Origin of the sequence: Aeromonas sp. 102P (assembly GCF_051920345.1) — a bacterium.
Lineage (GTDB): Bacteria > Pseudomonadota > Gammaproteobacteria > Enterobacterales > Aeromonadaceae > Aeromonas > Aeromonas veronii.
The window spans coordinates 4,414,051-4,638,326 of sequence record NZ_JBQBCZ010000001.1 but is presented as its reverse complement, the minus strand read 5'-3'; the positions used below and the strand labels follow the sequence as shown (position 1 = coordinate 4,638,326).

215 protein-coding genes, 17 tRNA genes, 1 pseudogene and 1 riboswitch (2 of these 234 only partly in view) are annotated in these 224,276 nt (G+C 59.8%); of the genes and pseudogenes, 125 read left to right on the top strand and 108 right to left on the bottom strand.

All coding sequences use genetic code 11. The features are described from left to right. The 3 genes from clcA to erpA form a co-directional block, all read left to right on the top strand. Positions 1-1,258: the 3' portion of a H(+)/Cl(-) exchange transporter ClcA gene (clcA, locus tag ACTG1K_RS21815; RefSeq protein WP_440006750.1), read on the top strand. 131 nt of this gene lie to the left of the window's left edge; the window shows 1,258 of its 1,389 coding nt (coding positions 132-1,389); its start codon lies beyond the left edge, outside the window; it ends in the stop codon at positions 1,256-1,258. Positions 1,259-1,351: 93 nt separating this feature from the next. Continuing rightward, positions 1,352-2,047, top strand: coding sequence for a DUF6776 family protein (locus tag ACTG1K_RS21810; protein ID WP_407957030.1), 696 nt, complete (start codon positions 1,352-1,354; stop codon positions 2,045-2,047). An 87-nt stretch (positions 2,048-2,134) separates the two neighbouring features. After that, positions 2,135-2,485, top strand: coding sequence for an iron-sulfur cluster insertion protein ErpA (gene erpA / locus ACTG1K_RS21805; RefSeq protein WP_005340225.1), 351 nt, complete (start codon positions 2,135-2,137; stop codon positions 2,483-2,485). A 138-nt stretch (positions 2,486-2,623) separates the two neighbouring features. On the opposite strand, the gene nhaC is transcribed toward erpA, so the two are convergent. Continuing rightward, positions 2,624-4,033 (bottom strand): Na+/H+ antiporter NhaC, encoded by a 1,410-nt coding sequence (gene nhaC / locus ACTG1K_RS21800; protein ID WP_429094555.1) that lies wholly within the window; start codon positions 4,031-4,033, stop codon positions 2,624-2,626. 301 nt (positions 4,034-4,334) lie between these two features. Here nhaC and ACTG1K_RS21795 point away from each other — a divergent pair, with 301 nt between their 5' ends. Then, positions 4,335-4,544 (top strand): hypothetical protein, encoded by a 210-nt coding sequence (locus ACTG1K_RS21795; protein ID WP_005357820.1) that lies wholly within the window; start codon positions 4,335-4,337, stop codon positions 4,542-4,544. On the opposite strand, the gene ACTG1K_RS21790 is transcribed toward ACTG1K_RS21795, so the two are convergent. The 9 genes and pseudogenes from ACTG1K_RS21790 to rsmC all read right to left on the bottom strand — a co-directional run bounded on the left by ACTG1K_RS21790 (position 4,539) and on the right by rsmC (position 9,538). Beyond that, the gene (locus tag ACTG1K_RS21790) at positions 4,539-4,811 is read right to left on the bottom strand and encodes a late competence development ComFB family protein (RefSeq protein WP_005343036.1); all 273 of its coding nucleotides are present in this window, start codon (positions 4,809-4,811) and stop codon (positions 4,539-4,541) included. The two genes, ACTG1K_RS21795 and ACTG1K_RS21790, sit on opposite strands and share 6 nt — an antisense overlap. A 109-nt stretch (positions 4,812-4,920) precedes the next feature. After that, positions 4,921-5,006: transfer RNA gene (locus ACTG1K_RS21785), tRNA-Leu, on the bottom strand. Positions 5,007-5,077: 71 nt separating this feature from the next. Next, positions 5,078-5,163, bottom strand: a tRNA-Leu gene (locus ACTG1K_RS21780). 46 nt (positions 5,164-5,209) lie between these two features. Then, positions 5,210-5,295: transfer RNA gene (locus tag ACTG1K_RS21775), tRNA-Leu, on the bottom strand. A 44-nt stretch (positions 5,296-5,339) separates the two neighbouring features. Beyond that, positions 5,340-5,425 (bottom strand) — tRNA-Leu (locus tag ACTG1K_RS21770). A gap of 53 nt (positions 5,426-5,478) precedes the next feature. Next, a tRNA-Leu gene (locus ACTG1K_RS21765) sits at positions 5,479-5,564 on the bottom strand. Positions 5,565-5,692: 128 nt separating this feature from the next. Continuing rightward, positions 5,693-7,153, bottom strand: a complete 1,461-nt coding sequence (glgA, locus tag ACTG1K_RS21760) for a glycogen synthase GlgA (RefSeq protein WP_005357826.1) — start codon at positions 7,151-7,153, stop codon at positions 5,693-5,695. Continuing rightward, positions 7,143-8,358 (bottom strand): annotated as a pseudogene (glgC, locus tag ACTG1K_RS21755) (glucose-1-phosphate adenylyltransferase). The gene glgA and the pseudogene glgC overlap by 11 nt, the downstream one beginning before the upstream one ends. A 151-nt stretch (positions 8,359-8,509) precedes the next feature. Beyond that, positions 8,510-9,538, bottom strand: coding sequence for a 16S rRNA (guanine(1207)-N(2))-methyltransferase RsmC (rsmC, locus tag ACTG1K_RS21750; RefSeq protein ID WP_227095742.1), 1,029 nt, complete (start codon positions 9,536-9,538; stop codon positions 8,510-8,512). A gap of 280 nt (positions 9,539-9,818) precedes the next feature. On the opposite strand from rsmC, the gene dapA reads away from it, so the two are divergent. Then, complete coding sequence (dapA, locus tag ACTG1K_RS21745; protein WP_005357833.1) at positions 9,819-10,691, top strand: 4-hydroxy-tetrahydrodipicolinate synthase; 873 nt, start codon at positions 9,819-9,821, stop codon at positions 10,689-10,691. 67 nt (positions 10,692-10,758) lie between these two features. Here dapA and ACTG1K_RS21740 read toward each other — a convergent pair whose 3' ends face one another. Beyond that, complete coding sequence (locus tag ACTG1K_RS21740; protein WP_425856241.1) at positions 10,759-11,727, bottom strand: inorganic triphosphatase; 969 nt, start codon at positions 11,725-11,727, stop codon at positions 10,759-10,761. A 169-nt stretch (positions 11,728-11,896) separates the two neighbouring features. Here ACTG1K_RS21740 and ACTG1K_RS21735 point away from each other — a divergent pair, with 169 nt between their 5' ends. Together ACTG1K_RS21735 and ACTG1K_RS21730 are read left to right on the top strand one after the other, a co-directional pair. Beyond that, complete coding sequence (locus ACTG1K_RS21735) at positions 11,897-12,577, top strand: TIGR00153 family protein (RefSeq protein WP_005340244.1); 681 nt, start codon at positions 11,897-11,899, stop codon at positions 12,575-12,577. A gap of 25 nt (positions 12,578-12,602) precedes the next feature. Beyond that, positions 12,603-13,868: an inorganic phosphate transporter gene (locus ACTG1K_RS21730; RefSeq protein ID WP_005343043.1), complete on the top strand. Its 1,266-nt coding sequence runs from the start codon at positions 12,603-12,605 to the stop codon at positions 13,866-13,868. 91 nt (positions 13,869-13,959) lie between these two features. Here the strand turns inward: ACTG1K_RS21730 and ACTG1K_RS21725 are convergent, their stop codons facing one another. Both ACTG1K_RS21725 and metB read right to left on the bottom strand, forming a co-directional pair. After that, the gene (locus tag ACTG1K_RS21725; protein WP_440006746.1) at positions 13,960-16,416 is read right to left on the bottom strand and encodes a bifunctional aspartate kinase/homoserine dehydrogenase II; all 2,457 of its coding nucleotides are present in this window, start codon (positions 16,414-16,416) and stop codon (positions 13,960-13,962) included. Then, positions 16,416-17,588: a cystathionine gamma-synthase gene (gene metB / locus ACTG1K_RS21720; RefSeq protein WP_440006744.1), complete on the bottom strand. Its 1,173-nt coding sequence runs from the start codon at positions 17,586-17,588 to the stop codon at positions 16,416-16,418. Before metB ends, ACTG1K_RS21725 begins: the two co-directional genes overlap by 1 nt. A gap of 220 nt (positions 17,589-17,808) precedes the next feature. Between metB and metJ the strand changes: the two genes are divergently transcribed. The 3 genes from metJ (at position 17,809) to ACTG1K_RS21705 (ending at position 19,319) form a co-directional block, all read left to right on the top strand. Further along, positions 17,809-18,132, top strand: coding sequence for a met regulon transcriptional regulator MetJ (gene metJ, locus ACTG1K_RS21715; RefSeq protein WP_005343046.1), 324 nt, complete (start codon positions 17,809-17,811; stop codon positions 18,130-18,132). A 41-nt stretch (positions 18,133-18,173) separates the two neighbouring features. Further along, a complete protein-coding gene (locus tag ACTG1K_RS21710; RefSeq protein WP_440006742.1) occupies positions 18,174-18,908 on the top strand; it encodes a helix-turn-helix domain-containing protein in 735 nt (244 codons plus the stop codon). A gap of 72 nt (positions 18,909-18,980) precedes the next feature. Continuing rightward, entirely contained in the window at positions 18,981-19,319 is a 339-nt protein-coding gene (locus tag ACTG1K_RS21705; RefSeq protein ID WP_202002864.1) for a tRNA-binding protein, read from the top strand. 70 nt (positions 19,320-19,389) lie between these two features. Here the strand turns inward: ACTG1K_RS21705 and ACTG1K_RS21700 are convergent, their stop codons facing one another. After that, entirely contained in the window at positions 19,390-20,661 is a 1,272-nt protein-coding gene (locus ACTG1K_RS21700; RefSeq protein WP_440006740.1) for an aromatic amino acid transport family protein, read from the bottom strand. 243 nt (positions 20,662-20,904) lie between these two features. Here ACTG1K_RS21700 and ACTG1K_RS21695 point away from each other — a divergent pair, with 243 nt between their 5' ends. Next, positions 20,905-21,102, top strand: a complete 198-nt coding sequence (locus ACTG1K_RS21695; protein ID WP_236294710.1) for a hypothetical protein — start codon at positions 20,905-20,907, stop codon at positions 21,100-21,102. Here the strand turns inward: ACTG1K_RS21695 and cysQ are convergent. Together cysQ and nudE are read right to left on the bottom strand one after the other, a co-directional pair. After that, a complete protein-coding gene (gene cysQ, locus ACTG1K_RS21690; RefSeq protein WP_376891231.1) occupies positions 21,099-21,911 on the bottom strand; it encodes a 3'(2'),5'-bisphosphate nucleotidase CysQ in 813 nt (270 codons plus the stop codon). The two genes, ACTG1K_RS21695 and cysQ, sit on opposite strands and share 4 nt — an antisense overlap. Before the next feature lie 37 nt (positions 21,912-21,948). Further along, complete coding sequence (nudE, locus tag ACTG1K_RS21685) at positions 21,949-22,557, bottom strand: ADP compounds hydrolase NudE (RefSeq protein WP_005340262.1); 609 nt, start codon at positions 22,555-22,557, stop codon at positions 21,949-21,951. 144 nt (positions 22,558-22,701) lie between these two features. Here nudE and yrfG point away from each other — a divergent pair, with 144 nt between their 5' ends. After that, positions 22,702-23,382: a GMP/IMP nucleotidase gene (gene yrfG, locus ACTG1K_RS21680; protein WP_440006738.1), complete on the top strand. Its 681-nt coding sequence runs from the start codon at positions 22,702-22,704 to the stop codon at positions 23,380-23,382. Positions 23,383-23,449: 67 nt separating this feature from the next. Here the strand turns inward: yrfG and ACTG1K_RS21675 are convergent, their stop codons facing one another. The 4 genes from ACTG1K_RS21675 to ACTG1K_RS21660 form a co-directional block, all read right to left on the bottom strand. Beyond that, positions 23,450-23,662 (bottom strand): hypothetical protein, encoded by a 213-nt coding sequence (locus ACTG1K_RS21675; protein ID WP_041209029.1) that lies wholly within the window; start codon positions 23,660-23,662, stop codon positions 23,450-23,452. Between the two features lie 114 nt (positions 23,663-23,776). Continuing rightward, positions 23,777-24,115 carry a DUF1294 domain-containing protein gene (locus tag ACTG1K_RS21670; RefSeq protein WP_150997906.1) on the bottom strand — a complete coding sequence of 113 codons (339 nt, stop codon included), beginning with the start codon at positions 24,113-24,115 and terminating at the stop codon, positions 23,777-23,779. Next, positions 24,112-24,702 (bottom strand): sugar O-acetyltransferase, encoded by a 591-nt coding sequence (locus ACTG1K_RS21665; RefSeq protein ID WP_440006735.1) that lies wholly within the window; start codon positions 24,700-24,702, stop codon positions 24,112-24,114. The genes ACTG1K_RS21670 and ACTG1K_RS21665 overlap by 4 nt, the downstream gene beginning before the upstream one ends. 86 nt (positions 24,703-24,788) lie before the next feature. Beyond that, on the bottom strand, positions 24,789-26,051 hold the full coding sequence (locus ACTG1K_RS21660; RefSeq protein ID WP_440006733.1) for an MgtC/SapB family protein: 1,263 nt from the start codon (positions 26,049-26,051) through the stop codon (positions 24,789-24,791). A 217-nt stretch (positions 26,052-26,268) separates the two neighbouring features. On the opposite strand from ACTG1K_RS21660, the gene ACTG1K_RS21655 reads away from it, so the two are divergent. The 12 genes from ACTG1K_RS21655 to ACTG1K_RS21600 all read left to right on the top strand — a co-directional run bounded on the left by ACTG1K_RS21655 (position 26,269) and on the right by ACTG1K_RS21600 (position 36,581). Further along, positions 26,269-27,270, top strand: coding sequence for a sulfate ABC transporter substrate-binding protein (locus ACTG1K_RS21655; protein ID WP_440006731.1), 1,002 nt, complete (start codon positions 26,269-26,271; stop codon positions 27,268-27,270). A gap of 62 nt (positions 27,271-27,332) precedes the next feature. Next, positions 27,333-27,914 carry an RBBP9/YdeN family alpha/beta hydrolase gene (locus ACTG1K_RS21650; protein ID WP_368210095.1) on the top strand — a complete coding sequence of 194 codons (582 nt, stop codon included), beginning with the start codon at positions 27,333-27,335 and terminating at the stop codon, positions 27,912-27,914. Between the two features lie 252 nt (positions 27,915-28,166). Next, a complete protein-coding gene (gene cysT, locus ACTG1K_RS21645) occupies positions 28,167-29,006 on the top strand; it encodes a sulfate ABC transporter permease subunit CysT (RefSeq protein ID WP_041209035.1) in 840 nt (279 codons plus the stop codon). Further along, a complete protein-coding gene (gene cysW / locus ACTG1K_RS21640; RefSeq protein ID WP_158112682.1) occupies positions 29,003-29,893 on the top strand; it encodes a sulfate ABC transporter permease subunit CysW in 891 nt (296 codons plus the stop codon). Before cysT ends, cysW begins: the two co-directional genes overlap by 4 nt. Before the next feature lie 22 nt (positions 29,894-29,915). Continuing rightward, positions 29,916-30,983 carry a sulfate/molybdate ABC transporter ATP-binding protein gene (locus ACTG1K_RS21635; RefSeq protein ID WP_216995079.1) on the top strand — a complete coding sequence of 356 codons (1,068 nt, stop codon included), beginning with the start codon at positions 29,916-29,918 and terminating at the stop codon, positions 30,981-30,983. A gap of 123 nt (positions 30,984-31,106) precedes the next feature. Further along, positions 31,107-32,054, top strand: a complete 948-nt coding sequence (gene cbl, locus ACTG1K_RS21630; RefSeq protein WP_058058578.1) for an HTH-type transcriptional regulator Cbl — start codon at positions 31,107-31,109, stop codon at positions 32,052-32,054. A 195-nt stretch (positions 32,055-32,249) separates the two neighbouring features. Continuing rightward, on the top strand, positions 32,250-33,461 hold the full coding sequence (locus ACTG1K_RS21625; protein WP_440006727.1) for a threonine synthase: 1,212 nt from the start codon (positions 32,250-32,252) through the stop codon (positions 33,459-33,461). Further along, positions 33,458-34,123 (top strand): amino acid ABC transporter permease, encoded by a 666-nt coding sequence (locus tag ACTG1K_RS21620; protein ID WP_033136465.1) that lies wholly within the window; start codon positions 33,458-33,460, stop codon positions 34,121-34,123. The genes ACTG1K_RS21625 and ACTG1K_RS21620 overlap by 4 nt, the downstream gene beginning before the upstream one ends. Continuing rightward, the gene (locus ACTG1K_RS21615) at positions 34,104-34,235 is read left to right on the top strand and encodes a hypothetical protein (RefSeq protein WP_440006725.1); all 132 of its coding nucleotides are present in this window, start codon (positions 34,104-34,106) and stop codon (positions 34,233-34,235) included. Before ACTG1K_RS21620 ends, ACTG1K_RS21615 begins: the two co-directional genes overlap by 20 nt. Positions 34,236-34,327: 92 nt before the next feature. After that, positions 34,328-34,990 (top strand): amino acid ABC transporter permease, encoded by a 663-nt coding sequence (locus ACTG1K_RS21610; RefSeq protein ID WP_440006723.1) that lies wholly within the window; start codon positions 34,328-34,330, stop codon positions 34,988-34,990. Then, entirely contained in the window at positions 34,987-35,748 is a 762-nt protein-coding gene (locus ACTG1K_RS21605) for an amino acid ABC transporter ATP-binding protein (protein WP_040067361.1), read from the top strand. Before ACTG1K_RS21610 ends, ACTG1K_RS21605 begins: the two co-directional genes overlap by 4 nt. Next, positions 35,745-36,581, top strand: coding sequence for a transporter substrate-binding domain-containing protein (locus ACTG1K_RS21600; protein WP_440006721.1), 837 nt, complete (start codon positions 35,745-35,747; stop codon positions 36,579-36,581). The genes ACTG1K_RS21605 and ACTG1K_RS21600 overlap by 4 nt, the downstream gene beginning before the upstream one ends. A gap of 151 nt (positions 36,582-36,732) precedes the next feature. Here ACTG1K_RS21600 and gbpA read toward each other — a convergent pair whose 3' ends face one another. Both gbpA and ACTG1K_RS21590 read right to left on the bottom strand, forming a co-directional pair. Further along, positions 36,733-38,154 (bottom strand): N-acetylglucosamine-binding protein GbpA, encoded by a 1,422-nt coding sequence (gene gbpA / locus ACTG1K_RS21595; protein WP_440006719.1) that lies wholly within the window; start codon positions 38,152-38,154, stop codon positions 36,733-36,735. Between the two features lie 65 nt (positions 38,155-38,219). After that, a riboswitch (cyclic di-GMP riboswitch) is annotated at positions 38,220-38,305 on the bottom strand. Positions 38,306-38,569: 264 nt separating this feature from the next. Then, positions 38,570-40,252: a methyl-accepting chemotaxis protein gene (locus tag ACTG1K_RS21590; RefSeq protein ID WP_040067366.1), complete on the bottom strand. Its 1,683-nt coding sequence runs from the start codon at positions 40,250-40,252 to the stop codon at positions 38,570-38,572. Positions 40,253-40,528: 276 nt separating this feature from the next. Between ACTG1K_RS21590 and ACTG1K_RS21585 the strand changes: the two genes are divergently transcribed. The 5 genes from ACTG1K_RS21585 to ACTG1K_RS21565 all read left to right on the top strand — a co-directional run bounded on the left by ACTG1K_RS21585 (position 40,529) and on the right by ACTG1K_RS21565 (position 48,830). After that, the gene (locus ACTG1K_RS21585) at positions 40,529-42,373 is read left to right on the top strand and encodes a M3 family metallopeptidase (RefSeq protein ID WP_440006717.1); all 1,845 of its coding nucleotides are present in this window, start codon (positions 40,529-40,531) and stop codon (positions 42,371-42,373) included. A gap of 569 nt (positions 42,374-42,942) precedes the next feature. After that, entirely contained in the window at positions 42,943-45,327 is a 2,385-nt protein-coding gene (gene pgaA, locus ACTG1K_RS21580) for a poly-beta-1,6 N-acetyl-D-glucosamine export porin PgaA (protein WP_440006715.1), read from the top strand. After that, positions 45,327-47,285: a poly-beta-1,6-N-acetyl-D-glucosamine N-deacetylase PgaB gene (gene pgaB, locus ACTG1K_RS21575; protein WP_421276708.1), complete on the top strand. Its 1,959-nt coding sequence runs from the start codon at positions 45,327-45,329 to the stop codon at positions 47,283-47,285. The genes pgaA and pgaB overlap by 1 nt, the downstream gene beginning before the upstream one ends. Further along, positions 47,282-48,529 (top strand): poly-beta-1,6-N-acetyl-D-glucosamine synthase, encoded by a 1,248-nt coding sequence (gene pgaC, locus ACTG1K_RS21570; RefSeq protein ID WP_440006712.1) that lies wholly within the window; start codon positions 47,282-47,284, stop codon positions 48,527-48,529. Before pgaB ends, pgaC begins: the two co-directional genes overlap by 4 nt. After that, entirely contained in the window at positions 48,516-48,830 is a 315-nt protein-coding gene (locus ACTG1K_RS21565; RefSeq protein ID WP_421276704.1) for a hypothetical protein, read from the top strand. The genes pgaC and ACTG1K_RS21565 overlap by 14 nt, the downstream gene beginning before the upstream one ends. A gap of 145 nt (positions 48,831-48,975) precedes the next feature. On the opposite strand, the gene ACTG1K_RS21560 is transcribed toward ACTG1K_RS21565, so the two are convergent. Beyond that, positions 48,976-49,209, bottom strand: a complete 234-nt coding sequence (locus ACTG1K_RS21560; protein ID WP_202002921.1) for a hypothetical protein — start codon at positions 49,207-49,209, stop codon at positions 48,976-48,978. Between the two features lie 308 nt (positions 49,210-49,517). Between ACTG1K_RS21560 and ACTG1K_RS21555 the strand changes: the two genes are divergently transcribed. Further along, positions 49,518-50,810 carry a ferredoxin reductase family protein gene (locus ACTG1K_RS21555; RefSeq protein WP_440006710.1) on the top strand — a complete coding sequence of 431 codons (1,293 nt, stop codon included), beginning with the start codon at positions 49,518-49,520 and terminating at the stop codon, positions 50,808-50,810. A 15-nt stretch (positions 50,811-50,825) separates the two neighbouring features. On the opposite strand, the gene ACTG1K_RS21550 is transcribed toward ACTG1K_RS21555, so the two are convergent. Next, a complete protein-coding gene (locus ACTG1K_RS21550; RefSeq protein ID WP_440006708.1) occupies positions 50,826-53,993 on the bottom strand; it encodes a S41 family peptidase in 3,168 nt (1,055 codons plus the stop codon). A gap of 279 nt (positions 53,994-54,272) precedes the next feature. On the opposite strand from ACTG1K_RS21550, the gene ACTG1K_RS21545 reads away from it, so the two are divergent. From ACTG1K_RS21545 to ACTG1K_RS21520, 6 genes are all read left to right on the top strand, one after another. Further along, the gene (locus ACTG1K_RS21545) at positions 54,273-54,752 is read left to right on the top strand and encodes a L,D-transpeptidase family protein (RefSeq protein WP_042084254.1); all 480 of its coding nucleotides are present in this window, start codon (positions 54,273-54,275) and stop codon (positions 54,750-54,752) included. A gap of 120 nt (positions 54,753-54,872) precedes the next feature. Continuing rightward, positions 54,873-55,580, top strand: a complete 708-nt coding sequence (locus ACTG1K_RS21540) for an AzlC family ABC transporter permease (protein WP_005348822.1) — start codon at positions 54,873-54,875, stop codon at positions 55,578-55,580. 1 nt (position 55,581) lies between these two features. Then, positions 55,582-55,917, top strand: coding sequence for an AzlD domain-containing protein (locus ACTG1K_RS21535; protein WP_005340292.1), 336 nt, complete (start codon positions 55,582-55,584; stop codon positions 55,915-55,917). Positions 55,918-56,039: 122 nt separating this feature from the next. After that, positions 56,040-57,566 carry a YjjI family glycine radical enzyme gene (locus ACTG1K_RS21530; protein WP_440006706.1) on the top strand — a complete coding sequence of 509 codons (1,527 nt, stop codon included), beginning with the start codon at positions 56,040-56,042 and terminating at the stop codon, positions 57,564-57,566. A gap of 11 nt (positions 57,567-57,577) precedes the next feature. Then, complete coding sequence (locus tag ACTG1K_RS21525; protein WP_162895406.1) at positions 57,578-58,465, top strand: YjjW family glycine radical enzyme activase; 888 nt, start codon at positions 57,578-57,580, stop codon at positions 58,463-58,465. A gap of 138 nt (positions 58,466-58,603) precedes the next feature. Further along, positions 58,604-58,927 carry a DUF1820 family protein gene (locus ACTG1K_RS21520; RefSeq protein WP_107683826.1) on the top strand — a complete coding sequence of 108 codons (324 nt, stop codon included), beginning with the start codon at positions 58,604-58,606 and terminating at the stop codon, positions 58,925-58,927. A 63-nt stretch (positions 58,928-58,990) separates the two neighbouring features. Here the strand turns inward: ACTG1K_RS21520 and ACTG1K_RS21515 are convergent, their stop codons facing one another. Together ACTG1K_RS21515 and tnpA are read right to left on the bottom strand one after the other, a co-directional pair. Beyond that, complete coding sequence (locus ACTG1K_RS21515; protein WP_440006703.1) at positions 58,991-59,923, bottom strand: LysR family transcriptional regulator; 933 nt, start codon at positions 59,921-59,923, stop codon at positions 58,991-58,993. A gap of 228 nt (positions 59,924-60,151) precedes the next feature. Next, positions 60,152-60,577, bottom strand: coding sequence for an IS200/IS605 family transposase (tnpA, locus tag ACTG1K_RS21510; protein ID WP_440005151.1), 426 nt, complete (start codon positions 60,575-60,577; stop codon positions 60,152-60,154). Positions 60,578-60,628: 51 nt separating this feature from the next. Here tnpA and ACTG1K_RS21505 point away from each other — a divergent pair, with 51 nt between their 5' ends. Further along, entirely contained in the window at positions 60,629-61,801 is a 1,173-nt protein-coding gene (locus ACTG1K_RS21505) for an RNA-guided endonuclease TnpB family protein (protein WP_440005582.1), read from the top strand. A 36-nt stretch (positions 61,802-61,837) separates the two neighbouring features. Here ACTG1K_RS21505 and ACTG1K_RS21500 read toward each other — a convergent pair whose 3' ends face one another. Both ACTG1K_RS21500 and ACTG1K_RS21495 read right to left on the bottom strand, forming a co-directional pair. Beyond that, the gene (locus ACTG1K_RS21500; protein WP_440006701.1) at positions 61,838-63,034 is read right to left on the bottom strand and encodes an amino acid aminotransferase; all 1,197 of its coding nucleotides are present in this window, start codon (positions 63,032-63,034) and stop codon (positions 61,838-61,840) included. Between the two features lie 127 nt (positions 63,035-63,161). After that, the gene (locus ACTG1K_RS21495) at positions 63,162-63,437 is read right to left on the bottom strand and encodes a metal/formaldehyde-sensitive transcriptional repressor (protein ID WP_113740073.1); all 276 of its coding nucleotides are present in this window, start codon (positions 63,435-63,437) and stop codon (positions 63,162-63,164) included. Positions 63,438-63,508: 71 nt separating this feature from the next. On the opposite strand from ACTG1K_RS21495, the gene dmeF reads away from it, so the two are divergent. The 4 genes from dmeF (at position 63,509) to pspG (ending at position 65,814) form a co-directional block, all read left to right on the top strand. Beyond that, complete coding sequence (dmeF, locus tag ACTG1K_RS21490; RefSeq protein ID WP_440006699.1) at positions 63,509-64,465, top strand: CDF family Co(II)/Ni(II) efflux transporter DmeF; 957 nt, start codon at positions 63,509-63,511, stop codon at positions 64,463-64,465. 210 nt (positions 64,466-64,675) lie between these two features. Continuing rightward, positions 64,676-65,338: a phage shock protein PspA gene (gene pspA, locus ACTG1K_RS21485; protein WP_425856200.1), complete on the top strand. Its 663-nt coding sequence runs from the start codon at positions 64,676-64,678 to the stop codon at positions 65,336-65,338. A 2-nt stretch (positions 65,339-65,340) separates the two neighbouring features. Then, positions 65,341-65,547 carry a PspC domain-containing protein gene (locus ACTG1K_RS21480; RefSeq protein ID WP_005335873.1) on the top strand — a complete coding sequence of 69 codons (207 nt, stop codon included), beginning with the start codon at positions 65,341-65,343 and terminating at the stop codon, positions 65,545-65,547. Between the two features lie 48 nt (positions 65,548-65,595). Beyond that, positions 65,596-65,814, top strand: coding sequence for an envelope stress response protein PspG (gene pspG / locus ACTG1K_RS21475; RefSeq protein ID WP_005335871.1), 219 nt, complete (start codon positions 65,596-65,598; stop codon positions 65,812-65,814). A gap of 90 nt (positions 65,815-65,904) precedes the next feature. Here pspG and ACTG1K_RS21470 read toward each other — a convergent pair whose 3' ends face one another. Next, the gene (locus ACTG1K_RS21470) at positions 65,905-66,249 is read right to left on the bottom strand and encodes a GIY-YIG nuclease family protein (RefSeq protein ID WP_021231707.1); all 345 of its coding nucleotides are present in this window, start codon (positions 66,247-66,249) and stop codon (positions 65,905-65,907) included. 44 nt (positions 66,250-66,293) lie between these two features. On the opposite strand from ACTG1K_RS21470, the gene ACTG1K_RS21465 reads away from it, so the two are divergent. Continuing rightward, positions 66,294-67,028, top strand: a complete 735-nt coding sequence (locus ACTG1K_RS21465) for a substrate-binding periplasmic protein (RefSeq protein WP_108570731.1) — start codon at positions 66,294-66,296, stop codon at positions 67,026-67,028. Here the strand turns inward: ACTG1K_RS21465 and rarD are convergent. Continuing rightward, positions 67,010-67,900, bottom strand: coding sequence for an EamA family transporter RarD (gene rarD / locus ACTG1K_RS21460; RefSeq protein ID WP_425856197.1), 891 nt, complete (start codon positions 67,898-67,900; stop codon positions 67,010-67,012). The genes ACTG1K_RS21465 and rarD overlap by 19 nt on opposite strands. 99 nt (positions 67,901-67,999) lie before the next feature. On the opposite strand from rarD, the gene ACTG1K_RS21455 reads away from it, so the two are divergent. Then, positions 68,000-68,587: a uracil-DNA glycosylase family protein gene (locus tag ACTG1K_RS21455; protein WP_150996914.1), complete on the top strand. Its 588-nt coding sequence runs from the start codon at positions 68,000-68,002 to the stop codon at positions 68,585-68,587. Positions 68,588-68,590: 3 nt separating this feature from the next. Here the strand turns inward: ACTG1K_RS21455 and ACTG1K_RS21450 are convergent, their stop codons facing one another. Next, positions 68,591-69,448 (bottom strand): DMT family transporter, encoded by an 858-nt coding sequence (locus tag ACTG1K_RS21450; RefSeq protein ID WP_440006695.1) that lies wholly within the window; start codon positions 69,446-69,448, stop codon positions 68,591-68,593. A gap of 91 nt (positions 69,449-69,539) precedes the next feature. Between ACTG1K_RS21450 and ACTG1K_RS21445 the strand changes: the two genes are divergently transcribed. Then, the gene (locus ACTG1K_RS21445; protein WP_005354865.1) at positions 69,540-70,430 is read left to right on the top strand and encodes a LysR substrate-binding domain-containing protein; all 891 of its coding nucleotides are present in this window, start codon (positions 69,540-69,542) and stop codon (positions 70,428-70,430) included. A gap of 9 nt (positions 70,431-70,439) precedes the next feature. Here the strand turns inward: ACTG1K_RS21445 and znuB are convergent, their stop codons facing one another. Further along, positions 70,440-71,219, bottom strand: coding sequence for a zinc ABC transporter permease subunit ZnuB (gene znuB, locus ACTG1K_RS21440; RefSeq protein WP_204482477.1), 780 nt, complete (start codon positions 71,217-71,219; stop codon positions 70,440-70,442). A gap of 21 nt (positions 71,220-71,240) precedes the next feature. Continuing rightward, positions 71,241-72,017 (bottom strand): zinc ABC transporter ATP-binding protein ZnuC, encoded by a 777-nt coding sequence (gene znuC / locus ACTG1K_RS21435; protein ID WP_005363049.1) that lies wholly within the window; start codon positions 72,015-72,017, stop codon positions 71,241-71,243. Positions 72,018-72,110: 93 nt separating this feature from the next. Between znuC and znuA the strand changes: the two genes are divergently transcribed. Continuing rightward, positions 72,111-73,043: a zinc ABC transporter substrate-binding protein ZnuA gene (znuA, locus tag ACTG1K_RS21430; protein ID WP_440006693.1), complete on the top strand. Its 933-nt coding sequence runs from the start codon at positions 72,111-72,113 to the stop codon at positions 73,041-73,043. A gap of 67 nt (positions 73,044-73,110) precedes the next feature. Next, positions 73,111-73,785: a transglutaminase-like cysteine peptidase gene (locus ACTG1K_RS21425; protein ID WP_042052461.1), complete on the top strand. Its 675-nt coding sequence runs from the start codon at positions 73,111-73,113 to the stop codon at positions 73,783-73,785. Here the strand turns inward: ACTG1K_RS21425 and ACTG1K_RS21420 are convergent. Next, complete coding sequence (locus tag ACTG1K_RS21420) at positions 73,780-74,721, bottom strand: TAXI family TRAP transporter solute-binding subunit (RefSeq protein WP_323927760.1); 942 nt, start codon at positions 74,719-74,721, stop codon at positions 73,780-73,782. The genes ACTG1K_RS21425 and ACTG1K_RS21420 overlap by 6 nt on opposite strands. Next, positions 74,718-76,016: a LapD/MoxY N-terminal periplasmic domain-containing protein gene (locus tag ACTG1K_RS21415; protein WP_440006691.1), complete on the bottom strand. Its 1,299-nt coding sequence runs from the start codon at positions 76,014-76,016 to the stop codon at positions 74,718-74,720. The genes ACTG1K_RS21420 and ACTG1K_RS21415 overlap by 4 nt, the downstream gene beginning before the upstream one ends. Positions 76,017-76,276: 260 nt before the next feature. Here ACTG1K_RS21415 and mepM point away from each other — a divergent pair, with 260 nt between their 5' ends. Continuing rightward, entirely contained in the window at positions 76,277-77,614 is a 1,338-nt protein-coding gene (gene mepM / locus ACTG1K_RS21410; RefSeq protein WP_042081590.1) for a murein DD-endopeptidase MepM, read from the top strand. 71 nt (positions 77,615-77,685) lie between these two features. Here mepM and ACTG1K_RS21405 read toward each other — a convergent pair whose 3' ends face one another. Beyond that, a complete protein-coding gene (locus ACTG1K_RS21405; protein ID WP_005363043.1) occupies positions 77,686-78,630 on the bottom strand; it encodes a D-2-hydroxyacid dehydrogenase in 945 nt (314 codons plus the stop codon). 162 nt (positions 78,631-78,792) lie between these two features. Here ACTG1K_RS21405 and ACTG1K_RS21400 point away from each other — a divergent pair, with 162 nt between their 5' ends. Next, on the top strand, positions 78,793-79,374 hold the full coding sequence (locus ACTG1K_RS21400; protein ID WP_005335839.1) for a YjaG family protein: 582 nt from the start codon (positions 78,793-78,795) through the stop codon (positions 79,372-79,374). 71 nt (positions 79,375-79,445) lie between these two features. Here ACTG1K_RS21400 and ACTG1K_RS21395 read toward each other — a convergent pair whose 3' ends face one another. Continuing rightward, positions 79,446-79,925 carry a MarR family winged helix-turn-helix transcriptional regulator gene (locus ACTG1K_RS21395; RefSeq protein ID WP_013723454.1) on the bottom strand — a complete coding sequence of 160 codons (480 nt, stop codon included), beginning with the start codon at positions 79,923-79,925 and terminating at the stop codon, positions 79,446-79,448. A 163-nt stretch (positions 79,926-80,088) separates the two neighbouring features. Here ACTG1K_RS21395 and ACTG1K_RS21390 point away from each other — a divergent pair, with 163 nt between their 5' ends. Both ACTG1K_RS21390 and ACTG1K_RS21385 read left to right on the top strand, forming a co-directional pair. After that, positions 80,089-80,616 (top strand): hypothetical protein, encoded by a 528-nt coding sequence (locus tag ACTG1K_RS21390; RefSeq protein ID WP_005335836.1) that lies wholly within the window; start codon positions 80,089-80,091, stop codon positions 80,614-80,616. A 9-nt stretch (positions 80,617-80,625) separates the two neighbouring features. Continuing rightward, complete coding sequence (locus ACTG1K_RS21385; protein ID WP_440006689.1) at positions 80,626-82,224, top strand: BCCT family transporter; 1,599 nt, start codon at positions 80,626-80,628, stop codon at positions 82,222-82,224. 118 nt (positions 82,225-82,342) lie between these two features. Here the strand turns inward: ACTG1K_RS21385 and ACTG1K_RS21380 are convergent, their stop codons facing one another. After that, complete coding sequence (locus tag ACTG1K_RS21380) at positions 82,343-83,581, bottom strand: multifunctional CCA addition/repair protein (protein ID WP_440006687.1); 1,239 nt, start codon at positions 83,579-83,581, stop codon at positions 82,343-82,345. Between the two features lie 237 nt (positions 83,582-83,818). On the opposite strand from ACTG1K_RS21380, the gene mutY reads away from it, so the two are divergent. From mutY to mltC, 3 genes are all read left to right on the top strand, one after another. After that, the gene (gene mutY / locus ACTG1K_RS21375; protein ID WP_144714978.1) at positions 83,819-84,871 is read left to right on the top strand and encodes an A/G-specific adenine glycosylase; all 1,053 of its coding nucleotides are present in this window, start codon (positions 83,819-83,821) and stop codon (positions 84,869-84,871) included. Between the two features lie 8 nt (positions 84,872-84,879). Next, positions 84,880-85,152: an oxidative damage protection protein gene (locus tag ACTG1K_RS21370; RefSeq protein ID WP_005335828.1), complete on the top strand. Its 273-nt coding sequence runs from the start codon at positions 84,880-84,882 to the stop codon at positions 85,150-85,152. Positions 85,153-85,268: 116 nt separating this feature from the next. Then, on the top strand, positions 85,269-86,372 hold the full coding sequence (gene mltC, locus ACTG1K_RS21365; protein WP_005354839.1) for a membrane-bound lytic murein transglycosylase MltC: 1,104 nt from the start codon (positions 85,269-85,271) through the stop codon (positions 86,370-86,372). An 85-nt stretch (positions 86,373-86,457) separates the two neighbouring features. Here the strand turns inward: mltC and ACTG1K_RS21360 are convergent, their stop codons facing one another. After that, entirely contained in the window at positions 86,458-86,844 is a 387-nt protein-coding gene (locus tag ACTG1K_RS21360) for a YgiW/YdeI family stress tolerance OB fold protein (protein ID WP_005335826.1), read from the bottom strand. Between the two features lie 254 nt (positions 86,845-87,098). Here ACTG1K_RS21360 and ACTG1K_RS21355 point away from each other — a divergent pair, with 254 nt between their 5' ends. Both ACTG1K_RS21355 and ompA read left to right on the top strand, forming a co-directional pair. Further along, positions 87,099-88,136, top strand: coding sequence for an SGNH/GDSL hydrolase family protein (locus ACTG1K_RS21355; RefSeq protein ID WP_042081581.1), 1,038 nt, complete (start codon positions 87,099-87,101; stop codon positions 88,134-88,136). A gap of 266 nt (positions 88,137-88,402) precedes the next feature. After that, complete coding sequence (ompA, locus tag ACTG1K_RS21350) at positions 88,403-89,440, top strand: porin OmpA (RefSeq protein WP_005363030.1); 1,038 nt, start codon at positions 88,403-88,405, stop codon at positions 89,438-89,440. A gap of 130 nt (positions 89,441-89,570) precedes the next feature. Here ompA and ACTG1K_RS21345 read toward each other — a convergent pair whose 3' ends face one another. Then, positions 89,571-90,593, bottom strand: coding sequence for a GGDEF domain-containing protein (locus ACTG1K_RS21345; RefSeq protein ID WP_019445736.1), 1,023 nt, complete (start codon positions 90,591-90,593; stop codon positions 89,571-89,573). A 134-nt stretch (positions 90,594-90,727) separates the two neighbouring features. On the opposite strand from ACTG1K_RS21345, the gene rnr reads away from it, so the two are divergent. The 4 genes from rnr to ACTG1K_RS21325 are packed head-to-tail and all read left to right on the top strand — an operon-like array spanning position 90,728 to position 94,954. Beyond that, positions 90,728-93,121, top strand: coding sequence for a ribonuclease R (gene rnr, locus ACTG1K_RS21340; RefSeq protein WP_005354835.1), 2,394 nt, complete (start codon positions 90,728-90,730; stop codon positions 93,119-93,121). Beyond that, positions 93,118-93,867 carry a 23S rRNA (guanosine(2251)-2'-O)-methyltransferase RlmB gene (rlmB, locus tag ACTG1K_RS21335; RefSeq protein WP_201953495.1) on the top strand — a complete coding sequence of 250 codons (750 nt, stop codon included), beginning with the start codon at positions 93,118-93,120 and terminating at the stop codon, positions 93,865-93,867. The genes rnr and rlmB overlap by 4 nt, the downstream gene beginning before the upstream one ends. Positions 93,868-93,869: 2 nt before the next feature. Continuing rightward, positions 93,870-94,442, top strand: a complete 573-nt coding sequence (locus tag ACTG1K_RS21330; protein WP_108612042.1) for a Crp/Fnr family transcriptional regulator — start codon at positions 93,870-93,872, stop codon at positions 94,440-94,442. Between the two features lie 56 nt (positions 94,443-94,498). Continuing rightward, entirely contained in the window at positions 94,499-94,954 is a 456-nt protein-coding gene (locus ACTG1K_RS21325; protein ID WP_440006684.1) for a GNAT family N-acetyltransferase, read from the top strand. A gap of 283 nt (positions 94,955-95,237) precedes the next feature. Here the strand turns inward: ACTG1K_RS21325 and srmB are convergent, their stop codons facing one another. Then, a complete protein-coding gene (srmB, locus tag ACTG1K_RS21320) occupies positions 95,238-96,464 on the bottom strand; it encodes an ATP-dependent RNA helicase SrmB (RefSeq protein ID WP_421215736.1) in 1,227 nt (408 codons plus the stop codon). 119 nt (positions 96,465-96,583) lie between these two features. On the opposite strand from srmB, the gene ACTG1K_RS21315 reads away from it, so the two are divergent. The 3 genes from ACTG1K_RS21315 (at position 96,584) to brnQ (ACTG1K_RS21305) (ending at position 100,521) form a co-directional block, all read left to right on the top strand. Continuing rightward, positions 96,584-97,294 (top strand): tRNA1(Val) (adenine(37)-N6)-methyltransferase, encoded by a 711-nt coding sequence (locus ACTG1K_RS21315; RefSeq protein WP_440006682.1) that lies wholly within the window; start codon positions 96,584-96,586, stop codon positions 97,292-97,294. A gap of 191 nt (positions 97,295-97,485) precedes the next feature. Beyond that, positions 97,486-98,790, top strand: a complete 1,305-nt coding sequence (brnQ, locus tag ACTG1K_RS21310) for a branched-chain amino acid transport system II carrier protein (protein ID WP_005335813.1) — start codon at positions 97,486-97,488, stop codon at positions 98,788-98,790. A gap of 453 nt (positions 98,791-99,243) precedes the next feature. Next, positions 99,244-100,521: a branched-chain amino acid transport system II carrier protein gene (gene brnQ / locus ACTG1K_RS21305; RefSeq protein ID WP_440006841.1), complete on the top strand. Its 1,278-nt coding sequence runs from the start codon at positions 99,244-99,246 to the stop codon at positions 100,519-100,521. A 73-nt stretch (positions 100,522-100,594) separates the two neighbouring features. Here brnQ (ACTG1K_RS21305) and ACTG1K_RS21300 read toward each other — a convergent pair whose 3' ends face one another. The 3 genes from ACTG1K_RS21300 to zur are packed head-to-tail and all read right to left on the bottom strand — an operon-like array spanning position 100,595 to position 101,739. Beyond that, the gene (locus ACTG1K_RS21300; protein WP_440006681.1) at positions 100,595-100,825 is read right to left on the bottom strand and encodes a hypothetical protein; all 231 of its coding nucleotides are present in this window, start codon (positions 100,823-100,825) and stop codon (positions 100,595-100,597) included. Positions 100,826-100,829: 4 nt separating this feature from the next. Beyond that, positions 100,830-101,291: a chemotaxis protein CheX gene (locus tag ACTG1K_RS21295; RefSeq protein WP_005335807.1), complete on the bottom strand. Its 462-nt coding sequence runs from the start codon at positions 101,289-101,291 to the stop codon at positions 100,830-100,832. After that, positions 101,281-101,739 (bottom strand): zinc uptake transcriptional repressor Zur, encoded by a 459-nt coding sequence (zur, locus tag ACTG1K_RS21290; protein ID WP_139747120.1) that lies wholly within the window; start codon positions 101,737-101,739, stop codon positions 101,281-101,283. Before zur ends, ACTG1K_RS21295 begins: the two co-directional genes overlap by 11 nt. A 137-nt stretch (positions 101,740-101,876) precedes the next feature. On the opposite strand from zur, the gene dusA reads away from it, so the two are divergent. Further along, the gene (dusA, locus tag ACTG1K_RS21285; RefSeq protein ID WP_005343181.1) at positions 101,877-102,863 is read left to right on the top strand and encodes a tRNA dihydrouridine(20/20a) synthase DusA; all 987 of its coding nucleotides are present in this window, start codon (positions 101,877-101,879) and stop codon (positions 102,861-102,863) included. A 69-nt stretch (positions 102,864-102,932) separates the two neighbouring features. Here dusA and ACTG1K_RS21280 read toward each other — a convergent pair whose 3' ends face one another. From ACTG1K_RS21280 to ACTG1K_RS21270, 3 genes are all read right to left on the bottom strand, one after another. Next, complete coding sequence (locus ACTG1K_RS21280; protein ID WP_440006680.1) at positions 102,933-104,492, bottom strand: methyl-accepting chemotaxis protein; 1,560 nt, start codon at positions 104,490-104,492, stop codon at positions 102,933-102,935. A gap of 138 nt (positions 104,493-104,630) precedes the next feature. Continuing rightward, positions 104,631-104,930 (bottom strand): hypothetical protein, encoded by a 300-nt coding sequence (locus ACTG1K_RS21275; RefSeq protein ID WP_005335795.1) that lies wholly within the window; start codon positions 104,928-104,930, stop codon positions 104,631-104,633. A 118-nt stretch (positions 104,931-105,048) separates the two neighbouring features. Continuing rightward, positions 105,049-106,653 (bottom strand): peptide ABC transporter substrate-binding protein, encoded by a 1,605-nt coding sequence (locus tag ACTG1K_RS21270; protein ID WP_440006679.1) that lies wholly within the window; start codon positions 106,651-106,653, stop codon positions 105,049-105,051. Positions 106,654-106,837: 184 nt separating this feature from the next. On the opposite strand from ACTG1K_RS21270, the gene ACTG1K_RS21265 reads away from it, so the two are divergent. Beyond that, on the top strand, positions 106,838-107,545 hold the full coding sequence (locus tag ACTG1K_RS21265; RefSeq protein ID WP_021231739.1) for a ParB-like protein: 708 nt from the start codon (positions 106,838-106,840) through the stop codon (positions 107,543-107,545). A gap of 100 nt (positions 107,546-107,645) precedes the next feature. Here ACTG1K_RS21265 and ACTG1K_RS21260 read toward each other — a convergent pair whose 3' ends face one another. Beyond that, positions 107,646-108,305 (bottom strand): CatB-related O-acetyltransferase, encoded by a 660-nt coding sequence (locus tag ACTG1K_RS21260; RefSeq protein ID WP_440006677.1) that lies wholly within the window; start codon positions 108,303-108,305, stop codon positions 107,646-107,648. A 285-nt stretch (positions 108,306-108,590) separates the two neighbouring features. On the opposite strand from ACTG1K_RS21260, the gene ACTG1K_RS21255 reads away from it, so the two are divergent. Next, on the top strand, positions 108,591-109,019 hold the full coding sequence (locus tag ACTG1K_RS21255) for a DUF2753 family protein (RefSeq protein WP_005335785.1): 429 nt from the start codon (positions 108,591-108,593) through the stop codon (positions 109,017-109,019). Positions 109,020-109,036: 17 nt separating this feature from the next. Here the strand turns inward: ACTG1K_RS21255 and ACTG1K_RS21250 are convergent, their stop codons facing one another. After that, positions 109,037-109,786, bottom strand: a complete 750-nt coding sequence (locus ACTG1K_RS21250; RefSeq protein WP_440006675.1) for an enoyl-CoA hydratase-related protein — start codon at positions 109,784-109,786, stop codon at positions 109,037-109,039. 90 nt (positions 109,787-109,876) lie between these two features. On the opposite strand from ACTG1K_RS21250, the gene ACTG1K_RS21245 reads away from it, so the two are divergent. The 3 genes from ACTG1K_RS21245 (at position 109,877) to ACTG1K_RS21235 (ending at position 111,859) form a co-directional block, all read left to right on the top strand. Further along, on the top strand, positions 109,877-110,326 hold the full coding sequence (locus tag ACTG1K_RS21245) for a copper chaperone PCu(A)C (RefSeq protein ID WP_259585017.1): 450 nt from the start codon (positions 109,877-109,879) through the stop codon (positions 110,324-110,326). A 94-nt stretch (positions 110,327-110,420) separates the two neighbouring features. Further along, positions 110,421-111,050: a TIGR04219 family outer membrane beta-barrel protein gene (locus ACTG1K_RS21240; protein WP_259585019.1), complete on the top strand. Its 630-nt coding sequence runs from the start codon at positions 110,421-110,423 to the stop codon at positions 111,048-111,050. A gap of 128 nt (positions 111,051-111,178) precedes the next feature. Next, positions 111,179-111,859 carry an SDR family oxidoreductase gene (locus ACTG1K_RS21235; RefSeq protein WP_440006672.1) on the top strand — a complete coding sequence of 227 codons (681 nt, stop codon included), beginning with the start codon at positions 111,179-111,181 and terminating at the stop codon, positions 111,857-111,859. Positions 111,860-111,951: 92 nt separating this feature from the next. Here ACTG1K_RS21235 and ACTG1K_RS21230 read toward each other — a convergent pair whose 3' ends face one another. Beyond that, a complete protein-coding gene (locus ACTG1K_RS21230; protein ID WP_440006671.1) occupies positions 111,952-113,676 on the bottom strand; it encodes a proline--tRNA ligase in 1,725 nt (574 codons plus the stop codon). 273 nt (positions 113,677-113,949) lie between these two features. Between ACTG1K_RS21230 and rlmD the strand changes: the two genes are divergently transcribed. Then, positions 113,950-115,302: a 23S rRNA (uracil(1939)-C(5))-methyltransferase RlmD gene (gene rlmD, locus ACTG1K_RS21225; RefSeq protein ID WP_440006669.1), complete on the top strand. Its 1,353-nt coding sequence runs from the start codon at positions 113,950-113,952 to the stop codon at positions 115,300-115,302. A gap of 80 nt (positions 115,303-115,382) precedes the next feature. Here the strand turns inward: rlmD and ACTG1K_RS21220 are convergent, their stop codons facing one another. Genes ACTG1K_RS21220 through ACTG1K_RS21210 form a run of 3 tightly spaced genes read right to left on the bottom strand, consistent with a single transcriptional unit; the run spans position 115,383 to position 118,859 of the window. Continuing rightward, positions 115,383-115,949: a PqiC family protein gene (locus tag ACTG1K_RS21220; protein ID WP_440006667.1), complete on the bottom strand. Its 567-nt coding sequence runs from the start codon at positions 115,947-115,949 to the stop codon at positions 115,383-115,385. Next, positions 115,946-117,595 carry an intermembrane transport protein PqiB gene (pqiB, locus tag ACTG1K_RS21215; RefSeq protein WP_005335774.1) on the bottom strand — a complete coding sequence of 550 codons (1,650 nt, stop codon included), beginning with the start codon at positions 117,593-117,595 and terminating at the stop codon, positions 115,946-115,948. Before pqiB ends, ACTG1K_RS21220 begins: the two co-directional genes overlap by 4 nt. Next, positions 117,588-118,859, bottom strand: a complete 1,272-nt coding sequence (locus ACTG1K_RS21210; protein ID WP_245148129.1) for a paraquat-inducible protein A — start codon at positions 118,857-118,859, stop codon at positions 117,588-117,590. The genes pqiB and ACTG1K_RS21210 overlap by 8 nt, the downstream gene beginning before the upstream one ends. Positions 118,860-119,035: 176 nt before the next feature. On the opposite strand from ACTG1K_RS21210, the gene hfq reads away from it, so the two are divergent. Continuing rightward, the gene (hfq, locus tag ACTG1K_RS21205; RefSeq protein ID WP_005335772.1) at positions 119,036-119,395 is read left to right on the top strand and encodes an RNA chaperone Hfq; all 360 of its coding nucleotides are present in this window, start codon (positions 119,036-119,038) and stop codon (positions 119,393-119,395) included. A gap of 132 nt (positions 119,396-119,527) precedes the next feature. Here hfq and ACTG1K_RS21200 read toward each other — a convergent pair whose 3' ends face one another. The 6 genes from ACTG1K_RS21200 to ACTG1K_RS21175 form a co-directional block, all read right to left on the bottom strand. Continuing rightward, on the bottom strand, positions 119,528-120,118 hold the full coding sequence (locus ACTG1K_RS21200) for an HAD family hydrolase (RefSeq protein ID WP_440006665.1): 591 nt from the start codon (positions 120,116-120,118) through the stop codon (positions 119,528-119,530). 65 nt (positions 120,119-120,183) lie between these two features. Next, positions 120,184-121,287, bottom strand: coding sequence for an EAL and HDOD domain-containing protein (locus tag ACTG1K_RS21195; protein ID WP_440006663.1), 1,104 nt, complete (start codon positions 121,285-121,287; stop codon positions 120,184-120,186). Between the two features lie 4 nt (positions 121,288-121,291). Beyond that, entirely contained in the window at positions 121,292-122,932 is a 1,641-nt protein-coding gene (locus ACTG1K_RS21190) for a sensor domain-containing diguanylate cyclase (RefSeq protein WP_440006661.1), read from the bottom strand. Positions 122,933-123,185: 253 nt separating this feature from the next. Next, entirely contained in the window at positions 123,186-125,222 is a 2,037-nt protein-coding gene (locus ACTG1K_RS21185; protein WP_139461968.1) for an exoribonuclease II, read from the bottom strand. Positions 125,223-125,321: 99 nt separating this feature from the next. Then, positions 125,322-126,221, bottom strand: coding sequence for a LysR family transcriptional regulator ArgP (locus ACTG1K_RS21180; RefSeq protein ID WP_440006659.1), 900 nt, complete (start codon positions 126,219-126,221; stop codon positions 125,322-125,324). 201 nt (positions 126,222-126,422) lie between these two features. Then, complete coding sequence (locus ACTG1K_RS21175) at positions 126,423-127,073, bottom strand: acyl-homoserine-lactone synthase (protein WP_182963238.1); 651 nt, start codon at positions 127,071-127,073, stop codon at positions 126,423-126,425. Positions 127,074-127,135: 62 nt separating this feature from the next. On the opposite strand from ACTG1K_RS21175, the gene ACTG1K_RS21170 reads away from it, so the two are divergent. Both ACTG1K_RS21170 and lysE read left to right on the top strand, forming a co-directional pair. Next, positions 127,136-127,918: a LuxR family transcriptional regulator gene (locus tag ACTG1K_RS21170; protein WP_005335753.1), complete on the top strand. Its 783-nt coding sequence runs from the start codon at positions 127,136-127,138 to the stop codon at positions 127,916-127,918. Between the two features lie 207 nt (positions 127,919-128,125). Further along, entirely contained in the window at positions 128,126-128,734 is a 609-nt protein-coding gene (gene lysE / locus ACTG1K_RS21165) for an L-lysine exporter (RefSeq protein WP_440006839.1), read from the top strand. Between the two features lie 81 nt (positions 128,735-128,815). Here lysE and ACTG1K_RS21160 read toward each other — a convergent pair whose 3' ends face one another. Then, on the bottom strand, positions 128,816-130,825 hold the full coding sequence (locus tag ACTG1K_RS21160; RefSeq protein ID WP_425856140.1) for a methyl-accepting chemotaxis protein: 2,010 nt from the start codon (positions 130,823-130,825) through the stop codon (positions 128,816-128,818). Positions 130,826-131,084: 259 nt separating this feature from the next. Here ACTG1K_RS21160 and ruvA point away from each other — a divergent pair, with 259 nt between their 5' ends. The 25 genes from ruvA to ACTG1K_RS21035 all read left to right on the top strand — a co-directional run bounded on the left by ruvA (position 131,085) and on the right by ACTG1K_RS21035 (position 143,836). After that, positions 131,085-131,699, top strand: coding sequence for a Holliday junction branch migration protein RuvA (ruvA, locus tag ACTG1K_RS21155; protein ID WP_005335746.1), 615 nt, complete (start codon positions 131,085-131,087; stop codon positions 131,697-131,699). 8 nt (positions 131,700-131,707) lie between these two features. Then, on the top strand, positions 131,708-132,718 hold the full coding sequence (gene ruvB, locus ACTG1K_RS21150) for a Holliday junction branch migration DNA helicase RuvB (protein ID WP_005335744.1): 1,011 nt from the start codon (positions 131,708-131,710) through the stop codon (positions 132,716-132,718). A gap of 934 nt (positions 132,719-133,652) precedes the next feature. Beyond that, positions 133,653-135,209, top strand: a complete 1,557-nt coding sequence (locus ACTG1K_RS21145; RefSeq protein WP_005335743.1) for a cytochrome ubiquinol oxidase subunit I — start codon at positions 133,653-133,655, stop codon at positions 135,207-135,209. An 11-nt stretch (positions 135,210-135,220) separates the two neighbouring features. After that, positions 135,221-136,357, top strand: coding sequence for a cytochrome d ubiquinol oxidase subunit II (gene cydB, locus ACTG1K_RS21140; RefSeq protein WP_005335741.1), 1,137 nt, complete (start codon positions 135,221-135,223; stop codon positions 136,355-136,357). 14 nt (positions 136,358-136,371) lie between these two features. Next, positions 136,372-136,488, top strand: coding sequence for a cytochrome bd-I oxidase subunit CydX (cydX, locus tag ACTG1K_RS21135; protein ID WP_005304933.1), 117 nt, complete (start codon positions 136,372-136,374; stop codon positions 136,486-136,488). Next, positions 136,475-136,786, top strand: a complete 312-nt coding sequence (locus tag ACTG1K_RS21130; RefSeq protein WP_041202810.1) for a cyd operon YbgE family protein — start codon at positions 136,475-136,477, stop codon at positions 136,784-136,786. Before cydX ends, ACTG1K_RS21130 begins: the two co-directional genes overlap by 14 nt. A 105-nt stretch (positions 136,787-136,891) precedes the next feature. Continuing rightward, positions 136,892-137,299, top strand: coding sequence for a tol-pal system-associated acyl-CoA thioesterase (gene ybgC, locus ACTG1K_RS21125; protein WP_005335737.1), 408 nt, complete (start codon positions 136,892-136,894; stop codon positions 137,297-137,299). Continuing rightward, on the top strand, positions 137,289-137,978 hold the full coding sequence (gene tolQ / locus ACTG1K_RS21120; RefSeq protein WP_005335735.1) for a protein TolQ: 690 nt from the start codon (positions 137,289-137,291) through the stop codon (positions 137,976-137,978). Before ybgC ends, tolQ begins: the two co-directional genes overlap by 11 nt. After that, a complete protein-coding gene (gene tolR, locus ACTG1K_RS21115) occupies positions 137,978-138,424 on the top strand; it encodes a protein TolR (protein WP_005335733.1) in 447 nt (148 codons plus the stop codon). The genes tolQ and tolR overlap by 1 nt, the downstream gene beginning before the upstream one ends. A gap of 5 nt (positions 138,425-138,429) precedes the next feature. Further along, positions 138,430-139,563: a cell envelope integrity protein TolA gene (gene tolA, locus ACTG1K_RS21110; protein ID WP_440006656.1), complete on the top strand. Its 1,134-nt coding sequence runs from the start codon at positions 138,430-138,432 to the stop codon at positions 139,561-139,563. A gap of 95 nt (positions 139,564-139,658) precedes the next feature. After that, on the top strand, positions 139,659-140,984 hold the full coding sequence (gene tolB / locus ACTG1K_RS21105; RefSeq protein WP_005335728.1) for a Tol-Pal system beta propeller repeat protein TolB: 1,326 nt from the start codon (positions 139,659-139,661) through the stop codon (positions 140,982-140,984). 49 nt (positions 140,985-141,033) lie between these two features. Then, positions 141,034-141,558, top strand: coding sequence for a peptidoglycan-associated lipoprotein Pal (gene pal, locus ACTG1K_RS21100; RefSeq protein ID WP_005313284.1), 525 nt, complete (start codon positions 141,034-141,036; stop codon positions 141,556-141,558). 158 nt (positions 141,559-141,716) lie between these two features. After that, a complete protein-coding gene (ybgF, locus tag ACTG1K_RS21095; protein WP_064341673.1) occupies positions 141,717-142,517 on the top strand; it encodes a tol-pal system protein YbgF in 801 nt (266 codons plus the stop codon). Positions 142,518-142,691: 174 nt separating this feature from the next. Beyond that, positions 142,692-142,767 (top strand) — tRNA-Lys (locus ACTG1K_RS21090). A gap of 31 nt (positions 142,768-142,798) precedes the next feature. Beyond that, a tRNA-Val gene (locus ACTG1K_RS21085) sits at positions 142,799-142,874 on the top strand. 24 nt (positions 142,875-142,898) lie between these two features. Beyond that, positions 142,899-142,974 (top strand) — tRNA-Lys (locus tag ACTG1K_RS21080). 16 nt (positions 142,975-142,990) lie between these two features. Continuing rightward, positions 142,991-143,066, top strand: a tRNA-Val gene (locus ACTG1K_RS21075). Positions 143,067-143,090: 24 nt separating this feature from the next. Further along, positions 143,091-143,166 (top strand) — tRNA-Lys (locus ACTG1K_RS21070). Between the two features lie 16 nt (positions 143,167-143,182). Continuing rightward, a tRNA-Val gene (locus tag ACTG1K_RS21065) sits at positions 143,183-143,258 on the top strand. Positions 143,259-143,283: 25 nt separating this feature from the next. Beyond that, positions 143,284-143,359: transfer RNA gene (locus tag ACTG1K_RS21060), tRNA-Lys, on the top strand. 16 nt (positions 143,360-143,375) lie between these two features. Continuing rightward, positions 143,376-143,451 (top strand) — tRNA-Val (locus tag ACTG1K_RS21055). A gap of 24 nt (positions 143,452-143,475) precedes the next feature. Next, positions 143,476-143,551 (top strand) — tRNA-Lys (locus tag ACTG1K_RS21050). A gap of 17 nt (positions 143,552-143,568) precedes the next feature. After that, positions 143,569-143,644: transfer RNA gene (locus ACTG1K_RS21045), tRNA-Val, on the top strand. Between the two features lie 24 nt (positions 143,645-143,668). Further along, positions 143,669-143,744 (top strand) — tRNA-Lys (locus ACTG1K_RS21040). 16 nt (positions 143,745-143,760) lie between these two features. Continuing rightward, positions 143,761-143,836: transfer RNA gene (locus ACTG1K_RS21035), tRNA-Val, on the top strand. Between the two features lie 304 nt (positions 143,837-144,140). On the opposite strand, the gene ACTG1K_RS21030 is transcribed toward ACTG1K_RS21035, so the two are convergent. Further along, positions 144,141-145,454, bottom strand: coding sequence for a sodium-dependent transporter (locus ACTG1K_RS21030; RefSeq protein ID WP_440006654.1), 1,314 nt, complete (start codon positions 145,452-145,454; stop codon positions 144,141-144,143). A 432-nt stretch (positions 145,455-145,886) separates the two neighbouring features. Between ACTG1K_RS21030 and ACTG1K_RS21025 the strand changes: the two genes are divergently transcribed. Continuing rightward, the gene (locus tag ACTG1K_RS21025) at positions 145,887-146,606 is read left to right on the top strand and encodes a substrate-binding periplasmic protein (RefSeq protein WP_440006652.1); all 720 of its coding nucleotides are present in this window, start codon (positions 145,887-145,889) and stop codon (positions 146,604-146,606) included. Between the two features lie 3 nt (positions 146,607-146,609). Here the strand turns inward: ACTG1K_RS21025 and ACTG1K_RS21020 are convergent, their stop codons facing one another. Together ACTG1K_RS21020 and ACTG1K_RS21015 are read right to left on the bottom strand one after the other, a co-directional pair. After that, positions 146,610-147,923 (bottom strand): sodium-dependent transporter, encoded by a 1,314-nt coding sequence (locus tag ACTG1K_RS21020; protein ID WP_005335722.1) that lies wholly within the window; start codon positions 147,921-147,923, stop codon positions 146,610-146,612. A 211-nt stretch (positions 147,924-148,134) separates the two neighbouring features. Further along, complete coding sequence (locus ACTG1K_RS21015) at positions 148,135-148,974, bottom strand: isopenicillin N synthase family dioxygenase (RefSeq protein ID WP_076492465.1); 840 nt, start codon at positions 148,972-148,974, stop codon at positions 148,135-148,137. A gap of 206 nt (positions 148,975-149,180) precedes the next feature. Between ACTG1K_RS21015 and ACTG1K_RS21010 the strand changes: the two genes are divergently transcribed. Then, positions 149,181-149,744 (top strand): DUF2799 domain-containing protein, encoded by a 564-nt coding sequence (locus ACTG1K_RS21010; RefSeq protein ID WP_005362971.1) that lies wholly within the window; start codon positions 149,181-149,183, stop codon positions 149,742-149,744. Positions 149,745-149,795: 51 nt separating this feature from the next. On the opposite strand, the gene ACTG1K_RS21005 is transcribed toward ACTG1K_RS21010, so the two are convergent. Next, the gene (locus tag ACTG1K_RS21005) at positions 149,796-150,614 is read right to left on the bottom strand and encodes a Cof-type HAD-IIB family hydrolase (RefSeq protein WP_440006650.1); all 819 of its coding nucleotides are present in this window, start codon (positions 150,612-150,614) and stop codon (positions 149,796-149,798) included. Between the two features lie 110 nt (positions 150,615-150,724). Beyond that, positions 150,725-151,954 (bottom strand): MFS transporter, encoded by a 1,230-nt coding sequence (locus ACTG1K_RS21000; RefSeq protein WP_335842331.1) that lies wholly within the window; start codon positions 151,952-151,954, stop codon positions 150,725-150,727. 106 nt (positions 151,955-152,060) lie between these two features. On the opposite strand from ACTG1K_RS21000, the gene ACTG1K_RS20995 reads away from it, so the two are divergent. Both ACTG1K_RS20995 and ACTG1K_RS20990 read left to right on the top strand, forming a co-directional pair. Further along, positions 152,061-152,684: a helix-turn-helix transcriptional regulator gene (locus ACTG1K_RS20995; protein WP_440006648.1), complete on the top strand. Its 624-nt coding sequence runs from the start codon at positions 152,061-152,063 to the stop codon at positions 152,682-152,684. A gap of 311 nt (positions 152,685-152,995) precedes the next feature. Then, the gene (locus tag ACTG1K_RS20990) at positions 152,996-153,472 is read left to right on the top strand and encodes an Lrp/AsnC family transcriptional regulator (RefSeq protein ID WP_005304871.1); all 477 of its coding nucleotides are present in this window, start codon (positions 152,996-152,998) and stop codon (positions 153,470-153,472) included. 131 nt (positions 153,473-153,603) lie between these two features. Here the strand turns inward: ACTG1K_RS20990 and ACTG1K_RS20985 are convergent, their stop codons facing one another. Beyond that, positions 153,604-153,921 (bottom strand): hypothetical protein, encoded by a 318-nt coding sequence (locus tag ACTG1K_RS20985; RefSeq protein WP_005343224.1) that lies wholly within the window; start codon positions 153,919-153,921, stop codon positions 153,604-153,606. Positions 153,922-154,066: 145 nt separating this feature from the next. Then, a complete protein-coding gene (locus tag ACTG1K_RS20980) occupies positions 154,067-154,294 on the bottom strand; it encodes a hypothetical protein (RefSeq protein ID WP_005335715.1) in 228 nt (75 codons plus the stop codon). A gap of 206 nt (positions 154,295-154,500) precedes the next feature. On the opposite strand from ACTG1K_RS20980, the gene ACTG1K_RS20975 reads away from it, so the two are divergent. After that, positions 154,501-154,956, top strand: coding sequence for a nucleotide triphosphate diphosphatase NUDT15 (locus ACTG1K_RS20975; protein WP_158112744.1), 456 nt, complete (start codon positions 154,501-154,503; stop codon positions 154,954-154,956). Positions 154,957-155,029: 73 nt separating this feature from the next. Then, the gene (gene chrA, locus ACTG1K_RS20970) at positions 155,030-156,181 is read left to right on the top strand and encodes a chromate efflux transporter (RefSeq protein WP_440006645.1); all 1,152 of its coding nucleotides are present in this window, start codon (positions 155,030-155,032) and stop codon (positions 156,179-156,181) included. A gap of 72 nt (positions 156,182-156,253) precedes the next feature. Here chrA and msrB read toward each other — a convergent pair whose 3' ends face one another. The 4 genes from msrB to malQ form a co-directional block, all read right to left on the bottom strand. Continuing rightward, entirely contained in the window at positions 156,254-156,640 is a 387-nt protein-coding gene (gene msrB / locus ACTG1K_RS20965; RefSeq protein WP_440006643.1) for a peptide-methionine (R)-S-oxide reductase MsrB, read from the bottom strand. A gap of 68 nt (positions 156,641-156,708) precedes the next feature. Further along, a complete protein-coding gene (glgX, locus tag ACTG1K_RS20960; RefSeq protein ID WP_440006642.1) occupies positions 156,709-158,865 on the bottom strand; it encodes a glycogen debranching protein GlgX in 2,157 nt (718 codons plus the stop codon). Next, positions 158,865-161,042 (bottom strand): 1,4-alpha-glucan branching protein GlgB, encoded by a 2,178-nt coding sequence (gene glgB, locus ACTG1K_RS20955; protein ID WP_440006640.1) that lies wholly within the window; start codon positions 161,040-161,042, stop codon positions 158,865-158,867. Before glgB ends, glgX begins: the two co-directional genes overlap by 1 nt. 82 nt (positions 161,043-161,124) lie before the next feature. Then, complete coding sequence (gene malQ / locus ACTG1K_RS20950; protein ID WP_162506292.1) at positions 161,125-163,314, bottom strand: 4-alpha-glucanotransferase; 2,190 nt, start codon at positions 163,312-163,314, stop codon at positions 161,125-161,127. Positions 163,315-163,661: 347 nt separating this feature from the next. Here malQ and gap point away from each other — a divergent pair, with 347 nt between their 5' ends. Both gap and ACTG1K_RS20940 read left to right on the top strand, forming a co-directional pair. Further along, positions 163,662-164,657, top strand: a complete 996-nt coding sequence (gap, locus tag ACTG1K_RS20945) for a type I glyceraldehyde-3-phosphate dehydrogenase (RefSeq protein WP_005335708.1) — start codon at positions 163,662-163,664, stop codon at positions 164,655-164,657. Between the two features lie 86 nt (positions 164,658-164,743). Next, positions 164,744-165,610, top strand: a complete 867-nt coding sequence (locus ACTG1K_RS20940) for a D-hexose-6-phosphate mutarotase (RefSeq protein WP_151287407.1) — start codon at positions 164,744-164,746, stop codon at positions 165,608-165,610. Positions 165,611-165,680: 70 nt separating this feature from the next. Here ACTG1K_RS20940 and nadA read toward each other — a convergent pair whose 3' ends face one another. Further along, positions 165,681-166,754 (bottom strand): quinolinate synthase NadA, encoded by a 1,074-nt coding sequence (nadA, locus tag ACTG1K_RS20935; RefSeq protein WP_204382596.1) that lies wholly within the window; start codon positions 166,752-166,754, stop codon positions 165,681-165,683. Between the two features lie 140 nt (positions 166,755-166,894). Here nadA and ACTG1K_RS20930 point away from each other — a divergent pair, with 140 nt between their 5' ends. Continuing rightward, the gene (locus ACTG1K_RS20930; protein WP_440006637.1) at positions 166,895-169,000 is read left to right on the top strand and encodes a methyl-accepting chemotaxis protein; all 2,106 of its coding nucleotides are present in this window, start codon (positions 166,895-166,897) and stop codon (positions 168,998-169,000) included. A 69-nt stretch (positions 169,001-169,069) separates the two neighbouring features. On the opposite strand, the gene ACTG1K_RS20925 is transcribed toward ACTG1K_RS20930, so the two are convergent. Then, a complete protein-coding gene (locus ACTG1K_RS20925) occupies positions 169,070-169,525 on the bottom strand; it encodes an NfeD family protein (RefSeq protein ID WP_005354718.1) in 456 nt (151 codons plus the stop codon). Then, a complete protein-coding gene (locus tag ACTG1K_RS20920; RefSeq protein WP_005335703.1) occupies positions 169,522-170,445 on the bottom strand; it encodes an SPFH domain-containing protein in 924 nt (307 codons plus the stop codon). Before ACTG1K_RS20920 ends, ACTG1K_RS20925 begins: the two co-directional genes overlap by 4 nt. A 197-nt stretch (positions 170,446-170,642) precedes the next feature. Between ACTG1K_RS20920 and cysG the strand changes: the two genes are divergently transcribed. The 5 genes from cysG to cysC all read left to right on the top strand — a co-directional run bounded on the left by cysG (position 170,643) and on the right by cysC (position 177,151). After that, a complete protein-coding gene (gene cysG / locus ACTG1K_RS20915) occupies positions 170,643-172,079 on the top strand; it encodes a siroheme synthase CysG (RefSeq protein ID WP_440006635.1) in 1,437 nt (478 codons plus the stop codon). A gap of 95 nt (positions 172,080-172,174) precedes the next feature. Beyond that, positions 172,175-173,143, top strand: a complete 969-nt coding sequence (cysD, locus tag ACTG1K_RS20910; protein ID WP_101348056.1) for a sulfate adenylyltransferase subunit CysD — start codon at positions 172,175-172,177, stop codon at positions 173,141-173,143. 12 nt (positions 173,144-173,155) lie between these two features. Further along, positions 173,156-174,583 (top strand): sulfate adenylyltransferase subunit CysN, encoded by a 1,428-nt coding sequence (cysN, locus tag ACTG1K_RS20905; protein ID WP_005362935.1) that lies wholly within the window; start codon positions 173,156-173,158, stop codon positions 174,581-174,583. Between the two features lie 4 nt (positions 174,584-174,587). Further along, the gene (locus tag ACTG1K_RS20900; protein ID WP_440006632.1) at positions 174,588-176,312 is read left to right on the top strand and encodes an SLC13 family permease; all 1,725 of its coding nucleotides are present in this window, start codon (positions 174,588-174,590) and stop codon (positions 176,310-176,312) included. A gap of 248 nt (positions 176,313-176,560) precedes the next feature. Next, positions 176,561-177,151: an adenylyl-sulfate kinase gene (cysC, locus tag ACTG1K_RS20895; RefSeq protein ID WP_040068268.1), complete on the top strand. Its 591-nt coding sequence runs from the start codon at positions 176,561-176,563 to the stop codon at positions 177,149-177,151. 529 nt (positions 177,152-177,680) lie between these two features. Here cysC and ACTG1K_RS20890 read toward each other — a convergent pair. The 11 genes from ACTG1K_RS20890 to ACTG1K_RS20840 form a co-directional block, all read right to left on the bottom strand. Beyond that, positions 177,681-178,340: a hypothetical protein gene (locus ACTG1K_RS20890; protein WP_440006629.1), complete on the bottom strand. Its 660-nt coding sequence runs from the start codon at positions 178,338-178,340 to the stop codon at positions 177,681-177,683. Positions 178,341-178,503: 163 nt separating this feature from the next. Further along, positions 178,504-179,187 (bottom strand): hypothetical protein, encoded by a 684-nt coding sequence (locus ACTG1K_RS20885; RefSeq protein WP_323897221.1) that lies wholly within the window; start codon positions 179,185-179,187, stop codon positions 178,504-178,506. 693 nt (positions 179,188-179,880) lie between these two features. After that, positions 179,881-181,518 carry a methyl-accepting chemotaxis protein gene (locus ACTG1K_RS20880; RefSeq protein WP_440006627.1) on the bottom strand — a complete coding sequence of 546 codons (1,638 nt, stop codon included), beginning with the start codon at positions 181,516-181,518 and terminating at the stop codon, positions 179,881-179,883. A gap of 276 nt (positions 181,519-181,794) precedes the next feature. Beyond that, positions 181,795-182,655 (bottom strand): TIGR03899 family protein, encoded by an 861-nt coding sequence (locus ACTG1K_RS20875; protein ID WP_047439578.1) that lies wholly within the window; start codon positions 182,653-182,655, stop codon positions 181,795-181,797. Positions 182,656-182,759: 104 nt separating this feature from the next. Beyond that, entirely contained in the window at positions 182,760-183,233 is a 474-nt protein-coding gene (locus ACTG1K_RS20870; protein ID WP_440006625.1) for a DUF3299 domain-containing protein, read from the bottom strand. A 31-nt stretch (positions 183,234-183,264) separates the two neighbouring features. Then, positions 183,265-184,512, bottom strand: a complete 1,248-nt coding sequence (locus ACTG1K_RS20865; RefSeq protein WP_021229567.1) for an ABC transporter permease — start codon at positions 184,510-184,512, stop codon at positions 183,265-183,267. After that, positions 184,506-185,195, bottom strand: coding sequence for an ABC transporter ATP-binding protein (locus ACTG1K_RS20860; RefSeq protein WP_005362918.1), 690 nt, complete (start codon positions 185,193-185,195; stop codon positions 184,506-184,508). The genes ACTG1K_RS20865 and ACTG1K_RS20860 overlap by 7 nt, the downstream gene beginning before the upstream one ends. A gap of 4 nt (positions 185,196-185,199) precedes the next feature. Next, complete coding sequence (locus ACTG1K_RS20855) at positions 185,200-185,796, bottom strand: DUF2796 domain-containing protein (protein ID WP_005354691.1); 597 nt, start codon at positions 185,794-185,796, stop codon at positions 185,200-185,202. 31 nt (positions 185,797-185,827) lie between these two features. Further along, complete coding sequence (locus ACTG1K_RS20850; protein ID WP_440006623.1) at positions 185,828-186,127, bottom strand: hypothetical protein; 300 nt, start codon at positions 186,125-186,127, stop codon at positions 185,828-185,830. 44 nt (positions 186,128-186,171) lie between these two features. Next, complete coding sequence (locus ACTG1K_RS20845; RefSeq protein WP_197927730.1) at positions 186,172-186,714, bottom strand: YtfJ family protein; 543 nt, start codon at positions 186,712-186,714, stop codon at positions 186,172-186,174. Positions 186,715-186,934: 220 nt separating this feature from the next. After that, positions 186,935-187,825, bottom strand: coding sequence for a hypothetical protein (locus ACTG1K_RS20840; protein WP_047439570.1), 891 nt, complete (start codon positions 187,823-187,825; stop codon positions 186,935-186,937). 139 nt (positions 187,826-187,964) lie between these two features. Between ACTG1K_RS20840 and ACTG1K_RS20835 the strand changes: the two genes are divergently transcribed. After that, positions 187,965-188,312, top strand: coding sequence for a hypothetical protein (locus tag ACTG1K_RS20835; protein ID WP_440006621.1), 348 nt, complete (start codon positions 187,965-187,967; stop codon positions 188,310-188,312). Between the two features lie 28 nt (positions 188,313-188,340). Here ACTG1K_RS20835 and ppa read toward each other — a convergent pair whose 3' ends face one another. The 3 genes from ppa to ACTG1K_RS20820 all read right to left on the bottom strand — a co-directional run bounded on the left by ppa (position 188,341) and on the right by ACTG1K_RS20820 (position 191,660). Then, positions 188,341-188,871, bottom strand: coding sequence for an inorganic diphosphatase (gene ppa / locus ACTG1K_RS20830; protein WP_236347263.1), 531 nt, complete (start codon positions 188,869-188,871; stop codon positions 188,341-188,343). Between the two features lie 217 nt (positions 188,872-189,088). Continuing rightward, entirely contained in the window at positions 189,089-190,669 is a 1,581-nt protein-coding gene (locus ACTG1K_RS20825; RefSeq protein ID WP_440006619.1) for a DUF3369 domain-containing protein, read from the bottom strand. Between the two features lie 109 nt (positions 190,670-190,778). Then, the gene (locus ACTG1K_RS20820) at positions 190,779-191,660 is read right to left on the bottom strand and encodes a LysR family transcriptional regulator (protein ID WP_021229560.1); all 882 of its coding nucleotides are present in this window, start codon (positions 191,658-191,660) and stop codon (positions 190,779-190,781) included. 158 nt (positions 191,661-191,818) lie between these two features. Here ACTG1K_RS20820 and ACTG1K_RS20815 point away from each other — a divergent pair, with 158 nt between their 5' ends. Then, positions 191,819-192,205: a DMT family transporter gene (locus tag ACTG1K_RS20815; RefSeq protein ID WP_005335660.1), complete on the top strand. Its 387-nt coding sequence runs from the start codon at positions 191,819-191,821 to the stop codon at positions 192,203-192,205. Beyond that, entirely contained in the window at positions 192,202-192,522 is a 321-nt protein-coding gene (locus ACTG1K_RS20810) for an SMR family transporter (RefSeq protein ID WP_005335659.1), read from the top strand. Before ACTG1K_RS20815 ends, ACTG1K_RS20810 begins: the two co-directional genes overlap by 4 nt. Positions 192,523-192,595: 73 nt before the next feature. Here the strand turns inward: ACTG1K_RS20810 and gloA2 are convergent, their stop codons facing one another. The 3 genes from gloA2 to hrpB form a co-directional block, all read right to left on the bottom strand. Next, on the bottom strand, positions 192,596-193,003 hold the full coding sequence (gloA2, locus tag ACTG1K_RS20805; RefSeq protein ID WP_236351074.1) for an SMU1112c/YaeR family gloxylase I-like metalloprotein: 408 nt from the start codon (positions 193,001-193,003) through the stop codon (positions 192,596-192,598). Positions 193,004-193,061: 58 nt separating this feature from the next. Beyond that, entirely contained in the window at positions 193,062-195,380 is a 2,319-nt protein-coding gene (gene mrcB / locus ACTG1K_RS20800) for a penicillin-binding protein 1B (protein WP_100652841.1), read from the bottom strand. Between the two features lie 73 nt (positions 195,381-195,453). Further along, positions 195,454-197,901 carry an ATP-dependent helicase HrpB gene (gene hrpB / locus ACTG1K_RS20795; protein WP_440006616.1) on the bottom strand — a complete coding sequence of 816 codons (2,448 nt, stop codon included), beginning with the start codon at positions 197,899-197,901 and terminating at the stop codon, positions 195,454-195,456. Between the two features lie 178 nt (positions 197,902-198,079). Between hrpB and thpR the strand changes: the two genes are divergently transcribed. The 9 genes from thpR (at position 198,080) to ACTG1K_RS20750 (ending at position 206,558) form a co-directional block, all read left to right on the top strand. Continuing rightward, entirely contained in the window at positions 198,080-198,622 is a 543-nt protein-coding gene (thpR, locus tag ACTG1K_RS20790; RefSeq protein WP_440006614.1) for an RNA 2',3'-cyclic phosphodiesterase, read from the top strand. Beyond that, on the top strand, positions 198,619-199,362 hold the full coding sequence (gene sfsA / locus ACTG1K_RS20785) for a DNA/RNA nuclease SfsA (protein ID WP_440006612.1): 744 nt from the start codon (positions 198,619-198,621) through the stop codon (positions 199,360-199,362). Before thpR ends, sfsA begins: the two co-directional genes overlap by 4 nt. 119 nt (positions 199,363-199,481) lie before the next feature. After that, the gene (dksA, locus tag ACTG1K_RS20780; protein WP_005335644.1) at positions 199,482-199,931 is read left to right on the top strand and encodes an RNA polymerase-binding protein DksA; all 450 of its coding nucleotides are present in this window, start codon (positions 199,482-199,484) and stop codon (positions 199,929-199,931) included. A 111-nt stretch (positions 199,932-200,042) separates the two neighbouring features. Further along, positions 200,043-200,951 (top strand): tRNA glutamyl-Q(34) synthetase GluQRS, encoded by a 909-nt coding sequence (gene gluQRS / locus ACTG1K_RS20775; RefSeq protein WP_139443331.1) that lies wholly within the window; start codon positions 200,043-200,045, stop codon positions 200,949-200,951. Positions 200,952-201,206: 255 nt separating this feature from the next. Further along, positions 201,207-202,673 carry a polynucleotide adenylyltransferase PcnB gene (gene pcnB / locus ACTG1K_RS20770; RefSeq protein WP_139440709.1) on the top strand — a complete coding sequence of 489 codons (1,467 nt, stop codon included), beginning with the start codon at positions 201,207-201,209 and terminating at the stop codon, positions 202,671-202,673. 11 nt (positions 202,674-202,684) lie between these two features. Further along, on the top strand, positions 202,685-203,194 hold the full coding sequence (gene folK / locus ACTG1K_RS20765) for a 2-amino-4-hydroxy-6-hydroxymethyldihydropteridine diphosphokinase (protein WP_005354659.1): 510 nt from the start codon (positions 202,685-202,687) through the stop codon (positions 203,192-203,194). Beyond that, the gene (gene panB / locus ACTG1K_RS20760) at positions 203,191-203,985 is read left to right on the top strand and encodes a 3-methyl-2-oxobutanoate hydroxymethyltransferase (protein WP_440006611.1); all 795 of its coding nucleotides are present in this window, start codon (positions 203,191-203,193) and stop codon (positions 203,983-203,985) included. The genes folK and panB overlap by 4 nt, the downstream gene beginning before the upstream one ends. A 201-nt stretch (positions 203,986-204,186) precedes the next feature. Next, on the top strand, positions 204,187-205,041 hold the full coding sequence (gene panC / locus ACTG1K_RS20755) for a pantoate--beta-alanine ligase (RefSeq protein ID WP_335876050.1): 855 nt from the start codon (positions 204,187-204,189) through the stop codon (positions 205,039-205,041). A gap of 152 nt (positions 205,042-205,193) precedes the next feature. After that, on the top strand, positions 205,194-206,558 hold the full coding sequence (locus tag ACTG1K_RS20750) for a cation:dicarboxylate symporter family transporter (protein ID WP_440006608.1): 1,365 nt from the start codon (positions 205,194-205,196) through the stop codon (positions 206,556-206,558). 83 nt (positions 206,559-206,641) lie between these two features. On the opposite strand, the gene ACTG1K_RS20745 is transcribed toward ACTG1K_RS20750, so the two are convergent. The 8 genes from ACTG1K_RS20745 to hpt form a co-directional block, all read right to left on the bottom strand. Next, positions 206,642-207,169, bottom strand: a complete 528-nt coding sequence (locus ACTG1K_RS20745; RefSeq protein WP_101315599.1) for a rhodanese-like domain-containing protein — start codon at positions 207,167-207,169, stop codon at positions 206,642-206,644. A gap of 4 nt (positions 207,170-207,173) precedes the next feature. Then, complete coding sequence (locus tag ACTG1K_RS20740) at positions 207,174-207,611, bottom strand: MauE/DoxX family redox-associated membrane protein (protein ID WP_440006606.1); 438 nt, start codon at positions 207,609-207,611, stop codon at positions 207,174-207,176. Further along, entirely contained in the window at positions 207,608-207,916 is a 309-nt protein-coding gene (locus ACTG1K_RS20735) for a DUF3343 domain-containing protein (protein ID WP_100652858.1), read from the bottom strand. The genes ACTG1K_RS20740 and ACTG1K_RS20735 overlap by 4 nt, the downstream gene beginning before the upstream one ends. Beyond that, on the bottom strand, positions 207,913-208,695 hold the full coding sequence (locus ACTG1K_RS20730; RefSeq protein WP_100652860.1) for an acyl-CoA dehydratase activase: 783 nt from the start codon (positions 208,693-208,695) through the stop codon (positions 207,913-207,915). The genes ACTG1K_RS20735 and ACTG1K_RS20730 overlap by 4 nt, the downstream gene beginning before the upstream one ends. Before the next feature lie 9 nt (positions 208,696-208,704). Next, the gene (locus tag ACTG1K_RS20725; protein ID WP_368175479.1) at positions 208,705-209,856 is read right to left on the bottom strand and encodes a double-cubane-cluster-containing anaerobic reductase; all 1,152 of its coding nucleotides are present in this window, start codon (positions 209,854-209,856) and stop codon (positions 208,705-208,707) included. 226 nt (positions 209,857-210,082) lie between these two features. Then, the gene (locus tag ACTG1K_RS20720) at positions 210,083-210,856 is read right to left on the bottom strand and encodes an ABC transporter permease (protein ID WP_019445351.1); all 774 of its coding nucleotides are present in this window, start codon (positions 210,854-210,856) and stop codon (positions 210,083-210,085) included. After that, entirely contained in the window at positions 210,853-211,770 is a 918-nt protein-coding gene (locus tag ACTG1K_RS20715) for an ABC transporter ATP-binding protein (RefSeq protein WP_100652864.1), read from the bottom strand. Before ACTG1K_RS20715 ends, ACTG1K_RS20720 begins: the two co-directional genes overlap by 4 nt. Before the next feature lie 111 nt (positions 211,771-211,881). Continuing rightward, positions 211,882-212,412 (bottom strand): hypoxanthine phosphoribosyltransferase, encoded by a 531-nt coding sequence (gene hpt / locus ACTG1K_RS20710; protein ID WP_005335618.1) that lies wholly within the window; start codon positions 212,410-212,412, stop codon positions 211,882-211,884. A gap of 201 nt (positions 212,413-212,613) precedes the next feature. Between hpt and ACTG1K_RS20705 the strand changes: the two genes are divergently transcribed. Beyond that, entirely contained in the window at positions 212,614-213,228 is a 615-nt protein-coding gene (locus ACTG1K_RS20705) for a TetR/AcrR family transcriptional regulator (protein ID WP_224969475.1), read from the top strand. Positions 213,229-213,299: 71 nt separating this feature from the next. Here ACTG1K_RS20705 and ACTG1K_RS20700 read toward each other — a convergent pair whose 3' ends face one another. Both ACTG1K_RS20700 and mpl read right to left on the bottom strand, forming a co-directional pair. Beyond that, entirely contained in the window at positions 213,300-213,911 is a 612-nt protein-coding gene (locus ACTG1K_RS20700) for a flavin prenyltransferase UbiX (protein ID WP_101529620.1), read from the bottom strand. After that, complete coding sequence (gene mpl / locus ACTG1K_RS20695) at positions 213,908-215,278, bottom strand: UDP-N-acetylmuramate:L-alanyl-gamma-D-glutamyl-meso-diaminopimelate ligase (RefSeq protein WP_440006604.1); 1,371 nt, start codon at positions 215,276-215,278, stop codon at positions 213,908-213,910. Before mpl ends, ACTG1K_RS20700 begins: the two co-directional genes overlap by 4 nt. Before the next feature lie 258 nt (positions 215,279-215,536). On the opposite strand from mpl, the gene ACTG1K_RS20690 reads away from it, so the two are divergent. Further along, positions 215,537-216,238 (top strand): phosphatase PAP2 family protein, encoded by a 702-nt coding sequence (locus tag ACTG1K_RS20690; RefSeq protein ID WP_440006602.1) that lies wholly within the window; start codon positions 215,537-215,539, stop codon positions 216,236-216,238. Between the two features lie 69 nt (positions 216,239-216,307). Here ACTG1K_RS20690 and galE read toward each other — a convergent pair whose 3' ends face one another. From galE to barA, 7 genes are all read right to left on the bottom strand, one after another. Continuing rightward, on the bottom strand, positions 216,308-217,321 hold the full coding sequence (gene galE, locus ACTG1K_RS20685; RefSeq protein ID WP_040097369.1) for a UDP-glucose 4-epimerase GalE: 1,014 nt from the start codon (positions 217,319-217,321) through the stop codon (positions 216,308-216,310). A gap of 93 nt (positions 217,322-217,414) precedes the next feature. Continuing rightward, positions 217,415-218,404, bottom strand: a complete 990-nt coding sequence (locus tag ACTG1K_RS20680) for a hybrid-cluster NAD(P)-dependent oxidoreductase (protein WP_201954269.1) — start codon at positions 218,402-218,404, stop codon at positions 217,415-217,417. 121 nt (positions 218,405-218,525) lie between these two features. Beyond that, a complete protein-coding gene (hcp, locus tag ACTG1K_RS20675) occupies positions 218,526-220,175 on the bottom strand; it encodes a hydroxylamine reductase (protein ID WP_440006600.1) in 1,650 nt (549 codons plus the stop codon). A 289-nt stretch (positions 220,176-220,464) separates the two neighbouring features. Next, positions 220,465-220,932 (bottom strand): Dps family protein, encoded by a 468-nt coding sequence (locus ACTG1K_RS20670; protein WP_005362843.1) that lies wholly within the window; start codon positions 220,930-220,932, stop codon positions 220,465-220,467. 155 nt (positions 220,933-221,087) lie between these two features. Continuing rightward, a complete protein-coding gene (locus ACTG1K_RS20665; protein ID WP_440006598.1) occupies positions 221,088-221,975 on the bottom strand; it encodes an N-acetylmuramoyl-L-alanine amidase in 888 nt (295 codons plus the stop codon). Between the two features lie 34 nt (positions 221,976-222,009). After that, the gene (locus tag ACTG1K_RS20660) at positions 222,010-222,489 is read right to left on the bottom strand and encodes a DUF1456 family protein (protein ID WP_440006596.1); all 480 of its coding nucleotides are present in this window, start codon (positions 222,487-222,489) and stop codon (positions 222,010-222,012) included. 89 nt (positions 222,490-222,578) lie between these two features. After that, on the bottom strand, positions 222,579-224,276 hold the 3' portion of the coding sequence (gene barA, locus ACTG1K_RS20655) for a two-component sensor histidine kinase BarA (RefSeq protein ID WP_440006594.1). It continues 1,020 nt past the right edge of the window; 1,698 of the gene's 2,718 nt are visible here — the last part of the coding sequence; its start codon lies beyond the right edge, outside the window; its stop codon occupies positions 222,579-222,581.

Below are 224,276 nucleotides of genomic sequence, written 5' to 3'. Positions count from 1 at the left end.
GGTGTGCGGTCTGTTCGAATCTGGTGTCCACTGGCTGGCAGAACAACGCATCGCCTTGCTGGCCGACCGCCCCTGGTGGCAGCTCGGTCTGCTCGGCTTTGGCTTCAGCGCCTTGTTGGGATTTGTCGGCTACTTCCTCACTCATACCTTTGCCCCGGAAGCGGGTGGTTCCGGCATTCCCGAGATCGAGGGGGCGATGGACGATCTGCGCCCGGTGCGGTGGTGGCGAGTGTTGCCGGTCAAATTCTTCGGCGGCATCTGTACCCTGAGCTCCGGCATGGTGCTGGGGCGGGAGGGACCTTCGGTACAGATCGGCGGCAACCTCGGCAAGATGGTGGCGGATATCTTCCGGTTGCCCAAGGAGCATGGCCATGCCCTGTTGGCCGCCGGTGCGGCGGGAGGTCTGGCAGCGGCCTTCAATGCGCCGTTGGCGGGCATCCTGTTCGTGATGGAGGAGATGCGGCCGCAGTTTCGCTACTCCTTCCTGGCCATCAAGGCGGTGGGCATCTCCGCCATCATGGCGACCCTGATGCTGCAAAACATGAAGGGGCAAGGGGCGGTGATCACGCTACCGCACTACGATGCGCCAGCCCTCGAGGCGCTCTGGCTGTTCCTCTTTATGGGGGCCACCTTCGGCGTATTGGGCTTTGTCTTCAACAAGCTGGTGCTGGCCTGTCAGGATGGCTATCTGGCGCTGCACCAGAACAAGCGCCACCGTTTTGTGGCCATCGGTATGCTGGTTGCCGGTACTTTCGGCGTGCTGTCGCTGTTTGCCCCCTCGGTAACGGGCGGCGGCACTGAGCTCATTCCTCATCTGATGGGGGGCGAGTATGCGATGGCGACCCTGTTCCTTATCTTCTCCATCCGTCTGGTGGCAACCCTGATCTGCTTCTGCTCCGGCGCGCCCGGCGGGGTGTTTGCGCCGACCCTGGCCCTTGGCACCCTGTTTGGCGTGGTGTTTGGTCATTTGTTCCACGCGGCTTTTCCGGAGCTTGGTATCGAGCCCGGTGCCTTTGCCATTGCCGGCATGGGAGCGTTGTTTGCCGCGACGGTGCGAGCGCCCATCACGGGTATCGTGCTGGTCACCGAGATGACCGACAACTACCAGCTGATCCTGCCGATGATGATCACCACCATGGGAGCCACTCTTGTGGCGCAAGCGCTGGGCGGTCGTCCTATCTATTCCCAGATCCTTGAGCGAACTTTACGGCTTGCCGCGCGTCAAAAGCGGGGTGATGGCAGTGTGGCCACCAGTTAATTTTCACCATCACCGCCTGTGACTTCGGTTAGGGCGGTATAGTGAAAGGAGGTCGCAGTTGCAGCTGTGAGGCAAATAACGGGAAAGAGGGCTATGTCCAACCTATTGAAGTTATTGGTGGTGTTCGCAGTAGGTGGTCTGGCCGGTTATTTTGCCGGCAACCATCAGGATCTGGCGCAAAGCAGCTTGCTGGGGGTTCAGCAGGAGACGCTGGATCGCCAGAGCAATGCCATCAGCCAGCTCAAGACTGATCTCGGTCTCAAGGATACCCAGCTCGCCACCCAGCGAGCAGCCTTCGAGCAGCTGCAGACCACCCTGAAGAGTCAGGAGGCGCAGGTGCAGGAGCTCAAGCGCCAGCTGGCCTTTTTCGAGCGGATCATGCGCCCGACTGGCGAGCAGGTTGGGGTGGTGATCGACAACCTGACTCTGCAGGAGACCAGCATTCCCGGTCGCTACCACTATCGTCTCGCCCTGACCCAGCCCGCCAAGAAGCGGGAGCTGTTTCGTGGGCAGGTGCAGATCCGGGTCGAGGGGAGTCTGGCTGACAAGCCGAAGACGCTGACCGGTCGCGATCTCGGGATGAAGGTGAGCGAGTGGCGTTATGCCCTGCGTTATTTCCAGCTGCTGGAAGGGAACTGGCAGTTGCCGGAAGGCTTTGTGCCGGATCGAATCCGTGTCACCATCAACAAGGATGGCAGGCAACCGGCGCAAGAGCTTCTGGTTGAGTGGGGCGAGGTGATCAAGCCGCTGGTCGCCGCACCGCCTGCTCCGGTGCCCGCTGCAGGTTAAACGTGGTGAATACTTGAACTGAATGGTCGGGTATTGGATAATTTCGCGGTTTCCATGTTTGTGGATCTAATGGTTGTGAGGTCAGTAATGAGTGCAGTAGCAGAAGCCCCGCTGCCCATCCAGATGACGGATGCGGCGGCCAACAAGGTGAAGAACCTGATCACCGAAGAAGAGAATCCGGAGCTCAAGCTGCGGGTCTATATCACGGGTGGGGGCTGCTCTGGTTTCCAGTATGGCTTTACCTTTGATGAGAAGATCAACGACGGCGATACCGTGGTCGAGAAGAATGGCGTCACCATGGTGATCGATCCCATGAGCCTGCAATATCTGGTAGGCGGCAGTGTGGATTACACCGAGGGTCTGGAAGGTTCACGCTTTACCGTGACCAACCCCAATGCCACCACGACCTGTGGCTGTGGCTCCAGCTTCTCCATCTGATCGGCGTATCGGTCTGATGAAACGGCTCTCGGCAACGAGGGCTGTTTTTGTTTGTGGTGCTCAGTGCGCTCCATCAAACAGCATTTCTCTGAAACAACAAAGGCGCCTCGATGGCGCCTTTGTTGTTTGCAGGATGGCTTAGCGGGAGCTTGCTGCCGCTACCAGTGGAACCCTGTTCACCGCCTTGCCCATGTAGGCGAGGGCGATGGTCACAATGATGCAGGTGAAGCTCAGCCACATATAGGGCAGGTAGTCGAGGGTTGCCACCCCCAGCACCCCGGCCATGAAGATGCCGTTATCGCTCCAGGGCACCATGCCGCAGGTGAGGGTGCCGCCAAACTCGGCGTTGCGAGAGAGGTTCTTGCGCGCCAGTCCCAGTCGGTCGTAGTTTTTGGCCATGATCTTGGGGGTCAGGATCAGCGACACATACATGGCCGAGCCAAACACGTTGGCCAGAAACGCGGTGCCGATGGTGTGGCTGGTCAGGCTGCCGACGCTATTGATGCGCTTCTCGAAGGCGCTGGCGATCACTTCCAGAATACCGACCTTCTCCAGCAGGCCGCCAAACCCGAGACCGAAGATGATGACCGCGACCGAGCCCAGCATGGACTCCATGCCGCCGCGCCCGAGAATGTTGTCGATAAAATCGATGCCGGAGGTGATGGCAAACGGACTATAAGCCGAGTGCATTGCCTTGACCGGATCCATGCCCTGGAAGGCGATGGCCCAGATCAGGCCAAGCAGGGCGCCGAAGCTGATCACCGGGAAGGCGGGCTTGCGATTGGCCAACAGGCCCAGTACCAGTACCACCGGCACTATGGCCAGTGGGGTAATGTTGAACTGGTTGTCGAGCGCCTCCATCACCAGATTGACCTGCTCCAGACTGACATTGCCTGAGTATTGCATGCCCACCACGGTGAATAGCACGGCGGTGATGACATAAGAGAGCAGGCTGATAGGCAGCATCCCCTTGATATGCTCCACCACGTCGACGTTGGACATGGTCGAAGCCAGCACTACTGAGTCGGAGAGCGGAGAGAGCTTGTCACCGAAGTAGACGCCGGAGAGCACGGCACCGGCTACCAGCGGCGCAGGCACGCCGAGACTGTGGCCGATCCCCATCATAGCGATACCGGCGGTGGCGGCAGAGCCCCAGGAGGTGCCGGTGGCCAGCGAGGTCAGGGAGCAGATGATCAGGGTTGCCAGCAGGAAGATGGACGGGTGGATCACCTTGAGGCCGAAGTAGATGATGCTGGGGACTATGCCACCAGCAATCCAGGTGCCGACCAGAGCACCGACGGAGACCAGGATCAGGATGGCCCCCATTCCCTTGGCAACGCCGTCAACGGCTGCCTGTTCCAGGGATTTGTAATCGTGGCCGAGTTTGATGCCAAGCCCCATGATGACGAACCAGGCGATGAACAACGCCAGCTGGATCGGCAGATCGAGCACGCTGGTGAACGAGAATGCCAGGGCCAGGAAAATGGCCAGACAGGCAAACACCTGTGCCATGCCCGGTAGTCGGATGTGGTTTTGTTGGTTTTGCATAGATACTTCCTAAACTCTTGCTCGCCAAGGTCACTCCCTCTCGTCCTGTGGATACATCGATCCCGAGGAGGCAACCCAAAAAGAGGCCGCAATCTACCACAAACCCGGCGGGTTAAAGCCCCATCAAATTGGCAAAAATGCACATTTGATTGAAAAAATCACAAATTAGTTGATCTCATAACCCGTTTTTGAGCGGCCTGTTGACACAAAGGGTCACATACGAAGCTTGCCTGTGACGCCACTTGCATCCCCAGTAGATGAATATGATAATTATTATCAATTGTTGGTTGGGGAGAAAACAATGCGCTGGATATTGCGGGGGATGATGTTGCTGGTGGCGGTGGCCGTACTCGCATGGGGTCAGGATAAAGAGTACGGCACCTGGAGTGCCGGTTTTCTGCTGGCTGCCTGGGTGATGCTGGAGCCCGGATTGCGCCCCGCCTTGATCTTGCTGCCAGTGGCCGGGTTGACCGGTATCGTCACCCTGCTCTGGCAGCAGCCATGGTTATGAGCTTTTGACGGGAGCCTGCTTGATCTTCTGCTGTGCCACCTTGAGCGATTCGACCACCAGTTTCTCCATTTCGGTACGCTTGGCGTCGGTCAGGAAGTAGATCATGTCGACATTGTGGCGAATATAGTGGGCCGGAAGCTGGTTGAGGGTAAGGCAGCAGAGGTCGGCCATCTGATCGCTGTTGAGCTTTTGCTGCAGCCCCTGTTTCTCAATCTCCTTGAGCACCAGATGTTCGTAAAAGTTGTGAATGTCGGTATCCAGTATCATATGCGTTCCTTGGCATGACGATGAGCGGGGAGTCGTCAAAAGCATAGCCATAACAAGGAGTAAAAACAAAAGGCCCATCACTTTCGTGATGGGCCTTTTGCGTAATGAATGGTGCGAAGAGAGGGACTCGAACCCTCACATCCGTGGGACACTAACACCTGAAGCTAGCGCGTCTACCAATTCCGCCACCTTCGCACACTGATTTTTTCCAGCTGGTTTTTAAATGCGGTTGGAGCGCATCGCTCTGTTTTTACATGTCAGAATCATGGTGCGAAGAGAGGGACTCGAACCCTCACACCCGGGGGGCACTAACACCTGAAGCTAGCGCGTCTACCAATTCCGCCACCTTCGCACATTCGGGTTTCCAGTCTGGATTTACATGCTGTCTGGATAAAGCATGGTGCGAAGAGAGGGACTCGAACCCTCACATCCGTGGGACACTAACACCTGAAGCTAGCGCGTCTACCAATTCCGCCACCTTCGCACATTGTGTTACCAGTTTTGATTTACATGCTGTCTGGAGAAGCATGGTGCGAAGAGAGGGACTCGAACCCTCACACCCGTGGGGCACTAACACCTGAAGCTAGCGCGTCTACCAATTCCGCCACCTTCGCACATTCGGGTTTTCTAGTTGGATTTACATGCTGCTGAATCAGCATGGCAGTATTGGTGCGAAGAGAGGGACTCGAACCCTCACATCCGTGGGACACTAACACCTGAAGCTAGCGCGTCTACCAATTCCGCCACCTTCGCATCACTGCGGAGGGGGATTCTATAGAGTTTTGGGGGAGCGTCAACAGCCAAAGGGGACTTTTTTCGCTGTTGGCGCCCAAAGTGGCGCCAAGGGTACAAAACTTCAGCAATCAGCTGACGTTTGGCGTTCAGTAACGGCCCAATGCGCTCTGATACATCCGTTCATACTGGGTGACTGAGTCAGGCCAGTTGAAGCGGGTGCTCATGGCATTGCGCTGTACCTTGGTAAAACGCTCTTTGTCCTGCAGGAAATAGAGCAGGCTGCGGCGCATGGTATCGAGCAGGATGGCGGCTGTCGGGTCGTTGAAGCAGAAGCCGGTGGCATGCTCGGGATCGGCATCCCAATCCACCACGGTATCTTTCAGACCACCCACGGCCCGCACCAGTGGCAGGGTGCCATAGGCGAGGCTATACATCTGGTTGAGGCCGCAAGGCTCGAACAGAGAGGGCATCAGGAAGAAGTCGGCACCGGCTTCGACCAGATGAGCCAGCCGATCGTCATAAGTGTTGATGAAGGCGAGCTTGCCCGGATAATCCCGGGCCATGGTTTGCAGTTGCGTGGCGAGCGCAGGATCGCCAGAGCCGACGATCACCACTTGTACCTGATGGTGGAGGAATTTCTCCAGCGCAGGGAGCAGCAGGGGAACGCCCTTCTGCTCGGTCAGGCGGCAAACCATACCGTAGATGGGCAAGTCTGCCACGGCCAGCCCCGCCTCCTGTTGCAGGCTTTCTTTGCAGATCTGTTTGCCAGCCATGTTGTCGATGCTGTAGGTCGCAGGCAGGAATTCGTCGAACTCCGGATCCCAGTCCTTGTAGTCGCAGCCGTTGAGGATGCCGCAGAGATCCGCCGCCCGCTGCTGGAAGATATGCGCCATTCCGTGGGCGCCGAGGTGAGTCAGCAGCTCCTGGGCATAGTTGGGGCTGACCGCATTGATCTTGTCGGCGTAGAGCACCCCGCATTTGAGCAGATTGACGTGGCCGTAGTCGTAGTTGATGCGGCGTTCGTAGTCGGCGATCTCGGGCATGGCCCAGAACTGCTCGCGGCCAAACACCCCCTGAAACGCCGCGTTGTGAATGCTGATCACGCTGCGGGTCTGCTGGAAGAAGGGGTTGTGGGCGTGACGGGTTTTCAGCAGCAGTGGCAGCAGGCCGGTGTGCCAGTCATTGCAGTGGGCGATATCCGGGGCAAAGCCGAGCTGCTCGCAGGCATGGAGGGCAGCGGCCGAGAAGAAGGCAAAGCGCTCGCCATTATCCGGATAGGCCTGATTGTTCTCGGCGTAGAGCTGGGGACGATCGAAATATTGCGGGCAGTCGAGCAGATAGACGCAGACGCCATCCAGCTCCATCTGGTAGATGCGATAACCGATATCCGGCAGCCCGGGGTGGGTTGGCAACCAGCGTGACGCCACCAGTCTGGCCTCATCCCGTCGCTTTATCGTCTTGTAGAAGGGCAGCATGATCCTGACATCATGTCCCTTCTGGGCCAGGTACATCGGCAGGGCTCTGGCGACATCGGCCAGGCCCCCGGTCTTGACCAGCCCCTCAACTTCCGAGGCAACAAACAGGATTTTCAGTGGGTTAATAGCCAACTCTTGCTCCCTTAGGTACCACCACGATACCGCCTTCGGATACGGTAAATCGCTCTCTATCGTGGTCCAGATTTTCACCGATAACGGTGCCTGGCGCAATTTCAACGTTTTTATCAATGATGGCACGCCGGATGGAGCAGCCTTCACCAATCTTCATCCCCCAGCAGAACGGATTCACTGATATGGCTGCACGCGCCGATATTGCAGCGGAAACCAAGGATGGAGCGCTGGATCTGGCTGCCCTGAATGAAGCAACCGGCGGAGATCAGCGAGTTGGCGATCTTCACCTTGCACTCGTCGCTGTCGATGAAGGTGGCCGGTGGCAGCGCCGGATAGTGGGTGTGCAGGGGCCACTTGCGGTTATAGAGGGAGAAGGGAGGATTGTCGGCCACCAGGTCCATGTGCGCTTGCCAATAAGAATCGAGGGTGCCCACATCCCGCCAGTAGACGTGCGGTTTCTCGCCGGGGATGACGTTGGTGCTGTAGTCATAGACATAGACGGGGGCGCGCGGGTAGAGGCTCGGGATCACATCCTTGCCAAAGTCGTGGCTGGAGTTCTCCTCGGCGGCATCCCGCTTCAACTCGCGGCAGAGTGCATCGGTCTCGAAGATGTAGTTGCCCATGGAGACCAGCGCCTGGGTCGGATCGCCGGGAATGTGCTTGGGCTGCTTCGGCTTTTCCTGAAAGCCGATCATCCGCCCTTCGGTATCGACCTCGATCACCCCGAAGGCGCTCGCCTCTTCGATGGGCATGCGCAGGGCTGCGACCGTCATGGCGGCGTTCTTCTGCTTGTGGAAGGTGACCATCTGGCTCACATCCATCTTGTAGATGTGGTCGGAGCCGAAGATGCAGACATGATCCGGTTCGGCCCGCTCGATAAAGCCGAGGTTCTGGTAAATGGCATCGGCGGTGCCGTCATACCAGCGTTTGCCCATTCGCATCTGTGCCGGGATAGGGTCGATAAAGCGGTCGGTGATGCCGACGATATTCCAGCCCTTCTTCATGTGCAGGTAGAGGGACTGAGATTTGAATTGGGTCAGTACATAGATGCGCAGAAAGTCGGCGTTGACGAAGTTGTTGAGGACAAAGTCGATTAGCCGGTAGCTGCCACCAAAGGGGACGGAAGGCTTGCTGCGGGTAGTGGTCAGAGGCTGCAGGCGAGTACCTTCGCCACCAGCCAGGATCATGGTCAAAATGCCTGCCATCGTATTTCTCTCCCTGAATTAACAACATGAAAAGGTTTTCAATGTTCGGTATAAAAACACCCCTAAAGGGGTGGTTTTTATCGTGTGCTTAATACCTTATCAGATGCCGGATGGCGCTCTCTAGCTGTTTTATTGTACTGCTTACACTTATTTACATTTTGCTCAGATAGACCTTGAATTTGGCATCACTGCTGATCACTTCAGTCCGTTTGAAGTGTGTCTCCAGTATAGGCTGGTAGCGCAAGAAGGCGTTGGCAACAATGGTCAGCGAACCATTTGGCAGCAAAAATTCCGGCGCCTTGGTCAGGAACTGCTCGGTTGCCGCATAGAAGGTTTTGAGACCCGCATGGAATGGTGGGTTGGAGACGATGTGCTGGAAACGGGTGGAGATATCCGAATAGACATCGGAAGCGGTGACCTTGCCCTGCAGACCGTTGATCGCCAGGGTGCGGCGGCTCGATTCGAGCGCCAGCGCGCTGATATCCACCATGTTGACCTGCAGATCCGGATTGCGCTTGGCCAGCACAGACCCAATCACCCCGGCGCCACAACCGAAATCGAGCAATTCGCCCGTCATCGGTGGCACGGCGGCCAGCAGCATCTGGGTGCCGAGATCCAGCTCGGCGGCGCTGAAGACACCGGGAAGCGCCAGCACGGTCAGTTCGGTATCACCCGCCTTGCACTGATAGCGGCCAAACCAGCTATCCAGATCGAACGGGGCGACCGGTTTGCAGAGCTCACCGTGATAGAGCGAGCTGCGGCGGGCCGAATCGCGCTTGATCGGCTTTTCGCCATAGGGGGCCAGTAGCTTGTCGGCGCCATTGATGCCGCCGCGGTTTTCACCGGCGAGGAAGAGATCGGCACCCGCTTCCAGCAAGGGGGTCATCATGGCCAGCAGATATTGTGCCTCGGCCTTGGCCTTGGGCATCAGCAGCAACAGGGCATCGAAGCGGGGGGCACCACCTAGCTGGTGGTCGAACAGGATAGCCTCGCCGAGGGCGGCCTGCTGGCTGCGGTAGTAGCAGTAATCGGTGGTAAAGACGGTCAGGGTCCGGGCCAGGCTCGCCAGCTGGCGGGGGTAGTCATCCTCCAGTGCGCCGCAGACAAGTAGCCGCTTGCCGACAAAGAGGGCTTGGTTTCGTTCCAGCATCTGGCTGACGGCACTGATTGGGCTGCTCATCGGGTCTCTCCACGCAATTTTGGGCGGCCATTATACATAGCCCCTTTCGCCTTGACATTTATGCCGTGTTCCCGAAATATGCCCAGACACCATTTTTTGACCAGAGATGACGAAATGCGGTTCAACGGGTTGAAACGAAAGCACAAAAAAAGCCTGAAATTCGGGCCTGCCGACGTTCGCGCGTAACCTCTCATCCCTGAGAAGCTTCAAACCCCGGTTGCGCACATCGTACCGGGGTTTTTTATTGCCATATGCGCGTCATTTAGGAGAAGGAGATCCCATGTTTCAAGGTTCAATCGTTGCGTTGATCACCCCGTTTCGACAGGGAAAGCTGGATGAAGAGGCGCTGCTGCGTCTGGTTGAGTGGCATATCGAGCAGGGTACTCACGGCATTGTGCCGGTGGGGACCACGGGGGAGAGCCCGACCCTGACCCACGACGAGCACTGCCGGGTGGTGGAGCTGGTGGTCAAACAGGTCGCTGGCCGTATTCCGGTGATTGCCGGAGCGGGCTCCAACAATCCGGTCGAGGCCATCGAGTACACCCTCCATGCAGAGCGGGTGGGCGCAGATGCCACCTTGCATGTGGCCGGTTACTACAACCGCCCCAATCAGGAGGGGCTCTACCACCACTTCAAGGCGGTACACGATGCCACCGCCAAGCCGATCATCGTCTACAACATTCCGCCGCGCGCCATCGTTGACGTGCAACCGGCGACCCTGGCCCGTCTGGCCGAGCTGCCGCGTATTGCCGGGGTGAAAGACGCGACTGGCGATCTGGCGCGCCCCTGGACCGAGCGCCAGCTGATCAAAAAGCCCTTCGCCTGGCTATCCGGTGAAGATGCCACTGCTGTGGCCTACAACATCGGCGGTGGTCAGGGCTGTATCTCGGTGACCGCCAACGTGGCCCCCAAGCTGGTGGCCGAGGTGCAGAACCTCACGCTGGCTGGCAAGTGGCAAGAAGCGCGTGAGCTGCAAGACCAGCTCATTCCGCTCCATCAGGCGATGTTTGCCGAGCCGAGCCCGGCCGGTGCCAAATATGCCGCTTCCCTGCTCGGTTTCTGCAGCGAGGAGTGTCGCCTGCCGGTGATGCCGCTGTCGGAGGCGACTCGCGAGCGCATTCGCAGCGCCATGCAGCAGCTCAACCTGCTGTAATGCAAAACGGGTGAGCCAAGGCTCACCCGTTTTGTTTCTGGCCTTTGTATTTACGACATCGCCCTACTCAGGTTGCGTGATGCAGCCATGCGGCGATGGCCAGCTGCAACTCGACATACGCCGGATAGAGGAAGAGATCGGCCAGCTCGGCAGGCCACTCGTTTTGCTCGCCCGACTGGGCTTGCAGATGGGCTTGCAGGTTGCTCAATGCTGGCAGCCAAGGTGCGGGTTGTGGCAGCGTGGCCGCACCGCGGGCGACCAGATCGATCCCCTGGCACAGGGCCGCGAGTGCCTGCTGTTGAATGCCTTTATCCTGAAGATGCTCCAGCCAGAGCTGCTCGTGATGCTGCCAGTGGCGCAGTCCCTCGCTTACCCCCGTTATGCCATCCATACCTTCATGTTCGACCAGCGCCTGCAGGGCCAGCGGTTTGCCAAGACCAGCCAGTCGATAGCCACGCTGGGCCTTGGATTGGGCGCCGAGGCGCAGCCCGCCGCTCCTGGCAAGGCGCCGGGCCAGTGCAAATAGCGCCGCGGTCGCGCCGGATTTGAGCTCCAGTTCCAGCTCGTTGATGGTGGTGCTGCCCTGACTGCCGACTATCTCTCCCTGATCCCAGGCCAGCTCAATCTCGGCTCCCTCGAAGGCGATCAGCCAATGGCGGCGCAGGAAGTCGGTACGAAATTGGGCGACCAGCTGCTGCTGAATGTGGTCGCGCTCGGTCAGGGTCGGCCAAATCTCATCGGGAAAGGCCGAGAGGGTCGGAAGATCGCCGCTCACGGGAGCGTTGTACTCGGGTCTGGCGTGCAGGCCGCCCACCACCTGGCCGCGGCATTTGATGGTCTGCTCGGCGAAGGCGTCGCAGCGGCGAATGCGCAGCCCCATATCCAGCTGGCGCAGAGCCAGGGTCGGCGTATCGAAATAGACGTTGCCGAGCTGCTGTTGTGACGATTCTTTAATCTCAAGAGAATTCAGCAGGTTGGATAACTTGGCTTGAATGTCGCGGGCGACAAAAAACTTTATCTCGATCTCAGTTTGCATAGTCATTCCGGGCTGGCAGGCAACTTTGGGGGGCAGGATTCGGGTCGCGGGGATATAATGCCCGCGAGACGACTAGATTAATTCGCGGTTTAATTGAGGGCGCAGTTCGGTTACCATGCGCGCCTCATAAAATCGTATCGAGTGTTTTTTCACCGACACAGGTTTGGCCATGCCAGTAAATACTATTTTGGGGCTTTTTGCCAAGTCCCCCATCAAGCCGCTGCAGAAGCATATCGTCAAGGTTCACCAGTGCTCCCAGCAGTTGGTTCCCTTCTTTGACGCCGTTGCCGAAGACCGTTGGGAAGATGCCGAGAAGATCCGGCAGCAGATCGCCCAACTGGAAAAAGAGGCAGATACCCTCAAGCGTGAAATCCGTCTGAAACTGCCTCGCGGCCTGTTCCTGCCGGTTGCACGTACCGACCTGCTGGAGCTGTTGACCCAGCAAGACAAGATTGCCAACCGTGCCAAGGATATCTCCGGCCGCATGCTTGGCCGTCGCATGGAGTTCCCCGCCGAAATGCGGACGGATTTCATGGCTTACCTCAAACGTTGTATTGATGCGACCGCTCAGGCCGAGAAAGCGATCGGGGAGCTCGACGAGCTGCTCGAGACCGGCTTCAAAGGACGGGAAGTGGAAATGGTTGCCGAGATGATCCATCAGCTGGATCTGATCGAGGACGATACAGACACCATGCAGATCGGACTGCGCCAACAGCTGCAAGCGGTTGAGCACAATTACAATCCGATCGACGTGATGTTCCTTTACAAGATCCTCGAATGGGTAGGTGACCTGGCAGATCAGGCCGAGCGCGTAGGCGCCCGTCTGGAACTGATGCTGGCTCGTTCGTAATCGACTGACTGGGTAAACACTACTAATGGACATTATCGCGAATTACGGCACCACTCTGGTGCTCGTGGCGGCCTTGTTCGGCTTTTTGATGGCTTGGGGCATTGGCGCGAATGACGTGGCCAACGCCATGGGGACATCGGTCGGCACCAAATCCCTGACCATCCGTCAGGCGATCATCATTGCCATGATCTTCGAATTTGCCGGTGCCTATCTGGCCGGTGGCGAAGTGACGGCCACCATCCGTAACGGCATCATCGACAGCAATGCGTTTGTCGATAGCCCGGACCTGCTGGTGCTCGGCATGATCGCCTCCCTGCTGGCGGCTGGCGCCTGGTTGATCCTCGCCTCCTACTTCGGCTGGCCCGTCTCGACTACTCACTCCATCATCGGCGCCATCGTCGGTTTCGCTGTGGTGAGCATTGGCCCGGAAGCGGTGCAGTGGAGCAAGTTCGGCGGCATCGTCGGCTCCTGGGTCATCACCCCGGCCATCTCAGGTGTCATCGCCTACTTCATGTTCATCAGCGTGCAGAAGCTTATCTTCAACACCGATGATCCCCTGAACAACGCCAAGCGCTATGTGCCGTTCTACATGTTCCTGACTGCGCTGGTTATCTGTCTGGTGACCATCAAGAAGGGGCTGACCCACGTCGGTCTGCACCTGAGCGATGGCGAGGGCATTCTGCTTTCCATCGCCATCTCCATCGCAGTGGCGTTTGCCGGCTGGATCTACATTCGCGGCCAGAAGTACAACCCGCAGGATGACAGCAAGATGCACTTCGCCAACGTGGAGAAGGTGTTTGGCATCCTGATGGTGATCACCGCCTGTGCCATGGCTTTTGCCCACGGCTCCAACGATGTGGCCAACGCCATCGGCCCGCTCTCTGCGGTGGCCTCTATCGTGGCTTCCGGTGGTGAGATTTCCAGTCAGGCAGCCATTGCCTGGTGGATCCTGCCCCTTGGCGGTATCGGTATCGTGATCGGTCTGGCGACCATGGGCGAGAAGGTGATGGCGACGGTCGGTACCGGCATCACTCACCTGACCCCGAGCCGTGGTTTTGCTGCCCAACTGGCGACTGCCGCGACCGTAGTGATTGCCTCCGGTACCGGTCTGCCCATCTCCACCACCCAGACTCTCGTCGGTGCTGTGATGGGTGTCGGTCTGGCGCGCGGCATTGCGGCGCTGAACCTGGGGGTACTGCGCAACATCGTGGTCTCCTGGATCATCACCCTGCCTGCCGGTGCCATTCTGGCTATCGCGATCTTCTACGTGCTGCAGGCCTGCTTCTCCTAATCGAAGCTGCATTCAGCAAAAAGCCCGAGTCATCGACTCGGGCTTTTTTATTGTGCGCGGGAGAGAGGTGCTGCTCCCTTTGCAATCTGCCTTAGAGGCTGGCGCAGATCTGCCACAGATCGTACTGGATAGCGGCGGCGGTCACTTCCCGACCCGCCCCCGGTCCCTGAATCACCAGCGGGTTGGTGCGGTAGCTGTCGCTCTCGATGGCGAAGATGTTGTCGCATGGCAAGAGGTTGGCAAACGGGTGATGGGGCTCCAGCGCCTCCAGTCCGACCCGCGCCTTGCCGTCATGCTCGAAGCGGGCCACGTAGCGCAGCACCTTGCCGAGGCGCTTGGCTCCCTCGAAGGCGGTCTGGATCGGGCCATCCAGCTCTTTCAGTCTATCCATGAACTGATCGGCGGTCACCTTGCGCAGTGTGACGGGCACCAGATTCTCCAGCTCGATATCGGCGGAGTCGAGCTCGAAGCCTGCCTCCCGCGCCAGAATAAGCAGCTTGCGCCGCACATCCTGACCGGAGAGATCTTCGCGGGGATCCGGTTCGGTCAGACCGTGCTGCCACGCCTCGTCCACCAGCTCGGAGAAGGGGCGGGTGCCGTCATACTGCTGGAACAGCCAGGAGAGGGTGCCGGAGAAGATGCCGGAGACCCCCTGAATGCGGTCGCCGCTCTGGCGCAGCATCTGGATGCTGGACTGGATTGGCAGCCCGGCTCCCACGGTTGCGTTGTAGCGCCACTGCACCTGATGGTCACGGCAGGTTTGCTTGATGCGCTGGTAGAACTCGCTGTCGGCAGCACCGGCAAACTTGTTGGCGGCGATGATATGAATGCCGAGCTGGGCAAAATCCGGATAGTAGCGGCTCACCGTTTCGCTGGCGGTCATGTCCAGCGCAACCAGCGCATCGAAGCCGTGCTGTTCAAGCTGGGAGAGCAACTCCGGCCAGATCAGCGGCTTGGGATTGAAGTTGTCCTGTACCTTGAGGGGGTTGAGCCCCTCTTCATCGAGCAGGCCCCCTTCCGAGCTGAACACCCCGTAGAGGGTGAGCGCCAGATTGAGCTCATGTTCGAGCCGTGCCTTTTCGCGGGCATAGAGGCTCAGCCAGTGGCCGCCGATATTGCCCTTGCCGAACACCACCAGTCCGACCCGGGTCGGGCGGCTGAAGAGGGCGCTGTGCAGGGCGATGAGCAGCGGCTCCAGCACTACCTGACGCAGCACGGCCACCAGACTCAGGCCATCTCGGGCCACCTGGACGAACTCCAGCGGTTGATCTGCCAGCAGCTGATAGAAGCGGTGACACTGCTCTGCGTTGTCGGTGACCCCTGCCCCTACCAGCGCCACCAGACTGTACCCCTCCTTCTGAATGAGGCCGGTGAAGCTCCCTTGCAGCTGGAAGTCGCGCAGCAGCTCGAAGGCGCCTTGTGCCACCTCGAGGGTGTAGGCGAGGCGCAGGATCCGGCGATCCGGCTGGCGCTGCAGGGTGAGCGGGTTGAGGCGGTGACGGGCCAGATGGGCCTCGATGGTGGCCACCGTCTGCTCATAGTTGGTTTGCGGCAGTACCTTCAACTCGATGAGGGCGATCTGATCCACCGAGGAGACGATGCGGGCGCCGCCGGAGCGGGGGGCGCGGCGCAGGATATGGGTGCAGCCCTCGTCCGGGTTGTAGCTGCAGCGCAAAGTGAGGCGCTGGCGGCTGTCGGCCACAGGTTGCAGGGTGCGCGAGTGCAATACCGAAGAGCCAAGACGGGCCAGCTCGTTGGCTTCCGCGAGGCTCAGGCGCTCCAGCAGGCGTGCTTCTTTCACCCGACGCGGGTCGGCGCTGTAGACCCCGGCCACGTCGCTCCAGATGGTGGTGGATTCGCCGTCCGCCAGCAGCGCCAACAGGCTGGCGCTGTAGTCGGATCCATTGCGACCGAGCAGCAGGGAGCGCCCCTCCATGTCGGCAGCGATAAAGCCGGTTACCACGATGCGACCGGCATGCTCCGCCAGTCGCGCCTTGAGCAGTTCGCTGGAGAGCGCAGTATCTACCTTGACCAGAGCGCCATCCTCGGCGCGCAGGAAACTACGGGCATCGAGCCAGATAGCCTTGTCGCCGCGGCTGGTGAGCAGGGCCGCCAGTAGGCGCGCCGACCACACTTCGCCAAAAGCGAGCAGGCCGTTGCGGGCGAAGCGATCAAACTGCCCTTCAAGCGTTTTGGCTATCAGTTGCATGTCGTCGGCCAGCTGCTTGCTCAGATCGAGCTGCAGTTCACCCTCCAGCAAGCCGTCGATCAGGCTCTGCTGATAGGCCTGCAGGGCAGAGATGGCTTCACCAGCGGCTTCATCACCCTCTTCGGCCAGCTCCACCAGCTGGATCAGGCGGTTGGTGGTCTTGCCGGCGGCGGAGACCACGATCAATTCATCCCCACCTACCTGTTGTTCAACGATGCTGGCGACCCGGCGATAACAGACCGGATCCGCCAGACTGCTGCCACCGAATTTGTGGACGTGACGTCGCTTCAAGCCTGTTTCTGTTGCCACCGCGATCTCTCCTTGTTGCTGCTGTTCCATTACTTCGCTACCTGTTCTGCCTGCTGCGCCTGTGCAAAAGCCTGTGCCAGATCGGCCACCAGATCTTCACCGTGTTCAATACCGACCGACAACCGCAGCAGCTGGGCGCTGATGCCAGCTGCCTGCTGCGCCGCCGGGGTCATGGCCCTGTGAGTCATGCTGGCCGGATGGGCCACCAGACTCTCCACCCCGCCGAGGGACTCGGCTACCGAGAAGAGGGTGAGGGCCGCGAGGAAGGCGCGAATGCCCGCCTCGCTGCAATCGAGTTCAAAACTTAGCATGGCGCCAAAGCCGGACTGTTGACGGCGCGCAATATCGTGGCCCGGATGGCTCGGCAGGCTGGGGTGATAGATGCGTTTCACCAGCGGCTGCTGTTGCAGGAAGGCGAGGATGCGATCGGTGTTCTCCTGATGGGTGCGCAATCTGGGGGCCAGAGTGCGCAGGCCGCGCAGGGTGAGGTAGGAGTCGAACGCCCCGGAGGTGAGCCCCAGACAGTTGGCCCACCACACCAGCGACTCGGCCAGTGCGGCCTCCTTGGCAATCGCCACCCCGCCCACCACGTCTGAGTGACCGTTGATGTACTTGGTGGTGGAGTGCACCACCACATCGGCACCAAGTGCCAGCGGCTGTTGCAGCAGGGGGGAGAGGAAGGTGTTGTCTACCACCACCTGCGCACCAGCCTCGTGGGCGGCGCTGGCAATGGCGCTGATATCCACCACCCGCAGCAGCGGGTTGGAGGGGGTCTCCACCCATACCAGCGCTGGCTTTTGCGCCAGTGCTGCGGCCAGTGCGGCCTCATCCCCCTGATCGACAAACTGCACCCGGTAGTAGCCCTTGGCCGCCAGATACTCGAACAGGCGCCAGGTGCCGCCGTAGCAGTCGTGAGGGGCGATCAGCAGATCCCCCGCCTTGAGCAGGGCTGTGGTGACCAGATGGATAGCGCCCATGCCGGTGCCGGTGACAACAGCACCGGCGCCCCCTTCCAGTGCCGCCAGCGCGTCAGCCAGATTGGTGCGGGTCGGGTTGCCGGAGCGGGCATAATCGTATTGACGGGGTTCGCCAAAGTCGGCAAAGGTGTAGTTGCTGGAGAGGTAGATAGGCGGCACCACTGCACCGTGTTGCTGGTCTGTCTCAATCCCGGTGCGAACCGCCAGGGTGGCCTTGTGGGTCATGTTTCTCTCCTTGATCTCTCTGGACGGTGGCCGCTCTTCCTGCCACGCTGCTTTTGCCACACGCAATCGTGCCAATGCTGGCATTATGATGAACCACACTACGCCAGCTTAAAAAGGCCGTCAACACTTCCAGACGTCTAAATGGCTTTGCTGTTGGATTGCCATTAATTTCCTTAAGGGTTAAAATCCGCGCTCACGGCTAAATGAGAACAGGTGAGTCATGGGAACAGAGTGGAACGGCGACTACGTCAGCCCCTACGCGGAACACGGTAAGAAGAGCGAACAGGTCAAGAAGATTACCGTCTCGATCCCGCTCAAGGTGTTGAAAGTGTTGACCGATGAGCGCACCCGCCGTCAGGTGAACAACCTGCGTCATGCGACCAACAGCGAGCTGCTCTGTGAGGCCTTCCTGCACGCTTTCACCGGCCAGCCGCTCCCTTGCGACGAAGATTTGCGCAAGGATCATCCGGACAGCGTCCCTGCCGAAGCGCGCGCCATCATGGAAGCGCTGGGCAAAGAGATCGAAGATTTCGACAAGGAATAACCCCCAATGACGCGGCCCTGGCCGCGTCATTGCTATCTGCCATGTCCCGTTTCAGCCTGCGCCACTATCACCACCACGTTTGTAGCCATAGTCACGACTTTGCCCAGTTGGTGATCCCCCTCGACGGCCCCCTCGAGATCGAGGTGCAGGGCCGGGGGCGCCGGCTTGCCCCCGGTTCTGCCTGCATCATCGCTCCCGGCGAGCGACACGACTACGCCGCCGATCCGGCGCTTTCGTTTCTGGTGCAAGAGAGCGACTGGCTGCCCGGCGATCTGGCAGCCCGCCCCTTTATCGAGCTGGATGAACCCCAGCGTCACTACCTCGCTTTTCTGCACCGCATGGTGGCCGAAGGGCGGCAGGTGGCGGGCATGGAGCAGGTGTGGCTCTCCCTGCTGGTGGAAGGGCAGGGGATGCAGAGCGCAGCCATTCCACGCCTTGCCGCCCGCATCCTCAAGGTGCAACGCCATATCGATGCCAACCTCGCCGCCCCGCTGACCAATCAGCAACTCGCCGCCATCGCCTGCCTTGGCCAGAGCCAGTTCAAGCTCGCCTTTCGCCAGCAGCTGGGGGTGAGCGTCTCCCACTACATTCGCAGTCGGCGCATGGCGCTGGCGCGTACCCTGCTTGCCGGTACACAACTACCCGTTGGCGAGATTGCCAGCCGCTGCGGTTACCAGAATCAGGGGGCCTTCGGCGAGCGCTTCCTGGCCGAGAACGGGCTTACTCCGTCCCTCTGGCGCCAGCAAAACGGCCACCTGCCGCAACGAAACGGCTGATCGCCGAAGACGGGATGCTCTCTTTGGGCCATGCTGCGGGTCATGCAAGGTGCACGATAAACAGGAGCAGAAATGGAGACGATTAGCTGGCAGGATTTCGAGATGGTGGAGCTGAGGGTGGGCACCCTGGTGCTGGTCGAGCCGTTCCCAGAAGCGCGCAAACCGGCCTACAAGGTGTGGGCGGATTTTGGCCCCGAACTGGGGATACGCAAGAGCAGTGCCCAGATCACCGCGCTCTACCAGCCAGAGCAGCTGGTGGGCCGCCAGATCATCGCCGTAGTCAACTTCCCGACCAAACAGATAGGGCCGTTTCAGTCTGAATTTCTGCTGACCGGTTTCTATCGGCCGGATGGCGCCGTAGTGATGGCCATTCCCGAGCGGGCGGTGGAGAACGGCGCCAGGCTGGGCTGAGTTCACACCCGAACAGAGACAAGAGAGGCGACCCAAGGTCGCCTCTCTTTTTGTTTTCTGCTGCGAGTCGTTACTTCAACAGGCTGAAGATCAGCGCCGATACCGCCAGCGAGCCGGTCAGCAGGATAAAGCCGTTGGTCCAGCCGTGACGGAAGCGTGCCAGCGCCTCCACCTTATAGATGGCAATCAACGGCATGATGAACAGGATCATGGCGATGACCGGGCCGGAGAGGGTCTCCATCAGTCCCAGAATGCCCGGGTTGATGACGGCGGCACCCCAGATGGCGAAGAACATCAGGGCGATACCCAGTTTGTCCGCCTTGGCCAGCGGCAGACCGGTGGGCTTGGCGATCAGGCTTTTGAGGCTTTCGCGGGCACCGAGGAAGTGGCCGAGGAAGGAGGAGCTGATAGCGATAAAGGCGATGAGCGGCCCCAGAGTCACGATCACCGGGTTGTCGGTGATGTTGGCGAGATAGGAGAGCACAGAGACGTTCTGGGCCTTGGCTTCAGCCAGCTGGGCTGGCGAGAGGCTCAGCACGCAGGAGAAGACGAAGAAGAGCACGAAGCCCACCAGCATTACTGTGGTGTTGCGCAGGATCAGGCCGCTCTTGGCTTCCGCCTGCTCGCCATATTCACGGCGCTGCACATTGGCAAAGCCGGAGATGGCGGCGGCGTGGCTGAAGGCGAATACGGTGACCGGCAGCGCCAGCCAGACGGTATTGAGGAAGCTGACCCCCTCAAACGCGGTCACTTCCGGCCATTGCCACTGGGGAATGAGGTAGCAGGAGAGGGCCGCCAGAATGGCCGCCAGCGGATAGACCATAAAGGCGAAGGCGCGCAGCATCGCTTTCTCACCCGCCAGCATCACGGCGATCATGGCAAACACCAGCACGCCGGAGAGCATCACCCGATCCGGGGTCGCCATGCCGAGCTGGTTGACCATAAAGCTCTCCACCGTGTTGGTCAGCCCGACCCCGTAGATGAGCAGGATCGGGAAGATGGAGAGGAAGTAGAGTGCCGAGATGAGGCGACCGGCCATCTTGCCGAAGTGCTCCTCCGCCACTTCAGTGAAGTCGGCGTGGGGACGTGAAGAGGAGAGCACGAAGCGCGCCAGCCCGCGGTGGGCCAGGAAGGTCATGGGGCCAGCCAGTACCGCGACGATGACGAGAGGCCAGATCCCGCCCAGACCCAGATTGATGGGCAGGAACAGGATACCGGCGCCAACGGCGGTGCCAAACAGACTGATGACCCAGTGGGTGTCGTGACGGCGCCAGCGGGTGGTGCTGGCCGTGGTGGAGCAGGAACCGGATAGCTCCTTGGTAGCCTCTACAGATAAACTCATTACTAATTCACTTTTTGTTAGTGTTTTAATCTGAGTTCATTGTGGTTTATCGGGATTTAATTCTCAAAAAGCGAGACTGAAACATATCACTGCCATTGCGGGGTTTAGCCAGCGAGATTGGGAATGGAATCTGGTTCACAGAATGGAACAAAACTGATATTGGTGATTTTTGTGAAATATAAAACCAAAATTTGATCTACTATCATTTTTTTATTTTGGCTAATCAGGTGTTTTCAGGATTACGTGAAAAATCGCACCATTTCTCGCCGACCGATTGTGATGTTTCACTATCATTTTGCCGCTTTGCCAGCGTATCACGCTGTTCAAGAGCGCCTTGACCAGCGGATCACACCGGCCATCACCCGGGGCAACTTCCCTGAAAAAGCAGGCGGCCATCGGGCCGCCTGCTTGTCTGGTGTGATGACATCGCTATCCGCCTAGTGGGCCAGAATGCTACCCCAGGCGAGATCCGGATCCCCCATCACGATAAAGTCCGGGTTCTCCAGCGACTCGGTTTCGTTGTAACTGAGCGGCTGCAACGCCAGGCTGAGGATGCGGCCACCGGCTGCCTCGACGATGCACTGGGCGGCGGCGGTATCCCACTCGCCGGTGGGGCCGAGCCGCACGTAGCAATCGGCCGCACCTTCCGCCACCAGACAGGATTTGAGGGAGCTGGAGCCGAGCGGGATCAGCTCGTAGTTGATGGCCGGGTTGAGGCGGCGGGTGAGGTTCTCCAGCTTCTGGCGGCGGCTGATGGCCACCACAAGCGAGTCAGGCTGGTCATGCTCGTGGTGCATGGCGCTGATGGGAAACACCTCGCCATTCACCTCCTTGAAGGCGCCGTAGCCGCGCACCGCCCAGTAGAGCACGTTGGACTCGGGGGCGTAGATGACCCCGAGCACCGGCACATTGTCCCGCACCAGGGCGATCAGGGTGGCAAAGTCGCCGCTGCCCGCGATAAATTCGCCGGTGCCGTCGAGGGGATCCACCAGCCAATACTGCCGCCAGTTGGATCGCTGACTGAAGGGAATGTCGGCTGCCTCTTCGGTCAGCACTGGCACATGGGGAGTAAGCGCCGACAGCGCCTGCTTGAGGTAGGCATCGGCAGCAAGATCGGCACTGGTGACCGGAGTGGCATCCTCCTTCAGCTGACGCTCGAACTGACCGCCATGATAGATGTCGTGAAGGATCCTTCCGGCTTCGCGGGCAATCTCCTTGACCCCCGGCACCCAGGCCAACAACTCCTGCATCTCGTTATCCTCTGTCTGTTAACTGCCCGTCTGCGGGCTACTCTGCCTGCTCCGCCAGCCACTTTTGGGCCAAGAGCAGGGCACTGATGCTGCGCGACTCGGTGAAGTCGGGTCGTGCCAGCAATTCGTCTATCCGGTTTAGCGGCCAGGGGATCACTTCCAGCGGTTCGGGCTCGTCGCCGATCCGCTGCTCGGGGAAGAGATCCCGGGCCAGCAGGATATCCATCCGGCTGGAGAAGTAACCGGGCGCCAGCGACACCTGCTTGAGCAAGGTCAGGCTGTTGGCGCCAAAGCCCGCCTCTTCCATCAATTCCCGGTTACCCGCCTCGAAGGCATCTTCGCCCGGGTCGATCAGCCCTTTGGGAAAGCCCAGCTCGTAGGAGTGGGTGCCGGCGGCATACTCGCGCACCAGCAGCAGGGTGTGGGCATCGAACAGCGGCACCACCATGACGGCGCCCCGGTTGCCGCCGCGCATCCGCTCGTAGACCCGCTCTTCGCCATTGGAGAATTTGAGGTGTAGCGATTCCACCTTGAACAGTCGGCTCTCGGCCACGATATCGGCCTTGAGGATCTCCGGCTTGCTCTTGGGGTGATCCAGTTGGTCGGCTGAGATGTGCTCGGGTTTGCTCTTGTGGGGGTCGCTCATCGGACGCTGGCTGCTCGTTAAAAAATCGTGCTTCAAGAGTAAACGACTCTCACACCGAACACCACGGGCCAGGGATGGCAAAGGGGGAGGAAAAATCCGTTATACTGCCGCCCCGTTTTCCGAGATCCGCGATCAAGAGGCCCGATGCCACACTCCTGCTCCACCACCTTGCCTTGGCACCAGATAGACACCGTCTTGCTCGATATGGATGGCACCCTGATCGATCTGCATTTTGACAACCACCTCTGGCAGCAGTTGGTGCCGGAGCGTTACGCCGAGCGGCTCGGGCTGCCACTGGATGAAGCCAAAGCGCAGATCGACGTCCACTATCACGCCGTCAACGGCACCCTCAACTGGTATTGCGTAGATTACTGGAGCGAGACCCTGGGGCTCGACATTCGTGCCCTCAAGCAGGAGCTGCTGGCGAAGATCCAGTGGCGTCCCCATGCCATCCCTTTTCTGGCCGAGTTGCGTGCCGCGGGCAAGCAGCTGGTGCTTTTCACCAACGCCCACCCCGCCAGCCTGTCGGTGAAGGATGCGCAGCTCGGTCTTGCCGAGCATCTGGATCTGATGGTGAGCACCCACGAACTGGGTTGGTCGAAGGAGAGCCAGCACTGCTGGCAGGCGCTGGCACAGCGGCTGGCGTTCGATCCTGCCCGCACCCTGTTTGTGGATGATAGCGAGCGGATCCTGCAGGCTGCCGCCGACTACGGTATCGGCTATCAGCTGGCGATCCAGAATCCGGATAGCTGCAAGCCGGAGCAGAGCATCACCGCTTTCCCGGCGATCCGCGACTATGCGGAGTTGCTGCCGCTGGCAATCTGAAGCAGTTCAAACAAGAGAGGGCTGCATCATGCAGCCCTCTCAGTATCTGAAACCTGGCGGTGAAAGATCACAGCTCCCGGAACGGGCGCCGTTTCTCTTCCTCGATGACGATCGCCTCCAGATTGGCGATCCGCTCCTGTAGCTCTCTGATGATCATATCTTGCCTGCCGAGGCGGTCGGTGATGCGGGCATCCCCCATCTGGTAGCGAGCCCGCTTGCCGAGATATCCGAACAATACGCTGATAAATACGATCAGGACTATGCCTGTCCACATGGTCATGTCACGACTCCTTGTCGTCTATAAACGGCGAAAACGCTGATGAGGTTTGCTCTGTTTTCTCACAGCCATCGGGCGGCCGCAATGGGGCCCGTTTCGCCTTTGTGATGCAGCTGGCTATTGCTGCCAGAGTGGCCGCCCGACCCAGAGCGCCCACAGGGTCAGGTGCAGCAGCACGATAAACCAGAAGACTAGCCGGTAGCTGCGCTTCTGGGTCTTGTGGCGCAGCCACTGGCGGGCAACCAGCGCCCCTGGCCAGCCGCCGCACAGCTCCAGCAGATGGAGCCTCGATTCGGGAATGCGCCACTCGCCGCGCACCGCCTGCCGCTTGTCCCATGCGTAGGCGGCCATCGTCAGCAGACTCATGGTCAGCAGTGCGGCCAGCGGCCACCACTGCTGTTCGCCGAGGCCGAGCCAGAGGGCGGCGCCCAGTGGCAGCAGCGCCAGCGCCATCACTGGGCCAGCTCCCAGCAGCGCTCCTCGTCCTGCTTGAGGGTGCGGATCACCTTGGCCGGATTGCCCACTGCCACCGAGTCGGCCGGGATGTCTCGGGTGACCACGGCGCCCGCGCCAATGATGGAGCGCGGCCCTATGGTGACGCCGGGGCAGATTATGGCGCCGCCGCCGATCCAGCAGTCATCGCCGATCCGCACCGGCTTGTTGTAGGCGGTCCAGTTGCGTCGTTCCAGATAGTTCATGGTGTGGGTGGCGGTGTAGATCTGCACGTTGGGGGCCAGCAGCACATGGCTGCCGATGTGCACTTCGCCCACGTCGAGAATGGTGACATTGAAGTTGAAGAAGGTCTTCTCGCCTATATGGATGTTGCGGCCGAATTCGCAGGTAAACGGCGTGCTGATCCAGCAGGAGTCGGGGCAGTGGCCGAACAGCTCGCGGCAGATCTGCTGGCGCAGAGGGACATCGCCCGCCGATGAGCCATTGAGCCGGGCCAGCAGCGCCTGACCGCGGATTCGGTCGTTGGCTATCTCCTCGCTCTGGCTATCCAGTGCCCCGCCTGCCAGTACCTTGTCCCAGTCGCTCGCCATTGCTACCTCCCCATGCTGCAAGAACAGGCAGTATACGTGACTGTCAGGGGCGCCGTCAGTCTGTCACTTGTTGCAGGTGATCCCCGTCAACCTGCGGGCCAGACGAGGGGCAGGATCAGCAGGGCCGAGACGAAGTAGGGGAGCAATACCCGCAGCCCGAGACTGCGACCGCCGATACCGAGGGCCAGCAGCCCCTTCACCAGCGAGTTGACCAGCCCGGCTAGCAGGATGCCGCGGGCCGCCACCTCCAGCGCCAGCTCCTTGTGGGAGAGCTGGGAGAGCGACAGCGTGATGGCGTCCACATCGGTGATCCCCGACACCAGCGACAGCAGATAGACCCCGGAGTTGCCCACCTTGTCTTGCAGCAGAGTTGCCATAAAGCCGATCAACGCCAGCAGCAGGCCGAACTTGATGGCGGTGGCCAGATCGAGCGGGTTACTGGTTTCCGGCTGTACCGGGCCGTCAGTCAGCTCCTCGCGCTGACGCCAGAACCAGAAGGCAAAGCCGTAGACTGTGGTGGCCAGCAGCAACAGGGGGGCGATGAGGCGCATCGCCAGTTCGCTGTGAATGAGCAGCACCAGTACCAGCAGCCGCAGCCACATGGTGGCCCCTGCCAGCAGGATGCCGGTGGACAGCAGTCGCTCCAGCCCTCCTTGTTCCTTGTTGAGGCGGGCAAACTGCAGGGTGAGGGCGGTGGAGGAGGCCAATCCCGCCAGTATGCTGGTGAGCACCAGCCCGGCGCGGGTGCCGAGCAGCCGCACCGCGAAGTGGCCACAAAACGAGATGCCGGCGATAACCACCACCATCAGCCAGATCTTGAAGGGATTGAAGGCATCGAGGGGCCCCATCTCCTCGTTGGGCAGCACCGGCAGCAGCACCAGCGAGATGAGCAGAAAGCGCAGGGTGGCGTGAAACTCGGTCTCGCTGAGAAACAGCATCCCCTGCTGGATCTGTCCCTTCAAACCCATCAACAGGGCGGCCAGCACGGCGCAGGCCACCGCTTCGCTCGGGCTCAGCAGCACCGACATCAGTCCCAGCAAATAGGTGAGCAGCATGGCTACCGAGCTGGTGAGGCCGAACTCCCCTTGCCAGCGCTGGGCCAGCCAGACCGAGAGGCCGCAGCCGATCACCACCGCCAGCAGGCCGAGCAGCGGCAGCCAGGGGCCCAGGGTCGGCAGCAGCAAGCCGCACACCCCGCCGAGCAGGCCGATAAGGCCGTAGGTCCGCATCCCGGCGATGCGCTGGTTATCCCCCAGCTGGCGTACCTGCCAGCCCCGCTCCAGCCCGATGATAAGGCCGATGGCCAGTGAGACCAGGGCTCCGTTGACCGGTTCTGCATTGATCCACATAACGACTTCCTTTTCGTCATCTGCCTGCCTTGTTCCCATGATGGCACAGCGAGCAAGGGGCCAGAGGGGCATGGCTCACAGAGTCTGCGTCCGGATCCCGGTGCGGGTGGCTGAGTTGATATGATCAAAAGAGATAAGCAAAGAGTTATTTCTTTCTTCTGGGCATAACAACTCCACGGCATGCTGTTCTCAACCCAACAAGATATGGAGAATCACCATGAAACTGCGAATGACCGCCCTGACCCTGCTCTCTCTGCTGGCATTTGGTCAGGCCAATGCCGCCGAGATCCGCCTGCTCAACGTCTCTTACGATCCGACCCGCGAGCTGTTTCAGGAGTACAACGCCGCCTTTGCCAAGGAGTGGAAGGCCAAAACCGGCGACGACGTGGTGGTGAGTCAGTCTCACGGTGGCTCCGGCAAGCAGGCCCGCGCTGTGGTGGATGGATTGGAGGCCGACGTGGTATCGCTGGCGCTCGCCTACGATGTCAACGCCATCGCCAAGGCGGGGCTGACCGCTGCCGACTGGCAGAGTCGCCTCGGCAACAACGCCTCGCCCTATACCTCCACCATTGTCTTCCTGGTGCGCAAGAGCAATCCCAAGCAGATCAAGGATTGGGATGACCTGGTGCGCAAGGATGTCGCCATCGTGACTCCCAACCCCAAGACCTCCGGCGGGGCCCGCTGGAACTATCTGGCCGCCTGGGGTTATGCCCTGAAGAAGAGCGGCAGTGAAGAGGGGGCCAAGCAGTTTGTCGGCGATCTCTTCAAGAACGTGAAGGTGCTGGACTCAGGCGCCCGCGGTGCCACCACCAGCTTTACCGAGCGCGGTCTCGGTGACGTGCTGCTGGCGTGGGAGAACGAAGCCCTGCTGGTGCTTGGTCAGGCGGGTGCCAGCGACAAGTTCGAGCTGGTGGTGCCTTCGGTCTCCATTCTGGCGGAGCCGCCGGTCGCGGTGGTGGACAAGGTGGCCAGGAAGCACGGTACCGAAGCGGTGGCCAAGGCCTATCTCGATTATCTCTACTCTGACGAGGGGCAGCATATCGTCGCCAAACATCACTATCGCCCCAGTAATCCGGCGATCCTGAAGGAGACCACGGCCCAGTTCCCGCAGCTTGCCTTCTTTACCGTCAAGGATCTGGAAGGGGATTGGGAGAAAGCCCAGAAGAAACACTTCGCCCAGGGCGGTCTGTTTGACCAGATCTACCAACCCGGTGGCTGAGGCAGGTAGCTCCGTATAACCCCTTTGAACTGGCCCCTGTGCCAGCCGATAGGAGCACCAAGATGAACAAAATCCTCCTGGTTCCCGGTCTGCACAACAGTGGGCCGGATCACTGGCAGAGCCGCTGGCACGATCATTTTCCCCAATGGCAGCGGATGACCGGGCTGCCGTGGGACAAGCCGGACCTCAGGGTCTGGAGTGCCAAGCTGGCGAGCAAGTTGAAACGTCGCCGCAGCCGGGTCCATCTGGTGGCCCACTCTTTCGGCGCCCTGACCGCCATCGCGGCGGCCCGCTTGCAGCCGGAGAAGGTGGCCTCGATCTTTCTGGTGGCGCCCGCCGATCCCGCCCGTTTTGGCATTGCGGATGAGGCCTTGGCCGGGCCGCTGCAGGTGTCGGCCCAGCTGGTGGCCAGCCGCAATGATCCCTGGATGAGCTTTGAACGGGCCGAATACTGGAGCCGTCAGTGGCAGGTGCCGCTGTTCGATGCCGGTGAGGCGGGCCATATCAATGCCCAGTCCGGCCATGGCGACTGGCATCAGGGGTTGGAGCTACTTGGCTCACTCTATCGCCGGGCCGAGCTGGTGGTTGCTCCGCAAGCGGCTTCGGCTATCAGAACTGTTGTTGTCTCTGCCATCGGCCCTTAACCAATGGCGGGATATGTTATCGGGTGAGCTGTTGCGAACCCTGCTCTTTGAATGTTGCGCTCCGTATTGCTCCATTTCTTAGGTCTTTTATTTATATAAAAGACCTTTTTTTATTTGGATCGCTCTAAAAGCCTTGTCCCACCGTTGTTAGACAAAAAAGTAATTAGCAAAGTCGCAAATGGTGTTTGTTGCTTAAAAGGAGAGTAAGCAGAATCGCTACATCTGATGTTTTTCATAACAAATGGAATCGTTATGCGATTTGGTTCTTACTCAGTCCTGCCGGGATTTGGCCCGACCCTCGGCTTTACTCTGCTCTATCTGGGCCTGCTGGTGCTGTTGCCGCTCTCGGCGCTGGTGCTGTTTGCCGCGAACAACCTCACGGCAGCCGAGTTCTGGCAGGTGATTGGTTCACCCCGGGTGCTCGCCTCCTTTCGCCTGAGCTTCGGGGCTGCCTTTGTCGCGGCGCTGCTCAACAGCCTGTTTGGCCTGATCCTGGCCTGGATCCTGGTGCGCTACACCTTCCCCGGTCGTCGACTGGTGGATGCGTTGATCGACCTGCCATTTGCCATGCCGACCGCCGTTTCCGGCATCGCCCTGTGTGCCATTTTCGCCCCCAACGGCTGGATCGGCCATCTGCTGGCGCCGCTCGGCATCCAGCTCGCCTACAACCCCATCGGCGTCGTTATCGCCCTCACCTTTATCGGGCTGCCTTTTGTGGTGCGCACCCTGCAGCCGGTGCTGCGAGAGGCTGAGAGCGAGCAGGAGGAGGCCGCCGCCAGCCTCGGCGCCGATCGCTGGCAGACCTTTATCCACGTGCTCTGGCCGACCCTGATCCCGGCCCTGCTCACCGGCTTTGCGTTGGCGTTTGCCCGTGCAGTAGGGGAGTACGGCTCCGTCATCTTTATCGCCGGCAACCTGCCGATGGTCTCGGAAATCGCACCGCTGATGATCATGAGCCATCTGGAGGAGTACGACTATGCCGGCGCCTCTGCCATTGCCGTGGTGATGCTGCTGATCTCATTTATTTTGTTACTGCTAATCAACAAGTTGCAGGCCTGGAGCTGGTCTCGCATCGGAGGGAGCCGGATATGAGTTCATCTGTTATCGCCATTGAGGCGGCCCCGGTGGAGGCGACTCCTGCTCGCAAGGCACCGGTCGTGATCCGTGAACCCCAGTGGGTCAAGTGGCTGCTGATCACGGTCGGGTTGGGCTGGTTTGCCGCTCTGCTGTTGCTGCCGCTGGCCACCGTCTTTATTCAGGCGCTGAGCCCGGGGCTCGCCTTCTTCTGGCACGCCATCAGCGAGCCGGATGCCCTGAGTGCCCTCGGCCTCACCGCGCTGGTGACCCTCTGCGCCGTACCCCTCAATCTGCTGTTCGGGATTGCTGCTGCCTGGGCCATCGCCCGTTTCCGCTTCCCCGGTCGCCAGCTGCTCATCACCATCATCGATCTGCCCTTCTCGGTGTCGCCGGTGATCGCCGGTCTGATGCTGGTGTTGATGTTCGGCAGCCGCGGCTGGTTTGGTGACTGGTTGAGCGAACATGACATCAAGATCATCTTCGCCACCCCGGGGATCATCCTGGCCACCACCTTCATTACCGTGCCCTTCGTAGTGCGCGAGCTGCTGCCCCAGATGGAGGCGCGCGGCCCGGAAGAGGAGGAGGCGGCCATCATGCTGGGGGCGAGCGGTCTGCAGATGTTCTGGCGCGTCACCCTGCCCGGCATTCGTTGGAGCCTGATGTACGGCCTGCTGCTCTGTACCGCCCGCGCGGTCGGGGAGTTTGGCGCGGTGTCGGTGGTTTCCGGCCATATTCGCGGCCAGACCAATACCCTGCCGCTGCATATCGAGATCCTCTACAACGAGTACCAGACCGGCGCCGCCTTTGCAGTGGCAAGCCTCTTGGCTCTGTTCGGGATCTTCACCCTGCTGGGGGAAACCCTGTTGGCCCGGCTGCGTGCCCAGCCCACCAAATCTCACTGATCACCGTTTTAAAGAGGCAGCCATGAGCATTCAGGTTCAACAACTCAACAAGCATTTCAATCAGTACGCGGCGCTGGCAGACATCAACCTCGACTTTCACGACGGTGAGCTGGTGGCGCTGCTTGGCCCCTCCGGCTGCGGCAAGACCACTCTGCTGCGGATCATCGCCGGGCTGGAGCAGGCCGACAGTGGCAGCGTCATCATCCGTGGTGAGGACGCCTCGGATCTCCATGTGCGAGAGCGCAACGTCGGCTTCGTGTTCCAGCACTACGCCCTGTTTCGCCACATGACGGTGTTCGAGAACGTAGCGTTTGGCCTGCGGGTCAAACCGCGCAGTGAGCGCCCGGCCGAGGCGGCCATTCGTGCCCGGGTCAAAGAGCTGCTGGATCTGGTGCAGCTCAGCCACGTGGCCGAGCGCTATCCGACCCAGCTCTCCGGCGGTCAGCGCCAGCGGGTTGCGCTGGCCCGCGCGCTGGCGGTACAGCCCAAGGTACTGCTCTTGGACGAGCCCTTCGGCGCCCTCGATGCCCAAGTGCGCAAGGAGCTGCGCCGCTGGCTGCGTGAGCTGCACGACGAGCTGCATGTCACCAGCCTGTTCGTGACTCACGATCAGGAAGAAGCCTTGGAGGTAGCGGATCGGGTGGTGCTGATGAACGCCGGACGGGTCGAGCAGATCGGCACCCCGGCCGAGGTCTACGACCAGCCTGCCAGCTCCTTCGTCCACAGCTTTCTTGGCAGCGTGAACCAGTTCCGCGGTCGGGTAGCGGAGCAGGGATTCGGTGTCGGCGAGCAGCTGCTCGGCGGGCCGTCGGCTTCTCATCTGGCAAACGGCAGTGCCGCCATCGCCTATGTCCGTCCCCATGAGCTAGAGATCTTGCCAGCCGATGCGCCGGGCGGGATCCGCGCCACCATTACCCGTCTGCTGCCTATGGGGCCACGCATTCGGGTGGAGCTGCGTGGCGATGGCGAAACCAAAGGGGCCCACTATGAGGCGGAGCTGAGCAAGGAGGCGGCCAAGCAGTTTGCTCCGGGACAGGGGGTGCGGCTGGTGGCCAGACAGGCGCAGTTCTATCCCGATTACCAGATTTGATGTTGTGTTGCGGGTGGCATGGCTACCCGGGTTCAGGCGCTCTGCCGGGGCATGATCCGGCCAAATAACAAAAATGAGGGGGTGACCAGCTTGTGTCACCCACTCTTCGCAGGAGGCGACAAGGTGAATTTTCAGCAGTTACGAATTATCCGGGAGGCAGCGCGGCGGGATTACAACCTGACCGAGGTGGCCAACGCCCTTTTTACCTCGCAATCCGGGGTGAGTCGCCATATCCGCGAGCTGGAAGAGGAGCTCGGTATCGAGCTCTTTATCCGCTACGGCAAGCGGCTGCTCGGTATGACCGAGCCTGGCAAGGAGCTGCTGGTGATTGCCGAGCGCATTCTCAATGACGCCAACAACATCCGCAAACTGGCCAGTACCTTTGCCAACCGCGACTCGGGCCGTTTGCTGGTGGCGACCACCCATACCCAGGCCCGCTATGCACTGCCGCGGGTGGTGAAGGCGTTTCGCGAGCAGTTTCCGCTGGTACAGCTGGAGCTGCGTCAGGGCAGCCCGGAGGAGATTGTGCGGCTGGTGCAGACCGGCGAGGTGGATATCGGCATCAGCAGCGAGCAGCTCGACAAGAGCGAAGGGGTGGTGGCATTTCCCTACTACCGCTGGCACCACAATATCGTGGTGCCCGAGCAACATCCGCTGGCAGGTGAGCGGGATCTGACGCTGGCGGCGCTGGCCAACTGGCCTATCGTCACCTATCAAGCCGGGTTGACCGGGCGGGTACGGGTGGATGAAGCCTTTGCTGCGGCTGGTATCGAGCCGCAGATCCTGTTGACGGCGCAGGACTCCGATGTCATCAAGACCTATGTCGAGCTGGAGATGGGGGTCGGCATACTGGCCGACATGGCGTTCGATGCCCAGCGGGATCTGGGGCTGGTGCAGCTCGATGGCAGCCATCTGTTTGCCCCCCACACCGCCTGGATTGGCCTCAAGCAGGGGCAGTTCCAGCACAACTTTGCCTGGCAGTTTATCCAGCTTTGCAACCCCGAGCTGGCGCTGGCGGATATTCAGGCCCGCGCCATGGGCAGCGAGCCTGCCATCGACTTCCAGATTTGAATCGGAAGGGAAGAGCAGAAGGGGAGCCAATGGCTCCCCTTCTTTATTGCTGGCAGAGGAGATTGCCAGCGAAAACAGACGGCTTCATATGAATTTTTTCACTTAGGTTTGCCAGTTAATTTTGTTTGTTATCCGGTACTTGGATTGCAGGATGGAATAAGTGACTGAACAAAGTCGATCCATTCAGGATAAAGCATGCCGTATAGCTACCTATCACATCTGCGTTGCAGCAAGAGTGGCGAGATCCATGATGCCGACCAACCTTGGCAACTGAGCCGGGCAGGTGCACCACTGCTGGCCAGCTACGATCTCGATGCGCTGAAGCGAGCCTGGCACCCGGCGGCATTGTCGGGTCGCCCGGCCAGCCTGTGGCGTTATCACGAGTTGCTGCCGGTGCGGGATCCCTCCCATGTTGTGACGTTGGGGGAGGGGCTTACCCCGCTGCTACGGCTGCCCACGCTGGGCAAGCAGATCGGTATTCCGGATCTCTGGATGAAGGACGAGAGTGTCATCCCCACCGGCTCCTTCAAGGCCCGTGGCGCAGCGGTGGGCATCTCCCGCGCGCGTGAACTCGGCGTCACTCACTTCGCCATGCCGACCAACGGCAACGCAGGGGCTGCATGGGCGCTCTACGGTGCCCGCGCCGGACTGCGCAGTACCATCGTCATGCCGCAGGCAGCTCCCGCCATCACCCGACTGGAGACCTCCCTCGCCGGTTCCCGTCTCTATCTGGTGGATGGCCTGATCAGCGATGCCGGTCGCCAGGTGGCGCAGGCGGTGGCGGAGCACGCCCTGTTTGATGCCTCAACCCTGAAGGAGCCCTACCGGATTGAGGGCAAGAAGACCATGGGGCTGGAGATTGTCGAACAGCTGGGCTGGACCCTGCCGGATGTGATCATCTATCCCACCGGTGGCGGGGTCGGCCTTATCGGTATCTACAAGGGGCTGCGCGAGCTGCAGGAGCTGGGGTGGGTCAAGGGTGAGCTGCCCCGGCTGGTGGCCGTGCAGGCGAGCGGTTGCGCACCCATCGTACAGGCGTGGCAACAGAGAGCCGCCGAGTCGAGCTTCTGGCCCGACTCCAGGACGCTGGCATTCGGCATCAATGTGCCCAAGGCGCTGGGGGATTTTCTGGTGCTGGACGCCCTCTATCGCACCGAGGGTTGCGCCATCGCGGTGGATGACAAGGCGATCCAGAGCGAGATCCGCCTGCTTGCTTCTCGCGAAGGGAGCTTTGTCTGCCCGGAAGGGGCCGCCGCGTTTGCTGCCGCTCGTCAACTGCGCGAGGCGGGCTGGATCCGGGAGCAGGAGCAGGTTGTCGTGCTCAATACCGGTGCAGGCATCAAGTATCCGGATGCGATCACTGTGCTGCCCCAGCGTCTGCAGCGTGACGGGAGGATCCCGGCATGAATCTGGATCTGCCCTTCATCCTCACGACGCTGCCCGCCTTCGGCAAGGCGGTCTGGGTCACCTTGCAGCTGGGAACCATAGTGATCCTCACTTCGCTGGCGGTCGCCCTGCTCAACGTCGCCCTGTTGAGCCTGCACAAGCGGCCGCTCAGCGCGCTGATCCGCGGGTATGTCGAGCTGGCCCGCAACACGCCGCTGCTGATCCAGCTCTTCTTCCTCTATTTCGGGCTGCCTGCGCTCGGTTTGTCGCTCTCCGGGTTTACCACCGCGGTGATCGCCATGACCTTCCTCGGCGGTGGTTATCTGACCGAGGCGCTGCGTGCAGGCATTGAGGCGGTGCCCGCCAGTCAGCTTGAGGCTGGCCGGGCTATTGGGCTTTCTCGCTGGCAACTGCTGCGCCACGTACAACTGCCCCAGGCCTGGCTTGCCACTCTGCCCGCGCTGTTTGCCAACTTCATCTTTCTGCTCAAGGAGACGACCGTGGCTTCGGCAGTGGCGGTACCCGAGTTGCTCTACACCACCAAGAATTACATCGCCCTCTACTACAAGACCTACGAGATGCTGGCGGTACTGACATTGATGTGCGTGCTGATCTTTCTGCCGCTCTCCCTCGCTCTGCGCGTCGTTGAAAGGAGGCTGCAACATGGTCAGTTCGGTCACTGAATCGCTGATGCAGGCGAGGATCCCGATGTGGGCACTTATCTTCCTGCTGCCACCGTCTCTCGTCACCGAGGCGCAGGAAAGGAGGGATCAATATGGTCAGTTCGGTCACTGAGTCGCTAATGCAGGCGAGGATCCCGATGTGGGCACTTATCTTCTTGCTGCCGCAGTCACTCGCCACCGAGGCGCAGGAAAGGAGGGCTCAATATGGCCAGTTCGATCTCTGAGCAGTTAACGCAGGCGCTGCCACTGCTGGCGGTGGGCGCAGGCCAGACCCTCGCCATCTCGCTGCTGGCCATCCTGTTTGCCACCCTCGGCGGTGTCGCTTACGGCGTGCTGGCACAACAGGGCGGTCGGTTGGTTCGAGGGCTGCTGCGTTGCTATCTCGAGCTGTTTCGGGTGGTGCCGGTGCTGGTGTGGCTCTATCTCTTTTTCTTCGGGTTGCCGATCTTTTTCGGCCTCGATATTCCGGCCTTCTGGTGCGCTGTGCTGGTGCTCGCCCTCTGGGGCGCCAGCGAGGTGGGAGAGGTGGTGCGCGGTGGCCTCAAGTCCCTCGCCCGCGGTCAGCAGGAGGCCGGCTTGGCGCTCGGGCTCTCGACCTGGCAGCTCTATCGCCATGTGTTGCTGCCGCAGGCGTTGCAGCGGCTGACGCCGCCGACCATCAACATCTACACCCGCATCATCAAGACCAGCTCGCTGGCGGTGCTGATCGGGGTGGTGGAGGTGATCAAGGTGGGCCAGCAGATCATCGAGCGCACCTATGGTTCGCTGCTTATTTACGGTCTGCTGTTTCTGTTCTTTTTTCTGGTCTGCTATCCGCTCTCGCTCGCCTCGCGCCGGCTGGAGCAACAATGGGGTAATGCGGTATGACACCTCTGCTTGAACTCGGTTCTGTCAGTAAACAGTTCGGCCCGAATCTGGTGCTGGATCGGATCAGCCTCAGCGTGCGCGCCGGGGAGGTGATCGTCATCCTGGGGCCAAGCGGCTGCGGCAAGAGCACCTTGCTGCGCACTCTCAACGGGCTCGAGCCCATTCAGGGGGGCGAGATCCGCTTCGATGGTGTGTTGCTGGATGGTGCCACCGACTGGCAGCGGGTGCGCCAGCGGATCGGCATGGTGTTCCAGAGCTATCACCTCTTCCCCAACCTGACGGTGCTGGAAAACGTGCTGCTTGGCCCCCTGCAGGTGCAAAAGCGGGAGCGGGCAGAGGCGCTGCTGCAAGCCGAGCAGCTGCTGACCCGCATCGGCCTGTGGGAGCGGCGCCATGACTATCCGCGCCAGCTCTCCGGCGGCCAGCAGCAGCGCATCGCCATCGTGCGGGCGCTGTGCATGAACCCGCAGGTGATGCTGTTTGACGAGGTAACCGCCGCCCTCGACCCCGAGATGGTGCAGGAGGTGCTGGAGGTGATCCGCGATCTCGCCGGCAGCGGCATGACCCTGCTTATCGTCACCCACGAGCTGGCCTTCGCCCGGGCGGTGGCGGATCGCATCGTCTTTATGGATGGCGGCCACATTCTGGAGCAGGCCGCACCCCACCAATTTTTCGACAATCCCAGGAGCCAGCGTGCGCGCCAGTTCCTCGCCAAGTTTTCTTATACAAATGTCATCAAACGAAAGGAGTCAGCATGAAAAAAATCACCTCGGTTCTGCTTAGTGCCTTATTGGGACTGGGTATCGCCAGCGGCGCTGCCCATGCGGCGGACAGTTCCCTCGACAAGATCAAGGCGCGGGACAAACTCATCGTCGGCGTCTTCACCGACAAGCCGCCGTTTGGCTACGTGGACGAGAAGGGCAACTACGTCGGCTTTGACACCGATCTCGGTCGCCGCTTCGCCAAGGATCTGCTGGGGGACGAGAACAAGATCGAGTTCGTGGCGGTGGAGCCAGCCAGTCGCATCCCCTTCCTGCAGAGCGACAAGGTGGATCTGATCCTCGCCAATATGACGGTGACCCCGGAGCGGCGCGAGGTGGTGGATTTCACCAACCCGAACCTGCGAGTGGCGGTACAGGTGCTGGTACCGGAAGGGAGCCCGGCCAAGAAGCTCGACGATCTGGCCAGCAAGACCCTGATCGTGACCACCGGCACCACGGCCGACATCTGGCTGACCCGCAACCATCCGGAGTGGAAGGTGCTCAAGTTCGAGAAGAACACCGAATCCTTGCAGGCGCTGGCGCAGGGCCGTGGCGACGCCTATGCCCAGGACAACCTGGTGCTGTTCAGCTGGGCCAAGGAGAACCCGGGCTATCGGGTATTGCCCGAAAAACTGGGCTCGGAAGATCCCATCGCCCCGGCGGTGAAGAAGGGCAATATCGAGCTGCGTGACTGGGTCAACGACCGTCTCGCCAAGCTGGGTGAGGAGAAGTACCTGCTGAAACTCTATGACCAGTATGTGCGTGACAAGCTGAGCCCTGATACCGATCCGAATGATGTGATCGTCGAAGGAGGAAAATGGCAGGGTTAATGGACAAACCCTGTATTGAAGAGTGTGTTGAGTGTGTGAAGTAAGTGAAGAGTGAGGTCTTGGTTCCGTTGGTATGCAAACCGCAAGGTTTGATTTTTCCGGGCGTCCCCTGCTAGAGAGGACGCCCTTTTTTTATGTGGCCAAGCGTGGGTTAGTGCACTTCATCCCACGCCATCTGCCAGTGGGAGCCGATGCCCGGCTCGTACTGGGTGGCGGTGGTGGTCCACTGCTGGCAGTAGCCGCTGTAGGGGAAGGGCTTGCACTGATAGACCTTGCCATTTTTCGGCTGCTGCACCTTGGTGCCGGCGGCATAGGATTTGAGCGAGTTCGGGAAGACGAAGTCGTATTCGCCGCTGCTCTGCTCCTTGAACATCAGGTCCATGGTCTGCTGGATAGTCTCGCCACCCGCTTTCGGGGTGGCCTTGATCACCAGCTGGTGGTGACCAGCCTTGAGACCTTCCAGCGCCATGGTGAAGGTGTGGCTGCTGTCCTTGATGTCGGCACTGTTTTCCCCCTTGGCGACGCCGCCGTGGTCATAGAGGGTGTTGGTGACGGCCAGATCGCCCTGTGCGGTGACGGTGAAATCGAGGGTTGCCTTGCCGTTGTCCAGCACATAGTCGCTGGCCAGACCGCTGACGCTGATGCTGTCCACTACCGGCGGCTGCAGCTGTTGCAGATCAATCTCGACTCGATCCAGTTTGCTGTCTCGATGCAGATAGACGGGGTTCATACCGTAGACCGGATTGAACTGGCCATCGGCTCCTTGCTGACCGGCGCGGATCAGGCTTTGCTCGGCGTTGATCTTGCTGGCGAGGGCATGGGCCCAGTTGTTCTTCTGGCCCAGCTCGGCATTGGTGATGGTCAGCACGGTCTGCAGCTCGGGGCGCTCGCCGTTGGCATCGAATACCCGGGTCATCGCCTTGTCACCCACCGCGAGGTCGATGGAGGGGTAGATGGTGCCTGCCTGGCTCCACTCCAGCGGCGGCTGGCTACCATCTTTGAACTTGGCATCGATGATGTTGTAGAAGCTGTTGCTGGTGTCGCCCACTTCCCACACGCCGAGGATCACCTGATAACCGGTGCGCTCCGGCAGGACACAGTTGTGGGTCACCTGCTTGGGCGGCTGCACCATGTTGCCGTCGATGACGCAGAAGGGGGTCAGGTCGAACGAGGCGCGGGTGAGCGGCTGGTTGGGGTTCCAGTCCTGCTTGGTGAGGTAGTAGCGCCAGTTGCGGGTGACGTGGTTGGCGGTGAAGGTCCAGCTGATGGCGAAGGGGCCGGGCTGTACTTCACGCTTGGTCCAGCGGTCGCTGGTCTGGATGTTCAGCTCGCTCCAGCGCGGGCTGCCCGCCGAGGCGATTTGACCATCCTGCGGGCCGGTTTGCGGGAAGCCGGAGGGACCCTCCACGCTCTGGGGTTCCCACTGCACACCGCCACACTGGCTGTTGCCGCCGGTGTTGCACAGGTAGTTGCGACTCTCTGGCTTGCTGATATAGCCGTGAGCCAGGGCGCTGCCGCTGGCCAGCAGGGCCAGAATTGCAGCGATGTGATTGAGTTGGATTTTTGCTGCCATACATTCCTCTGTTCGATAGATGTGGGCAGTCAGTTGGCCGGGGTGTTCCCCGATGCACACTTGCGTGTGGCAACCCCGCTATCCTGGACAAAACGTCTGTAGACCGGAGGCTTTGCGTCCCGACCTTTCGGTCAGTTTGCCAAATGACTAGATGGTTAGTGATGGGCCAAATGTTCGGCCATCACCATTGTGCACCGCATTGATTAATTATTTGGAGTTAAATGTTTAAATACATCGTTCAGCGACGCACAAATCATTCTAACTGACTGTTTTTAAATTGTTCTCTAATTTGTGAATGGCGTCGAATGCCGTTGAATATGCCGATAAGGTGCATGCTGATTGCGTGTTGGCGGCGTAAAAAAACCTGCCAGCTTGGCTGGCAGGTCGGGTGACAAGGCGACACGGGTTGACGCCATCAATGACGGGCGCGCTGCTCTCCGGAGGGGGGAGACACAGGAGCCATCATTGGCGCAGTGGAGGACTCCTTGCCCAGTTTGAACACCGCAAGCCGCTCATCCAGGCTGCGGGAGAGACCGGCCAGCAGTTCGCTCTCCTGCGCCAGTTGCGAGGCGGACTGGGACATCTCCAGCGCCGAGTCGTTGATGCCGCTGACGTTGCGGTTCATATCCTCGGCCACCATGCTCTGCTGCTCGGCGGCCGTCGCGATCTGGGTCGCCATGTCGCTTACATGCTGGATGTGGTTGACGATCAGGGTGAGATCCTGCCCCGCCTGCTGGGACTGGTTGACGCTGCTCTCCGCCAGTTTGCGGCTGGTGTCCATGGCATTGGCTGCGGTGACGGCCCGTTGCTGCAGCTGGGCAATGGTACTCTGGATCTCTTCGGTGGATTGGCGAGTGCGGCTGGCCAGCTGGCGCACCTCGTCGGCCACCACGGCAAAGCCGCGGCCCTGCTCGCCAGCGCGGGCTGCTTCGATGGCGGCGTTGAGGGCCAGCAGGTTGGTCTGCTCCGAAATGGCGCTGATGACGGCGGTCACTTCGCTGATCTGCATCACTCCCTCTTTAAGCTGGTTGACCTGCTGGGTGGCCTGCTCCACCTCGGTGGCCAGCGCCTTGATGCCGTGCACGCTGGCATGAACATCACGGTTGCCGAGGCCCGCTTCACCGGTCGCTTCCTGGGTATCCCGCGCGGTATTTTCGGCGTGCCCGGCCACATCGGAGATGGTGGCGCTCATCTCGTTCATGGCGGTAGCGAGCTGGGCCAGCTGATCTCGTTGGCTGGTCACCGCCTGATTGGTCTGCTCGGCAGAGGCGGCGATGCGCAGGGCTGCATCCGCCACGTTGCGGGCCCCCTGGCTGGCCTCCAGCAGGGCGTGACGGATGGCATCGAGACTCTGGTTGGTGCAGCGGGCGACCACTCCCAGCTCATCCTTGCCCTGTACCGGGATGCTCACCACCAGATCCCCCTTGGCGACCCGCTGCATGGCGTGGTTGATCTGGCTGAGGGGGGAGACGATGGAGTGGGTAATACGCCAGCCCAGCAGCCCCATCAGCAGGATCACGATGGCGGTGGCGGTACCCATCTTCATGTACTGGGCCCAGATGGTCTGCTGAATATCTTGCAGCAGCATGCCGGAACCGAGGATCCAGCCCCAGGGCTGATAGCCGGAGACCATGGATAGCTTGTCGGCGGTTTCGCCCGATGGGCCTGTCCAGACATATTGCAGGGTGCCCTGTTTGCCCCCTTTGGCGATATCCACCATCTGATACCAGAACTGACCAGCGGTGGCGGCCCCCCCTTCACCCATCTTCTGGCCGACCAGTTCGGGGCGAATGGGGTGAACCACCATGGTGCGGTTTTCGTCGATGACGAATAAATAGTTGTTGCCATCAAAGCGGGTGTTGGTCAGCAGCTTGCGCGCCTCCTGCTGGGCCTGCTCTGCTGGCAGGGTGCTGGCCAGAAACTGGATCTGGCTCATGGCCTGTTCCAGAACCGCATTGAGCCGCGCCTCTCGCTCGCTCATCAGATTGCGCTGGAGCGCGTTGGCCGAGATAAGTAGCAGCGAGACAAAACCGACAAACGCCAGTGCGAGCAGCAAAATCAATTTGCGGCTCACGGTAATATCACCGAGCTTGAACATGACTAAACCCTCATTTCCCTGTTGATTTTATGTGGCTCTGTACCGCGGCAGCCAGTTCGTAAGAGTTAACAACTCATTTACTTTCAGTCTCTTGCCGACCTTTCTCAAATGAGCGTTTTAACATCAGTATAGTCAGCAGACAGCAACCCCCACTTTTTGGTAGCGTGTTGATGCGCATCCCTGCGCAATTTTTGCCAAAGAGTGTGAATCATTTGGCATTTCACTAAAAAAAGGAGTGGGCCCCGCTGCGGGTGACCCCATAACAAGAGGGAATTTATGAGTTCCATTGCCAGGAATTACTTCAACCAGCTCAACGCCGACTACCTGCAGGTGCACAGGCGCAAGGAGGATCTCTTCTGGTCCACCTATATGGGCACCAGCGACGATCAGGCCGGTTTCACCGCGGCCGAGCAGGCCTACAAGGCCTTTTGTGCCAATCCGGCCCGTCTGCCCGAATTGCGGGAGATGTTGGCGCAGGCCGACGAGGATGATCTCAAGCGCGGTCTGCAAGGCTGGATCGCCTTCTTCGAGTGCAATGTGATTGAAGATCCCGCCGCATCCGCCCTGATGGATGAGTTGGTGGCTGCCGAGGCGGCGCTGTTCGCCCGCCGCAAGGGGCTGAAGCTGACCCTGCTGGATGAGCAGGGCCAGCAGGTCGCAGGCAGCCTGCCCGCCGCGAGTACCTCCCTTGCCGCCAGCCCGAACGAGGCGGTGCGCCAGAGCGCGCTCGCCATGTTCCACACCCTGGAGCAGTGGGTGGTCGGCAACGGTTTTCTCGAGGTGGTAGCGCTGCGCAACCGCTTTGCCCGCGCCATGGGCTATCGCGACTACTTCGACTACAAGGTGCGCAAGAACGAGCAGATGAGCCCGGAGCAGCTGTTCGCCATCCTCGACGACTTTATTGCCCGCACCGACGCCCGGTTGCAGCAGAGCCTGGCCGAGCTGAAGGCCGCCAAGGGCGAGGCGGCCCTGCTGCCTCACAACCTGCGTTACAGCGTGAGCGGCGACGTGACCCGCCAGCTCGACCCCTATGTGCCCTTCTCGCGGGCGCTGCGGGACTGGGTCGAGAGCTTCCGCCGACTCGGCATCCAGTATCGCGGTGCGACCCTCACCCTGGACTTGCTGACCCGGGAGGGGAAATACGAGAACGGCTTCTGCCACGGCCCGGTACCGAGCTTCTTCCAACAGGGAGAGTGGATACCAGCGGTGGTCAACTTTACCAGCCTGGCCGATCCGGCGCAGGTGGGCAGCGGCTGGAGTGGCCTCAATACCCTGTTCCACGAGGGTGGCCACGCGGCGCATTTTGCCAATGTCACCGGCAACGCCCCCTGCTTCTCCCAGGAGTTCCCGCCAACTTCCATGGCTTATGCCGAGACCCAGTCGATGTTCTGCGACAGCCTGCTGGACGATGCCGACTGGCTCAAACGTTACGCTAGAAATGCGGCAGGAGAGGCTGTTCCCGACGCCCTCATCAAGGAGATGATCGAAGCGCGTCAGCCGTTTCGCGCTTTTAACGAACGCCAGATCGCGCTGGTGGCCTACTTCGAGCGGGATCTCTACGCCATGGATGAGGCTGAACGTACTCCCGAGGCTGTGCTGGCACTGGCCCGCAAGTGGGAGCGCAAGATCCTCGGGGTCGAGAGCCCGCGCCCGTTGCTGGCTATTCCGCACCTTCTTAATCAGGAGTCGGCCTGCGCCTATCACGGCTACCTGCTGGCGCTGATGGCGGTGGAGCAGACTCGCGCCTTTTTCCTCAAGCGTGATGGCTACCTTACCGACAACCCGCGCATCGGGCCGGATCTGGCTGCCCACTACTGGGGGCCGGGCAACGGCATGACTCACGATGAGACATTGCGCAGCCTGACCGGTGAAGGCTTCAGTGCCGTGCCGCTGGCCGAGGCGTGCAACCTGAGCGCCGCCGAAGCGTGGCAACAGGCGCAAGCCTGCATGGCCGCCACGCAGCAGCGCCCCGCGGCGGGTGAGGGAAGCCCGCTCGACGCCCATATCCGGGTGGTACACGGCGCCGAGCTTATCGCCGACAACAGCGAGTCTGAGGCGCGCATGCTGGCCGATTTCGAGGCGTGGATCCTGAGCCATAGCGCACGAGCCTCTGTTGCGTAAGCTGGAATGCTCCCGGTTCTTGAGCCGGGGGCACTCTTGGCGTGGTTCTGATGTATGTTCGCGGCTATGGCTGGTACAGCTGCAGAAATGTTGACGACACAGACTGTCGCATAATGCTTCTGATATGCGGATTTTAGATTAAATATGTATTCATATGAATAGGTCTGTGCAGAGCAGGCAATAAGCTCATGGAACCTTATCGCCTCGGGTTTTTGTTTATTTTGTTAATAGTGTTTTCTGTAGTTATCTTTGTGCATAAAGATTGTTCTATTCACCCGCTTGAGAACCATTCCCATCTGCCTGTGTTGACTAAATTGTCCACAGTTGCAGAATCGCCCTCCTTGCCACCCCCGATGTGAATCGGGTTCGGAAAGCCTCAGATCTCCGCCCGGAGATGGCTGGGCCGCACATAGGAAAGGTGCTGGCCCACTGCCCGCCTTTCACCCTCGAAATCAGCACACAAGTCAGGAAGCCCTCTTGCTCGTCAGGCAGGAGCGGACGGGTGTGTATATCCGCATGGCCGTGCAGGGAAGATACGACCAGCGTTTGTTATGGGTGGTATGTTGCGAATGAATCGCATCTTTTTGATGTTGGCGCTGCTGCCCCTGCTGGTGTGCGCCAGTGAGGTGGACAGAGTGCGTGAAGCCTGGGTGATCAAGGCCCGGGCGGGAGAGCTGGATGCGGCAGCGCACGGGCTGGATGCTCTCTATCGACAAAGTGGTGATGGCAAGGTGCTCGATGACCTGATTGCCGTGCAGCTGTGGCGGGGTGATCGCAAGGGGGCGCTGGCCGCCTGTGAGCCGTGCGAACTCAGCCCCATCAGCAACAGTACGCTGGAAGGGGTGGCCCGTGCCGCCCGCGACGAGAAGCGCTACTCCGAGGCGATCAGCTATTACCGCATCCTGCAGGGACGCGATCCTGCCAACCGCAATGGCTGGCTCGGGCTGTTTCTCACCGCCAGTGATCAGGGCAACCGCGAGCTGGCCCGCCACGCTGCGGGTGAATATGAGGCCAACTTTGGCCGCGATCAGGCGATCCTTGAAGCCCGCATCTATGCCGCCCGTCAGGGTGAGGATCCCATGGGCGAGCTGCTGGCCCGCCAGCAGTGGCTGGAGCTGGAGCCGGATAATCACGAACAGGTGCTGGCACTCTATCGGGTAGCTGTGAGCCTGGGGGCGGGGCCTGCCGCTGCAGATCTGATGGGCCGTTACCCCAAGCTGTTCAAACCGGTCGACCGGCTCTGGCTCGACTACTACCAGGCGGTCAATCTGCTGCGGATCTCGGCCCAGAGCGAAGATCCGGCGCTGGCCCGCCGCTCCCTGACTCGCACGCTGGCGCTGCAAGAGCGGATCCTGGCCCGCGCCCCCCACGATCATGTGCTCTATATCAGTGCCCGTCGCGATGTAGTGGTGACCCTGGTAGCCCTCGGCGAGTTTGCCCGGGCCGAACGGGAGTCCGCTACGCTGCAGGCCGAGGGGCCATTGCCTGACTATGTGCTGGAGGCGCGCGCCGATGCACTGGCCGGGCTGGGGCGGGTGGATGAGGCCTCCGTGATTTACCAGCAACTGGCGACCCCTGCACGGGCCAAAGACAAACGCCTGCTGGAGAAGCGCTTCTATGCCTATTCGGATGGAGAGCGCTATGGCGCGGCGCAGGGGCTGCTGGCCGGTTGGCAGGAGCCGCCGACTCGCTGGGATTTCACCGGCAACATGCGGATGGCCAACGACGACTACGAGAAGGTGTTGCAGCTTAAAACGTTGCTGCAGGCCTGGCGTGGTGAGGCGGGCGCGGCAGAGCGGCAGCTGGAAGGATGGCTGAAAACCGCGCCTGCCAATCCCTGGCTCTGGCTGCAACTGGGGGATATCCGCCGCTGGCGGGGTCATCCCGACGGGGCCGAGCAGGCGTATCGGCAGGCCGTGCGCTGGCTGCCAGCAGGACGCACTGTGCTGGCCGAGCCGGGTCGCCTCAACGCCCGGCTCGACAAGGGTGACTGGCAGGGCACGCCGCAGGCCGTGCGCACCCTTGGCAACCTGACCCGGGATCGTCAGGAGCTGCAGCAGCGGCTGACTCTGGAGCAGGCCCCGCAATTTGTCACCGACCTGACCCATGGCCGCAACGAAGGGGGCTCGGTGCAGGCCAGCCGTGACTGGAGCTACGACAGCCGCCTCTACAGCGCTCGCACTGATGGCGGCGATCGGCTGTTTGTCCGCCGTCAGGGCAGCTTTGGCGAGTTCGACCAGCAGCCCGAGCGCGCCGCCTATACCGGGCTGGGGGCCGAGATCTTTTTCTACCCGCTGCAGCTGACGCTGGAGGGAGGGGCGGGCAGTGAGCTCAACCACAAAGGCTATCTATGGAGTCGCCTCGACTGGCGGCTGGATGATCACTGGACGCTGGGCTCGGCCATCAACCTCAACAGTGCCGACACCCCGCTGCGGGCATTGGCGCGCGGCAACTACGCCGATCAATACCAGCTCGATCTGGGCTGGCGTCAGGATGAGACCCGCGAGGGGGCACTGCGGCTGGAGCGGATGGATATCAGCGATGGTAACCGGCGGCTGACGGCCTCCGGCTGGCTGCGTCAGGATCTCTGGCGCCGGGATCGCTGGTGGTTTGATACCACCTTGCGCGGCGCCACCTCACGCAACGAGGCGGTGGAGGTCGACTACTTCAACCCCCTGCAGGATCGCAATCTGGAGCTGGAGCTGGCGGGGCGCTATCGACTGCCGCTGGACGGGCGTCGCTCTTTGCTGCAGAGCCTGACCATGAGTGGCAATCACTACTGGCAGCAGGGCTATGGCAGCGATCAGGGGGGGCAGCTCAGCTATCGCCATGACTGGATCCTCTCTCCCGCCCTCAGCCTGGGCTATGGCCTGGGCCGCCGTCAGGCCATCTATGACGGCAACCCCGAGTTCGGAAATTTCATCTTCGCCAATCTGCAATGGAGTTTCATGTGATGAAACGCTGGCTTGCTCCTTTCGTTTTGCTGCTTGCACTGCTGCCTTCGCTGACGCAGGCGGCCCGGCAACCCGATGACTACGTGGTGCTCTGCTACCATGATATCGTCGATCTGAAATTGACCCCCAACCTCAAGCTCTATCCCCAGACCATCCGGCGCGACACCCTGATCCGCCACTTCAACTGGATCAAACAGCAGGGCTATCACCCGGTCAGCTTCCAGCAGATCCTGGATGCCAAAGCGGGCAAGGCACCGCTGCCGGAGAAGGCGATCCTGCTCAGCTTCGATGACGGCTACGAGAGCTTCTACCGGCTGGTCTATCCGCTGCTCAAGCTCTACAACTATCCGGCAGTCTTTGCGCTGGTGGGCAGCTGGCTGGATGTGGCCGATGACAAGATGGTCCCCTACGGCAATGACAAGCTGCCGCGCAGCTACTTCGTCGGCTGGCCGCAGATCCGCGAGATGCAGGACTCCGGACTGGTGGAGCTGGCCTCCCACACTTTCACCTCCCACTACGGGCTGCTCGCCAACCCGCAGGGCAACGTGCAACCGGCGGTTACCACCGCAGGCTGGAGCCAGAATGGCTACGAGAGCATGGCCGACTATCGGGCCCGGATAAAAGCCGACTTCGACGCATCGGCCAGTCAGCTCAGGGAGCAGACCGGTCGTGCACCACGGATCCTGGTCTGGCCCTACGGCGCCTTCAACCAGACTGCGCTGGATCTCGCCCGTGCGGCGGGGATGCCCTACACCTTCACCCTGGCGGAAGGGCTCAACAAGCTGAGTGACTCGGGCAGCACGGTGCGCCGCTATCTGCTGGAGGAGGACACCAGCCTCGAAACCCTGGACGAGATCATGGGGGGCAACACCTGGGAGCGGCAGGTGGAGCGGTTGGTGCACGTGGATCTGGACTATGTCTACGACAAGGATCCGCAGCAGATGAACAAGAACATCGACATGCTGCTGGACCGGATCAAGGGTTACGGCATCACCACCGTCTATCTGCAGGCCTATGCCGATGACAACGGCGACGGGGTAGCGGAGGCGCTCTATTTCCCCAACCGCCATATGCCGGTCAAGGCGGATCTCTTCAACCGGGTCGCCTGGCAGCTCAAGACCCGGGCCGGGGTCAAGGTGTTCGCCTGGATGCCGGTGATGGCCTACGACATGGGGCCGAACCACGCCTATGTCACCGACAGCCGTACCGGCGCTCCGGCCAAGGGGCAGTATCTGCGCCTTTCGCCCTGGGATCCTGCCAGCCGTCAGCTGCTGCTGGATATCTATGAGGATCTCGGTTTTTACACCAAGTTCGATGGCCTGCTGTTCCATGACGATGCCTTCCTCAGCGACTACGAGGGGCCGATGCCGCTGGCTCGCACCCCGGATGCGCTGCAGGCGCAAGGGGAGCAGAAGACCGATCTGCTGATCGATTTTACCATGGCGCTGCGCGATGCCGCCGCTCGTTACCGGCAAGGGGGAGCCGACGGTCTCAAGACTGCCCGCAACATCTATGCGGCGCTGGTGACCGAGCCGCAATCCCAGCAGTGGTTTGCCCAGAGCATGGCGGCGTTTGCCAAGGCCTATGACTACACCGCCGTGATGGCCATGCCGTACATGGAGCAGGCCGAGAATCCTGACGAATGGCTGGCCAGGCTGGCGGAAGATTCGCTGGCACAGGTACCGGCCAATCGGCTGGTGTTCGAGCTGCAGAGTCGCAACTGGCGTACCGACCAGCCCATCCCCGATGCCGAGCTGGCGCGCTGGATGGAGATCATCCAGCGCAAGGGGGTGACCAACTTTGGCTACTACCCGGACGATTTTCACAACAACCAGCCGGATCCGGCGGTGCTCAAACCGGTCTTCTCGGTGCAGACCCAGCCTCAACCGGCCCAGCTGCCGGTGACACCGGTTGCTGTCAGCGGCGCTGCGGCCACCCACGGGGAGGCGATGCGGTGAAGGCGCTTCTGGAAGGGATCGCCATCTTTACCCTGGCCTATCCCAGTCTGATGGCCATGGTGTGGGTCTGTGGCGGTCTCTATTACTACTTCCAGTGGGAGCGGCGGGATATCGCGCTGGCCAAGCGGGGGCTGGAGCTCCCCTATTACCCCAGGGTGACCTTGATGGTGCCTTGCTACAACGAGGGGGCCAATGTCGAGGAGACCATCGGCCACCTGCTGCGCCAGCGCTATCCAGATTTCGAGGTGCTGGCCATCAACGACGGCAGCAAGGACGACACAGGGGCACGGCTGGATCGGCTGGCGCAGCAGGATCCGCGCCTGACCGTGCTCCACCAGCACAATCAGGGCAAGGCGATGGCGCTCAACAACGGGTTGACCGTGGCCAGCGGGGAGATCCTGGTCGGCATCGACGGGGATGCGGTGCTCGACTATGACGCGGTGCGCTGGATGGTGAAGCACTTCATCGAGAGCCCGAGAGTCGGGGCGGTCACCGGCAATCCGCGGGTACGCACCCGCTCCACCATCATCGGCAAGATCCAGACCGGCGAGTTCAGCTCCATCATCGGCCTCATCAAGCGGGCCCAGCGGATCTACGGTACTGTCTTTACCGTCTCCGGGGTGGTGGTGGCCTTTCGCAAGCAGGCGGTCGAGGCGGTCGGTGGCTGGAGCAATGACATGGTGACCGAGGATATCGACATCAGCTGGAAGCTGCAGCTGGCCGGCTGGCTCATCCACTATCAACCCCAGGCGCTCTGCTGGGTGCTGATGCCGGAGACGGTACGCGGTCTCTACAAGCAACGGTTGCGCTGGGCACAGGGGGGCGCCGAGGTCTTTCTGCGCTACGGCTTGCGGGCGATGCGCTGGCGCAACCGACGCTTCTGGCTGCTGCTGGAGTATCTCTCCAGCGTGGCATGGTGCTACAGCATGTTGCTGCTGGCACTGATCTGGCTGATTGAGCCTGATGTGAGCGGACTGGCGGTGGGTCATCTGTTCCAGTGGACCGGGGTGATGATGACCGCGATTTGTCTGGTGCAGTTCGGGGTCAGCATCTTTATCGACAACCACTACGACAAGAGCATGGCCCGCAGCTTTATCTGGTGCGTCTGGTATCCGCTCATCTACTGGCTGCTCAATCTGGTGACCGTGGTGGTGGCGGTGCCCAAGGCGATCCTGCGTCGCCGTGGCCAGCTGGCGGTGTGGGAGAGTCCTGACAGGGGAGAGTCGTTCCGTGACAAAGCATAAGCTGGCGAACGAGATGATCATCAGCAACGGCGCCCGGCGCAGCTGGAAGTATCGGCTGCGGGATCTGCTGATCCTGCTGGTGACCTGGGGGGGCTGGTTGTTTCTGGCCCTGCAACCCAGGTTCAACTATCTGGAGACGGAGGAGGATGAGGGTTTTATCGGTTCGCTGGATGCCATCGAGGTGGGGCAACTGTTTCTGGCCCTGTTGTTCGGCATCTTCCTGTTGATCCACTCCTGGGCGAAATACAACAAGCTGCTGCACCGGCTGGTGGGCAAGCGAGCGGCCTCGAAAGCGCCGTGAGCATGAGGGGCCAGTCGGCCCCTCACTTTTTATCACCGATCAAGCACTGCGAAACGGGCGGGGTATCCTGAGCGTTTTTCCGGGCCGGTTTGTCATCGTGATGTCGCCGCCCCCTCAAAAAACCAGTCGTTTTGCTCCTAATTTTTCATTCATCAATGACTTTCTTTCCACAATTTTCACAGATGACGTGGCGCTCAAAGCGATCCATGTTGGCCAGAAAGGGGCCGGCGGCCCAGCCGGTAATGAAGTCCTTGATAAACGCTTTGCACTTTTGCTCCGGTGTCAGCTGCTGGCCAAAGGTTTTGTCGACCAGCACCACGACATGGTTGGTCTCGCGCTGACAACTCGGGCAGTAGCGTTGTTCGGTGGATGAAAGCAAGGGGGATCTCCTTGTCCGGAAGAGTGGGCAGCAGGTTTTCCGCCGCAGATATATAATGTCCTCATTTGATTCCTTTTTCTGGCGGGTCATCAATCACAGCGGAGGCGAATTGTGCGCCATCTCCTGTGAAAAGGGGCGAGCCAACAAGGGTGATCATGAGGGGCCAGTCGGCCCCTCTTTTGTTTCCGTTTGTCACACATTGCCACACAAGCTTCCCCCACTGGCAAAGTTTTGTGACCAGACAGGTGTGCAATGGTGCCATCAGCAGGGAGATCAGGCCCTGCCGCGATGGAACCAGGGAGCATGTTATGACGAACAAATGGATGTGGTGGCTGTTGCCGCTGCCGGCGGTCGGGGTCTGGTGGCTGGGTTATGCGGGGGATGCCAACGGGGTGTGGCCCTGGCGCCATGAGATGTTGTTACTGACCGGCCTGCTGGGGATGGCCTATATGGCCATTTCGCTGCTGCTGGCCTTGCGTCTGCCGCAGTTGGAGGTGTGGTGTGGCGGTCTGGACCGGATGTTGCGATTGCACCGTCAGACGGCCATTGGCGGTGCATTGGCGCTCACTGCGCATTGGCTGGTGGTGGAGGTGCCCAAGTGGGCAGTCTCGGCGGGTTGGCTGAGTCGTCCCGCCCGGCGTGGGGCCAGTGCAGCTGGAGCTGGTGCAGGTAATGGCATCTCGCTCCATGCCCTTGGCAATACCCTGGGTGAGTGGAGTTTCTATCTACTGATCGCGTTGGTGGTAGTGAGCTTGCTGGCGCTGGTGAGTTATGGCCGTTTTCGGCTGATCCACCGGCTGGCGCCGCTCATCTATCTTGCGGGGTGGGGGCACGGGCTCTGCCTGCTGCCTCAGGTGGGAGCCATGACGCCTATTGGGGTATCGATCTGGTTGATCGGCGGGATCGGTGCTATCGGGGCCCTCTACTCCCTGTTGGGACAAGTGGGGGCGCGGGATCGCCATCCAGGCCTGGTCGTTGCGGTGCGCACGCTGGCGGATCACACCTGCGAGCTGACCATGCAGCTGGAGCGGCCGCTCGCCCATTACCGCCCGGGCCAGTTTGCCTTCTTCGAGTTTGACGCCAAGGAGGGGCCGCACCCCTTTACCCAGGTGCGGGTGTCGGCGGATCGGCGCCAGCTGGTGATCGCGGTGCGGGCGCTCGGGGATCATACCCGTCAGCTGGTGGCAGAGGCGCGCGCCGGGGATGGGGTGGTGGTGACCGGGCCCTATGGCGCCTTTGTCGCCCCGCAAGGGGGAGGTAGAGCCCTCTGGCTGGGGGCCGGGATCGGTATCACACCGTTCGTCGCCTGGCTGGAGGGGTTGGCTGCCCGTGGGGAGCGCAGCGAGGGGATCTCCCTGATCCAGTGTGCGCCGGATCTGGCAGGCGCCGTCTACCACCGACGGTTGGCCGAGCTCTGCCATCGCACCGGCGTGCGCTATCAGCTGCATCTGGACAAGACAGCCGGGCGGCTGGATCTGGCCCGCATCGCGCAGGATGCGCCCGAGCAAGTGTGGTTTTGCGGGCCGGAGGGGATGGCAGATGCCCTGACCCGGCTGTTGCCGGACGGGCATCTGCATCGCGAGCTGTTTCGCTTTCGTTGAGCTCGACGGTCGCCGTTATTTGGCGCTGGCTGGCAACTGCTTGAGGGCGGCTTGTACTGCCGCCTCCAGTTGCGGGTCGCGCCCGACCACCATGTCGGCGGGGGTGAGTGGCACCTGTAGATCCGGGATCAGCTCCTGATTCTCGTAGAAGGTGCCGTCCGGTTTGCGCAGCCCCAGGGTCGGAATGCCGTAGGAGAGGCCCGGGATCAGCCGGGAGTCGTGGCTGTAGACCATGGTGCCGGTGCCGGGCACCGGATCGCCGACGATGGGGCCGACCTTGAGGGTGCGGTAGTACTCGGGGAAGGCGGAGCCTTCCGAGTAGCTGCCAGCGTTGACCAGCACCACCGAGGGCTTGGTCCACTGGCGAGTGGCGGCGTCGGTTTCACCCTTGCCCTGACGGGGCCAACTGCTGGCCATTCCCTTGGCGCTGCCGCTGCCGGTCAGAAACTCCACCAGGGTATTGGCGAGATAGCCGCCGCTGTTGAAGCGGACATCGACGATCAGCGCCTCGCGATTGCGCTGCCTGCCGAGGGCATCCGCCACCACTGCATCGTAGACCTCGCTATTCATTGCCGGCAGATAGACGTAGCCGACCCGTCCTCCACTCAGGCTGGCCACCAGATCCCGCCGTTTCTCAATCCAGCGATCCTGTTGCAGCTGGTACTCCTGCTGCTTGTCGATGGCGGTGAGCACCACCTCGTCAGTTTGCTTGTTGCCCGCCTGCTGGAAGGTGAGGGCAAGCCGGGCGTCAGCCTGATGGTTGAGGGCCTGATCCAGCTCGGCCAGATTGGCAATCGGGACGCCGTTGATGGTGAGCAGGCGGGCGCCCGGGGCGATATCGCTCTCCTGATCCAGCGGGCCGCCAGAGAGCATGGCGGTGAGCATCACCCCCTGCTCGCCATCCTGCCAGTAGCCGCCCAGGCTGGCGGTCTCGTCCGCCATGCGCGGGAAAGGCGCGGGGCCGCTGCCCCAGGTGTGGGAGACATTGAGCTCGCCAGCCAGCTCTGCCAACAGGTTGCCAAAGTCCCGCGGGTTGCCGATGCCTGGCAGCAGGCGGCGGTAAGCGGCGACATAGCTCTCCCAATCTACCCCGTTCATGTCGTCCAGATAGAACTCGTCCCGGGTTAGGCGGGCGATCTGATCGAAGGCGGCGGTCATGCGTGCCTGCCAGCGGCTGGTGGGCTGCAAGGCGAAGGGGGCACTGGTGGTCTCGCCGGAGTCGAGGTGGATCCGGGTGATCTCACCATCCCGCACCAGGGTAGCCAGGGTGCCCTGCTGGTTGAGGCTTGCCAGTGCGGGGCCGGCCTGTTCGCCAAACAGTTCGCTGGTTTTGCCCTTGCGCAGATCCTGGCTGTAGCCCTTGATCTCGCTCTCGCTGTTGACCCCCATCTCCTCCACCAGATAGATCACTTGGTCGCCGATGATGCGGCTGGCGAGCAGGGTGCCGGTGGGTTGCAGCAGCAGCGCTTCGCGATGGTTGAGACGATCGCTCTCAAAGCCGTATCCCCCTTTCGGCGGCTCCAGTTCGGCAATCGCATCGGCTCTGGCGGCGCGGCTGCTGTAAATGCCGAGCAGGTTGGTGACGAGGGGCTCGCCATCGGGCCCCAGTGCGCCAAACCGGGTCGATTGCCAGTAGAGAATGGCGCCATCCTGACTCCAGCCCGGTTGTCCATCCTGGTAGCCGTTGAGGCTGACATTGATCGGTTTGGCCTTGGGATTGGCCGTGTCGATCACCGCGATCTCCTGCTCTGCCGCATCGGGGCGGAAGGTGAGCGCCAGATGGCGGGAGTCGGGGGCAAAGGCGAGATGTACCTCGTGGCGCGACGGGTTGAAGCTGGCAGGAACCAGCTCCCGCTGCTTGTTGCTCGCCAGATCCAGCAGGTGGATGGCCTGGCCATCCACCACGAAGGCGAGCTGTTTGCCGTCGGGGGATAGCACCGGACGGCTGATCCCCTTGCCGGGAATGGCCAGCAGCAGGCTCTCGGTCAGAGTGCCGGGATCGCTGAACAGCAGATCCGGATCTCCCTTGCGCAGTCGATAGAGGGCGGCGTGCCCCTGCTGCTCCGACAGATAGATGAGGGCGCGCCCCTGCTCAGCGAAGAGGGGGCTGGATTGCTCGCTCGGATCGCGGGTCAGCTGGCGCACCCGCTCACGCTCGGGGTCAACGGCAAACAGGTTGCCCTCGCTCACCAGGATCAGCTCGTCCGCCTCTTCGCTGACCAGCGCTTCGTCTGCCAGGGTCAAGGTCTCGCTCGCCTCATCCGGCGCGCTTGCCACTTGCGGGGTGAGGGTCAATTTGCGCGGCTCGCTGCTACCGGCATCGAGGCGATAGAGTTCACCCAGCCATGACCAGACCAGATCACCATTGCGAGAGGCACTGAGCCCCCTCACCGGATGGCCCTGATAGTGGGTCAGCTGTTGCTCCTTGCCGCTGGCGAGATCCCGGCGCCAGACGTTGAAATCGCCGCTGCGCTCGCTCAGGTAAAAGAGGGTATCTCCCTTGTCGCTCCAGACCGGATCGGTAGCCGCCACCCGATCTTCGGTCAGCTGCTTGTGCTGCTTGCCATCAAACAACCAGAGACGGGGCACCGCGAACGAGTGCTGATGCTTGCGAAAGGGTTGATCCGCCGCGGGCATCTGATAGGCGATCCGCTCTCCGTGGGGGCGGGCGAGAGTTGCAGGCAGCGGCAGATCGGCCTGCAAGGTGCCGCCGGTGATCGGGGTCCAGTAGAGCTCGCCCCATTGGTAGCCTTCCGTGACAAAATGGTCGGCATCGGGCGCCCCCAGGCGCTGGCTGCTCAGCAGCAGCCGTTTGCCATCGGCGCTGAAGGCTTGCGGCAGATCGGTGCGCGAATCGCGGGTGAGGCGCACCATCTCGCCGCCGTTGGCGGGTACCACGAACACATCTTCGTTGCCGTAGAGATTGGCGGCAAAGGCGAGCTGTTTGCCATCCGGCGACCAGATTGGCCGCTGGCTCAGGTAGTCGCTGCCGGTGAGCGCTGTAGCGGGGCCACCCTCGGCACTGGCGACAAAAATGCGCCCCTGCCAGGTGAAGGCAAGCTGCTTGCCATCGGGGGAGAGGGCGGGCTCGCGCAGCCAGAGTGCATCGGCGGCGACACTGGCGGGCAGCCAAAGCAGAAGTGGCGAGAACAGCAGGGTGGCGAGGCGGCACGAAGAGCGCATGGCATGATCCTGTCGGGGAGTGGAGTGTTATCTTCGCCGATCATTGCCCCGGGTGCCAGCGCGATAATTTTTTGTATCTTGTTGTTTTAAATGTTAATTACCAATGCAAAATGACAGCGTTCAAGGAAGATGGCCTGGCTGCTGCAAGATATGTTTTGCCGGGCATATTGAGTATTGATGGCGATCCAATATCATGGCGCTCGCTCGCCGCTCGGCGGGCATCGTTCAGATGATCTGGTAACAAGAAAAGCCCGCACCAGAGGCTTGTCGAGGGATGGAATGAGAGCCGTATTACTGTGTTTGTTGGGGCTTTGGCCCGCATTGAGTTTTGCCTTTACCGAAAAAGCCGATTTGGTGGTGGTCAAGAAGTCTACCTATAGCCTGACCCTGATGAAGGATGGCAAAGAACTGAAGCGCTACTGGATTGCTCTGGGCCCGGCGCCCAAGGGGCACAAGCAGCAGGAAGGGGATCAGCGTACGCCGGAAGGGCGCTACACCCTCGACTACAAGAAGACCAATTCCGGCTACTACAAAGCCATCCATATCAACTATCCGAACCTGGATGACATCAAGCGCGCCAATGAGCTGGGTGTTCGTCCGGGTGGCATGATCATGATCCACGGTCAGCGCAACAGCATTGGCAACCGCAGGGTTCAGCCTTCCAACTGGACCAATGGCTGCATCGCCATGCTCAACCACGAGCTGGATGAGGTGTGGGACGCTATTGATCCGGGTACGCCCATCGTCATCGAGCCCTGATCCCCTTGTGCACGCCCGCGACTCCGCGGGCGTTTTATTTCCCGCCAGTGATGACGTGACAGCGCTTGCTGTCCCGTGCTAGTTTTTTCGGCTCGCTTTGGCTGTGACAAGGAAGATCACATGATGTCAGTAACGAGCGTGCCCGAGCGAACGGGGATGCTCTGGTGGCGTGCCACACTGGATATGCTCCCGCTCTCCATTTCTGTGATCCCCTGGGGGATCCTGTGTGGCGCTTTGGCGTTGCAGGCAGGGCTGAGTCCGCTTCAGGCTCAGCTGATGTCGTTGCTGGTCTACGCCGGAGCCGCCCAGCTCTCGGCCACGACCCTGTTCGGGGCGGGCACGCCCCTGCTGCCCATCATGGGCTCCACCATGGTGATCACTTCCCAGCATCTGCTATACGGCTTCACCTTCCGCCGTGACGTATTGCCGCTCTCCCTGCGCTGGCGGGCCAGCCTTGCTTTTTTCCTGACTGATGAGATGTTCGCTGTGGCGCTGAAAGACCGGGAGCGCAGCGGCCACTTTGATCCGGCCTACGCGCTCATCGCGGGATTCGTCTTCTATCTGTTCTGGAATCTGGCGACCCTGCTCGGCATCGCGGCCGGCCAGTACATCGATGGACTGGACAGCATGGGGCTGGATTTTGCCATCGCGGCTACCTTCATCGCCATGACCATTCCCGCCATGAAAAACTTGCCCATGGTGGCGGCCACTCTGGTGAGCGGCGGCACAGCGTTGCTTACCAAGCCGCTGCTGGCGGAGATCCACATCATCGTCTCGGCTCTGGCTGGCATGGTTGTGGGCTATGTGCTGCACCGGATGAGGAGGTAGCGTGAGCTGGCTGATGATTGGCCTGCTGGCCCTGATCACCTTTTTCAACCGCTTCGCTTTCTTTTCTCGGTTGACCCGATATCAGCCGGGTGCTGAGATGGGGGCGTTTCTCGGCTTCTCGGCCCAGTCGGTGCTGACTGCCATCTGGTTGCCCATCGTCTTTAGCTACGAGCCGGGGATAGGTCTTGACTGGGATCCTGACTACCTGACCGCCACCCTGTGGGTGATGCTCTTGACCCTGTTGCGGCTGCCGACTCTGGTTGTGGTGGTGGGCGGAATGGGGGGCTTCTTTCTGCTGCGCTGGCTGGGAGGTATAGCCGAGCTCTTACCTTGGTGAAGCGCGAGCTGTGATCTTGTGTAATGGATGTCATTATTCGACATCCGTCATGTCATGAATGTCACTTCAAAAAAAGCCTGCAAATGGTGAGGATATGGGCTCTGTCCGTGAAGGAGTGTCCCATGTCTTTGATCGAAACCTGTCAGCGTATCGTGCGCGATCCCCATCTCTCCGCCGCCCAGAAGAGCCACGCACTGGCGCTGGCCGCCGAGAATGCGTTGCCCTACCCCGACCTGCCTGCCGCAGTCGCCGAGGCGATGGAGCAGGGATTTATCTGCGACATGTTCGAAGGGCATGCCCCCTACAAGCCGCGTTATGTGCTGCCGGACTATGAAAAATTTCTGACTCAGGGCTCTGCCTGGCTGGAGCTGGCGGCGCCGCAGGATTTCGACGAGGCGCTCAACGCCCTGCGCATCCTCTATCACCATGTCCCCTCAGTCACCGGCATGCCGGTCTGGCTGGGGCGGCTCGACCATCTGCTGTTGCCGTTTGTCGGTGAACTGGATGACGAGACCCTCTATCGCAAGCTGAAGGGGTTCTGGGTCTATCTGGATCGGGTGCTGCCGGACGCCTTCATGCACGTCAACATCGGGCCGGATGACAACCGCATCTGCCGCCTGATCCTGCGCATCGACAACGAGCTCAAGCAGGTGGCGCCGAACCTCACCTTCTTCCACGATCCGGAGCAGACCCCCGACAGCCTGCTGCTGCAGGCGGTGAAGAACATCGCCGAGTGCAGCAAGCCGCACATCGCCAACTACCCGATCCACCGCGATACCTTCGACACTCGTGGTTTTGGTATCGTCAGCTGCTACAACGCCCTGCCGCAGGCCGGTGGCGCCAATACCCTGGTGCGCATCTCCCTCAAGCGGGTCGCCGAGCAGTGTCAGGGGATCGACGACTTCCTCGGCTGCCTGCTGCCCCACTACTGCCGCTTGGCCTCTCAGCTGATCGAAGCGCGGGCCGCGTTCCTCCACGATGAGTCCGGTTTCTTCGACAGCTTCCTGGTGAAAGAGGGGCTGCTGGATGAGGATCGCTTTGTCCCCATGTTCGGCATCTACGGCATGGCGGAAGCGGTCAATATCCTGATGGATAAAGAGAATCTTCCGGATCGCTACGGCCATGACGAGGAGGCGAACCAGCTTGGCTATCGCATCTCGGCCCAGCTCTCGGAATATGTCACTGCGACGCCGCAAACCCATGCCTGGGGTGGCCGCGCTTTGTTGCATTCGCAAGGTGGCCTCAGCATCGATGTGGCTGTTACCCCCGGGGTGCGCATTCCCTACGGGCATGAGCCGGATCCGGCAAGCCATGTGCTGGCGCTGGCGCCACACCACACTTATTACCATTCGGGGATCAGCGAGATCCTGACGCTGGATCCCACCATCCGCCAGAACCCGCAGGCACTGCTGCAGCTCTGCAAAGGGGCGCTCGCTATCGGTATGCGCGAGTTCACCGCCAACGTGGCCGACAGCGATCTGGTACGGGTGACCGGTTACATGATCCGCAAGAGCGACGTGGCCCGCTTTGCAGAAGAAGGGTCGCGCTTGCAGACCACCTGTCTCGGTGCCGAGGCGAGTGAAGTGACCGCCATTCGTCAGCGGGCACCGCGGGTGGTCGCCCACGAATCGACCATCGGCGAGTATTGAGCTCGAACCTGATGGCTGACGCCTTGCCAACACGCAGCGCCCTGGTGAGCAGGGTGCTGCCGTTCTCCTGTGTCGACGGGCCGGGCAACCGGCTGGTGCTGTTTCTGCAAGGGTGCAACTTCAGCTGCCCCGGTTGTCACAATCCCCACACTATCGGGCTGTGCGACGATTGCGGTGACTGCCTTGCGGTCTGCCCGAGCGGCGCCCTATCCATGAGCGAAGGCAAGGTTCATTGGCAGGCAATGCTCTGTACCGACTGCGACGCCTGTCTGGATGTCTGCCCGCGCAGTGCCAATCCCAAGACTGCCACCATGACGGTGGCCTACGTGTTGGCCCTGCTGCGCCGCTACGGCCCACTGCTGAGCGGGATTACCGTCTCCGGCGGCGAGGCGACCACCCAGCTTCCCTTCGTGGTTGCGCTCTTTACCGCCATCAAGGCTGCGCCGGATCTGGCCCATCTCACTTGCCTGCTCGACAGCAACGGCTCGCTGGCCGAAACCGGCTGGCAGCGGCTATTGCCGGTGCTCGACGGCGCCATGCTCGATCTCAAGGGGTGGCGTGACTCGGTGCATCACTCCCTGACCGGCTATGGTCGCGAGCGGGTGCTGGCATCGCTGCAACTGCTGGCACGCCACGGCAAGCTGACCGAACTGCGGCTGCTCCATGTGCCGGGCAGGAGCGATTTTCTGGATGCGAATGGTGAGCTTGGCGCAGATCTTGCCGCCTTTTTGCAGCAGCTTGGGCCTGTGCCCATTCGCCTCAACGGCTTTCGCCATCACGGGGTGCGGGGGGAGGCGGCGCAATGGCCAGAGGCTCATCAAACCGAGCTGGAACAGCTGGCCAGCCGTTTGCGTGCAGCGGGATTGGGGCCGGTCTCACTGCCTGCCTTGATGGGCTGAGTGGCTGCGTCATCCGGTGACCGTCATCGCGTGAGGTGCGGCATGGAAAGGCCGCAACTGTGATTTCTGTCTATTGGAGGGGGAGAGAACGGCGGCTAGAATAATGGCCATCTTCTTACCCCTCAATGACAGATAATCATGAGTGAAAGCAAGGCGTTATATCGGGTTCAGTTTATTTGCCACAGCGAGCGCTACGAAGTGTATGTGCGCGAAGTCAATCAGGGCCTGCTGTTCGGTTTTATCGAGATTGCCGACTTTGTCTGGGATAACCATACGGCGCTTATCGTCGATCCCAGTCACGAGAAGCTCAAGAGCGAATTTGCCGATGTGCGCCAGACCCTTATTCCCATGCATCAGGTGCTGCGCATCGATCAGGTGAAAAAGCAGGGGGCTGCCCGCATCACGGATCTGGGCAGCAACGTCGCCTCCTTCCCCAGCCCCATCTATACCAAACGTCCCTAGTCCCTGCTTGCCGTTGATGTTTCACCGCGGTGAAACATCAATCTCTTCTCCTTGTCGTCCGGCTCAGGGCTCAATCAATTCGCGACCCAGTTGCAGGATCCGCTGGCGGAACCAGTAACGGGCCGAGCCATCACCGGCCGGGCCATACCAGACCAGACTGTGACTCACCTTGCCGTAATCGAACGGTGCCGGACGCATCACCAGATCCGGCTGACTGGCCATGCAGGCCGCCCAGCCACCAATGGCGGTGAGGATCAGATCGGTCTGGGGCAGCAGGGCCGCCGCGCTGGCAAAATCGGGCAGGGTGGCGCCAATCTGGCGACGCACCTGCTGTTGGGCCAGGCTCTGCTCGAAGAAGGGGTTGGCCAGCTCCTGATCCCGGATGGCGATATGGCGCCAGCTCAGGTAGGCATCGAGATCCCAGGGTTTGGCCAGCGCGGGGTGGTCTTTGCGCAGCAGGCAGACCAGTTTTTCTTCCCGCAGGGTCTCCCACACCAGCCCGGGCTGGCGCGGCAACGGCTGGCTCTGGTCATGGGGCAGGATCACGAAGTCGAGCTTGCCCGCTGCCAGCGCCTCCAGTCCCTGCTCATCCTTGTTCCAGATCTCCGGCACCATGCCCGGCACCTCTTTCATCAGCTGACCCAGAATGGGGCCCACCGGCCAGGTCATCACGCTCTCGCGCAATCCCAGCCGCAAGCTGCCCTGCCACTGCTGCGGGTTGAAGGCATTCTGGCGAGTGAGGCCGTTCAGTTCCCCCAGCAGCCGGTGCAGGGTGGGCGCCAGTCGCTCGGCCATGGGGGTGAGCAGTAGCTGGTTGCCCTGGCGGTAGAGCAGTTGATCCCCCAGCAGATCCCGCAGCTGGTTGAGGGTCTTGCTGACGGTGGAAGGCGTGGTGCAGAGCCGCTCGGCGGTGCGGGTGACGCTCTGGTTGTCGAGCAACAGGTGCAGGGTGACCAGATGGCGACCTCCCAGCCGAGAGAGAGCGATCAGATCCATAGTGGCTCCTGAAGTGGATAAAGATAAGCGGATGAAAAGACAGGCTCTGAATCAGTACGATACAGCGTGACCTGCTGGCATTCTCTCACAGCAGGGGGAGGGTGAGCAGACCCCTCAAGAGGTGACTGCGAACGCAACAGACAAAAAAAGCCCCGCCAAAGCGGGGCTGATGCAGATTAGCAAATGCCCCGTAAACCCTCGCCCAATCGGGCGGGGATATAAGGGGAGCTAATCTGGTGTTTTCTGCGATGCCACATACGCCTTCAGCGTTTCGATAGTGGCCCCTCCTGCGCTACAGGCAAAGTAAGAGCGTGACCACAGCATCCCACTATTGCTCTGTTTCCGTAGATGCGTATTCAAAATCCGCACATGGCGGCTGCTGATTGACTTCAAATTGTTGACCAGCACGCTGATGGACAGCTTGGGCGGATAAGCAACGAGAAGATGAACGTGATCGGCTTCTCCATCCATCTCCAAAATCTCCACCTCCAACTTCTCGGCTGCGGACAAAAACGCGTGGCGCATCTGTTCGATCATGGTGCCGTCGAGCAGTTTGCGGCGGTACTTTGTGGTGAAGATTAAATGCACAACCAGCTTGCTGACGGAATGACGTTTGCGCAGATAGCCAGTGAAATCAATGTTGTGCTCACTCATTTGAAATGTCTCGAATTAAAGCATATAGTGCCTGAACTTTATCAGTGAGCAGTGACCGTGAAAAGAGCTACTAAAGTACGCCTTTACCCAACAAACGAACAGGCTGCATTTTTAAATGCCCAGTTCGGAGCTGTGCGGTTTGCGTACAACAAGGCTCTTCGTATTCAACGGCACATGTTCAAGCGCCGTGGTGTATCCCTGAAGCCCAAGCGTGACTTGAAACCGCTACTAGCGGTGGCAAAAAAATCGCGCAAATATGCCTGGCTCAAAGAGTACGATTCCCTCGCCTTGCAACAGGCAGTGATCAATCTGGACAAAGCATTTGCCAACTTTTTCAACCCTAAGCTCAAGGCTCGGATGCCGACTTTCAAGAGCAAACGGGGCAGGCAATCGAGCTACCACCCCAACGGGAAGGTACTGGCCGATGCTATCCAGCTACCGAAGATGACGCCGATCAAAGCAGTGCTCCACAGGGACATCAAAGGAACAATCTCTAGCATCACGATCAGCCGTGGCCCGACAGGGAAATACTACGCGTCAATTCTCAGTGATGATGGCTGCGAAGCGCCCGCCAAGCCGACACTCATCACAGATGTGACAGGCTGCGACATGGGGCTGTCTCACTATCTCATCGCGTCCAACGGCAAGAAGATCGACAACCCGCGTCACCTTATCAATGCCAGCCGCAATCTGCGGCGCAAGCAAAAATCGTTATCTCGCAAAAAAAGAGGCAGCGCCAACCGAGCGAAGGCACGGATACAGCTGGCCGCCCTGCACGAACGTGTAGCCAACGCCCGCGCCGATTTTCAGCACAAACTCTCCCGAACGATGGTTGACGAAAACCAAGCGGTCATCGTAGAGACATTGAAATCAGCGAACATGATGAAGAATCACAACCTAGCCAGAGCCATAGGAGATGCGGGCTGGCATGGATTTATCATGAAGCTGGAGTACAAAGCAGAGGCGCAGGGGAGACACGTGGTCAAGCTAGACCAATGGTTTGCCAGCTCGAAACTGTGCAGCTGCTGCGGGCACAAGATGCCTGAAATGCCATTGCATCAGCGCAGTTGGGCTTGCCCAGCATGTAATGCGGAGCATGACCGGGATATCAACGCGGCCATGAACATCCGACAGCAAGGCATATTGGAATTAAAAGCGGCGGGACACGTCGTTTCTACCCATGGAGGCCAGCGTAAATCTGCCAATTCGGCAGTAGCGGCCTAAGAAGTGGGAAGCCTCGCCGCTTGCGGCGGGGAGCAGTCACCCCTTGAGCACTGCCGCCATGGCGTCGGCCACATAGTCGACGTTGCGGCTGTTGAGGCCCGCCACGCACATGCGGCCGGAGCGCACCAGATAGACGGCGAACTCTTCGCGCAGTCTGTCAACCTGCTCCGGGGTGAAGCCGGTGTAGCTGAACATGCCGCGCTGGTTGATGAAGTAGCTGAAATCACGGCCCGGCACCTTGGTGCTCAGCACCTCGAACAGCTTCTGGCGCATCGCCTTGATGCGGGTGCGCATCTCGGTCACCTCGCCGACCCACAGGGCGTGCAGCTCCGGCTGGCTCATCACAGCCGCGGTGATCTGGCCACCGTGGGTGGGCGGGCTGGAGTAGTTGCGGCGCACGGTGGCCTTCATCTGGCCCAGCACCCGGCTGGCCTCTTCGACATCCTGGCAGATGACCGACAGGCCACCACAGCGCTCGCCGTAGAAGGAGAGGTTCTTGGAAAACGAGTTGCTGACGAAGAAGCTGACACCGGCGGCTACCATGGCGCGGATGGCGTAGGCGTCCTCTTCCAGTCCGTCACCGAAGCCCTGATAGGCGATATCCATAAAGGGGATCAGGTTCTTATCGACCACCAGCGCGATCACCCGATCCCACTGGGCGCGGGAGAGATCCACTCCGGTCGGGTTGTGGCAGCAGGGGTGCAGCAGCACGATGCTCTTCGCCGGCAGAGTGCTCAGGCAGTCGATCATGGCGTCAAACTGCACGCCGCCGGTGGCCGCATCGTAGTAGGGGTAGTCGTGCACCTTGATGCCGGCGCCCTCGAACATCGCCTTGTGGTTGTCCCAGGTGGGATTGCTGACCCACACCTCGGAGGTCGGGAAGTAGCGCTTGAGCAGATCGGCGCCGATCTTCAGCGCGCCGGAGCCACCGATGGTCTGGATAGTGGCGATACGTCCCGCCTTGACCGCTTCATGGTCGGCACCAAACAGCAGATGTTGCACTGCGGTGCGGTAGTTGGCGGCGCCTTCCATAGGCTGGTAGGGGCGCGGCGCCGGGGCGGCGGCGCGCTGGGCTTCGGCCTGCTGCACCGACGGCAGCAGCGGAATGCGCCCCTGCTCGTCGTAATAGAGGCCAATCCCCAGGTTCACCTTCTGCTCGCGGGTGTCTTTGTGGAAGGTCTCGACTAGCGTCAGGATGGGGTCGCCAGCATAGGCATCGACGTGTTCAAACATGGGGGATCCTTGAAATTGACTGTCCAGTAAAACCGGCGGTCAGCCGGGCTGGACATCATGGCGCAAAGCTGGCGGTGGCTCAAGCCTGACGCTGGTCTAGCCTGAAGGGATGGTGCCGCCATCCTGCTTACTTCAAATAGGATCGCAGGACGCTGACCACCTGATCCAGATCCTCCAGCCGCTCTGCCGGGGTGACATCGGCGGCGCCGAGATGCTCGCGCATATGTCCCTCCAGCACCTCCAGCATCAGGCCGTTGACGGCACCGCGGATGGCGGCGATCTGCTGCAAAATTGCGGTGCAGTCGCTCTCCTGCTCCAGCGCGCTCTCCAGCGCACCGGCCTGTCCCTTGATGCGGCGCACCCGTGCCAGCAGCTTCTTTTTGTCGTGAATGGTGTGGGACATGACGGATCCTCTCGATCAATAAAACTATACTGGGGTATAGTATATTGCATCATCGCTCTCAGGAGAAATCCATGTCATCCCTCGCTCAATCCCACTGCCATCAACCCGTCATCCACGAGGGCAGTCCGCTGGCCGAACAGAAGACCCGCTGGGCCGTGCTGCTCACAGTCATCATGATGGTGGCGGAGATTGGCGGCGGCTGGTTCTACAACTCCATGGCGCTGCTGGCCGATGGCTGGCACATGAGCTCCCACGCGTTGGCGCTCGGTCTCTCTGTGCTAGCCTACCGCGCCGCCCGCCACTTCGCCCGCGACCACAGATTCAGCTTCGGCACCTGGAAGATCGAGGTGCTGGGTGGCTTCACCAGCGCTCTCTTGCTGGTGGGAGTGGCTGGGTTGATGCTGTTCGAGTCTGTGTTCCGGCTGCTCGATCCCAGCCCGATCCACTATCAACAGGCGATCGCTATCGCGCTGGTGGGGTTGCTGGTAAACCTCGCCTGTGCCTGGCTGCTCAAGGATGATCACGGCCACCATCACCATGGGCATGACCACCGTCATGAGCATCACGACCACGATCATCATCATGACCATGATGATCACCACGGCCATCAGGATCTCAACCTGCGCGCCGCCTATATCCACGTGCTGGCGGATGCGGCCACTTCCGTGCTGGCGATTCTGGCGCTGACTGGGGGTATGTTGTGGGGGGCCGACTGGCTGGATCCGCTGATGGGCATAGTGGGTGCAGGGCTGGTTGCTGTATGGGCTTGGGGCCTGTTGCGCGACTCCGGTCGGGTGCTGCTGGATGCCGAGATGGATACCCCGCTGGTGGCGGAGATCCGCGAGGTCATCGCCGAGCTGCCGGGCACTGATATCCGCGATCTTCACGTCTGGCGGGTAGGGCAGCAGCAGTATGCCTGCGTGCTCTCTTTGCTGATGGTCAATCCGCTACCGGCGCAGCAGATCCGCGAGCGGCTGGCGATCCATGAAGAGCTGGTGCATGTGACCATCGAGATCGCCAGCGAATAAGTAATGATCGGGCTCATGTTGAGCACAAACATTAGTGAGAGATTTATGTTGGTAAAAATCACCACCTGGTTGGCTATTTTGACCAACAAACCCTTCTTGAATTTCCTCGGTAAATTCCCATCTATATGTAAAACAACAATAATTATTCTTGGCACGGCTCTTGTAATGCAATGGGAAGAGATAGCCATCCCATCAACAAGGAGCCAGACCATGAGCGTATTCAGCCGCCTGACCGACGTGATAAATGCCAACCTGCACAGCCTGCTCGACAAGAGTGAAGAGCCGGAGAAGATGCTGCGCCTGATGATCGAAGAGATGGAGCAGGTGCAGGTCGAAATGCGTACCCAGGCCGCCCGCGTGATTGCCGAACAGAAGCAGCTGGAGCGTCACCAGCAGGCGTTGCAGGCGCAGATACTGGAGTGGTCGGCCAAGGCCGAGCTCGCCATCCAGAAGGGACGTGAGGATCTGGCCCGTGCCGCGCTGACCGAGAAGCTGGCGGAGGTCAAAAAATGTGAACAGCTGGAGCAGGACAAGGCCCGGGTGGCCGAGGTGCTGGCCCAGCTCACCGCCGATAGCGAACGGCTGGCGGCCAAGCTGACCGAGGCCCGCGAGAAGCAGAAACTGCTGACCTTGCGCGAGCAGACCGCCCACAGCCGCATTCGTGCCCGCGCCCAGGTGGACAACCAGCGCATGAATGAGCTGATGGCGCGCTTTGACGGTTTTCAGGGCCGGGTCGATCAGCTGGAAGCTCAGCTGGAGGCGGCCACCCTGGGGCAGAATCCCTCGCTGGAGGCACAGTTCCGCGAGCTGGAGCTCAATGACGAGATCGAGCGCGAGCTGGCTCGCCTCAAAGGCCAGAAGGCGGAGGCGTAATCATGAGCCCCTGGCCCAAGGATCTGGTGCATCGCAAGCTGACCGGGGTCTGCGCCGGTATTGCCAGGCGGTTGGGGGTCTCCAGAGTCACGGTGCGGGTGGTGGCACTGCTCGCCCTGATCCTGATGCCGCCGCTGGCACTGGCAGCCTATCTGCTGGCGGTGCTGGTGATGCCGCCCCGTTATGAATTGAAGCGCTGGCTGGATTGACCGAAGGGTTGATCAGCCGGCAGAGAAGGTACTGATAAGGAGCAAGTTATGCTGGAATTTTTCATATTGCTGGTGGTGCTGCTGGTCATGGCACTGACCGGTTTTACCCTGGTAGCCATGTTGCTGGTGAGCGGCCTGTTCGTGCTGCTTGGGGCACTGGGCGGCATGCTTGCTCTGATCATCAAGCTGGCCCCCTGGTTGTTGCTGGTGCTGGCAGTTTGCTGGCTGATCAGTAACCGCAGCAAGCGTTCCAATACCTACCTCTAACCCGCCTGAGGTTGTGCAAGACGTTGTGTGATGCTCCCTGATTTCCCCTTTCCGGCCACTCATCGAGTGGCCTTTTTTTGCCTGTCGTCCTCAAGGCTGGGTGGCTGCGGGTAACCACTGGGGGCTCCAGCTCTGCCAGAGTGCCGGGCTGTGGATCAGCTGCTCCTTGAAGGATTTTGGCTGCTGCTTGAGGCGGTATTCGATGCGCAGGGCCGCCCCCTTCTCGCCGACTTCCTGTTGCCACGCCAGCGTCAGTGGCCCCTTGCCGCGCAGGGCGCGAGCGCCCTTGCCACTTTGGTGCTGGTGCAGACGGCGCAGCGGATCCGTGCTGATCCCGGTATAGAGCAGGCCGGTGGCGGTACGCACCATATAGACAGACCAGCGGGAAGGGGCGGAAGGTTGCGGCGCTGGAGTGGTGGTCGCGGGTTCTCTCATTCAAATTCTCTGTGCCAAACTCAGAGGCAGCTCAAGGAGGTGCGATGAGAGTCTGGTTTTGGTTGTGGTTACTGTTGTCGGTCCCGGCTCTGGGGGAGACGATCCGTCTCTACGATTACCATCAGCATCCCCCCTTCAACACCGGAGTGGATGCAGGGCTGAGCCGCGAGTTGGTCAAGTATCTCAATGAAAAGCTGGGGGGTGAACCCAGAATCGAGCTCTGGCTGGTCAATCGCGCCCGACTGGCGCTGGAGATGGCGGATCCCGACTTTGACGGTCTGGTGGTCTGGGTCAATCCCGCCTGGGTGGGGGATCCCCATCGCGAGCGCTATCTCTGGACCTTTCCGGTGATGCGCGACACCAACGAGCTGGTCTCGAACATCGATAACCCGGTCACCTATCGCGGGCCAGACTCCCTCAAGGGGTTGGTGTTTGGCGGGGTGGAGGGCTACCGCTATCAGGGGATCGATGATGCCGCTGCACGGGGCGAGCTGGTGCGTCAGGATGCCAAGAAGGTGAAGACCAATCTTGAGCTGCTGGTGCGCGGTCGCATCGATGTGACGCTGGTGAGTGGTTCATCGCTGGGCTTTTTCATCGACGCACAGCACTATCAGGGCAAGCTGTTTATCTCGCCCTTCCCCCAATCCAGCTATACCCGCCATATCCTGCTGCCCAAATCTCGCCCAGAGCTGCATGCCACCCTCAACGACATCGCCGAGCAGATGGACAGGGATCCCCGCTGGCACAAAGTGCTGGAGTCCTATCGCGGTACGCCCTGAGGGCGGCGCTTGAGCCGGTGCAGCGGTAACAGGCTCACCAGCAGACCTGCCCAGACGAAGGCGAAACCGACCGCCTTGATGGGGTCCGGCGCCTCACCAAACCAGTAGATGGCGAGCAGGAAGGCGAGGCTGGGCTCGATATATTGCAGCAGCCCCACAGTGCTCATCCGGGTTCTCGCCACCGCGTAGCAGAACAGCCCCACCGGCAGCAGGGTGGCGGGCGCACTGCCCATCAGCAGCAGCTTGTCGGCCAAATCCCCGTTCACTAATGCCCCTTCCCCGTACCACGCCAGCGTGCCGATGATGATCAGCGCGACGGGCAGTTGCACCATGGCTTCCAGATAGAGGCTGGTGCCGGTGTCGTAGTGGATCTTCTTCTTGATAAGGCCATAGCAGGCGAAGTTGGCCCCCATGATGAGGGAGAACCAGGGGAGCTGGCCGTAGCAGAAGAGCATGTAGGCGAGCCCCGCCAGTGCTAGGGCGACTGCCAGATGCTTTTGCGGGGTGAGCCGCTCTTTCAGGAACAACACGGCGAATACGATATTGAACAGCGGGGTCATAAAGAAGGCGAGGCTGGTAGTCAGCACTTGCCCGGTAGTAAGGCACCAGGTAAACATGCACCAGCTGATCGACATGACGGGGCCCGCCAGCAGAATGAGGCCGAGCTGGCGCGGCTCGCTGCGCAGTTGTGCCCAGGGCACCTGGTGGCCAAGCAGCAGAAACAGGGCACCCAGCAGCACCACAGACCAGAGCACCCGGTGGGAGATCAGCTCCCACATGTTGACTTCGGGCATGAATTGATAATAGAGCGGCAGCATCCCCCACAGGATGAAGGAGAGGGTCGCGGTGCCGGTACCTAGCCAGTTTTTCATTATTTTCCGTTTATTAAATTAAACACCCATGGCGATAGTAGGGGGCGCGCCTTGTTTCCACAAGAGGGAAAACAGGGAAATGCTGGTACTATCAACGTCATGCAGCGAATCGATAAGTTGTTTGAGCAAATCAGGGCCTGCCGTCTGTGCGAGGCTCATCTGCCGCTGGGGCCTCGTCCGGTGATCCGCGGGGCCGAGAGTGCCCGCCTGCTGATCATCGGTCAGGCGCCCGGCACCCGGGTGCATGCCAGCGGGATCCCGTGGGATGACCCTTCCGGTGACAGGCTGCGCCATTGGCTCGGTGTCGATAAGGCCACCTTTTACGACCAATCCCGCATCGCCATCATGCCGATGGGGCTCTGCTATCCCGGCAGGGGAAAATCCGGCGATCTGCCGCCGCGCCCCGAATGTGCGCCCACCTGGCACGACAAGGTATTGATGCTGTTGCCCAATATCGAACTGACCCTGCTGATCGGCCAGTATGCACAAGCCCATTACCTGCGGGGGGCGGCCAAGGGATCGCTCACCGACACGGTGCGCAGCTGGGCCGACTATGGCCCCGGCTGGTTGCCGTTGCCGCATCCCTCCCCGCGCAATACTCTCTGGCTCAGGAAGAATCCCTGGTTCGAAGATGAGATCGTCCCCCATCTGCAGCAAAGGGTCGCCCCGCTTCTGGGGAGACCCTGAGTATTAGACCGCTGGCTCGGCCAGCGGTTTTGGTTTGCTGCGGGCCATGGCGATGAGCGGCAGGACGATGCAGATACAGCCCAGCAGCAGCGGCAGGCCCGGTTGCTCGTCAAACAGCCACACCCCAATGGCGACGGCCATCAGCAGACCGGTGTACTCCGCCGAGGCGATCTTGCTCGCCTCCGCCTTGCGATAGGCCACCACGCACAATCCCGCATAGACGATGATCAGCGCCGAGGAGCCGAAGGCGGGCCACCACATCTGCCACTGCCAGTTGCCCCCTTCCCACCAGGCCAGCGCCAGAATGAAGGGCATGCTCAGCACGTTGGTGAAAAAAAGGGTCTGGGCGATGGGCTGCTTGAGCGGGATCCGCTTGATCAGCAGATTGTTGAGCGCCATCGACAGAGCCACCCCGAGCGCCGCCAGTGCGGCCCAGTTCACTTCGGTCGGGCGCAGCACGATCAGCACTCCGATAAACCCGATAACCGCAGTCAGCACCTTTTGGCGCGAGATCGCTTCCCCCGCCATCCACACCGCCAGCGGCACCATCATCAGGGGGGCGGCATAGAATAGGGCATTGGCGGTAGCGAGCGGCAAGCGGGTGAGGGCCACCACCATCAGGCAGACGCCGACCGCCCAGATATGAGCCCGCAGCAGGTGCCACTTGATGGCCACCGGTGGATTGCGGCGCCATGACCAGAGCAGCCAGGGCATCAGCAGAATGGCGGCCGAGAGCTGGCGGAAAAAGACAAACTGGAAGATGGGCTGATCCGGTTCCAGCACCTTGACCAGCGCATCGGAAAAGACCGCCACCATATTGCCCAGCACCAGATAAAGGATGCCGATCCCTACTGCATTCATACCACCTCCCACTTCAGATGAGCGGAGGGTAGCGTGCCGGTTGATATCCAGTAAAATGATAAAAAATGACCACTCATGAGATATTTAGATAATGAAGCTTCCTCCTCTGCGTGCGGTGCAATATTTCGAGGTAGTGGCCCGGCTGCTCAGCTTCTCCCGTGCCGCCCTTGAACTGAACGTCAGCCAGAGTGCGGTCAGCCACCAGATCCGCCTGCTGGAGGATTTTCTGGGTGAGCGCTTGCTGCTGCGTCAGGGTCGGCTGCTCTCGCTGACGCCGCAGGGGGAGAGCTACTTCGAAGGGATTGCCGCCGGGCTCAGCCAGATTGCCCAAAGCAGCGAACAGCTGCGTGGTGGTGGCGAGATGCGAGTCCGGCTCGCGGTCTACAGCTCGTTTGCGGTGAAGTGGCTGATCCCGCGGTTGGCTGGATTGCGCCAGCTCTACCCCGAGCTGGATTTGAGTCTGGAGATGGTGGCGGAAGACCCCGAACTCTCCGATCGGGTGGCCGACTGCTTTATCACCGTCTCACCCCACGGGCGTGGCTATTGTCACGATCTTATCTATCAGGAGCGGCTCTTTCCGGTCTGCAGTCGCCGTCTGTTGCAGCAGGTCAGCGGGGAGTGGCCTGATGCCATCTGGCAGCTGCCGCTGCTCTCGGTGCAGTCCATCTACAAGGCGAGGGGGGAGGATTGGCAGCGCTGGGCCAAGGCGGGTGGGCTGGTGATTCCGGACGAGGCGAGGATGCACCACTTCAGCCATGTGTTGCTGGCGATGGAGGCAGCGGCCTGGGATCAGGGAGTGGCGTTCGTGAATGACTACATGCTGCGGCCCGATGATCCCCAGCTGGTGGCCTTGCCGGTACACCAGCTGGAGACGGGAGATGCCTTCTACTTTACCTGCAAGCGTTCGCGGGCCCATGAGCCCGCCATCAGTCGGTTGCGCCAGTGGCTGATGATGGAGACACGCCAGAGCATGCCGCTCTAGCCTGCGTCGTTACGTTCTCTTGAACTGGCTCAGCACAAACAGGCTGGTGGCGCAGACGACGACCGAGGGGCCTGCCGGAGTGTCCTGATACCAGGAGAGGGTCAATCCACCCAACACAGCGAGGCAGCCGATCAGCGCGGCAAAGCCAGCCATCTGCTCCGGCGTCTGGCTAAAGCGGCGGGCGGTGGCGGCGGGAATGATCAGCAGGGAGGTGATGATCAGCGCCCCGACAAACTTCATCGCCACGGCGATCACCAGCCCAATCAGCAGCATAAGCACGCAGCGCAGCACATCGACCCGGATCCCTTCTACTCGTGCCAGCTCTTCCGAGATGGTCATGGAGAGCAGGGGATCCCACAGTCGCCACAGGGTGAGCAGTACCAGCGCGCCACCGCCGTAGATCCAGAGCAGATCCATCGGTTGTACCGAGAGCAGGTCGCCGAACAGGTAGGCCATCAGATCCACCCGCACGTTATCCATAAAACTCAAGGTAACCAGACCGAGGGACAGGGCGCTGTGGGCCAGAATGCCGAGCAGGGTATCGGTCGCCACCTGCTGGTTGCGACTCATGATCACCAGCAGCATAGCCATGGCGAGGCAGCAGACCACTACCGCCAGAGTGAGATCGACCTGCAGCAGGATGCCCAGCGCGATGCCGAACAGGCAGGCGTGGGAGAGGGTGTCGCCAAAGTAGGCCATCTTGCGCCATACCACGAAGCTGCCGAGGGGGCCGGCCAGCAAGGCGATGCCGAGACCGGCCGCGAGGGCGTATAACAGAAAGCTGTCCACTTGAATGTCCTGTTGCTTGCGCTATTTGCTGTGAGCGTTGTTGCGAGAGGGCAGGCGGATGACGGGAGCCTGCGGTTCATGATGATGGTGTTCGCCGTCGCAGTGGTGATGGTGGGTATAGACCGCCAGCACCTCCTGCTCCGGTCGCCCGAACAGGCGGGCAAATTCGGGGTGGCGCGCCACGCTTTCCGGCTCGCCATGACAGCAGACGTGGCGATTGAGGCAGATCACCTCGTGGGTGCTGGCCATCACTAGATGCAGGTCGTGGGAGACCATCAGCACGGCGCAATTGAATTCGGCGGCGAGCTGGCCGATCAGGGCATAGAGCTCGATCTGGCCGGTGATATCGACCCCTTGTACCGGCTCGTCCAGCACCAGCAGCTCGGGCTTGACCAGCAGGGCGCGAGCCAGCAGCACGCGCTGCATCTCGCCGCCGGAGAGTTTTTGCATCCGGTTTTCCAGCAATCCCTCTGCGCCCACCCGGGTCAGCGCCTCCTCGATGGAGAGGCGGCTATTTTTGCCCAGTTGCAGGAAGCGGCGCACCGTCAGCGGCAGGGTGGGATCCAGATAGAGGCGCTGTGGCACATAGCCGACTCTCAGATCGCGGCTGCGGGTGATCTTGCCCGAGTCCGGGGTGAGCAGACCCAGCACCAGCTTGCTCAGGGTGCTCTTGCCCGCCCCGTTGGGGCCGACGAGCGTGGTGATTTTGCCTTTATTGAGGGTAAAGGAGACCTTGTCGAGCACAGAGCGTCCATCAAACGAGAGAGAGACCTCTTTCAGCTCTACCAGTTGGCTCATGACAACTCCGGGGTTTACAGCCAGTGAGAGTTATAATATAACAAAAAGCGGCTGTTATATTATCACATACTCACCCCCTGACGAGATTCACCAATGAGAATTATTGCGCTTTTCACTGCCCTGCTGGCGGTGAGTTTGCCTGTTCGTGCCATTGAGGTACTGACCACCATCAAGCCGCTAGGCTTCATCGCAGCAGCGATCACTGACGGGGTGAGCGAGCCCAAGGTATTGTTGCCGACCGGCGCCTCTCCCCACGATTTCTCCCTGCGCCCCTCCGATATTCGCAGCATCAACGGTGCTGGTCTGGTGGTGTGGGTTGGCCCCGAGCTGGAAGGGTTTATGGCCAAGCCGCTGGCCAATCATTCCCATGCTCTGGCCTTGACTCAGGTTGAGGGGATGCCGCTGTTCAACTACGCGACTCAGGATAGTCACGATTCCCATGACCATGATGATCACGATCATGCTGCCCACGAGCACGGTGACCATGATGAAGGGCATGAGAGACATCATCACGAAGGGGTCGATCCCCATATCTGGCTTGGCCCGACACAGGCCAAAGTGATTGCCAAGGCGATCGCAAGTGAATTGGGCAAGCTGGATCCGGCCAATCAGGCCCGCTATGACGCCAACCTCGCGGCATTTGATACCAAGGTGGATGCCAAAGACAAGGTGATTGCTGGCCAGATGAAGGCGGTGAATGAGAAGGGGTACTTTGTATTCCACGAGGCGTATGGCTACTGGGAGCGCCACTACGGCATGAGTTCAAAGGGTCACTTTACCGTGAGCCCTGAGCGTCGCCCGGGCGCCAAGACCCTGGTGGATATTCGCAAGGCACTGGAAGAGAAGCAGGCGAGCTGCATTTATGCCGAGCCGCAATTCTCACCGGCTGTGATCGAATCGGTGGCACGCAATACTGGCGCCAAGGTGCTGTTGCTTGATGAGGTGGGTGAACAGGTACCGCTCGGCCCGGATGGTTATCCCCAATTCATGCAGCAACTGGCAGACGCATTCGCACAGTGTCGCTGATCGCCTGCTGAGCCTCTCATCCGGAGGGACTATACTGACCTCCAGCATCTGACATGGAGTGTCCGGTATGAAATGGTTGTTGATCCCGGCCTGTACTCTGGCGCTATGTTGCGCCAGCGTGCAGGCTTCGCGTCTTTCCGAATATATTGCCAGTCCGGATCTGCGGGCCAAGCTGCAGGAAGTGTATGGTGGCCGGGCCATCCAGCGGGCCGAGGCATTCTCTCGCCTGCTCACCCCCAGAGCGGGTACAACCGACCAGCAGAAGATAGAGCTGGTGAACAACTACTTCAACAATCTCACCTACAGTGAAGACCCCAAGCTTTGGGGAGATGAGGATTACTGGGCCAATCCGCTGGAGTTCATCGGTGCCCGGGGTGGGGATTGCGAGGATTACAGCATCTCCAAGTACTACACCCTGATGGAGCTGGGGGTGGATGAGAAGAAACTGCGGCTGGCCTACGTCAAGGCGGTGCGTTACAACCAGTTCCACATGGTGACTCTCTATTTTCCGACGCCCAAGGCTGATCCACTGGTGCTCGACAACATCAACAGCCGGATCCTGCCGGGCAGCAAGCGAACCGATCTCATCCCCGTCTACAGCTTCGATGCCAAAAGTATCTGGATCATGAAGTCACGGCGGGAAGGGACGCTGGCGGGGAGTGCCGATCGGCTGGCGCAGTGGACATCGATGAAGACCCGTTTCTCCAGCGAACAACTGCGCTCTCCCCGTCGTCAGCTATAGCTTGCCTGCCGCTTTCAGCTCCTCGAAATATTTAGCCGCGCCCGGATGCTGCTCAATACTCAGTACTGGGCCGGTTTTATTGCGTGCCCGGTGAAACATATTGGCGTAGCCATAAGTCTGCTCATTGAACTTGGTCTGCTGGGTCAGCATGGCCTTGGTCAGACGATAGACAGACTCTTCCGGCATGGTGGCATTGGTGACCAGGGTGGCGGCAATGGCAAAGGTGGGGGTCGCCTTCAGATTGCCGGGGTAGATGCGGGCGGGCACCTGACTACGTTGGTAATATTTGACCCCCTTGAGTAGCTGATCACGGGTGGCCCCATCGATGGGGAGGAAGCTGACTGCGCAACGTTTGGCGGTGTCGAGCACAATCCGGTTAGGGTGTCCCATCACCAGTGCAAATGCGTCGATCTGCTTGCTGCAGAGTGCATCCGGCAGGTTGGCCATGCTCTTCAGATCGAGATCCTGCTCTTTCGCTCCCAAGATGTTGAACAGGGTCAGCGCCGTCTGGCGTGTTCCCGAGTTCTTCAACCCCATGTCGATGGGGGCGAGCTTGAGCTGTTCCAGTGAAGTGATATCGCCATCGGCACGGATCACTATGGTGAAGGGCTCGGCATGGGTGGCAAACAGGGCGCGCAGCTCAGGTTGCGGCTGCGTGGCAAAAGGGCCCAAGCCCTGGCTTGCCTGATACAGCCAGTCTGACTGCACCATGGCGTAGGAGGTCTCGCCACTCTTCAGCCGCGTCAGGTTTTCTATTGAACCCGATGAGCTCTGCAGTGTGCACGCAAGTTGCTCGTCGACCTCATGAGCCAGACGGCAAAACTCTTTGGTTATCTGGTGATAAATCCCCTGCTCACCCCCGGTGGTGATAGTGACGGTTTCAGCCATCAGGCCGGGTTGCCACAGCAGGGGCAACAGCATGGCGAGCTTCTTCATGATTGCGCCTCCTTGGCATAACCATCGATACCCCAGGTCCGCAGTTTGTCGATGTCGCGACACTCTCCCGATTCTGCCAGCAGGGTATAACCGGCGGCATGCATGGTTTGGGAGAGCAGATTCCAGTAGAGCGGCGCATCGGTCAGCTGACAGCTGATAAAGATGGGATTGAGCGGGTCAAGTTGATTGAAGGTATCCGCATTGAGGGGAATGGCGCTGAAGGCGAGCTCACACCCCTGTTCCTGCAACGCGGCCAAGGTAGACTGGCCGTGGGCGGGGAATGTGGCTACATCCCAGAGCCAATCCAGTGTTTTTCCTCGACCCTGGCTTAGCAGAGGGGCGATCTCGGACCATTGCGGGTGATTGAGCAGGGAGAGGGGCAGCAAGACCCCTTCTATATGAGAGTGCTGCCACTGTTGCAGGGCGCTCTGGATGGTTGCGAGATCGCTGTCGGCACCGAGGGGCTGACTGGGCAAGAAACGCTGATAGAGCGCGATCTCCCCTTGTGTGGAGACAAATTTTTGCAGTTGCCCGCCTTCCGGCAGTGGGCTCACTCCTTGCAGCGGCTGTGGGGTCGTCAGTGGCAGCTGTTTTCCCAGCTGGGTGATTTTGAGTCGTTGTTGCAGCAGATCCCGTTTGCGTTCGGAAACCAATTGGTTGATGGAAAGTGCCACTTCTTTGAGGTCTTGCAACCAGGGAGTGGGCAGGGTGCTGTTGAACTGGTGTTTGCGGATACGGATCAGCTGCAGGTTGATCTGCTCCAGGGGCTGCAGCAGGCGTTTGCACACCAGGGAGATGATCAGGGTAAATACGACGAGGCCCGCCAGCAGAGCCAGACCGGTGCGACTGATGGCATTCCACAGATGCTGATAGGCGTAGCCGCTATGCCCCTCAAGGGTCAGAGTGCCCAGCATGCGCCAGCCATCGGTCAACTCTTGCTCAATTTTGACGGGGGGCATGCCGATAACCGAGGGAAGCCAGCCGGGGACATTTTGCTGGGTAGAGTGGAAGACCTTCTGAAACAGCAATTGGCCATCGGGATCGATCAGGGTGACCGAGCTGACGAAGCCGCCATCGAACATGGCATTAACGATGGTCTCGGCCAGCACATTGTCGTCATTAAGCAGGGTTCCTTGCAGCACCAGCCCGAGAGCGGTGATGGCGGTTTCCAGGTTGGCTGACATCTGGTCGAGGATGGATTGGCGGACTGTCGTGACTTCCAGTGCAAACAGCAGCGCTGCACCGATCAGGAACAGGACGACAATTATTCTGATTAACAGTTTTGCTAACGACATATCCACTCCATGGAAAAGTTATCGCAACATTCCAGGTTTCTATTCAGTATCGAATCCAACCCGGTTCTTAAAAATAGGAAAAAATGGTTAAAAAAGACGATCATTTCTGCCCATCCGGGCGGGTTATGCATAAAATGTGAGGTTCATGCAGATTGTGATGAACTATTTGTAACTATTTGTGTCCAACAAACAGTTTTATACGGTTTTGTCACAACTGACATCGCAACTCACACTCTTTAGATCTAAATACAGGATAGCGGATGAAACGTCTCCGTCCCTTGGTAGTACAGGCTGCCAATTGGGAACCACCGGTTCCCCGCAAACACTTTTACGCCATGCTGATGCTGACGGCCATGACCCTGTCAGCAGTGGCATTATTGCCAGCTCCGGGTGACATCCTCGAGCGGCCGCTGCGTCTTGAGTTGCCCATTGATACCGCAGGTACGGCAACCAACGAAAACAACACCGACTTTAACGAAATCCCCGATCACGAACTGGTTGATCAGAGTGCGCCGGATGACGACATCCCGGTTGACACCACCCCCCAGTGGCAGGATTACCGGGTCCGCAACGGCGAAAACCTGACCGCCATTTTTAACAATCTCGGTCTCTCCACCACCACCCTCTACAAGGTGCTGGACGCGGACAACAAGAATTATCTGGCGCGCCTCAAGCCGGGCCAGAATATCGAGCTGCTGATCGATCAGGACAACATCCTGCAGCAGCTCAAAATCCGCCTGAACATCAAGCAGACGCTGGTGATGGCGCGCAGCGACGATGCCTATACCGCCTCCATGATCAATGAGAAGGTCGAGTGGCAACCGCAGCGTTACAACGGCGTGATCAACGGCAGCTTCTATGTCAGTGCCCGCAATGCGGGGATTCCGGCCAACCATATCCAGAAAATTGCCAACCTGTTCCAGTGGCGAATGAATTTCGCCAAGGATCTGCAGAAGGGCGACAAGTTCAAAGTGCTGGTACGCCAGGAGACGGTGGAAGGCAAGAGCACTGGTAACAGCCAGCTGCTGGGTGTGGAAGTGACCAGCCAGGGCAAGACGGTGTCGGCCTGGCTCTCCGATGACGGCAACTACTACGACGGTCAGGGCAACAGTCTGGAGCGCGGATTCCGCCGCTACCCGACCCACAGCCGCTATCGGATCAGCTCCAATTTCAACCCGGCGCGCAAACATCCGGTAACCGGTATGGTGCGTCCTCACGAGGGCACCGACTTCGCGGTGCCGGTGGGCACGCCAGTGCTGGCGACCGGCGATGGTGTCGTCCAGAAGGCAACCAGCCACCCGCTGGCGGGTACCTATATCGTCATCAAGCATGGCCGTACTCTCTCTACTCGTTATCTGCACCTGAGCAAGCTGCTGGTCAAAACTGGTCAGCGAGTGAAGATGGGCGACAAGATCGGCCTCTCCGGCAACACAGGTCGCTCGACCGGTGCTCACCTGCACTACGAGCTGCGGATCAACAACCGCCCGGTCAATGCCATGACCGCCAAGCTGCCGATGGCTGAACCGCTCAGCGGCAAGGAGCGTCGTCAGTTCCTTGCCAAGGTGAAGAGCTACCGCAAGGAGCTGGCTGCGGGTTGATTCCTGTCGTCACAGCCTGAAATGAAAGGCCCCGCCAGATTGGTGGGGCCTTTTTACCTGCGCCGTGAGGGTTAGTAACCCTTGTCGAAGTCGATCTTGCCATCCAGTGGCTGGCCATCGATAAAGCGGATGTAGTTGCGCACAAAGATCTGGGCCACATCATCCGGGAAGCTGTAGGCGCTGTTGTGGGGGGTGACGATGAGGTTGGGTTGGCCCCACAGTGGACTGTCGGCAGGCAGCGGCTCCTGCTCGAACACATCCAGCACCGCCATCGCCAGCTTGCCGGTACGCAGTGCAGTGAGCAGATCGCCAGAGTGAACGGCGCTGCCGCGGCCAACGTTGAACAGGATGGCGCCCGGTTTGCAGTGTTCGAAGCGGGCTGCATTGAACAGATGACGGGTATCGCGGGTGGCTGGCAGCACGCTGACGATGACATCGGCCTGCGCCAGCATCTTGTTGAGCGCCGGTAGCTGATAAACCTGATCAAACCCGGCCCGCTCCCGACCGCTGCGGCTGATGCCCAGCACCTTCATGCCAAAATGTTTGCCGGTGTGGGCGATATGCTGGCCAATGCTGCCGGTCCCCAGGATCAGCATGGTGCGCCCCTTGAGGCCCTGATAGGGGTGGCTTTGCCACAGTCGCTGTTTCTGCTGTTCCCGATAAAGGGGAATTTGGCGCATCAGGCTGAGCAGATGACCAAAGACATACTCGCTCATCAGCGGGCCGAAGATGCCGCGGACATTGGTGAGCTGATAATCACGGCGACTGTCAGGGTCGAGCAGCACATCGACTCCCGCATAGGTGGACTGGAACCAGCTCAGCTTGTTGGCTTTGGGCAGCAGCGGTTTGGCGCGGGCCGGTTCGGCCATCAGAATATGGGCTTCGCCGATCAGTTTTTCGGCATCGCTCTGGTTATCGGCTCGCAGAATGCGCAGATGGGGGAGGTTGGCGGCCTTGAGCAGCCGTTCGTAGTGAGCATTATCCTGGCTGAGCAAAAGAAGGGTACGTTGGCTCATACTCTTGTTCCTTATCAGAATTTGCGGCGCAACAAGATGCCGCTCTCGTCCCATCTTACCTGACTTCATATCGCAACATAGCCGACCAGGGCGCTTTTTCGTTTTCGCCACGCCCCTCGTGGGCTACAATCTGCCCCACATTTTGCAAAGGATCCGACTCCAGTGTTTGGTGACAAGTTTTATAAGCGACTGGCCGAGCTACAGCCTTGGCAACAGACCGTCTACACCCTGGCGCTGGCAGAGCGCATGTACCCCAACTATGCCCTGTTCTGTCAGGCCTCCGGCTTTGGCAATGCTGGCGCTTTCCGGCATGCGCTGGATCAGATGTGGGTCTACCTCACCGTCAAGGGATCCCGGGTCAATCTGGGGGCCATTCTCGAAGAGTTCGAGTCTCACATTCCGGATCCCCGCAAGTTTGAATCCTACGGTGCCTATCCGGCGCTTGATGCCTGTGTTGCGCTGGGCTGCGCCTATAACTCGGTGATCTGCCGGGTTGGCGAAGAGGCCAACGATGCCAGTCATGCCTCAGTCGGTACTGTGGCCGGTTTTATCGAGCTGCTGGAAGAGCGGGATCTGACCGAAGAGGAGCTCTACGAGCACGAGTACATGGAAGCCGAGCTGGAGTTCCAGGTTGAACTGCTCAAGCGGGTTGCCCATGAGCGCGACAGCGATCGTATTCTGGCCATCAGAGTATTCGCCTCTCAGGATGGCGTCTCCAATATCGGGATCAGCCTGGAAGAGTAATCCTCTACGGCCCCTGATAGAACAAAGCTCCCGTTCGGGAGCTTTTTTTATGCCTGAAATTGTTCAGCAGCTTATGCCTGCTCTTCGGTGAGGGGTCTGACGCTCAGCACTGGGGCGGCGTCGATTTCGTCTGCATTCATCATAGAGGAGATGCGTTGCAGGGAAGAGAGCAGCAGCGTCTGCTCCCACGCTTCCAGCGCTTGAAAACGCTGGATGAAGCGCTCTTGCAGCGGGGTCGGGGCCTGAGCCAGCAGGGCGCGGCCTGCGTCAGTCAGTGTCGCGTGAACCTTGCGCTTGTCGGTATTGCTGCGAACGCGCTGCACCAGCTGACGGCTCTCCAATCGGTCCATGATGGTGGTGGCGGTGGCCTGGCTCATGTTGGTGTGATCGGCCAGCTGACGCATGGAGATCTGTCCCAGCTCGTCGATCCCTTTGAGCAGCAAGAGTTGCGGGGAGGTGAGCCCGGCTTCTTTGATCAAGCGCCTGGAGTGCATGTCGATGGCACGAATAATCTGGCGCAGGGCGACCAGCACTTCATCATGTTTTTCCATGGGGTGTGCGTCATTGGAGGGCTATGGAGAGGGGCAAAATTTTCCGCCTAATTCGTCACAAGGTCAATATGGTTTTTGCTGTAATAATTTCTGCTCTAACTAATTTTGTGTTAGGTTGACGGGCATTTCACGGAATTCACCCTGACATTTGAGGAGCGAAATGATGAATGACGAGCTGGATATCAAGTCTCTGGTGGCCGAGTTACGTGTGGTCAGAGTGCGCTATGAACTGCCGGATACCTCGGCTTTCGTGCGCTATCAGCCTGCCTATGATGAAGACCCCAACAACCTCAAGGTACACCACTATGATGGTGAGTTACCCCTCTCTTGCAGTGAGACAGGTACTTTCAACCTAAAGGAGTTGGTGAACGAATTGCGCTACGCTTATGTGCTGGTGCACCTCTTTCCTGACGAAAGTGCCATGAACTTCTATCTGACCGGCCTCGATACCGGCCTGGCACAGCTGGAGTTCATCGGTGGCTCTTACGACTTCAACCGCCTCTGGATCACCAGCGGTATCTCCAATCTGGGCGTCCCCATGGCCATCTTCCTTGGCAAGCGTCACGCGGTGAATGGCCAGCCTTCGGTTTCGCTGGTGGATCACCGCGAACAGGCGGCCGGCAAACTGGTCTATCGCGCCATCGGCGGGGCCGGTGATCATGTGGGCGAAGACTTTTTCAACAACGACTAAGGAGGCTGGATGCGAGCAAGCAAAGGGCTATTGAAAGGCCTCAACCCCACCATGGCCATGACGGCCCTCACCGTGATCACCCTGTTTTTGCTGTTTGGCGTATTTGTTCCCGATACCGCGGCCGCCTGGTTTGTCGGTGCCAAGGATCAGATTATTGCCGGGTTCAAGTGGTACTACATTCTGGTGGTCGCCCTGTTCCTGTTCTTCGCTGTCTACTTGATGTTCAGCCGTTTTGGCAGCATCCGGCTGGGTGACGACGACCAGGTACCGGAGTTCGGCTACTTCGCCTGGTTCTCCATGCTCTTTAGCGCGGGCATGGGGATCGGTCTGGTGTTCTGGAGCATCGCCGAGCCGATGAACCATCTGCAGGGCAATCCGTTCATTACCGAAGGGATGACCCCGGAAGCGGCCCAGATCGCCATGCGCCTCACCTTTTTCCATTGGGGTCTGCACCCCTGGGCCATCTATGTGATCGTTGGCCTATCGCTGGCCTTTTTCAGCTACCGGCGCAAGTTGCCGCTGGCTATTCGCTCCGTGCTTTACCCCATCCTCGGCGAGCGGATTTACGGTTTCTGGGGCCATGCGGCCGATGTGCTGGCGGTGTTCGGCACCGTGTTCGGGGTGGCGACCTCCCTTGGACTGGGGGTCTCCCAGATGAATACCGGCCTCAACCAGATGTTCGGTATGGACGTATCGCAGTCCAACCAGCTCTGGCTGATTGGCGGCATCAGCCTGATCGCCACCCTCTCGGCGGTTTCCGGGGTCGGGCGCGGAGTGAAGCTCCTCTCCGAGCTCAATATCTGGCTGAGTGTTTTCGTGCTCGCGCTCTTTCTGGTGCTGGGGCCGACTACCTATATCCTCAACGCCTATGTACAGAACATCGGTGATTACCTGCAGAACATCGTCAAACTGAGCTTCTGGACCAACACCGAGGCCAACGGCACTTCGGCCTGGCAGTCGAGCTGGACGGCGTTTTACTGGGGTTGGTGGATTGCATGGGCGCCGTTTGTCGGCATGTTTATCGCCCGCATCTCCAAGGGGCGTACCATTCGCGAGTTTGTGCTCGGTGTGCTGCTGGTACCCTCGCTGCTCGGCATGTTCTGGCTCACGGTGTTTGGCGGTACGGCGATGAATCTGGAGCTGTTTGGCGGTGGTGGCGTGGTCGCTGCGGTCAATCAGGATGTGACGCTGGCGCTCTACCAGACGGTCGAGCTGCTGCACTGGGATACATTCGGCTGGATCGCCAAGGCCGTGTTGACCCTGCTCATCTGCACCTACTTCATCACCTCCAGTGACTCGGGCACGCTCGTGATTACGACCCTGCTCTCCATCGGTGATCAGGAGCCGCCGGTACTGCACCGCGCCGTATGGGGTCTGGGGCAGGGGCTGGTTGCCGCTATCCTGCTGGTCTCCGGCGGCCTGGCAGCCTTGCAGGCGGCCAGCATCATAGCCGCGCTGCCCTTCTCGGTGATCATGTTGGCGATGTGCTATTCGCTGATGCTGGGGCTCAAGCAGGAGAGCCAGCGCCAGTTTGAGTATCGTCAGAACCTCAAGCGCCACGATGGCTCATCCCATATGAGCCTGATGGAGCGAATTGGTCCCGCATAACCGCATCAGCAGGGGTTAGCACCCCCTCACATATCAATCTGGATGGAAAACGGCCGCCCTGGCGATGCTCTCCTTGCGGAGCTCATCATCAGGGCGGCCGTCTGTTATGGGGCCGAGGTTACTCTTCGATAAAGGTCCACTCATCCTTGATGCGGCTGATGGCATCGGTCCGCTTTTTGGCCAGCTGCTCCTTGATCTCTTCCCCTTTGAAACCGGCTGCCACTATCTCTTTCACCGGCACCGCTTGGGCGGCAGCCAGCGCTTCGGCCACATAGTCCGGCTCGGCGTAGACCCGCTCCTCGAAACCGGTACGGCCGTGGAAGTCGGCGCGGCAGGCATCCAGCAACTGAGCAAAGCGCTCGGGGCGGCGCCAGGCATCCGCCTTGTCGAACACCTTGAGCAGGGTTGCGGGCTTGAGCTCAAAGGCGATATGGATGTGGGTGTGCAGATCGCTCACCAGCAGCGCCAGATCCCGGCACTCGTTGGGAACCCGGAACCGCTCGCACAGGGCGCGAATAAGCGGCAGCCCTTTCTGGCCATGACCGTGATGGCTTGGCCAGAACTCCTTGGGGGTTACTCCCTTGCCAAGGTCGTGGCAGAGGGCGGCAAAGCGGACGGTCAATTCCGGGGAGATCCGGCACGCCTGCTCCAGCACCATCAGGGTGTGGATGCCGGTGTCGATCTCCGGGTGCCACTTGGCCGGGGCGGGAACGCCGAACAGAGCGTCGATTTCGGGGAAGAGTGCCTTGAGGGCGCCGCACTGGCGCAGCACCTCGATAAAGATCTGCGGGGTCGGCCCCAGCAGCACTTTTTCCAGCTCCTTCCAGACCCGCTCCGGCGTGAGGTGGGCCAGCTCGCCAGCGGCCGTCATCTCGCTCATCAGGGCGAGAGTTTCCGGCGCTATGGTAAAGCCCTGAGCGTGGAAGCGGGCGGCGAAGCGGGCGACCCGCAGGATGCGCAGCGGATCTTCGGCAAAGGCGGGGGAAACGTGGCGCAGCAGCCGTTTTTCCAAATCCTCGATGCCACCGTAGGGATCGTGGAGCTGGCCCTGATCATCTTCGGCGATGGCGTTGATGGTGAGATCCCGGCGCAGCAGATCCTGTTCCAGCGTCACATCGGGGGCTGCGTGGCAGATAAAGCCGGTGTAGCCCTGACCCTGTTTGCGCTCGGTACGGGCGAGGGCATACTCCTGCTGGGTTTTGGGGTGAAGAAACACGGGAAAGTCGCGACCGACCTGGGTAAAGCCCAGCGCCAGCATCTGCTCCACGGTGGCGCCGACCACCAGATGATCCCTGTCGCCCAGCGGCAATCCCAGCAGGCGATCCCGCACTGCGCCCCCAACCAGATAAGTCTGCAAACCGTCTCTCCCGTCATCAATCGTGGGGCCGAGTATATCGTCTTTGTTACCGCTTTGCTGCCTGAGCACCACCTGCCCGCAGCGCCAGTCAGCGCGGCTTTGACTTGGGCGTGACGAGGCCTTACGCTGCCGCACCAGACAGCTGGCGCTGTGTTGTGGGATGACTTTATGCCCGCGCAGGCCAGATGAGCCGAAGGAACCGCAGAGTTCCCCTTATATCAACGACATGAGAACAACGTGAATCAATCAACCTTCGCAAGCCGGGTTCTGGAGTGGTACGAGCTTCATGGCCGCAAAACCCTGCCCTGGCAGCAGGAGAAGACCCCTTACCGGGTCTGGGTCTCGGAGATCATGCTGCAGCAGACCCAGGTCGCCACAGTCATCCCCTATTACCAGCGTTTTATGGCGCGCTTCCCCGATGTGGTGGCGCTGGCCGATGCCCCTGTCGACGAGGTGCTGCACCACTGGACCGGGCTTGGCTACTACGCCCGGGCCCGCAACCTGCACAAGGCGGCCCAGCAGATCCGCGATCACCACCATGGTCTCTTTCCCGAGAGTTTTGACGAGGTGATGGCGCTGCCGGGGATTGGCCGTTCAACCGCCGGGGCCGTGTTGTCGCTCTCCCTCGGTCAGCCCCACGCCATCCTTGATGGCAACGTGAAGCGGGTGCTCACCCGCTGGCTGGCCTTGCCGGGCTGGCCCGGCCTGAAACCGGTGGAGAACGAGCTGTGGGAGATCGCCATCCGGCTGACCCCCAAGCTGGGTGTGGCGCACTACAACCAGGCGATGATGGATATCGGGGCGACGATCTGCACCCGCAGCAAGCCTGCCTGTGATCGCTGTCCGGTGCGGGCCGATTGCCAGGGGCTGTCGCAAGGCAAGCCTACCGCTTATCCCAACAGCAAGCCCAAGAAGAGCATTCCGGCCCGCGATGGCGTCATGTTGTTGATCCGCCATGGCGATGAGTTGCTGCTGGAGAAGCGGCCGCCACAGGGGATCTGGGGCGGGCTCTACTGCTTCCCGCAGGTTGCTTCGCTGGCGGAGGTGGATGGTCTGCTGGCGTCCCTCGGCCTGAGCCATCACGGTTATCGGGAACTGGCCGGTTTTCGCCATACCTTCAGCCACTTCCATCTCGATATTCAGCCGCTGCTGATTGACATTGATGAGGCGCAGCCGCTGCGGCTCATGGAAGCAGATAACCGACTCTGGTATAACTTACGCCATCCTGCCGAGGTGGGGCTGGCGGCCGCCACGGCCCGTCTGCTCGGCTATCCAGAGTTACAACCATAGAGGTCAACATGAGCCGTACTGTATTTTGCCAACGCCTGAAAAAAGAGGGCCCGGGTCTGGATTTCCAACTCTATCCCGGTGAGCTCGGCAAGCGGATTTTTGACAACATCAGCAAGGAAGCCTGGGCCGAGTGGCAGAAGAAGCAGGTGATGCTGATCAACGAGAAAAAGCTCAACATGATGAATCTTGAGCATCGCCAACTGCTGGAAAAAGAGATGGTCAGCTACCTGTTTGATGCAGGTGAAGTGCAGATCGAAGGTTACACCCCGCCTGCCCAGTAAGCTCTCCGGCTGTTTACGTGTGAACAGGTGCGGGAATGGCGCCACACTGGCGTGACCGCTCCTGAAGTCGCAGCAAATGAATGATGGGCAGCTCTGCTGCCCGGTTTGAGGATCCTATGGGCCGAATTTTTTGGCTGCTGTGCACCCTGCTGTTTCTCTCTGCCTGCTCATCTTCCCCCAAGCCCAGCGGGAGTGAGGATGACGATCTGGTCAACGGCAAGGACATCCGCGGTTTTGAACACATGATCAGCGCGCTCTCCCATAACGTGAACGAGATATGGGGGCGGGAGGCGCTGTTTGCGGGCAAGTTTGACTACGTAAAATACACGGATCAGTACAAGAGCCGGGCCCACATCGACTTCTCCAGCGGCCACATCATGGTGGAGACGGTCTCGGGCATCGATCCCCGCGCTCACCTGCGTCGCGCCATCATCGAGACCCTGCTGACGCCGGACGATCCGGCCGAAGTGGATCTTTACTCCGACCGGGAAATTCTGACCGGCGGCGAGCCCTTCCTCTACGGTCAGGTGCTGGACAATCAGCGCCAGCCAATCCGCGCCTCCTGGCGCGCCGAGCGTTATGCCGATTACCTGCTCAACACGGCGATGAAGAAGCGCACTTTGGGGATTCGCACCATCTTCTTCGTCGATATTCCCATGGTGGCCAACCATGAAGATCGACGGGGCTACAAGTATGCGGGGATCATCCGGGAGGCGTCGCGCAAATACGGCGTGCCGGAGAGCCTGATCTATGCGGTGATCAAGACCGAGAGCAGCTTCAACCCCTATGCGGTGAGCCATGCCAACGCTTATGGCCTGATGCAGGTGATCCCGGCTACCGCCGGTCGTGACGTCTATGTTCGGGTCAAGGGCAAGAACGGCCAGCCGACCCGGGAGGAGCTGTTCAACCCGGCCTACAACATCGATGTTGGTACCGCCTATCTGCACCTGTTGCAGACCGTCTATCTGGCGGATATTCAGGATCCGCGCTCCCGTCGCTATGCGGTGATCTCCGCCTATAACGGTGGTGCGGGCGGGGTACTCAATACCTTCTCCAGCGATCGCAAGGCGGCGCCGGGCCGGATCAACCGGCTCTCCCCAGAGGCGGTCTATCAGGTGTTGACCGAGCAACATCCCAAAGAGGAGGCGCGCCGTTACCTCTACAAGGTCAATCAGGCCGAGAAGGGGTTCAAGAGAGCCTTTGCAAGTCGGGCCGGTTAAGCGGTGACGCTGGGTTAACCATGCAAAAGGGCGCTTGATATCAAGCGCCCTTTTAACGTCTGGCCAGTTCGTCGTTGAAGTGGCCTTATTTGGCAATAAAGCCGCCCTTGGTCTGCGGGGCAGCGCCCACTTTCTCCAGGGTTTTGACTTCCACTTCGGTCTTGTTCCAGCTGTGGTCCACTTCACCACGGATACGGATCTGATCATCCGGGCCCACTTCGGTGCCACGCCACACATCCTGATCCACTTCGACCTCCACTTCACCGCTGGCATCGCGGAACAGATAGTTCTCGCCGCCCAGGTGCTTGACCAGTTTCCCTTCCAGGGTGGCCCAGCTGTCATCGGCCAGATCTTTCAGCTGAGCAACGGAAACCTTGTTCTGCTCCTGCGGGCCGGTATAGGCCGCCATGGCAAAAGAGGAGACAGACATCAGGGTCAACAGTCCGATTACGCTTGCGCTTGCCTTGTTCATTTCATACTCCTGTCGTTGGTATGGGGGCATTGTGCCGGGGGAGATGTGAAACAAGCGTGAAAGAAATAGGCCGGTGTGATTGTCTGTTTTGTGAGCGCAAGCGATTTCATCGGTGGCGGAACATGTGTGATTTCATCTGGAACTGTAATCTGTCGCCTTCACCAGAAATCAGTGGCAGCAGACTCTTCCCATGCCTGTCGCCACTCGAGGAGAAGTCCGCAGGTCTCACCTGCTTAATCGAAGAGCATAACAATATGAAAAAATGGCTTGTTTGTTTATTGGGGTTAATGGCATTGACCGCGCAAGCGGCAGAGGGACGCCAACCTTTTTCCCGGGTCGTGATGTTTGGTGACAGCCTCTCCGACACCGGCAAGATGTACAAGAAGATGCGGGGGTATCTCCCCTCCAGCCCACCCTACTTCAACGGGCGTTTCAGCAACGGCCCGGTGTGGCTGGAGCAGTTGGGTGACGAGCGTTTTCCCGGTCTGGTCGTGGCCAACGAGGCGGAAGGCGGTGCGACCGCGGTGGCCTATAACCATCTGGGGGCTCTGAACGGCTGGCTCGGTTTCTGGTCCTGGGATCCCAAATATCAGGTGATCAACAACCTCGATTACGAGATCGATCAGTTCCTGAAAAAGGACAAGTTCCGCCCCGATGATCTGGTGGTGATCTGGGTCGGTGCCAACGACTATCTGGCCTATGGCTGGAACACCGAGCGGGATGCGGATCGGGTGATCGATACCATCCGGCTGGCATCCAACCGGTTGGTGCTCAACGGCGCGCAGCAGATCCTGCTGTTCAACATTCCTGATCTGGGGCAGACCCCGTCAGCCCGCAGCATGAAGGTGGTGGAGAAGGTACGCCATGTGGCCAGCTACCACAACCAGAAGTTGCAGAACCTCACTCGCGAGCTGGCTCCCCTTGGCATCGTGAAGCTGTTCGAAGTGGACAAGCAGTTTGACGAGATGATGCGCGATCCTCAGCAGTTCGGGCTGAGTGACACAGAACACGCCTGCTACGGTGGTGGCTATACATGGAAGCCGTTCTCCGGCAGCGCCGCGGAGGTGGCTGCGACCCCGGCTTTGAGTGTCTCCGAAAGAGTGGCTATTGCTGGTAACCCGATCCTGGCGCAGGCGGTGGTGAGCGGGCAGGCAAAAGGGCGAGCAGCGACTCTCAACTGCGATGAGCATATGTTCTGGGATCAGGTCCATCCGACCAGGACGGTGCACAAGGTACTGAGCCAGCGTGTTGCTGACTTTATCGATCAGCACTACGAGTTTGTTCGTCACTGATATCGCTTCGGGCCAGCATGTTGCTGGCCTTTTTTCCCCTTTCAGCCCTCATCTGTGCGTCTTTTTGCGTCACATCCAGTTCAAATAACAAACGTTTGTTGCTGTTTTTGTAACGTGGTTGCGTTAGAGTGTTTTTTGTTAATTGATATCAGTGACTTGAAAATAGGCTAACGTTGATATGCTGCGATCGCTTTTGGGTGGTTGCACCTATAAGACGAGGTGATATCAATCAACCTCCTCCTACATAAAGTTGCAGAGGCTCAAACATGAAAAAATCATTGATTACCTTGCTGGTTACCGGCTTGCTGGCGGCCAATGCCCAGGCTGCCGGTCAGGACAACACCTGGTATGGCGGTGCCAAACTGGGTTGGTCCAACTTCTACGGCATTGATGAAAGCAATGCCCTGACCCTTGGCAATGAGACCAACGATGCCTTGGGTGCAGGCGTGTTTGGCGGTTATCAGATCAACCAGAATCTGGGACTGGAGCTGGGTTACGATTATCTGGGCAATTACAAATACGATGCCACTACGGCGGCAGGCGCTTTCAGTGATGAAGTGAAAGCACAGCTGGCTCAACTGACCCTGAAACTGGGCTTCCCGGTTACCGATAATCTGGATCTGTATGGTCGTGTCGGTGGCGGTTATGGCTGGGCTGACACCAAGAGCGATGTCTACAAAGATGACAGCCGCTTTGTCATGGTCGGAGCACTGGGTGCCGAGTATGCATTCAACCTCGACTGGGCAGCTCGCCTGGAGTATCAGTACACCACCCCGTATGGCAGTCGTGATGATACCGGTTTGAGAATGGATAACGGCCTGCTCTCGCTGGCAGCGGTTTATCGCTTTGGTCAGGTTGCCCCTGTGGCGCCCGCCCCGGCCCCGGAACCGGCTCCTGCACCTGTGATGGTTGAGAAGCAGTTTACCCTGAGCTCCGATGTGCTGTTTGACTTCAACAAGGCGACTCTCAAGCCAGAGGCCAGTCAGGCACTGGATAGCCTCTATAGCCAGATTGAAGAAGCACGGCCCAAAGATGGCGTGGCAACCGTAATTGGTCACACCGACCGTATCGGTTCCGATGCCTACAACCAGAAGCTCTCTGAGCAGCGTGCCCAGACTGTTGCCAACTATCTGGTTGGTAAAGGGATTCCGGCCGCCAAGATCAATGTGGAAGGGCGTGGTAAATCCTCACCGGTTACCGGCGACAGCTGCGTCAGCAAGTCCAAGCGTGAGCTGATCGTCTGCCTGGCTCCGGATCGCCGTGTTGATGTGAAAGTCGAAGGTGTTAGCGAGGTGCAGGAGTAATCCTTCACACTGAGCAGAGTTCCACTGGGGCTGGAATGAACAGCCCCTGTCGGAGCAAGAGAGACCAAAAAGCCAGTCAGTTGATCTGACTGGCTTTTTACATTGGCATTGCGGTCGGGCAGGGGACAAATCAGGAAGGGAGCGGCATCACCCGGTTGCGTCCTAGCTCCTTGGCCTTGTAGAGCAGCTTGTCGGTACGTTCGACCAGACAGTCTGCGCTCTCCTGACCGTTGAACTCGCCCACGCCAAACGAGGCTGTGATGTGGTCGATGCGGCGGCCCGATTTGCGATCCAGAATCGACATCCGCTCGATGGCGCGGCGCATGCTCTCCGCCATCTGTCTGGCCAGCGCCAGCGAGCGATGGGGGACCAGCATGGCGAACTCCTCCCCACCCAGCCGATAGGCGGTGACCCCCTCCTTGCAGGCATCGCGCAGCCGTTTGCTGAAGGCGCGTAGCACCTGATCGCCGAGCAGGTGCCCATATTCGTCGTTGAAGTTCTTGAAGCGATCGATATCGGCGAGGATCAGCGAGAAGGGGTGCTGGCTGCGGATCAACCCCTCCAGCTCCAGATCGAAGGCGCGGCGGTTGAGCAGGTTGGTGAGGGCATCTTCGTTGGCCAGTTTGCGTGTCTCGTTGAGCGCCGCCCGCAGCTCCTTGATCTCTTTCTCCGCATTGCTGAGCTGGTTGCGAAAGTGCATGGTGGACATGCGCACGTCCCGTGATTCGCGCACCAGCTCCCGCAGGATCCCCATGGTGTCTTCCAGGCTGAAGCCCTCGTCATCAATGCGGCTGAGCTTGTCAAAACTCTTGTCGAGCATCTCCTGAAACATGCCGGTATCGGAGATGGCGTCCTGCATGGAGTGGCCGAGCTCATTGGCCATGGCGGCGAGGCTCAGTTTCATCGCCTCCATCTGCTTCTCGTCCTGAGCGGCCAGATACTGGTGATAGAGCCGCTCGCAGGTGGTGAGCGAGCAGGTTCCCTGCATTTTGACTGCCTGATCAATCGCCTGGTTGAGCTCGGGCATGCTGGCCGAGACATAGTTGTACCACAGGTGGTAATTGTCCGGCGTCGTGGGGATCTGGTACTTGATCATCAAAGGGACCGCCTGTTTGAGATAGGCAGCGGATTGGGCAAATGTGTCCTTACTCATGAGTTCTGTGTCTCATCATGCCAGCGAACTGAAGATAGTATGACAGAGAGATTGGCCAAAAGGCAGCCGATGGATGCCATTCGCCCCCCCCTCCGATATAATGGCACCGTTACCACCTACCCTAAGGCCTGCTTATGTCTCAAAAAGATCCTTTCCTCGAACGCGAGGCCGAAAAATACGATAACCCCATCGCCAGTCGCGAGTTGATCCTGGAACTCATCAAGGGCCATGAAAAGCCCATGTCCCGTGAAGAGTTGGCCAAGGTCCTCAAGCTGAAAGATGAAGAGCCGTTGGAAGCCTTGCGTCGTCGTCTGCGCGCCATGGAGCGTGATGGACAACTGGTATTCACTCGCAACCAATGTTATGCCCTGCCGGATCGCCTGAATCTGGTCAAAGGTTATGTAATCGGCCACAAGGATGGCTTCGGTTTTCTGCGTCCGGAAGGTGGTGGTCCGGATCTGTATCTGAACAACCGAGAGATGCAGCGCCTGATGCATGGCGATTACGTGCTGGTGCAGCCGACCGAGATCGACCGCAAGGGTCGTCAGGAAGCGCGTCTGGTGCGCCTGCTCAAGTCCCGTGAGGCAGACATTGTCGGCCGTTACTTCGTCGAGAATGGCGTTGGTTTCGTGGTGCCGGATGACAGCCGTATTGGCCAGGACATCATCATCCCGGAAGGGGAAAACAAAGGGGCTCGCCAGAGCCAGGTCGTGGTTGTGCGCATCAATCAGCGCGCCACCTCCCGCATCAATGCCGTCGGCACCGTACTGGAAGTGCTGGGCGAGAATATGGCGCCGGGCATGGAGATCGAAATTGCCCTGCGTACCCACGGTATCCCGCACACCTGGCCGGAAGAGGTGACCAAAGAGGTTGCCGGTCTCGGCGAACAGGTGCCGGAGAAGGCCAAAGAGGGTCGCATCGACCTGCGTGCCCTGCCGCTGGTGACCATCGACGGGGAAGATGCCCGTGACTTCGATGACGCCGTCTTCTGTGAAGCCAAGCGTGGTGGCGGCTGGCGCCTGTGGGTTGCCATTGCTGACGTCTCCGCCTATGTGAAGCCTGGCACGGCGCTGGATGCCGAAGCCTATCAGCGCGGCAACTCCGTCTACTTCCCCGAGTTCGTGGTGCCCATGCTGCCGGAGGTGCTCTCCAATGGCCTCTGCTCGCTCAACCCGCAAGTTGACCGTCTCTGCATGGTGTGCGAGATGACCATCTCCGCCGCTGGCCGCATGTCCGGCTACAAGTTCTACGAAGCGGTAATGAACTCTCACGCCCGTCTGACCTACACCAAGGTTGCCGCGATCCTCGATGGCGATCCCAAGTTGCGCCAGCAGTATGATCCGCTGGTGGGCCACATCGAAGAGCTGAACAACCTCTACAAGGCGCTCAAGCATGCCCGTCACCAGCGTGGCGCGGTGGAGTTCGAGAGCGAGGAGACCCGCTTCATCTTCAACGCCCAGCGCAAGATCGACCGCATCGTGCCGCTGGTGCGCAACGATGCCCACAAGATCATCGAAGAGTGCATGATCCAGGCGAACGTGGCTGCTGCCCGTTACATCGAGAAGAACGAAGCCTTTGCCCTGTTCCGGGTACACGATCGTCCTGGCGAAGAGCGTCTGACCGGTTTCCGCGATTTCCTGGCCGAACTGGGTCTGGAGCTCAAAGGCGGTCTCGAGCCCGAGCCGAAAGACTTTGCCGAGCTGGCTGCCAAGTTTGAAGGGCGCCCGGATGCGGAGCTGCTCTCCACCATGCTGCTGCGCTCCATGCGTCAGGCCATCTATCAGGCCGACAACATCGGTCACTTCGGTCTGGCCCTGAAGTCCTACGCGCACTTCACCTCGCCGATCCGTCGCTACCCAGACCTGATCCTGCACCGGGCGATCAAGTACCAGACTGCCAAGGAGCAGCAGGGCAACCTGCGCCACAAGTGGACCCCGAGCGGTGGTTATCACTACCAACTGGAAGAAGTGGACCCGATGGGCGAGCACTGCTCCATGACCGAGCGCCGTGCCGACGATGCGACCCGCGACGTGGCCGACTGGCTCAAGTGCGAGTACATGCTGGATCACGTGGGTGACGAGTTTGACGGCGTTATCGCCAGCGTTACCGGCTTTGGCTTCTTCGTGCGTCTGGCGGAGATCCACATCGATGGTCTGGTGCACGTCAGCACCCTCACCAACGACTACTACCAATTTGATCCCCTGCACATGCAGCTGATTGGCGAGAACTTCCGCCGTCGCTACCGTCTGGGCGACAAGGTGCGCGTCAAGGTGATGGGCGTGAACCTGGACGATCGCAAGATCGACTTCGTGATGGTGGAAGAGCCGCTCAAGGCCACCGGCAAGAACGCGAAAGAGATGGCGCGCAAGCAGGCCGAGATCAAGAAAGAGAAGGCCAAGAGCGCCCAGCGCCACGAAAAACGTAAAGAGGGCAAGGATCACGGCAAATCCGACAAGGGTGGCCGCGCCAAACCCAGCAACAGACGACCGAGCAAAAAGGCTCGCGATAAGGCCAAGAGCACTAAATGAGCACTGAACTGATCTACGGCATTCACGCTGTATCTGCGCTGCTGGAGCGCACACCCGAGCGTTTCATCGAGGTATGGGCGCTGAAGGGGCGGGATGACGACCGGCTGCAACCCCTGCTGAACGAGCTGGAATCCCTCGGTCTCAAGGTGCAGAGCGTGAACCGCAAGACTCTCGACGATAAAGCGGAAGGCAACAATCACCAGGGCATCATGGCTCGGGTGAAAGAGGCGCCGAAGCTCGCCGAGCACGATCTGGCCAGCCTGCTGGACGAGCTGGCGGCACAACAGAGCCAGCCCTTCCTGCTGGTGCTGGATGGCGTGACCGATCCGCACAACCTCGGCGCCTGCCTGCGCAGCGCCGATGCTGCCGGGGCTCATGCGGTGATCGTGCCGCGGGACAAGGCCACGGGTCTCACCCCGATCGTGCGCAAGGTCGCCTGTGGCGCGGCCGAAGTGGTGCCGCTCATTCAGGTCACCAACCTGGCCCGCACCCTGCGCGAATTACAGGAGCGCGGAGTCTGGATTGTCGGTACCGCTGGCGAGGCCGATCACGACCTCTATCAGGCCAAACTGACCGGCCCGATGGCGCTGGTGATGGGAGCTGAAGGTAAAGGCATGCGCCGTCTGACCCGCGAACATTGCGACGAGCTGGTGAGCATCCCGATGGCGGGGGCGGTATCCAGCCTCAACGTCTCGGTGGCGACCGGCGTCTGCCTGTTTGAAGCCGTGCGTCAGCGTCGCGGTTAATCATGCTGACTGACAGACCCCCCTTCGATTGGGCGCAGGTCGCAGATAAAGAGGAGGCCGCGCGCCTCCTCTCTTTTGCCCGCCCGCTGACCCTCAGCCCGAAAAGCTGCCTCTGGCATGCTGGCGACAGCCCGGATCTGTTGGTCAGGGTGGAGCAGGGGCTGCTGCGGGCCAAGCTGGTGCTGGAGGATGGCCGCGAGTACATCAAGGAGTTCTACTGGGAGGGGGACGAGTTTCTCGACTTCCACCACCTGCTTAGTGGCGAGCCAGCCCGCTACAGCGTGGAGGCGCTGGAGCCCTGCCGTCTGCAGCTGTTCAGTCTGGCCGACTTGCGCCAGTTGCCCGGCTGGCCGCGCTGGTACCAGCACCTGCTGGAGGTGCAGTTGCGCATCAAGGAGGAGAAGGAGCAGTTGCTGCTCACCGGCAGCCCGCAGGCGCGCTACCAGCACTTTCTCGACAGCTTTCCCGCACTCGATGCCAGAGTGCCCGACCACCAGATCGCCGCCTATCTCGGCATAACTCCGATCAGCCTGAGCCGCATTCGCAAACGGCTGAAAGAACTTAACAAAGGTTAATGCAGGGCGCTGGCGCCACGATTATGCTGGCAGGCCGAACTGATAAGGAGTTGCCGATGAACTGGATCCTGAAACCCTGGTCTGAACTGACCACTGACGAGTTGTATGAGTTGCTGGCGCTGCGGGCCGAGGTGTTCGTGGTGGAGCAGACCTGCCCCTTTCAGGATCTGGACGGGCTCGATCGCCGCGAGGGGGTCTGGCACCTGCTCGGCTATCAGGGCGATCTGCTGGCCGCCTATGCGCGGATCATGGCGCCCGGCATCGGCGACGAGAGCGGCGCCGCCATCGGTCGGGTGGTGACCTCGCCCAAGGCGCGTGGCGGTGGTCTTGGTCATAAGCTGATCAGCGAAGCGGTCAAGGCGTGCGAGGCGCGCTGGCCGACCCACAGCATCTGGCTGGGGGCGCAGGCCCATCTGCAGGGCTTCTACGGCCAGCACGGTTTTGTGGCTGTGGGGGAGGGGTATGTCGAGGACGATATCCCTCATATCGGCATGCGCAAGACGGTGGCCTGACAGGCCGGCAGCATTCGCGTGATTCGTTGCCCGGATCGGGCGATGGCTCCGCAGGGCGCCTGACGGGCAGATTCATGCCCTGATGATCGGATGAGGTTCACTATAAGTTTTGGTTAGGTCATCCCCCTAAAACCCATAAATTAAATTTATAGTGAGCCGTTCTGGCTGCAAATAGCCCTGCAACGGCGGTGGCGGCCCTAAGTAACACGGCTCCGATTTGCCTGATGCACAGAATGCAGAAGGGCCATCCCGCGGGATGGCCCTTCTCTTTATCGCTAGGCGATCACTTCTTCTTTTTCTTCTTGGTCGCTTTCTTCTTGCCATCGGCCGGCTTTTTCTTCTTCACCGGCACCCGCGCCTCTTTATGTTTGGGGCGCAGCTCGTCGATCACCCGGCGCTTGAGGCGCTCTTCGGTGTAGCGTTCGATCTTGGCGACCATCGCCATGTCGTGCGCTTCCACTAGGCTGATGGCACAGCCGCGGTTGCCGGCGCGGCCGGTACGGCCGATCCGGTGGACGTAGACATCGGCGCCGTAGGGCATGTCGTAGTTGATGACATGGCTGACGTTCGGCAGGTCGATGCCGCGGGCGGCGACGTCGGTGGCGATGAGGAAGGGCACTTCACCTTCGTGGAACTTGCGGATCGACTCGATACGCTTGCTCTGCTCCATCTCGCCACGGATCCAGGCGCAGGAGATGCCTGCCGCCTGCAGCTGGCCGGAGAGCTCCGCCAGACGCTCGCGGGTCTTGACGAAGATGATCGCCTTCTGGGTTTCCGGGTTTTTCAGGATGTGGGTCAGCAGCGCCAGTTTGTGGGCTGCGTCATCGGCCAGATGGATCCACTGGGTGATGGGGCGACGCTCGCTGCGCGGCGGCTCGGCGTGCAGCTCCACCGGATCTTTCAGAATTTCGCTGGCGAACTTCTCAAGGCCGGCCCCTTCCAGAGTGGCGGAGAAGAGCATGGTGTGCTTGCGGTAGCGCGCTTCGGCCACGATGCGGTTCACATCCTTGATAAAGCCCATGTCCAGCATGCGGTCCGCTTCATCCAGCACCAGCACTTCGATGTCGTGGCTCTCGAACTCCTCTTTCTCGATGTACTCGAGCAGACGGCCCGGGGTGGCCACCACGATGTCGGTGGTTTTGGTCAGGGCAGGCAGCTGCTCTTCATGGCTGACGCCGCCGATGATGGTCTCGATGCTGAGGTTGGTGTGAGCCGCCAGCGCCTTGGCGTGGGCGGTCACCTGCAGAGCCAGCTCGCGGGTCGGGGTCAGGATCAGCATGCGGCAGGGGCCCGGCTTGCGGCGCGGGAAGTCCAGCAGGTGCTGGAGTGCCGGCAGCAGGAAGGAGGCAGTCTTGCCGGTACCGGTCGGTGCGGATGCCAGAATATCGCGGCCGTCCAGGGCTGGCTCCAGCACCATCTGCTGGATGGTGGTGGGGCGGGTGAATCCCATCTCGGCCAAGGCCCGGTTGAGGGCTGGGTGCAGGTCGAAATCATCAAAGGACTGGCTCATGGCAATACTCGGTCATTAAGGAAACGGCAGATTATAGGCGATTATCTCGTCGGCTCCTATTGGTGAGTGTGTTTTAGCCGCTATAATCGCCCACCATTTTTGCAGATGACGGGGGCCAGATGGGACGTAGTCGCGGATTTACCTTCAAACAGTTCCATATCAATCACGATCGCTGCGCCATGAAGGTGGGTACCGATGGCATTTTGCTCGGTGCCTGGGCGCCGGTCGAACAGGCGCGTCGAGTGCTCGATATCGGCACCGGCAGCGGCCTGATCGCCCTGATGCTGGCCCAACGCAGCAGATCTGACTGTCGTCTTGATGCGGTCGAGCTGGATATTAATGCGGCCAGTCAGGCGCGGGAGAATGCGGCTGCCTCTCCCTGGGCCGGTCGGGTGACCGTCATAGAGAGTGCCATTCAGGATTATCAGGCTGCCCCTTACGATCTTGTCGTCTCCAACCCTCCCTATTTCGTGGCAGGCCAGTCATTTAGCGATCCGGCGCGGGCGTTGGCCCGCCATACCGGCGCCCTCGACAGCCACGCATTACTGGCGGCCTGCGATCGTTTGCTGAGCCCGAACGGGCAGGTAGCGCTGGTGCTGCCGACGGCGATGGCCGATGAAATTTTATGCATTTCGGCGAATTATGATCTGCATGGCATTTGTTATACAGCTGTTATCACCAGAGAGGGTAAAGAGGCAAATCGTGTTTTATTGCTACTTGGCAGAGGATTAAACAGGTGTGAGAGGGGTGAAATTGTGATCCATTCTGCTGATGGGGCCTATTCCGACAGATATATCCAACTGACCAACCCCTTCTATTTGAAGATGTAAATTTCGTCTTGAACTATTTTTTCACGCCATTATGCTGGTTCCAGATCGAGCGCCCGCTCCAGACCAGCTAAAACCACTGGTTGCGATGAAAAAACATGCGGGGCTCTTTTTTTATACCCCCTGAACACACCCGGTCAGCGACCGATAAAAACTATAACAAGCAATAATTTACAAGACAGACGAGGTTGAACTTGACGAAATCACTCACATTGTCCGATGTACTCGGATTAGGGTTTATGACCTTCGCCTTCTACCTGGGCGCCGGTAACATCATTTTCCCGCCGTTGGCCGGTTACATGGCTGGTGAGCACCTCTCCCTGGCGATGTTTGGCTTCCTGGTCACTGCCGTGGGGCTGCCTTTGGTGACCATTCTGGCCGTGGCGAAAGCCGGTAACGGTTGGGCTGGCATGACCAAACTGCTGCCTGCCGGTGTCGCGACTGCGCTGGCCGTTGCCATCTATATCATCATAGGCCCGGCCTTTGCCGCGCCCCGTACCGGTCTGGTTGCCTATGAAATGGGCCTCAAGCCGTTCATCGGTGACATGGGGCAAGCGGGTCTGGCTGCCTATACCGTGATCTTCTTTGGTGTGGCCATTCTGGTCTCCATGAACCAGGGCAAGCTGATGGACGCCATCGGCAAATACCTGACTCCGGTACTGATGCTGCTGCTGCTGACTCTGGCGATCGGTGTATTCGTAGCACCGCAAGGCTCCATGCCTGATGCGTCCGGTGACTATCAGAACAGCCCCTTCGTCAAAGGGATCCTGGAAGGCTACAACACCATGGACACCCTGGCGTCCCTGATGTTTGGCGCCCTGATCGTCGATCTGCTGCGCCAGAAAGGCATCAACGATTACAAGAGCCAGTTCAAGTATCTGGCCATTGCCGGCCTTATCTCTGCCGTTGGTCTGAGCGTGGTGTACGTCTCCCTGTTCCAGCTGGGTAACACTGCAGCCGGTGTGGCGACCGATGTCAGCAATGGTGGCGCCATCGTCAACGCCTACGTACTGAGCCTGTTTGGTCAACCGGGTCAGTTCATTCTGGCGGCCATCATCACTCTGGCGTGCTTTACCACTGCCGTCGGTCTGATCTCTGCCTGTTCCGATTTCTTCCACAATCTGACCGGTATGGCTTACAAGAAGCTGGTGGTGTTGCTGGGCGTTATCTGTGCCGTGGTGGCCAACGTGGGTCTGAGCCAGTTGATCAGCCTCTCCATTCCGGTGCTGGTTGCCATCTATCCCGTTGCCGTGGCGCTGGTACTGGTCACCTTCCTGAAGGGTTATTTCGGCCGTCCCCGTCTGGTGTTCCGTGGCGTGTTGATGGTTGCCTTCCTGTTTGGTTGCCTGGATGGTCTGGGTGCTGCCGGTATGAAGATGGATGCGTTTGCCTTCCTGCCGCTGTTCGACAAGGGCCTCGCCTGGCTGATGCCGACCCTGCTGGCCTGCGTAGTTGGCGTGATGGTGCGTCCGACCGAGATGGCTGCCGAAGCTGCCTGATCACGCCCGATGTGATATTGCCAAGAGCCTGCCCCGTGCAGGCTCTTTTGTTTTCTGTGAGCCTCGCATCTCACCTCGCTTTGCTGCCGTAATTGTCACTGTACGCAGAGCAGATAGCATCTGAGCAGCCGTATCTTGCCGCTATAACCTGTCCCCCTCTTCTGGCCTCTCATACCTACGTGTGACACCTCTTTATGGAGCGCCGAGTTGTTCGGCGATTAATTCCGCAGCGGTAAATTGTTTCAAGATATTAATTGGTGATTGAGATCGAACTCCTCTTCTTTATGCTAAAGGTGGTGCGCCTCATCCGGTCCGCTGGCCGTGTGGGGGCGAGAGGTATTGTTACCGGTTATCTGCCAGGCAGTGGGTGCAATCAATAACAAGCTGATAAGGCAGATGAGGTTGAGTTTGACGAAATCATTGAAGTTGTCCGACGTATTCGGATTGGGGTTTATGACGTTTGCCTTCTATCTGGGGGCTGGCAATATCATTTTTCCGCCGCTGGCCGGTTTTATGGCCGGTGAGCATCTGCTGGCCGCCATGTGCGGCTTTTTGCTAACGGCAGTGGGCTTGCCGCTGATAACCCTGATTGCGGTGGCCAAGGGGAGTTCGGGGGGCGGCGCGAGTGGCTGGACCGGAATGACCCGCTATCTGCCCGCAGGAGTGGCGACGGCACTGGCCATCGCCATCTATATCATCATGGGGCCTGCTTTTGCCATTCCCCGCACCGGTCTGGTCGCCTACGAGATGGGGCTCAAGCCCTGGCTCGGCGATGCCGGTCACGAGGGGCTGCTGATCTACACCCTGAGTTTCTTTGCGCTGGTGATCCTGGTGGCGCTCGATCGGGGCAAGCTGCTCGATGCGGTCGGCAAGTATCTGACCCCAGCCCTGATGGCGATGCTGCTTATTCTGGCGGTCGGGGTCTTTATGACGCCGCAGGGCACCATGCCTGATGCCAGCGGTGAGTACATAGATGCGGCTCTTACCAAAGGAATGCTGGAGGGGTACAACACCATGGATACCTTGGCCTCCCTGATGTTTGGTGCCCTGATCATCGGTTTGTTGCGCCAGAAGGGGATCGAGGATTATCGCAGCCAGTTCAAATATCTGACCATTGCGGGCTTGATCTCGGCGGTCGGGTTGTCGGCGGTGTATGTCTCGCTCTTTCAGCTGGGCAACAGCGCCAGTGGGGTGGCGAGCGATATCAGCAACGGCGGCGCCATCGTCAATGCCTACGTCCTGAGTCTGTTTGGTCAACCGGGTCAGTTTATTCTGGCGGCCATCATTACCCTGGCTTGTTTTACCAGTGCGGTCGGCCTGCTCTGTGCCGGTGCCGACTACTTCCATGGCCTGACAGGTTGGGCCTATCGCAACTGGGTGATCCTGCTGGGGGCGCTCTGTGCACTGGTGGCCAATGTGGGGTTGAGCGAATTGATCGGCCTCTCCATCCCGGTGCTGGTGGCCATCTATCCGGTGGCCATCGCGCTGGTGCTGGTGACCTTCCTCAAGGGATGGTTTGCCCAGCCACGGCTGGCGTTTCGCGGCGTGCTGACGGTCGCCTTTCTGTTTGGTTGCCTCGATGGGCTGGGGGCTGCCGGGATGTCGATGGACGGCTTTGCCTTCCTGCCGCTGTTCGACAAGGGGCTTGCCTGGCTGCTACCGACTCTGCTGGCCTGCATCGTCGGCATCCTGGTGCGACCAAGCGGTAAGCTGGCTGCCGAAGCTGCTTGATTCAGGATCAACGAGATAGCAAAGAGGCCAGCAGCTGCTGGCCTCTTCTGTTTCTGCCGGATCCGTTACCGGATCAGATTTGCGGGCCTGACGGCTTGGGTTTGCCCTCCAGACCATACCAGTGGGTTTGTACCCGTCCGGCATGCCACTCGAAGGTGCCCCAGGGCTGCTTGGCTTCCCAGCGCGGGAAGTTGATGAGCACCCGGTTATCTTCGTACTTGTAGAGGGAGGTGCTGATCTGAATGTCCGACAGGATCAACAGCAGGGCCCAGCAGATGAAAATCCATTTCAATGCTTTCCACATAGGGTTACTCGAAGCAGATTTCGATAGTGGCGCGACCGAAATCCGATTCGAACGGCATCATGATCTTGGTGCCATCGGCACGGTGAGTAATGGTGTGGTTGGGGCCGGAGACTATGATGGGGGTTGCCATGTCAAACTCGTAGCCCTTCTCGCCCAGCATCCGCTTGGCACCGCCGGTCACCATGTTGGTGATTTCACCGACCATGTCGGTCACCTCTTCGTTGATGTTGGCGGGAGCTTCCCCCAGCATGCGGCGCATGATCTCCAGTGCCAGCCCCTTCTCGAAGCTGATGGAGAGGGAGCCACGGGTCTGCGGGCCGACCATGCCGATCAGGCCGGAGACGTCGCCGCGCGCCAGCTCATCCATCTTGCGTTTCGGTTTGCCCGGTTTGAGTTCCAGCTGTGCCATGGTCGAGAGCACATTGAGCAGGGATAGCAGGAACGGATTTACAAAATCAGCCTTCATGATGACTTCCTACAGTGGGCGTACAACGGACACATTGGCCATGTGCCTCTATCGTCTTATTGGTAATAGTAAAACCATGCAAGTGGGCCTGCTCGGAAAACGCGCTATCGATCGCCGTATCGTGAAGCTCGACCACATCCCCGCACTCGTCGCAGATCAACAACTGCATCGGGTGAGCGTGATCGAAGTGGCAGCAGAAGATAAACGCGTTGAGAGATTCCACCTTGTGAGCAAAGCCCTGTTCGAGCAAAAAATCGAGTGCCCGATAGACGGTTGGCGGCTTGGCATTGGCTTCGGTTTGCTGCAGCTGGGCCAACAAATCATAGGCGCTGATGGCGTTGCCGTGTGCCGCCAGCAGGCGAAATACCTGACGTCGGGTCGGGGTGAAGCGGATCCCTCGCTGTATACAGAGTCGCTCGGCTCGTTGTAAAAGTTGGTCTTGATTCATGATCGCGCAGATACCCTTTCTATTAGCCGGATACTATCACAGGGCCTCGCATGGCGCGGCGACAAAATTCATTTTCTGGGGCTGCTTCACGTTGTGATAAAATCCGCCCCTTTCTTTAGCCAACCCGGATGATTTTTATGCAGGCGCAGCGTTTTTCCATCGCCCCCATGCTGGACTGGACTGATCGGCATTGCCGTTACTTTCATCGACTGATGAGCCGCCAGACCTTGCTCTATACCGAAATGGTGACCACCGGCGCCATCATCCACGGCAAGGGGGATTATCTGGGTTACAGCGAGCAGGAGCACCCCATCTCCCTGCAGCTGGGTGGCAGCAATCCTGCCGATCTGGCGCGCTGTGCCAAGCTGGCCGAGGAACGCGGCTATGACGAGGTGAACATCAACGTCGGTTGCCCCTCCGATCGGGTGCAGAACGGCCGTTTTGGCGCCTGCCTGATGGGTGAACCGGCGCTGGTGGCAGACTGCGTCAAGGCGATGCGCGATGTGGTCGATATTCCGGTGACAGTGAAGACCCGTATCGGTATCGACGATCAGGACTCCTACGAATTTCTGCAGGCATTCATCGAACAGGTGCGCGATGCCGGTTGCGACACCTTTATCGTCCATGCCCGCAAGGCGTGGCTGAGTGGCTTGAGCCCCAAGGAGAACCGCGAGATCCCGCCGCTCGATTATCCCCGCGTCTATCGGGTCAAGCAGGATTACCCGGAGCTCACCATCGCCCTCAACGGCGGCGTCACCTCCATGGAGCAGACCCTTGAGCACCTGCAACACGTCGATGGCGTCATGATGGGGCGCGAAGCCTATCAGAACCCCTACATTCTGGCGCAGGTAGATAACCTGGTGTTCGGCCAGAACAACGCCGTGCCGAGCCGCCACGAAGTGGTGCGGATGATGCTGCCCTATATCGAGCAGGAGCTGGCCAAGGGCAACTACCTCTCCCACATGACCCGCCATATGCTGGGTCTGTTCCAGAATATGCAGGGGGCCCGCGCCTGGCGCCGTCACCTGAGCGAGAACGCCTGCAAGCCGGGGGCGGATATTCAGGTGGTGCTGGATGCCATGGCCAAGGTGCCGGAGTTTGCCGCCAGCGAGACGGCCGAATAAGCCAGTTGTGCCAAGGCAAGAGCAGCCAAAAAGCGCGTCAGTTGACGCGCTTTTTTGATCGCTGTCGCTTCAATATCTGAACTGGTTGATCAGCCGCGAGAGGTCCTGCAGCCGCTCTACCAGCAGGGTGATGCCATCTAGCGCCTGCCTGCTGTTGTCGGCGGTGTGGCTGGCCAGCTGGTGGATCTGGTGTACCCCTTCATCGAGGGTCGCCGTGACGTCGGCCTGCTGACTCACCGCCTGGGCGATCTCGTCGCTGGTACGGGTTACCTGCCCCAGCATCCGGTTGATCTGGGTGAGCACGTCGGCGGTGGTGCCCGCGTGCTGCTGGCAGCGTACCGAGGTCTGCGCCCCTTGCATCATCCCCTCCGACAACTGTCGTGTAGTCTGCTGCAGCGCCTGGATCATCTCGTGGATCTCGCTGGTCGAGGCTCGGGTCTTCTGGGCCAGCGCCCTCACTTCATCCGCCACCACGGCAAAACCGCGCCCCTGTTCGCCCGCCCGGGCGGCCTCGATGGCCGCATTGAGGGCGAGCAGGTTGGTCTGGTCGGCGATTTGACTGATCACCTCCAGAATACCGCTGATCTTCTGGCTGTCGCTGGTGAGCTGGGCCAGCACGGCGTGGTTGGCATCCAGCTCCTGATGGAGTTGGTTGACGGCAGAACGGGTGGTCGCCAATGCTTGCAGCCCTTCGTCGGAGACCTGCTGTACCTCTATGACCAGATTGCTCGCCTCATGGGCACTGTGGGCCACATCGCGAATGGAGTGGCTCAACTCTGTGATGGCGGTCGCCAGCTGCTCGCTGTGGTCGCGCTGCTGCTGCAGATGAGTATCGATGGTCTGGATATTGCCCCGGTCATCTTCGGCTGCCTGCAGGATCTGCTGGTTGGTGTCGGCGCTGCGCCCGACCACGGCCTTGAGCTCGGCCTGCTTCATCCGCAGGGCCAGTTCGACGGCCGCCAGGGTATCGCGCCGTCGGGTGTAGAGCACCTGACAGAGGCGGGTTCCCTTGTCTTGATCGGCAAGGGTGAGCAGATGAGCCAGCCGTTGCTGCAATCGCCAGCCGTGGATTGCCTGTGCCAACAGCAACAAGGCGGTGGGCAGCAGCCATAACAGGTTGCCGGTGGCAAAGGTAGCAAGGGTGGTGAGCAAGGCAGAAACGGAGAGCCAGAGGGTCAGCTGACCCGGTTCAATGTGAAACCGGCTCAGCCAGGGAAGTGCCTTGCCGCTGCGCAGCAGGCCATAGAGCTGCTCGGCCCAGGCCACATCGCTGGCGGCGGGTTTGGTGCGCACCGACTGGAACTCGACGATCTCCTTCTGCGCATTGAGGATCGGGGTGACGTAAGCGTTTACCCAATAGAACTGACCGCTTTTGGCGCGGTTCTTGACCAGCCCCATCCAGCTTTTGCCCTGTCGCAGCCGCTGCCACATGTCGGTGAAGGCCGCTTTGGGCATGTCGGGGTGTCGCACCAGATTGTGGGGTGCCCCTTCCATTTCGGCCGCACCATACCCGGCCACATCGCAGAAGTGCTGGTTGGCATAGGTAATATGACTGGCGGGATCCGTGGTCGAGATGAGTGCGATGTTGTCGGGGAAGTGTATCTCCCCCTCCTGATGGAGTTTGGTCATGTGTCGTTCCTGAAAAAGCCAAATAACTGATAAATATGTTTTTTTATTGTCGTTCTCAGTTAATCATTCTAAGGCTCTTCAGTGACCCGAACTTGGCTTGGGTCAATTAATCAACACAATGAATTGATGAAGTAAGGGTCAGCTGGCCGGTGTGAAATCGTGAACTTCGCCGCTTCTCGGTTTAAAGCGCGGATCGCTATCTTTGTAGCTACGCACCAGCTCCATCGTTTTGCAAAAGCTGGTCTGCTTGTCGTACTCCTGACGAGCCAACTCGATGGCCCGCTCGGCCCGGCGCCGCTCCATCTTGTCAGACTTGCGATCGCTGAACTGTTGCTGCTGATGCAGCATCCAGCCGACAAACTCTTGCTGGCATTGGGATTCGCTGTTGGCCTGTGCAGGCAGGGTCCACAACAACGAGAGCAGTATCAAATAACGCATGTCTGACTGGGTATTGAAGATTAATTGAACAGAAGGGGCGGCATTTTAGGCTGGAAATCGTGGTGTGAACAGTATCAATAGCGAGGCCCAGCGGGGCCTCGCATCGTTGTGGCCGGTGTCAGTGTTTGACGAGGTAGAGTTGGCGGCTGTAGGCCACATCTTCCGGGTTGTTGATGGGGTAGCCCTTGAGCCATGGCTTGATGAGTCGGGCATTGGTGTACTGGTAGATGGGGGCGATGGGGGCTTGATCCAGCAGGATCGTCTCCGCCTCGCCAAACAGCTTGCTGCGACTGGCGGCATCCTGAGTGCTGGCCGCCTCTGCCAGCAGCTGGTCATAACGGGCATTGGCAAAGCCAGCCATATTGCCGCTGTGACGGGAGCCCCACAGGCCGAGGAACGCTGACGGGTCGTTGTAATCTGCGACCCAGGAGGAGCGGATTACCTCGAACTGACCGCTCTGGCGGCTGTCGAGATAGGTTTTCCACTCCTGATTGGTCAGCTCGACCTCAGCGCCCAGCTTTTGCTTCCACATGCTGGCGATGGCCAACGCCATTTTCTTGTGAATTTCCGCGGTGTTGTAGAGCAGGGTCAGCTTGAGCGGCTTGTCCGGGCCGTAACCAGCCTCCTTGAGCAGGGCCTTGGCCTTGCTGTCCAGCGCCGGCTGGCTGCTGGTGGAGAGCAAGTTGGCGGCCGGGGTAAAGCTGGCGGTTACATCCGGAGTGAAGTGATAAGCCGGTTTCTCGCCGGTGCCGAGCACCTTGTCGGCGATCAGGGCGCGGTCGATGGTGTAGGAGAGCGCCTTGCGTACCCGCACATCGTTCAGTGGCGCCTCACGGGTATTGAAAGCGTAGTAGTAGGTACCGAGCTGATCCGGGGTGTAGACCTCATTCGGGATCTGTAGCTTCAGCTTGTCGTACTGCTCCTTTGGGAAAGATTCGGTGATGTGCAGGTCGCCCGCCAGATAGCGGTTGGTGGCCGCGCTCTCCTGATTGATCGGCATGAAGATCACCTTGGTCAATACGGTATGGGCCCGATCCCAGTAATAAGGGTTGGGGGTCAGCTCCAGCTTCTCGTTGACCACCCGGTTGTTCAGCACAAAGGCACCGTTGCCCACCAGTTTGCCGGGCTGAGTCCACTGGTTGCCGTACTGCTCGATGCTGGCCTGATGGAGCGGCGACAGGCTGGGGTGGCTCAGCAGGTTCAGGAAGTAGGGCACCGGCTGGGAGAGGGTCACTTGCAGGGTGTGATCATCGAGGGCCTTGACCCCCAGCTCGCTGGCAGGCAATTTGCCAGCGACTATCTCGTCCACCTTGTCGAAACGGGCCAGTTGGGCAAACCAGGCGAAGGTGGCCGCCTCTTTCGGGTCGACCAGCTTGCGCCAGCCGTAGACGAAGTCGCCGGCCTTGACCGGATCGCCGTTGGACCAGCGCGCATCCGGGCGCAGATGGAAGGTAAAGAACTGGTTGCCCTTGTTCTCCCAGCTGGCCGCCACCCCGGCAACCGGTTTGCCATCCGGCCCCTGGGTCAGCAGCCCCTCGAACAGATCCCGTAGTACCTGCAACTCCGGCAGGCCGACCAGCTTGAGCGGGCTCAGGCTCGCAGGTTCATCCTTGAGGTGGCGAACGACAATCTGCTCGGCGGCGAGTTGTGTTCCGGCGGGAATATCGGCAGCCTGGACAGCAGCACAGCCCAGCAGGGCCAGCAAGGGGGTCCATCCTTTCATGGGTCGGATCCTTCAAATAGTGTGAAGCGGGGAGAAAACTCGGCGAGAAAATATCGCCGATAGATGGGAAATCATGATATCCCGTTTGCTGGTCTGACCGCCAGCATTCGACTCTCACTCCCAATCGGGGTAGAAGAGCGTTCCCGGCGTCTGTGCAGTTCAATGTGGTGAGGAGTGTCAAACGATGAAAGCATGGTTATTGCTGGCCTGTGTGTTGAGCCAGGGTGCCTGGGCGTTGGCCCCGTGCCAGAGCGACACGGCGGTGGGCAACTGGTGCGAGATCGGCATCGATGCCTTGCACCCGACTCAGGGGGGCGTCGGCCAGATCCAGGTCGATGAGACCCAGGCCACATTGGCTGGCATGAGCGCAAAGCAGCTCGACAAGTTGATGAAAAAGAAAGAGATCCCCGTGGTGATTGCGCCGGATGGCAGCTACTGGCTGGTGGACCGCCACCATCTCACCAAGGCGTTGTGGCAGCAGGGCGTCAAGGATGCCCGGGTCAAGGTGATTGGCCGTCTGCAGGACAAAGCCAACTTCTGGAGCCAGATGCAGAACAACCACTGGGCCTGGCTCAAGGATGAGAAGGGGCAACCACTGACCCCGGAGCAGTTGCCGACCAGTATCGACAAGCTGCCTGATTACCCCTATCGCACCCTCGCCGGACTGCTGCAGAATGCGGGCTACTTTCGCAAGGATAAACAGGTCTATTTCGTCGAGTTTGCCTGGGCCAGCTGGCTCGGCAAGCAGATGCAATGGATGCCGGTGGACAGCGCCAATCTGGCGGCCCGCCTGCAACAGGCCAAACGGCTCGCCTGCGGCAGCGATGCCAGTGACTTGCCCGGTTATCCCGGCAAGCAGTGCAGCCTCAACCAGTCCAAAAGCGCGCAGTGAGTGGATGTGAGATGACGGCACCCTGAGCATGCCGGAGATAAAAGAGGGCGACCCCGGGTCGCCCTTCTGCTGTCAGCTTGTTACTGCTGGCTAGTGGTGGTCACTCATGGCGCTCCGCCCAGCGGGCAGCCGCCTGTTCAAGCAGGGCAACGTCACCTTGCTGGATCAGCGGTAGCAGATCGTTGACCTGTTGATCCGGCCAATCCCACCAGGCGAGGGCCTGTAGCCGGGCAATCTCCTCCTCGCCAAAGCGCATCCGCACCACCTTGGCCGGGGTGCCCGCCACCATGGCATAGGGCGGCACATCCTGATTGACCAGCGAGCGGGCGGCGATGATGGCGCCGTCGCCGATGGTGACGCCGGGCATGATCATCGCCTCCATGCCGATCCAGACATCGTTGCCGATGCGGGTATCACCTGCGGGGTGGTAGCTGCGCTTGAGCGCCGCCAGATCTGCGAACGGATAGGTGCTGATGAAGACGGTGTTGTGGGTGTGGTTGCCCCCCATGATGATCTTTACCCCGGCGGCAATCTGCACATAGTCGCCGATATGGAGCCGGTCGATATGCCAGAGCGGCTCCCAGCCGGTGTCCGGGCTGCGGCTGAAGGGATCGCCATGGAGGTAGCGCACTGCCACCTCTTCGAAGGAACCATCCCAGGCACCCGAGTAGTAGCTGTGCTGTCCCTTGAGGCAGATATTGGGGTTGGTCACCGTCAGGTGCAGGTATTCGACCTGCGACCAGTGTTGGCAGGGGGTCATGTTGGTACTCCTTTGCTGAATGGATCGGATGGGTTGCGTTCGCTTGAGCGCAGCTAATAGATCCAGACCAGCATGCGGGGCACGCAGAGCAGGGAGCAGCCCAGCATCTGCGGGAGGCGAGGTCGCATTGTGGTGTGCTCCAAAGAAGGGGGGAAGGGCACGATCATAAGGTCGGACGCCGGGTTTGCCAAGGTTACGCAGAGATCCTGCACTAACCCTCTGGTTGATATTTATTCTCAATTAGCCATGATAACACTCCCACCATGACGGACTCGGGAGTGCGAGATGACACCGCAAAGTTGGCAACGATACATGCTGGAGGCGGAGCGTGCCTGGCAGGCCGGTTCGCTGGGGGCAGCGATCTGCTTTTATCAGCAGGCGCTGGGGGATGTTTACGAGATGACCCAGGTCGAGTTGACCGAGCTGGCCACCATGCGGGTCGCCACCTGTCACCGGCTGGCTGACTTCTGGCGGGCGATGGATGAGCCGACTTACGAGCTGCGCTACCTGAAGCTTGCCTCCGAGCTGGTGACTGCGCTGGTGCCGCAGTGCCCCAATCGGGAGTGCGAGGCGCTGATCAGCGAGTTGGGTTGCTGTCGCGGAGCCCTGCTCGCCTTTCTCAAGCGTCACCCCAATCCGGAAATTGCCCGGCTGATCCAGCTGCAGGACAAGGTGCAGGGCTGCGAGCTGATCGGCCGTTTTCGCCTCAACTGAACGGATGTGGGCGCGGCTCAGCCCCGCCGTTTGAGTTTCTGGGCGATCCGCTGCTGCGCCTCTTCCCCTTGCAGTGCCTGGGCGAAGGCGCGCGCCTCCAGATCGATGACAAAGTGCACCGCCTGTTTGAGCTCCTGTTTCAGCAGCTCCTTGCTCTTTTGCAGCGCTCTGGGCGGCTTGGCCGCCAGCTTCAGCCCCTGCTCGCGGGCAAAGGAGAGCAATCCATCGGCCGCCACCACCTTGTTGGCGAGCCCGAGTCGCAGCGCCTCCTCGGCATCCATCGCCTCGGCCAGCAGCAACAGCTCGGCCGCCTTGAGGTGCCCCACCAGACGCGGCAGCAGCAGGCTGGAGGCAAACTCCGGCACCAGCCCCAGCTCGACGAAGGGGAGCTGCAAGCGGGCGTTATCCCCTAGATAGACCAGATCGCAGTGCAGCAGAATGGTGGTGCCGATCCCCACCGCCGAGCCTGCAACAGCGGCGATCACAGGTTTGGGAAAATCGGCCAGAGTGTGGAGGAACTGCAGTATGGGGTCATCGGGCTCCAGCGAGCTCTTGCCCATAAAGTCGGCCAGATCATTGCCCGCGGTAAAGCAATCCTGCTGCCCCTGCAACAGCAGGACATGCACCTCTTCATCATCCGCCGCCTCTCGCAGCGCTGCCACCAGTTGCTTATAGAGCTCGGTATTGAGAGCGTTGCGTTTGTCGGGGCGGTTGAGGGTCAGGGTGAGCAAGCCATCCTGCTGCTCGGCAATGAGAATGGGGGCCATGTCTAAATCCTTGTTATTGAAAGGTGCAAAAAAGGTTGCTGCTGGGGTAATCTTGGCGCCGTTTAACAACATCATAAAAGGATTTCAACCATGTTTAAACGTGCGTTCTATTCTCTGCTGGTTCTGGGTATGACGGCGCCTGCACTGGCCAAGGTCGAGGCTGTCGACGGCTATGTGCGCCTGTTGCCGCCGGGCTCCCCCAACACTGCCGCCTTTATGGTGCTGAAGAATGACGCCGACCAGCCGGTCAAGCTGGCGGCGGCGGCTTCTGCTGCTGCGGGGCGTGCCGAGCTGCACACTCATCTGCACGAAAATGGCGTGATGAAGATGCGCCAGGTCGAGAATATCGAGATCCCGGCCAAGGGCGAGGCGGTGCTGAAACCGGGCAGCCTGCACATCATGCTGTTCGAGGTGGGCACGCTCTCCGAGCAGACCCCTTTCCCGCTCACCCTCACCATGGATGATGGTCAGAAGCTGGATCTGTCACTGCCGGTGAAGCCGATTGAGCCGATAGCAGAGATGAAGCATATGAAGCACTGACATTTATCGTCGTTTGTTCAGATTTGAGACTGGGTATTTTGGCTGCACCGGGTAAAATAGCGCTCTTTCCATGTATGCAAGAGGAAGTGACGTAATGAAAAAGACACTGATTGCCGGTTTTGTGTTGGCGCTGTGCAGCCAGAGTGCCATGGCCGCTGACGACTGGCGTTTTGCCGCCGGTGCTGATGTATGGGCTTCTCAGGGCAGTGGTCAGGCATATGGTTATAGTGCCAATCACTATGATGACAAATACAACTGGAACGGCTATCTGCAACTGGAACACGGTATCATCTTCCTGCCGAACGCCAAATTTGAAATTTCCGATTTCAGCACCTCCGGTGGCGCCTTCAAGAACGACCTGACAGCCTACGATCTGAGCCTCTACTACCGTCTGTTCAACAACGATCTGTTCAAGATCGATCTGGGTATGACCGGTCGTCACTACGATGGCGAGCAGGTAACCTGGGGGCGTCGGGGTTATGACGAAAACACCCTGATGGCGTACGCCGGTAGCGAAGTGAAGATCCCGGGCACCGGCATCTCCTTCTTTGGTGACCTGCGTACCCACGATGCAGACAACTATGACTACCGTCTGGGTGGCGCATACAAGTTTTCCTCCATGCCGATCAAGCTGCGTGCCGGCTGGCGTGAAGCCAAGGTCGACTTCGCCAATATCGACCAGTCTGTCGATGGCTGGTTCATGGGCGGCGAATTCACTTTCTAATCTGACGTTGTCTGACAACGGGGGTGATATTCTTCGCCAACATCTATCAGAGTATTCTGTCGATGGATGGTTCATGGGCGATGAATTCACTTTCTAATCTGACCGTCGACTGACGACGAGGAGCGATAATGGGCCACATCATAGTGACAGGTGCCGGTTCTGGTCTTGGCCGCGCCTTGACCGCAGGGCTGGTTGAGCGGGGCCATCGGGTTGCCATGATGGGGCGCCGTTACGAGAAGCTGCAGGAGCAGGAAGATCTGCTCGGTCAGGCGGTGATCGGCATTGCCGCCGATCTGGCGCACCACGAGGAGGTGGAGATGGCATTTGCCGCCGCCGTCGAGTGGGGCGGCTTGCCCGAGATGGTGATCCACTGCGCCGGGGTTGGCGAGTTCGGCCCGGTCGGCATCTACACCGCCGAGCAGATCCGCAGTGTGGTGGAGAGCAACCTTATCTCCACCATACTGGTGGCCCAGCAGACGGTACGCCTTATCGGCGAGAAAGGCGGGGTGCTGGCCAATGTGCTCTCCTCCGCCGCTCAGGTGGGCAAGGCTAACGAGAGCCTCTACTGCGCCTCCAAATGGGGGATGCGCGGCTTTCTCGAATCCTTGCGCGCCGAGCTGAAAGGCTCGCCACTGCGGCTGGTCAACCTCTACCCGAGCGGGATCCGCAGCGAATTCTGGGACAACTCGGATCATGTGGACCCGAGCGGTTTCATGACCCCGGAAGATGCGGCGGCCTATATGCTCGACGCACTGGAAGCCAGAAGCAGCTGCCACGTGACCGACCTCTTTATCGGTCGCAATCCCTGAGGCTAAGCTAGCCATCCGGTTGCCGTCGTCCGCACACAGAAACAAAAAGCGCGCCAAATGGCGCGCTTTTTTATATCGGGAAGAGGGCGGAATTAACGGCCCAGCTTGGCCTTGAGCATGGCGATGATGTCGCTGATGGCCACTTCCTGCTTCTCGCCGGTGCGGCGGCACTTGTACTCCACCACGCCGTTGTCCAGACCGCGATCGCCGATGACGATGGCGTGCGGCACACCCAGCAGCTCCATGTCGGCGAACATTACGCCCGGGCGCTCTTTACGGTCGTCGAACAGCACGTCCACACCGGCCGCTTTCAGCTCGGCGTAGAACTGTTGTGCCTGCTCGGCCACGCGCTCGGACTTGTGCATGTTCATCGGCACGATGGCCACTTCGAACGGAGCGATCGCGTCCGGCCAGATGATGCCGTACTGGTCGTTGTTCTGCTCGATGGCGGCGGCTACCAGGCGGGAAACCCCGATACCGTAGCAACCCATCTCCATGGTGACGGACTTGCCAGCTTCGTTCAGCACGCTCGCCTTCATCGCTTCGGAGTACTTGGTACCCAGCTGGAAGATGTGGCCCACTTCAATACCGCGCTTGAGCAGCAGCTTGCCCTGGCCGCACGGGCTCGGGTCGCCTTCCACCACGTTGCGCAGGTCGGCAACTTCGTAGGTAGCGATGTCGCGATCCCAGTTGGCACCGGTCAGGTGGAAGCCGGTTTCGTTGGCGCCGCAGACGAAGTCCGCCAGATGGGCAGCGCTGCGATCGACGATGATGCGACCGGCAAAGCCGACCGGACCGATGGAACCTGCATCGCAACCGGCGGCTGCTTTAATCTGCTCGTCGTTGGCGAAGGTCAGCGGATTGGCAACGCCAGAGAGCTTCTCGGCTTTGATTTCGTTCAGCTCGTGGTCGCCACGCAGTACCAGCGCGATAACGGCCTGCTTGCCGTGCTCATCTTCCTCTGCCAGTACCAGCAGGGTCTTGGCGATGGCGGTCGGTGCCACGTTCAGGAAAGCGGCCACTTCGTCGATGGTGTGGACGTTCGGGGTGGCAACCTTGGTCAGGGCTGCGGTGGCGGCAGCGCGCTCACCAGCCGGTGCCAGCGCTTCGGCCATCTCGATGTTGGCGGCGTAATCGGAGCTGTCGGAGAAGGCGATCAAGTCTTCACCGCTCTCGGCCAGCACCTGGAATTCGTGGGAGCCGGTACCACCGATGGAGCCGGTATCGGCCTGCACCGGACGGAAGTTCAGACCCATGCGGGTGAACGCCTTGCAGTAGGCGGCGTGCATCTTCTCGTAGGTATCGACCAGAGACTCTTTGTCGATGTGGAAGGAGTAGGCATCCTTCATCAGGAATTCGCGGCCGCGCATCACGCCGAAACGGGGGCGCACTTCGTCGCGGAACTTGGTCTGGATCTGGTAGAGGTTGAGCGGCAGCTGCTTGTAACTGTTCACTTCGTAACGTACCAGCGCAGTGATCACCTCTTCGTGGGTCGGGCCCAGCACGAAGGGACGGTTGTGACGGTCGGTCAGACGGCACAGCTCGGGACCGTAATCATCCCAGCGGCCGGACTCCTGCCACAGCTCGGCGGGTTGAACCACCGGCATGGAGACTTCGACGGCACCAGCATTGTTCATCTCTTCGCGAACAATGTTCTCGATTTTCTTCAGTACCCGCAGACCGGTTGGCAACCAGGCATACATGCCGGAGGCCAGTTTACGGATCATCCCGGCGCGCAGCATCAGCTGGTGGCTGACAACTTCAGCGTCGGAGGGGGTTTCCTTGAGAGTGGAAAGCAGATATTGGCTGGTACGCATCGCGGTAGACCTTAGCTAGAACGGGCGCGGGGCCCAGGATAATTTCAAGAGCGGAATTTTAACAGGCTGGGCGTTATGGCCCAAGGGCTAAATTTGCCGCAACCCGAAAGGTGGCAACGCCAAGCAGATGGTCAGGGCAATGACTATTGCAACAAGCAGGCTTTTTATGCCTGCAATTTGGCCGGATCTCCGCTAAACTCTGCCACCTTTTCTCGATGGGCATGGCTTTGCCGCGTTCATCACCCCCCATTTTTAGTACTTTTGGAGCCGCTCATGCCGTTAGTGGGACATCAACACCAGATCGAGATCCTGGAACTGACCGACAAAGGAGATGGCAAAGGACGCCTGTTCGATCGCCCCCTGTTTGTCGAAGGTCTGCTGCCCGGTGAGCAGGCGCTGGTGGAGCTGACCGAGGTCAAGCCGAACTATCTGCACGGCAAGGTTGCCGAGCTGCTCCAGCCCTCTGCCGATCGGGTTGCCGATTTCTGCCCCAACACCGAGTGTGGTGGCTGTCAGGTACGTCCGCTGGCCTATCCGGCCCAGCTCAAGCTCAAGCAAGCACTGGTGCAAAGCGCACTGGAGCAGGCCGGGCTGGGTGACACGCCGGTCAAGGATATCCTTGGCATGGAAAGCCCGTTCGCCTATCGCAACAAGGCGCAATATGCGGTGCGTGGCTGTGACGCCGGTGCCGAGATCGGTTTTTATCGCAAGCACTCTCACGATCTCATCACCGCCGATGACTGTGCGGTGCAGGATCCGCTGCACGTCGAGCTCAACGCCCGGGTGCGCAACTGGATGCGCGAGCACGACATCGCCGCCTATGACGAAGTAAACCACAGCGGCTGCGTGCGCAACCTGATGACCCGCAAGGGCTTCAAGAGCGGCGAGCTGATGGTGGTGCTGGTAACCCTGGGTGATGCGTTGCCGTTCGAAGCCGAACTGTTGGCGGCCCTGAGCGATCTGCCGGTTACTACCCTGGTGCAGAACATCAACGATGAGCGCACCAACCGCATTCTGGGTGCCACCAACCGGGTGCTGCTCGGCGAAGGGGTGATCCGCGACAAGATCCACGAACTCGAGTTCGAGATCTCGCCGCTCTCCTTCTTCCAGAACAACCCGACCCAGACCGATGTGCTCTACTCCAGCGCCCTCGAGTATGCCGAACTGACCGGTAACGAGACAGTGTTCGACATCTATTGCGGTATCGGCACCATCTCCCTGTTCCTGGCTGGCAAGGCCGCCAAGGTGGTGGGGATCGAGTCGGTGGAGAGCGCCATCAGCGATGCCCGCCGCAACGCCGCCCTCAACGGCATCGAGCACACCGAATTCCACGTCGGCAAGGCCGAGCAGCTGATGCCCGAGCTGCACGCTCAGGGCGTGACCGCTGACGTAGTGGTAATGGATCCGCCCCGCAAAGGCTGTGACAAGGCGGTGCTGCAGACCTTGGTCGCCATGGCGCCCCGTCGTCTGGTCTATGTCTCCTGCAACCCGCAGACCCTGGCCCGCGATCTTGCCTGGCTGGTCAAGCAGGGCTTCGTGCTGGACGAGGTGCAGCCGGTCGATATGTTCCCGCACTCCATGCATGTGGAAGCGGTTGCCCGTCTGAGCCAGCCTGCCAAGGCATAAGTCGCCCCCGACTCTTGCCCATAAAAAAACGACGCCAGCTGGCGTCGTTTTTTCTATCTGATGCTCGCAGGTTGATGTGCTCAACCCTGCTTGCGCACCTCGGCGGCAATCTGGTCGAGCAGCTGTTGCCAGCCCTGACCCAGTTCGTTCACCAGTGCGTTGTAGCCATCGGCTGGCAGTACCCGCTCCTGACGGAAGGGGGCATCGCGCAGCACGGTGCCATCTTCTGCCAGCAGGCGCCAGCGGCCGCTCAGCACGGCGCTGCCGTCATGACGGCCCTGAAAGCGCTCCACCAGAATGGTCAGCACCGGCCCCTTGCGGGCGCCATCCTGTCGCACCACCCAGCCCGGCAGGCGGGTGGAGAGGCCATTGAGGGTGAGCTGGTTGAGCTGATCGTCCAGCGCACCGGCCCAGCGATGGTACTCGGTGAAGTGCAGCTCTTGCCCTTCCAGCTGATAGACCAGACTGATCCGGTCGATCTGGCTGGCCAGCGCCACCGGGCGCAGCACCAGCTGGTGCTGCGGTTGGGCCGGGGCCGTTACGGGTTGCTGGCTGTCGGCATCGAGCGAGTAGTAGTGCAGGCTTGGCTGGCTGCTGCAACCCGCCAGCAGGCCCAGCAGGGCCAGCGTCAGGATCTCTTTTTTCATTGTTTGCCTCGCTTGGGCTCAGGGTCCGATGGATGCGCGCGATCGAAGATCAGCGAGCTGGGCTGCTCGTTGAGGGAGTGCACCAGCGGCTGCAGTTCGCGCATCAACTGATTGAGGGTCTGCACCGACTGACGCAGATCCTGATTGGTCTGCGATTGGGCATCATAGGCCTGCAAGGTCTCCTGCAACTGCTTGAGGCTCTCGTTGAGCGAGGCGGGCAGCTGCTGGGTAGAATCCTTGGCGGTGAGCTTGTTCAGGTTGGCGCTGACTGCACTGATGTTCTTCAGGGTGCCATCCAGGGTGGTCAGTGACCCGTTGACCTTGGTCAGGGTGGTCGCCATATCCATGTCGACAAACTTGTCGAGGATGAGGTTCACCTTGCGCTCGATCTGATCCAGCCCGCCCTGCACGGTGGGGAAGACCTGATAACCGGCCAGCTTGGCCTGCTCGAAACGTGGCGCGTCCGGATAGAAGTTGAGGTCGATGATCTTGCCGCCGGTCAGCAGGCTCGAGGTCTTGAGGCTGGCACGCAACCCTTCCTTGAACTGCTTGCCGAACAGGGCTCGCCACTGATCCTTCTCCGCCTTGGCATAGCGGTGGGAGAGGCGCTGCACCTCGATGCGAGCCAGCACCGGGATCTGGCGGCTCTTGAAGATCTGCACGCCCTTGTCCTCGATGAGGTAGGGGGCGGAGATGACGGTACCGACCCGAATGCCGCGATACTGCACCGCCGCGCCCGGGTGCAGGCCACCCACGTTGTCATCGAACAGGAAGACGTAGTCGATGAACTGATCCAGACTACCGGCCAGCACGCTCGCCTCATCCTGGAACAGGGTGAACCCTTCCATCTGTTTGACCGGTTCGCCAGGCGCCCAGCCGGGTGGCAGACCCATGGTGATGCCGCCATCGATCAGGCTCTCCAGCGAATCCATCTTCACCTTCATCCCCTCGCTGCTCATGGAGACCTCGAAGCCCGGGGTCATCCAGAAGCGGGAGTTGCTGCTCACCAGAATGTCATAGGGGGCGTGGATGAAGATTTGATACTGCATCTCGCTCTTTTCCGGCAGGAACTTCGCCTCTTCCACCTGACCTATGGTGAAGCCCTGATAGTTGATGGGGGAGCCTTCACCCAGCGCGCGGGTGTCGCGACTGCTGAGGGTGAGGCGCAGCCCCTTGGCATCGAGGGAGGCGAGCGGTGGTTTGTCGAGCATGGCGTACTCGTCCCGCGCCCGACCTTTCTTGCCGGGGGCGAGCTCGATATAGGCGCCGGAGAGCAGGGTGCTCAGACCCGATACCCCTTCACGGCCCACTCTGGGCTTGACCACCCAGAACTGGCTGTCACCGCGCAGCATGCCGGAGGCAGCATTGGTCAGCCGTCCTTTCAGCACGGCATGGCTATAGTCATCGCTCAGCTCGACGGCCTCGATGCGGCCGACGTCCACTTCGCGGGAGCGGATCACCGTCTTGCCAGCGACTATGCCCTCGGCAGTGGCGACTGTCAGGGTGAAACTCGGGCCCTGGGAGTACCAGTGCTGGAACAGCATCCAGAGACCGATGAACAGCGCCAGCAGGGGCACCATCCAGATTGCGGCGGCAGAGCTCAGAAAGTCAGAGCCCGGTTTCCACCTTTTTTTACGCTCACTCACGTTCGCGTTCTCCTTGTTGTAAATCCCAGATCAGGCGGGAGTCGAAACTCATGGCGGCGACCATGGTGATCAGCACCACACCTGCAAATGCGACGGCCGCAGGGCCGGGGTAGATGGTCATCAGATTGTCGAGCCGGATCAGGCCCGCCAGAATGGCCACCACGAAGACGTCGATCATCGACCAGCGTCCGACAAATTCGGTCATGCGATAGAGTTTGAGCTTGCCGAGGGGGGAGGTGACATTGCCGCGCTGCACCATATAGCAAAGCCAGAATAGCGCCAGTATTTTCACCAGCGGCACCACCACGCTGGCGAAAAAGATCACCGCAGCTATGGGGTATGAGCCCATGGCCCAGAGCAGCACTACACCGCCGAGGATGGTGGAGGGGCTGTCATCACCGAGGAACACTGTATCCATGATGGGATAGACGTTGGCCGGAATGTAGAGAATGGCGGAGGTAAACAGCAGCGCCCAGGTACGGTTCAGGCCGCCCGGCTTGCGGGCATGCAGCTTGCCGCCGCAGCGGGAGCAGCTGTGGCTGCCCACCTCGCTCAGAGCGCCACAGATATGGCAGCCCACCAGGCCGGATTCCAGCGCGCCCGCTTCCGGGTCGATATCCCGCGCCTCGGACGGGCCGAACAGCCGCTGCCACAGCCACATCTGATCCAGCGAGGAGATCATCTTGATGAGCAGCACGGTGTAACCGACGAAAGCCCAGAATGACAGCCCCATCTTGATGTCGGCCATCCCCATCAGCTTGACCAGCGAGATGAGCACCCCCACCAGAAAGACATCCACCATCAGCCAGGGTTTGATCCGGCAGAGCAGACGGCCGAGGGAGCGCAGGGCATTGCTGTGCAGATCTTTATCGACCCGCCACAGCACCAGCATGATGGAGCCCATATAAACCAGCGGCAGGCCGATCAGGGTCAGGCTCAGTACCGCGCCGAGAAACAGATAGCCCTCATCCACCAGGGTGGTGATGCTCTGCAGAAAAGTCATCTCCTGGCCCACCCCTTTGGCCGAGAAGGACATAAAGGTAAAGGCATTGGCGAGCACGAACATGATGAGTGCCGCGAACCCGTAGGAGATCGGCCGCAACTCCTGCTGTGGCAGGTGGCGACTCAGGGTGTGTCCGCAACGGGGGCAGCAGCTGGCCTGTCCCACCTCGAGCGGTGTGGCCGGTATCAGCAGGTCACACTCTTCGCAGGCAGTGGCATCATGGACATAGGTGGTGTGGTGTTGGTGTGAAACCGGATGCAAGATAAAACCCCAGATAAGGCCCATGGTGGAGCCAGAGCTGGCGATTATCGCAGTTGTGCTGGTCAGCGACCAGCCCCCGGAGGCCGCTATTGCTGGCGGGAGTGAGAATGACTTTGACAAGCCAGTGCCCATTTAGCACAATCAAACGCCACTTTTTTTCCGCGGGACAATAATTTATGACAACTGAATCCCCAAGCTACTCCACGATTGAGCAAGCCTTCTCCCTCGGGAACGGGCAAGATTCTGCCCTCAACTGGTTGCGCAAGAACCGCAGTCAGGTCGCTATCTTTCTGGTGAGCGGCATCAAGCTGGAAGGCACCATCAGCGGGTTTGACCAGTACAGCGTGCTGCTGACCGATGCACACGGCAACCAGCAGCTGGTCTACAAGGCCAAGATCTCCACCATCGCCATGCACACCGGCCGTCCGCAGGTGAACATCCAGCGTGCTCGCAAGCCGCGTGTCTCCATGGCGCCGCGCCCCCATGGTGCGCCGGGTCGGTATGACGACAATCAGGGCGGCGGCAACAACGAGTAATCGTCTGCCCCGCACTCCCCGTTGACGCGCCCTGCGTCAGCGGCTGACGGAAACTGCTCTCATTTTCATTCATGTCCCGTATGAGAGTCGGTTTCGGTTATCGCCCCTTGCAGGGCGATATTTTTTTACGCACTACGCGGTTATGCCGACCGGTTGACCCTCTTTGACCATGCAGGTCTGCATCCCCGCCGCCTCTCCGGCCTGTACCCCGATACCGGTATCTTCAAACACCAGACAGCCTGATGGCGCGACCCCCAACTTGCTGGCGACCAGCAGGAAGGTGTCCGGATTGGGCTTGTGCAGCTCCACATCGTCTGCGGTGACCACCACTGAGAAGTAGCGCTCCAGCCCTGTGTTGCGTAGCACCGCCTCGGCATTTATGCGCGGCGAGCCGGTGCCGATCCCCATCGGGATGACGCCATGATAGCGCTCGACCAGCGCCTGCATGGCCGGAAACACGGTCGCTTTGTGCAGGTTGGCCACATAGTGGGCGGTCTTGCAGCGGGTGACTTCGAGCGGATCGAGGGGGATCTGCTGCTCCTGTGCGACCAGCAGGGCTATCTTGCGGCTCGGCATGCCACCCAGCTCATAGAACCAGTCGGCGTCGAAGTGAAAGCCAAACTCGCGGGCGGTATGTTCCCAGGCGGCGAGGTGCAGCGGCATGGAGTCGACCAGGGTGCCATCAAGGTCAAAGACCAGGCCTTGGAATCCGGAAAGCGTCATGGTGCGGGTCAGTCTCTTAAAAAAGGGAGCCCATTCTAGCCAGTGGCTCCCCGCCTCGCCATCACCTAGCTGGTGAGAAACGCTTGCCCCCACATTTGTGACTGAAAATAGACGGGGGTGAGCTGGGCCGGATCGAGTTGATATTTGGGGGCAAGCTGTTCCAGCAGGGCCCAGTTGCCCTGTTCATAGGTGCTGACCAGCTGAAACAGATGAAAGAGTGGCCCTTCGTGCAGTTCGATGGCGCGCTGCACGCTCTTGGGCAGGTGGGCCATCAGAGGCTCCGACAGCAGGGATCCATATAGCACCAGCCCTACCAGAAAGGCCCAGCTGGCCTCCGCTTTACCGAGGGCGGTGAGGGCAATCAACTCGCAGAAGCGGCCGCGGGCGATGGCCATGCGGGTGCAGGCCTCCGGCATGTGCTGGCTCACCCGGGCCAGACCGTTGATCAGCACGAACTTGCGGATCTCCTGCTCCCCCAGATAGGAGAGGGCGCGGGGTACCGAGGTGATGGGGGCGGCATGATCGAAGCCGGGGGCGTTGACGTAGGTGAGCAGCAGGCCGGGCAGCCAGGCATCCTGCTCCAGCAGGCGGGCTACCTGGGCGAAGGAGAACTCTTCGTGGCAGATGAGCTGGAGGATCTGCTGTACCAGCGCCATATCGGGCTGGTTGGCCCGCTGATTAACCAGCTCCGGACGGGCGAGAAAGCCGCCGGCAAAGAAGTCGACCCCGGCCTCCCGCAGCGGGAGAAAATCCGCCCAGGTTTCGATGTTCAGCGCCATCCGCTTGTGCTCGGTGGGCTGGCAGATCCCCTCTTCCCCCATCCAGTACACCAGCAGGCGGCTGGCGCCGAGCCAGCGTGGATCCCGGTTGGCGCCGTGCACCGCCAGTCTGCGCCGACTGTCGCGCCACTGCTCCAGCACCGGGAACGAGTTGGGCTGGCGTTCACTGGAGGCTTCAACCAGCGGGATCGCGTCCTGATCCAGCAGCAGGGGACGCTGTTCATCGAGCTGTTCGTGGGTGAAGGGCACCAGATATTGACGCCCCTGCGCCAGCAGGCGGCAATGTTGCGCCAGTGAAGGCCATTCGGCCGGTGAGCTGAGCTGATAGTCGATTCCGTAGGCCACCAGAGCCAGGCGACGATTGAAGATAGGGTAGCGACGCAACAGCATGGGATCACCGATAGGCCAGAGTGCGGGCCCTCCCTTGTGACTTGGCGTGGTAGAGCGCCTGGTCAGCCTGTTCGGTCAGGGTCTGCCATGCTCCGTCCAGGGAGGGAACCAGATAGCTAAAGCCTATGCTAACCGTAATGAAATCAGCAACCCGCGAGGCGGGATGGGGCATTTTTAAGCGGGCAAGACCATCGTGGATCCGTCCGGCCAGCTGTTCGGCCTCACCGGGTTGGGGGGCGCAGAGTAGAATGACGAACTCCTCGCCACCGTAACGGGCGACCAGATTGGTGCTGCGCCGCTCTGCATCCCGCAGCACATGGGCCACCTGTTGCAGGCAGAGATCCCCCTTGGCATGGCCGAAGTGGTCGTTGTAGGCCTTGAACTCGTCGACGTCGATCATCAATACCGCCAGCAGGTTCTGGGTGCGTCGTGCCCACTCCCACTCCCGCTGCATGGTGATGTCCCACTGGCGCCGGTTGGCGATGCCGGTGAGGGGATCTTCCAGCGACAGGAGGGAGAGGCGGTGATTGGCCTCCTCCAGCGCCCGGTTGGTCTCGGCCAGCTGCATGGTGCGCTCGGCGACCCGGGCCTCCAGTTGGCGGTTGAGGGTTTCCAGCTGCTCCTGGGTGCGCTGGCGGATCAGCAGTTGTGACAGGATGGCGGCGTACTGTTTGAAGATCTCGCTCTGATAGGCCTTGAGCGGGCGGTGCCAGAGCAGGTTGTCGGCGGCGATCCAGCCGATGGGGGTGGTGCCATCCCACAGCGATACCATGGCGTTCCAGCCACGGCCCACCTGCTGCTTCTCGTAGTAGAGGGGTGTATCTTCCATCACCAGCACGTAGTCCTTGCGCCTGAGCGCCTCTTGCACCGTGGGGTGATCCGGAATGGGGCTGATGAAGTTGTGTTCATCCATCAGCTCGCCCTCTTCGCTGGTGCCCCAGGTGCCGCGCATGGTCTTGCCATCGGGTTCGATCAGGAAGATGGCAACCCGATCGAACTGCAGCTCCTTGCGGGCCAGCAGCACTGCATCCCGCAGCAGATCGTTCTCGCTGCGACTGCGGGAGAGGGTGACGCTGACCATGTGCAGCGCCTGCAACATGGTGAGGAAGGAGCCCTGCAGTGCCTGACTCTGTACCAGATCGGTCTGGGTATGGAGCCGCTGGTCCCGCTCCTGATTGACCTGGCTGGAGAGCAGGTGATTGCTGAGCTCGGCAGTCAGATAGTGGATAAGGAGCTGGATGCCCTGACGCTGGTGGGAGGAGAGGCGATCGATGCGGCGGCGGGTCTCCAGATAGATGACCCCTTCCAGTTTCATGTGACGCTTGAGAGGGAAACAGGCGCGTAACTGCGGCTGGGCGGGCTCCACATTTTCGCCGGGATCCGGCGGAGGTTGGAGTTGTTCGATCACCAGTTGTCCCTTCTCCATCGCCTTGTCGATCAGGTGGTGGGGCAGGGTCAGTTGACCGAGATGGGCGAGATCAAGCGTGGTCAGCCCCTGATCGAGCTGAAAGCTGTAGAGCTGAGGTTCGGGAGCTTTTAGCCAGAGGTAGAGGCGTTCGGCATCGGTCTTTTCACGGATGGTGGCGAGGCTCACTTCGCATAACTGAGCGAAGTTGGTGAAGTGTTCCGGGTCCCATTCCTGCATACCAATATCCCTTGGATTGTACCCAAGCGAGTATAGACATATTTCTCCTTGATTAATATGTCAGAAAGGAGAGGCAGCGCACATAACGGTTGCTTTCAGCTATTCTGGTGGAGACATTCACTGCGTTCTCTGCAAATCGTGGCTAGAACTGTGTGCCATAACGGTATATATGGCAGCTTGTAGGGCGGGATGCCGGGCAAAAAAGAGCCCGCACGATGGCGGGCTCTCGGCAGATCAGATGATTCTGCGTGGCTTATTCTGCCTTGGGGGCAGCCTCAGCGGGCGTTTCACTGCTATCGGCTGGCGCACTCTCGGCCGCCGGGGCTTCCGGTGCCGGGCCTGGCACCAACTCCACCGCCGGCTTGGCGATAAGGGAGCGGGTCTCTTCCACCGCTTCGGTCAGCTTCACCTCGATGATCTGGCCGAGCTCATAAACCACTTCGGTCTTGTCCAGATAGACGCGGCCGTTGTCCCAGTTGCACTCCAGTCGATCCTTGTTGTCGAGGATGTGACGGGCAGGCAGGAAGACCACTGCTCCGTTCTCCTGCAGACGCAGCTTGAGACCGGCACGCATCACGTCGATGATCTCGGCGTTGAAAACCTGATCGGTGCCAGCGGCGGCTTTCAGGTAACGGACATAGAGCCAGTCGCCGATGTCGCGCTCCACCATGCGGTGCAGGCGGCGGCAGGCGGTCAGGTGCTCGGTGAGCTCGGTGCTCGGGCGCTCACCCGGGGTCTTGCCGGCGATGACCGCTTTGAGCAGACGATGGTTGACCATATCGCCGTATTTACGGATCGGGGAGGTCCAGGTGGCGTAGGCATCCAGACCCAGACCATAGTGGGCGCCCGGCTCGGAGGACATCAGCGCATAGCTCTGGAAGCGGCGGATCTTGCCATCCAGCCAGCGGGTGTCGAGGTTGTCGATCCAGCGGCGCAGGGCACAGAAGCCGGAGAGACTAGCGATCTCGTCGCGCTCGAACGGGGCTTCGGCACTCTTCAGCAGGTCGATGGCGCCGTCGAGGGACTCTTCGTCAAAGCCGGTGTGAACGTTGAAGATGCCGTAACCGACGCTCTTGCCCAGCACGCGACCGGCGCAGATGTTGGCGGCGATCATCGACTCTTCCACCATGCGGTTGGCGATGCGGCGCGGCTCGACGTGGATGGCCAGCACTTCGCCATTCTCGCCCAGCTCGAAGTCGTAGTCGGGACGATCCGGGAACACCAGGGCATGCTCGGTTCGCCACGCGATGCGTGCCTCGGTCATTGCCTTCATCAGCGGCAGCTGGGCCAGTACGCCTGCGTCGATGGACAGCTCTTTGCCATGCTCGGCCCAGTCGGAGACGTCGTCATAGTTGAGGCGGGCGTGGGAGCAGATGCGGGCGGCGAAGAACTCGGTCTCCTCCAGCAGCAGGCCATCTTCGGCGATGAGCAGACGGGCACACAGAGTGTTGCGCTCCTCGCCCTCTTTCAGGGAGCAGAGCTCGTCGGAGAGGGTGCGCGGGATCATCGGCACGTTGCGGCCCGGCATGTAGACGGTAAAGGCGCGCTGGGCGGCTTCCTTGTCCAGCTCGCTCCCTTCGGCCACATAGGCGGTCGGGTCGGCGATGGCGACCAGCAGCTCCCAGCCGTTATCCAGCTTGGTGATGGCCAGCGCATCGTCCATGTCCTTGGTCTTGGCACCGTCGATGGTGAAGAAGGGCACCTTGGTCAGGTCACGACGGGGCAGCTCCTCCTCTTCGATCACCTTCCACTCCGGCAAATCAGCCGGTTCGACCTGGGCCAGGTTGTGGCGGGCCAGCACCACCCACCAGGGCACATTGTGATCTTCCTGGGCGGCGATCTTCTGGGTGATCTCGGCAGAGAAGTTGCCGTCGACCAGCGCGTGGCGCTTGAGGGTAGCCACCACCCAGTCACCTTCCTTGAACTCTTTCTCATCCAGACCCTTCTTGACGCGGGCCTTGATGGCATCCTTGATCAGCGGGTGGTCGGCGACCACGTTGAGGCGGTCACGGAACATCTTGACCCGGGCCACGAAGCGGGTGACGGACTGCTCCAGCAGGGTATCCGGCTCGGCCACTTCCTTCTCTTTTTCGGTACGGATCAGGGCGGTCACCCGGTCACCGTGCATCACCTTCTTCATGTAGGGAGGCGGCACGAAATAGCTGGTCTTCTCATCGACTTCCAGAAAGCCGAAGCCCCGGTCCGAGGCGCGGATCACACCCTCTTTCTTCGGGATGTTTTCGCGGATTTGTTGCTTGAGCTGGGCCAGCAGCGGATTGTCTTGGAACATAAGTGAGGAACCTGAAGTGAAAACCTGGGTGGAGACCTGATGAAGGATCGCCCAGCACTATACGTTTTTAGCCCTGCAAAGCCAAGGTGAATGGCCTGCTCAGCGTGCTTTCAACTGCGATCTGGCATGGTCGATGAGACGCTGGGAGAGCTGCTTGTGAACCCCTTTTTCCAGTACCCAGCGGTGCCAGTAGAGGCGTTCCGTCAGGACGTGGTCGGGACTGAGGTTGAGCAGTGACCCGCCTGCGAGCTGGCCTCTTATCTGCAATTCGGGAATGAGACAGTAGGCCAACCCCTGCTCGGCCATGGCGACGAAGGCCTCTGAGGAGTGGACCGTATGGCAGGGATAACCGCCGGGCTCCAGCCCGAAGTGTTCCCTCATAAAGCTCACATGCATGTCATCGCGCTGATCGAACGCCACCGCCGGTGCCTTGGCCAGCGCCTCACGAGTCAGGCCGCGAGGGAAGTGGCGGGCTACGAAGGCGGGGCTGGCGGTAAGCAGATAGTTCATCTCACCGAGCTCGTCGACGCAGCAACCCGCCAGCGGCTGGGGATGCAGGCTGACCGCACCAAAGGCTTGACCCTCGCGGACCTTGTCGAGGGTGCGGCTCTCGTCATCGACCAGCAGGTTGAGTTCGATGGGGTGCTGTTTCAACAAGGGGGCAATGGCGGGCAGGAACCAAGTGGCCAGGCTGTCGGCGTTCACTGCGATGCTGATCCGGATTGGCCCCTGCGGCTGGTCGGGGGCCAGCTCCCCCGCCAGTTCGAGCTCGAGCTGGTGTACCTGCCGATAGTGGGCCAGCAGTTTTTGGCCGAGTGGCGTGGCCTGCAGGGGTTGGCTTCGAATGAGTAGTGGCTCGGCAAACTGCTGCTCCAGCTGCTTGATCCGCTGGGAGATGGCCGACTGGGTGATATGGAGCGACTTGGCCGCCCGATCGAAGTTCTGCTCCTGCAGTACCGCATCCAGCGCCCGCAGCAGTTTGTAGTCCAGCTCTTTCATCTTCTCTCCCTTCCGTTGCCCAAGGGCTGACTCTACGTCACTCGGCAGGGGACAACAATGGGCGGCGGAAGGGGTGTTGCGCTGTGATTTTTGACAGTAGTGGTCAGGCCATTGAGGGAGGATACTCTCTGGTGCCGCATGGGGTAGCCCTGCGCAGATCGTAGCGACATCTTTATCCCGGGTCTGTTTTCCCGGGATTTTTTATGAGTGAACTGCCAGCACCGGTGACGGTTGCTGCAGTGGATAATGGCTGGTTTGATAATGGCCCAGCAGAGGTTGGGAGACCGCCAGCGCGAAGCGCTCATCCAGATGGAAGCGGATGCCAACGCCCCTTACCGCACCCAGATCGACTGCCTGCCGATGACCGAGCCGCTCGATGGGCAGGCCAAGTCGGCGGAAGATGCGCTCCACCGGCAGGCTGACGACGGCGACCAGCTCCCGGATCCCGTGGGCATGGGCGAAGGCATAGACCTCGCGGAAGATGACGCAAGTGAGTTCGCTGACGCCATTGCTCATGCGCGGTGCGCGCTGGGCATCGATAGCCAGACGGGTGAGTTCCCAGACATCGGGGGTGCGTGGTGCGCTTTCACCGGCAAGGGCGGTGGGGAAGATGGTGGGCAGCATATAGGCATCGGCACAGTTGAGCAGACGAATGCAGCCACACAGCCCTTGTTCGTCCTCGATCAGCACCCAATGGGTGTCTGGCGTGTCGAAGCTGTCACGCTCCAAGCCCCGATGAGACTCGACATCCCAGCCTAGCCGGTCGGAAAAGACGCGATTTCGAAAGCGATAGAGTTCATTCTCCACCTCGTTTCGTGGATGTTCTCTCAATTTTCCTTTAAAAACCAACATTATGGACCCTCTATCTTGCTATTCGCCGTTATAATCACATGTCTGGCCAAGGGGGCTTTCATATGAACAGAGACCAACTGCTTGAGTACCTCGAACATTTCACTTCGGTGACGGACGGCAATCGTCTGGCCGAACTGATCGGTCGCTTTACGCTCGGGATGGGCTATGACTACTATCGCTTCGCCCTGATCCTGCCGATGTCGATGCAAAGGCCCAAGGTGGTGTTGTTCAACCAGTGCCCCGATTCCTGGGTGCAGGCCTATACCGAAAACAACATGCTGGCGTGCGATCCGGTGATCCGGCTGGCACGCAAGCAGACGCTGCCCATTTACTGGAACCGCCTCGATGAGCGGGCCAGTTTTCTGCAGGAGGGAACCATGGACGTGATGGGGTTGGCCGCCGAGTTCGGATTGCGCAATGGCATCTCCTTCCCTCTGCACGGCGCAGCCGGGGAGAACGGAATCCTCTCCTTTATCACGTCCGAGCGGGCCTCGAGTGACCTGCTGCTGGAGTCCTCGCCGATCCTCTCCTGGATGTCCAATTACATCTTCGAGGCGGCCATTCGGGTGGTGCGTTTCAGCATGATGGACAGTGCGGGTAAAGACCCCTTGACCGAGCGCGAGACCGAGTGCCTGTTCTGGGCCAGCGAAGGGAAGACCTCTAGCGAGATCGCCTGCATCCTCGGGATCACGGAGCGCACGGTCAATTACCATCTCAATCAGGTCACCCGCAAAACCGGCTCAATGAACCGCTATCAGGCCATTGCCAAAGGGGTTAGTACGGGGCTTTTGCTACCCAATTTGGAGCAAGTTGTGGTTACCAACTTCCCCAGATTGCTGCAGTAGGCTGAGCCCACAGGCGCAACAGATTCTCCTGCCGCACTCTGAGGGTCACAATTGTCAGATCCGGTAATTGACAAGGGCTGGAACAGCGGCTGGGTATGCCGGTTTTTATTAGCAAAATGAATCAATAAGTAAATCAATGAATTTCTAGGAAGGAACTACCATCGCTATAGTGCCGCTCATTCATCATTTCGAACGGTACTCTCCATGATGTTCGCAACGACACTGCAAGGCTTCACCATCGGTCTGGCCATGATCATCCCCATCGGCGCCCAGAATGCCTTTGTGCTGAGCCGGGGCATCCATCGCAATCACCATCTGCTGACGGCCACGCTCTGCAGTTTCTGCGATCTCACCCTGATTGCTATCGGCGTATTTGGCGGGGCCAATGTGCTGGCTGCCAGCCCCCTCGGCATGGCGCTGCTCACCTGGGGAGGCGTGCTGTTTCTCGGCTGGTTTGGTGGCCGTTCCCTGCTCAGTGCCTGGCGCGGTAAAGGGGAGGGGCTTGCCGATTCTGCTCAGCAGATGGGTGCCAAAAGCGTGCTGGCGATGACGTTGGGAGTTACGCTGCTCAATCCTCACGTCTATCTCGATACATTGATGCTGCTCGGCTCCCTTGGCAGTCAGGTGAGCGAGTCCCTTCGTCCGGCTTTTGCTGCGGGGGCCATGCTGGCCTCGTTGGTGTGGTTCTACTCGCTGGCGCTGGGTGCTGCGGCACTGGCGCCCTGGTTGGCCCGAGGCCGGGTGCAGCAGGGGATCGATCTGCTGGTTGGCATCATCATGCTGAGCCTGGCTATTCAACTGGCCATAGGATGTTGAGGAAGTTAAGGCGGCAGGAATGAGCGACCGGTAACAAAAAGATGCCACTCACATGAGTGGCATCTTTGCTATTGACAGGGTTCAGACCCTGAACTGGGAGAGCAGGCGCTGCTGCAGCAGGCTGGCCTGATGGAGCGAGGAGGCGAGTTGCAGACACTCCTGCGCCTCCTGTTCTCCGGTTCTGGCTTGCAGACTGATGCCGGAGACCTTGTCAGAGGAGTGGCTCAGGGTGTGTGACAGTTGACCTGTGGCTACGGCGACCTGCTGCACCATGTCGGCCAGCTGGTCGATGGCGCCTTCCACCTTGAACAGGATCTGCTTGGTGTTCTCGGAGTCCTGCATGCCGGACTCCACCGTCTTGAGGTTGCGTTGCATCATCAGATAGGCGGTCTCGGTCTGCTGCTGGATGCTGCTGATCACCTGGCTGATCTCGGCGCTTGATGTCGCGGTGCGATTGGCCAGGGTGCGCACCTCGTCCGCAACCACCGCAAAGCCACGCCCCATCTCCCCCGCGCGGGCCGCTTCGATAGCCGCATTGAGGGCAAGCAGGTTGGTCTGCTCCGAGATGCCACTGATGGTGGAGATGATCTGGCCAATCTGACCCGCCTGCTCCTTGAGGGAGTTGATGGCGATGGCACACTCGCTCACCTCCTGTACCACCCGCTGCATGCCCGCGCTGGCGGAGGCGACATACTGGCTGCTCTCGGTGGTCAGCTGGCGCACCTCATTGGCATTGTGGGCCGCTATGCTGCAGTTGTCCGAGATACCGGTGGCGACTTGCACCATCTGTTCACTGTCGTGGTGCAGGGCCAGCGCATGTTCGGCGGTCTGGCGGCTGCTCTGGCTGATTGCCTCCACCCGGTTGACCGAGGTGTGAACGTGTTCGCTGATGTGTTGGTTGTTGTCCATGGTGGAGCTGATCATCTTCTGCAATTTCTCGATGAAACGATCCACACTGTTGGCCAGCGAGCCTATCTCGTCATCCCGTTGCAGGTTGATGCGGGCGTTGAGGTCCCCATCGCCGGCGGCGATATCCTGCATTCGTTTGTCCACTTGCAGCAGTGGGGTTACCAGTTTGCGGGTCAGCCAGAAGCCGCAGAGGGTGACCATGATCAGGCTCAGCAACAGGCCACCCAGCAGCAGGGTTCGGATCTGGCTGATGATGCCGTTGAGCTGGGCCACCTGATCCTCGACAGTGGCATCGCCGCTCTCCTCGATGGCAACCAGCTGTTGTCGCAGCTCATCGGCACTGACCTCATAGGCGGACTGCTGGGCCTGATAGCTGCCGAGCGCATCGACCCACTGTCCCATCAGTTGCTGATGCCGGGCCAACAGGGCGCGATACTCTGCCGACAGTGTCTTGCCGGCAAATTCGCCGGTTCCCTCGATATCGAACAGCCCGGTGCCGAGCATGCTGTCGACCGCTTCGTGGTAGAAATCGGTCGCCTCTTTTAACTCGGCTTGGATCGCCTCTGTGACTCCTTGTCTGCGCATCTTCTCCAGCGCATAGAGTTGGCGCAAAAAGCCTATGTTGGACTCCATCCCCCCGTCGGCCGCTTCCCAGCGAGTGGAGAGGCCGCTGTTCCAGCTGATGGTCTGGTCGGGGGATTGGGTCAGCGCCTCGACCGCGTCGTCGCCGATCACCTCCAGCTGGGTCGAGAGGCGGGCCATCAGATCGGCGTTGTGATGCAGTGCCTGATCCACCTCGGTATAGGCGTGATAGAGCGCCAGCAGCTTCTCTTGTTGCTGTTGATAGTCCTGCTTGTGCTGTTCCATGGTGGCAAGGGCCGCACCATCAATGAGCTGCCCCAGGCTGACCCGGGCCAGCGCGTCATCGGTCGCCGCCTTGGCAGCATCGAGTTCGGCGCGATTGAGCGGGGTTCCGTTTTGCATCTTCTGAATCTGTAGCTGTTGATTGCCCAGTTCTATGGAGCCCTCCATGGCACCGTCGGCGGTCTGCCAGGCGGCGCCCAGTACGTAGGAGAGCAGATTGGCTAGCCGCTGGCTGCCATACCAGCCAACGACCCCCATGCCCAGCGTACATCCGAGCAATATGGCAAGACCCAGATTGGAGGTGGTAACAATTTTCATGTGATGGCCTTCCTTGGTATCGACATTGGCACCAGCTTCGGTTCCGAACGGGTTTAGTGTAGTGGTTTATCCCCCGCTCGGGAGCGATGCGGCGCTGAAACATCCCGTGCACTGGCTGCACCCGATCAAGCATGGTGGAAAATTGGATAAAAAGCCTCTCTGACCATGCGGGTGTTGCTGCCCTATGCTGGATACTTATCCAGTTATTCTTTATGCTATGAGCCAATTTACGAATAGTTGTATTGGTGAGGAGAGAGCCGTGATTGGTCGCTTGAGAGGCATTGTCATTGAAAAGCAGCCCCCCGAGGTCCTGCTGGAAGTGGGCGGGGTTGGCTATGAGGTACAGATGCCGATGAGCTGCTTCTATGATTTGCCGGAGATCGGCAAGGAAGCGACCATCCATACTCACTTCGTGGTGCGGGAAGATGCCCAGTTGCTCTATGGTTTCAACCATAAACAGGAGCGGGCGCTGTTCCGCGAGCTGATCAAGACCAACGGAGTCGGCCCCAAGCTGGCGCTGGCGATTCTTTCCGGCATGACAGCTACCCAGTTTGTGCTGAGTGTCGAACGTGAAGAGATAAGCTCTTTGGTCAAACTGCCGGGAGTCGGCAAGAAGACCGCCGAGCGGCTGGTGGTGGAGATGAAGGATCGCCTTAAGGGGTGGGTCAGTCACGACCTCTTCTCCCCGGCCATGGTCACCTTGCCAGCCAGTGAGCCCGAATTGCGGGCACCTGATGTGACCGAAGAGGCGGCCAGTGCGCTGGTGGCCCTAGGTTACAAGCCGCAGCAGGCGAGTCAGATTGTCAGCAAGATTGCCAAAGAGGGGATGTCGGTGGAAGATATCATCCGTGAATCCCTGCGTAGCCTGGTATGAGGTAGTTGATGATTGAAGCAGACCGCCTCATTTCGGCTAGTGCCGCCCGTGAGGATGACATTATTGACCGGGCTATCCGCCCCAAGAAGCTGGCTGACTACACCGGTCAGGATACCGTCTGCGAACAGATGGAGATCTTTATCGAAGCGGCCCGTCAGCGGGGTGAAGCGCTCGATCACCTGTTGATCTTCGGCCCGCCGGGTCTGGGCAAGACTACCCTCGCCAACATCGTCGCCAACGAGATGGGGGTCAATATCAAGACCACCTCCGGCCCGGTACTGGAGAAAGCGGGGGATCTGGCCGCGCTGCTCACCAACCTCGAACCGAACGATGTGCTGTTCATCGATGAAATCCATCGCCTCAGCCCGGTGGTGGAGGAGGTGCTCTATCCGGCGATGGAGGATTACCAGCTCGATATCATGATCGGGGAGGGACCAGCGGCTCGCTCCATCAAGCTGGATCTGCCTCCCTTCACCCTGATTGGCGCCACCACCCGGGCAGGTTCACTGACCAGCCCGCTGCGGGATCGCTTCGGTATCGTCCAGCGGCTGGAGTTCTACAACGTCAAGGACCTGACCGATATCGTCTCCCGCAGTGCCCGTTGTCTGGGGCTAGACATGACGGAAGATGGTGCCATTGAGGTCGCCCGTCGCTCTCGCGGCACGCCGCGGATTGCTAACCGTTTGTTAAGGCGGGTGCGCGACTTTGCCCAGGTGAAATCCGATGGCCGGATCGACGGCCCCATTGCTGCTCGCGCCATGGACATGCTGGATGTCGATAATGAAGGCTTCGACTTCATGGACCGCAAGTTATTGTTGGCTGTGATAGACAAGTTTATGGGGGGCCCGGTGGGTCTCGATAATCTGGCCGCCGCGATCGGGGAAGAGAAAGATACTATCGAAGATGTGCTGGAGCCTTATCTGATCCAGCAAGGGTATCTGCAACGTACACCCAGAGGACGGATTGCGACCACACGAGCCTACGCTCATTTCGGTCTTCAGCGACCAGATGAGAAGTAAAAACAGTCGTTTGAACATGAAACCGCCGTCAAAGGCGGTTTTTTATTATCCGGGCAAAAAAAAGCCCACGGCGGATGCGGTGGGCAAAGACAATTCAGGATGGATGTTCACAGACAGTGAGTGCGTCTGGACACAGACCGGAAAATAAACAGGTGAGCCGTCGCGAGCTCTCAGAGTCGGTTCAGTTGATAGAGCTGAACAAAGGAAAGCTTGTAGTAACGGATGGTTTTAGCAACAAACTTTTTCATCTTCGATTCCAATAGACAGGTTCAAATTGATCGTCGAATACGTACCGTGAACCCGGATTAACCGGCCTGTATCCAAGGGTATGCCCTCACTGCGAGGCGCATTGTAGGAGTTCGAATCGACCCCGGCAAACAAGAAAAATTGCACTCTTCAAATTAGTTTATCTAATGTCTTTGTTGATGAAATTGGTTCGCATGAGTATGCATTCTTTGCAATTTTAAATTGAGTTTTCGAATCAGATTGCCTGACTCGGATAACATGGAAAAAGGTGCGTCATTCACGCTTTTCAAATTAAACCGAGCGGCGGGATGTTAAATTCTTAAATTGATTTAAATCAATGTTTTACGCTTTGTTGTGTTTTGTGATCTGGCTCGCGTCAATAATCGTGAAATAGATTAAAAATGCCTTTCAAAGCCATGTATGACGGGTCCTTTTACATTGATTTCAATCAAATAAAGGTGATATAAAAACCCGGTCATCATGGGCGAGAATAAATTTAGGCTGATTGTTTTGGAATTGTTAAACATTAGCTTTATTTGTGTTCTCGTATTGCCTTGTTGTTAATGCCAGTGGTTACTGAACGCGTTTTGTTGTGACACGTCCCAATAAGGCTCATTCGATAACCTCCAACGGAAGCTTTGTGCTTAAAACTTAAAATAGCCGTGCCAATAATCGGTGAGGAAACATCATGATTGCTGAGCATGTGGTAGACCTATCGCGGTTCCAGTTCGCTGCGACGGCCCTTTATCACTTTTTGTTTGTACCCCTGACGCTGGGAATGGCCTTTCTCCTGGCGATCATGGAATCCGTCTATGTGATGACCAACAACACCATCTACCGGGACATGACCAAATTCTGGGGTAAGTTGTTTGGTATCAACTTTGCCTTGGGGGTCACCACAGGTCTGGCCATGGAGTTCCAGTTCGGGACGAACTGGGCTTACTACTCCCATTATGTCGGCGATATCTTCGGGGCCCCGCTGGCTATCGAAGGGCTGATGGCCTTCTTCCTGGAGTCCACCTTCGTCGGTATGTTCTTCTTTGGTTGGGATCGTCTGAGCAAGCATCAGCATCTGGCTGCCACCTGGTTGATGGCGCTGGGTACCAACCTCTCCGCCCTCTGGATCCTGGTCGCCAACGGCTGGATGCAGAACCCGGTCGGTGCAGAGTTCAACTTCGAATCCATGCGGATGGAGATGATGAGCTTCGCTGACGTGGTGCTCAACCCGGTTGCTCAGGTCAAGTTCGTCCACACTGTGGCGGCTGGTTATACTTGTGGCGCCATGTTTGTGCTGGGTATCTCCTCCTACTACCTGCTGAAGAATCGTGATGTGGCGTTTGCCCGTCGCTCCTTCGCCATTGCCGCTGCGTTCGGTATGGCTTCCATCGTGTCCGTGCTGATCCTCGGTGACGAATCCGGTTACGAGACCGGTGAAGTGCAGAAGGTGAAACTGGCCGCTATCGAAGCTGAGTGGGAGACTGAACCTGCTCCGGCTGCCTTTACCCTGTTTGGTATTCCGAATCAGGAAGAGATGCGTACCGACTACGCCATCAAGATCCCCTATGCACTGGGCATTATCGCGACCCGCTCTCTGGACGGTCAGGTCACCGGTCTGAAGGATCTGAAGAGCGAGCACGAACTGCGCGTCCGCAACGGTATGACCGCTTACGACCTGCTGACCAAGCTGCAATCCGGTGACAAGTCTGACGAGACCCGCGCTCGCTTCGACGAAGTGAAACAGGATCTGGGCTACGGTCTGCTGCTCAAGCGCTACACCAGCAACGTGACCGATGCTACCGACGAGCAGATTAAGGCCGCCGTGGATGACTCCATCCCGCAGGTACTGCCGCTGTTCTTTGCCTTCCGCATCATGGTTGCCGTCGGCATGCTGATGCTGGTGCTGATTGGTATGGCCTTCTATGACAGTGCCCGTCACCAGATCGGCAAGCGCAAGTGGCTGCTCAAGGGTCTGCTGTGGGGTATCCCGCTGCCGTGGATCGCCATCGAAGCTGGCTGGTTTGTTGCTGAATATGGTCGCCAACCGTGGACCATTGCAGAGGTGTTGCCGACTTCCCTCTCTGCATCCAACTTGCCTGCAGCCGAGATCTGGTTCTCTCTGATCGGTATCTGCCTGTTCTATACCGTACTTCTGGTTATCGAGATGTACCTGATGTTCAAGTATGCCCGTCTTGGCCCCAGCAGCCTGAAGACTGGCAAGTATCACTTTGAACAGATCAAGGCATAAGGAGAGCGACCATGTTTGATTACGAAACTCTGCGTGTCATCTGGTGGGCTCTGGTCGGCGTGTTGCTGATCGGTTTTGCCATCACTGACGGCTTCGACATGGGGGTAGGCGCACTGCTCCCGTTCGTCGGCAAGAAAGATGTCGAGCGCCGCGTGATGCTCAACACCATGGGGCCGCACTGGGAAGGTAACCAGGTGTGGCTGGTCACTGCCGGTGGTGCCTTGTTCGCCGCCTGGCCGATGGTGTATGCCGCGACCTTCTCCGGCTTCTACATCGCCATGATCCTGACGCTGATGGCGCTGTTCCTGCGTCCGGTCGGTTTCAAGTACCGCTCCCTGCGTGCTGATGCCAAATGGCGCAGCAACTGGGACTGGGCCTTGTTCGCCGGCAGCGCCGTACCGCCCATCGTCTTTGGTGTGGCCTTTGGCAACCTGCTGCAAGGCGTTCCGTTCGAGTTTAACCAGTTCATGATGTTGACCTATCACGGCAACTTCTTTGGTCTGCTTAACCCGTTCGGCATTCTGGCTGGTCTGGTGAGTCTGTTCATGCTGCTCACCCAGGGCGCAACTTGGTTGATGATGAAGACCGACGGTGAAGTGCTGGCGCGTTCCCGCACTGCCGCCATGATCTGCTCACTGCTGACTCTGGTGCTGTTTGCTGCCGCGGGTTGGTGGGTAAGCGGTATGGAAGGCTATGTCATCGTCAAGGCTGCCGCGACTGACGCGGTATCCAACCCGATGAACAAGGAAGTTGTCCTGCAGGCTGGTGCCTGGATGAACAACTACACCCTCTATCCGTGGATGGTGGCTGCCCCTGTACTGGGCCTGGCCATGAGCCTGCTGACTGCGCTGTTTGCCCGCATGAACATCGGCTGGCTGGCGTTTACCAGCTCCTCGCTGGCGATTGCCGGGGTCATCCTCACTGCCGGTTTCTCCATGTTCCCGTTCGTGATGCCCTCAAGCCTTGAGCCGTCACTGAGCCTGACCATGTGGGATGCTACTGCCTCTTTCAACACCTTGCAGGTGATGACTGTGGCTGCAGCGATCTTCGTACCGATTGTGCTGGGTTACACCATCTGGACTTACATCAAGATGTTTGGCCGGGTAACCAACAAGCACATCGAAGATAACCAACAATCTCTCTATTAAGAGGTGCGCTGACAATGTGGTATTTCACCTGGATCCTGGGGCTGTTGCTGGCATGTGCATTTGGCATCATCAATGCGCTGTGGCTGGAACACACCGAGAACATGGATCGTCAGATCGATGAAAACAAGTGATCGACTCGCCAGGCTGGCCGCTCCACTGGAGCGGCAGCCGTGGCAGGGGTTGATGTTACTCGCGGCGGCCTTGTTGGCCGTCGCTATTTTACAGGCCCCCAATCTGATCGCGGCCAACACCAGCGAGCATGGTCTCTGGCTTGCTCCCTGGCTGATGTGGGCCGTCTGTTGTGGCGTACTTAACGGGCTTGGCTTTCATCTGAAAAGCCTGCCCGGACGTGTGCTGTTCAACCCCTGGCTCGCCTGGCCCAGTTTGTTGTATGGCCTCTGGCTGACACATTCATATTTCCTTTCATAAAAAACGGGGGGAGGCAGGATTTCCCTGTCTCCCCCTGCTTCTTTCCTATTCAGCCCTGCGCTATGATAGCCCCCCATCTGACTGTCGAATGGATCACAGATTGTTATGGGGGAAGTCTTTGAGTTTCCGGTGCGTGTCTACTACGAAGACACCGACGCCGGGGGCATCGTCTACAACGCCAATTATCTCAAGTTTATGGAACGTGCTCGCACCGAGTTTCTTCGTGCCAAAGGGGTCGAACAGGACGTCTGGCTGCAGGAGGGATATGCCTTCGTGGTGAGCCGAACTGAGATCGATTTCCGCTCGGCGGCCCGTTTTAATGAACTATTGAATGTATTAACGCAAGTGATTGAAGTGAAACGCGCATCCCTGCGCTTTTCGCAGCAGATCCTGGCGGCTGATGGACGACTGATCACCCAGGCCATGGTACAGATAGCCTGTGTCAGTCATCCGCAAATGAAACCTGTAGCTATACCTGAAAAAATCAAGGGAGTGCTGTTAAGTGCACGCTGAAATTTCGTTTATTGGCCTGTTTTGGCAAGCCAGCCTGTTGGTAAAACTGGTCATGATGACCCTGATGAGCATGTCTATTGTCTCGTGGGCGCTGATTATCCAGCGTTCAAAGGCGATCAAGGCGGCCAATCTCGCATCGGAACAGTTTGAAGATCGCTTCTGGTCAGGGGTCGACCTCAATCGGCTCTATCAGGAGTCCTCTTCCCGCCGCGATGATATCGAAGGCATGGAAGATATCTTCTACTCCGGCTTCAAGGAGTATGCCCGCTTGCTCAAGGCCGGTGCCCGTGGTCAGGATGCGGTAATGGATGGTACCTACCGCGCCATGCGCGTCTCCCTCTCCCGCGCGGTGGATGACCTGGAATCTAATCTGCCGGTGCTGGCGACCATCGGCTCCATTAGCCCCTATATCGGTCTGTTCGGTACCGTATGGGGGATCATGAACGCCTTTATCGCCCTGGGTCAGGTTCAGCAGGCCACCCTGCAAATGGTGGCGCCGGGTATCGCGGAAGCGCTGATCGCTACCGCCATGGGTCTGTTTGCCGCTATCCCGGCGGTTATCTTCTACAACCGCTTCTCCAACAAGGTCGAGCGGCTGGAGAACGCCTACGCCAACTTCATGGACGAGTTCACTACCATTCTGAACCGTCAAATTGCACAGCAGCAGGGTGATCAGTAATGCAAACCTATCAGCGGATCCGGCGCAAGAAGGTGGCCGAGATCAACGTGGTTCCCTATATCGACGTCATGCTGGTGCTGCTTATCATCTTTATGGCGGTCACGCCGGTGATCACGCAAGGGGTCAAGGTGGATCTGCCACAGGCTGAGTCCGAGCAGTTGCCGGAAGATGCCAAGCCGCCCTTCATCGTCAGCGTCAATACCGAAGGCGAGTATGTCATCAAGGCTGGTGAAGCCGATGATGAGCCGGTGCCAAGCGGCACGCCAGAGGCGATGCAGCAATACATCACCGAAAAAGCCATGGGCTATCTGGCGATCAACCAGAATGCCCCCGTGGTGGTCGCGGGTGACAAGGCCGTGCGCTACGAAGAGGTGATCCTGTTGATGGTGGCCCTCAAGAATGCGGGTGTGCCTCAGGTTGGCCTGATGACAGATCCGGTGAACTAACGGAGATGGATGTGAAGCGTGGTATTTCCGGTTATCTCATCGCGTCGTTTCTGCTGCACCTGATCATCGGCATCATCCTGTTTGTCGGGCTCGATTTCAGCAAACCGAAACGACCCGAATCGAAGGGGCAGATCGTCAATGCCGTCATGCTCGATGAGAACTTCCTCAACGAACAGGCCAAGCAGATCCAGCAGCAGAAATCTCAGCCCAAGCCTCAAAAGGTAGAGAAAGAGAAGGATAAGGAAGACACGGATCTCGCCAAGCGTGAGCTGGCTCAGAAACAGGAGCAGCTTCGCATCGCCGAGACCAAGCGCAAGCAGGCCGAAGAGGCGACTCGCAAGGCCGAGGCCGAGAAGCAGAAGAAGGTGGCCGAGCAGAAGCAGGCGGAAGAGAAGGCCCAAAAAGCCGAGGAAGCCCGCAAGCTGGAAGAGCAGAAGGCCAAGAAGGCCGAAGCCGAGCGTAAAGCGGCGGAAGCCGAGAGCAAGGCGTTGGCACTGAAGAAGAAAAAGGAACAAGAGAAGAAAGAGGCTGAAGAGAAGGCCAAGGCGGCAGAAGCCAAGGCCAAGAAAGCGGAAGCTGACAAGAAGGCCAAAGCCGAAGCCGAGAAGAAAGCCAAGGCAGAAGCAGAGAAAAAAGCCAAAGCCGAGGCCGAGAAGAAGGCCAAGGAAGAGGCTGAGAAAAAGGCAAAAGCTGACGCAGAGAAGAAAGCCAAGGCAGAGGCCGACAAGCAGGCCAAGATCGCGGCTGAGCGCAAGCGTAAAGCCGCCGAGCAGGCCAAGCTGCAAAAAGAGATGGAAGAGATGATGCAGCAGCAGCTGTCGGCTGAGGCCAATGCTCGCAGTCAGGCGGCATCGGCAGCAGCCCAGGGCGAAGTCGACAAATATGCGGCGCTCATCAAGGCCACTGTTGAGCGGTATATGATTTTGGATCCCACCATGCGGGGCAAAACATGTACTATCGGCGTACGTCTTGCGAGCAGTGGCTTTGTCATATCGGTAGATAACGGCCAGGGTGACCCGGCGGTTTGTCGTTCCGGTAAGGCGGCTGTTCTGAAAGCCAATCAACTGCCTGTGCCCAAGGATCCTGCGGCATTCGAGATGTTGAAGGAATTTAACCTGAAGTTAGAACCGAGTATCTAAGCGTGATAAAACGAGGTTGCTTGCCTCCGGTTGGCAACCTCTCGCCGAGAAAGGAATTTAACCTCTCATCTATATTGGAACCGAGTATTTAAGCCATGATCAGAAAAGTATTTTTTGCTTTGGTTGGCTGTTTGTTGCTGGGCCAGAGTGCCCAGGCGGCCCTGGACATCGTCATCACCGGCGGTATTGATAGCGCACGCCCCATCGCTGTCGCCCCCTTCAAGTGGGAAGGTAACGGGCAGTTGCCGCAGGACATCGCGGAAGTGGTCTCCAACGACCTGATGCGCAGCGGCAAGTTCAAGCCGCTGGCCCGTGGCCAGATGCCGCAAACCCCGAGCAGCAGCAGCGAGATCAACTTCGCTCCCTGGGCCTCCCAAGGGGTTGAAGCCGTGGTGGTGGGTTCCATTTCGGCAGTCGGTGACGGCACCTACAAGGTGAACTTCGAGCTGGTCGATGTGCTGAAAGGCCAGCTGGCCAAGGCACAAGGTGGCGAGAGCAACGGTTACATTCTGGATAGCCGTATGGCGACCATCCCGGGTGCCCAGATGCGCCAGTTTGCCCACCGTATCTCCGACATCGTCTATGAGCGTTTGACTGGCGAGCGCGGTGCCTTCCTGACCCGTCTGGCTTACGTCTCCGTACAGCAGGGTACCCAGTTCCCGTACCAGCTGCGCATTTCTGACTACGACGGTTACAACGAGAAGACCCTGCTGCGCTCCCGCGAACCGTTGATGTCTCCGGCCTGGTCGCCGGATGGCAGCAAGCTGGCTTACGTGAGCTTCGAGAACCAGAAGTCCGAAATCTACGTGCAGGATATCTACACCCAGCAGCGCAGCCTGATCACCAGTTTCCGCGGTATTAACGGGGCGCCGGAGTGGTCTCCGGATGGTCGTCGTCTGGCTATCGTTCTCTCCAAAGATGGTTCACCGAACCTCTATGTGGTTGATGTCGCTAGCAAGCAGCTGACCCGCGTCACAACCAGCCGTGTGATCGACACCGAACCCTCCTGGATGCCGGATGGGCAAAATTTGTTGTTCACCTCTGAACGTGGTGGCAAACCCCAGATTTATAGCGTAAATTTGGCGACTGGTATGACTCGCCGGATGACTTGGGAAGGTGAATCCAACCAGGGTGCATCCATCACTCCTGATGGCAAAATCATGGTGATGGTGACCCGTGTTCAGGGACAGTATCGTATTGCCCGTCAGGACATGGAAAACAATGCCCTGTTGGTCCTTACCCAGAGTGCTCTGGATGAGTCGCCAAGTGTGGCTCCCAATGGCAGCATGATCATTTATGCCACCATCTATCAGGGTCGTAAGAGTCTCGCGTTGGTGTCGACTGATGGTCGCTTCAAGGCTGTGCTTCCGACCAGTAGCGGTGAAATTCGTGCACCAGCTTGGTCGCCCTTCTTGAATTGATAAAAATCCAATTGTTTTTTGTTTTGTTATAAAGGTTTAAGGAAATAGCATGCAACTCAATAAACTGCTCAAGGGTTTGGCCATCGCACTGCCACTGTTCACCCTGGCCGCTTGTAGTTCTTCTTCTGATTCCGACGCCGCTGGCGCTGAATCAGGTATGACCGACGGCATGGGCGGTGTACAAACCGGCGGCGCCAACGGCATGTTGTCCCCGGAAGAGCAGATGCGTCAGAAGTTCGAAGCACTGCAGCGTGACAACGTGATCTACTTCCCGTTCGACGGTTACGATATCCAGGGTCAGTACGCTGATCTGCTGGATGCCCACGCCAGCTACCTGCGCGAGCGCCCGAGCGTGAAAGTCCTGATCGAAGGTCACGCCGATGAGCGCGGTACTCCGGAGTACAACATCGCCCTGGGCGAGCGTCGTGCCAAGGCTGTTGCCAAGTATCTGCAAACCCTGGGTGTGCAGGCCGAGCAGCTCTCCATCGTCAGCTATGGCGAAGAGAAGCCGCTGGATCTGTCCCACACCGAGGATGCCTTTGCCAAAAACCGCCGCGCGGTTCTGGTTTACTAAGGTTTAAACCGAACGAAGTTCGTTTATATGCAAGCGGCCATTTCGATGGCCGTTTTATTTGCACTAAACGCCAAGGTTTGATCCGAATGAAATCTGCATATGCGAGCGACGATGGCGCTGGCCGTTTTATCTGTACTAAACGCTAAGGTTTGATCCGAATGAAATCTGTGTACAAGCAAGCTGTCGTTGCGCTGGCCGTAATGGTTGCTCTGAATGCGCAAGCTGCAGCACCGGTCAGCGATCTGGGCGGTGACTCGGGTGGTGGCGTTGTCCTTAGTGGCAACAACGGCGCCATCGTGCCCACCGGTAGCCTGGAAGATCGGGTTGCCCTGCTGGAGCGCACCCTCAATGCCCGTCTGCGACTGCAAGCTGAATTGCAGCAACAGGTCGACTCCCTGCAAGGGGAGGTCTCCGAGCTGCGTGGTCAGCTGGAGCAGCAGACCTACCAGATGGAACAGTCGCAAGAGCGCCAGCGCCAGCTCTACCAAGAGCTCGACAAGGTTGCCAGCAGCCAGCAAGCTGCTCCAGCCGCCCCGGCCCCTGCTGCTGCCACACCGGCTGCTGCCGCCAATTACTCAACCAATCAGGATGAGAACCAGGCCTACGACGCAGCGGTCAACATGGTGCTCAAAGAGAAGAACTACGACAAAGCCATTCCGGCTTTCCAGGGTTTCATCAAGCAGTACCCCAATTCGGGTTATGTTCCCAATGCACACTACTGGCTCGGCCAGTTGCTGTTCAACAAGGGTGACAGAGCCGGTGCCTCGGCCCAGTTTTCGACCGTGGCCAACAAATACAGTAAATCCCCCAAGCGAGCCGATGCGCTGCTGAAGCTGGGTATGCTGGCGCAGCTGGATGGCAAGAAGGCGGAAGCTAAATCCTTCTATGAGCAGGTGATCAAGGGCTATCCCAACACCTCGCCAGCCCAGTTGGCCAAACAGAGTCTGGCCAAGCTGTAACATTGCTGTATGTCACTGTTTTCGTAACGCTACTGTAAAAACAGCCTGCATTTGTACGCACAGTGAGCAAACGGATTTAAATTACGAATTTTCTGTTGCACCGGAAATTTAAATCCGTAATATAGGCCGCCGTCAGAGCCGAAGCAGTAATGCAGTCGGAACTGGTCGTGGTGAGGGTCGTTAGCTCAGTCGGTAGAGCAGTTGACTTTTAATCAATTGGTCGCTGGTTCGAATCCAGCACGACCCACCATTTTCTCCACTCGGTGGAGACAGAATTCCCAGGTCGTTTAGCTCAGCTGGGAGAGCACCTCCCTTACAAGGAGGGGGTCACTGGTTCGATCCCAGTAACGACCACCAGTTTGTAGAAAAAATGATTTAGATGGGTCGTTAGCTCAGTCGGTAGAGCAGTTGACTTTTAATCAATTGGTCGCTGGTTCGAATCCAGCACGACCCACCATCATTTCAGAATCCCAGGTCGTTTAGCTCAGCTGGGAGAGCACCTCCCTTACAAGGAGGGGGTCACTGGTTCGATCCCAGTAACGACCACCAGTTTGTAGAAAAAATGATTTAGATGGGTCGTTAGCTCAGTCGGTAGAGCAGTTGACTTTTAATCAATTGGTCGCTGGTTCGAATCCAGCACGACCCACCATCATTTCAGAATCCCAGGTCGTTTAGCTCAGCTGGGAGAGCACCTCCCTTACAAGGAGGGGGTCACTGGTTCGATCCCAGTAACGACCACCAGTTTGTAAAAAAAAATGATTTAGATGGGTCGTTAGCTCAGTCGGTAGAGCAGTTGACTTTTAATCAATTGGTCGCTGGTTCGAATCCAGCACGACCCACCATCATTTCAGAATCCCAGGTCGTTTAGCTCAGCTGGGAGAGCACCTCCCTTACAAGGAGGGGGTCACTGGTTCGATCCCAGTAACGACCACCAGTTTGTAAAAAAAATGATTTAGATGGGTCGTTAGCTCAGTCGGTAGAGCAGTTGACTTTTAATCAATTGGTCGCTGGTTCGAATCCAGCACGACCCACCATCATTTCAAGAATCCCAGGTCGTTTAGCTCAGCTGGGAGAGCACCTCCCTTACAAGGAGGGGGTCACTGGTTCGATCCCAGTAACGACCACCAGTTTGTAGAAAAAATGATTTAGATGGGTCGTTAGCTCAGTCGGTAGAGCAGTTGACTTTTAATCAATTGGTCGCTGGTTCGAATCCAGCACGACCCACCATCATTTCAGAATCCCAGGTCGTTTAGCTCAGCTGGGAGAGCACCTCCCTTACAAGGAGGGGGTCACTGGTTCGATCCCAGTAACGACCACCATATTCGCAAGCGAGGCTGAGATATCAGCTTCAGTTGCAGAGAAAGTCCCCACTCAGATGGGGATTTTTTTGCCCGCAATTCAGTACTTCAACTTCTTTTGTTGCCGGTGTGGCGAGCCGAACGCCACCTCTTACAGTGCCACTCTGCCACTCCAATCCTTTTTCATCCTGCTCTTCCGAGATTGTTCGACGGCCACTGACTTCACTCCTGTCCATCGTGATGCTGCTCATATGAACGCCTGTTAAAGCAAACGCCAGCAATAAAAAGGGCAGGCCAAAGCCTGCCCGCAAGGATGCGCAAGGTGTTACATGATCCCGCGGATCAGGATCCCGCTGATCAGCAGCGGCGCCACCACGCGCCAGCACCAGAGCAGCGCCAGACGCAGGGCGGGTGACAGGCCCGCAGGCAATATGGCATCACCCAATCGCCAGCCCAGCAGCAGGGTCAGTACCAGACCAAACAGCGGCATCATCAGGTTGGAGGTCAGATAGTCGAGCAGCTCGAAGATGGTTTTGCCAAACAGGGTCAGATCGCTCCATGGGCCGAACGACAGGCTCACCGGAATGCCGGATGCCATGATGAGCAGAGTCAGTACCCTGCAGGCGCCACGACGCGACCAACCCCACTCCTCGGTGGTGAAGCGCACCAGATGCTCCAGCATGGAGATGGAGGAGGAGAGAGCGGCGACCAGCAGCAACAGGAAGAAGACTACCCCCAGCCCCTGACCGAGCGGCAGATGACTGAACACGGCTGGCATGGTCATAAAGGTGAGTCCTGGGCCCGCGGTGGGATCGATGCCGGTGGAGGCCAGCGCCGGGAAGATCATCAAGCCCGCCAGCACCGAGATAAGGCTTGCCAGGGTGACCACCCAGACCCCGGAGCGCAGCACCCCTTCGCTATTGGGCAGGTAGGCGCCATAGGTAGTGTGTACCCCGAGCCCGATGGAGAGGGAGAAGAAGGCCAGTCCCAGCGCGTCCAGCACGCTCTGGCCGGTCAGCATGGAGAAGTCCGGCAGCAGCAGCTGGCGCACACCCGCCATGGAGCCCGGCATGGAGAGACCGACCCCTACCAGCAACAACATCATGATGAAGAGCGCGGGCATCATCCAGCGCAGTGCCCGCTCCACTCCTTTCTGAATACCTCCCTGCACGAACCACCAGGTTAGCCCGGCAAACACCAGATGGGTCAGCACCGGCCACCAGGGGTTGCTGACATAGCCGTTGAACAGGGCGGTGAGGGCGCTCCCCTCGCTCAGGTTGAGCTTGCCAGCCATCGCCAGCGCGGCGTAACCCACGGTCCAGCCACCGACCACGCTGTAGAAGCTGTAGATAAAGAAGCCGCAGGCGATCCCCATATACCCCATCCAGCGCCAGTTCGGCCCCACCAGTTTGCGAAAAGCGCCGAGCACCCCGCGCTGGCTATGGCTGCCGAGCAGAGTTTCGCCGACCTGTACCGCTACCCCCAGGGTGAAGCTGAACAGCAGAAAAACCAGCAGGAAGGCACCACCGCCATTGGTGGCGGTCACATAGGGAAACTTCCAGATGGCACCAAGGCCAATCGCTGTGCCTGCTGCGGCCAACACATGACCGAGACGGGAAGACCACTGAACCTGGCTCATACAACCTCCGGGTAACACGACATCGAAGCAATACTCCTGAGTAGCAATAAACGACAGACCATAAAAAAGGCCGCCTGAGGCGACCTTTGCAATGAACATTCAGAAAAACTGTGCGTGCAAGGTCACCTCTCTTGCGAGCTAAAAAATCGACCAAACAGCACGAGGATGGCAGACATGAGGTGACAACCTGACTTATGAATGAGGAAACAGCCTAAACCATGGAAAGAATAATTGACACATAAAATAAAAAATTTTTTATGTGTGCCGCTGTCACCACTCTGGCTATACGTACAACTCAATGGGGGAAAACCTCGCCGGGCCGTATCTTTTCTACCTTGTGGCTATTTACTGGGCGATAATCGACGTAGCTTCTTCTGGAACTAGTGGCCGCGACATGGCGCCGACGGGAACAACGATGAGACAGGTTGTCATATGAGATGGATGGTGCTGCCCTGGTTGCTGATCAGCCTGAGTGTGTCGGCGCAGTCCGGATTAACCCTGCTGAGTCACGACTTACCCCCCTTTACCGAATACCGCGATGGCAAGCTCGATGGCTTCGCCATTCGTTTGATTGATGAGGTGCAGGAGGAGCTTGGCACCCGTTATCCGGTGCGGATTTACCCGCTCAAGCGGGCGCTGGCGCTGGCACGGGTCGAGCCCGGCTATGGACTGTTCGTGGTACAGCGGCTCCCGGAGCGGGAGTCTCATTTCAAATGGGTTGGCCCGCTCTTTATCAATCGGGTCTTTATCTATCAGGTACCGGATAGTCGCCACCCGCTGACCTCGCTGGCGCAGCTGCGGGATCTGCCCAGAGTGGGGGTCGTGCTGGGCAATGCCGATGACGTGCGGCTGACCCATGAGGGCTACACCAATCTGGTGCGCTACAAGACGGTCGGGGAGGCGATAGAGCGGCTGATGCTGGGCAAGATCGATGCCTTGCCGATGGCGGAGCTGGTGATGGAGGCCACCCTCGACAAGATGGGGTTATCCCGGCGCAGCATCGTCAGCAGTGGCGTGCTGCTCCATCAGGCCGGTCTCTATATCGTCTTCTCCAAGGGAACGGATGATGCCGAGATCACCCGCTGGCAGCATGCCCTGGAGGCCGTCAGAGCCGCACAGGGGCGGGCCGATGAGCCCGCCCGCGAAGAGTAACCGTCACACCAGACCGCGAATCAAGATCCCGCCGATCAGCAAGGGGGCAATCCAGCGCCAGCAGTTCATCAGCAGGTGATGCCAGTGGCTGGCAATCCCCTGCGGCAGTGCCTTGCGCCCCAGCTTCCAACCCAGCAGCAGCGTCAGCATCAGGCCAAACAGCGGCATCATCAGGTTGGAGGTGACAAAGTCCAGCAGCTCGAAGATGGTTTTGCCAAACAGGGTTGCGTGTTGCAGCGGGCCAAACGACAGGCTGACCGGAACACCGCTAACCATGACGAATCCAGTGATGGCGCTGCAGGCCGTGCGGCGTGACCAACCCCAGGTCTCGCACAGGAAGCACTGCAAATGCTCCAGCAGGGAGATGGCCGAGGAGAGCGCGGCAAAGACCAGCAGGGCGAAGAAGATCACCTCAAGCACCTGACCGAAGGGCAGCAGCTGAAATACCGCCGGCATGGTCATAAAGGTGAGACCGGGACCGGAGGCCGGGTCGATACCGGTCGAGGCCAGCACCGGGAAGATCATCAGCCCCGCCAGTACTGCCACCATGCTGGCCAGCAGCACCACCCAGAGGCTGGAGCGACCAACCCCTTCGCTGGTCGGCAGATAGGCACCGTAGGTGGTGTGGATGCCAAGACCGATGGAGAGGGAGAAGAAGGCCAGTCCCATGGCATCGAGCACGCCGGACATCCCCAGCTTGCTGAAGTCGGGCATCAGGAAGTGACGTACTCCCGCCATCGCATTGGGCAGGGTGAGGCCAAAGGCGACCAGCATCAGGATCATCAGGAACAGGGCTGGCATCATCCAGCGCAGGGTGCGCTCCACCCCTTTCTGAATGCCGCCTTGCACCACCATCCAGGTGAGGGCGGCAAACAGCAGGTGAGTGAGGATTGGCCAGACGTCGCCGCTGACATAGTCATTGAAGCGGGCGGTGAGGGCCGCCGCATCCCCATGGTTGAGCTGGCCTGAGATGGCCATGCCGGTATAGCCCAGGGTCCAGCCGCCCACCACGCTGTAGAAGCAGTAGATGAGCAGGGTAGAGATCACCCCCATTACCCCAACCCAGCGCCACTGTTTGCCGAGCAGATCGGAGAAGGCACCGACTACCCCGCGGCGACTCATGCTGCCGAGCAGGGTCTCCCCCATCAATACCGCCACCCCCAGGGTGAAGCTGAACAGCAGAAAGACCAGCAGGAAGGCGCCGCCGCCGTTGACGGCTGTGACATAGGGGAATTTCCAGATTGCGCCGATACCGACCGCGGAACCCGCTGCGGCGAGGATGTAGCCTAGTCGGGATGACCATTGGGACTGCTTCATAAGAACTCCAATCGAGCGCCCCTTGGCAGGGGCAGAATGGCGCTCATGTTACGGAGGTCACGGCGCAATCACTACGACGGTTATCAGGTATAAATGCGATTTATTGGCATGATTGGCTAATTTAATTCTGTTTTTTGCCCAATCCTGCCACCAAATAAAAACCGGAGCGAGATTGCTCCGGTTTGGTCTCTGACAACTGCTCGTCGGTGGACTAGATCACCCCGAGCTCCCGCAGCCGCTCCATCAGGTAGCTGTGGGCAGTATGGCGCTCGGAGAGCACCACATCCGGGCGCGGGTGGAGGAACAGCGGCAGGGAGATGCGTGACTTGGCTGCGCTGCCACCGGTCGGGTTGATGACGCGGTGGGTGGTGGAGGGATAGTAGCCGCGAGAGGCTTCCTGCAGCATGTCGCCGATGTTGATGATGAGGGTGCCAAAGTCGCACGGCACATCCATCCATTCGCCATCGGAGCCCTTCACCTGCAGCCCCGGTTCGTTGGCGGCGGGGAGAATGGTGAGCAGGTTGATATCTTCGTGGGCGGCGGCGCGGATGGCGCCCGGCTCCTCGGTACCATCGAACGGCGGATAGTGCAGCACCCGCAGCAGGGTCTTCTGGCTCTCTTCGATCATCGAGGAGAGGGGGCAGCTGTAGTGAGCGGCGATATCGGCCGGGGTGTACTGCTCGACCCAGCCCAGCAGCTCGGCGGCCAGACCGTTGGCGAGGCGGTAGTACTCCATCGCCTGCTCCTTCAGTTCTTCCGGCATCTGGCCCCAGGGGTAGATGTGGAAGTACTCCTTGATGTCTTTCTGGCTATGGCCCTTGGCCACCTCGGAGACCGACGGCGGGAAGTAGCCATCCTGGGTTTCGCGGTTGAACAGGAAATCCTGCTTCTGCTCGCTCATGAAGAAGCGATACCAGTTGTCGTAGATGGACTGCACCAGCTCTTTCGGGATGGGGTGGTTGGTCAGCACGCCAAAGCCGGTGGTTCGCAGGGATTCGGTGAAGCGTTGGGCCGCATCGGGTGAGCGGTAATCGACGGTCAGGACTTTCATTGTTTTTGTTGCGCGCCAGTTAAAAGATGGCGCAGTTTACCTTGCGCCTGATAACAAGGAAAGCGGGTTGGCCGCCCGTCTGGCACGGCGTTGAATAGTGACAAAAACATCAAATAAACCGCGCCAGACCGCACGGGAGCGCATCCCTTGTTATGGCCTTTTATCCTCTCTAGAATGCCGGTCACTATCTTTTCCGGAGTCTGTTCATGTCCCCCAAAATCCTGTTGCTGACCCTGCCGGTATTGCTGGCGGGATGCAGTGCCCTGTCAGAAGATGAGTGCCGCACCATGAGCTGGTACAACCTGGGTTATCAGGATGGATCGGAAGGCAAAACCCGTCAGGCGACCCGCGATTACGTTTCGTCTTGCAGCGAATATGGCCTCAAAGTGGATGAAGCCGAGTGGAAACGGGGCTACGACAAGGGGCTGGAGCTCTACTGCATTCCCGAGCTGGCTTACAGCAAGGGCAAGGAGGGGCAGGCCTATCTGGGGGTATGCCCCAATGACGCCAGCTTCCTCAAGCAGTATCAGCGTGGCTACGAAGAGTACAAACTGGCTGCCCGCCTGCGGGAGATCAGCGACGAGCTGGAGCGTACCGAGCGTGATATCGATACGCTGGAGCGCAGCATCCGCAACGAAACCAACACTGAACAGCGTGACTATTACCGCGCCAAGCGCGATCGGGCCATTCGCCACTACGAATCCCTGCGCCGGGAGTACAACCGTCTGCGTTATCCGGATCGGGTGATCCAGTTTTCCTTCGGCGGTTAATCCCTCTCTTCATGGCCAGCCCGCGTGCTGGCCATGTTGTATCCTGTCAGATCAGGGCAGTACCCAGCGCTGCAGCGCCAGTGCGATACCATCTTCGTTGTGGTCGGCCGTGACCCGATGGGCATGGCTCTGGATCTGCGGGGCCGCATTGCCCATGGCCACCGCCAGCCCAACTTGCTCGAACATGCTGATGTCGTTGTTGTTGTCACCAAACGCCACTACCTGCTCCATCGCAATCCCTTCGCTGGCAGCCCACTGGGCCAGCCGGTTGCCCTTGCTGCAACCGGGCTGTACCAGCTCCACCGCATAGGGGGCCGCCCAGTCACGGGTAAAGGGCATCTGCTCGACCACCTCGCCCATAAAGGTGTGCAGGCGTGCCGGATCCTGATTGAACAGCTCCAGCTTCCAGACCGGGTTGTCGAGCCAGCCTGCCAGAGCCTCGACCGGGTGGAGGGCGATCTTGAGGTGATCCGGCTGATTGGCCGACCAGTGGCGGATGCGGGTGACATGCTCTTCACTGCCGATGTAGCCGATCCCCTCGCTCAGGTGGAACAGGGCGCCCATCTGCTGAGCCTCGACCGCGGCCAGCAGCTCGGTAAGCGGGGCGGTCGCCAGCGGGTCGCCGCTGAGGATCCGGTTCTGCACCGGCTCATAGAGATAGGCGCCATTGCTGCAGATGAGGGGGGTATCGAGGGCCAGCTCGTGGTGGAAGGGGCGTGCCGTCATGTAGTGGCGCCCCGTGACCAGCAGCACCTTGATGCCGTGGGCGCGTGCCTGCGCCAGGGCTGCCCGGGTGGCCGACGAGATCTTGTGATCCCGGGTCAGCAGGGTGCCATCCATATCGAGCGCGATGGCCTTGTACTCACTCATAGCTCCTCCAGCATCGAACAAATCCGCAAAGAGCCTTACCGTCCCAGACCCGGCGCCCCGATGCAAGTCTTGCCCGCGGCCGAAGCGCCGAACTGTGATCCCTTCGTGGCTCAGGTGCAGCTGGCCAGCTGTTGACGACGGTCGGCACGGCGGCGCAGCAGATAGAAACCGGCGGCACTGGCAAGGGAGCAGAGGGTGGCAAGATAGAAGGGCCACTCGGTACCGGCCAGCAGCACCAGACTGCCGAGCAGCACCGCCAGGATCTCGCTGCCCACGGCGAGGGCGCGGTAGAGCCCCATCGCCTGCCCCTGCTGCTCCGGGTGACTGCGGTTGGAGATTGCCACCGAGGTGGCCAGCTCCCCCAGACTCATGCCGATGCCAGCGGGAACGAAGGTAAGCGCCAGTCCCCACCAGTGCACGGGCAGGATAAAGAGCAGCATGCCGCTCGCCATCACCAGATGGCCGACGATCCCGAGGGAGCTGCCGCGCCAGTGGCGGGCGATGCGGGAGCCGAGCCAGGAACCCGCCATCATGGGCAGACTCACCAGCACTGCTGCCTGCGCCAGCTGGGCCGGATCCCACGCCAGCCTCTCCACCAGCCAGATATTGAAGTAGGTGAAATAGAGCTGCACGGCGCCATAGCTGATCAGGGTGAGTGCGAAGTAGGGCAGCAGGGCCGGTTGCAACAACAGCTGGCGGCTGGAGAGGGTCGCTGTCTGACGGGTGGCCGCCACCGGCGGACGATAGGGGATCAGCCAGTAGACCAGCAGCAGGTTGAGCAGGGTCATTCCTACCGCCAGCCAGGCGGCCAGACTGTAATCCCCCGAGATCACCGCGGCGTAGCCCCCGATCATCGGCCCCACGACCCAGCCCAGATTCATGCCGATGTTGATCCAGGCGAAGCTGCGGGCCTTGTGCTCCTTGCCGGCGAGATCCGCCGCCATCGCCTGCACGATGGCGATGTTGCCGTTGCACAGCCCCTCCACAATCCGGCTGAGCAGCAACAGGGGGAGGGAGCGCCAGGCGATACCGAGTGCCATCAGGGCATAGCCTGCCAGTACCCCCGCCAGCGAGAGCAACAGCAGTGGCTTGCGGCCATAGCGGTCGGAGAGGCGACCGAGCCAGGGGCTGCCCACCAGCTGGAACAGGGGATAGAGCCCCATGATGACCCCCAGCCACACCTTGCGGCTCCAGTCGGAGGCTTCCGGCGTCAGCATGCCGTGGGCCGGATCCAGCAGCAAAGGTGCCAACACCGGGGAGGGGAGACTGAAACCTGCAACTGCCAGCGTGACCGTCATGACCAGCACCCAGAGGGGATTTTTGTGCCCGTGTTTCTCCATGCTGCACCCATTAAGTAAAGTTATTGGTTTATTTATGCTGGTTCATAGACGGGATTAAGTAAAGTGAATTATTGATTTAATAAAGGGCGCTCCCCATAATGAGATCATGAACGCAAGCACCGACAAGATCCTGTTTCTGCTCAAGAGCCATGGCCCGCAGAGCGCCGCCGCGTTGGGGGAGCAGTTGCAGATGACCTCCATGGGCGCCCGCCAGCACCTGCTCACGCTGGAGCAGGAGGGGTGGGTTACATTCAGCGACGAGGCCCGCGGGCGCGGTCGTCCCGTGCGGCTGTGGCAGCTCACCGAGCAGGCCTGGCAGCGCTTCCCCGATAGCCATAGCGACCTGACCGTGCAGCTGATCGACAACGTGCGCGAGCTGTTTGGCGAGGAGGGGATGGAACGGCTGATCCAGCAGCGGGAGCAGCAGATGCTTGCTCGCTATCAGGAGGCGCTGGGGTCCCATGGCCTCTCTGGCCGGTTGGCGGCGCTCAAGGAGCTGCGTACTCGCGAGGGCTACATGGCGGAGACCCGCCGCGAAGAGGATGGCAGCTGGCTGCTGTGGGAGAGCCACTGTCCCATCTGTGCGGCGGCGCGCACCTGCCGTGGTTTCTGTCGCAGCGAACTGGCGCTGTTTCGCCAGCTGCTGGCGCCAGCGATGGTGGAACGGGAGCAATATCTGCTGGAGGGGGCTCATCGCTGCCTCTATCGCATCACGCCGCCCGCGCTCTGATTGCGCCAAACGCCCAAAAACAACAAAGCAGGCGCCGGGATGCCTGCTTTGTTGCCTTCGGGGAGGGGGTTCTCTCGTTCCAGCCCGTCGTTTCCCGATAAGGTAAGACGGCTGATGGGGCTCTTGACCCGGTAAGGTCCTTCACCGCAGAGACCCGGTCAGGTATCTGCTTTGCCACCGGAAGATGTAACCATAGTATCCCTCCCGTGCCGGTGAGTGGTTGCAAAGTAACCACTTATTTCGGTTGTTTTTGCAATAGTTCACCCTTAATCTAGGAAAAGTGGATTAGTCATTGCAACGAGGAAGGGTAAATGCTGAAACTTGATCGCATAGACAGACATATTCTCGAGCTGATGCAGGAGAATGGCCGCATCAGCAATCTGGAACTGGCCGAGCTGGTCGGGCTCTCGCCGTCCCCCTGCTCCCGCCGGGTCAAGGCGCTGGAGGATGCCGGTCTCATCGACACCCACGTTACTCTGCTCAACGCCCGCCAGCTTGGCCTCACCCTCACCGCCTACATTCACATTTCCATGGACAGACATACGCCGGAGCGGTTCGAGAATTTCGATCGCGCCATCAGCGAGCTGCCCGAAGTGCTCGAATGTGACCTCATCACCGGCAACGATGCCGACTACCAGCTCAAGGTGGTAGTGCGCGACATGGAGCACTATCAGCACTTCCTGCTGGACAAGCTGACCCATATTCCGGGGGTGACCGGAGTGCGCTCCAGCTTCGTGCTGCGCCGCATCAAGCACAAGACGGCGCTGCCGCTCAACCATCTGGGGTGAGCCCGCGCAAGCCGCTTATATAAACAGAAAGAGGAGGCCAGTGGCCTCCTCTTTTGCTATTCGCTCTTGGTTATTCGGTAGTGGTTATCGGGTCTGGATTAGCTGTCGCGGTGACGGGGCGACTGCTGTGGTCAGACGCTGACCTGGCTGATGTCTTCCACCTGCAGCAGCCAGCCGCTCTGCTCCTGCTGCGGTTCGCCGCTGACCCGCAGCCGCTCGCCGGTCGGCACCCACTGCCCCTCGGGCAGGGAGACCAGCAGGCTCTCGCTGCCGTTGTCGAACAGCCAGCGATCTTCGCCAAGCGATTCAATCAGATAACCTTCCATCTCCACTCTGGACTCGGCTTGCCAGGATGGCGCAACGGAATCACGGCTCTCGATGAAATCCCCCTGAACACCAAAACTGGCTAGCCCCCACAGAATGGAGAGCCCGACGATGGATGTTTGCATCTTGTCTCTCCTCTTTTGGAACTGTAGGGCCAGTATGGGAACAGAAAACTGAGCGCACCATGAACAAGGTGGCAAAGTGCTGGCGAGATCGCGAAAAAATCCGGCCAATTGGCTAGCATTGTCATTTTATGGTGCCTGGATCACACTATTTGGCGGCTTCTTCTGCCATCCGTTCAGCTCTTGGCTTATTCGTCCACATGGCTACACCGCGATGATCCCCACAGATCCCCTCTGCGACCACGGCGCGAACCCGGGTGCCATCTTTGCAAATGGCCTGCCAGGCGTCAGCATCATCGATGGCGAGCGAGTTGGGAGGCGGCGTGGTTTGGCAAGCCGTGAGCAGCAGGGCGCACAGGGGGAGCAATTTTTTCATGGCGGACTCCTCGGGGTGATGGGGGACTGAGAGGATTGGGATGACCTCTCCATCTGGGCTTCACTCCCCAGCATCAGTGATAACCGGTTAAGGGGCAAGGGGAGGAGCCACCGACAGGCGCAGGTGCCGTGCAGCCGAGGCTTGCCCTGTGCCCTCCTTGGGCCTAAGGTGGGGCCGTTTTACTGCCTTATTGAAGGAGCGTTTTCATGTCCACTCTCTATCCCCGCGTCGGGGTCGGTGTCATCCTGACCAACGCCCAAGGCCAGGTGCTGCTTGGCAAACGCAAAGGGAGCCATGCCCCCTACTGGTCGATCCCGGGTGGTCATCTGGAGTTGGGGGAGAGCTTCGAGTCGGCGGCGATCCGCGAGGTGGCCGAGGAGACCGGACTGGAGATCCAGGGGCCCGAGGTGGTGGCGGTGACCAACAATTTGGAGACCTGGCGCGAGAGCGGGTTGCACTATATCTCGGTGACGCTGCATGCCCGGGCCGATGGCGAACCGCAACTGCTGGAGCCGGAGAAGTGCGAAGGCTGGGTCTGGTGCGATCCGCGCGAGTTGCCCGAGCCCCATTTCGACGCCAGCCGCCAATCCATCGCTTGCTGGCTAGCGGGACGCTGCTATCTGCCGGGTGATGTGCCAATGGTGTCGGCCGAATCAGTCTGATTGTCATAAAACGATCATCGCGCTGTCATAATATCTCCTCTCCATCGGGAGAAGAGGGATGAGGGAGAAGAGCGTGGGGCATGTATTTATTCAGTTTTTATGGCTGGGATGCATCAGCTTTGGTGGGCCGGCCGCTCATATCGGCTATTTCCAGCGCACCTTCGTCCAGCGGCTAGGCTGGCTGACACAGGCCGAATTTGCCCGCTTGCTGGCGCTGTGCCAACTGCTGCCGGGGCCCGCCTCCAGCCAGCTTGGTTTCGCCATCGGTCGTCATCGCGCCGGTCTGGGCGGGGCGCTCTCAGCTTTTCTTGGCTTCACGCTGCCCTCATTTCTGCTGCTACTGGCGGCCGCGATCGGCATCGGCCAGCTGGGCAACAATCTGTGGCTCGATGCGGCGCTGCACGGCCTCAAGCTGCTGGCGCTCATCGTGGTGGCCGATGCGGTGCTCACCATGAGTCGTCAGTTCTGTGCCACGGGAATGACTCAAGGGATCATGGTGGTGACCGCTGCTGCGCTCTGGTGGCAGCCCGGTCTGCTGACTCAACTGTTGATGCTGGCGGGAGCGGCGCTGATCTGTGCCCGCAGCCAGCGCGGGGCAGGCAGTGGGCCAGCCACCGCCGAGCTGCCTGCTGCCGCTGCCAGTCAGCCTCATTGGCCGACCCTGCTGCTGTTTGGCATCCTTTTTATCGGTCTGCCGCTGCTCGGCAGCCCGCTTGGCCAGTTGGTTGCCGACTTCTATCGCGCCGGTAGTCTGGTGTTTGGCGGTGGTCATGTGGTGCTGCCGTTGCTGCAAGAGAGCGTGGGACACACTCTCAACGAGCAGCAGTTTCTGACCGGTTACAGCCTGGCGCAGTTGGTGCCGGGCCCCATGTTTACCCTTGCCACCTATCTTGGCGCCCAGCTGCAGCCCGAGATGCCTATGACCGGGGCCCTGTTGGCGACCCTGGCGCTCTTTGTGCCCGGCTTTCTGCTGCTCTGGGCGGTGGGCCCCTGCTGGCAACAGTGGCTGGCCCGGCCCCGTCTGGCGGGGGCAGTCACCGGCATCAATGCTGCCGTGGTGGGCTTGTTGCTGGCGGCGCTCTATCAGCCGGTGTGGCAGAGTGCGGTGCTGGCGCCGACCGATCTGGCGCTGGCGGCCATCGGCTTTTATCTGCTGCGGGTGGTGAAGCTGCCGATACCGGCCATCGCGGCCCTGCTGGTGATGGCTGCTATCCTGCTGGCGTGAAGCCGGTGAAATCCCGATAAAAACGGCGCCTCCGTGATGGAGGCGCCGTTTTTATTGCAATAGGTCAGCCGCTTAAGCGTCGGGATCGAAATCCAGACTCAGGCTGTTGACGCAGTAGCGCTGGCCGGTCTCGGTCGGTCCGTCGGGGAAGACGTGACCGAGGTGAGAGCCGCACTGGCGGCAGGTGATCTCAACCCGCGTCATGCCGTGGCTGTTGTCTTCGGTGTACTCCACCGTCCCCTCGATGGCCTTGTCGAACGAGGGCCAGCCGCAGCCGGAATCAAACTTGGCTCCTGAGTGAAACAGCACGCTCTTGCAGCAGACACAGAGGTAGTCGCCGCTCTTGCGATTGTGGAGCAGGGCGCCGCTGTAGGGGCGCTCGGTGCCCTTTTCCCAGCAGACGTGAAACTGCTCGGCGGTCAGTTTGCTGCGCCACTGTTCCGGATTGTTACTGCTCATACCGACTCCTTGCCATCCATACCGGCGCCCAGCATAGCGGCTCCGTAAAGCTGACTCCAGCATGCCTGTTATGCTTTGCCTGTATCTGTGATCGAGGTGGCAACCATCTCCTTACCGGATGCAGGGAGAATTTCCTGCTGCGGTGGTTGGGCATCCTCCGCCGTGCTGGCCAGCGCCACCCGCTCCAGCAGTTTGAGGGAGTGGGCCCGGCCGACCGCTACCTGCCGTTTGATGTCATCGGGCAGGAAGGGCAGCCCATCGTTGGTGGCGGTGTCGATGGTCTGGATCCACTCCAGCCCTTCCCCCGGCGGCGGCAGGCGGAACTGGATATCATAATCGCTGGCGTTGAACAGCACGTACCAGCGCTCGCCAACACAGTTGATCATGCCGATATCCATGGCGAACGCCTGCCCCATGGGGGCGTGCCAATCCTGATCGGTGAGCTGGTGGCCGTCCGGGTGATACCAGTTGACCTGATGGCAGCTGGACGGGGTGCCATTCCAGCTGTCGTCGCTCAGTTGCAGGTTGGAGAAGACGCAGGACTCCGCCCGCAGCGCCATCATCTGCTGGGTGAAGGCGAACAGCCGTTCATCCTCCGGTCGCCACTGCCAGTTGACCCAGCTGATCTGGTTGTCCTGACAGTAGGCGTTGTTGTTGCCAAGCTGGCTGCGGCCCATCTCGTCCCCAGCGAGGAAGTGCGGGGTCCCTTGCGACAGCAGCAGGGTGGCAATCAGATTGCGCTTCTGCTGCTGGCGCAGGCTGTTGACCCGCGGATCCAGGGTCGGCCCCTCTACCCCATGGTTATAGGAGAGGTTGTTGCCGTGACCATCCCGATTGTCTTCACCGTTGGCCTGATTGTGGCGCTGGTTGTAGGAGACCAGATCCTCCAGGGTGAAACCGTCGTGATAGCAGAGGTAGTTGACGCTGGTGTGGGGGGAGCGCCAGTTCTTCGGGAAAATATCCCGCGAGCCTACCAAGCGGGTGGCAAAGTCCCCCATCTTGCCCGCATCACCGCGCCAGAAGGCGCGCACCGTGTCGCGGTAGCGGTCATTGATCTCCTGCCACTGGCTCGGGAATTGACCCAGCCGGTAGCCGAAGGGGCCTATGTCCCAGGGTTCGGCGATGAGCTTGACCTGTGACAGCACTGGGTCGGCCATCACGGCTTTGAAGAAGGCGCCCATGGGCTCGAACTCCCCCGCTTCCCGTGCCAGCGTCACCGCCAGATCGAAACGGAAGCCATCCACCTGCATCTCGGTGACCCAGTAGCGCAAGGCATCGAGCACCAGTCGCAGGGTGTTGGGGTGATCCAGATTGACGCTGTTGCCACAACCGGTCACGTTGGCGTGACGGGTGTAGTCCGGGCCGTGGGGGCCCGCTTCGAAGGCGTAGTAACCGGCGTTGTCAAAGCCCTTGAACGAGAGGGTAGGGCCGTCGAAGCCAGAGGCGGCAGTGTGGTTGTAGACCACATCCAGGATCACCTCGAGCCCGGCCCGGTGCAGCTCGCGCACCATGGTCTTGAACTCGGTCACCGCCTCGTCTGCCCTGGTGCTGTAACGCGGCTCCGGGGCGAAGAAGGCGATGGGGTTGTAGCCCCAGTAGTTGGTGAGTCCCAGCTGCTCCAGTCGCGGTTCCGACATGAAGGCGGCCACCGGCATCAGCTGCACCGAGGTGATGCCGAGACTCTTCATATGCTCGATAACCAGCGGGTGACTGATGCCAAGATAGGTGCCCTGCAGCGCTTTGGGGATCCCCGGATGCTGCTTGGTAAAGCCCTTGACGTGGGTCTCGTAGATAATGGTGCGGGCCGGGCTGATCCCGGGTTTGCCAATCCCTTGCCAGTCAAAACTGTCATCCACCACCACCGACTTGGCAATCATCCCGGCGCTGTCACCTTGATAGAGGGCTTCATCCCAGTAGGTGGGACGACTGAGCGCCCTGGCGTAGGGGTCAATCAGCAGTTTTTGCGGATCGAACAGCATCCCCTCCTGCGGAGTGCCATAGACCCGATAGCCGTAGCGCTGACCGGCCTTTACACCGCGCACGTAGCCAAAGCGATACTGGCCACGGCGGCCGGGCAACTCCAGCCGCATCAGCTCCTGCTCCTGCTCGTCGTACAGGCAGATCTCCACCTTGTCCGACTGGGGGGCCCAGACGCAGAAGTGGCAACCGTTCTCGTCAAGGCGGGCCCCCAGCGGGTGGCCCACCCCTTTTTCCATTACAAGCATCAAGACTCCTGTTTGATAAACAAGGTCGCCAGCGGCGGCAGATCCAGCACTATGCTGTGCGCCATCCCCTGCCAAGGGGTCGGTTCGGCAGCGAACAGCAGACCTACATCATAGTTACTGCCCCAGTAATACTCGCTGTCGGTGTTGAGCACCACCCGATAGTGGCCCGCCGCAGGGACGCCGATCCGATATTCGAGACGGGGCACCGGGGTGAAGTTGCAAGCCACCACAATAGTCTGCTTGCCCTCTTTGTCCGCCCGCAGCCAGGCAAAGATGCTGTTGTCGGCATCGTTGTGATCCAGCCAGCGGAAGCCGGTCTGCTCATAATCGGCCTGATACAAGGCAGGCTCATGACGGTAGAGGTGGTTGAGATCGTGGATCAGCCGCTGCTGACCGGCATGCTTGGGATATTGCAGCAGATGCCACGGCAGCTGGGCATCGTGGTTCCACTCGTTGCTCTGGGCGATTTCGGTGCCCATGAAGTTGAGCTTCTTGCCCGGGTGGGCGTACATGAAGCCCATATAGGCCCGCAGGTTGGCAGCCTGCTGCCACTCGTCGCCCGGCATCTTGTAGAGCATGGAGTGCTTGCCGTGCACCACCTCGTCGTGGGAGAGCGACAGGATGAAGTTCTCGTCATAGTGGTAAACCATGGAGAAGGTCATGTCGTTGTGGTGGTAGCGGCGGTGGATCGGCTCTTTCTGCATATAGGTGAGAGTGTCATGCATCCAGCCCATGTTCCACTTGAAGCCAAATCCGAGGCCGCCGAGGAAGGTGGGGCGGGAGACACCGGCAAAGGCGGTGGACTCTTCGGCGATGGTCATGGCGTGGGGATACTTGCCATAGACCTCCTCGTTGGTCCACTTGAGCAGGCTGATCGCCTCGTAGTTGTGGTTGCCGCCATCGACGTTCGGTACCCACTCACCGGCGTTGCGGGAGTAGTCCAGATAGAGCATGGAGGCGACCGCATCCACCCGCAGGCCGTCGATGTGGAACTTGTCGAGCCAGAACAGGGCGCTCGCTACCAGGAATTGGCGCACTGTGTCGCGGCCAAAGTCGTAGATGTAGGAGTTCCAGTCCGGGTGCCAGCCACGGCGCGGATCTTCATATTCGTAGAGCGGGGTGCCATCGAAGCGGGCCAGGCCGTGGGCATCGGACGGGAAGTGGGCGGGTACCCAGTCCAGAATGATGCCGATGCCTGCCTGGTGGCACTGGTCGACGAAGTATTTGAAATCATCGGCGGTGCCGTAGCGGCTGGTGGGGGAGAACATACCCACCGGCTGGTAGCCCCAGGAGCCGCTGAAGGGGTGCTCGGAGACCGGCAGCAGCTCGATGTGGGTGTACTCCATCTCCTTGACGTAGGCGACCAGCTCCACTGCCAGTTCACGCCAGCTCAGGCTGTCGCCATTGGGGTGGCGTTTCCAGGAGCCGACGTGCAGCTCATAGATTGAGAGCGGCTGCTCGCGCTTGTCGTTGTGCTGGCTGGCAATCCACTCGGCATCCTGCCACTGGTACTGGGCGTGGTCATAGACCACGGAGGCGAACGACGGATACTGCTCGCAGTAGAAACCGACCGGATCGCTCTTGTGGGGCAGCCGGTTGCCCATGGGATCCTTGAGCTCGAACTTGTAGCGATCCCCTGCCTTGAGGCCCGGCACAAACAGCACCCAGTGACCGCACAGGCTGCGCTGCATCGGGTGGCGGCGGCCATCCCAGAAGTTGAAATCGCCGATGAGGCTCACGGCGGTGGCGCTCGGCGCATAGACCGCAAAACGCACCCCTTCCACCTGCTGGCCAAGATGCTCCACGGTGCGTAGCTGGGCGCCAAGGGTGTGGTAGAGGTTTTCCGGCTGGGCGGTCAGTTCGGCCAGGCCTGCCCAGGCGGCATCCTGAAACTGATAGGGGTCGATGACCTCGGTGTTGGCATCTTGGTAGCTGGCGATCAGCTGATAGGGGAAGGAGTTTTTGCGGCGGGTGAAAACAGTTTCAAAAAGACCCGATTCATCGGTGGGCGCCAGGGTGGCAACGACTTTGCCCGACTTGAGATCCTTGACGCGAACTTCGAGGGCATCAGGCAACCAGGCGGTCAGTTTGAGGCCGGGCCCATCCGGATTGGCCTGCAGGCCTAAGTGAGAGAAGGGATCGGAACAGCGGGCAGCAACCAAACGTTCAACGAGCATCGAGATTTCCTTTCATGACAGAGCATCCACTCCGGCCGAAGCCGGAGTGGATTTAGGTGAGAGCGCGGTGGGAGACAGCGTCTCAACGACTGGCCTCATCACGGGCTTGGCTCATCTTGCCAGCCAGTGCCTTGAGTGCCTCATTGGCAAAAATATCTTCCAGATCAGCGGAGAGCTTGCGGCGCCAGTTGGGGTATTCGTAACTGGTGCCCGGTACGTTGACCGGCTTGTCCATCTCCAGCCAGTCTTCCAGCTGGGTACTGAACAGGGCGCAGCTGCCGCGGGACATGTGGATCTGCAGACCGTGGTTGAGTTCGGTGTTCATGCCGACCCAGTTCACGTCATGACTGATGTTGTCAGAGATGACCTTGTGGGCATGCAAGCTGTCTAGGATCCGCTGTTTGGCCTGGTGACGATCAGCATACAGAGTCTTCAAAACATCTTCATCCGGATACAGACCCAGTTGACGGCCGAGCGCCAGATCATCGCAGTGCCAGAAGCCCTTGAGGGTCGGCATGTCGTGAGTAGTCAGGGCCGACATCGCCTGCTCGGTGTAGTGCGCCGGGGAGATAAAGCCGCCATCTTCCTTGGAGCGCTCGAAGAAGAACACCTTGTAGGAGTGAACGCCGTTCTCTTTCAGGGTCACGTCGATCCCCTCCGGCACGGTACCCAGATCCTCGCCGATCAGCAGGCACTGATTGCGGTGGGATTCAAGGGCCAGAATGCCCAGCAGATCGTTGACCGGATAGTAGATGTAGGCGCCCTTGGCTGCGGACGCTCCGGGCGGTACCCACCACAGGCGCAGCAAGGCCATTACGTGGTCGATGCGCAGAGCGCCACAGGAGCGCATGTTGGCACGGAACAAGTCCACCATCGGCTGGTAGGCCGCTTCAAACAGCTTGTTCGGGTTCATCGGGGGCAGGCCCCAGTTCTGACCAAGCGGGCCGAGGATATCGGGCGGCGCACCGACCGAGGCTTTCGGGCAGTAGAGATCCTGGTTGGCCCAGATCTCGGTGGAGCCTTCGGAGACGCCCACCGCCAGATCCCGGTAGATCCCCATCACCATGCCGGCAGCCTTGGCACGGGCATCGGCTTGCGCCAGCTGCTCGTCGGCCAGGAACTGCAGATAGAGGTAGAAGTTGACATCTTGCGGGTGCGCGGCCATCCAGGCGGCAACGGCAGGATTGTGGTAATCGCGCAGCTCCTGCGGCCATACCGGCCAGCCCCAGGCATTTTCGCCTTTGGCATAGAAGTGGGCCTGCAGGGCATCAAATGCTGCCTGCTGTTGCAGGCTGTCACCACCGGCGGCCACGAAGGCATCAAAGGCGGCCTGACGCTCGGCGCCAAGGCTGGCTTCGTCGAACACCTGACGCAGCATGCCGAGTTTGGTCTGGATCACGCCGGTGTAATCGACGTTCTCTTTGGCGCGCAGATCGGCCAGATGTTGCTGGAAGGCAGGACTTGCCACTTCCGCCTTCAGGCGATCGCTCTGCTGGAATTCGGGCACCGCTTCCACATTGATATAGGCCACGTTGAGCCAGCGACGGGAAGAGGGGCTGTAGGGACTGGCGCTCTCCGGATTGGCCGGATAGAGGGCGTGGATAGGGTTGAGACCGACGAAGTGGGCACCCCAGGCGGCCGCTTTCTCGACCAGCTGGCCCAGATCGCTGAAATCACCGATACCCCAGTTGTGGCGGCTGCGCAGGCAGTAGAGCTGCACGCTCGGGCCCCATACCTTGCGGCCATCGGCAATTGGAGCCTGCTTGTAGCAGGCCTTGGGGGCAACGATGAGGCGCATGGTGGCCAGCGGTTCGTCATTGCCCTCTTCCAGCAACACCAGCTGGTGATAACCCAGCTCCGGGGCCATATCCAGCGTGACGCGATAGGCCTGGCACTCCATCTCTTCAAATTCGGCCACGCCGACCAGCTCACCCTCGATGGGGGTGAATTGACCGGACAGCACTGCACCCTGCTCCTGCTGGAGCTGCCAGGTGAGGGCGTCGTTGACGAATTCGATGGGGAGGCGAACCTCAAGGGTAACGGCGTCGCCGGTGCGAACCACCATCACAGGATCCAGCGCCCGCAGCCAGTGCTGGCGATGCTCCTCTTCCAGCTGCTGCACCAGTGCGGCCTCGTCATCGACGCGGTAGCCCATGGCGCCCAGCATGGCGGCCTTGCTCTCTTCTGATACCTGGGCCGGGTGGCCCCAGGCATCGACATACTCGCTGGCGATACCTTTTGCGGCAGCCAGCTGTTCAATCAGGGTGGTCATAGTTTGAGAATTCCCGCTGTGGATTCTATCTATACTATTTTGTTTGATTTTTATGGGGTGGTACTTGAACAGTGGCTCTTTGGCCATGCTAAACCGCGCACATTTTTACATATCTCTGTGAATGGTTGTGTGACCGAGTAGGCACTATTGTTGATATCTGCGCGATGCCACGATCTGGCACTTTTTTCGTCAAAACGTGGTAATCAGTTACATAAACAGAAAATTAATTTCACAGTTTTTCATGATATAGCGCAATTTCAGACAGAATGTTGGTTGACTCACCGGAGAGTTCTAGTAAATTTACAAGCGGAATTTTCTTTGACTACTGAACAGTTAGGTAACTAAATATGACTATCAAAGTAGGTATTAACGGTTTTGGCCGTATCGGTCGTTTCGTATTCCGTCTGGCTTGCGAGCGTGCAGACATCGAAGTTGTTGGTATCAACGACCTGATCGATGTTGACTACATGGCTTACATGCTGAAGTACGATTCAACTCACGGTCGTTTCAACGGTACCGTTGAAGTTAAAGACGGCAACCTGGTTGTAAACGGCAAAACCGTACGTGTTACCGCTGAGCGTGACCCGGCCAACCTGAAGTGGGGCGAAATCGGTGTTGACGTTGTTGCTGAAGCTACCGGTCTGTTCCTGACCGACGAGACTGCTCGTAAGCACATCGCTGCTGGTGCCAAGAAAGTTGTTCTGACTGGCCCGTCCAAAGACGCCACCCCGATGTTCGTAATGGGTGTTAACGACTCTACCTACGCTGGCCAGGACATCGTTTCCAACGCTTCCTGCACCACCAACTGCCTGGCACCGATCGCCAAGGTTCTGAACGATACCTTCGGTATCGAGTCTGGCCTGATGACCACCGTTCACGCTACCACTGCTACCCAGAAGACCGTTGATGGTCCGTCTGCCAAAGACTGGCGTGGTGGCCGCGGTGCGGCTCAGAACATCATCCCGTCCTCTACCGGTGCTGCCAAAGCTGTTGGCGTAGTTATCCCGGAACTGAAAGGCCTGCTGACCGGTATGGCTTTCCGTGTTCCGACTCCGGACGTGTCTGTTGTTGACCTGACCGTTAACCTGAAGAAAGCTGCCACCTACGCAGAAATCTGCGAAGCGATGAAAGCTGCTTCCGAAGGCGCTATGAAAGGCGTTCTGGGCTACACCGAAGACGAAGTTGTATCTACCGACTTCCTGGGTGAGCGTCAGACCTCCGTATTCGACGCCAAGGCTGGTATCCAGCTGAACGACAAATTCGTTAAAGTTGTATCCTGGTACGACAACGAAATGGGCTACTCCAGCAAAGTTCTGGACCTGATCGCTCACATCTCCAAGTAATTTGGGATGCGCAATCGCGTAGCTTGAAAAAGGCGGCCATTGGCCGCCTTTTTGTTTTTCGGTTTCCCCTGATGACAGGAGTCCACATGCAATCCATTCGTCCCCTGACAGCCAATTGCAAGCTTGCCAACAATGCGGCCGGTCTGCCGGTTCTCACCATTAATAACGACTATGCCAAGGCCGAGATCAGCCTGTTTGGCGCCCATGTGCTGAGCTATCAGCGTCATGGCGAGCCGGCCTCCATCTGGCTGAGTGACAAGGCGGTGCTGGATGGCAGCAAGCCTGTTCGCGGTGGTATCCCGATCTGCTGGCCCTGGTTTGGCCCGGCGCCCGCCCGCGTTGGTAGCGGCAAGCCCTCCCACGGTTTTGCCCGTACCACCCTCTGGATGCTTGACGGGGTCTCCGATCACGCCGATGGCACGCTCGTTCATCTCTCCCTGCGCGACAGCGACGCAACCCGCGCCCTGTGGGGGCACGCCTTCGAGCTGGAGCTGGATGTACTGGTTGGCAAAGAGCTCTCGCTGGTGCTGACCACTCGCAACACAGGTGCTCAGCCGCTGACTTATAGCGGTGCGCTGCACACCTATTTGCAGATCAGCGCACCGGAGGCGGTGAGCGTCACCGGCCTGGGCGAGCCCTATGCTGACAAGCTGACCGGACAGGATGCCAAGCAGCAGGGTGCATTGACCCTGAGCGGGCCACTGGATCGGGTCTACTGGCAGCCAGAGGCGCTGGTGAGCGTGCAGGATGGTGAGCGCGAGACCCGGGTTGTGAGCGGCAACCACGACAGCGTGGTGGTCTGGACCCCCTGGCTGGAAGGGGCCACCGCCATGGCCGACATGAGCGACGATGGCTATCGCACCATGCTCTGCGTCGAAGCAGCCATCGCTGGCGAGGCGGGTGTGACCGTTGCGCCGGATGAAGAGCACAGCCTCTCCACCGTGATCATCTGAGCAGGATGAGGTTCAGATAAATAAAGAGGGCTCCCGCGGGAGCCCTCTTTGCATCTCGTGACGGCGACAATCAGGCGTTGCCCTGAGTCTTGAGCTTGAGCTCGGCGGCGAAATTGAGCATCCGATCGAGGGGGATCAAGGCTTTGATCCGCAGATCTTCATCGACATGGATCTCGTGGCGCTCGGCACCGTCGGTGAGCGCCTCCTTGATCGCCACCAGACCGTTCATCGCCATCCAGGGACAGTGAGCGCAACTGCGGCAGGTAGCGCCATCGCCACCGGTCGGTGCTTCCACCATCTCTTTCTCCGGACAAGCCTGCTGCATCTTGTAGAAGATGCCCCGATCGGTCGCCACGATCAGCTTCTGCTGGGGCAGCTCCTTGGCTGCCTTGATCAGCTGACTGGTGGAGCCCACCGCATCGGCCAGCTCGATCACCGAGGCGGGGGATTCCGGATGAACCAGCACGGCGGCGTCCGGATTCTGCTCTTTCAGCTCGCGCAGGGCACGGGCCTTGAACTCGTCGTGGACGATGCAGTGGCCCTGCCAGCGCAGCATCTGCGCCCCGGTTTTCTTCTCGATATAGGCACCCAGATGGCGATCCGGGCCCCAGATGATCTTGTGACCCAGACTGTCGAGGTGTTCGACGATCTCGAGCGCGATGCTGGAGGTCACCACCCAGTCAGCCCGTGCTTTGACGGCGGCCGAGGTATTGGCATAGACCACCACGGTATGGTCGGGATTGGCATCGCAGAAGGCGGAGAACTGCTCGATGGGACAGCCCAGATCGAGGGAGCATTCGGCCTCCAGAGTCGGCATCAGCACCCGTTTGTGGGGGCTCAGGATCTTGGAGGTTTCCCCCATGAAGCGCACCCCGGCGACAATCAGGGTCTGCGCCTCGTGATCGCGACCAAAGCGGGCCATCTCCAGCGAGTCACCGACGAAACCGCCGGTGGCTTCGGCCAGCGCCTGGATCTCGGGATCCGTGTAGTAGTGGGCAACCAGTACCGCCTTGCGCTCCTTGAGCAGCGCCTTGATTTCTGTGGTCAAGGTCGTTCTCTGCTCGGCACTCAGGGGAAGAGGTTTGGCCGGAAAGGGGTAGTCCATCGCGACTACCGGCGGGACACTGCTCAGTGCATTGCTCATTGCGACTGTTCCATCAACGCTCGGGAAGGCAAAAATTATAACCAGAAGCCTGCCACAAACCCATCAACAAATCGGGTGAAGCGCAAGTGGGCGAATATACTCAAGTAATTCGTTGTTATTCTGTCATAAGGAGTTGCCGCATGAAGCAACGTTCCCTCAAGTTCAAGCTGCTGTGCCTTACCATGGGGCTGTTTCTGCTGACCGGGCTGGCCATGACCCTGTTGCAATCGGCCTCTTTCAGCTCCCTTCGCAACATGGTGATGACCCAGACCAGCGATGCACTGGAAGAGGAGGTCTCCCGCAGCCTGCAGTATCAGGCAGAGCGCTATGCCATTCAGATTGCCTCGCTGATGCAGAACTCCTATCAGATCCCCCTGACCGTGACCGCCCAGATTGAAGCCGGGATGGCCAAACCGGAACTGCGCTTGTCGCGGCCCCAAGTGGAGTACTTGCTCGGCAGCAGCTTGCAGCAGGCGAGCGGGATCAGCTCCATCTACGCCCAGTTTGAACCGGATGGCTACGATGGCGAGGATGGCAACTGGCTTGGTGGGGCCAGCCACTCGGTGGCAGGCAAGGGGAGTCTGGAGGTCTATTTCACCAAGGATCAGGGAGGGGCCGTCGCTCAGCAAGCGGTGGACGCCGCCGCCAGCGAGGCCAAGTTTGATACCTCCCTCAACGAGTTCGGTATTCGCAACAGCGAGTGGTATCTCTGTGGTCGCGATACCCGCCAGCCCTGCCTGATGGAGCCCTACCTCTACGAAATCAGCCCGGGCAACAAGATGCTGATGACCAGTCTGACGGTGCCCGTGCTGCGTGACGGCAAGTTTGTCGGGCTGGCCGGGGTGGATATGAACCTGCCCATCTTCCAGCAACTGGCTGAAAACCTTGGCAAGAGCCTCTATGACAACAAGGCGGATGTGACCCTGGTCAGCAAGATGGGGCTGATTGTGGGCAGCAACCGCTATGCCGACAAGCTGGGCCGTCCACTCAAGGAGGTGGGCCTGACCCTGCCTGAAGGTCAGCCGGTCAGCAGCGACAGTGACTTTATTCTTCATCAGCCCATTCGGGTTGAAGCAGCCAATACCCAGTGGTGGTTGATGATCAAGGTGCCCAAGGCGCTGGCGCTGAGCAAGGCGCACGCCATCAGCAATGAACTGGGCGCCCTGCTGGTGGATGCCCAGCGGCAGCAGATCATCGCCATGGGCGGGATTACCCTGCTGGTGCTGGGGCTGCTGGTCTGGTTTATCCAGACCATCACAGCACCGCTTTCTCTTATCAGCCGCCATGTGGGTCATCTCTCCAGCAACGAGGGTGACCTGACCCAGCAGATGGAGATCGACACCCATCAGGAGCTGATCGATCTGGGGTCCCAGCTTAATGCCTTCCTCGGCAAGCTGCGGGGCATGGTGCAAATGAGCAAGGGGATTGGTCAGCAGGTCTACCAGCAGGCGCGGGAGATGAAACATACCGCCGACACCATGCGCAGCAGTCTGGACGAGCAGAATCTGGAGCTGGAGAGCGTGGTGAGCGCCATGCATCAGATGAGCACCACGGCAGTCAGCGTGGCGGGTTATGCCGAGCAGGCAGCGCAGGAGTCGGAAGCGGCGACCCACCATATCAATACCGCCCAGCAGACCCTCAGCAATGCCCGCAACGAGATCCATACTCTGGTCGGCGATATGCATGAGGCGGATAAAGCGGTGGCGCTGGTGGCCCAGCGCAGCACCAATATCAGCAGGATCCTCGATGTGATCCGCGCCATTGCCGAGCAGACCAACCTGCTGGCCCTCAATGCCGCCATCGAGGCAGCACGGGCTGGTGATATGGGCCGCGGCTTTGCGGTGGTGGCGGACGAGGTACGGGCGCTGGCGACCAAAACTCGTGAATCGACCGACGAGATCGGCCAGCTGATTGGTAGCCTACAAACAGAGGTGAGCAGCAGTCAACGTCTGATGAATACCGGCATCGAGCGCTCCACCACCACGGTGCAGGGCACCGAGCAGGCGTTCGAGGCACTCAATCGGGTGGTGGCCCAGATCCAGCAGATCCACGACCACATCAGTCAGGTGGCTACCGCCGCCGAGCAGCAGAGCGCCGTCAGTGACGATATCAACAAGAATTTGATGCGGATTGGTGATACCGCCAACGTGATTGGGCAGGAGGCCAGCTCCAGCCATCAACTGAGCGAGGCGCTGGAGCAAGCGGCCACGGCGCTCGCCAGTCAGCTCGATCGGCTGCGTACCTGAGTGGCAGCCAGAGAGACAAAAGCCCGCGAGCGATCGCGGGCTTTTTTATGACTCGATGGTAGAGTTGCGTCAGTTGCGGGGTTCAACCAGCAGGATGTGGGAGTCAGCCCCCACCACCCTGACCTTGCTGCCCGCCGGCAGAGACTCGTCGCAGCGCACCGTCCAGACCGTGTCGTCCAGATGTACCCGACTGGTGCCTTGGGCGACATCATCCAGCAGGGTCAGCTCGCGGCCCATATAGCTCTGCATCCGCTCGTTGATGGTGCTGGCGGCATCCTGACCCGAGTTGTCACGCTGGTGCTGCCAGCGCCACCAGGCCCAGGTGGTGAGCAGGGATTGCACCGCAAACAGCAGCAACTGCGCCTGCCAGCCAAAGGGCCAGATCAGCAGCAGTAGCCCCACTTCCAGCGCGGCGATGCCGGTCCAGAGCAAAAAGCCCACCGAGCCGAGCACCTCGATGGCCAGCAGAATAAAGCCGAGCCCCAGCCAGTGCCAGTGGGTCAGCCCCTCTAACAGGGCTGTCATGACTTGCTGCCCTTGCCATCTTTGTTGAACAGCTCGGCCATGCCAGCCACAGAGCCAATCAGGCTGCCCGCTTCCAGCGGCATCATGATGATCTTGCTGTTGGGGCCTTCACCGATGCGGGCCAGTGCCTCGGTATATTTCTGGGCCACGAAGTAGTTGATGGCTTGCAGGTCTCCTTCCGCAATCGCCTGGGAAACCATGTGGGTCGCCTTGGCTTCCGCCTCGGCAGCCCGCTCCCGCGCTTCGGCGGCGAGGAAGGCGGCCTGGCGCTCACCTTCGGCTTTGAGGATCTGGGACTGCTTCTCCCCTTCAGCTTTCAGGATTTTGGACTGGCGCACCCCTTCGGCTTCCAGCACCTCGGCCCGTTTCTGGCGCTCGGCCTTCATCTGGGCGTTCATCGCTTCTACCAGTGCCAGCGGCGGGCGCACATCTTTAATCTCGATGCGGGTCACCTTGATGCCCCAGGGGGCGGTGGCGGCATCCATGGTGCGCAGCAGTTTCTCGTTGATGGTGTCGCGCTGGGATAGCATCTCGTCCAGCTCCATGGCACCGAGCACGGTGCGCATATTGGTCATGGTGAGATTGCGGATGGCGCTGGTGAGATCGTTGACCTCGTAGCCCGCTTTGCGGGCATCCACCACCTGCACAAAGCTGATGGCGTCGATGGTGACGTTGGCGTTGTCGCGGGAGATCACCTCTTGTGCCGGGATATCCAGCACCTGCTCCATCATGATGATCTTGTGGCCGACCCGATCCACGTAGGGGATCAGCAGGTTGAGACCCGGGGTCAGGGTGCGGGTGTAGCGGCCGAAGCGCTCCACCGTCCAGTTGTAGCCCTGGGGCACTATCTTGATACCCGCGCTCAGAGTGGCGAGCACCAGGAACACAAAAATCCCTAGCACAATCAATGATTCATTCATCATTTAGCTCCTTATGAAACACAGTCCCTAGCCTATGGTCTGGCGTCAGGTACCACAAGTGACTTCGTACGCCTTTGTCATGAATTGGCTTTGCTAATTACCAAAACGCATTAAAAAGCATTTTTTATTATTTTGAGGGATAAGCTGCCCTGCCTATAGTCGCCCCATATTAGTCGTGTTCCGAGGGATGGGCCGAAATGGATTATTTACCTATGTTTGCCAAGTTGGAAGGTCGCCCGGTGCTGTTGGTGGGCGGGGGCGAGGTTGCCCTGCGCAAGGCGCGCCTGCTGCTGGCGGCCGGTGCCCGACTGACCATCGTCTCCCCGGAGCTTGAACCCGAATTTGCGGAATTTTCCGGTCGTTTCACCCATCTGGCGGAGCGCTTCACCCCGGCCCATCTGGCAGGTCAGATTTTAGTTGTGGCGGCGACCGACAACCTCGAAGTCAATGCGCTGGTTTATCAAAGTGCCAATCAGCTGGGTCTGTTCGTCAACGTGGTGGATGACCCCAAGCGCTCCAGCTTTATCTTCCCCTCGATCATCGATCGCTCGCCGCTGATGGTGGCGGTCTCCAGCGGCGGCAAGGCGCCGGTGCTGGTGCGCCTGTTGCGCGAGCGGCTGGAGAGCCTGCTGCCGCGCCATCTTGGCGGGCTGACCGAGCTCTCCGGCCGGGTTCGTGACAAGGCCAAGCGGGTGCTCTCCTCGATTTCCGATCGTCGTCGCTTCTGGGAGCGCGCCTTTGCCTCCAACACCCTCGCCAGCCTGATTGAAAAAGAGGATTGGCAAGGTGCCGAGCAGTGGCTGAGTGATGGCCTAGATCAGGCGAAAAGCGAAGTGGGCGAAGTGGTGCTGGTCGGCGCGGGCCCCGGTGATCCGGGCCTCTTGACCCTCAAGGCGCTGCAACAAATTCAACAGGCCGAAGTGGTGCTCTACGACCAGCTGGTCTCGCCTGAGATCCTCGATCTGGTACGCCGCGACGCCACTCTGGTGTCAGTTGGCAAGAAGGCGGGCGCCCACAGCGTGCCGCAGGAGGAGACCAATCGCCTGCTGGTGGAATACGCCAAGGCGGGCAACCGGGTGGTGCGGCTGAAAGGGGGCGATCCCTTTATGTTTGGTCGTGGCGGCGAGGAGCTGGAAGTGCTGGCCGACGAAGGTATCCCCTTCTCGGTGGTGCCCGGCATCACGGCTGCAGCCGGTGCCACCGCCTATGCCGGCATTCCGCTCACTCACCGTGATTACGCCCAGAGCGCCGTCTTTATTACCGGCCACTGCCAAAAAGAGGGCAAGGAGCCCGACTGGCAGCAGCTCGCCGCCACCAGTCAGACCCTGGTCATCTACATGGGGCTGATGCGCTCCGAGCATATCCAGCAGCAGCTGGTGGATCACGGCCGAAGCCAAGCCACCCCCATCGCCATCATCGAGCGCGGCACCACATCCCGCCAGCGGGTGCTGACCGGCACCTTGGCTGATCTGGCCGAGCTGGCCAAACAGGCGCTAAGCCCGTCGCTTATCGTCATCGGCGAAGTGGTCGCCCTGCGCGATCGGCTGGCCTGGTTTGGAGAGCTGGGCGGCAAGCAGCTGCGCGCTAACCCGGATCTCGATGGCTGCGACCTCAAGCTGGTGCAGCTGGCCTGAGCGCAAAGAGCTATTTGATGTGGCTGCCGGTGCGGCCGCCCACTGAACCACCAAGCGCCCCGAGCAGGCGCATAAGCAATGACCCGAGGACCAACATGGATCGTGAAAGATTGACCCACTTGCAGCAGCCGAACGCGGAGAGCAGTCATGCAGGTGTCTCTCGTGAAAGATTGACACATCTGCAGCAGCTGGAAGCCGAGAGCATCCACATCATCCGCGAGGTGGCTGCCGAATTTGAAAACCCGGTGATGATGTACTCCATCGGCAAGGACTCCTCCGTCATGCTGCATCTGGCCCGCAAGGCCTTCTATCCGGGCAAGATCCCGTTCCCCTTGCTCCACGTCGACACCGACTGGAAGTTCAAGGAGATGATCAAATTCCGCGACGAGACCGCCAAAAAGTACGGGCTGGATCTCATCGTCCACAAGAACCCGGAAGGGCTCGCCATGGGCATCAACCCCTTCGTGCACGGCAGCGGCAAGCATACCGACATCATGAAGACCGAGGGGCTCAAGCAGGCGCTCAACAAATACGGCTTCGACGCCGCCTTCGGTGGCGCCCGCCGTGACGAGGAGAAGTCCCGCGCCAAGGAGCGGGTCTACTCCTTCCGTGACAAGTCTCACCGCTGGGATCCGAAGAACCAGCGCCCCGAGCTGTGGCGGGTCTACAACAGCCAAGTCAACAAGGGGGAGAGCATCCGGGTGTTCCCGCTCTCCAACTGGACCGAGCTGGATATCTGGCAATACATCTACCTCGAGAACATCGACATAGTGCCGCTCTATTTCGCGGCCCATCGACCGGTGGTGGAGCGTAACGGCATCAAGATCATGGTGGATGACGATCGCATGCCGCTCACCGCCGAGGATGAGGTGAAGCAAGAGCTGGTGCGCTTCCGCACCCTCGGTTGCTACCCGCTGACCGGGGCCATCGAATCCGCTGCCACCACCTTGCCGGAAATTATTGAAGAGATGCTGCTCACCACCTCGAGCGAGCGGCAAGGGCGGCTGATTGACCACGATCAGGCCGGCTCCATGGAGCAGAAGAAGCGTCAGGGATATTTCTAAGGAGTCGTCAGCATGAACAGCCATATTCAGACCGCCATCACCGAACAGGGCATCGAAGCCTATCTGCACGCCCAGCAGCACAAGAGTCTGCTGCGTTTTCTCACCTGCGGCAGCGTGGATGACGGCAAGAGCACCCTTATCGGTCGCCTGCTGCACGACTCCCAGCAGATTTATGAAGATCAGCTCAAAGCGCTGGAGTCCGACAGCCAGAAGCTCGGCACCACCGGCGAGAAGCTTGACTTGGCGCTGCTGGTAGACGGCCTGCAAGCGGAGCGCGAGCAGGGCATCACCATCGACGTGGCCTACCGCTATTTCTCCACCGCCAAGCGCAAATTCATCATCTCGGATACCCCGGGCCACGAGCAGTACACCCGCAACATGGCGACCGGCGCCTCCACCTGCGATCTGGCCATCATTCTGATCGACGCCCGCAAAGGGGTGCTGGATCAGACCCGCCGCCACAGCTTTATTGCGAGCCTGCTCGGCATCAAGCAGTTCGTGGTGGCGGTCAACAAGATGGATCTGGTGGAGTTCAGCAAAGAGGTGTTCGAGCGCATCAGTGCCGATTACCGCGAGTTCGCCAAGAAGCTCAGCGTCGACACCATCCATATCGTGCCGGTTTCGGCGCTGGACGGTGACAACGTGGTCAACCAGAGCGACAAGCTGGCTTGGTACGAAGGCGAAACCCTGCTGGCGCTGCTGGAGTCGGCAGAAGTGGAGCGCGAGCTGGAGCGCCACCCGGTGCGCCTGCCGGTGCAGTATGTGAACCGCCCCAATCTCGATTTTCGCGGCTTCGCGGGGACGCTCGCCTCCGGCATTCTGCGGGTCGGCGACAAGCTGGCGGTGCTGCCGTCCGGCAAGGAGAGCACAGTGACCCGCATCGTCACCTTCGACGGGGATCTGGAGTACGCCCTGCCGGGTCAGGCTATCACCGTCACCTTTGCCGATGAGATCGACATCAGCCGCGGCGACTTGCTGGTGGATGCCGCCAAGCGGCCGCAAGTGACCCAGAATGTGCTGGCACATATCGTCTGGATGGGGGAGGAGTCCCTGCAACCGGGGCGGGTCTACGACGTCAAACTGGCCACCAAGAAGAGTCGCGGTCAGGTGGAGGCCATTCGCCACCGCATCGAGATCAACAAGCTCGACGAGCTGCCCGCCAGCGAACTCAAGCTCAACGAGATCGGCCTGTGCGAGCTGAGCCTCACCGACCCGGTGGCGTTCGACCCGTATCAGGAGATCCGCGATACCGGCAGCTTTATCCTGATCGACCGGCTGACCAACGTCACCGTCGGCGCCGGCATGATAGTGGAAGGCTTGGCCGCCAAAGCGGTAAAAGGGCACTACAGCGAGTTCGAAATCGAGCTCAACGCCCTGGTGCGCAAGCACTTCCCGCACTGGCAAGCCCTTGCCATCGGTAACGACACAAGCAAGGAGTAAGCCCATGACCTGGCAACAATTCCTGGTGCTGGGTCTGCTGGCTGCTCTCGTGGCCCTGCTGATCCAGGGCAAACTCCGCCCGGCGCTGCTCTTCTCGGGCGCCGTGCTCATCACCTACCTGAGCGGGCTGGCGGATATCAACGCCGTGGTGGCGGGTTACACCAACAGTGCCCTGCTGACGCTGGTGCTGTTGCTGCTGGTGTCGCTGGCGGTGGAGAAGACCCGCATCATGAGCTGGTTCGCCAATCTGGTGGGCACGGGTTCATTCAACAAGGTGCTGGTGAAGGTGTGGTTCTCCACCGCCTTCCTGTCGGCCTTCGTCAACAACACTGCCGTGGTGGCCTCCATGCTGGGAGCGGTCAAACGCAACCCCAACCACGCGCCGTCGCGGCTGCTGCTGCCCATGTGCTTCGCGGCCACCTTTGGCGGCGTGCTGACCCTGATCGGCACCTCCACCAACCTTATCGTCAACAGCTTCCTCATCAAGATGGGGGCGCCGCCGCTCGGCATGTTCGACTTCTTTATGGTGGGGGCGGGCACCTTACTGACCGGTCTGGTGGCCGTGCTGCTGTTTGCTCGTCACCTGCCGGAGCAGGATACCGAGATGAGCCGCGAATCAGGCTATTTTCTCGAAGCCAAGGTGGGCGCTGGTTCACCGATGGCGGGGCGCAGCGTCAAGGAGAACGGCCTGCGCAGCCTGAAAAGCCTCTATCTGGCGGAAATTATTCGCGGCGATCAGGTGATCTGCCCGGTGCAGCCGGAACACGAGCTGCACGAAGGGGACGTGCTGCTGTTTTGCGGCGACGTGGAGAGCGTCGGCGTATTGCAGGAGATGAAGGGGCTGGATCTCTACGGCCAGCACCGCCTCAACGGCCAGCATCTGGTGGAGGTGATCGTCAGCCACAGCTCGCGGCTGGTGGGTCAGACCATCAAGGATGCCGAATTTCGCACTCACTTTGATGCGGTGGTATTGGCGGTGCGCCGCGGCGAAACCCAGCTCACCGGCGGTCTCGGCCAGATTGAACTGCACGCCGGTGATACCCTGCTGCTGGCCCCCGGCCCCCAGTTTGCCCGCAACAAATCGCTGGGGCGGGAGTTTGTGGTGGTGAGTGGGCTGGAAGCCTCCACCCGTCTCGATGGCAAGCGCAGCGCCGCCGTGGTGCTGGGTTTTCTCGGGGTGCTGGCGCTCTCGGTATTCGATCTGGTGCCGCTGTTCAAGGGCTTGCTGCTGATGCTGGTGGCGCTGCTGCTCACCCGCATTCTGACCCTGGACGAGATCCGCCGCCGCTTTCCGCTGGATATCTGGCTGGTGGTGGGCGGGGCGCTCGCCATCGCCGATCAGCTCGAAAAGAGCGGACTGGCCAAGCTTATCGCCGACTGGCTGATGGGGGAGTTCAATGGTGCCAGCCCCATCATCGCCTTTATCGGTATCTATGTGTTTACGTTGGTGCTGACCGAGCTGATGAGCAACAACGCCGCCGCCGCGCTGGCCTTCCCCATGGGTTACCAGCTGGCGCTCAGCATGGATGTCTCGACCATGCCGTTTATTCTGGCGGTGCTGTTCGGGGCCAGCTCCAGCTTTATCCTGCCCTACGGCTACCAGACCAACCTGATGGTCTATGCCGCGGGCAACTACAAGATGCCGGACTACCTCAAGCTGGCCCTGCCGGTCTCGCTGGCCTATAGCCTCGGGGTGATTGTGATGGTGCCCCTGCTGTTTCCGTTTTAAGGCGTAAATGCCAATCAAGGGGGGTTGGATGAGCAATACCATGGCATCAGCACGTTGTCGGCTGATAGTCCGGGGCGGCTCCCCGTGGTGCCGGACAGTTTAAGGTTTGAGGCGTAAGCGCCAATCAAGGAGTGTTGGATGAGCAATGCCATGGCACCAGCACGTTGTCGGCTGATAGTCTGAGGCGGCTCCCCGTGGTGCCGGACAGTTTAAGTTTTGAGGCGTGAGCGCCAAGCAAGGAGTGTGGGATGAGCAATATCGTGTGGCACAAGCATGCCGTGGACAAACAGAGCCGGGCCGAGCTTAAAGGGCAAAAGCCGCTGGTGATCTGGTTTACCGGGCTGTCGGGGGCGGGCAAATCGACCCTGGCGGGGGCGCTGGAGCAGGCGCTGGCGGCACAAGGCAAGCACACCTATCTGCTGGATGGGGACAATGTGCGCCACGGCCTGTGCGGGGATCTCGGTTTCGATGATGCTGCGCGGCAGGAGAATATCCGCCGGGTCGGCGAAGTGGCGAAACTGATGGTGGATGCGGGCCTGATCGTGCTCACCGCCTTTATCTCGCCGTTTCGTGCCGAGCGGGCGCTGGTGCGCAGCCTCTTGGGTGAAGGGGAGTTTGTCGAAGTCTTTGTCGATGCGCCGCTCGCCGTCTGTGAAGAGCGCGACCCCAAGGGGCTCTATAAAAAAGCGCGGGCAGGGGAAATTACGAATTTTACCGGTATCGACTCCGCCTATGAGGCACCGGAGCAGCCGGAAATCCATCTGCTGAATGCCGGTAAACCGGTAGATACGCTGGTGGATGAGCTGCTGACCGCCTTGCGGCAGGGGAACTATCTGTAATTGGATCGGAAGAACCTATAACAAGCGCCCGGCGGTCGTTAAGTTGACCACCACAGGCGCTTATTATCTGGCGGCAGCCACTATAAGCAAAAGTTGGGTCATTATCGGAAACGCCATAAATACAGCTTATAGTGGCACCAGCGAGCCTTGAACCATTCCAAAGAGGTCGATAGCAACCCCACAAGGGGATCTTCCGATTCTTGCTTATATCGCTGCGGGGTTATTCTCGATTGTCCAAATACGCTACGCTATTCGAACTTATAGGCTGAAAATTAATACCAAAGGTAGTGCGCACTAAAGTAGCAAAAATAAGTGGACCTATTGAGTTGAGGTCGACGTCTGGTTATAACTAGAACTGTATATATAATGGATGGCTTTATTTTTGCTGAAATATTGTGAAAAAAGAGTGCTGAGTATTATTAAGGCAATAAAATAAGATACTGAAAATTTTTTATGATATTTTTTTACCTCGTTTAAAAAACTGATGCCACAGTAACTTAGAATGCAGATTAGCAAAGGTAAAAAAATTTCAAAACAAAGATTTGTTTCTGTTTTTTTTATCTGATTGTGCAACAGATATTATTGCTGATGCAATGCCAAAGGATGAGGCGCAAATTATCAATCCGAAAATCTGGTTCATTAATAATTCGATTGCTTTTTTTAAATGGCTCCCTTTTTCAATAATAAATAGATAAATGATTCCGAGAGATGAAAACCCCACGCATGAGATAAAAACAGTGGCTTTACTTGCATTTTGAGAAATGAGAATATTTAAAGCTTGTGTAATCTCGGAGGGAGGGGTATATGATAATACATGGAGAGTTAGTGGTAATAGCAGTCCCCAAAGCAACAATGGCAGTAGCTCACTAAGCCTAGATTTAATATCTCTCCAAATCTGATATGATAACCATTTGTATCGGCCTTCGAAGTAATTGCCTGGGATCTTTTCTTTTTTTATTTTTCCATCAACTTTTGTAAGTTTATAGGCATCAGTTTCGGTAATTTCCAAGGCGTTTTTTTTATAACGTCGTTCTTCTCCTCCGATTATTTCACAAAGTTCTAACTCATAATTATTGTCAATTGCCAACTCTATTGGTAGTTTCTGGTTAACATTGAAAGAATTTTTTTTGCACCCAAGTTTACGAGCATTTTTGGTTGTATGGATAACCCATTTAAACGTATTTGTCATGTCGTTTTTCATCATTGTTGTAAGCATGCGTACATGAAATTAAGACTTGTTACTACAAGTGGTTAATAATTTCAGGCCTTGCTTTGCGATTTTTGTAACTCAAGTAATTATGATAGATATTTCCAGTTAAATTTACTCTGAAAATAAATTTAGTGGGAGGTCTTTACTTGGTGGTTTTTTTATACCAATATTCCTTGCCCTTTGGGGCAATTTCTTGCTCATAGATTTTATCTTCTATTTGCCTAATTTTATTTAAAACTGCAGTTCTTAAATCATTCACAACCTCTGAAAAAGGGCAGTCTGGATTATCAAGAAAGTCAGGCTGCATTAGCTCTCTGTACAGCTTTGGTTTTTCATTTGATCTTTTGTTTGGATAAAGAACTAGTGCAATCTTTACTTCTTCAAAGCTGTCCGCACCGCTATGCGCTGCAAAATTATGTCGCATATGCATGATTTCATCATGACGTTTCCAGTATTTTTCTTTCAGCAACTTTTTTTCTAACTTTATTTTTCTTCCCTCACAGGTAGTAAAGCATTTTCCATAGAATGTTAATGCTGCTACATATAAACCCTTAACAATATTATAAGTTTTACGGTCGAGAGATATTTGAGGCATATTTCTTCTCTCTTTTAAATGTAGTTGGTCTATTTCATATAACCAAGCTATGACATTTCGAAGATCTTTTTCAATAAGTGTATATCCTGCTAACTGTTGTGAAATTTTGTCCTCTAACTCTATTCGAGGTGCTCTTTTTCTTTTGTAGAAGTACTTTGTGATTCTCTTAACCTGATTAGGGTCAAGTATCTCATGTACTTCCCATCCACCTTCTTGCTTTACTTTGCGCATATTATCTTAGAAAATGAATAGTAGTTAAATGGGCAATGACATGAGTCCAATCATGCCTCCATATAACTCAATGTCACCCTCTTAACCTCCATGAAAAATCACTTAAAATTATGAAGTTATGTTACGTTCACATGTAGTTTTTTGTGTAATGTAAAATTTTATAAAATAAAGTCATCTCGTATGTTTAGTTAAAAATGGTAGACCGGTGCTAAACGAAGTGAAGCCCAACGTTTACCGCAATACGTATCTGCAAATTTGTTTTACTGAGCGACCCCATCGATGTTTATCCCGCTCTGGTTGAGGTGATCATGCTCGTCTGTTGGGCTTCGGTGCGCTCTGCGCCAACCAGCAAAAATTACGCTACCGCCCCTGAATTTCAGCCTCCAGTCTGCTGTTTGTTACCTGCGTTTTGACACTGGCTTGGCTCATGGCTGACTCCTGCGAGAGGTTGCCAAGCGGCTATGTTACCGAATGGGGCTGGGGTGGAAAGTGGAAGCGGGCGGTTTTCTGAGCAAGATCAATAAATTAATAAATAACGGACGGCGATATAACCGCTCAACGGTGGCAGCCATCAGAGCTGGGGAAAATCGAACGGTGAAAGTGGCAGTGCCGCCCTCTTGCTGGCGGGCATTAAAAAACCCTATGGGCCTGCGGGCCCATAGGGTTTTTCTGCGGTGATTGTTTGTGTCGTGGTTATCTGGCTTGGCGTACCGGCACGGCGCGGGTGGTGGCCACTTCGTATCGGCTTTGGCTTGTCGGAGCCCCTTTCTGGAACTGGCGTACCAGCCGGTCCAGATCGCTCAACTGGTTTACCAGCTGGGTGATGCCGTGCACGGCGTGTTGGCTGCCAACGCTGGAGTCATCGGCCAGGGTCTTGATGCTGAGCACGTTGCGGTTGATCTCGGCGGTGACGTGGAACTGCTCCTGCACCGCTTGGGCTATCTGGCCGCTGCCGGAGGCGACCTGCTGCAGCATATCGTTGATCTGCTGGAGAATGGTGCCGGTTGCCGAGGCTTTTTGCTGGCAGCTCTCGGAGAGTTGGCAGCCCTTCTCCATCGCCTGTTCTGCATCCCCGGCGCTGGTTTGCAGCTCGGTGATCATCTTCTGGATCTCGCTGGTCGAGGATTGGGTCTTGATGGCGAGGGTGCGGATCTCGTCGGCTACTACCGAGAAGCCGCGACCCGCTTCGCCAGCCCGGGCCGCTTCGATGGCGGCATTGAGGGCCAGCAGGTTGGTCTGGTTGGCGATGTTGTTGATCACATCGAGGATGCCGTCGATATCGCGGCAGTGGCCGACCAGCGCACTGATCACGCTCTTGGAGGTGATAAGTTCGCTGTTCATGCCCGCCACGGCAGCCACGGTTTCGGCCACGCTACTGTTGCCGCTCTTGAACAGCACGGCCGTTTCATCCAGCAGGCTGGAGGAATCAGTCGAGCTTTGTGACACCTCGCGAATGGATTCCGACATTTCGGTCACGGCAGTGGCTACCTGATTGGTTTCGGCCTGCTGCTGTTGCAGGTTGTCGGTGATGGATTCGGCGTTGCGCAGATCCCCCTCGGCGGCCTGCAGGATCTTGCTGCAAGTCTGTTGGGTACGGGCCAGCACGGCGTTGAACTCGGCCTGATTCATCACCATCGAGAGTTCGATGGCGGCGATGTTGTCCACCTTGTTGGTGTAGAGCAGCTGCATCAGCGGGTTGTCAAAGCGGCTGCGGGCCATCTTGTTGAGCTTGCCGAGGCGACGGGAGAGGGCATTCAGGGTGATGGCCGCTATCGCCAGCGGCAGGGCGGCCAGCGCCAGTTGCCAGTTCATATCGTGGCTGTAGCCCAGCGCAAACATGGCGAGCAGGCTCAGCAGCAGACAGAGGTTGATGGCCAGGGTATGGGAGAAGGTGGGCAACTTGAGCGCCAGCGGCAGCTTGTTGTTGCGAAGGTCGGCATAGACCTTCTCGGCCCGCTGCTTGATCTCCTCGCTCGGAGCGGTGCGCACCGACTGATACTCCACCACCCGGCCACTGGCATCCTTGATGGGGGTGACAAAGGCGCTGACCCAGTAGTGGTCACCGTTCTTGCAGCGATTTTTCACCGGCCCCATCCAGCTTTTGCCATCCCTGATGTGACCCCACAGATCGGCAAAGGCCTGTTTCGGCATGTCAGGATGGCGCACCAGATTGTGGTGTTCCCCCTTCAGCTCGTCGAGCGAGAAGCCTGCTATCTCGCAAAACTCATCGTTGGCGTAGGTGATGCGGCTCTCCAGATCCGTGGTGGAGATCAGGCTCTGGTGGTCTGGATAGAGACGTTCTCTTTGGGTAACCGGTTGATTGATTCTCATGGCCTTGCTCCCGAGCCGTGGTGGTTAAATTTTGATCTGCATCAAGACATGTGCAAAGGGCGGGCCAGCTGGCAAAAACTAATGATTGATGTGTTATTAGCGAGGTTTGGAGAGGAAAAACGCGTGGTTGTTTGCAATATGCAACGGATCTGACGGGGTGTGCCTCTGCGGCATCTGCAATTTGCAACCTATTCTGGACAAGCCCATAAGCTTGGAGCCAGCAGCTTGATGCGAAGGAGCCATGAACCGACGGGGCATCAGCTGCCCCGCCAGAGATCAGGGGAGAGGGTCGGGAGCGGGTGAGGAGGGGGCGCTGACGAGCTGCATCACTTCAATCTGGATCCCCTGCACCAGCACGGTTTTCAGATCCTGCAGGTACTCCTCCAGTGGCGACTCTTGCAGCAGCTGGGCAAGCTCGTTGCCCACCGGGGTGAGCCGGTAGTAGAGCAGGGTGATGTTGTTCTGCTTGCACTGCAGCCGCCAGCGCTGGTTGCCGAACTCCAGCTCGACCCCATCGGCGGGCAGCGGGCCGGACTCCAGCTCCGCGCGATGCAGCAGCCCGAGCTCAAACAGCTGCAGCAGGGCGTTGTAGGGCAGCCGGTATTTGCCAAGGCCGAGCCGCGTTGCCTTGGCGCGACTCAGCAGGGTGGCCCCCTTGTGCAGCCCCAGCAGCAATCGCTGCTCGTCGCTGCCGGTGTAGTGGCAAGTCAGTGAACAGATGCGCTGAAACAGCTGGGCCTCGCGCTGGGTCATCTCTTTGAGGGTGGCGAGCGCCCGAATGGAGAAGCGGCCCGGGGTGGCGACTTCCAGCGCGAAGATCCGCCCCCACAGCTGCTGCATCGGCACCATGCTGATATCTTCCGCCAGTTGCAGGAAGCGGGTCAGCCAGTCGCTGTCCATCTCGCCGCCAGCCGCGGTCTCTTCGCAGTGGCGGGAGGCCATCACCATGATGGCTTCCAGATTGCGCTGGCGGGCGGCCTGATCCGCCAGATGGCGAAAGGTGGCGCGCTGTTCGAAGGTGCTGTCGGTGTTGCGGGTGAGCATGCCGTCGATACCGCGACTGCGGGCCAGACGCAGGGTCTGCTCCTGGCTGCTCAGGATCGAACTCTCTTTTTTCGGGGGGGGGAGGTCTGCCATGCTGACTCCATTCGCACAGGTTCTGGAGCTGAATGTTACTCCAACCGGGATACCAAGATAACAAAGCGGCCTCCGTGGAGACCGCTTTTTTTGCAACGGGAGGATTACTCCTCGTAGACGCTCACCTCGACCGCTTCCATCGAGTAGGAGGCGGTGGCCATCTCGTGGCTGGAGCTGACCGTGCGCATCTTGCCCTTCACCCAGATGGCATCCCACAGATCATCCACCGGCGCACCCTTGGGGTAGCTCACATAGATCACCTGATTGGTGGGGGGCGGCGGCACATGGATGCAGGCGCCGAAGTAGGGCACCAGCAGGAAGGCGGTGATCTTCTTGGCATCCCCCTCCAGTGGCACCACGAAGCCCGGAATGCGCAGATCCTGGTTGTCCAGATTCTTGTTCACCCCGCCCACCGGTTGCGGCACCGACATGGGATCTTCGTGATTGACCTGGGGCGGTGGCAGCAGTTTTTCCCCTTCCGGAATGAGTACATCCCAGTCGATGGTCTTGTAATCGGCAGCCAGGGCGGGCAGCACCAGCAGGCTGGCGAGCAGCGCCACAATTTTCCACTTCATCATCTGTCCTTCTGTTTCTATTTTGGGCGTCTCGCTAGACGCGAATGCTCATACCATCGCTCAGGCTGTAGCGGTAAGCGCGGGCAGCAGGGAGCAGGCCAATCACCATGCCTGCCAGCCACACTACCCCCAGCAACTGCCACTCATAGGCGCTCGGCAGCCCCAGACTCAGTTGCAGGCCATAGTGGCTGAGCAGCCAGGGCGAGGCAAGCCCCTGTCCCAGATAGAGCACGGCAACCCCGAGAGCGATACCGACCGTGGTCAGCGCCATCGCTTCCAGCGCCAGCAGCAGGAACAGGTGGGCAGGGCCCGCGCCGAGGGATCGCAATATGGCGAGCTCCCGGCGCCGCTCGTTAAGCCCCGCCAGCAGGGTAGTCAGCATGCCTATCAGGCCCGCGACTACCACAAAACCGGCGATCACCGACAGCGCGGTTTCCGCCACGCTCATCAGGCTCCACAGCTCCTGCAGGGCGGCCCCCGGCAGGATCGCCATCAGCGGCTCTTTGGGATAGGTGTTGACGCTGCGTTGCAGTTGGAACGCCAGGATCCGGTTGCTCAGTCCCACCATAAAGGCGGTGATGGTTTTCGGGGTGAGATCCTGCGCCAGCGCCTGCTCCGGCGTCACGTTCTTGCTGTGGCGGCCGGTATCCCAGCCCAGATGGATCGCCTCTATCCCCGCCAGCGGCACATGGATGGTGCGATCAATGGGCGTGCCGGTCGGCGCCAGAATACCCACCACCTTGAACGGCAGATTGTCGTGCTGGCTGAACGAGGTGTTGCCAGCACCGTGGGCGATGACGATGGATTGGTCGAGGTGATAGCCGAGCTTCTCGGCCACCTGAGCGCCGAGTACAGCTTCAAACGGCGTCTCGAACGGCCGCCCTTCCCGCAGTTGCAGCGACTGCTGCTGACCGTACTTCAGGTGGGTGAAGTAGTCGCCATTGGTGCCGAGCACCCGAAATCCCTTGTGGGAGTCGCCAAGGGAGAGCGGGATGGTCCAGGCGACGCCCGGTTTCTGCTTGATGGCCTGATAGGAGTCCCACCCCACGTTGTTGGTGGGGTTGCCGATGCGAAACACCGAGTAGAGCAGCAGGTTAACCTGACCGGAGCGGGCGCCGACGATGAGATCGGTTCCCGAGACGGTGTTGGAGAAGCTTTCGCGGGCCTGGGTGCGCACCCGCTCCACCCCGAGTAGCAGGGTGACGCTGATGGCGACGGCCAACAGGGTGAGCCCGGCGGTGAGTCGGCGGGCCCAGAGACTTTGCAGGGCGAGCTTTAGCATGATGCCCTCCGGTTGAGCTGTTGCAGGTTTTCTACCCGCGGGAACAGGGGTTCGAGATAAGGGTCGTGGCTGACGAAGATCAGGGTCGAGCCCTGCTTGTCGCACTCCTCGAACAACAGCTTGATAAAGGCCGCCCGGTTGTCGGTGTCGAGGGCCGAGGTGGGCTCGTCGGCGATCACCAGTGGCGGCGAGCCGATCAGCGCCCGTGCGGCGGCAACCCGCTGCTGCTGGCCAATGCTGAGGGCATGGACGGGGCGATGCAGCGCCTCATCCGGCAGTTGCAGCTCCGCCAGCAGACGGCGCGCCTCCTGCTCCGGACTCCCTTGCAGGCGAGCCCGTTTGGCGGGCGAAAAGGTGAGTGCAGCGGTCACGTTGTCCTGCACCGAGAGAAAAGGCAGCAGATTGAACTGCTGGAAGATATAACCCAGATTGGCCGCCCGGAAGTGGTCACGGGCACGGCCAGAGAGCCGGGCCAATGGTTGGCCCAGCACCTCCAGGGTGCCGTGGTTGGCGGTCTGGATCCCGGCCAGCAACCCGAGCAGGGTCGACTTGCCGGAGCCCGACGGGCCCTTGATAAAGACCCGCTCACCCTCGCGGATGGTGAGGGCGGGCAGATCGAGTACAGCGTCGCCACCTGGCCAGGCAAAGGCCAGATCGCGGATCTCAACCACGGCTTTTTTCATGGCGTTACCAGCTCAGCTTGTTGGCGGACGGGGTCAGCTCGCCAGCGGTCTGGCCGGTGGGCAGGATCCCCTGCACGCTCAGCTTCTCAAGGCTCGGATAGACGCTGAACAGGGTCGCCTCAAGGCCGGTCAGTTTGGCCGGGGTGGCGCAGGTGTAGGTGTACATGGCGCCCATATCGGCGTGACCCGCTTCGTCATGATCATGGTGGTCTTCATGTTTGTCGCTGGCAGCCTTGTCATGGTCATGGTCATGGTCATGGTCGTGGTCGTGATCATGCTCTTCTTTGGCGGCTTGCAGCTCCTGCTGGGTCAGTTTGCAGCCAGCGGCCGGGTCGAAGCGAAACAGGGCGTCAGGCTGCTGGAGGCGGGCGACCGCTTTGGCATACTGCGCCTTCTCTTCATCGCTCTTGGCTGCGTGCTCGAAGCCCACCAGATCGGCTGCGGGTGCCTGCAGCTCGATCATCAATTGGTCGCCATCGACCACCAGATTGAGGTGGCCGTGGCCATGCTCGTGGGCGCCGTGGCTGTGGCTCTCGTGTTCGTCGTGATTTGCGTGTGCGCCAAAGGCCGCTGCGGCCAGCAACAGAGTAACTGCTTTCATCTTTAATCCTTTTTCAAAACAAATAGCGAAATTAAACAAAGGGATAGAGAAAAGCAGAGGCGGGCGGCGCACGGATGGCATAGCTGTGAAGCGTGGCGGTATCCACCGAGTGTTGCATGGTTGCAACAGCGGGCAGAACAGAGGTCGAACCGGGGAAACAATAGGGGGTAGCGGTGATGACCTGCTTGCCATCCAGATGGAGGGCACAGACCAGACAGTGATGGTCGTCGTGGCCGGGCAGGGCGGATTCAAGCTGATGCCGGGCAAGGGCAGGCTGCAGCCATAACCAGCCCAGCAGCAAGATCCAGATTTTCAGCTTGATACGACCCATAGACCCTTATGGAAAGGGCGCCATCAGCGCCCTTTCTCTCTGACTTAGAGATGGGACTTGATGAGCCCCATCACGGTAGCAATGTTGTTGGCATCGAGCTGGCCATCTTTGGCAAACAGCACCTTGCCCTCTTTATCCAGCAGGATGATCGCCGAGCTTTCCGGCGTCAGATCCCAGGCGTTGCGCGCCATGCCCTTGGCATCCAGCACCATGGCGGACCAGGGGAACTCTTTCTTGCTGTCCTCGGCGCTGCTCTTCACGAAGCCGGAGGTGCCCCAGATGGCGTCATTGCTGTTGATGACGGTGACGGTCTGATACTTGTCATGGGGCAGCTTGGCGGCCTTGATCGCCTCGATCATCGGGGCGTTCAGCTCCTTGGCACTGGAGCGACCGGCAATATGCTGGATCAGGAATACCTTGCCGGTGAGCGAGGTGCTCTGCCACGGTTGGTAGCCGATATCCTTGCCGTTCAGTACCAGCTCACCCTTGTCGCTGATATTGACCAGCGGCACCGGGTTGCCATCCTTGACGTTGTGAGCAAAGACCAGAGATGGCAGCAGCGCCAAAGTAAGTACCAGATGTTTCATCCTGATGACACTCCATTTGTTATGTTATAACGAGTTTCGGATTGAGGGAATGGGCGAGCTTCATCCTAAACTGATCGGATCTGTTTAAAAAGTGTTAAATAAGATCGCAATTCAGAAGCGTCGGCGCCCCGCCAGTCAGGAGGTTGGCTGGCAAGGGCGGCTAGGATGGCATGACATCGATAAAAATCAATGAATTGGCTGCTGGTCTGAGCTGTCTGCGTCAGTAGAGCGACTCGCTGATGAGGGGGATCTTGGCCATGGTCATCTGCTGGGCCAGCAGGGACGACCCGGTCAGCAGCACATGGCGCTGATTGTTGATCACCACCACATCACCGGGTACGCCACTGTCTGCCGTAATGGCCAGCCAGGCAGGGGAGACGCTGCCGATGCTGATATCCGGGTAGATGATGCTGAGCACATATTGCGGGGCCAGCTCCGCCAGCAGACTGGCCATCAGCAGCGCCTTCTCATCGCTGTCGGCCTTGTTATCCTGCAGCGCCTGCAGTGGCGGTGCGAAGTGATCCAGCTGCTCCGGCTGGGTGGGAATGGCGTTCAGCCACTCCTGCAGCAGGCTGACGCTGGTGGCGAGATCCTTGGCGGCAAACTGCTGCGCCAGCGGCTTGAGATGCCCCTTGAAGTGGTAGAAGAGCTGGGAGTAATCGGGTCGCACGCAAGGCAGTTTGCGATTGGCAGGATGGACGCAGGGGATCACCCTCATCTGGTAGAAGGCATCCTCCTGATACTGCTGGTAGGCTTGCCAGAACAGCATCGACTCCATGCTGTCGTCCCGCAGGGTGAAGGCCTGCTCCAGATTGCGAAATTTGGTAGCGGTCTCGGGGCTGCTCTGATTGATCAGGTTGATGCTGTTGTAGAGCCGCGGGCTGATGTAGGCGTAAAGCGTCTCCAGCGGATTGGTGAGGGAAGCTTTCAGCAGGCTCATCTCGTGGCGACTGGCGGCCATCACCTGATCGTCGGTGGTCAGCTGGAAGTGCTTGCGCTGGCCATCGGTGGATTGCCACTGCCAGCTCATGTTGATCTCGCTGGCGTTGCTTGTGGCGCCAAGGGTGGTGCTGAGAGTGAGGCTGAGCAACAGCGCGGGGGTCAGCTTCATGGTGGTGCTTCCTGCCGTGGACGATAATTAACAACTAGGTGAGCCGGAACCACTTTGGTGATGTTTCGTTTTGTGATCTGGATAACAGATTGATGTGACTTTTAATTTAATTGTGAAATTAAGTCACTCTGGAGGGGTTATGAAGCCTTGGATCATAGTGCTGTTTGGGCTGCTCAGCCTGCCAGCCATGGCGGGTCAAGTGATCGTCAACAAGGGGATGTCCATTGCGGATACCTTTGCCCTGCGTGATCAGCTGGCACGCGAGCACGAATGGCAGGAGTGGTTGCGCTATCAGCAGGCCATCAAGTGGCTGGAGGTGTTGCCAGTCAACTGCGAGCTGATGAGCCAGCTTGGCGGCGGCTATCGCTGTGGCGGTGATTACTATCGTCCCTACCAGAAAGATGGCCGTGAAATATACATTCAGGGCAATCCTGCCGGAGATGCAGCCGGTCAGCTGCCGCAAACACCGACAAAAAAGGCGCCATAAGGCGCCTTTTTTACAAGCCGAGTGATGCTTACTTGGCAGCGTAACGCTCGGCAGAGGCTTTGATCTCGGCTTCGGCAGCGGCCTTGTCGCCCCAACCTTCCACCTTGACCCATTTGCCCGCTTCCAGCTCTTTGTAGCGCTCGAAGAAGTGCTGGATCTGGGCTTTCAGCAGTTCCGGCAGATCGTTCACATCCTGGATGTGGTCGTACTGCTTGGTCAGCTTGGAGTGCGGTACGGCAACGATCTTGGCATCTTCGCCTGATTCGTCGGTCATCTTCAGCACGCCAACCGGACGGCAGCGAATGACGGAGCCGGCCAGCAGCGGGTAGGGGGTCGGAACCAGTACGTCGACGGGGTCACCATCCAGAGAGAGAGTCGCGTTCACGTAGCCGTAGTTGCACGGATAGAACATCGGGGTAGACATGAAGCGATCGACGAAAATAGCACCGCTGTCCTTGTCGACTTCGTATTTGATCGGGTCGGCATTCTGCGGGATTTCGATGATGACATAGATATCGTCGGGCAGGCTCTTGCCAGCCGGTACCAGGTTCAGGCTCATGATAATTCCTTCGTTGTTAGTATCAGGTTTGCAGGCCGATATTATAGCGATGTGATGTTAAATGACCATATTTCAGCGGCTATCGCTAACAAAGAAGGGGGATGTTTCCTGTTTGCGGCGCGTTGATGTGTGCAGGATGCAACAAAACAGCTGTTTTGATGCCCCTACCGGTGAGCAAGGTCACCGGCAGGGCATGTAGAGTTGCGAGCAAAAAGGGTCAGAGCGAGTAGGGGAGTCTCGATTCGTTGACCAGTCGCGACAGGGCTGTCACTACATGAGGGTCAAACTGGGTGCCGGAGCGTGACTGGATATACACCATGGTCTGCGCCAGCGTCCAGGGCTCCTTGTAGGGGCGCTTGCTGAGTAGGGCATCGAATACATCGACTACCGCCACAATCCGCGCCGACAGCGGGATCTGCTGACCAGCCAGCTGCTGCGGATAGCCCTTGCCATCGAAATGCTCGTGGTGGCCCCGGGCGATTTCGGCGCCGAGAGAGAGGTAGCTGGTTCCCTCCACCATTTCGCCCGCCTTGTGCAGGATATTGGCGCCGATGCCGGCATGCTGCTCCATGATGGCCCGCTCTTCCGGGTCGAAACGGCCGGGCTTGTGCAGGATATGATCCGGGGTGCCCACCTTGCCCACATCGTGCAGAATGGAGGCCATGCCGATCATCTCGACAAACTCCGGAGTCAGCTGCTCGGGATAGGCCGCCATCTGCTTCAATTCGGCCACGATGGCATCCGAGAGCTTCTGCACCCGCAAGACATGCTCGCCGGTATCGGAGTCGCGAAACTCCGCCAGCGCCGCTAGCGCCACCACGGTGGCCTCCTGGGCGCGCAGCAATTGGTTGTAGAGATAGAGGTTGTCGTAGGCCGCCGAGATGCGCTGGCAGAAGACATCCAGCAGATCGCACTCGAGGGGATCGAGAGGCTGGGTCGGGGTAAAACTCAGCACGAACTCGCGACCATTCTGGGCTGCGATATAGAGGGAGTCCTGCGGGTGTTCAAAGCGGTTGCAGCGCGCCGCCAGTGCCTTCATGACCGAGTCATTGAGGGTGGGGAAGTCGGTGATCTTGCCATCATCCAGCAGAGTCTCGTAGTCGCCGGTAGCGGCGAGGATCTCCAGCCCCTGTTCGCCGGGACGGCGCTCGGCACAGATAGCCCCTTCGGTGCCCACATCGAGAATGGCGCTGATCTGTTTCAGCACGCCGGAGGCAAACTCCTTGAGTGAATGAAGATGGTAGAGATCGCCCGCTCCTTCCAGAATTTTGCCGAGCCCCTGACGGCTCTTGTCGATGGCACTGAGGGTTTCGTATGAACGCAGGGATGCGATGACAGTGGTGTAGAGCTTTTGTACCGTCAGCTCGGTCTTGGTCTTGTAGTCATTGATGTCGTAATCGAGGATCACCCGCTGCTCGGGGGCTTGGCCGGGTTGGCCGGTACGCAGCACGATCCGCACCAGCGAGTTGTGCATTTCGTTGCGGATCCGGTGCACCAGCCGCAGACCTGCGTCTTCGGTCTCCATCACTACATCGAGCAGGATAAGTGCAATCCTGGGATTGGCCTCCAGCATGCGGCCAGCTTCGGCGCCGCTGTAGGCATTGAGCAGCTCCAGCGGACGGGATTTGTAGTGAATGTTGGAGAGGGCCAGGCGGGTGGCATGATGGATATCCGGCTCATCATCCACGATCAGCACTTGCCATGGGTTGAGTGCCTTGGGGACCACGACCTCCTCATCATCGAGTTCGATGATGTCGTCGTCCAGCAAGATATCGTCCTTGTCTTGGGCACTGCTCATATCGGTTACGCCTCCGGCGCTCAATGAGTATGTGAACAGTATGCACGATCACATCCTCTCGGATCATCAGGATAAGTAGATATCGTGAGCTGGCTCCGCCTCTTTATCGCTACTCGAAAGGTTCCAGATACCCCTGGATCGACTTCTTCAACCAGGCCAACACCTTGCCGTGATAGGCGTTTTCCGCCAGATAGACCCCGTAATCCCGCCACTGCAGGCTGAACTTGTGTTTCAGAGTCAGCAGGGAGCCTTGTCGCAGCTGGCTCTGGATCAGTGGCGAGGGGAGCACCGCCCAGCCCAGTCCGTCCAGCACCGCATTGCGCATCAACTCGAAGCTGGAGAGGCCGATATGCTGGCCCCCTACTGGCAACAGGCTTTTTACCGAAAATTCATCTACATACGAGAGGGTAACCTGGGTGTGATCGGTCAGATCCTGCTGTTTGACCCGCTTCAGTCCGGCCAGCGGATGGCTGGGTGCCACCACCATCAGGGTGCGGATCGGGTTGAGCACGTCGATATTGAGGCCGCTGCGCTCCTGATCTTCTGTGATAAGGCCAAAAGCGGCATCGACGAATCCCTCTTCCACCAGCGCCGGCAGTTCGGGCGGAGAGGCGAGCACTAGCGAGATACTGGTGCCGGGAAACTGATTGTGCAGGCTGGCCAGCATCTCGCGCCACACCGGTTCGGGAATCGCGTCATCGCGGGCGACTCGCAGCGCCACTTCGGCCCCCGAGGCGTAATGTTTGCACTTCTGCTGCAGGCTGTTGGCTGCCTGCAGCAGGCGGGTGCAATCATCCAGCACCAGCTCACCGATCTCGGTCAGGCGACTCTGATTGGCACCTCGTTCAAAAAGTTCGACGCCAAGCTCAACTTCCAGCGCCGCGATGGAGGTGCTGACGGCGCTGCGGCTTTTGCCGAGGCGACGGGCGGTGTTGGCAATAGAGCCGCTATTGGCGGACTCTACAAAGAGTTCTATTTGATATAGCTTCATCTTTTACAGGCTGTGGCGGAGTTTTTCACCATCACCTTAGCGTGCCGAACCAAGGCAAGGCAAACCTGCAGCGTCGGAATAATCGACGCTGAGCGATTGTCGCGAGTTGCTTCTCCCCGTTTACCATCTCTCCCGTCGAAGCAACAAAGGCATCTTATATGTTATTAAGTCGTATGTTTCTGGCCCGGCTGTTTTTGACCGGCGCCATCGTGACCGAGGTCGCCGGTACCTCCAGCATGGCCATGATCCCCGAGCAGGGGGCTGGCTGGATGAATTACATCCCGATGTGGCTGTTGATCGGTTTCTCGTACTGGTTGCTGGCGAAAGCCGCCAAAACAATCTCCATTGGTATTGCGTTTGCGCTCTGGGAGGGGCTCGGGATCACCTTGATCACCATAGTGTCGGTCATGTTCCTTGGTTACGATGTGACCGTTCAGGAGCTGATTGGCCTGGCTCTCGCGATAGTGGGGATTGTTATGGTGACCATGGGGGAGACCCATGATGAGCCCGCAGACAAGTCAGTAGAAGCGGAGGCCACAGCATGAGTCCGTTTGTGATTGTACTGGGTGCCGCACTGATCGATATCGGCGCCAACATGGCCATCAACCGCTCCAAGGGGTTTCGTTACAAGGGGTGGGGATTCCTGGGGATCATGCTGGTACTCGGCGCCTTTACCCTGCTCTCGGAAGCGGTAAGTGGCGGCCAGATTGACCTGGCTGTTGCCTACGCCACCTGGGGGGCTATCGGCATCGTCGGTACGGCGCTGGGCGGTTTGCTCTTCTTCGGTGAGCGGCTCAAGCCCATCGGCTGGGCTGGCATGATGGTGATGGCGCTGGCTGTCGTTATGCTGACTACCGCCTGATAACCTGAAGCAATAAGAAAAGCCGCCCGGTTGCAACCGAGCGGCTTTTTGTTTGGCCGACTGTTTGACCGACTCAGGCTAAGCGCGGCGCTTCGTAGAGCTCCAGCGGCAGGCCGTCGGGGTCGGCGAAGAAGGTAAAGCGCTTGCCGGTCAGCTCGTCCACCCGCACCGGCTCTACCTCGACCTGATGGGCCAGCAGGTGGGCGATGACCCGGTCAAGATCGCTGACCCGAAAGGCGAGATGGCGCAGGCCGCACGCCTCGGGCCTGGAGGGGCGCTCGGGAGGTGAGGGGAAGCTGAACAGCTCCAGCTGGCTGCCGTCCGGCAGGGCCAGATCCAGTTTCCATGACTGGCGCGCTTCGCGCAGGGTCTCGGCGATGATGGGCAGCCCCAGCACCTCGTGGTAGAAGTGGCGCGAGCGTGGGTAATCGCTGGCGATGATGGCCACATGGTGGATGGCGTCAAACAGCGGAAAGGTCATGGTGTTTCCTTGTCAGCAGCATAGTGAACGGGCAGCCTGCGCTGCCCGTGTCGTTGATCTAGTTGAAGAAACCGCCGAACCAGTCATCCAGCGCACTGCGTGGCGTCGCACTGCTGGCGCAGCCGGCCGGGGAGCCCATGGTGGAGGCTTTGGCCGGCACCTGCAGGCTGCCCGGGCAGTCGCTGGCGACGCGGGTGCCGCTGGCGCGGGAGAAGTTGGCCCAGGTGACCCCTTCCGGCATCTTCAGTCCCAGACTGTTGACGCCGCGCTGGCTCATGTAGCCGCTAAAGAGCTGCAGGGCTCCGCTGGCACCGGTCAAACCTGCCGGGGTGTTGTCGTCGCGACCGACCCAGATACTGACCAGTTCGTTGTTGTCCATCCCGGCAAACCAGGAGTCGCGCAGCTCGTTGGTAGTGCCGGTCTTGGCCGCCATGGTGGCGCCGGGGAACTTGGCACTGAGGGCGCGGGCCGTACCCTGACTCACCGTCTTGGTCATGGCGAACAGGGTCAGCCAGCTTGCCTGCTGGTCGGTGACCCGCTTGGCGGTCTGATCATGCTGATAGAGCAGGCTGCCATCACCGTTGACTACGGCGCGAATGGCCGACAGCGGCTGGGTCAGCCCCTGATTGGCGATGGGCAGATACATCTGGTTCACCTCCAGCGGGGAGAGGGCCACCGCCCCCAGCACCAGCGACGGATAGGGCTGGATCTCCTGCTGGACTCCCAGCTTGTGCAGGGTGTCGACAACCTTCTCCAGCCCCACCTGCAGACCCAGATTGACGGTCGGCACGTTGAGTGAGCTGGCCAGCGCATCCATCAGCGGCACGCTCTGGCGGAACTTGCGATCGTAGTTTTGCGGTGTCCAGACCTGGCCATCCTGACCGCGAATACGGATCGGCTGATCTTTGAGTGGGGTCGCCAGGGTCAGGCCGTTGGAGAGACCGGTCAGGTAGACCGCCGGTTTCACCAGCGAGCCGATCTGGCGGCGGGCATCCAGCGCCCGGTTGAACCCGGCGTAGCGGGGATCGCGGCCACCCACCAGCGCCACTACTTCGCCCTTGTGCCAGTCGGAGACCACCATGGCCGCCTCCAGCTTCTTCTTGCCGCGCAGCTTCTCGATATCGGCGAGGCCCGATTCGACCGCCCGCTCGGCCGCATGCTGGGCGATGGGGTCGAGGCTGGTGAAGATCTTGAGGCCGGACTGCTTGAGCAGATCGGCGCCGAAGCGGCTCTGGATCTCCCGCTTGAGCAGTCCCATAAAGGCCGGTGTGCGGCCATAGCTCATCTGGCCACGGGCGATGATGCCGAGGGGCTGGCGGCTGGCCAGCTCATATTCGGCCTGGGTCAGGCTGCCGTGATCCATCAGCAGCTTCAGCACCAGATCGCGGCGGGTCTTGGCCCGCTCCGGGAAGCGCCATGGGTCGTAATAGGAGGGGCCTTTCACCAGACCGACCAGCAGGGCGACCTGATCGATATCCAGCTCGTTGACCGGAATGCCGAAGTAGAAGTAGGAGGCGAGGCCGAAACCATAGACCCCTTGCGAGAAGTTCTGCCCCAGATAGACCTCGTTGAGGTAGGACTCCAGGATCTCGTCCTTGCTGTAGCGATAGTCGATCAGCACCGCCATATAGGCTTCCTGCAGTTTTCGCCACAGGCTGCGTTCACGGGTCAGGAAGAAGTTTTTGGCCAGCTGCTGGGTCAGGGTACTGCCCCCCTGCACGGTGCGACCCGCGATCAGGTTGGCGAACATGGCGCGCATGATGGCCACCGGCGAGACACCGCCATGCTGGTAGAAGTCGCGATCTTCGGTGGTGAGCAGGGTCACCAGCAGGCTGTCGGGCACCTCGGCGATGCGAACCAGCAGGCGATCTTCCCGATCCTCGGTATTGAGGCGATCGAGCAGCACAGGGTCCATCTGGGCGTAACCGAGCTGGCGCTGGTTCTCCAGCGACTGGATCCCCTCAAGACGCGGGCCGTTGAAGGTGAGGCGCAGGCCACGGGCTCCGTCGGCGCCGTCATAGAACTCGAAGGGACGGCGAATCAGCTCGATGCGGTTGCCATTGATGGTGTATTCACCCGGTGTGTGAGGCTGGCGCACCTGCTTGTAGCTCAGCATGTTGAGCTCGCGCAGCATCTGGTCCCGCGACAGGCGCTGGCTGGGGTAGAGCTCCAGCGGACGGCTGTAGACCATCACCGGCAGCTGCCACTTCTCGCCATCGAAGCGCTCGCGCACCTTGGTATCGAGGTAGATGCCAAACACCACCATAAAGGCCGCCACCACCAGCGAGAGCTTGAAGCCAAGCCAGAACAGCTTGCGCCAGATGGTGCGTTTGGGCGCTGCCTTCTTGGGGGCACGCTTGCGTCGTTGGGTTGCCATAAATCCTCTTTGCTTTCCTTTCTACTTGTTATGTCGCATTCGCGAACGTTCGAGCGGGATTAACCCGCCGAACCTAGATGCCCATCTTCTTTTTGGTGACTTTGGTCGGCATCGCCTCCAGCGGATTGTCCGGCCAGTAGTGGCGGGGATAGCGCCCCTTCATCTCTTTCTTCACCTGCTCGTAAGAGCCAGCCCAAAAGGCGGCCAGATCGGCGGTGATCTGCAGCGGTCGCTGGGCGGGGGAGAGCAGCTCCACCACCAGCGGCACCCGGCCATCGGCCACGCAGGGGGTCGAGCCTTGCCCGAACATCTCCTGAATGCGTACCGGGATCACCGGTGCCTGCCCCGGCTGATAGCGGATCCGCACCCGGCTGCCGGTGGGCGCAGCAAAGTGGCTCGGCAGTGCCTCGTCCAGCCGTTTGGGCAACGGCCAGGGCAGGGATTGGCGCAGGATGTCGCTCATATTGAGCCTCTTCAGCTGCTCCAGCCGGGTCATGCCGCTCACCGCTGGCAGCAGCCACTGTTCTAGGTCGGCCAGCAGGCTGTCGTCATCCATGGCTGGCCACTCCTCATCAGGCAGCCACTCATGGGCGCAGCGCAGACGGGCCAGCAGCCCTTCGCTGCTCTCGTCCCACGGCAGCGCATGCAGCCCCTTGCGGCGAATGCCTTGTAGCAGGCAGCGCCCTTTCTGCTCGTCAGAGAGTTCGGTCAGCGGTCGCTGGTTCAGCACCAGCTCGCCGATCACCTGCTGGCGCTCGGCGCGCACCCGCTCTTCCCGCTCATCCCAGTCGAACCACTGCCGTTCGCTCACCAGTTCAGGCAGCAGGCGTACCAGTTCGTCCAGCTCGACCGGTTCGGCGATAAAGATGCGGCTGCCGCGATCATTCTGCCCCATCTCGATGGCGATAAGGGCCCCTTGTCCCTGACAGGGATGACCTTCTACCAGATCGCAGCTCACCCCACCACTGAGTTGATAACGACTGCCGCTGCGCAGCTTGCCGATGCGATCCGGCCAGGTGAGGGCGCAGAGCAGCCCCAGCCACTGGCCCTGTGCATTGGCAGGGCGGGCGCCAAGCCGTTCAAACCAGCGGGCAGCGCTCTGGCGCAGGGCGTTTTGACGGCGGTGGAACAGCACAGAGAGGCGCTCCGATCCTCGCAGATCTTCTTCCTGCAACGCCACCAGATAAGCAGCATCGGCGACAATCCCTGTCAGACCTTCAGCTTCCAGCTCGCGGGCGCGAAGCAGCATGCGGGCGAGCCGGGGATGGGTACCGAAGGCGGCCATGGCGCGGCCAGCGGGAGTGAGTTGTTGCTCACCCTCCGGCTTCATGGCGCCAAGGGCCACCAGCAGCCGCTGGGCGCTGGCGACGGCCGCAGCCGGCGGCATGTCCAGCAGCGGTAGATCTTCCACCTTTGCCCCCCACTGGGCGGCGTCCAGCAGCAGGCCGGTCAGCTCCTGAGTGAGGATGTCTGGCGGGCTCTGCTCGGCGAGCCGCTCCTGCACCTCGCTGCTCCAGAGCCGGTAGCAGATACCGGGGCCGAGGCGACCGGCGCGGCCTGCCCGCTGGGTGGCGGAGGATTTGGCTATCTGGCGGGTCTCCAGTCGGGTGACACCGCTTTTCAGATCAAAGGAGGCCCGTCGTTCCAGCCCGCTATCGATCACCACCGAAATCCCCTCAATGGTGAGGGAGGTCTCCGCCACATTAGTGGTGAGCACCAGCTTACGGCGGCCCGCAGGCGCCGGTTCGATGGCTGCCTGCTGCGCCGCCATGTCGAGGCGGCCGTAGAGGGGGGCGAGGGTCACGTCGTCCGGCAGTTTGTCTGCCAACCACTGCGCCAACCGCTCGATCTCACCCTGTCCCGGCAGAAAGACCAGCAGGCTGCCATCTTGATCGGCCAGCGCCTCGAGTACCACGGCGCCGACTTGCGGCTCCAGCCACTGCTGGCGGTTGGCGGGGCGGTAGTGGTAGTCGATGGGAAAGCCGCGCCCTTCGGAGCGAATCACAGGGGCATCCGGCAACAAGGTCTCGAGTGCCATGCCATCCAGGGTAGCGGACATCACCAGTAGCTTGAGGTCATCGCGTAATCCCTGCTGGCTCTCGATGGCGAAGGCCAATGCGGTATCGGCGTGCAGGCTGCGTTCGTGGAACTCATCGAAGATGACCAGCGAGACGCCATTCAGCTCAGGGTCTTGCTGCAACATCCGGGTCAGCACGCCTTCGGTGACGATCTCTAGCCGGGTCGCTGAGCTGGTGTGGCTCTCGCCACGCACTCGCAGGCCGATGCGCTCGCCCACCTTCTCCCCCAGCTGGCGCGCCAGAAAAGTGGCGATATTGCGCGCAGCCAGGCGCCTTGGTTCCAGCATGATGATGCGGCCGGGCAGCCGGTTCTGACGCACCAGCTCCAGCGGCAGCAGGGTCGATTTGCCCGCGCCGGGGGGCGCCTGCAGGATCACGCTGGTGTGGCTGTCGAGGGCGGCAAAGAGTTCGGGCAATACCGAAACGATGGGGAGCTGGGGCAAAGCGATGAGCACCTTCTGTAGCAATCGGTAAAACGGCGCCTATTCTGCCACAGCCACCCGCGCCACCGTGAGTGGATGTGCGCAGATGGCCACTCGGGTGGGAGGGTGGCGAGACATGGCCGGATGGCTGCCATAGAATGGGCCCATCCAATGAGCGTGAAAAAGGCATTATCACCACATGGCCAAACTCTTCTTTGCCCTGCCCGTCAAGGAGCTCGCTCCCGAGCTCATCGTCTGGCGCGATCAGCAGCCCTGGCCCGGTCAGCCGGTGCCGCAAGCCAACCTTCATCTGACCCTCGCCTTTCTGGGGGAAGCGGACGAGTTGACCACCCGCCGCCTGATCGCCGCCGTGGAGCGTCAGCACTGTCCGCCGCTCTCCATCAGGCTGGATGAGACCGGCTGGTTCAGCCGGGCCAAGGCCGCCTGGATTGGCCCGAAGGAGTGGCCCAACGAGCTGACCGTGCTGGCGAAGGCGCTGCGCCGCCACGGCGAGAAGTTGCGCCTTGGCAATGGCGAGCAGGGTTATCGCCCCCATGTCACCCTGTCGCGCAAGGCGGGTGAGGCGCCAGCCACCCTGCCTGCCCCAAATTTTCTGCTGCAGGCCGATGAGTTCTGCCTCTATCAATCCATCTCGACCCCGGACGGGGTGCGCTACGAGCCGCTTGCCTGCTGGCCGCTGCGCGCCCGGGTAAAAGAAGACGCGCGGAGGGCGAACCCGTGATATTCGATCCGCCGCTGCAATCCGGGCAGCTTATTGCCCGCTACAAGCGCTTTCTGACCGATGTCGAACTGGCCAATGGCGAGGTGATCACCATCCACTGCGCCAACACCGGTGCCATGACCGGTTGTGCCGATCCGGGCACCCGGGTCTGGTACTCCACTTCCGATAACCCCAAGCGCAAGCTGCCCAACAGCTGGGAGATCGCCGAGAGCCCGGCGGGCCACTTTATCTGCGTCAACACGGCGCGCGCCAACCAGATTGCCCGGGAGCTGATCGAGCAGGAGGCCATTGCTCCGCTGGCGGGTTACAGCCGGTTGCGCACCGAGGTGAAGTATGGCGAAGAGAACAGTCGCATCGATCTGTTGCTGGAAGATGACGAGAAGGGCAATTGTTACATCGAGGTAAAATCGGTCACCCTGCTCGACGAGCGGGAGGAGGCTGGCATGGGCTACTTCCCCGATGCGGTCACCGCCCGTGGTGCCAAGCATTTGCGCGAGTTGATGGCGATGAAAGCGGCGGGCCACAGGGCAGTGCTGCTCTTCATGGTGTTGCACTCCGGAATAAGCCGTATGCGCCCTGCAACCCATATAGATCCGCACTATAGTCTGCTAATTGAGCAGGCAATCGCGGCGGGGGTTGAAATTTTATGCTATCGGCCCCATGTTGGGGTGCAAGGCATGGTGGCTCAAGGGTTTATCCCGTTTGAATCTGGTCACCTGTTACCCGAGGGGAGTGCATAAATATTGGAGTGGGTAACATTATTGGTACGGCTCGTTTGCTTACCCGTTACCCTTCTGCTATAGATGTCGCCCTCAATTTATGGATGGCACGGGTAGCGTGCTGAATTAGGAGACAGGGCATGCCAACAGGCGAAAACAGGAAATCTCTGGGCCCCCTGGCCATTGCGGGTGTCGCGCCTTACCAGGAAAAGCCGGGTGAGGAGTACATGAATGACCAACAAAAGGCGCATTTTCGCAAGATCCTGGGTGCCTGGCGCAACCAACTGATGCAGGAAGTTGATCGTACCGTCGACCATATGAAAGACGAGGCTGCCAACTTCCCGGATCCCGTGGATCGTGCCGCGCAAGAAGAAGAGTTCGCTCTTGAACTGCGTACCCGCGACCGTGAACGCAAGCTGATCAAGAAGATCGAGAAGACCTTGCAGCTGCTTGAAGACGATGATTTCGGTTACTGCGAACACTGCGGTATCGAGATCGGTATCCGTCGTCTGGAAGCCCGTCCGACAGCTGACCTCTGTGTCGATTGCAAGACGCTGGCCGAGATCAAGGAAAAACAGATGGCCGGTTGATCCCGACCCTCTGGTATATGAAAAAGGGAGCTCGCGGGCTCCCTTTTTTATTGAGCTTTTGGACGGGTCGTCCCAGAATGCAGCCTCAATGAATCGCTTACCCGAATAGTCATGCCAGTGAATTCCCCATCCTCACCCCTTGTGCGTCCCTATGTGGGCCGCTTTGCCCCTTCACCGTCAGGCCCGCTCCACTTCGGTTCGCTGATCGCCGCCCTCGGCAGCTTTTTGCAGGCCAGAGCGCAGCAGGGACGTTGGTTGGTACGCATCGAAGATATCGATCCGCCGCGGGAGATGGCGGGGGCAGCGCACCTGATCCTCAAGACTCTTGAAGCATATGGCCTCGAGTGGGATGGGGAGGTGATGTTCCAGAGCGCGCGCCACCGCCGTTATGACGAGATCATCGACCAGCTCTACCGGGCGGGGGATCTCTACTGGTGCCGCTGCACCCGGCGCGAAATCATGGCCGCGGGCGGTCTCTACAGCGGCCACTGCCGCACCCTCGGGCTTGCGGCCGAAGGTTGCGCCGCCCGGCTGCGCCAGCACCATCCGGTCTACCACTTCGATGATCGCTTGCAGGGCCATATCGCGGTCCCGGCGGCGCTCGCCGAGGAGGATTTCATTATCCGCCGCCGCGACGGGCTCTACGCCTACAACCTGGCGGTGGTGGTGGATGATATGGACAGCGGCATCACCGAGATAGTGCGCGGTGCCGATCTGCTGGAGCCCACGGTGCGCCAGATTGCCCTCTACCAGACCCTGGGGGCACCGGTGCCCGACTGGGTGCACCTGCCGCTGGCGGTGCTGGCAGATGGCAACAAGCTCTCCAAGCAGAACCATGCGCCTGCGCTGGCGCTTGATGAGGTGCGACCGGCCCTGTGGCAGGCACTGCACTTCCTCGGCCAGTGCCCGCCGCCCGAGCTGATGGCAAGCCGGATCGACGAGATCATCGAGTGGGGCATCGCCAACTGGCTGCTCGAACGGGTGCCAGCCAGCGAGAAGATCCCGCTGGACATTGAGTAAAGAGAGCCGGTTTTCGTGTAATAAGACGTGAGCTGGGCGCAGATAGACGGCTATTTTTTGGCTCTGTTTGATTCAAATGAGCTGAAGTAGCCACATGGTTTTTCATTTGTGCAGGCGTGAGCTATGTGCAGATAGACCGCTATTTTCGCTGACAGACGGTTTCATGCGGGATCAATTGTCAGCACGGTTTTTCATTTGGTTAGGCGTGAGCTATCATAGGCCGCTATTTTTTGGCCTCCCGTCAATTTAGAAGTCATGAAGAGGTGTACCATTTTTTCCCAGATCGCAAACTTTTGCCGCAAGGTGCTCGGCAAGGAAGACGGCGAGCAGTCGGTGGAATCCCCCATTCCAGCCCGTGTCGCCGGTCAACGTCGTACCTTAAGCCGTGATCAGCACCCTATTTCGCGCAAAGAGATCAGCGAGAATGCACTCAAGGTGCTCTATCGCCTGAACAAAGGGGGCTATGAGGCCTACCTGGTCGGCGGCGGAGTCCGGGATCTGCTGCTCGGGAAGACGCCCAAGGATTTCGACATCGCAACCGATGCGACGCCGGAGCAGATCAAGGCGCTGTTCAGCAACTGCCGCCTGATTGGCCGTCGTTTCCGCCTGGCTCACATTGTCTTTGGTCGTGACGTGATCGAAGTGGCCACCTTCCGGGGTCACCACCATCAGGTCAATACCAGCAAACATGTGTCGGCCCAGTCTGATGAAGGCATGCTGCTGCGCGACAACGTCTACGGCACCATCGAAGAGGATGCCGAGCGCCGCGACTTTACCGTCAACGCCCTCTACTACAGCGCCAAAGATTTCACCCTGCACGATTTCGAAGGGGGCCTGGAAGATCTGGCCGAGCGCAAGCTTGAGCTGATCGGCGATCCCGAGACCCGTTATCGTGAAGATCCGGTGCGCATGCTGCGCGCCGTGCGCTTCGCCGCCAAGCTGGATATGACCATTAGCCCGCGAACCGCCGCCCCCATCAAGGAGCTGGCGCCACTGCTGCAAGACATCCCTGCAGCCCGCCTGTTTGAGGAGACCCTCAAGCTGTTCCTGGCTGGCGATGGCCTGGCGACCTACAAATTGCTGCGCGAGTATGGTCTGTTCCAGCAGCTCTTCCCGCAAGTGGCTGCGCTGTTTACCCCGCACGGCAACTCGCCCTACGAGCAGTTTATCGAGCAGGCGCTGATCGATACCGACACCCGCGTTCGTGAAGATAAGCGCGTCACCCCCGCCTTCCTCTACGCCACCCTGCTGTGGGGCTGCGTCGAGGCCCGTGGTCGGGTGCTGGAGAACGAGAGCGGCCTGCCCTGGTATGACGCCTTCATGCTGGCGATCAACGAGGTGCTGGACAATCAGGTGCGGATCATCGCCGTTCCCCGCCGTTTCACCACAGATGTCCGCGACATCTGGGCACTGCAACAGCGGCTGACCCGTCGTCAGGGCAAGCACCCCGAGCGCGCCATGGAGCATCCCAAGTTCCGCGCGGCGTTCGACTTCCTGTTGCTGCGCAACCGGGTCGAGCGTGGTCTCGGCGAGCTGGCCAGCTGGTGGGAGCGCTATGTTGCCTCCAATCCGGATGTGCGCCCGCAACTGCAACGGGAAGCGACCCGTCGCCCGGCAAGCGGTGAGCGCGGTGAGGTCCGTAGCCACGATGGCGAGAAGCGCAGCAGCAACAGCCGCAACCGTCGTCGTCCCCGTCGCCGCAAACCGAAAGTGGCCGAGTGACAACAGACGTGATGACCGAGGTCTTCATCGCCATTGGTTCCAACCTGTCTGATCCGCTGGGTCAGGCTCGTCGCGCCGTTGCCGCCTTGGCAAGGTTGCCGGAATCTGTGCTGGTGGAGGCCTCGTCGTTTTACAGCAGCCGCCCCATGGGGCCTGCTGACCAACCGGACTACGTCAATGCCGTGGCCCGGCTCAATACCCGGCTCGCGCCCCTTGCGCTGCTGGATCAATTACAAAAAATCGAGCTGGAACAGGGACGTGTGCGCAAAGATGAGCGTTGGGGGCCGAGAACTCTGGATCTCGATCTGCTGCTCTATGGGGATCAGGTGATCAACCATGAGCGCCTGATCGTACCCCACTACGGCATGAAGGAGCGGGAGTTCGTGCTGCTGCCCCTTGCCGAAATTGCGCCTGCTCTGGTGCTGCCCTGCGGCACCCCGCTCGCCCGACTGGTTGCCCGCTGCCCGCACAATGATTTGGCCATCATTGCCCCGCGTGCAGACGTACAGGAGCCTCTATGAGCAAGATCACCACCGCCAGCCTGCTGAAGATGAAGCAGGACGGTCAAAAGTTCACCGCCATCACCGCCTATGATGCCACCTTTGCCAAGCTGTTCGACGACGAGGGGGCCCACGTGCTGCTCATCGGCGATTCACTGGGCATGGTGCTGCAAGGGGGTCAGGATACCCTGGCGGTCAACATGGATGAGATGGTCTATCACACCCGCTGTGTGGCGCGCGGTGCCAGCAAGGCACTGGTGGTCGCCGACATGCCGTTCATGAGCTACGCCACCCCCGAGCAGACTTACCAGAACGCTGCCCGCCTGATGGCGGCCGGTGCTCGCATGGTCAAGATGGAAGGGGGCGACTGGCTGTGTGACTCCATCCGCCACCTCACCCGCAACGGGGTGCCGGTGTGTGGTCACCTCGGCCTCACTCCGCAATCCGTTCATGTCTTTGGCGGCTTCAAGGTGCAGGGGCGTGACGAGTTTCAGGCGCAGGAGATCTACCGCCAGGCCCTCGAACTGCAAGCGGCCGGTATCCAGCTGCTGGTGCTCGAGTGTGTGCCCACTGCGCTGGCCGAGCGCATCACCAAGGCGCTTCGCATCCCGGTGATCGGCATTGGTGCCGGCCCTGCGACCGATGGTCAGATTTTGGTGATGCACGATGCCTTTGGCGTCACCTCCGGCTATGTCCCCAAGTTCACCAAGAACTTTCTGGCCGAGACCGGCGATGTGCGTGCCGCCATCCGCCTCTATGTCCAGCAGGTGAGCGAGGGGTGCTTCCCCGGCCCGGAGCACTGCTTCAACTGATCCTGGCGGTTGCATGATGGGGGCTGCGGCCCCCGTCTCTGCTTCTCAGCCTTGCACAGTTAATCTGTATAGCTAATCCGTATCTTATTGATTCATCTAAAGGTGAACTGCTGATAGCCATGTTCGTGCCCCATCCCGCCCGAGCGCTATCTGTGGATGCAACCCGTCTCTCTTTTTGATTTATCGGAAGGTGAACTGCTGATGTTGGTCGTAAATAATCCCGTCGTTCTGCGTGAGCAGATAAGCCAATGGCGCCGTGAAGGGCGTGCCATCGCATTCGTGCCCACCATGGGCAATCTGCATCAGGGCCACCTGACGCTGGTGAAGGAGGCGCACAGCCACGCCGAGAAGGTGGTGGTCAGCATCTTCGTCAACCCGATGCAGTTCGATAAGGCCGAGGATCTCGCCAACTACCCGCGCACCCTTGAGCAGGATTGCGCTGCGCTGGAAGCGGCCGGCGTCGATATGGTGTTCACCCCGACCCCGGAGATCATGTATCCGCAGGGGCTGGCGAGCCAAACCTTCGTCGAGGTGCCGGGTCTCTCCAATCTGCTGGAGGGGGCGCTGCGTCCGGGTCACTTCCGCGGGGTCAGTACCGTCGTCACCAAGCTGTTCAATCTGGTGCAGCCTGATGTGGCCTGCTTTGGCCAGAAGGATTACCAGCAGCTGGCGCTTATTCGCAAGATGGTGGCCGACATGGCGATGCCCATCGAGATCGTTGGCGTGCCCACCGTGCGGGCCGAAGACGGGCTGGCGCTCTCCTCGCGCAACGGCTACCTGACTGCCGCCGAGCGGGCTATTGCCCCCGAGCTGGCGCGCACCATGAACTGGATCGCCGATCAAATCGAAGCGGGTGACCATCACCTGCCGTCGCTGGTAGCGCAGGCCAGCCAGCGTCTCGACAATGCCGGTTTCCGTACCGATGCCATCGACATCGTCGATGCCGCCACCCTCGAATCCGCCACTGACGAGAGCGCGCAGCTGGTGATCCTGATGGCCGCTTATCTTGGCAAGGCCCGCCTTATCGACAACCGCGTCGTCACCGTAAAGAAGTAATTCCCCCGATTGCCAGCGGACGCCCCCTCGGGCGTCCGCTGCTTTTTCACGCCTGCACTCTCCTGCATTCCGGCGTTTTGTTCTGCGGCCTTGCCCGCATTTCCCTTCGTTTCTATCCACTTTCGGCCTGATGGCCGCTACAGGTATTCATGATGTTTGTCCTGATTGCATCGCTTTTTTTCTGTCTGCTCTGTTTTGCTCTCACCCGGTTGCCCACCGGTTTGCCGCTCTCGCGCAAGGTGCTTGTGGGTCTGCTGCTTGGCGCCCTGTTCGGGCTGGCTCTGCAACTGGGCTGGGGCGCCGATGATGCCGGTGTCCAGCAGACCCTGGAGTGGGTCAATATCGTCGGTGGCGGCTACGTCAGCCTGCTCAAGGTGGTGATGATGCCGCTGGTGTTCACCTCCATCCTCTCCGCCATCAACAAGCTGGAGCAGGCCCAGTCCCTCGGCAAGATCAGCGCCGTGCTGATCGGCTCCATGCTGACCCTGGTGATGATCGCCGGTGTAGTGGGGATGACGGTGACCCATCTGAGCGGTCTCACTGCCGAGGGGCTGTTGAGCCACGGCAGTGACAGCGCTGCGCTGCAACAGAGCATGAGCACCATCGACAGTGCCCAGACTCTGCCGGCCCTGCTGCTCTCGCTGGTGCCCACCAACTTTGCCGCCGATATGGCGGGTAGCCGCGGTCTCTCGGTGATCGGCGTGGTGATCTTCACCGTGCTGGCCGGGGTTGCTCTGCTGCAGTTGAAGGCGGAGCATCCAGAGGCCGGTGCCCGCGCCGCCGTGGCCATCGACACCCTGCAACTGTGGGTGATGAAGATGGTGCGGGTGGTGATTGCGCTCACCCCCTATGGCGTGATGGCGCTGATCGCCCGGGTGGTGGCCCACTATCCCCTGAGCGAGATCCTCAGCCTGCTCGGCTTTATTCTGGTCTGCTACGTCGCCATTCTGGCGATGTTTGCGGTGCACATGGTGATCCTGCTGCTGATCGGCCAGAACCCGCTGCACTATCTGCGGGAAGTGTGGGGCGTGCTCACCTTCGCCTTTATTTCCCGCAGCAGCGCGGCTTCCATTCCGCTCAGCATCGAGACCCAGCAGCGCCTTGGCGTGCCCTCCAGCATCGCCAACTTTGCCGCCTCGTTCGGTGCCAACCTCGGCCAGAACGGCTGCGCCGGCATTTATCCGGCCATGATGGTGGCGATGATTGCCCCCATGCTCGGCATCAACCCCTTCGATCCCCTGTTCCTGCTGACTTTGCTGCCGGTGATTGCGCTCGGCTCCATCGGGGTGGCTGGCGTCGGCGGTGGCGGCACCTTCGCTGCGCTTATCGTGCTCTCCACCCTCAACTTCCCCATCGCGCTGGTGGGAGTGATGATCGCCATCGAGCCGCTGGTGGATATGGGCCGAACCGCCCTCAACGTCAACGGCTCCATTATGGCGGCGATGATCACCAAGCGTTTGCTGGGCAAGCAGCAACTGGCCAACGTGGAGACGGTGCAGACGCAGGCCGCCAGTTAACTCCGAGTGTTGCCCAATATGAAAGAAGCCCGCAGTTGCGGGCTTCTTTCATATCGGCTGTGTTGCCTTGTGGGCAGACGCGGTTACTCGGCAGAGACGGGGTAACCGGCTCCTTTCCAGGCGAAGATGCCGCCCGGCACCCGATAGACCTGCTGATAGCCCTGAGTCACCGCCCAGGCGGCAGCGTTGTGGCTGCGGCCGCACTTGACGAAGCCGCAGTAGATCACCACCGGGCGGGACTTGTCTTCACCCAGCAGCGCCTGGAACTGCTCCGCCGTGCCGCTCCCCTCGACGATTTCGCTCCAGTTATCACCGGCCTTGGCCTCTTTCACGAAGACGAAGTTCTTGGCGCCCGGGATGTGCTCCTTCTTGTAGGAGTCCTCATAGGGCATGGTGTCGATGATCACCAGCTCCTCGCCCTTGTCCATCCGGGTCTTCAGCTCGGCCACGGTCAGCAGCTGATAGCCCCCCTGCTGCGTCTCTTGCGCCAGCTGCACCGCCGACTGCTCCAGCTTCACCTCCTGCTCGAACTGGTTGTCGCCACAGCCACCGAGGGCAAAGCTGGCGGCGATCAGCGAGGCCAGCAGAGTGCGGGATCGCAATGTCATCATGTCACTACTCCTTTAGAACGGGAAAAACGGGGCGGGAAGTTCGCAGCAGGGCGCCCGCAAGCGTCAGTAGCAGCAGATCCCGCACAATGGCCTCCGGCAATGAGCTGAGGTCAGCCCTGCCCAGACAGCCGCAAGAGATGTCGAGCCCGATGGCAATGCCATAGCCCAACACCGGAATAAACAGGGCGAGCAGCCCGATCACCAGCCACAATCCCCAGCGCCGGTTGGCGATGACCGCAAGCCCGGCGCAGAGCTCAAGGGCGATCAGCCCCCAGGCCACCGGCGGGATCAGTGACGGCCAGACCAGACCAAAGGCGCCGATCTGCTCGATGAACAGGGCGGGGGAGACCAGCTTGAACCCGGCGGAGGCGAGGAAGAATCCTCCCAGAGCCAGATTGGCCAGCATGCGCAGATAAACGGCCATGGGATAGATCTTTATCATCCATGACTCCGACTGCCAGCCACAGGCGTTTGCTTCGCCATGTCCGGGCTATCGGCCGGGTAGCGTGCCAGCTCCTGATAGTCGCCGTCCGCTTCGCAGTGAAAGACAGCGGCGGTTTCACCGTGCTGACACCACTGTTGCCACTCGTCTGGCGGGCAGTGCAAGCGAATGGCGAGGCCACAGCCGGCGCTGAGCAGGCGCGGTACATCGCAGACCCGAAACGACTGACCGTGCTGCTCCAGCCGCTTGCGCATCCTGATCGTGCCGAGGGTGGAGTGGAACAGGTAGAGAAACTCCTGATTCATGATTTGCCTCCCGTGCTGGCGCGCGCGCCGAACAGGGCAGCCCCCAGCGCACCGGCAAACTGGGCATCCGGGTGGGTGGCCACTTCGCAGCCCAACCCTTCGGCCAGATAGTGGCGGAAGGTGGCGCAGTGGCTGACGCCGCCGGTAAAGAGCACGCTCGGTCGGGCGCCGAGGCGGCCGATAAAATTGGCACTGCGCCGGGCCATGGAGCGGACGATACCGGCCAGGATCGACTCGGCCGGAATGCCCGCCGAGCGCAGGCTGATCGCCTCCGATTCGGCAAACACGGTACACATGCTGCTGATGTCGTGGGGCTCGGCCCCTTGCAGCAGTTCGTCAAGCTGCTCGACCCGCGCCCCCAGAGTGCGGGTGATCACCTCGAGAAAGCGACCGGTGCCGGCGGCGCACTTGTCGTTCATCAGAAAATCGGTGAGGTTGCCGTCGCTATCGAGCTGGATCACCTTGCTGTCCTGCCCGCCGATGTCGATGACGGTGTGTACCGACGGGCAGAGCAGGCGAGCCCCCAGCCCATGGCAGGAGATCTCGGTAACCCGGCGATCGGCGAACGACGCCAGATCCCGGCCATAGCCGGTCAGGGTCAGGTGGGGGCGCTCTGGCAAATCGGCCGAGAGATCCTCCCAGCCTTGCTCGATGGCAACCAGCGGACGAAAGGGGGTCGGCACCAGAAAACGGCGGACGATACGCCCGCCATCCCGGCTGTCGAACAGGATCCCCTTGGTCGCGGTGGAGCCCGAGTCAATCCCGATGGAGAGTGACACGGCGCCTCCTTACAGCATCTCGATAAAGGCGGCCAGCCGGGTGGCCAGTTGTCCCTTGTCGGCGCTGGAGTAGTCGGTCTCGACTGCCATGTAGGGGATACCGTGGCGTTCGCGCACATGGCGTTTGATGGCGAGCGACTCCACCGCATAGGTATGGCAAGCCTGCAGGATCACATCGATCACTCCGTCCGCCTGATACTCCTCCACCATCTGGCTCAGCAGATTCATGCGCTGGTGGTTGGGGGAGATGCAGGAGCAGCCGATGGCCAGATACTTGTCGGTCAGCGCATCGAACGGGTCGCCCTCTTCCCTGACGCACTGCTCGGTTGCCTTGGCGCCGGTGCAGTTCTCGTAACCCACCACCCAGCCGCCGTGCTCCTCGATGAGGCGCACTACCTTGTCGGCCGCGCCGCCGATGGGGCAGCCGGTGATGAGGATGCGCGGGCGGGCATCGAGCCGCTTGCCCTCGGCATACTCTACCTTGATGCGGCGGGTCATCTCCTGCAGCTCGCTGATGAGCTGCTCCTTGTCGAAGCGGAAGGTTGCACCATAGACCACCTTGAGCAGGTCGGTACCGCTGAGTGCCGGCGGATTGAGCTGGCCCAGCCGGTAGAAATCGGCCAGCGCGCGGCGCTCGCGGTTTTTCAGCACGATGGCGTCTCGCAATGCCTGCTCGCTGATGGGCTTGCCGAACTGCTGCTCCAGCAACTCCTTGAAGCGGACGATTTCGCTGCGCCACAGGGTGCGGGAGGCCTCGTCATCGGCGCGGTTGGGCAACTGCATCACATGCACCGGTTTGAACTCGGCCATGTACTCGTACATCTTCTTCTTGCCGTCGCAGGTGGTTTCCCCTACCACCAGATCGGAGAAGTAGAAGTAGGGGCACTTGTCGGTCTTGCCGAACCCGTAGCTGCTCTTGATGAGCGGGCAGAGGTTGCGGGGCAGATCCTTTTCGGCCTCCTCGATGGTCTCGTCGCTGGTGGAGCAGAGCGATACCACCACGGCGCCGGCGGCTATCGCCACCTCCTGCGGCATAAAGGTACAGTAGGTGCCGACCAGGGGGATCTGTCGCTCCTTGAGTGCCATTACAGCCAGAAAGCCCTGACGACGGGCATCTGAAAAACTATCGAATATGGCTGGCAACTCGGTGATAAGTGACATAGGCGATCCTGCCCTGATGAGAGAAATGAAGAGACGGACGAGCCATCCGTGACGGCACATCCAACCGCGAGAATTATACCTTTGGGGGTAATTCGAAAATTGCGGTGGATCACAAGGTGTCAGGTAAATCCTTAATAACAGGCAGGTTATTGAGAAGGGGGCTGGCAGGTTGAAGGGGCTACAGGGGGAATAAAAAACGGGCACCGCGAGGTGCCCGTTTTGGTCATTAGTGGCGCAGGCCGGTGCCGCGGGAGATGAGCCACCAGGCGATACCGTAGAGGGCCACGATAAAGCCGATGATGATGAGGTAGGCGGTGCCGAGTGGCACGTCGGAGATGCCGAGGAAGCCGTAACGGAACGCGTTCACCATGTAGATGATGGGGTTCACCTGGGAGACACCCTGCCAGAAGGGGGGCAGCAGGCTGATGGAGTAGAACACTCCACCCAGATAGGTGAGCGGCGTCAGCACGAAGGTGGGGATGATGCTGATGTCGTCGAAGGTCTTGGCAAACACCGCGTTGATGAGTCCACCCAGCGAGAAGAGGATGGCGGTCAGCAGCACGGTAAAGCAGACGCTGAACAGGTGGTGGATCTGCAGCGGCACGAAGAACAGCGACACCAGGGTGACGATGAGGCCGACACAGAGGCCGCGTGCCACGCCCCCGCCCACATAACCGGCGATGATGACGTAGTTGGGCACCGGTGCCACCAGCATCTCCTCGATATTGCGCTGGAACTTGGCGCTGAAGAAGGAGGATGCGACGTTGGAGTAGGAGTTGGTGATCACCGACATCATGATGAGGCCGGGCACGATGAACTCCATGTAGGTGAAGCCGCCCATGTCACCGATGCGCGAACCGATCAGGTTGCCGAAGATGACGAAATAGAGGCTCATGGTGATGGCCGGTGGCACCAGGGTCTGGATCCAGATCCGGGTAAAGCGGCTTACCTCTTTGGCCAGAATGCTCTTGAAGGCGATGTAGTAGATGGCCAGATTCATGCTTTTCTCCCCTCTTCGACCAAATTGACGAACAGCTCTTCCAGCCGGTTGGCCTTGTTGCGCATGCTCACGACCTGCACCTGCTGGTTCGACAACTGCTCGAACAGGCTGTTGAGTGACTGGCTCTTGTCGAGATCCACCTCAAGGGTACGTTCATCCTGCATGCGGCCGTTGAACTCTGGCACCTCGGGTACGGCAGAACCTGGCGCAAGGTCGAGCAGGAAGGTCTCGCGACCCAGCTTGCCCAGCAGGTTCTTCATGCTGGTGTTCTCGATCAGCCGACCCTTGTCGATGATGCCGATGTTGCGGCAGAGCATCTCGGCCTCTTCCAGATAGTGGGTGGTGAGAATAATGGTGACGCCCTGCTCGTTGAGATCCTTGAGGAAGGTCCACATGGAGCGGCGGATCTCGATATCGACCCCGGCGGTCGGTTCATCGAGGATCAGCAGTTTGGGCTCGTGCATCAGGGCGCGGGCGATCATCAGGCGGCGCTTCATGCCGCCGGAGAGGGTGCGGGCAGGCATGTCGCGCTTCTCCCACAGATCGAGCTGGCGCAGGTACTTCTCGGCGCGGATCTTGGCTTCCGCCTTGGGTACGCCGTAGAAACCGGCCTGATGGGTGACAATCTGGATCACCTTCTCGAACTGGCTGAAGTTGAACTCCTGCGGCACCAGTCCGAGCTGGGCCTTGGCCTGTTCAAGATCGCTGTCGATGTCGTAGCCAAACACCTTCACCTTGCCGGCGCTCTTGTTCACCAGCGAGCTGATGACGCCGATGGTGGTGGATTTGCCCGCGCCGTTCGGGCCGAGCAGGGCGAAGAAATCCCCCTGCCTGACGGTAAGATCGATGCCTTTAAGGGCTTCAACGCCCCCCTGATAGGTCTTTTTCAGGCCGCTGATTTCCAGTGCGTTCATTGCAACCTCTGTGATGGTTGAATCCGGCTCGATACAGAAAAGGCGGCCAAGGCCGCCTGCACAGAGTAAAGGGCGCAAGGCCGCTTCACCCGTGATATTCCTGAACCTGGCTTACTCCTGGGGTACCACTTTGCCGATAAACGGCAGGTTGCGGTACTTCTGGGCGTAGTCGATGCCACAGCCGACCACGAATTCGTCCGGAATGGCGAAGCCAATCCAGTCGACCGGCACCTGCACTTCGCGGCGGGAGGGTTTGTCCAGCAGGGTGCAGATGGCCAGGGATTTCGGCTCGCGCAGGGAGAGGATCTCGCGCACCTTGTTGAGGGTGTAACCGGTGTCGATGATGTCTTCCACGATCACCACATCCTTGCCCTTGATGTCATCGTCCAGGTCTTTGAGGATGCGGACGTCACGGGTGCTGTGCATGCCGGAGCCGTAGCTGGAGGCGGTCATGAAGTCCAGGGTGATGGGCAGCTGGCACTGGCGGCAGAGGTCGGCCAGGAAGATGCAGGAACCGCGCAGTAGCGCAATCATCACGACTTCGTCAGAACCCTGATAGCGGGCGGTGATCTCTTCACCCAATTTGGCGATCCGGGCGGCTACTTCAGCCTCGGAGATCATCACCTCGACGGTGTGTTTCATCACTTACTCCCATAAGGCCAAAGGGGATTTGGCCGTTCATGAATATCAAAACCGATGATTCTACCACTCATGTTGAAGGGTGCTAGAGATACGTGGTGCTTTTATCGGCTTATTTTAATTGATAGAGTTAGCAGGCACTCAGGCATGATTAGTTAAAATACTATAAACACCATAATCAATAACTATTAGATGATAAAAACTATGGAACCACGCGCAGAAATAAGACGTCGTACCCGGCTGTCGCCGGAAGCTCGTCGCTCCCAATTGATGGAATGTGCCATCGAGGTGTTCTCCCGTCGCGGCATTGGCCGTGCAGGTCACGCCGAGATAGCCGAACAGGCCAAGGTCTCTGTGGCTACCGTATTCAACTATTTCAACACCCGCGAGGAGTTGGTAGATGAGGTGCTGGCCGAGATCGAACGCTTTGTGAACCAGATGCTGTCGCAGGCATACGGTGACCAGGGCTCCATTTTCGACAAGATCCAGCGTCATGTACGCCTCTCTGTCGATGCCGCCTACGATCAACCGGATTATGCCGGTATCTGGCTGGAGTGGAGCTCATCGGTTCGGGAAGAGGTATGGCCCCGCTATACCCGGCTGCTCGATCAGTGCCTTGAGCTGATCGCCAGCGAGCTGCAAACCGCCATGGATGCAGGGGAGATCACCAGCGTGCTGTCGGCACAGGATCTGGCCCGCTCTCTGACCGGTTTTGGCTATGTGATGATGCAGATGATCAATCAACCTCAGCGCCCGGCGCGCCAAGAGGTGGCTGATTTCCTGTTCAAGTACGTGACTGCACCTATTCAGGCTCGCTAACACGGCTTAACGAAAAACGGCGTCACTCATTGAGTGGCGCCGTTTTTTTATGGCCGAATGTGGCGGTCACCTCAATGGTGGCCATAGCCCCAGCGGTGGGTCAGCTCATGCTCGACACCGAGATGATCGAGGATGCGGGCGACCATAAAGTCCACCAGATCGGCGATGCTTTTAGGCTCATGATAGAAACCGGGCGCAGCGGGCATGATGGTCACCCCGAGCCGTGCCAGTTTCAGCATGTTCTCCAGATGGATCGCCGAGAAGGGGGTTTCGCGGGGCACCAGGATCAGCTGGCCGCGCTCCTTGATCACCACATCCGCCGCCCGCTCCAGCAGGTTGTCGGAGGTACCGTTGGCAATGGCCGAGACGGTGCCCATGGAGCAGGGGCAGACCACCATCTGTTTGGGGGCTGCCGAACCGGAGGCGACTGGCGAGAACCACTCCTCCTTGCCGCAGGCGACAATCTGCCCCTCCTTGGCGCCATATTGGCGACAAAGATAGGCAGAGAGCTCTTTCGGCGAGCCGGGCCAATCCTGTTGCTGCTCGGTCTTGAGTACCACTCGTGCCGCCGAGGAGGCGAGCAGGTAGACCCGATAGTCCGCTTGCACCAGACACTGGAGCAGGCGCAGGGCGTAGGGGGCGCCGGAGGCACCGGTCAGCGCCAGGGTGATCGTTTTGTTCATAGTTCGCCGTGGTAATCCTTGAGGCGGGCGATCAGCTTGTCATGAATGCCACCGAAGCCGCCGTTGCTCATGATCAGAATATGGTCGCCATCGCGGCTCTCGGCCACCAACCGGTTGATCAAGGTCTCCAGATCGTTGAATACCTTGGCCGGACGGGTCATATGGGCCGTCACCTCGCCGAGATCCCAGCCGATGTTGGGGGGCTGGAAGAAGAACACCTCGTCGGCGCCATCGAAGCAGCCAGCCAGCTCCTCCTTGTGAACCCCCAGCTTCATGGTGTTGGAGCGAGGTTCCAACACCGCCAGAATACGTGAGCTGCCTACCTTGGCGCGCAGGCCGCCGAGGGTGGTCTCGATGGCGGTGGGGTGGTGGGCGAAGTCGTCATAGACGCTGATGCCCGCCACTTCGCCCTTGAGCTCCATCCGCCGTTTGGGGGATTTGAACTGGCAGAGGGCGGCGATGCCATGCTCCACCATGACTCCGGCATGGCGAGCGGCCGCGATAGCCATCAGACCATTGTTGACGTTGTGCTCGCCGATGCACTCCCAGTGCACCTCACCCTGCTTTTCGCCATCCAGCCACACCTCGAAGGCGGAGCCGTCATCGGCCAGCTTGACCGCCTTCCACTTGGCGTCATCCTGACCCACCAGCTCCACTTCGCTCCAGCAGCCCATCTTGCGTACGGCGGTGAGGTTGTCATCCGCTTGCGGGAACAGCACCCGGCCGTTGCTCGGCACGGTGCGCATCAGGTGGTGGAACTGGCGCTGGATGGCGGCGAGATCCGGGAAGATGTCCGCGTGGTCAAACTCCAGATTGTTCATCACCAGGGTGCGCGGATGGTAGTGGACGAACTTGGAGCGTTTGTCGAAGAAGGCGCAGTCATACTCGTCCGCTTCGATGACGAAGAAGGGGGCAGAGCCCAAGCGGGCGGAGACCGGGAAGTTACCCGGCACGCCGCCAATAAGGAAACCGGGTTCCAGTTTGGCGTACTCCAGCACCCAGGCCAGCATGCTGGCGGTGGTGGTTTTGCCATGGGTACCGGCAACGGCTAGCACCCAGCGATCTTGCAGCATGTGCTCCAGCAGCCACTGGGGACCGGAGATGTAGGGCAGATTGCGGTCCAGCACATATTCAACACAGGGGTTGCCGCGGCTCATGGCGTTGCCAATCACCACCAGATCCGGCGCCGGATCGAGCTGGGACGGATCATAGCCTTCGGTCAGTTCGATGCCCTGTTGCTCGAGCTGGGTGCTCATGGGGGGATAGACATTGGCGTCCGAGCCGGTCACCCGGTAACCAAGCTGTTTTGCCAACACCGCCAGACCACCCATAAAGGTGCCGCAGATCCCGAGAATGTGAATATGCATACCGCTTCCTTTCGCAGTAAAGGGAAGTGCGCATTCTAGGGGGTGTTGCGGTGGTGGCACAAGCCGCACTCATGGTGATAGGCCCACAGATGCAGCACCGGAGGCAGAAATCTTGGCGCTGTTGGGATATGCGAGATTGGAATGGCCAGGCGGGCTTTATTTGAGGCTTGATATTGTGTCGCACTTTTTTACAATTCTTCGGTTTTGTGACGCACGCTACAGTTTTACGATATCGCCCTTTTCCAAAGGAGAGTCCCCATGGGCAAGTTCCTGCTTTGCTATCTGGTCGGTGGTCTGGTGGCCATCAGTTGGGCTGCGTTGCCCGATCATGGTCCCTGGGATCAGTGGGACCTCACGATTTTTCACACCGTTAACGGCTGGCTCGGGCAGTCGGCTCTGTGGGCCGACCTGGTGGCTATCACCAATAACCGGCTGTTCGATCTGGCGGTGCTGGCCTGTATGGGGCTGATCCTGGTCCGCTGTTTCTTTGCACGGGATCTGGCGGGTCGTCGCCAACTGGTAGCGATGGGCATAGTGATGCTGCTGAGTGCTCTGGTGATCAACCAGCTTGGTCACCGATTGCCGGTGGAGCGACCCAGTCCGACCCTGATGGTGGCCGATGCGCTGCGGGTGACCCAGATCAGCGGTATTCCGACCAAGGACTCTTCCGGTGATAGCTTCCCCGGCGATCACGCTCTGTTCCTGATGGTCTTCGCCGGTTTTGCCCTGCGCTATCTGCCGCGCTGGGCGGGAGTCACCGCATTGCTGATGGTGCCGATCTTTTCCACGCCGCGCATTCTGGCTGGTGCCCACTGGTTTACCGATGTCTATGTCGGCGCGCTGGGGCTGGCGACCCTCTGTCTGCCCTGGTTGCTGCTGACTCCGCTGGCGGATCGGCTGATAGACCGCATTGCCCCCCGATTGGCCAGATTGCCACTGCTGCGCAGTCAGACCCACTGATTGAGCGTCGCAAAATAAAACGCCCCGACATGAAAATGTCGGGGCGTTTTGTTATCCACCCGCGAGAGATCAGCCTTGATAGCCGTTCGGGTTGTTGCTTTGCCAGCGCCAGGTATCGACCATCATCTGCTCCAGACCGCGCTCTGCCTGCCAGCCCAGCTCGGCACGGGCCAGCGTCGGCTCTGCCCAGCACTCGGCGATGTCGCCCGGGCGACGGGGTTTGATCTGGTAGGGAATGGGTCGGCCGCTGGCCGCTTCAAACGCCTTGACCATCTCCAGTACCGAGTAGCCTTGACCTGTGCCCAGGTTGTAGGTGAAGACGCCGGTGTCGCTCTTGATGCGTGCCAGTGCTTTCAGGTGGCCGATGGCGAGATCCACCACATGGATGTAGTCACGCACGCCGGTGCCATCCGGGGTCGGGTAGTCGTTGCCAAATACCCCCAGCTCCTTGAGTTTGCCGACACCCACCTGGCTGATATAGGGCAACAGGTTGTTGGGGATGCCGTTGGGATCTTCACCAATCAGGCCGCTCTCGTGGGCGCCGACCGGGTTGAAGTAACGCAGCAGTACGATAGCCCAGCGGGGATCGGATTTGGCGAGATCACGGAGGATCTCCTCCACCATCAGCTTGGAGCGACCATAGGGATTGGTGGCGCTGGTGGGGAAATCTTCCCGCAGCGGTACCGAGGCGGGATCGCCATAGACGGTGGCCGAGGAGCTGAATACCAAGCGGAAAACCCCGGCCCTGGCCATCTCTTCGCACAGCACCAGAGTGCCGCTGATGTTGTTCTGGTAGTAGGTGAGCGGGATCTGGCTCGACTCCCCGACCGCCTTGAGGCCGGCGAAGTGGATCACCGATTCGATCTGGTGGTTGGCGAACAGCTGCTGCAGGCAGGCTCTGTCCAGCACATCCCCTTCGACGAAGGTGACCGGTTTGCCGGTGATCTGCTCGACTCGCTTGAGTGACTCCGGTGAGGAGTTGGAGAGGTTGTCGAGTACCACGACCTGCTGCCCCGCGCCGAGCAGCTCAACCAGGGTGTGGGAGCCGATATAGCCGGCGCCCCCTGTGACCAGTATTGTCATTTTTTATCCCGTGTTCTGGTGAAACTGGGGCCGAGTCTACCCGTCCTGCCCGCTCGAGAAAAGGTTGAGATACCAATGAGCCCTTTGTGTATCTCAATAATCGAGGTTGATATCCCCTTTTGCGGTGCAGGAGCAGGCCAGAGCCACGCCGCTCTCCAGATCCTGAGCACTCAGGGTCATCACGCTCTGGCGCTCGATGTCACCTGTGGTGGTGCAACGACAGCTGCCACATACCCCGGCGCGGCAAGCAGCCATTATGGTTTCGCCCGCCGCTTCCAGCGCCGCCAGCAGAGTCTGACCCGGCAGGATCTTCACCTTTTTGCCGCTCTTTTTCAGGGTCAGCCAGAAGTGGTCGCTGGTGGTCGTGGCTGGCTCTACAGGAGGAAGGCCAAAGGACTCCTGATGCAGCTGCTCCGGCGGCAATCCCAGCTCAGCCAGCATACTGCTGACCGCCGCCATATAGGGTGCCGGGCCACAGAGATAGACATGGCGTTCGCGCAGATCTGGGGCCAGCTCGGCCAGCATGGCTGGGGTGAGTCGGCCAATCCAGGGGTGATCTGCAGGTGCCTCTTCCAGAATCAGGGCATGGCGTACACCGGGATGCGCTTCGGCCAATGCAGCCAAGTCATCTGCGAAGATCACATCTGCTGGCGAGCGGGCGCTATGGATAAAGCGGATATCGGCATCCGGTCGTTTGGCCAGCTCGTCTCGCAACATGGTCCACATGGGGGTAATGCCGGAACCGGCGCTTAGCAGCAGTGGCCGTTCGCAAGGCAGGGCGGTCAGGTTGAAATCGCCGAACGGGCCATCGGCCCGGATCTCATCGCCCACTTGCAGGGTCTGGTGCAGATGGCGAGAGACCCGTCCCACATCCTTGATGGTGACCTGCCAGCAGGCATCCTGCGGGCTGGAGGAGAGGGTATAGGCGCGGCACTCCGGCTGGCCGTCGATCTCGGTGTGCAGGGTGATGCACTGGCCTGCCAGCACGGGAGGGAGGCTGCCGGAAAGCGGCGCCAGCTGCCAGCTCACGACGTCGTGGGTGTTCTGTTGGCGGCCAATGCAGGTGAGCGTGAGAGAGGTCATCACAAGGCTCCTTGGGTTTGATAAGGTTTGAAACGGTTTGAAAAACGTCTGGTGAAAAAGCCGGGTCCAGAAAAAAGGCGAGCCGGGCGGCTCGCCAAACGCTTACAACATGAAGTGCCGATCAGGCCGCCAGGATCTCGGCCAGGTCAGCCTCGGCCGTGGTGGTCCCTTTCAGGCCAAATTGCTCCTCCAGCACCTTGAGCAGAGCCGGGGTGAGGAAGGCGGGGGCGGTTGGGCCGGTACGGATGTCTTTCACCCCGAGCGACAGCAGGGTGAGCAGAATGACGATGGCTTTCTGTTCGAACCAGGAGAGCACCAGCGTCAGCGGCAGATCGTTGACACCGCACTCGAACGCTTCGGAGAGCGCCAGCGCCAGCTGGATGGCGGAGTAGGCATCGTTGCACTGACCCACGTCCAGCAGACGCGGAATGCCGCCGATGTCGCCAAAGTCGAGCTTGTTGAACTTGTACTTGCCGCAGCCCAGGGTGAGCAGCAGGCTGTCGCGCGGCGCCGCCTTGGCAAACTCGGTGAAGTAGGCGCGCTCGGCCTTGTCGCCGTCACAGCCACCTACCAGGAAGAAGTGGCTGATCTCTCCGGCTTTGACCTTCTCAATCACTGCGGGCGCAGCCTGCATCAGGGCGTTGCGGGCAAAGCCGATGGTGATGAAGTGCTCGAGCTCGGTGTGCTTGAAGCCTTCCAGCGCTTGCGCCTTGGCGATCACGGCGGAGAAATCATCCCCTTCCAGATGGGTGACGCCCGGCCAGCCGACGATGGAGCGGGTGAAGATGCGATCCGAGTAGTTGCCCACATTCGGGTCGATGATGCAGTTGGAGGTCATCACCACGGCACCCGGGAAGTTGGCAAACTCTTTCTGCTGGTTTTGCCAGGCGGAGCCGTAGTTGCCCACCAGATGGGGGTACTGCTTGAAGAAGGGGTAGGCCAGCGCGGGCAGCATCTCGCCGTGGGTGTAGACATGAATGCCGGTTCCCCTGGTCTGCTCCAGAATGAGTTTGAGATCCATCATGTCGTGGCCGGAGACCAGAATGCACTTGCCGGGAATTGGCGTGACTCTGACCCGGGTCGGCTCCGGGTGACCGAAGGCGCTGGTTTCACCGAGATCCAGCATCTCCATGATTTTGAAGTTGAGTTGACCGATCTCCATGGCGCAGCTGAACAGCCGACCCATTTCGCTCGGGTCTGTGCTGAGCCAGCTCATGATGCGGTGGAATTCGGCGGCCACCTCGTCACTCTGCTGATCCAGCACCCGGGCGTGCTCCATGTAGGCGGCGGCGCCCTTGAGGCCGTAGAGGCAGAGCAGGCGCAGCCCCATGATGTCTTCGTTCACCTCGTTCTTGCCCCGATTGGGGGCGGCTGGTGCGGCATGGGCAAGTTGTTCCAGCAGTTCGGCACCGGGTTCGAAGTAAGCTGACTGTGGCAAGTCGTTCACCTGCACCGCCATGGCTGTCAGACGATCGGCCAACTGCTGGCGATAAGCGAGGGCCTGATTGACGTAGGCCACGATGCGATTCGAGTCGAAGTTGACGTTGGTTAGGGTGGCGAAGAAGGCCTTGGGCACGAAGGCATCGATCTCGCGATCGATGATGCCTTGCTCACGGGCGGCCAGCGCCCAGGCGCTGAGCCCCTGCAGGGTATAGATCAGCACATCCTGCAGATCCGAGGTTTCCGCCGTCTTGCCGCACATACCTTGTGCGTAGGCACAGCCGTTGCCTGCCGGGGTACGAATTGTCTGTTCACATTGCACACAAAACATCATGCCTCTCCTAATTGGACATTTCAGTTGTCTGTTTTGTGGCGATTCTATTCCTCTCGCGAAAAACTTAATAGGTATTCAATTTGCCAATTAAGATTCCCTTGATGCAGATCAAAAATAAAAAAAGCCGCCCAAACAGGGCGGCAAGCGGGTGGATAAAAGGAGAGACAACTCAGGTTTGCAACAGAACATAACAATCAGACGGATTGGGCCGTGGTCTGGTCAGGAGCTTTCGGCCCGGTACTTACTCAAGCCAGCATACGTACGCTGTAGTCGGCTTGGTTCACTATCAGGCCAGATAAGCGCGCAGCATCCAGACCAGTTTTTCCTGCTGCTGCACATAGTCGGAGAGGATGGAGGCTGTGCCCTCATCACCGGCTTCGGCGGCCTGGCCCAGAATACGGCGCTGGGCGACCAGCAGTTCGCGGAAGCTATCCAGCAGGGATTCGACACAGGCGCGGCCATCGTGCAGTCCTTTTTGCTCGGGGATGGCAGAGACTTTCAGGTAGTCGCTGAAGCTGTGCATGGGCACGCCATCCAGGGTCAGGATCCGCTCGGCCAGCGCATCGACTTTCAGCAGCAGGTCGTTGTAAATCTCTTCAAATTTCAGGTGCAGTTCGAAGAACTGGTTGCCACGGATATTCCAGTGGAAGCCGCGCACGTTCATGTAGAGGATCTGGTAGCTGGCCAGCAATTTGTTCAACTCGGCTGCCAGGGCTTGTGATTGAGCAGTATCAAGACCAATCGGGCTTTTCATCATTCACCTCCAGATTTGGAAATCGGTTTGAAATTCTCTTTCGGAACGCAGTCAGAGTAACGCCTTGCAAAATGCAGGGACAATTGCTTGTGCCTAACTGTTTGATAGCTAACGGCTATCAAACAGTACGCAGCAACGGGGGCAATGGATGAGGATTAGGGGAAGTATTTTTCCAGCAGCGCCATCAGGATGGCCTGGCACTCGCGGTCCGGTTTGCTATCGACCTTGCTGGCGCGAAAGTGGAGTTGAAAGGCGCCCATGACGGCCCGGCTCTGCTCATCCCACTGGCCGGTTTGGGGCAGGCCGTAGCCATAGCGGGCCAGTTGCTGTTGCCACATGGCTGCATCCCAATCGGGCAAGGGGCTGGCCAGTAACTCGGCCACCCGACCTTCATCTGGCCAGGCGCCGACTCCGTACGTCAGATAGAGCTGGCGCCAGGGGAAGTGGGGGCCGGGATCCTGCTTGCGCTCGGGGGCGACATCGCTGTGGCCCAGCACCTGGGTCGGTGGAATCTGGTAGCGGGCGACCAGCTCCCGACTGAGGGCGCCGACGGCGGCAATCTGCTGCGGGGTATAGGGTTGCCAGCGCCGCGCATCGGGGGCCAGCGGCTCATCTTCTGCTGGATAGCCGAGGTTGACGATCTCGATGCCAAGGGAGCTGGCATTGAGCCCGGCATATTGGTGCCAACGGCTGCGTCCCGCATGCCAGGCGCGCGCGTTGTCCGGCACCAGCTGATAGACGGTGAGCGGTGTCTCGCGGTTGTCGCGGGGGATCAGGTAGTGGGCGCTCACCTTGTGCTCCGGCTCGGTCAGCAGGCGCAGGGAGTTGGCATCATCTTCGTCGGTGTAGTGGAGGATCAGAAAGGCGATCCGCTCATTCTGGTTGGCGCTCTGATAGCGGGTAGATAGCTGGTACTCGGACGGTGTGCAGGCGCCCAGCAGCAGAACCAGTGGCAGAAAGAAGAGGGGAAGAAGACAGCGCCAGCGCCATCCCCCTGCCACAGCCAGTCTGCTGAGCGTGGGAGGAGTGAGTCGCTGGCACATGTCGAAGGCCCTGTCTGGTCAGTCGCGCGGCTGGTTAGCCGCGGTATTTGGCCGTGAGACCAATCAGGAAGTTGCGCAGGATCTGATCCCCGCAATCCTGATAGTGCTTGTGATCCTTGGAGCGGAACAGGGCACTGAGCTCGGACTTGGAGAGGTTGAAGTCGGCGAGCTTGAGGGTGCAGAGCATGTCCTCTTCCTTGAAGTTGAGACCGATACGCAGCTTGCGCAGGATCATGTTGTTGTTGATCCGGTTCGGGATCACCTGGGCCGGTGCATCTTCCCGCACGCCGCGGCGGGCGATGATGAAACCGTCGAGGAACTGGCTCAGGGCCGAGTCGGGACAGGCGACATAGCCTGCCTCTTGCTCTTCACCTTCCGCAGCCTCTTTCATCAACCAGCTGTGCAGCTGGGCGTGAGTGACCGTCAGGTTGCCCTTGGCAAACATCTCGACCATCTGGTCGTTGCTGATGGTGAGGGCGTAGCGCAGACGGCGCAGAATATCGTTGTTGGTCATGCTGACTCCTGTGTAAACGGCGCAACTTTACCATCTGGCAGCCCTCGCGTCAGAAAAAGCGGGGGCCGATACAGTTCAGGTCAAGCTCATCAAGCCTTGCCGAGATAGCGGGGCGCCTCCTGGCGCACCAGTTCCAGCGCATCTTGCAGCTCCAGCAGCTCGGGTTCCAGCTCGCTCACCGGCACGCCGTCACGCAGCTGTTGCTCCAGCTGGGAGAGCAGCCGTTGCAGTCCCGGCACCCCGGAATAGGCACAGCCACCGTTGAGGCGATGGAGCTGGGCCAGCACTTCGCTATCTTCAATTTCGCCCGCCAGCGCGCTATCCAGCACAGGTTCCACTTCGTCGAAACTGGCCAGCAGCATGGTCAGCATCTCTCTGGCGAGATGCTCTTTCCCCGCCGCCTGCCGCACCGCCAGTGCCCAGTCGATCTGTTGGGCACCATTATTCTGGTGGCGGCGATGGGCAAAGTCGGTGATGAGCTGGGCCAGCATGCTCTCGTCGATGGGTTTGGCCAGATAGTCGTCCATCCCCTGCCGGATCAGTCGCTCCCGTTCGCCGGGGATGGCGTGAGCGGTCACCGCCACGATCGGGGTGGTGGTGTTGAGGGACTGGTTGCGGATCGCCTGGGTGGCACTGATGCCATCCATGATCGGCATCTGGATATCCATGAAGATGATGTCGAACGGCTGGCTCTGGGCCTGCTTGACCGCTTCCTTGCCGTTTTTGCACACCACCACCTGACTCACCATCTCCTTGAGCATGGCGGCGATCAGCTTGAGGTTGGCGGCGTTGTCATCCACCGCCAGCACCTTGATCGGCTGCAACTGGCGCGGCGCAGGCTGGGCGGGCAGCTTCTGGCGGCTCGATTCCGGCGAGAGCAGGGCGTGCAGCAGCTTGCGGTGGTTGACCGGTTTGGAGAGACAGTGCTGGGCGCCATGGGTCAACATAGCTTCATAGAGCGCCGGCTCGTGGCTGCTGAGCAGCACTATGGTGTTTTGCTGCTGGCCGTTCAGTCTGTCGAGACGGCCGATCACCTGCTGCGGCGTATGCAGGGTGCTGCTGCCGATGATCACCATCTCCTGCTCGCTCATCTCGGGCCAGGGATCATCGCTGGTCAGTGGGTGCACGTCGAGGTGCCACTCCGCCAGCAGGGCGAGCAGAGAGGCTTGCGCGAAGGGATCCGGTTCCAGCAGCCAGAGCCGTTTGCCACGGATCCGATCCAGCGGCAGTTGATCGGTCTGGGGCAGGGGGGAGACCTCCACATCCAGACTGAACGAGAAGATTGAGCCTTTGCCGAGCTCCGATTCGAAGCGGATCTGTCCGCCCATCTGCTGCACCAGCTTCTGGGTGATGACGAGGCCCAGGCCCGTGCCGCCATAACGGCGGGAGATGGAGGAGTCGGCCTGATTGAAGGCCTGGAACAGCTGATGTTGCTGCTCTTGGGAGATGCCGATGCCGGTATCACGGATCTGGACGTTGAGCCTCACCTTGTGGTTGCCACTGCCGGTCTGCTCGATATGGACATCCACGTTGCCTTGCTCGGTGAACTTGATGGCGTTGCCGGTGAGGTTGGTAAGCACCTGTTGCAGACGCATGGGGTCGCCGGTGAGGTAATCCGGCACATCGGCATCCACCCGCAGGGAGAGCTCCAGCTGCTTGTCGTGGGCGCTGGGGCCGAGCAGGTGCATGGTCTCGTTGAGGGTGTCGCGCAGGCTGAACGGGATATGCTCCAGCTGCAGCTTGCCCGCTTCCAGCTTTGAGAAGTCGAGGATGTCGTTGATGATGCC

Coding starts and splice junctions, on each gene's coding strand:
- ACTG1K_RS21810 (WP_407957030.1), top strand. CDS start 1,352: ATGTCCAACCTATTGAAGTTATTGGTGGTGTTCGCAGTAGGTGGTCTG.
- erpA (WP_005340225.1), top strand. CDS start 2,135: ATGAGTGCAGTAGCAGAAGCCCCGCTGCCCATCCAGATGACGGATGCG.
- nhaC (WP_429094555.1), bottom strand. CDS start 4,033: ATGCAAAACCAACAAAACCACATCCGACTACCGGGCATGGCACAGGTG.
- ACTG1K_RS21795 (WP_005357820.1), top strand. CDS start 4,335: ATGCGCTGGATATTGCGGGGGATGATGTTGCTGGTGGCGGTGGCCGTA.
- ACTG1K_RS21790 (WP_005343036.1), bottom strand. CDS start 4,811: ATGATACTGGATACCGACATTCACAACTTTTACGAACATCTGGTGCTC.
- rsmC (WP_227095742.1), bottom strand. CDS start 9,538: ATGAGCAGCCCAATCAGTGCCGTCAGCCAGATGCTGGAACGAAACCAA.
- dapA (WP_005357833.1), top strand. CDS start 9,819: ATGTTTCAAGGTTCAATCGTTGCGTTGATCACCCCGTTTCGACAGGGA.
- ACTG1K_RS21740 (WP_425856241.1), bottom strand. CDS start 11,727: ATGCAAACTGAGATCGAGATAAAGTTTTTTGTCGCCCGCGACATTCAA.
- ACTG1K_RS21735 (WP_005340244.1), top strand. CDS start 11,897: ATGCCAGTAAATACTATTTTGGGGCTTTTTGCCAAGTCCCCCATCAAG.
- ACTG1K_RS21730 (WP_005343043.1), top strand. CDS start 12,603: ATGGACATTATCGCGAATTACGGCACCACTCTGGTGCTCGTGGCGGCC.
- ACTG1K_RS21725 (WP_440006746.1), bottom strand. CDS start 16,416: ATGGAACAGCAGCAACAAGGAGAGATCGCGGTGGCAACAGAAACAGGC.
- metB (WP_440006744.1), bottom strand. CDS start 17,588: ATGACCCACAAGGCCACCCTGGCGGTTCGCACCGGGATTGAGACAGAC.
- metJ (WP_005343046.1), top strand. CDS start 17,809: ATGGGAACAGAGTGGAACGGCGACTACGTCAGCCCCTACGCGGAACAC.
- ACTG1K_RS21710 (WP_440006742.1), top strand. CDS start 18,174: ATGTCCCGTTTCAGCCTGCGCCACTATCACCACCACGTTTGTAGCCAT.
- ACTG1K_RS21705 (WP_202002864.1), top strand. CDS start 18,981: ATGGAGACGATTAGCTGGCAGGATTTCGAGATGGTGGAGCTGAGGGTG.
- ACTG1K_RS21700 (WP_440006740.1), bottom strand. CDS start 20,661: ATGAGTTTATCTGTAGAGGCTACCAAGGAGCTATCCGGTTCCTGCTCC.
- cysQ (WP_376891231.1), bottom strand. CDS start 21,911: ATGCAGGAGTTGTTGGCCTGGGTGCCGGGGGTCAAGGAGATTGCCCGC.
- nudE (WP_005340262.1), bottom strand. CDS start 22,557: ATGAGCGACCCCCACAAGAGCAAACCCGAGCACATCTCAGCCGACCAA.
- yrfG (WP_440006738.1), top strand. CDS start 22,702: ATGCCACACTCCTGCTCCACCACCTTGCCTTGGCACCAGATAGACACC.
- ACTG1K_RS21675 (WP_041209029.1), bottom strand. CDS start 23,662: ATGACCATGTGGACAGGCATAGTCCTGATCGTATTTATCAGCGTATTG.
- ACTG1K_RS21665 (WP_440006735.1), bottom strand. CDS start 24,702: ATGGCGAGCGACTGGGACAAGGTACTGGCAGGCGGGGCACTGGATAGC.
- ACTG1K_RS21660 (WP_440006733.1), bottom strand. CDS start 26,051: ATGTGGATCAATGCAGAACCGGTCAACGGAGCCCTGGTCTCACTGGCC.
- ACTG1K_RS21655 (WP_440006731.1), top strand. CDS start 26,269: ATGAAACTGCGAATGACCGCCCTGACCCTGCTCTCTCTGCTGGCATTT.
- ACTG1K_RS21650 (WP_368210095.1), top strand. CDS start 27,333: ATGAACAAAATCCTCCTGGTTCCCGGTCTGCACAACAGTGGGCCGGAT.
- cysT (WP_041209035.1), top strand. CDS start 28,167: ATGCGATTTGGTTCTTACTCAGTCCTGCCGGGATTTGGCCCGACCCTC.
- cysW (WP_158112682.1), top strand. CDS start 29,003: ATGAGTTCATCTGTTATCGCCATTGAGGCGGCCCCGGTGGAGGCGACT.
- ACTG1K_RS21635 (WP_216995079.1), top strand. CDS start 29,916: ATGAGCATTCAGGTTCAACAACTCAACAAGCATTTCAATCAGTACGCG.
- ACTG1K_RS21625 (WP_440006727.1), top strand. CDS start 32,250: ATGCCGTATAGCTACCTATCACATCTGCGTTGCAGCAAGAGTGGCGAG.
- ACTG1K_RS21620 (WP_033136465.1), top strand. CDS start 33,458: ATGAATCTGGATCTGCCCTTCATCCTCACGACGCTGCCCGCCTTCGGC.
- ACTG1K_RS21615 (WP_440006725.1), top strand. CDS start 34,104: ATGGTCAGTTCGGTCACTGAATCGCTGATGCAGGCGAGGATCCCGATG.
- ACTG1K_RS21610 (WP_440006723.1), top strand. CDS start 34,328: ATGGCCAGTTCGATCTCTGAGCAGTTAACGCAGGCGCTGCCACTGCTG.
- ACTG1K_RS21605 (WP_040067361.1), top strand. CDS start 34,987: ATGACACCTCTGCTTGAACTCGGTTCTGTCAGTAAACAGTTCGGCCCG.
- ACTG1K_RS21600 (WP_440006721.1), top strand. CDS start 35,745: ATGAAAAAAATCACCTCGGTTCTGCTTAGTGCCTTATTGGGACTGGGT.
- gbpA (WP_440006719.1), bottom strand. CDS start 38,154: ATGGCAGCAAAAATCCAACTCAATCACATCGCTGCAATTCTGGCCCTG.
- ACTG1K_RS21590 (WP_040067366.1), bottom strand. CDS start 40,252: ATGTTCAAGCTCGGTGATATTACCGTGAGCCGCAAATTGATTTTGCTG.
- ACTG1K_RS21585 (WP_440006717.1), top strand. CDS start 40,529: ATGAGTTCCATTGCCAGGAATTACTTCAACCAGCTCAACGCCGACTAC.
- pgaA (WP_440006715.1), top strand. CDS start 42,943: ATGAATCGCATCTTTTTGATGTTGGCGCTGCTGCCCCTGCTGGTGTGC.
- pgaB (WP_421276708.1), top strand. CDS start 45,327: ATGAAACGCTGGCTTGCTCCTTTCGTTTTGCTGCTTGCACTGCTGCCT.
- ACTG1K_RS21555 (WP_440006710.1), top strand. CDS start 49,518: ATGACGAACAAATGGATGTGGTGGCTGTTGCCGCTGCCGGCGGTCGGG.
- ACTG1K_RS21550 (WP_440006708.1), bottom strand. CDS start 53,993: ATGCGCTCTTCGTGCCGCCTCGCCACCCTGCTGTTCTCGCCACTTCTG.
- ACTG1K_RS21545 (WP_042084254.1), top strand. CDS start 54,273: ATGAGAGCCGTATTACTGTGTTTGTTGGGGCTTTGGCCCGCATTGAGT.
- ACTG1K_RS21540 (WP_005348822.1), top strand. CDS start 54,873: ATGATGTCAGTAACGAGCGTGCCCGAGCGAACGGGGATGCTCTGGTGG.
- ACTG1K_RS21530 (WP_440006706.1), top strand. CDS start 56,040: ATGTCTTTGATCGAAACCTGTCAGCGTATCGTGCGCGATCCCCATCTC.
- ACTG1K_RS21525 (WP_162895406.1), top strand. CDS start 57,578: ATGGCTGACGCCTTGCCAACACGCAGCGCCCTGGTGAGCAGGGTGCTG.
- ACTG1K_RS21520 (WP_107683826.1), top strand. CDS start 58,604: ATGAGTGAAAGCAAGGCGTTATATCGGGTTCAGTTTATTTGCCACAGC.
- ACTG1K_RS21515 (WP_440006703.1), bottom strand. CDS start 59,923: ATGGATCTGATCGCTCTCTCTCGGCTGGGAGGTCGCCATCTGGTCACC.
- tnpA (WP_440005151.1), bottom strand. CDS start 60,577: ATGAGTGAGCACAACATTGATTTCACTGGCTATCTGCGCAAACGTCAT.
- ACTG1K_RS21500 (WP_440006701.1), bottom strand. CDS start 63,034: ATGTTTGAACACGTCGATGCCTATGCTGGCGACCCCATCCTGACGCTA.
- ACTG1K_RS21495 (WP_113740073.1), bottom strand. CDS start 63,437: ATGTCCCACACCATTCACGACAAAAAGAAGCTGCTGGCACGGGTGCGC.
- dmeF (WP_440006699.1), top strand. CDS start 63,509: ATGTCATCCCTCGCTCAATCCCACTGCCATCAACCCGTCATCCACGAG.
- pspA (WP_425856200.1), top strand. CDS start 64,676: ATGAGCGTATTCAGCCGCCTGACCGACGTGATAAATGCCAACCTGCAC.
- ACTG1K_RS21480 (WP_005335873.1), top strand. CDS start 65,341: ATGAGCCCCTGGCCCAAGGATCTGGTGCATCGCAAGCTGACCGGGGTC.
- pspG (WP_005335871.1), top strand. CDS start 65,596: ATGCTGGAATTTTTCATATTGCTGGTGGTGCTGCTGGTCATGGCACTG.
- ACTG1K_RS21470 (WP_021231707.1), bottom strand. CDS start 66,249: ATGAGAGAACCCGCGACCACCACTCCAGCGCCGCAACCTTCCGCCCCT.
- ACTG1K_RS21465 (WP_108570731.1), top strand. CDS start 66,294: ATGAGAGTCTGGTTTTGGTTGTGGTTACTGTTGTCGGTCCCGGCTCTG.
- rarD (WP_425856197.1), bottom strand. CDS start 67,900: ATGAAAAACTGGCTAGGTACCGGCACCGCGACCCTCTCCTTCATCCTG.
- ACTG1K_RS21455 (WP_150996914.1), top strand. CDS start 68,000: ATGCAGCGAATCGATAAGTTGTTTGAGCAAATCAGGGCCTGCCGTCTG.
- ACTG1K_RS21450 (WP_440006695.1), bottom strand. CDS start 69,448: ATGAATGCAGTAGGGATCGGCATCCTTTATCTGGTGCTGGGCAATATG.
- ACTG1K_RS21445 (WP_005354865.1), top strand. CDS start 69,540: ATGAAGCTTCCTCCTCTGCGTGCGGTGCAATATTTCGAGGTAGTGGCC.
- znuC (WP_005363049.1), bottom strand. CDS start 72,017: ATGAGCCAACTGGTAGAGCTGAAAGAGGTCTCTCTCTCGTTTGATGGA.
- znuA (WP_440006693.1), top strand. CDS start 72,111: ATGAGAATTATTGCGCTTTTCACTGCCCTGCTGGCGGTGAGTTTGCCT.
- ACTG1K_RS21425 (WP_042052461.1), top strand. CDS start 73,111: ATGAAATGGTTGTTGATCCCGGCCTGTACTCTGGCGCTATGTTGCGCC.
- ACTG1K_RS21420 (WP_323927760.1), bottom strand. CDS start 74,721: ATGAAGAAGCTCGCCATGCTGTTGCCCCTGCTGTGGCAACCCGGCCTG.
- ACTG1K_RS21415 (WP_440006691.1), bottom strand. CDS start 76,016: ATGTCGTTAGCAAAACTGTTAATCAGAATAATTGTCGTCCTGTTCCTG.
- mepM (WP_042081590.1), top strand. CDS start 76,277: ATGAAACGTCTCCGTCCCTTGGTAGTACAGGCTGCCAATTGGGAACCA.
- ACTG1K_RS21405 (WP_005363043.1), bottom strand. CDS start 78,630: ATGAGCCAACGTACCCTTCTTTTGCTCAGCCAGGATAATGCTCACTAC.
- ACTG1K_RS21395 (WP_013723454.1), bottom strand. CDS start 79,925: ATGGAAAAACATGATGAAGTGCTGGTCGCCCTGCGCCAGATTATTCGT.
- ACTG1K_RS21390 (WP_005335836.1), top strand. CDS start 80,089: ATGAATGACGAGCTGGATATCAAGTCTCTGGTGGCCGAGTTACGTGTG.
- ACTG1K_RS21385 (WP_440006689.1), top strand. CDS start 80,626: ATGCGAGCAAGCAAAGGGCTATTGAAAGGCCTCAACCCCACCATGGCC.
- ACTG1K_RS21370 (WP_005335828.1), top strand. CDS start 84,880: ATGAGCCGTACTGTATTTTGCCAACGCCTGAAAAAAGAGGGCCCGGGT.
- mltC (WP_005354839.1), top strand. CDS start 85,269: ATGGGCCGAATTTTTTGGCTGCTGTGCACCCTGCTGTTTCTCTCTGCC.
- ACTG1K_RS21360 (WP_005335826.1), bottom strand. CDS start 86,844: ATGAACAAGGCAAGCGCAAGCGTAATCGGACTGTTGACCCTGATGTCT.
- ACTG1K_RS21355 (WP_042081581.1), top strand. CDS start 87,099: ATGAAAAAATGGCTTGTTTGTTTATTGGGGTTAATGGCATTGACCGCG.
- ompA (WP_005363030.1), top strand. CDS start 88,403: ATGAAAAAATCATTGATTACCTTGCTGGTTACCGGCTTGCTGGCGGCC.
- ACTG1K_RS21345 (WP_019445736.1), bottom strand. CDS start 90,593: ATGAGTAAGGACACATTTGCCCAATCCGCTGCCTATCTCAAACAGGCG.
- rnr (WP_005354835.1), top strand. CDS start 90,728: ATGTCTCAAAAAGATCCTTTCCTCGAACGCGAGGCCGAAAAATACGAT.
- rlmB (WP_201953495.1), top strand. CDS start 93,118: ATGAGCACTGAACTGATCTACGGCATTCACGCTGTATCTGCGCTGCTG.
- ACTG1K_RS21330 (WP_108612042.1), top strand. CDS start 93,870: ATGCTGACTGACAGACCCCCCTTCGATTGGGCGCAGGTCGCAGATAAA.
- ACTG1K_RS21325 (WP_440006684.1), top strand. CDS start 94,499: ATGAACTGGATCCTGAAACCCTGGTCTGAACTGACCACTGACGAGTTG.
- srmB (WP_421215736.1), bottom strand. CDS start 96,464: ATGAGCCAGTCCTTTGATGATTTCGACCTGCACCCAGCCCTCAACCGG.
- ACTG1K_RS21315 (WP_440006682.1), top strand. CDS start 96,584: ATGGGACGTAGTCGCGGATTTACCTTCAAACAGTTCCATATCAATCAC.
- brnQ (WP_440006841.1), top strand. CDS start 99,244: ATGACGTTTGCCTTCTATCTGGGGGCTGGCAATATCATTTTTCCGCCG.
- ACTG1K_RS21300 (WP_440006681.1), bottom strand. CDS start 100,825: ATGTGGAAAGCATTGAAATGGATTTTCATCTGCTGGGCCCTGCTGTTG.
- ACTG1K_RS21295 (WP_005335807.1), bottom strand. CDS start 101,291: ATGAAGGCTGATTTTGTAAATCCGTTCCTGCTATCCCTGCTCAATGTG.
- zur (WP_139747120.1), bottom strand. CDS start 101,739: ATGAATCAAGACCAACTTTTACAACGAGCCGAGCGACTCTGTATACAG.
- dusA (WP_005343181.1), top strand. CDS start 101,877: ATGCAGGCGCAGCGTTTTTCCATCGCCCCCATGCTGGACTGGACTGAT.
- ACTG1K_RS21280 (WP_440006680.1), bottom strand. CDS start 104,492: ATGACCAAACTCCATCAGGAGGGGGAGATACACTTCCCCGACAACATC.
- ACTG1K_RS21275 (WP_005335795.1), bottom strand. CDS start 104,930: ATGCGTTATTTGATACTGCTCTCGTTGTTGTGGACCCTGCCTGCACAG.
- ACTG1K_RS21270 (WP_440006679.1), bottom strand. CDS start 106,653: ATGAAAGGATGGACCCCCTTGCTGGCCCTGCTGGGCTGTGCTGCTGTC.
- ACTG1K_RS21265 (WP_021231739.1), top strand. CDS start 106,838: ATGAAAGCATGGTTATTGCTGGCCTGTGTGTTGAGCCAGGGTGCCTGG.
- ACTG1K_RS21260 (WP_440006677.1), bottom strand. CDS start 108,305: ATGACCCCCTGCCAACACTGGTCGCAGGTCGAATACCTGCACCTGACG.
- ACTG1K_RS21255 (WP_005335785.1), top strand. CDS start 108,591: ATGACACCGCAAAGTTGGCAACGATACATGCTGGAGGCGGAGCGTGCC.
- ACTG1K_RS21250 (WP_440006675.1), bottom strand. CDS start 109,786: ATGGCCCCCATTCTCATTGCCGAGCAGCAGGATGGCTTGCTCACCCTG.
- ACTG1K_RS21245 (WP_259585017.1), top strand. CDS start 109,877: ATGTTTAAACGTGCGTTCTATTCTCTGCTGGTTCTGGGTATGACGGCG.
- ACTG1K_RS21240 (WP_259585019.1), top strand. CDS start 110,421: ATGAAAAAGACACTGATTGCCGGTTTTGTGTTGGCGCTGTGCAGCCAG.
- ACTG1K_RS21235 (WP_440006672.1), top strand. CDS start 111,179: ATGGGCCACATCATAGTGACAGGTGCCGGTTCTGGTCTTGGCCGCGCC.
- ACTG1K_RS21230 (WP_440006671.1), bottom strand. CDS start 113,676: ATGCGTACCAGCCAATATCTGCTTTCCACTCTCAAGGAAACCCCCTCC.
- rlmD (WP_440006669.1), top strand. CDS start 113,950: ATGCCGTTAGTGGGACATCAACACCAGATCGAGATCCTGGAACTGACC.
- ACTG1K_RS21220 (WP_440006667.1), bottom strand. CDS start 115,949: ATGAAAAAAGAGATCCTGACGCTGGCCCTGCTGGGCCTGCTGGCGGGT.
- hfq (WP_005335772.1), top strand. CDS start 119,036: ATGACAACTGAATCCCCAAGCTACTCCACGATTGAGCAAGCCTTCTCC.
- ACTG1K_RS21200 (WP_440006665.1), bottom strand. CDS start 120,118: ATGACGCTTTCCGGATTCCAAGGCCTGGTCTTTGACCTTGATGGCACC.
- ACTG1K_RS21195 (WP_440006663.1), bottom strand. CDS start 121,287: ATGCTGTTGCGTCGCTACCCTATCTTCAATCGTCGCCTGGCTCTGGTG.
- ACTG1K_RS21190 (WP_440006661.1), bottom strand. CDS start 122,932: ATGCAGGAATGGGACCCGGAACACTTCACCAACTTCGCTCAGTTATGC.
- ACTG1K_RS21185 (WP_139461968.1), bottom strand. CDS start 125,222: ATGTTCCAAGACAATCCGCTGCTGGCCCAGCTCAAGCAACAAATCCGC.
- ACTG1K_RS21180 (WP_440006659.1), bottom strand. CDS start 126,221: ATGAAAGAGCTGGACTACAAACTGCTGCGGGCGCTGGATGCGGTACTG.
- ACTG1K_RS21175 (WP_182963238.1), bottom strand. CDS start 127,073: ATGTTGGTTTTTAAAGGAAAATTGAGAGAACATCCACGAAACGAGGTG.
- ACTG1K_RS21170 (WP_005335753.1), top strand. CDS start 127,136: ATGAACAGAGACCAACTGCTTGAGTACCTCGAACATTTCACTTCGGTG.
- lysE (WP_440006839.1), top strand. CDS start 128,126: ATGTTCGCAACGACACTGCAAGGCTTCACCATCGGTCTGGCCATGATC.
- ACTG1K_RS21160 (WP_425856140.1), bottom strand. CDS start 130,825: ATGAAAATTGTTACCACCTCCAATCTGGGTCTTGCCATATTGCTCGGA.
- ruvB (WP_005335744.1), top strand. CDS start 131,708: ATGATTGAAGCAGACCGCCTCATTTCGGCTAGTGCCGCCCGTGAGGAT.
- ACTG1K_RS21145 (WP_005335743.1), top strand. CDS start 133,653: ATGATTGCTGAGCATGTGGTAGACCTATCGCGGTTCCAGTTCGCTGCG.
- cydB (WP_005335741.1), top strand. CDS start 135,221: ATGTTTGATTACGAAACTCTGCGTGTCATCTGGTGGGCTCTGGTCGGC.
- cydX (WP_005304933.1), top strand. CDS start 136,372: ATGTGGTATTTCACCTGGATCCTGGGGCTGTTGCTGGCATGTGCATTT.
- ACTG1K_RS21130 (WP_041202810.1), top strand. CDS start 136,475: ATGAAAACAAGTGATCGACTCGCCAGGCTGGCCGCTCCACTGGAGCGG.
- ybgC (WP_005335737.1), top strand. CDS start 136,892: ATGGGGGAAGTCTTTGAGTTTCCGGTGCGTGTCTACTACGAAGACACC.
- tolR (WP_005335733.1), top strand. CDS start 137,978: ATGCAAACCTATCAGCGGATCCGGCGCAAGAAGGTGGCCGAGATCAAC.
- tolA (WP_440006656.1), top strand. CDS start 138,430: ATGGATGTGAAGCGTGGTATTTCCGGTTATCTCATCGCGTCGTTTCTG.
- tolB (WP_005335728.1), top strand. CDS start 139,659: ATGATCAGAAAAGTATTTTTTGCTTTGGTTGGCTGTTTGTTGCTGGGC.
- pal (WP_005313284.1), top strand. CDS start 141,034: ATGCAACTCAATAAACTGCTCAAGGGTTTGGCCATCGCACTGCCACTG.
- ybgF (WP_064341673.1), top strand. CDS start 141,717: ATGAAATCTGTGTACAAGCAAGCTGTCGTTGCGCTGGCCGTAATGGTT.
- ACTG1K_RS21030 (WP_440006654.1), bottom strand. CDS start 145,454: ATGAGCCAGGTTCAGTGGTCTTCCCGTCTCGGTCATGTGTTGGCCGCA.
- ACTG1K_RS21025 (WP_440006652.1), top strand. CDS start 145,887: ATGAGATGGATGGTGCTGCCCTGGTTGCTGATCAGCCTGAGTGTGTCG.
- ACTG1K_RS21020 (WP_005335722.1), bottom strand. CDS start 147,923: ATGAAGCAGTCCCAATGGTCATCCCGACTAGGCTACATCCTCGCCGCA.
- ACTG1K_RS21015 (WP_076492465.1), bottom strand. CDS start 148,974: ATGAAAGTCCTGACCGTCGATTACCGCTCACCCGATGCGGCCCAACGC.
- ACTG1K_RS21010 (WP_005362971.1), top strand. CDS start 149,181: ATGTCCCCCAAAATCCTGTTGCTGACCCTGCCGGTATTGCTGGCGGGA.
- ACTG1K_RS21005 (WP_440006650.1), bottom strand. CDS start 150,614: ATGAGTGAGTACAAGGCCATCGCGCTCGATATGGATGGCACCCTGCTG.
- ACTG1K_RS21000 (WP_335842331.1), bottom strand. CDS start 151,954: ATGGAGAAACACGGGCACAAAAATCCCCTCTGGGTGCTGGTCATGACG.
- ACTG1K_RS20995 (WP_440006648.1), top strand. CDS start 152,061: ATGAACGCAAGCACCGACAAGATCCTGTTTCTGCTCAAGAGCCATGGC.
- ACTG1K_RS20990 (WP_005304871.1), top strand. CDS start 152,996: ATGCTGAAACTTGATCGCATAGACAGACATATTCTCGAGCTGATGCAG.
- ACTG1K_RS20985 (WP_005343224.1), bottom strand. CDS start 153,921: ATGCAAACATCCATCGTCGGGCTCTCCATTCTGTGGGGGCTAGCCAGT.
- ACTG1K_RS20980 (WP_005335715.1), bottom strand. CDS start 154,294: ATGAAAAAATTGCTCCCCCTGTGCGCCCTGCTGCTCACGGCTTGCCAA.
- ACTG1K_RS20975 (WP_158112744.1), top strand. CDS start 154,501: ATGTCCACTCTCTATCCCCGCGTCGGGGTCGGTGTCATCCTGACCAAC.
- msrB (WP_440006643.1), bottom strand. CDS start 156,640: ATGAGCAGTAACAATCCGGAACAGTGGCGCAGCAAACTGACCGCCGAG.
- glgX (WP_440006642.1), bottom strand. CDS start 158,865: ATGCTTGTAATGGAAAAAGGGGTGGGCCACCCGCTGGGGGCCCGCCTT.
- glgB (WP_440006640.1), bottom strand. CDS start 161,042: ATGCTCGTTGAACGTTTGGTTGCTGCCCGCTGTTCCGATCCCTTCTCT.
- malQ (WP_162506292.1), bottom strand. CDS start 163,314: ATGACCACCCTGATTGAACAGCTGGCTGCCGCAAAAGGTATCGCCAGC.
- gap (WP_005335708.1), top strand. CDS start 163,662: ATGACTATCAAAGTAGGTATTAACGGTTTTGGCCGTATCGGTCGTTTC.
- ACTG1K_RS20940 (WP_151287407.1), top strand. CDS start 164,744: ATGCAATCCATTCGTCCCCTGACAGCCAATTGCAAGCTTGCCAACAAT.
- nadA (WP_204382596.1), bottom strand. CDS start 166,754: ATGAGCAATGCACTGAGCAGTGTCCCGCCGGTAGTCGCGATGGACTAC.
- ACTG1K_RS20930 (WP_440006637.1), top strand. CDS start 166,895: ATGAAGCAACGTTCCCTCAAGTTCAAGCTGCTGTGCCTTACCATGGGG.
- ACTG1K_RS20925 (WP_005354718.1), bottom strand. CDS start 169,525: ATGACAGCCCTGTTAGAGGGGCTGACCCACTGGCACTGGCTGGGGCTC.
- ACTG1K_RS20920 (WP_005335703.1), bottom strand. CDS start 170,445: ATGAATGAATCATTGATTGTGCTAGGGATTTTTGTGTTCCTGGTGCTC.
- cysG (WP_440006635.1), top strand. CDS start 170,643: ATGGATTATTTACCTATGTTTGCCAAGTTGGAAGGTCGCCCGGTGCTG.
- cysD (WP_101348056.1), top strand. CDS start 172,175: ATGGATCGTGAAAGATTGACCCACTTGCAGCAGCCGAACGCGGAGAGC.
- cysN (WP_005362935.1), top strand. CDS start 173,156: ATGAACAGCCATATTCAGACCGCCATCACCGAACAGGGCATCGAAGCC.
- ACTG1K_RS20900 (WP_440006632.1), top strand. CDS start 174,588: ATGACCTGGCAACAATTCCTGGTGCTGGGTCTGCTGGCTGCTCTCGTG.
- cysC (WP_040068268.1), top strand. CDS start 176,561: ATGAGCAATATCGTGTGGCACAAGCATGCCGTGGACAAACAGAGCCGG.
- ACTG1K_RS20890 (WP_440006629.1), bottom strand. CDS start 178,340: ATGACAAATACGTTTAAATGGGTTATCCATACAACCAAAAATGCTCGT.
- ACTG1K_RS20885 (WP_323897221.1), bottom strand. CDS start 179,187: ATGCGCAAAGTAAAGCAAGAAGGTGGATGGGAAGTACATGAGATACTT.
- ACTG1K_RS20880 (WP_440006627.1), bottom strand. CDS start 181,518: ATGAGAATCAATCAACCGGTTACCCAAAGAGAACGTCTCTATCCAGAC.
- ACTG1K_RS20875 (WP_047439578.1), bottom strand. CDS start 182,655: ATGGCAGACCTCCCCCCCCCGAAAAAAGAGAGTTCGATCCTGAGCAGC.
- ACTG1K_RS20870 (WP_440006625.1), bottom strand. CDS start 183,233: ATGATGAAGTGGAAAATTGTGGCGCTGCTCGCCAGCCTGCTGGTGCTG.
- ACTG1K_RS20865 (WP_021229567.1), bottom strand. CDS start 184,512: ATGCTAAAGCTCGCCCTGCAAAGTCTCTGGGCCCGCCGACTCACCGCC.
- ACTG1K_RS20860 (WP_005362918.1), bottom strand. CDS start 185,195: ATGAAAAAAGCCGTGGTTGAGATCCGCGATCTGGCCTTTGCCTGGCCA.
- ACTG1K_RS20855 (WP_005354691.1), bottom strand. CDS start 185,796: ATGAAAGCAGTTACTCTGTTGCTGGCCGCAGCGGCCTTTGGCGCACAC.
- ACTG1K_RS20850 (WP_440006623.1), bottom strand. CDS start 186,127: ATGGGTCGTATCAAGCTGAAAATCTGGATCTTGCTGCTGGGCTGGTTA.
- ACTG1K_RS20845 (WP_197927730.1), bottom strand. CDS start 186,714: ATGAAACATCTGGTACTTACTTTGGCGCTGCTGCCATCTCTGGTCTTT.
- ACTG1K_RS20840 (WP_047439570.1), bottom strand. CDS start 187,825: ATGAAGCTGACCCCCGCGCTGTTGCTCAGCCTCACTCTCAGCACCACC.
- ACTG1K_RS20835 (WP_440006621.1), top strand. CDS start 187,965: ATGAAGCCTTGGATCATAGTGCTGTTTGGGCTGCTCAGCCTGCCAGCC.
- ppa (WP_236347263.1), bottom strand. CDS start 188,871: ATGAGCCTGAACCTGGTACCGGCTGGCAAGAGCCTGCCCGACGATATC.
- ACTG1K_RS20825 (WP_440006619.1), bottom strand. CDS start 190,669: ATGAGCAGTGCCCAAGACAAGGACGATATCTTGCTGGACGACGACATC.
- ACTG1K_RS20820 (WP_021229560.1), bottom strand. CDS start 191,660: ATGAAGCTATATCAAATAGAACTCTTTGTAGAGTCCGCCAATAGCGGC.
- ACTG1K_RS20815 (WP_005335660.1), top strand. CDS start 191,819: ATGTTATTAAGTCGTATGTTTCTGGCCCGGCTGTTTTTGACCGGCGCC.
- ACTG1K_RS20810 (WP_005335659.1), top strand. CDS start 192,202: ATGAGTCCGTTTGTGATTGTACTGGGTGCCGCACTGATCGATATCGGC.
- gloA2 (WP_236351074.1), bottom strand. CDS start 193,003: ATGACCTTTCCGCTGTTTGACGCCATCCACCATGTGGCCATCATCGCC.
- mrcB (WP_100652841.1), bottom strand. CDS start 195,380: ATGGCAACCCAACGACGCAAGCGTGCCCCCAAGAAGGCAGCGCCCAAA.
- thpR (WP_440006614.1), top strand. CDS start 198,080: ATGGCCAAACTCTTCTTTGCCCTGCCCGTCAAGGAGCTCGCTCCCGAG.
- dksA (WP_005335644.1), top strand. CDS start 199,482: ATGCCAACAGGCGAAAACAGGAAATCTCTGGGCCCCCTGGCCATTGCG.
- gluQRS (WP_139443331.1), top strand. CDS start 200,043: ATGCCAGTGAATTCCCCATCCTCACCCCTTGTGCGTCCCTATGTGGGC.
- pcnB (WP_139440709.1), top strand. CDS start 201,207: ATGAAGAGGTGTACCATTTTTTCCCAGATCGCAAACTTTTGCCGCAAG.
- folK (WP_005354659.1), top strand. CDS start 202,685: ATGACCGAGGTCTTCATCGCCATTGGTTCCAACCTGTCTGATCCGCTG.
- panB (WP_440006611.1), top strand. CDS start 203,191: ATGAGCAAGATCACCACCGCCAGCCTGCTGAAGATGAAGCAGGACGGT.
- panC (WP_335876050.1), top strand. CDS start 204,187: ATGTTGGTCGTAAATAATCCCGTCGTTCTGCGTGAGCAGATAAGCCAA.
- ACTG1K_RS20750 (WP_440006608.1), top strand. CDS start 205,194: ATGTTTGTCCTGATTGCATCGCTTTTTTTCTGTCTGCTCTGTTTTGCT.
- ACTG1K_RS20745 (WP_101315599.1), bottom strand. CDS start 207,169: ATGATGACATTGCGATCCCGCACTCTGCTGGCCTCGCTGATCGCCGCC.
- ACTG1K_RS20740 (WP_440006606.1), bottom strand. CDS start 207,611: ATGATAAAGATCTATCCCATGGCCGTTTATCTGCGCATGCTGGCCAAT.
- ACTG1K_RS20735 (WP_100652858.1), bottom strand. CDS start 207,916: ATGAATCAGGAGTTTCTCTACCTGTTCCACTCCACCCTCGGCACGATC.
- ACTG1K_RS20725 (WP_368175479.1), bottom strand. CDS start 209,856: ATGTCACTTATCACCGAGTTGCCAGCCATATTCGATAGTTTTTCAGAT.
- ACTG1K_RS20720 (WP_019445351.1), bottom strand. CDS start 210,856: ATGAATCTGGCCATCTACTACATCGCCTTCAAGAGCATTCTGGCCAAA.
- ACTG1K_RS20715 (WP_100652864.1), bottom strand. CDS start 211,770: ATGAACGCACTGGAAATCAGCGGCCTGAAAAAGACCTATCAGGGGGGC.
- hpt (WP_005335618.1), bottom strand. CDS start 212,412: ATGAAACACACCGTCGAGGTGATGATCTCCGAGGCTGAAGTAGCCGCC.
- ACTG1K_RS20705 (WP_224969475.1), top strand. CDS start 212,614: ATGGAACCACGCGCAGAAATAAGACGTCGTACCCGGCTGTCGCCGGAA.
- ACTG1K_RS20700 (WP_101529620.1), bottom strand. CDS start 213,911: ATGAACAAAACGATCACCCTGGCGCTGACCGGTGCCTCCGGCGCCCCC.
- mpl (WP_440006604.1), bottom strand. CDS start 215,278: ATGCATATTCACATTCTCGGGATCTGCGGCACCTTTATGGGTGGTCTG.
- ACTG1K_RS20690 (WP_440006602.1), top strand. CDS start 215,537: ATGGGCAAGTTCCTGCTTTGCTATCTGGTCGGTGGTCTGGTGGCCATC.
- galE (WP_040097369.1), bottom strand. CDS start 217,321: ATGACAATACTGGTCACAGGGGGCGCCGGCTATATCGGCTCCCACACC.
- ACTG1K_RS20680 (WP_201954269.1), bottom strand. CDS start 218,404: ATGACCTCTCTCACGCTCACCTGCATTGGCCGCCAACAGAACACCCAC.
- hcp (WP_440006600.1), bottom strand. CDS start 220,175: ATGTTTTGTGTGCAATGTGAACAGACAATTCGTACCCCGGCAGGCAAC.
- ACTG1K_RS20670 (WP_005362843.1), bottom strand. CDS start 220,932: ATGAAAAGCCCGATTGGTCTTGATACTGCTCAATCACAAGCCCTGGCA.
- ACTG1K_RS20665 (WP_440006598.1), bottom strand. CDS start 221,975: ATGTGCCAGCGACTCACTCCTCCCACGCTCAGCAGACTGGCTGTGGCA.
- ACTG1K_RS20660 (WP_440006596.1), bottom strand. CDS start 222,489: ATGACCAACAACGATATTCTGCGCCGTCTGCGCTACGCCCTCACCATC.